General features: G+C 66.7%; 213 protein-coding genes and 2 tRNA genes (1 of these 215 only partly in view). 116 read left to right on the top strand and 99 right to left on the bottom strand.

Annotated elements, in window-relative coordinates; all coding sequences use genetic code 11:
* On the top strand, positions 1-321 hold the 3' portion of the coding sequence (locus ACSQ3M_RS21720) for a L,D-transpeptidase (RefSeq protein ID WP_436152152.1). It extends 318 nt beyond the left edge of the window; only the last 321 of its 639 coding nucleotides appear in the window; its start codon lies beyond the left edge, outside the window; it ends in the stop codon at positions 319-321.
* A 167-nt stretch (positions 322-488) separates the two neighbouring features.
* On the opposite strand, the gene ACSQ3M_RS21715 is transcribed toward ACSQ3M_RS21720, so the two are convergent.
* Positions 489-1,373: a hypothetical protein gene (locus ACSQ3M_RS21715; protein ID WP_436152151.1), complete on the bottom strand. Its 885-nt coding sequence runs from the start codon at positions 1,371-1,373 to the stop codon at positions 489-491.
* Positions 1,374-1,623: 250 nt separating this feature from the next.
* Between ACSQ3M_RS21715 and ACSQ3M_RS21710 the strand changes: the two genes are divergently transcribed.
* From ACSQ3M_RS21710 to ACSQ3M_RS21695, 4 genes are all read left to right on the top strand, one after another.
* Complete coding sequence (locus ACSQ3M_RS21710) at positions 1,624-2,520, top strand: 2-dehydro-3-deoxygalactonokinase (RefSeq protein ID WP_436152150.1); 897 nt, start codon at positions 1,624-1,626, stop codon at positions 2,518-2,520.
* The gene (locus ACSQ3M_RS21705) at positions 2,517-3,425 is read left to right on the top strand and encodes a ribokinase (protein WP_436152149.1); all 909 of its coding nucleotides are present in this window, start codon (positions 2,517-2,519) and stop codon (positions 3,423-3,425) included. Before ACSQ3M_RS21710 ends, ACSQ3M_RS21705 begins: the two co-directional genes overlap by 4 nt.
* Before the next feature lie 155 nt (positions 3,426-3,580).
* The gene (locus tag ACSQ3M_RS21700) at positions 3,581-4,099 is read left to right on the top strand and encodes a retropepsin-like aspartic protease family protein (protein ID WP_436152148.1); all 519 of its coding nucleotides are present in this window, start codon (positions 3,581-3,583) and stop codon (positions 4,097-4,099) included.
* Between the two features lie 175 nt (positions 4,100-4,274).
* A complete protein-coding gene (locus ACSQ3M_RS21695) occupies positions 4,275-5,774 on the top strand; it encodes a phosphomannomutase/phosphoglucomutase (RefSeq protein ID WP_436152147.1) in 1,500 nt (499 codons plus the stop codon).
* A gap of 34 nt (positions 5,775-5,808) precedes the next feature.
* On the opposite strand, the gene ACSQ3M_RS21690 is transcribed toward ACSQ3M_RS21695, so the two are convergent.
* Complete coding sequence (locus ACSQ3M_RS21690; RefSeq protein WP_436152146.1) at positions 5,809-6,315, bottom strand: pilus assembly protein N-terminal domain-containing protein; 507 nt, start codon at positions 6,313-6,315, stop codon at positions 5,809-5,811.
* A gap of 459 nt (positions 6,316-6,774) precedes the next feature.
* Here ACSQ3M_RS21690 and ACSQ3M_RS21685 point away from each other — a divergent pair, with 459 nt between their 5' ends.
* From ACSQ3M_RS21685 to ACSQ3M_RS21645, 9 genes are all read left to right on the top strand, one after another.
* The gene (locus ACSQ3M_RS21685) at positions 6,775-6,939 is read left to right on the top strand and encodes a Flp family type IVb pilin (protein WP_436152145.1); all 165 of its coding nucleotides are present in this window, start codon (positions 6,775-6,777) and stop codon (positions 6,937-6,939) included.
* 155 nt (positions 6,940-7,094) lie between these two features.
* Positions 7,095-7,607, top strand: a complete 513-nt coding sequence (locus tag ACSQ3M_RS21680) for an A24 family peptidase (RefSeq protein WP_436152144.1) — start codon at positions 7,095-7,097, stop codon at positions 7,605-7,607.
* 126 nt (positions 7,608-7,733) lie between these two features.
* On the top strand, positions 7,734-8,510 hold the full coding sequence (cpaB, locus tag ACSQ3M_RS21675) for a Flp pilus assembly protein CpaB (protein ID WP_436152143.1): 777 nt from the start codon (positions 7,734-7,736) through the stop codon (positions 8,508-8,510).
* Positions 8,507-9,994 carry a type II and III secretion system protein family protein gene (locus ACSQ3M_RS21670; protein ID WP_436152142.1) on the top strand — a complete coding sequence of 496 codons (1,488 nt, stop codon included), beginning with the start codon at positions 8,507-8,509 and terminating at the stop codon, positions 9,992-9,994. Before cpaB ends, ACSQ3M_RS21670 begins: the two co-directional genes overlap by 4 nt.
* Positions 9,995-10,028: 34 nt before the next feature.
* Complete coding sequence (locus tag ACSQ3M_RS21665; RefSeq protein WP_436152141.1) at positions 10,029-10,757, top strand: CpaD family pilus assembly protein; 729 nt, start codon at positions 10,029-10,031, stop codon at positions 10,755-10,757.
* Positions 10,757-12,013 (top strand): AAA family ATPase, encoded by a 1,257-nt coding sequence (locus ACSQ3M_RS21660; RefSeq protein WP_436152140.1) that lies wholly within the window; start codon positions 10,757-10,759, stop codon positions 12,011-12,013. The genes ACSQ3M_RS21665 and ACSQ3M_RS21660 overlap by 1 nt, the downstream gene beginning before the upstream one ends.
* Before the next feature lie 2 nt (positions 12,014-12,015).
* Entirely contained in the window at positions 12,016-13,455 is a 1,440-nt protein-coding gene (locus tag ACSQ3M_RS21655) for a CpaF family protein (protein WP_436152139.1), read from the top strand.
* A gap of 19 nt (positions 13,456-13,474) precedes the next feature.
* Complete coding sequence (locus ACSQ3M_RS21650; RefSeq protein WP_436152138.1) at positions 13,475-14,455, top strand: type II secretion system F family protein; 981 nt, start codon at positions 13,475-13,477, stop codon at positions 14,453-14,455.
* Positions 14,456-14,467: 12 nt separating this feature from the next.
* Positions 14,468-15,445, top strand: coding sequence for a type II secretion system F family protein (locus ACSQ3M_RS21645; protein ID WP_436152137.1), 978 nt, complete (start codon positions 14,468-14,470; stop codon positions 15,443-15,445).
* 129 nt (positions 15,446-15,574) lie between these two features.
* On the opposite strand, the gene ACSQ3M_RS21640 is transcribed toward ACSQ3M_RS21645, so the two are convergent.
* Complete coding sequence (locus ACSQ3M_RS21640) at positions 15,575-16,417, bottom strand: hypothetical protein (protein ID WP_436152136.1); 843 nt, start codon at positions 16,415-16,417, stop codon at positions 15,575-15,577.
* A gap of 138 nt (positions 16,418-16,555) precedes the next feature.
* On the opposite strand from ACSQ3M_RS21640, the gene ACSQ3M_RS21635 reads away from it, so the two are divergent.
* From ACSQ3M_RS21635 to ACSQ3M_RS21625, 3 genes are all read left to right on the top strand, one after another.
* On the top strand, positions 16,556-17,941 hold the full coding sequence (locus tag ACSQ3M_RS21635) for a leucyl aminopeptidase family protein (protein ID WP_436152135.1): 1,386 nt from the start codon (positions 16,556-16,558) through the stop codon (positions 17,939-17,941).
* A gap of 75 nt (positions 17,942-18,016) precedes the next feature.
* Complete coding sequence (locus ACSQ3M_RS21630) at positions 18,017-18,370, top strand: MarR family winged helix-turn-helix transcriptional regulator (RefSeq protein WP_436152134.1); 354 nt, start codon at positions 18,017-18,019, stop codon at positions 18,368-18,370.
* A 46-nt stretch (positions 18,371-18,416) separates the two neighbouring features.
* Positions 18,417-19,280 carry a C40 family peptidase gene (locus tag ACSQ3M_RS21625; RefSeq protein WP_436152133.1) on the top strand — a complete coding sequence of 288 codons (864 nt, stop codon included), beginning with the start codon at positions 18,417-18,419 and terminating at the stop codon, positions 19,278-19,280.
* On the opposite strand, the gene ACSQ3M_RS21620 is transcribed toward ACSQ3M_RS21625, so the two are convergent.
* From ACSQ3M_RS21620 to ACSQ3M_RS21575, 10 genes are all read right to left on the bottom strand, one after another.
* A complete protein-coding gene (locus tag ACSQ3M_RS21620) occupies positions 19,274-20,218 on the bottom strand; it encodes a 2-hydroxyacid dehydrogenase (RefSeq protein WP_436152132.1) in 945 nt (314 codons plus the stop codon). The genes ACSQ3M_RS21625 and ACSQ3M_RS21620 overlap by 7 nt on opposite strands.
* A 71-nt stretch (positions 20,219-20,289) precedes the next feature.
* A complete protein-coding gene (gene deoA / locus ACSQ3M_RS21615) occupies positions 20,290-21,597 on the bottom strand; it encodes a thymidine phosphorylase (protein WP_436152131.1) in 1,308 nt (435 codons plus the stop codon).
* Positions 21,597-22,364 carry a deoxyribose-phosphate aldolase gene (gene deoC, locus ACSQ3M_RS21610; RefSeq protein WP_436152130.1) on the bottom strand — a complete coding sequence of 256 codons (768 nt, stop codon included), beginning with the start codon at positions 22,362-22,364 and terminating at the stop codon, positions 21,597-21,599. The genes deoA and deoC overlap by 1 nt, the downstream gene beginning before the upstream one ends.
* Positions 22,364-23,176 carry a purine-nucleoside phosphorylase gene (locus tag ACSQ3M_RS21605; protein WP_436152257.1) on the bottom strand — a complete coding sequence of 271 codons (813 nt, stop codon included), beginning with the start codon at positions 23,174-23,176 and terminating at the stop codon, positions 22,364-22,366. The genes deoC and ACSQ3M_RS21605 overlap by 1 nt, the downstream gene beginning before the upstream one ends.
* 62 nt (positions 23,177-23,238) lie before the next feature.
* The gene (locus ACSQ3M_RS21600) at positions 23,239-23,649 is read right to left on the bottom strand and encodes a cytidine deaminase (protein WP_436152129.1); all 411 of its coding nucleotides are present in this window, start codon (positions 23,647-23,649) and stop codon (positions 23,239-23,241) included.
* Complete coding sequence (locus tag ACSQ3M_RS21595; protein WP_436152128.1) at positions 23,650-24,621, bottom strand: ABC transporter permease; 972 nt, start codon at positions 24,619-24,621, stop codon at positions 23,650-23,652.
* Between the two features lie 3 nt (positions 24,622-24,624).
* On the bottom strand, positions 24,625-25,725 hold the full coding sequence (locus ACSQ3M_RS21590; RefSeq protein WP_436152127.1) for an ABC transporter permease: 1,101 nt from the start codon (positions 25,723-25,725) through the stop codon (positions 24,625-24,627).
* Complete coding sequence (locus tag ACSQ3M_RS21585) at positions 25,722-27,254, bottom strand: ABC transporter ATP-binding protein (RefSeq protein WP_436152126.1); 1,533 nt, start codon at positions 27,252-27,254, stop codon at positions 25,722-25,724. Before ACSQ3M_RS21585 ends, ACSQ3M_RS21590 begins: the two co-directional genes overlap by 4 nt.
* Positions 27,255-27,267: 13 nt before the next feature.
* Positions 27,268-28,269: a BMP family lipoprotein gene (locus tag ACSQ3M_RS21580; RefSeq protein ID WP_436152125.1), complete on the bottom strand. Its 1,002-nt coding sequence runs from the start codon at positions 28,267-28,269 to the stop codon at positions 27,268-27,270.
* A gap of 132 nt (positions 28,270-28,401) precedes the next feature.
* Positions 28,402-29,172 carry an SDR family oxidoreductase gene (locus ACSQ3M_RS21575; RefSeq protein WP_436152124.1) on the bottom strand — a complete coding sequence of 257 codons (771 nt, stop codon included), beginning with the start codon at positions 29,170-29,172 and terminating at the stop codon, positions 28,402-28,404.
* Positions 29,173-29,299: 127 nt separating this feature from the next.
* On the opposite strand from ACSQ3M_RS21575, the gene ACSQ3M_RS21570 reads away from it, so the two are divergent.
* Complete coding sequence (locus ACSQ3M_RS21570) at positions 29,300-30,088, top strand: HesA/MoeB/ThiF family protein (RefSeq protein ID WP_436152123.1); 789 nt, start codon at positions 29,300-29,302, stop codon at positions 30,086-30,088.
* 1 nt (position 30,089) lies between these two features.
* Here the strand turns inward: ACSQ3M_RS21570 and gshB are convergent, their stop codons facing one another.
* From gshB to rsmI, 3 genes are all read right to left on the bottom strand, one after another.
* Positions 30,090-31,037 (bottom strand): glutathione synthase, encoded by a 948-nt coding sequence (gene gshB, locus ACSQ3M_RS21565; RefSeq protein ID WP_436152122.1) that lies wholly within the window; start codon positions 31,035-31,037, stop codon positions 30,090-30,092.
* Between the two features lie 71 nt (positions 31,038-31,108).
* A complete protein-coding gene (locus ACSQ3M_RS21560) occupies positions 31,109-31,489 on the bottom strand; it encodes a YraN family protein (RefSeq protein WP_436152121.1) in 381 nt (126 codons plus the stop codon).
* Positions 31,486-32,406 carry a 16S rRNA (cytidine(1402)-2'-O)-methyltransferase gene (gene rsmI, locus ACSQ3M_RS21555; RefSeq protein ID WP_436152120.1) on the bottom strand — a complete coding sequence of 307 codons (921 nt, stop codon included), beginning with the start codon at positions 32,404-32,406 and terminating at the stop codon, positions 31,486-31,488. The genes ACSQ3M_RS21560 and rsmI overlap by 4 nt, the downstream gene beginning before the upstream one ends.
* A gap of 172 nt (positions 32,407-32,578) precedes the next feature.
* On the opposite strand from rsmI, the gene ACSQ3M_RS21550 reads away from it, so the two are divergent.
* The gene (locus tag ACSQ3M_RS21550) at positions 32,579-33,787 is read left to right on the top strand and encodes a penicillin-binding protein activator (RefSeq protein WP_436152119.1); all 1,209 of its coding nucleotides are present in this window, start codon (positions 32,579-32,581) and stop codon (positions 33,785-33,787) included.
* 163 nt (positions 33,788-33,950) lie between these two features.
* Here the strand turns inward: ACSQ3M_RS21550 and ACSQ3M_RS21545 are convergent, their stop codons facing one another.
* A complete protein-coding gene (locus tag ACSQ3M_RS21545; protein WP_436152118.1) occupies positions 33,951-36,236 on the bottom strand; it encodes an NADP-dependent malic enzyme in 2,286 nt (761 codons plus the stop codon).
* Between the two features lie 130 nt (positions 36,237-36,366).
* Positions 36,367-38,193, bottom strand: coding sequence for a methyl-accepting chemotaxis protein (locus tag ACSQ3M_RS21540; protein WP_436152117.1), 1,827 nt, complete (start codon positions 38,191-38,193; stop codon positions 36,367-36,369).
* 105 nt (positions 38,194-38,298) lie between these two features.
* Here ACSQ3M_RS21540 and mutS point away from each other — a divergent pair, with 105 nt between their 5' ends.
* Positions 38,299-41,025, top strand: a complete 2,727-nt coding sequence (gene mutS / locus ACSQ3M_RS21535; RefSeq protein ID WP_436152116.1) for a DNA mismatch repair protein MutS — start codon at positions 38,299-38,301, stop codon at positions 41,023-41,025.
* 95 nt (positions 41,026-41,120) lie between these two features.
* Here mutS and ACSQ3M_RS21530 read toward each other — a convergent pair whose 3' ends face one another.
* On the bottom strand, positions 41,121-42,353 hold the full coding sequence (locus ACSQ3M_RS21530; RefSeq protein ID WP_436152115.1) for a TIGR03862 family flavoprotein: 1,233 nt from the start codon (positions 42,351-42,353) through the stop codon (positions 41,121-41,123).
* The gene (locus tag ACSQ3M_RS21525; RefSeq protein ID WP_436152114.1) at positions 42,350-43,393 is read right to left on the bottom strand and encodes a GMP reductase; all 1,044 of its coding nucleotides are present in this window, start codon (positions 43,391-43,393) and stop codon (positions 42,350-42,352) included. Before ACSQ3M_RS21525 ends, ACSQ3M_RS21530 begins: the two co-directional genes overlap by 4 nt.
* A gap of 191 nt (positions 43,394-43,584) precedes the next feature.
* On the opposite strand from ACSQ3M_RS21525, the gene ACSQ3M_RS21520 reads away from it, so the two are divergent.
* The 8 genes from ACSQ3M_RS21520 to ACSQ3M_RS21485 all read left to right on the top strand — a co-directional run bounded on the left by ACSQ3M_RS21520 (position 43,585) and on the right by ACSQ3M_RS21485 (position 51,249).
* Positions 43,585-43,938 carry an ArsR/SmtB family transcription factor gene (locus ACSQ3M_RS21520; protein ID WP_436152113.1) on the top strand — a complete coding sequence of 118 codons (354 nt, stop codon included), beginning with the start codon at positions 43,585-43,587 and terminating at the stop codon, positions 43,936-43,938.
* Complete coding sequence (locus ACSQ3M_RS21515) at positions 43,935-44,408, top strand: SRPBCC family protein (RefSeq protein ID WP_436152112.1); 474 nt, start codon at positions 43,935-43,937, stop codon at positions 44,406-44,408. Before ACSQ3M_RS21520 ends, ACSQ3M_RS21515 begins: the two co-directional genes overlap by 4 nt.
* A gap of 66 nt (positions 44,409-44,474) precedes the next feature.
* Positions 44,475-45,149, top strand: a complete 675-nt coding sequence (locus ACSQ3M_RS21510; RefSeq protein WP_436152111.1) for a glutathione S-transferase family protein — start codon at positions 44,475-44,477, stop codon at positions 45,147-45,149.
* Between the two features lie 42 nt (positions 45,150-45,191).
* Positions 45,192-45,668 (top strand): SRPBCC family protein, encoded by a 477-nt coding sequence (locus ACSQ3M_RS21505; RefSeq protein WP_436152110.1) that lies wholly within the window; start codon positions 45,192-45,194, stop codon positions 45,666-45,668.
* Between the two features lie 60 nt (positions 45,669-45,728).
* Positions 45,729-47,597 (top strand): ABC transporter ATP-binding protein/permease, encoded by a 1,869-nt coding sequence (locus tag ACSQ3M_RS21500; protein ID WP_436152109.1) that lies wholly within the window; start codon positions 45,729-45,731, stop codon positions 47,595-47,597.
* A gap of 76 nt (positions 47,598-47,673) precedes the next feature.
* A complete protein-coding gene (locus ACSQ3M_RS21495; RefSeq protein ID WP_436152108.1) occupies positions 47,674-48,237 on the top strand; it encodes a hypothetical protein in 564 nt (187 codons plus the stop codon).
* A 329-nt stretch (positions 48,238-48,566) separates the two neighbouring features.
* Complete coding sequence (locus ACSQ3M_RS21490; protein ID WP_436152107.1) at positions 48,567-50,090, top strand: ABC-F family ATP-binding cassette domain-containing protein; 1,524 nt, start codon at positions 48,567-48,569, stop codon at positions 50,088-50,090.
* A gap of 211 nt (positions 50,091-50,301) precedes the next feature.
* Positions 50,302-51,249 (top strand): lysylphosphatidylglycerol synthase domain-containing protein, encoded by a 948-nt coding sequence (locus ACSQ3M_RS21485; protein ID WP_436152106.1) that lies wholly within the window; start codon positions 50,302-50,304, stop codon positions 51,247-51,249.
* A gap of 24 nt (positions 51,250-51,273) precedes the next feature.
* Here the strand turns inward: ACSQ3M_RS21485 and ppk2 are convergent, their stop codons facing one another.
* Positions 51,274-52,179: a polyphosphate kinase 2 gene (ppk2, locus tag ACSQ3M_RS21480; protein WP_436152105.1), complete on the bottom strand. Its 906-nt coding sequence runs from the start codon at positions 52,177-52,179 to the stop codon at positions 51,274-51,276.
* 124 nt (positions 52,180-52,303) lie between these two features.
* Between ppk2 and ACSQ3M_RS21475 the strand changes: the two genes are divergently transcribed.
* The 7 genes from ACSQ3M_RS21475 (at position 52,304) to phoB (ending at position 58,794) form a co-directional block, all read left to right on the top strand.
* On the top strand, positions 52,304-53,356 hold the full coding sequence (locus tag ACSQ3M_RS21475; RefSeq protein ID WP_436152104.1) for an ATP-binding protein: 1,053 nt from the start codon (positions 52,304-52,306) through the stop codon (positions 53,354-53,356).
* Between the two features lie 108 nt (positions 53,357-53,464).
* Positions 53,465-54,490, top strand: a complete 1,026-nt coding sequence (pstS, locus tag ACSQ3M_RS21470; RefSeq protein ID WP_436152103.1) for a phosphate ABC transporter substrate-binding protein PstS — start codon at positions 53,465-53,467, stop codon at positions 54,488-54,490.
* Between the two features lie 111 nt (positions 54,491-54,601).
* Entirely contained in the window at positions 54,602-55,570 is a 969-nt protein-coding gene (gene pstC, locus ACSQ3M_RS21465; protein WP_436152102.1) for a phosphate ABC transporter permease subunit PstC, read from the top strand.
* 13 nt (positions 55,571-55,583) lie between these two features.
* Positions 55,584-56,474 (top strand): phosphate ABC transporter permease PstA, encoded by an 891-nt coding sequence (gene pstA / locus ACSQ3M_RS21460; RefSeq protein ID WP_436152101.1) that lies wholly within the window; start codon positions 55,584-55,586, stop codon positions 56,472-56,474.
* A 22-nt stretch (positions 56,475-56,496) separates the two neighbouring features.
* Positions 56,497-57,303: a phosphate ABC transporter ATP-binding protein PstB gene (pstB, locus tag ACSQ3M_RS21455; protein ID WP_436152100.1), complete on the top strand. Its 807-nt coding sequence runs from the start codon at positions 56,497-56,499 to the stop codon at positions 57,301-57,303.
* 41 nt (positions 57,304-57,344) lie between these two features.
* Positions 57,345-58,067 carry a phosphate signaling complex protein PhoU gene (gene phoU / locus ACSQ3M_RS21450; protein WP_436152099.1) on the top strand — a complete coding sequence of 241 codons (723 nt, stop codon included), beginning with the start codon at positions 57,345-57,347 and terminating at the stop codon, positions 58,065-58,067.
* Positions 58,068-58,095: 28 nt separating this feature from the next.
* On the top strand, positions 58,096-58,794 hold the full coding sequence (phoB, locus tag ACSQ3M_RS21445) for a phosphate regulon transcriptional regulator PhoB (RefSeq protein WP_436097491.1): 699 nt from the start codon (positions 58,096-58,098) through the stop codon (positions 58,792-58,794).
* An 8-nt stretch (positions 58,795-58,802) separates the two neighbouring features.
* On the opposite strand, the gene ACSQ3M_RS21440 is transcribed toward phoB, so the two are convergent.
* The 3 genes from ACSQ3M_RS21440 to ACSQ3M_RS21430 all read right to left on the bottom strand — a co-directional run bounded on the left by ACSQ3M_RS21440 (position 58,803) and on the right by ACSQ3M_RS21430 (position 60,201).
* Positions 58,803-59,123: a YnfA family protein gene (locus ACSQ3M_RS21440; RefSeq protein ID WP_436152098.1), complete on the bottom strand. Its 321-nt coding sequence runs from the start codon at positions 59,121-59,123 to the stop codon at positions 58,803-58,805.
* Positions 59,123-59,563 carry an NUDIX hydrolase gene (locus tag ACSQ3M_RS21435; protein WP_436152097.1) on the bottom strand — a complete coding sequence of 147 codons (441 nt, stop codon included), beginning with the start codon at positions 59,561-59,563 and terminating at the stop codon, positions 59,123-59,125. Before ACSQ3M_RS21435 ends, ACSQ3M_RS21440 begins: the two co-directional genes overlap by 1 nt.
* A gap of 86 nt (positions 59,564-59,649) precedes the next feature.
* The gene (locus tag ACSQ3M_RS21430) at positions 59,650-60,201 is read right to left on the bottom strand and encodes a GcrA family cell cycle regulator (protein WP_436152096.1); all 552 of its coding nucleotides are present in this window, start codon (positions 60,199-60,201) and stop codon (positions 59,650-59,652) included.
* 545 nt (positions 60,202-60,746) lie between these two features.
* Here ACSQ3M_RS21430 and ACSQ3M_RS21425 point away from each other — a divergent pair.
* From ACSQ3M_RS21425 to ACSQ3M_RS21415, 3 genes are read left to right on the top strand one after another with little or no spacing between them, the layout of a single operon-like run.
* Positions 60,747-61,967, top strand: a complete 1,221-nt coding sequence (locus ACSQ3M_RS21425; protein WP_436152095.1) for an aspartate aminotransferase family protein — start codon at positions 60,747-60,749, stop codon at positions 61,965-61,967.
* 2 nt (positions 61,968-61,969) lie between these two features.
* Positions 61,970-62,899, top strand: coding sequence for an ornithine carbamoyltransferase (gene argF, locus ACSQ3M_RS21420; protein WP_436152094.1), 930 nt, complete (start codon positions 61,970-61,972; stop codon positions 62,897-62,899).
* Positions 62,899-63,897, top strand: coding sequence for an Hsp33 family molecular chaperone (locus ACSQ3M_RS21415; RefSeq protein ID WP_436152256.1), 999 nt, complete (start codon positions 62,899-62,901; stop codon positions 63,895-63,897). The genes argF and ACSQ3M_RS21415 overlap by 1 nt, the downstream gene beginning before the upstream one ends.
* Positions 63,898-64,069: 172 nt before the next feature.
* Here ACSQ3M_RS21415 and argE read toward each other — a convergent pair whose 3' ends face one another.
* Complete coding sequence (gene argE, locus ACSQ3M_RS21410; protein ID WP_436152093.1) at positions 64,070-65,245, bottom strand: acetylornithine deacetylase; 1,176 nt, start codon at positions 65,243-65,245, stop codon at positions 64,070-64,072.
* On the bottom strand, positions 65,242-65,634 hold the full coding sequence (gene apaG, locus ACSQ3M_RS21405; protein WP_284167453.1) for a Co2+/Mg2+ efflux protein ApaG: 393 nt from the start codon (positions 65,632-65,634) through the stop codon (positions 65,242-65,244). The genes argE and apaG overlap by 4 nt, the downstream gene beginning before the upstream one ends.
* A 226-nt stretch (positions 65,635-65,860) precedes the next feature.
* Between apaG and ACSQ3M_RS21400 the strand changes: the two genes are divergently transcribed.
* From ACSQ3M_RS21400 to ACSQ3M_RS21390, 3 genes are all read left to right on the top strand, one after another.
* Positions 65,861-67,030 carry a 2'-deoxycytidine 5'-triphosphate deaminase gene (locus tag ACSQ3M_RS21400; RefSeq protein ID WP_436152092.1) on the top strand — a complete coding sequence of 390 codons (1,170 nt, stop codon included), beginning with the start codon at positions 65,861-65,863 and terminating at the stop codon, positions 67,028-67,030.
* 263 nt (positions 67,031-67,293) lie between these two features.
* Positions 67,294-67,599, top strand: coding sequence for a hypothetical protein (locus ACSQ3M_RS21395; RefSeq protein WP_436152091.1), 306 nt, complete (start codon positions 67,294-67,296; stop codon positions 67,597-67,599).
* 128 nt (positions 67,600-67,727) lie between these two features.
* A tRNA-Gly gene (locus ACSQ3M_RS21390) sits at positions 67,728-67,802 on the top strand.
* Positions 67,803-67,998: 196 nt separating this feature from the next.
* On the opposite strand, the gene ACSQ3M_RS21385 is transcribed toward ACSQ3M_RS21390, so the two are convergent.
* Positions 67,999-68,235, bottom strand: a complete 237-nt coding sequence (locus tag ACSQ3M_RS21385) for a hypothetical protein (protein WP_436152090.1) — start codon at positions 68,233-68,235, stop codon at positions 67,999-68,001.
* A gap of 187 nt (positions 68,236-68,422) precedes the next feature.
* Here ACSQ3M_RS21385 and ACSQ3M_RS21380 point away from each other — a divergent pair, with 187 nt between their 5' ends.
* The 3 genes from ACSQ3M_RS21380 to ACSQ3M_RS21370 all read left to right on the top strand — a co-directional run bounded on the left by ACSQ3M_RS21380 (position 68,423) and on the right by ACSQ3M_RS21370 (position 69,719).
* Complete coding sequence (locus tag ACSQ3M_RS21380) at positions 68,423-68,680, top strand: hypothetical protein (RefSeq protein ID WP_436152089.1); 258 nt, start codon at positions 68,423-68,425, stop codon at positions 68,678-68,680.
* 235 nt (positions 68,681-68,915) lie between these two features.
* Positions 68,916-69,092, top strand: coding sequence for a hypothetical protein (locus ACSQ3M_RS21375; protein WP_436152088.1), 177 nt, complete (start codon positions 68,916-68,918; stop codon positions 69,090-69,092).
* A 24-nt stretch (positions 69,093-69,116) separates the two neighbouring features.
* Positions 69,117-69,719 carry an SCO family protein gene (locus tag ACSQ3M_RS21370; protein WP_436152087.1) on the top strand — a complete coding sequence of 201 codons (603 nt, stop codon included), beginning with the start codon at positions 69,117-69,119 and terminating at the stop codon, positions 69,717-69,719.
* Between the two features lie 10 nt (positions 69,720-69,729).
* On the opposite strand, the gene ACSQ3M_RS21365 is transcribed toward ACSQ3M_RS21370, so the two are convergent.
* Positions 69,730-71,190 carry a glycosyltransferase family 2 protein gene (locus ACSQ3M_RS21365; protein WP_436152086.1) on the bottom strand — a complete coding sequence of 487 codons (1,461 nt, stop codon included), beginning with the start codon at positions 71,188-71,190 and terminating at the stop codon, positions 69,730-69,732.
* A gap of 940 nt (positions 71,191-72,130) precedes the next feature.
* Here ACSQ3M_RS21365 and ACSQ3M_RS21360 point away from each other — a divergent pair.
* The 5 genes from ACSQ3M_RS21360 (at position 72,131) to ACSQ3M_RS21340 (ending at position 75,823) form a co-directional block, all read left to right on the top strand.
* Positions 72,131-73,120 (top strand): ABC transporter substrate-binding protein, encoded by a 990-nt coding sequence (locus ACSQ3M_RS21360; RefSeq protein WP_436152085.1) that lies wholly within the window; start codon positions 72,131-72,133, stop codon positions 73,118-73,120.
* Positions 73,117-73,962, top strand: a complete 846-nt coding sequence (locus ACSQ3M_RS21355; RefSeq protein ID WP_436152084.1) for an ABC transporter ATP-binding protein — start codon at positions 73,117-73,119, stop codon at positions 73,960-73,962. The genes ACSQ3M_RS21360 and ACSQ3M_RS21355 overlap by 4 nt, the downstream gene beginning before the upstream one ends.
* Positions 73,963-73,965: 3 nt before the next feature.
* Positions 73,966-74,712 (top strand): ABC transporter permease, encoded by a 747-nt coding sequence (locus ACSQ3M_RS21350; RefSeq protein WP_436152083.1) that lies wholly within the window; start codon positions 73,966-73,968, stop codon positions 74,710-74,712.
* A gap of 16 nt (positions 74,713-74,728) precedes the next feature.
* A complete protein-coding gene (locus tag ACSQ3M_RS21345) occupies positions 74,729-75,460 on the top strand; it encodes an ABC transporter permease (RefSeq protein ID WP_436152082.1) in 732 nt (243 codons plus the stop codon).
* A gap of 96 nt (positions 75,461-75,556) precedes the next feature.
* Complete coding sequence (locus tag ACSQ3M_RS21340) at positions 75,557-75,823, top strand: hypothetical protein (RefSeq protein WP_436152081.1); 267 nt, start codon at positions 75,557-75,559, stop codon at positions 75,821-75,823.
* A 183-nt stretch (positions 75,824-76,006) separates the two neighbouring features.
* Here ACSQ3M_RS21340 and gyrB read toward each other — a convergent pair whose 3' ends face one another.
* On the bottom strand, positions 76,007-78,445 hold the full coding sequence (gene gyrB / locus ACSQ3M_RS21335; RefSeq protein ID WP_436152080.1) for a DNA topoisomerase (ATP-hydrolyzing) subunit B: 2,439 nt from the start codon (positions 78,443-78,445) through the stop codon (positions 76,007-76,009).
* 118 nt (positions 78,446-78,563) lie between these two features.
* A complete protein-coding gene (gene recQ / locus ACSQ3M_RS21330; protein ID WP_436152079.1) occupies positions 78,564-80,402 on the bottom strand; it encodes a DNA helicase RecQ in 1,839 nt (612 codons plus the stop codon).
* Between the two features lie 127 nt (positions 80,403-80,529).
* On the opposite strand from recQ, the gene ACSQ3M_RS21325 reads away from it, so the two are divergent.
* Positions 80,530-81,045: a hypothetical protein gene (locus ACSQ3M_RS21325; RefSeq protein WP_436152078.1), complete on the top strand. Its 516-nt coding sequence runs from the start codon at positions 80,530-80,532 to the stop codon at positions 81,043-81,045.
* A 6-nt stretch (positions 81,046-81,051) separates the two neighbouring features.
* Here the strand turns inward: ACSQ3M_RS21325 and ACSQ3M_RS21320 are convergent, their stop codons facing one another.
* The 3 genes from ACSQ3M_RS21320 to ACSQ3M_RS21310 form a co-directional block, all read right to left on the bottom strand.
* Complete coding sequence (locus ACSQ3M_RS21320; RefSeq protein WP_436152077.1) at positions 81,052-81,612, bottom strand: NADPH-dependent FMN reductase; 561 nt, start codon at positions 81,610-81,612, stop codon at positions 81,052-81,054.
* A gap of 91 nt (positions 81,613-81,703) precedes the next feature.
* The gene (locus ACSQ3M_RS21315) at positions 81,704-82,504 is read right to left on the bottom strand and encodes a class I SAM-dependent methyltransferase (protein ID WP_436152076.1); all 801 of its coding nucleotides are present in this window, start codon (positions 82,502-82,504) and stop codon (positions 81,704-81,706) included.
* Positions 82,505-82,639: 135 nt separating this feature from the next.
* Entirely contained in the window at positions 82,640-83,401 is a 762-nt protein-coding gene (locus ACSQ3M_RS21310; RefSeq protein WP_436152075.1) for a Crp/Fnr family transcriptional regulator, read from the bottom strand.
* A 122-nt stretch (positions 83,402-83,523) separates the two neighbouring features.
* Here ACSQ3M_RS21310 and ACSQ3M_RS21305 point away from each other — a divergent pair, with 122 nt between their 5' ends.
* From ACSQ3M_RS21305 to ACSQ3M_RS21295, 3 genes are all read left to right on the top strand, one after another.
* Positions 83,524-85,335 carry an ABC transporter ATP-binding protein/permease gene (locus ACSQ3M_RS21305; RefSeq protein ID WP_436152074.1) on the top strand — a complete coding sequence of 604 codons (1,812 nt, stop codon included), beginning with the start codon at positions 83,524-83,526 and terminating at the stop codon, positions 85,333-85,335.
* Between the two features lie 111 nt (positions 85,336-85,446).
* Positions 85,447-85,722 (top strand): hypothetical protein, encoded by a 276-nt coding sequence (locus tag ACSQ3M_RS21300; RefSeq protein ID WP_436152073.1) that lies wholly within the window; start codon positions 85,447-85,449, stop codon positions 85,720-85,722.
* A 118-nt stretch (positions 85,723-85,840) separates the two neighbouring features.
* A complete protein-coding gene (locus ACSQ3M_RS21295) occupies positions 85,841-86,713 on the top strand; it encodes a transglutaminase family protein (protein ID WP_436152072.1) in 873 nt (290 codons plus the stop codon).
* On the opposite strand, the gene ACSQ3M_RS21290 is transcribed toward ACSQ3M_RS21295, so the two are convergent.
* The 3 genes from ACSQ3M_RS21290 to ACSQ3M_RS21280 are packed head-to-tail and all read right to left on the bottom strand — an operon-like array spanning position 86,638 to position 89,136.
* Positions 86,638-88,374, bottom strand: coding sequence for a sensor histidine kinase (locus ACSQ3M_RS21290; RefSeq protein ID WP_436152071.1), 1,737 nt, complete (start codon positions 88,372-88,374; stop codon positions 86,638-86,640). The two genes, ACSQ3M_RS21295 and ACSQ3M_RS21290, sit on opposite strands and share 76 nt — an antisense overlap.
* Positions 88,374-88,943 (bottom strand): sigma-70 family RNA polymerase sigma factor, encoded by a 570-nt coding sequence (locus tag ACSQ3M_RS21285; RefSeq protein ID WP_436152070.1) that lies wholly within the window; start codon positions 88,941-88,943, stop codon positions 88,374-88,376. The genes ACSQ3M_RS21290 and ACSQ3M_RS21285 overlap by 1 nt, the downstream gene beginning before the upstream one ends.
* Positions 88,921-89,136, bottom strand: coding sequence for a NepR family anti-sigma factor (locus ACSQ3M_RS21280; protein WP_436152069.1), 216 nt, complete (start codon positions 89,134-89,136; stop codon positions 88,921-88,923). The genes ACSQ3M_RS21285 and ACSQ3M_RS21280 overlap by 23 nt, the downstream gene beginning before the upstream one ends.
* Positions 89,137-89,475: 339 nt before the next feature.
* Here ACSQ3M_RS21280 and ACSQ3M_RS21275 point away from each other — a divergent pair, with 339 nt between their 5' ends.
* Both ACSQ3M_RS21275 and ACSQ3M_RS21270 read left to right on the top strand, forming a co-directional pair.
* On the top strand, positions 89,476-90,270 hold the full coding sequence (locus ACSQ3M_RS21275; RefSeq protein WP_436152068.1) for a response regulator: 795 nt from the start codon (positions 89,476-89,478) through the stop codon (positions 90,268-90,270).
* 152 nt (positions 90,271-90,422) lie between these two features.
* The gene (locus ACSQ3M_RS21270) at positions 90,423-91,220 is read left to right on the top strand and encodes an extensin-like domain-containing protein (RefSeq protein WP_436152067.1); all 798 of its coding nucleotides are present in this window, start codon (positions 90,423-90,425) and stop codon (positions 91,218-91,220) included.
* A 13-nt stretch (positions 91,221-91,233) separates the two neighbouring features.
* On the opposite strand, the gene ACSQ3M_RS21265 is transcribed toward ACSQ3M_RS21270, so the two are convergent.
* Positions 91,234-91,476, bottom strand: a complete 243-nt coding sequence (locus ACSQ3M_RS21265) for a hypothetical protein (protein ID WP_436152066.1) — start codon at positions 91,474-91,476, stop codon at positions 91,234-91,236.
* A 164-nt stretch (positions 91,477-91,640) separates the two neighbouring features.
* Here ACSQ3M_RS21265 and ACSQ3M_RS21260 point away from each other — a divergent pair, with 164 nt between their 5' ends.
* The gene (locus ACSQ3M_RS21260; RefSeq protein ID WP_436152065.1) at positions 91,641-92,102 is read left to right on the top strand and encodes a DUF992 domain-containing protein; all 462 of its coding nucleotides are present in this window, start codon (positions 91,641-91,643) and stop codon (positions 92,100-92,102) included.
* A gap of 178 nt (positions 92,103-92,280) precedes the next feature.
* Entirely contained in the window at positions 92,281-92,640 is a 360-nt protein-coding gene (locus tag ACSQ3M_RS21255; protein ID WP_436152064.1) for a response regulator, read from the top strand.
* 10 nt (positions 92,641-92,650) lie between these two features.
* On the opposite strand, the gene ACSQ3M_RS21250 is transcribed toward ACSQ3M_RS21255, so the two are convergent.
* The 5 genes from ACSQ3M_RS21250 to polA all read right to left on the bottom strand — a co-directional run bounded on the left by ACSQ3M_RS21250 (position 92,651) and on the right by polA (position 99,284).
* Entirely contained in the window at positions 92,651-93,991 is a 1,341-nt protein-coding gene (locus tag ACSQ3M_RS21250) for a sensor histidine kinase (RefSeq protein ID WP_436152063.1), read from the bottom strand.
* Positions 93,992-94,143: 152 nt separating this feature from the next.
* Positions 94,144-94,560 carry a hypothetical protein gene (locus ACSQ3M_RS21245; protein ID WP_436152062.1) on the bottom strand — a complete coding sequence of 139 codons (417 nt, stop codon included), beginning with the start codon at positions 94,558-94,560 and terminating at the stop codon, positions 94,144-94,146.
* A 4-nt stretch (positions 94,561-94,564) separates the two neighbouring features.
* Positions 94,565-94,927, bottom strand: a complete 363-nt coding sequence (locus tag ACSQ3M_RS21240; RefSeq protein ID WP_436152061.1) for a glycine zipper domain-containing protein — start codon at positions 94,925-94,927, stop codon at positions 94,565-94,567.
* A 61-nt stretch (positions 94,928-94,988) separates the two neighbouring features.
* Positions 94,989-96,158 (bottom strand): AI-2E family transporter, encoded by a 1,170-nt coding sequence (locus tag ACSQ3M_RS21235; protein WP_436152060.1) that lies wholly within the window; start codon positions 96,156-96,158, stop codon positions 94,989-94,991.
* A gap of 96 nt (positions 96,159-96,254) precedes the next feature.
* On the bottom strand, positions 96,255-99,284 hold the full coding sequence (polA, locus tag ACSQ3M_RS21230; RefSeq protein WP_436152059.1) for a DNA polymerase I: 3,030 nt from the start codon (positions 99,282-99,284) through the stop codon (positions 96,255-96,257).
* A gap of 82 nt (positions 99,285-99,366) precedes the next feature.
* On the opposite strand from polA, the gene ACSQ3M_RS21225 reads away from it, so the two are divergent.
* The 5 genes from ACSQ3M_RS21225 to trxA all read left to right on the top strand — a co-directional run bounded on the left by ACSQ3M_RS21225 (position 99,367) and on the right by trxA (position 108,082).
* Positions 99,367-100,032, top strand: coding sequence for a nitroreductase family protein (locus tag ACSQ3M_RS21225; RefSeq protein WP_436152058.1), 666 nt, complete (start codon positions 99,367-99,369; stop codon positions 100,030-100,032).
* A 348-nt stretch (positions 100,033-100,380) separates the two neighbouring features.
* Positions 100,381-101,082 carry a nucleotidyltransferase family protein gene (locus ACSQ3M_RS21220; protein WP_436152255.1) on the top strand — a complete coding sequence of 234 codons (702 nt, stop codon included), beginning with the start codon at positions 100,381-100,383 and terminating at the stop codon, positions 101,080-101,082.
* Between the two features lie 4 nt (positions 101,083-101,086).
* Complete coding sequence (gene addB, locus ACSQ3M_RS21215) at positions 101,087-104,191, top strand: double-strand break repair protein AddB (protein WP_436152057.1); 3,105 nt, start codon at positions 101,087-101,089, stop codon at positions 104,189-104,191.
* Entirely contained in the window at positions 104,188-107,673 is a 3,486-nt protein-coding gene (gene addA / locus ACSQ3M_RS21210; RefSeq protein ID WP_436152056.1) for a double-strand break repair helicase AddA, read from the top strand. Before addB ends, addA begins: the two co-directional genes overlap by 4 nt.
* A gap of 88 nt (positions 107,674-107,761) precedes the next feature.
* Positions 107,762-108,082, top strand: a complete 321-nt coding sequence (gene trxA / locus ACSQ3M_RS21205) for a thioredoxin (RefSeq protein WP_129159056.1) — start codon at positions 107,762-107,764, stop codon at positions 108,080-108,082.
* Between the two features lie 78 nt (positions 108,083-108,160).
* On the opposite strand, the gene ACSQ3M_RS21200 is transcribed toward trxA, so the two are convergent.
* Positions 108,161-108,556, bottom strand: a complete 396-nt coding sequence (locus ACSQ3M_RS21200; RefSeq protein WP_436152055.1) for a DoxX family protein — start codon at positions 108,554-108,556, stop codon at positions 108,161-108,163.
* Positions 108,557-108,852: 296 nt separating this feature from the next.
* Here ACSQ3M_RS21200 and ACSQ3M_RS21195 point away from each other — a divergent pair, with 296 nt between their 5' ends.
* Complete coding sequence (locus tag ACSQ3M_RS21195; RefSeq protein WP_436152054.1) at positions 108,853-111,000, top strand: transglycosylase domain-containing protein; 2,148 nt, start codon at positions 108,853-108,855, stop codon at positions 110,998-111,000.
* Between the two features lie 4 nt (positions 111,001-111,004).
* Here ACSQ3M_RS21195 and hrpB read toward each other — a convergent pair whose 3' ends face one another.
* A complete protein-coding gene (gene hrpB, locus ACSQ3M_RS21190; RefSeq protein WP_436152053.1) occupies positions 111,005-113,503 on the bottom strand; it encodes an ATP-dependent helicase HrpB in 2,499 nt (832 codons plus the stop codon).
* Positions 113,504-113,546: 43 nt separating this feature from the next.
* Positions 113,547-114,335, bottom strand: coding sequence for a class II glutamine amidotransferase (locus tag ACSQ3M_RS21185; protein ID WP_436152052.1), 789 nt, complete (start codon positions 114,333-114,335; stop codon positions 113,547-113,549).
* Positions 114,336-114,573: 238 nt separating this feature from the next.
* Between ACSQ3M_RS21185 and ACSQ3M_RS21180 the strand changes: the two genes are divergently transcribed.
* Positions 114,574-115,986 (top strand): sodium:proton antiporter, encoded by a 1,413-nt coding sequence (locus ACSQ3M_RS21180; RefSeq protein WP_436152051.1) that lies wholly within the window; start codon positions 114,574-114,576, stop codon positions 115,984-115,986.
* A gap of 74 nt (positions 115,987-116,060) precedes the next feature.
* Positions 116,061-117,257 carry a multidrug effflux MFS transporter gene (locus tag ACSQ3M_RS21175; RefSeq protein WP_436152050.1) on the top strand — a complete coding sequence of 399 codons (1,197 nt, stop codon included), beginning with the start codon at positions 116,061-116,063 and terminating at the stop codon, positions 117,255-117,257.
* A gap of 3 nt (positions 117,258-117,260) precedes the next feature.
* Here the strand turns inward: ACSQ3M_RS21175 and ACSQ3M_RS21170 are convergent, their stop codons facing one another.
* Both ACSQ3M_RS21170 and cmk read right to left on the bottom strand, forming a co-directional pair.
* Positions 117,261-118,082, bottom strand: a complete 822-nt coding sequence (locus ACSQ3M_RS21170; RefSeq protein WP_436152049.1) for a DUF1194 domain-containing protein — start codon at positions 118,080-118,082, stop codon at positions 117,261-117,263.
* Between the two features lie 181 nt (positions 118,083-118,263).
* Positions 118,264-118,890, bottom strand: coding sequence for a (d)CMP kinase (gene cmk / locus ACSQ3M_RS21165; RefSeq protein WP_436152254.1), 627 nt, complete (start codon positions 118,888-118,890; stop codon positions 118,264-118,266).
* A 236-nt stretch (positions 118,891-119,126) separates the two neighbouring features.
* Here cmk and ACSQ3M_RS21160 point away from each other — a divergent pair, with 236 nt between their 5' ends.
* From ACSQ3M_RS21160 to ACSQ3M_RS21135, 6 genes are all read left to right on the top strand, one after another.
* A complete protein-coding gene (locus ACSQ3M_RS21160; RefSeq protein WP_436152048.1) occupies positions 119,127-119,534 on the top strand; it encodes a TIGR02300 family protein in 408 nt (135 codons plus the stop codon).
* A 179-nt stretch (positions 119,535-119,713) separates the two neighbouring features.
* Positions 119,714-119,789 (top strand) — tRNA-Ala (locus ACSQ3M_RS21155).
* Positions 119,790-120,339: 550 nt separating this feature from the next.
* Positions 120,340-121,686 (top strand): LLM class flavin-dependent oxidoreductase, encoded by a 1,347-nt coding sequence (locus ACSQ3M_RS21150; RefSeq protein WP_436152047.1) that lies wholly within the window; start codon positions 120,340-120,342, stop codon positions 121,684-121,686.
* A 90-nt stretch (positions 121,687-121,776) separates the two neighbouring features.
* On the top strand, positions 121,777-122,796 hold the full coding sequence (locus ACSQ3M_RS21145) for an ABC transporter substrate-binding protein (RefSeq protein ID WP_436152046.1): 1,020 nt from the start codon (positions 121,777-121,779) through the stop codon (positions 122,794-122,796).
* A 3-nt stretch (positions 122,797-122,799) separates the two neighbouring features.
* Positions 122,800-123,678 (top strand): ABC transporter permease, encoded by an 879-nt coding sequence (locus ACSQ3M_RS21140; protein WP_436152045.1) that lies wholly within the window; start codon positions 122,800-122,802, stop codon positions 123,676-123,678.
* Positions 123,654-124,403: an ABC transporter ATP-binding protein gene (locus ACSQ3M_RS21135; protein ID WP_436152044.1), complete on the top strand. Its 750-nt coding sequence runs from the start codon at positions 123,654-123,656 to the stop codon at positions 124,401-124,403. The genes ACSQ3M_RS21140 and ACSQ3M_RS21135 overlap by 25 nt, the downstream gene beginning before the upstream one ends.
* Positions 124,404-124,434: 31 nt before the next feature.
* Here ACSQ3M_RS21135 and ACSQ3M_RS21130 read toward each other — a convergent pair whose 3' ends face one another.
* The 4 genes from ACSQ3M_RS21130 to ACSQ3M_RS21115 are packed head-to-tail and all read right to left on the bottom strand — an operon-like array spanning position 124,435 to position 128,442.
* Complete coding sequence (locus ACSQ3M_RS21130; RefSeq protein WP_436152043.1) at positions 124,435-125,643, bottom strand: ABC transporter substrate-binding protein; 1,209 nt, start codon at positions 125,641-125,643, stop codon at positions 124,435-124,437.
* A gap of 32 nt (positions 125,644-125,675) precedes the next feature.
* Positions 125,676-126,704: an SMP-30/gluconolactonase/LRE family protein gene (locus tag ACSQ3M_RS21125; RefSeq protein ID WP_436152042.1), complete on the bottom strand. Its 1,029-nt coding sequence runs from the start codon at positions 126,702-126,704 to the stop codon at positions 125,676-125,678.
* Positions 126,705-126,712: 8 nt separating this feature from the next.
* Positions 126,713-127,639 carry a 3-keto-5-aminohexanoate cleavage protein gene (locus tag ACSQ3M_RS21120; RefSeq protein WP_436152041.1) on the bottom strand — a complete coding sequence of 309 codons (927 nt, stop codon included), beginning with the start codon at positions 127,637-127,639 and terminating at the stop codon, positions 126,713-126,715.
* A gap of 23 nt (positions 127,640-127,662) precedes the next feature.
* Positions 127,663-128,442, bottom strand: a complete 780-nt coding sequence (locus ACSQ3M_RS21115) for a cyclase family protein (RefSeq protein ID WP_436152040.1) — start codon at positions 128,440-128,442, stop codon at positions 127,663-127,665.
* Between the two features lie 118 nt (positions 128,443-128,560).
* Here ACSQ3M_RS21115 and ACSQ3M_RS21110 point away from each other — a divergent pair, with 118 nt between their 5' ends.
* Positions 128,561-129,205, top strand: coding sequence for a TetR/AcrR family transcriptional regulator (locus tag ACSQ3M_RS21110; protein WP_436152039.1), 645 nt, complete (start codon positions 128,561-128,563; stop codon positions 129,203-129,205).
* Positions 129,206-129,247: 42 nt separating this feature from the next.
* Entirely contained in the window at positions 129,248-129,643 is a 396-nt protein-coding gene (locus ACSQ3M_RS21105; protein ID WP_436152038.1) for a RidA family protein, read from the top strand.
* Between the two features lie 9 nt (positions 129,644-129,652).
* On the opposite strand, the gene ACSQ3M_RS21100 is transcribed toward ACSQ3M_RS21105, so the two are convergent.
* On the bottom strand, positions 129,653-130,897 hold the full coding sequence (locus ACSQ3M_RS21100; protein WP_436152037.1) for a Zn-dependent hydrolase: 1,245 nt from the start codon (positions 130,895-130,897) through the stop codon (positions 129,653-129,655).
* Between the two features lie 393 nt (positions 130,898-131,290).
* Here ACSQ3M_RS21100 and ACSQ3M_RS21095 point away from each other — a divergent pair, with 393 nt between their 5' ends.
* The 5 genes from ACSQ3M_RS21095 to ACSQ3M_RS21075 all read left to right on the top strand — a co-directional run bounded on the left by ACSQ3M_RS21095 (position 131,291) and on the right by ACSQ3M_RS21075 (position 135,980).
* On the top strand, positions 131,291-132,226 hold the full coding sequence (locus ACSQ3M_RS21095; RefSeq protein WP_436152036.1) for a sugar ABC transporter substrate-binding protein: 936 nt from the start codon (positions 131,291-131,293) through the stop codon (positions 132,224-132,226).
* Between the two features lie 76 nt (positions 132,227-132,302).
* Complete coding sequence (locus ACSQ3M_RS21090) at positions 132,303-133,445, top strand: ABC transporter permease (RefSeq protein WP_436152253.1); 1,143 nt, start codon at positions 132,303-132,305, stop codon at positions 133,443-133,445.
* A gap of 2 nt (positions 133,446-133,447) precedes the next feature.
* Positions 133,448-134,245, top strand: coding sequence for an ATP-binding cassette domain-containing protein (locus ACSQ3M_RS21085; protein WP_436152035.1), 798 nt, complete (start codon positions 133,448-133,450; stop codon positions 134,243-134,245).
* A 52-nt stretch (positions 134,246-134,297) separates the two neighbouring features.
* A complete protein-coding gene (locus ACSQ3M_RS21080; protein ID WP_436152034.1) occupies positions 134,298-135,410 on the top strand; it encodes a Gfo/Idh/MocA family protein in 1,113 nt (370 codons plus the stop codon).
* Between the two features lie 114 nt (positions 135,411-135,524).
* The gene (locus ACSQ3M_RS21075) at positions 135,525-135,980 is read left to right on the top strand and encodes a MarR family winged helix-turn-helix transcriptional regulator (RefSeq protein WP_436152033.1); all 456 of its coding nucleotides are present in this window, start codon (positions 135,525-135,527) and stop codon (positions 135,978-135,980) included.
* Positions 135,981-135,990: 10 nt separating this feature from the next.
* Here ACSQ3M_RS21075 and phnN read toward each other — a convergent pair whose 3' ends face one another.
* Together phnN and nadC are read right to left on the bottom strand one after the other, a co-directional pair.
* On the bottom strand, positions 135,991-138,033 hold the full coding sequence (phnN, locus tag ACSQ3M_RS21070; protein ID WP_436152032.1) for a phosphonate metabolism protein/1,5-bisphosphokinase (PRPP-forming) PhnN: 2,043 nt from the start codon (positions 138,031-138,033) through the stop codon (positions 135,991-135,993).
* A 6-nt stretch (positions 138,034-138,039) separates the two neighbouring features.
* Positions 138,040-138,873 (bottom strand): carboxylating nicotinate-nucleotide diphosphorylase, encoded by an 834-nt coding sequence (gene nadC, locus ACSQ3M_RS21065; protein ID WP_436152031.1) that lies wholly within the window; start codon positions 138,871-138,873, stop codon positions 138,040-138,042.
* A 391-nt stretch (positions 138,874-139,264) separates the two neighbouring features.
* Here nadC and ACSQ3M_RS21060 point away from each other — a divergent pair, with 391 nt between their 5' ends.
* Genes ACSQ3M_RS21060 through ACSQ3M_RS21045 form a run of 4 tightly spaced genes read left to right on the top strand, consistent with a single transcriptional unit; the run spans position 139,265 to position 142,802 of the window.
* Positions 139,265-140,749 carry a 6-hydroxynicotinate reductase gene (locus ACSQ3M_RS21060; protein ID WP_436152030.1) on the top strand — a complete coding sequence of 495 codons (1,485 nt, stop codon included), beginning with the start codon at positions 139,265-139,267 and terminating at the stop codon, positions 140,747-140,749.
* Positions 140,750-140,753: 4 nt separating this feature from the next.
* Positions 140,754-141,644, top strand: a complete 891-nt coding sequence (locus tag ACSQ3M_RS21055; RefSeq protein WP_436152029.1) for a UPF0280 family protein — start codon at positions 140,754-140,756, stop codon at positions 141,642-141,644.
* Complete coding sequence (locus ACSQ3M_RS21050; protein ID WP_436152028.1) at positions 141,637-142,221, top strand: amino acid synthesis family protein; 585 nt, start codon at positions 141,637-141,639, stop codon at positions 142,219-142,221. The genes ACSQ3M_RS21055 and ACSQ3M_RS21050 overlap by 8 nt, the downstream gene beginning before the upstream one ends.
* Positions 142,218-142,802, top strand: a complete 585-nt coding sequence (locus tag ACSQ3M_RS21045; protein WP_436152027.1) for an amino acid synthesis family protein — start codon at positions 142,218-142,220, stop codon at positions 142,800-142,802. The genes ACSQ3M_RS21050 and ACSQ3M_RS21045 overlap by 4 nt, the downstream gene beginning before the upstream one ends.
* Before the next feature lie 190 nt (positions 142,803-142,992).
* Here the strand turns inward: ACSQ3M_RS21045 and ACSQ3M_RS21040 are convergent, their stop codons facing one another.
* From ACSQ3M_RS21040 to ACSQ3M_RS21030, 3 genes are all read right to left on the bottom strand, one after another.
* Positions 142,993-146,517 (bottom strand): molybdopterin cofactor-binding domain-containing protein, encoded by a 3,525-nt coding sequence (locus ACSQ3M_RS21040; RefSeq protein WP_436152026.1) that lies wholly within the window; start codon positions 146,515-146,517, stop codon positions 142,993-142,995.
* 223 nt (positions 146,518-146,740) lie between these two features.
* Positions 146,741-147,232 carry a (2Fe-2S)-binding protein gene (locus tag ACSQ3M_RS21035; RefSeq protein WP_436152025.1) on the bottom strand — a complete coding sequence of 164 codons (492 nt, stop codon included), beginning with the start codon at positions 147,230-147,232 and terminating at the stop codon, positions 146,741-146,743.
* A gap of 256 nt (positions 147,233-147,488) precedes the next feature.
* Positions 147,489-148,685: an amidohydrolase family protein gene (locus ACSQ3M_RS21030; protein WP_436152024.1), complete on the bottom strand. Its 1,197-nt coding sequence runs from the start codon at positions 148,683-148,685 to the stop codon at positions 147,489-147,491.
* A 151-nt stretch (positions 148,686-148,836) separates the two neighbouring features.
* Between ACSQ3M_RS21030 and fdxA the strand changes: the two genes are divergently transcribed.
* From fdxA to ACSQ3M_RS21015, 3 genes are all read left to right on the top strand, one after another.
* Positions 148,837-149,166 carry a ferredoxin FdxA gene (fdxA, locus tag ACSQ3M_RS21025; protein ID WP_436152023.1) on the top strand — a complete coding sequence of 110 codons (330 nt, stop codon included), beginning with the start codon at positions 148,837-148,839 and terminating at the stop codon, positions 149,164-149,166.
* Positions 149,167-149,226: 60 nt separating this feature from the next.
* Complete coding sequence (locus tag ACSQ3M_RS21020; RefSeq protein WP_436152022.1) at positions 149,227-150,000, top strand: ferredoxin--NADP reductase; 774 nt, start codon at positions 149,227-149,229, stop codon at positions 149,998-150,000.
* A 197-nt stretch (positions 150,001-150,197) separates the two neighbouring features.
* The gene (locus ACSQ3M_RS21015) at positions 150,198-150,440 is read left to right on the top strand and encodes a DUF3297 family protein (RefSeq protein ID WP_436152021.1); all 243 of its coding nucleotides are present in this window, start codon (positions 150,198-150,200) and stop codon (positions 150,438-150,440) included.
* On the opposite strand, the gene ACSQ3M_RS21010 is transcribed toward ACSQ3M_RS21015, so the two are convergent.
* The gene (locus ACSQ3M_RS21010; RefSeq protein ID WP_436152020.1) at positions 150,419-150,922 is read right to left on the bottom strand and encodes a DUF1772 domain-containing protein; all 504 of its coding nucleotides are present in this window, start codon (positions 150,920-150,922) and stop codon (positions 150,419-150,421) included. The genes ACSQ3M_RS21015 and ACSQ3M_RS21010 overlap by 22 nt on opposite strands.
* Before the next feature lie 84 nt (positions 150,923-151,006).
* Here ACSQ3M_RS21010 and ACSQ3M_RS21005 point away from each other — a divergent pair, with 84 nt between their 5' ends.
* Positions 151,007-151,450 (top strand): MarR family winged helix-turn-helix transcriptional regulator, encoded by a 444-nt coding sequence (locus ACSQ3M_RS21005; protein WP_436152019.1) that lies wholly within the window; start codon positions 151,007-151,009, stop codon positions 151,448-151,450.
* A gap of 36 nt (positions 151,451-151,486) precedes the next feature.
* Here the strand turns inward: ACSQ3M_RS21005 and ACSQ3M_RS21000 are convergent, their stop codons facing one another.
* Both ACSQ3M_RS21000 and ACSQ3M_RS20995 read right to left on the bottom strand, forming a co-directional pair.
* Entirely contained in the window at positions 151,487-152,584 is a 1,098-nt protein-coding gene (locus ACSQ3M_RS21000; RefSeq protein ID WP_436152018.1) for a helix-turn-helix transcriptional regulator, read from the bottom strand.
* Positions 152,585-152,618: 34 nt separating this feature from the next.
* A complete protein-coding gene (locus ACSQ3M_RS20995) occupies positions 152,619-153,146 on the bottom strand; it encodes an N-acetyltransferase family protein (RefSeq protein WP_436152017.1) in 528 nt (175 codons plus the stop codon).
* 254 nt (positions 153,147-153,400) lie between these two features.
* Between ACSQ3M_RS20995 and ACSQ3M_RS20990 the strand changes: the two genes are divergently transcribed.
* From ACSQ3M_RS20990 to ACSQ3M_RS20980, 3 genes are all read left to right on the top strand, one after another.
* Complete coding sequence (locus tag ACSQ3M_RS20990) at positions 153,401-154,168, top strand: YiiX/YebB-like N1pC/P60 family cysteine hydrolase (protein WP_436152016.1); 768 nt, start codon at positions 153,401-153,403, stop codon at positions 154,166-154,168.
* Positions 154,169-154,229: 61 nt separating this feature from the next.
* Positions 154,230-156,035 carry a translation elongation factor 4 gene (gene lepA, locus ACSQ3M_RS20985; protein WP_436152015.1) on the top strand — a complete coding sequence of 602 codons (1,806 nt, stop codon included), beginning with the start codon at positions 154,230-154,232 and terminating at the stop codon, positions 156,033-156,035.
* A 92-nt stretch (positions 156,036-156,127) separates the two neighbouring features.
* Positions 156,128-156,430: a hypothetical protein gene (locus ACSQ3M_RS20980; protein ID WP_436152014.1), complete on the top strand. Its 303-nt coding sequence runs from the start codon at positions 156,128-156,130 to the stop codon at positions 156,428-156,430.
* A gap of 48 nt (positions 156,431-156,478) precedes the next feature.
* Here the strand turns inward: ACSQ3M_RS20980 and ACSQ3M_RS20975 are convergent, their stop codons facing one another.
* Complete coding sequence (locus ACSQ3M_RS20975; protein ID WP_436152013.1) at positions 156,479-157,090, bottom strand: HAD family hydrolase; 612 nt, start codon at positions 157,088-157,090, stop codon at positions 156,479-156,481.
* 127 nt (positions 157,091-157,217) lie between these two features.
* On the opposite strand from ACSQ3M_RS20975, the gene ACSQ3M_RS20970 reads away from it, so the two are divergent.
* On the top strand, positions 157,218-158,126 hold the full coding sequence (locus ACSQ3M_RS20970) for a sulfite oxidase heme-binding subunit YedZ (protein ID WP_436152012.1): 909 nt from the start codon (positions 157,218-157,220) through the stop codon (positions 158,124-158,126).
* A gap of 3 nt (positions 158,127-158,129) precedes the next feature.
* Here the strand turns inward: ACSQ3M_RS20970 and ACSQ3M_RS20965 are convergent, their stop codons facing one another.
* The 3 genes from ACSQ3M_RS20965 to ACSQ3M_RS20955 all read right to left on the bottom strand — a co-directional run bounded on the left by ACSQ3M_RS20965 (position 158,130) and on the right by ACSQ3M_RS20955 (position 161,762).
* Positions 158,130-159,389 carry an allantoate amidohydrolase gene (locus ACSQ3M_RS20965; protein WP_436152011.1) on the bottom strand — a complete coding sequence of 420 codons (1,260 nt, stop codon included), beginning with the start codon at positions 159,387-159,389 and terminating at the stop codon, positions 158,130-158,132.
* A 70-nt stretch (positions 159,390-159,459) separates the two neighbouring features.
* A complete protein-coding gene (locus tag ACSQ3M_RS20960) occupies positions 159,460-160,206 on the bottom strand; it encodes an SDR family NAD(P)-dependent oxidoreductase (RefSeq protein ID WP_436152010.1) in 747 nt (248 codons plus the stop codon).
* Between the two features lie 101 nt (positions 160,207-160,307).
* Positions 160,308-161,762, bottom strand: coding sequence for an undecaprenyl-phosphate glucose phosphotransferase (locus ACSQ3M_RS20955; RefSeq protein ID WP_436152009.1), 1,455 nt, complete (start codon positions 161,760-161,762; stop codon positions 160,308-160,310).
* A 357-nt stretch (positions 161,763-162,119) separates the two neighbouring features.
* Here ACSQ3M_RS20955 and ACSQ3M_RS20950 point away from each other — a divergent pair, with 357 nt between their 5' ends.
* Positions 162,120-162,920, top strand: a complete 801-nt coding sequence (locus ACSQ3M_RS20950) for a WecB/TagA/CpsF family glycosyltransferase (RefSeq protein ID WP_436152008.1) — start codon at positions 162,120-162,122, stop codon at positions 162,918-162,920.
* Between the two features lie 6 nt (positions 162,921-162,926).
* On the opposite strand, the gene ACSQ3M_RS20945 is transcribed toward ACSQ3M_RS20950, so the two are convergent.
* Positions 162,927-164,048 (bottom strand): AbrB family transcriptional regulator, encoded by a 1,122-nt coding sequence (locus ACSQ3M_RS20945; protein ID WP_436152007.1) that lies wholly within the window; start codon positions 164,046-164,048, stop codon positions 162,927-162,929.
* A gap of 340 nt (positions 164,049-164,388) precedes the next feature.
* On the opposite strand from ACSQ3M_RS20945, the gene ACSQ3M_RS20940 reads away from it, so the two are divergent.
* Both ACSQ3M_RS20940 and ACSQ3M_RS20935 read left to right on the top strand, forming a co-directional pair.
* Entirely contained in the window at positions 164,389-165,483 is a 1,095-nt protein-coding gene (locus ACSQ3M_RS20940) for a DMT family transporter (RefSeq protein WP_436152006.1), read from the top strand.
* Between the two features lie 21 nt (positions 165,484-165,504).
* Complete coding sequence (locus tag ACSQ3M_RS20935; protein WP_436152005.1) at positions 165,505-166,440, top strand: acetamidase/formamidase family protein; 936 nt, start codon at positions 165,505-165,507, stop codon at positions 166,438-166,440.
* 122 nt (positions 166,441-166,562) lie between these two features.
* Here ACSQ3M_RS20935 and ACSQ3M_RS20930 read toward each other — a convergent pair whose 3' ends face one another.
* Complete coding sequence (locus tag ACSQ3M_RS20930) at positions 166,563-167,408, bottom strand: aldo/keto reductase (protein ID WP_436152004.1); 846 nt, start codon at positions 167,406-167,408, stop codon at positions 166,563-166,565.
* Positions 167,409-167,517: 109 nt separating this feature from the next.
* Between ACSQ3M_RS20930 and ACSQ3M_RS20925 the strand changes: the two genes are divergently transcribed.
* Positions 167,518-168,351 carry an alpha/beta hydrolase family protein gene (locus ACSQ3M_RS20925; RefSeq protein ID WP_436152003.1) on the top strand — a complete coding sequence of 278 codons (834 nt, stop codon included), beginning with the start codon at positions 167,518-167,520 and terminating at the stop codon, positions 168,349-168,351.
* 10 nt (positions 168,352-168,361) lie between these two features.
* Here the strand turns inward: ACSQ3M_RS20925 and ACSQ3M_RS20920 are convergent, their stop codons facing one another.
* The 11 genes from ACSQ3M_RS20920 to ACSQ3M_RS20870 form a co-directional block, all read right to left on the bottom strand.
* Positions 168,362-168,775 (bottom strand): hypothetical protein, encoded by a 414-nt coding sequence (locus ACSQ3M_RS20920; RefSeq protein ID WP_436152002.1) that lies wholly within the window; start codon positions 168,773-168,775, stop codon positions 168,362-168,364.
* Positions 168,776-168,800: 25 nt separating this feature from the next.
* The gene (locus ACSQ3M_RS20915) at positions 168,801-170,123 is read right to left on the bottom strand and encodes a bifunctional folylpolyglutamate synthase/dihydrofolate synthase (RefSeq protein ID WP_436152001.1); all 1,323 of its coding nucleotides are present in this window, start codon (positions 170,121-170,123) and stop codon (positions 168,801-168,803) included.
* 27 nt (positions 170,124-170,150) lie between these two features.
* A complete protein-coding gene (gene accD / locus ACSQ3M_RS20910; RefSeq protein ID WP_436152000.1) occupies positions 170,151-171,050 on the bottom strand; it encodes an acetyl-CoA carboxylase, carboxyltransferase subunit beta in 900 nt (299 codons plus the stop codon).
* A gap of 34 nt (positions 171,051-171,084) precedes the next feature.
* On the bottom strand, positions 171,085-171,933 hold the full coding sequence (gene trpA / locus ACSQ3M_RS20905) for a tryptophan synthase subunit alpha (protein ID WP_436151999.1): 849 nt from the start codon (positions 171,931-171,933) through the stop codon (positions 171,085-171,087).
* A gap of 47 nt (positions 171,934-171,980) precedes the next feature.
* Positions 171,981-172,922: a PLP-dependent cysteine synthase family protein gene (locus tag ACSQ3M_RS20900; RefSeq protein WP_436151998.1), complete on the bottom strand. Its 942-nt coding sequence runs from the start codon at positions 172,920-172,922 to the stop codon at positions 171,981-171,983.
* Between the two features lie 82 nt (positions 172,923-173,004).
* A complete protein-coding gene (locus ACSQ3M_RS20895; protein WP_436151997.1) occupies positions 173,005-173,391 on the bottom strand; it encodes a DUF488 domain-containing protein in 387 nt (128 codons plus the stop codon).
* Entirely contained in the window at positions 173,388-174,071 is a 684-nt protein-coding gene (locus ACSQ3M_RS20890) for a winged helix-turn-helix transcriptional regulator (protein WP_436151996.1), read from the bottom strand. Before ACSQ3M_RS20890 ends, ACSQ3M_RS20895 begins: the two co-directional genes overlap by 4 nt.
* Positions 174,072-174,156: 85 nt before the next feature.
* Positions 174,157-174,894: an SIMPL domain-containing protein gene (locus tag ACSQ3M_RS20885; protein ID WP_436151995.1), complete on the bottom strand. Its 738-nt coding sequence runs from the start codon at positions 174,892-174,894 to the stop codon at positions 174,157-174,159.
* Between the two features lie 205 nt (positions 174,895-175,099).
* On the bottom strand, positions 175,100-175,537 hold the full coding sequence (locus ACSQ3M_RS20880; RefSeq protein ID WP_436151994.1) for a hypothetical protein: 438 nt from the start codon (positions 175,535-175,537) through the stop codon (positions 175,100-175,102).
* A complete protein-coding gene (gene trpB, locus ACSQ3M_RS20875; RefSeq protein ID WP_436151993.1) occupies positions 175,534-176,763 on the bottom strand; it encodes a tryptophan synthase subunit beta in 1,230 nt (409 codons plus the stop codon). The genes ACSQ3M_RS20880 and trpB overlap by 4 nt, the downstream gene beginning before the upstream one ends.
* On the bottom strand, positions 176,760-177,443 hold the full coding sequence (locus ACSQ3M_RS20870; protein WP_436151992.1) for a phosphoribosylanthranilate isomerase: 684 nt from the start codon (positions 177,441-177,443) through the stop codon (positions 176,760-176,762). Before ACSQ3M_RS20870 ends, trpB begins: the two co-directional genes overlap by 4 nt.
* A 140-nt stretch (positions 177,444-177,583) precedes the next feature.
* On the opposite strand from ACSQ3M_RS20870, the gene ACSQ3M_RS20865 reads away from it, so the two are divergent.
* Positions 177,584-178,837, top strand: coding sequence for a TAXI family TRAP transporter solute-binding subunit (locus ACSQ3M_RS20865; RefSeq protein WP_436151991.1), 1,254 nt, complete (start codon positions 177,584-177,586; stop codon positions 178,835-178,837).
* Between the two features lie 71 nt (positions 178,838-178,908).
* A complete protein-coding gene (locus tag ACSQ3M_RS20860; protein ID WP_436151990.1) occupies positions 178,909-179,244 on the top strand; it encodes a hypothetical protein in 336 nt (111 codons plus the stop codon).
* A gap of 7 nt (positions 179,245-179,251) precedes the next feature.
* Here ACSQ3M_RS20860 and ACSQ3M_RS20855 read toward each other — a convergent pair whose 3' ends face one another.
* Together ACSQ3M_RS20855 and ACSQ3M_RS20850 are read right to left on the bottom strand one after the other, a co-directional pair.
* Positions 179,252-180,157: an NAD(P)/FAD-dependent oxidoreductase gene (locus tag ACSQ3M_RS20855; protein WP_436151989.1), complete on the bottom strand. Its 906-nt coding sequence runs from the start codon at positions 180,155-180,157 to the stop codon at positions 179,252-179,254.
* The gene (locus ACSQ3M_RS20850) at positions 180,132-180,593 is read right to left on the bottom strand and encodes an Rrf2 family transcriptional regulator (RefSeq protein WP_436151988.1); all 462 of its coding nucleotides are present in this window, start codon (positions 180,591-180,593) and stop codon (positions 180,132-180,134) included. The genes ACSQ3M_RS20855 and ACSQ3M_RS20850 overlap by 26 nt, the downstream gene beginning before the upstream one ends.
* Positions 180,594-180,786: 193 nt before the next feature.
* On the opposite strand from ACSQ3M_RS20850, the gene typA reads away from it, so the two are divergent.
* The 8 genes from typA (at position 180,787) to ACSQ3M_RS20810 (ending at position 190,330) form a co-directional block, all read left to right on the top strand.
* Positions 180,787-182,610: a translational GTPase TypA gene (typA, locus tag ACSQ3M_RS20845; protein ID WP_436151987.1), complete on the top strand. Its 1,824-nt coding sequence runs from the start codon at positions 180,787-180,789 to the stop codon at positions 182,608-182,610.
* Between the two features lie 8 nt (positions 182,611-182,618).
* The gene (locus tag ACSQ3M_RS20840) at positions 182,619-183,179 is read left to right on the top strand and encodes a hypothetical protein (RefSeq protein WP_436151986.1); all 561 of its coding nucleotides are present in this window, start codon (positions 182,619-182,621) and stop codon (positions 183,177-183,179) included.
* Between the two features lie 98 nt (positions 183,180-183,277).
* Positions 183,278-184,561, top strand: a complete 1,284-nt coding sequence (locus ACSQ3M_RS20835; protein ID WP_436151985.1) for a hypothetical protein — start codon at positions 183,278-183,280, stop codon at positions 184,559-184,561.
* A gap of 108 nt (positions 184,562-184,669) precedes the next feature.
* Entirely contained in the window at positions 184,670-185,608 is a 939-nt protein-coding gene (locus tag ACSQ3M_RS20830) for an aldo/keto reductase (RefSeq protein WP_436151984.1), read from the top strand.
* Positions 185,609-185,762: 154 nt separating this feature from the next.
* Positions 185,763-186,995, top strand: coding sequence for a hypothetical protein (locus ACSQ3M_RS20825; RefSeq protein ID WP_436151983.1), 1,233 nt, complete (start codon positions 185,763-185,765; stop codon positions 186,993-186,995).
* 227 nt (positions 186,996-187,222) lie between these two features.
* The gene (xylF, locus tag ACSQ3M_RS20820; RefSeq protein ID WP_436152252.1) at positions 187,223-188,242 is read left to right on the top strand and encodes a D-xylose ABC transporter substrate-binding protein; all 1,020 of its coding nucleotides are present in this window, start codon (positions 187,223-187,225) and stop codon (positions 188,240-188,242) included.
* Positions 188,243-188,246: 4 nt separating this feature from the next.
* Positions 188,247-189,539 (top strand): sugar ABC transporter permease, encoded by a 1,293-nt coding sequence (locus ACSQ3M_RS20815; protein ID WP_436152251.1) that lies wholly within the window; start codon positions 188,247-188,249, stop codon positions 189,537-189,539.
* An 11-nt stretch (positions 189,540-189,550) separates the two neighbouring features.
* Positions 189,551-190,330 (top strand): ATP-binding cassette domain-containing protein, encoded by a 780-nt coding sequence (locus tag ACSQ3M_RS20810; protein WP_436151982.1) that lies wholly within the window; start codon positions 189,551-189,553, stop codon positions 190,328-190,330.
* 45 nt (positions 190,331-190,375) lie between these two features.
* On the opposite strand, the gene ACSQ3M_RS20805 is transcribed toward ACSQ3M_RS20810, so the two are convergent.
* The 3 genes from ACSQ3M_RS20805 to ACSQ3M_RS20795 form a co-directional block, all read right to left on the bottom strand.
* Entirely contained in the window at positions 190,376-190,738 is a 363-nt protein-coding gene (locus ACSQ3M_RS20805) for an SPW repeat protein (protein ID WP_436151981.1), read from the bottom strand.
* Between the two features lie 203 nt (positions 190,739-190,941).
* Positions 190,942-192,300, bottom strand: coding sequence for an esterase-like activity of phytase family protein (locus ACSQ3M_RS20800; RefSeq protein ID WP_436151980.1), 1,359 nt, complete (start codon positions 192,298-192,300; stop codon positions 190,942-190,944).
* A gap of 95 nt (positions 192,301-192,395) precedes the next feature.
* Positions 192,396-192,845: a tetratricopeptide repeat protein gene (locus ACSQ3M_RS20795; protein WP_436151979.1), complete on the bottom strand. Its 450-nt coding sequence runs from the start codon at positions 192,843-192,845 to the stop codon at positions 192,396-192,398.
* A gap of 334 nt (positions 192,846-193,179) precedes the next feature.
* Here ACSQ3M_RS20795 and uvrB point away from each other — a divergent pair, with 334 nt between their 5' ends.
* Positions 193,180-195,849, top strand: coding sequence for an excinuclease ABC subunit UvrB (uvrB, locus tag ACSQ3M_RS20790; protein ID WP_436151978.1), 2,670 nt, complete (start codon positions 193,180-193,182; stop codon positions 195,847-195,849).
* Between the two features lie 39 nt (positions 195,850-195,888).
* On the opposite strand, the gene ACSQ3M_RS20785 is transcribed toward uvrB, so the two are convergent.
* The 6 genes from ACSQ3M_RS20785 to ACSQ3M_RS20760 form a co-directional block, all read right to left on the bottom strand.
* Positions 195,889-196,443: a TIGR02391 family protein gene (locus ACSQ3M_RS20785; RefSeq protein ID WP_436151977.1), complete on the bottom strand. Its 555-nt coding sequence runs from the start codon at positions 196,441-196,443 to the stop codon at positions 195,889-195,891.
* Positions 196,424-197,131 (bottom strand): hypothetical protein, encoded by a 708-nt coding sequence (locus ACSQ3M_RS20780; protein ID WP_436151976.1) that lies wholly within the window; start codon positions 197,129-197,131, stop codon positions 196,424-196,426. Before ACSQ3M_RS20780 ends, ACSQ3M_RS20785 begins: the two co-directional genes overlap by 20 nt.
* An 847-nt stretch (positions 197,132-197,978) precedes the next feature.
* On the bottom strand, positions 197,979-198,329 hold the full coding sequence (locus ACSQ3M_RS20775; RefSeq protein WP_436151975.1) for an endonuclease domain-containing protein: 351 nt from the start codon (positions 198,327-198,329) through the stop codon (positions 197,979-197,981).
* Positions 198,330-199,253: 924 nt separating this feature from the next.
* A complete protein-coding gene (locus tag ACSQ3M_RS20770) occupies positions 199,254-199,550 on the bottom strand; it encodes a hypothetical protein (RefSeq protein ID WP_436151974.1) in 297 nt (98 codons plus the stop codon).
* A gap of 95 nt (positions 199,551-199,645) precedes the next feature.
* Positions 199,646-200,032 (bottom strand): STAS/SEC14 domain-containing protein, encoded by a 387-nt coding sequence (locus ACSQ3M_RS20765; protein ID WP_436151973.1) that lies wholly within the window; start codon positions 200,030-200,032, stop codon positions 199,646-199,648.
* Positions 200,033-200,105: 73 nt separating this feature from the next.
* A complete protein-coding gene (locus ACSQ3M_RS20760) occupies positions 200,106-200,822 on the bottom strand; it encodes a hypothetical protein (protein ID WP_436151972.1) in 717 nt (238 codons plus the stop codon).
* A gap of 469 nt (positions 200,823-201,291) precedes the next feature.
* Between ACSQ3M_RS20760 and ACSQ3M_RS20755 the strand changes: the two genes are divergently transcribed.
* From ACSQ3M_RS20755 to ACSQ3M_RS20735, 5 genes are read left to right on the top strand one after another with little or no spacing between them, the layout of a single operon-like run.
* Complete coding sequence (locus tag ACSQ3M_RS20755) at positions 201,292-201,537, top strand: hypothetical protein (protein ID WP_436151971.1); 246 nt, start codon at positions 201,292-201,294, stop codon at positions 201,535-201,537.
* An 11-nt stretch (positions 201,538-201,548) separates the two neighbouring features.
* The gene (locus ACSQ3M_RS20750; protein ID WP_436151970.1) at positions 201,549-201,743 is read left to right on the top strand and encodes a hypothetical protein; all 195 of its coding nucleotides are present in this window, start codon (positions 201,549-201,551) and stop codon (positions 201,741-201,743) included.
* Between the two features lie 7 nt (positions 201,744-201,750).
* Entirely contained in the window at positions 201,751-202,860 is a 1,110-nt protein-coding gene (locus ACSQ3M_RS20745) for a methionine ABC transporter ATP-binding protein (RefSeq protein WP_436151969.1), read from the top strand.
* Positions 202,850-203,515, top strand: a complete 666-nt coding sequence (locus ACSQ3M_RS20740) for a methionine ABC transporter permease (protein WP_126114307.1) — start codon at positions 202,850-202,852, stop codon at positions 203,513-203,515. The genes ACSQ3M_RS20745 and ACSQ3M_RS20740 overlap by 11 nt, the downstream gene beginning before the upstream one ends.
* Positions 203,516-203,557: 42 nt before the next feature.
* Positions 203,558-204,355: a MetQ/NlpA family ABC transporter substrate-binding protein gene (locus ACSQ3M_RS20735; protein WP_436151968.1), complete on the top strand. Its 798-nt coding sequence runs from the start codon at positions 203,558-203,560 to the stop codon at positions 204,353-204,355.
* Between the two features lie 75 nt (positions 204,356-204,430).
* Here the strand turns inward: ACSQ3M_RS20735 and ACSQ3M_RS20730 are convergent, their stop codons facing one another.
* The 11 genes from ACSQ3M_RS20730 to ACSQ3M_RS20680 form a co-directional block, all read right to left on the bottom strand.
* Complete coding sequence (locus tag ACSQ3M_RS20730; RefSeq protein ID WP_436152250.1) at positions 204,431-205,135, bottom strand: ABC transporter ATP-binding protein; 705 nt, start codon at positions 205,133-205,135, stop codon at positions 204,431-204,433.
* Entirely contained in the window at positions 205,132-205,893 is a 762-nt protein-coding gene (locus ACSQ3M_RS20725; RefSeq protein ID WP_436151967.1) for an ABC transporter ATP-binding protein, read from the bottom strand. The genes ACSQ3M_RS20730 and ACSQ3M_RS20725 overlap by 4 nt, the downstream gene beginning before the upstream one ends.
* Positions 205,890-207,782, bottom strand: coding sequence for an ABC transporter permease (locus ACSQ3M_RS20720; RefSeq protein WP_436151966.1), 1,893 nt, complete (start codon positions 207,780-207,782; stop codon positions 205,890-205,892). The genes ACSQ3M_RS20725 and ACSQ3M_RS20720 overlap by 4 nt, the downstream gene beginning before the upstream one ends.
* Before the next feature lie 105 nt (positions 207,783-207,887).
* On the bottom strand, positions 207,888-209,096 hold the full coding sequence (locus ACSQ3M_RS20715; RefSeq protein ID WP_436151965.1) for an ABC transporter substrate-binding protein: 1,209 nt from the start codon (positions 209,094-209,096) through the stop codon (positions 207,888-207,890).
* A 219-nt stretch (positions 209,097-209,315) separates the two neighbouring features.
* Positions 209,316-210,155 (bottom strand): phosphonoacetaldehyde hydrolase, encoded by an 840-nt coding sequence (gene phnX / locus ACSQ3M_RS20710; RefSeq protein WP_436151964.1) that lies wholly within the window; start codon positions 210,153-210,155, stop codon positions 209,316-209,318.
* A complete protein-coding gene (locus tag ACSQ3M_RS20705) occupies positions 210,152-211,276 on the bottom strand; it encodes a TIGR03364 family FAD-dependent oxidoreductase (RefSeq protein ID WP_436151963.1) in 1,125 nt (374 codons plus the stop codon). The genes phnX and ACSQ3M_RS20705 overlap by 4 nt, the downstream gene beginning before the upstream one ends.
* A 132-nt stretch (positions 211,277-211,408) precedes the next feature.
* Positions 211,409-212,164 carry an SDR family NAD(P)-dependent oxidoreductase gene (locus ACSQ3M_RS20700; RefSeq protein ID WP_436151962.1) on the bottom strand — a complete coding sequence of 252 codons (756 nt, stop codon included), beginning with the start codon at positions 212,162-212,164 and terminating at the stop codon, positions 211,409-211,411.
* Positions 212,137-213,177, bottom strand: coding sequence for a ketopantoate reductase family protein (locus ACSQ3M_RS20695; protein WP_436151961.1), 1,041 nt, complete (start codon positions 213,175-213,177; stop codon positions 212,137-212,139). The genes ACSQ3M_RS20700 and ACSQ3M_RS20695 overlap by 28 nt, the downstream gene beginning before the upstream one ends.
* On the bottom strand, positions 213,174-214,124 hold the full coding sequence (locus ACSQ3M_RS20690) for an isoaspartyl peptidase/L-asparaginase family protein (protein ID WP_436152249.1): 951 nt from the start codon (positions 214,122-214,124) through the stop codon (positions 213,174-213,176). The genes ACSQ3M_RS20695 and ACSQ3M_RS20690 overlap by 4 nt, the downstream gene beginning before the upstream one ends.
* A gap of 168 nt (positions 214,125-214,292) precedes the next feature.
* A complete protein-coding gene (locus tag ACSQ3M_RS20685) occupies positions 214,293-215,894 on the bottom strand; it encodes an ABC transporter substrate-binding protein (protein WP_436151960.1) in 1,602 nt (533 codons plus the stop codon).
* Positions 215,891-216,421, bottom strand: a complete 531-nt coding sequence (locus ACSQ3M_RS20680; protein ID WP_436151959.1) for a MarR family winged helix-turn-helix transcriptional regulator — start codon at positions 216,419-216,421, stop codon at positions 215,891-215,893. Before ACSQ3M_RS20680 ends, ACSQ3M_RS20685 begins: the two co-directional genes overlap by 4 nt.
* Before the next feature lie 116 nt (positions 216,422-216,537).
* Here ACSQ3M_RS20680 and ACSQ3M_RS20675 point away from each other — a divergent pair, with 116 nt between their 5' ends.
* From ACSQ3M_RS20675 to ACSQ3M_RS20650, 6 genes are all read left to right on the top strand, one after another.
* On the top strand, positions 216,538-217,239 hold the full coding sequence (locus ACSQ3M_RS20675) for a creatininase family protein (RefSeq protein WP_436151958.1): 702 nt from the start codon (positions 216,538-216,540) through the stop codon (positions 217,237-217,239).
* A 22-nt stretch (positions 217,240-217,261) separates the two neighbouring features.
* Positions 217,262-218,236, top strand: a complete 975-nt coding sequence (locus ACSQ3M_RS20670; RefSeq protein ID WP_436151957.1) for an ABC transporter permease — start codon at positions 217,262-217,264, stop codon at positions 218,234-218,236.
* Entirely contained in the window at positions 218,233-219,111 is an 879-nt protein-coding gene (locus ACSQ3M_RS20665; RefSeq protein WP_436151956.1) for an ABC transporter permease, read from the top strand. Before ACSQ3M_RS20670 ends, ACSQ3M_RS20665 begins: the two co-directional genes overlap by 4 nt.
* A gap of 178 nt (positions 219,112-219,289) precedes the next feature.
* A complete protein-coding gene (locus tag ACSQ3M_RS20660; protein WP_436151955.1) occupies positions 219,290-220,999 on the top strand; it encodes a dipeptide ABC transporter ATP-binding protein in 1,710 nt (569 codons plus the stop codon).
* Between the two features lie 17 nt (positions 221,000-221,016).
* Entirely contained in the window at positions 221,017-221,910 is an 894-nt protein-coding gene (locus ACSQ3M_RS20655) for a polysaccharide deacetylase family protein (RefSeq protein ID WP_436151954.1), read from the top strand.
* A 130-nt stretch (positions 221,911-222,040) separates the two neighbouring features.
* On the top strand, positions 222,041-222,255 hold a 215-nt coding region (locus ACSQ3M_RS20650), incomplete at its 3' end, for a hypothetical protein (RefSeq protein ID WP_436151953.1).

Raw genomic sequence — 222,255 nt, 5'->3', positions numbered from 1 at the left:
GCCTCGCATGGCTGCATCCGCCTGCATCCCGCCAACGCGGCCAAGCTCTTCGCGCTGGTCAAGAAGCACGGCGCCGGCAGCACCCGTATCGCGCTGAACGGTGCTGCGCCTGACAACCTCTCGCGCTTCGCCAAGGCTTCGACGGAGTCCAAGCACAAGATCGCCAAGGCCAAGATCAAGACGCAGAAGGCCGTTCTCACCGCCAAGCAGCAGCGCCAGGCTCCGGCCTGGGGCGAGGCACGCGAGCAGATGCTGCTCAGGCCGGCGATACCTGCTGGCGCAATCGGCTTCCAGCCGGTGACGGGGCCGGGCTGGCGCTAGCTTCCCTCAAGGAGGATATGCTGTCTTTCCGGGGCAGGCCGCAGGCCTGAGCCCGGAACCCAGAACCGATGTCATAGTCGGAAGGTCTACTGCGTCCCGAGCCCCCCGAGAACGGCTATCGGTTCTGGGTTCCGGGCTCGTTGCTTCGCAACGCCCCGGAAAGACACTCAGATCGCGTCCGCCGCGATCCGCACCCAGCCCTTGAGCGTTTCGCCCGGCTGAAGTCGGGCGAGCGGCGAGACCTCGCGCACGATCTTTTCGCTCGGTGCGCCGGAGGCGTGGCTCTGCGGTTCGACGCAGAGGAAATCGGCCCCGGCCGGCGCCCAGACGACAGGGCAGCGCAGGCTCTCGCTCGCGGTGATCGTGATGGCGAGGCCGCTGGACGGTGTCTCGATCCGGGCCGTGCCGTCCCAGCCTAGAAAGCTCCAGGCGGTCTCGGCTCCGATGGCGAAGACCGGGCTATCGGCATAGGGGCCGCCATCGGCGAAGGCTTGCGTCCCCGTGGCGCGGAACAGGTCGCCGAAGATCAGCGCGCCGGTCGCGGTCATACCGAGCCGCGTATCGGCGGCGCAGGGAAACCAGGGATGCAGGCCCATGCCGAAAGGTAGGGCCTGGTCGGCCTCGTTGGTCAGCGACAGAACGACGGTCATACCGCTCTCGTCGAGCCGAATCTCCTGTTTCGCCAGGTAGCGATAGGGATCGGAGCCGGTATTGCGGCGGTGCACCAGCACGGTATGGCCGCTGCCCTGCTCCTCCACCTGCCAGGCTGACTGCCAGCCGAAGCCATGGATCGTGCCGGCCGGGTTGTTGGACGGCACGGTGAACCGGGTATGACCGTCGTCGACCAGGCTGTCGAAGGCACGGTTGGCGAAGGGCAGCATCGCCCAGGCGCCGAATTTGTTCGGCGTTTCGGTCTGCGGCGTGAGCCCGGCCGGGGCATGCAGGAGCGGTTGCGTTCCGCCGTCCGGGCTCTGCCAGTCGAGGGCCGCGATCGTTCCGCCGGCTTCCGGTGCGATGCGGGCGCAGTAGCGGCCGGCCGAGAGAATCAGCATTGCGGTGTCCTTTAAGGCGATCAGGGCGTCGCAGCATCCGCAAGCGCCATATCTGCGCAGGAAGGCCGAACTCATTCATCTTCGCCTCGATTGCGCTCGTTGGCGACGTCGTCAAGGGCTGGATTCGCCAGGGTGGCGGATCAGCCGCCACCGGGCTTGACCGGACCTTGCTGGCCAGAGAGATTCCCCGCCCTTTCGCTTCGCCTCGACCGGGATATCGGATGAGGCACGCATCTCGCCGGAGCCTGCCATGCCCATCCCCCTGATCGCGCTCGACTGGGGCACGACGCGTGCCCGCGCCTTCCTCATCGGCGAGGATGGCGCGGTGCTGGGCAAACGCAGCGCCGATCGCGGCATCCAGTCGGTGCCGGCTGGCGGCTTCCCGACTGCCTTCGCCGAGATCGCCGGCGAATTCCGTCAGGCGCGCCCGGATGCGACGGTGCTGCTCGCCGGCATGGTCGGCAGCCGCAATGGTTGGGTCGAAGCGCCCTATGTCGCCTGCCCGGCGAGCCCCGAGGCGATCGCGGCCGCGGGCCTTGCCGTCACGCTCGACGACGGTACGCAGGCGACCATCCTGCCTGGCTTGTCCTGCGACGAGGGCGCCTTCGACGTGATGCGCGGCGAGGAGACTCTGATCGTCGGCCTCGGGCTGACTGACGGGGTCGCCTGCCTGCCTGGTACCCATTCGAAATGGGCCGAGATCAAGGGCGGTCGCATCACCCGCTTCGCCAGCTTCATGACCGGCGAGGTCTACGGTCTGCTGCGCGAGCATTCGATCCTGTCGCGATTGGCGAGCGAACCGGTTGATGACGATGCTGCTGAGGGCGCGCGGCGCGGCCTCGCCGCCGCCAAGCGGCCAGGTGGCTTGCTCAACGCCGCCTTCCATGCCCGCAGTAACGTCCTTGGCGGACACATGACTGGCGGCGCAGTCGGGCCCTATCTCTCCGCCTTGCTGGTGGCGCAGGAGATCGAAGGCGCACGCGCGCTGTTCGGCGGCCTCACCAATCTCCATCTCGTCGCCGATGGCGTCCTGGCGCAGAGCTATGGCCGGGCGCTCGCAGCTGCCGGGCTCGATCATGCGCTGACCTCGCCCGAGGACGCCTTCGTCGCCGGCGTGACCCGGCTCGCCGCCGGGCTGCAGGCATGATCATCATTTTTGGCTCGCTCAATGTCGATCTGGTGACGCTGGTCGAGCGCTTGCCGGGTGCGGGCGAAACCGTGCTGGGACCCGGCTATGCGCTGCATCCCGGCGGCAAGGGCGCCAACCAGGCGTTGGCGGCACGCCGTGCCGGCGCCGACGTGACACTGGTCGGCGCGGTCGGCCGCGACGGCTTCGCTGAGATTGCCATCAGGCTCCTGGCCGAGGATGGTGTCGATCTGCGCCACGTCGCACGGACCAAGGCGCCAACCGGCGCGGCCTTCATCGCCGTCGATGCCGACGGTGCCAATCAGATCGTTGTTGCGGCCGGCGCCAATGCGCTGGCGAAGGCCGATACCGTCGAGGAGTTGAAGCCGGGCGAGGGCGATCTCCTGCTGCTCCAGCGCGAGGTTCCGGAGCGTGAGTGCTTACGCGCCGCGCGGGCGGTGCGCGCTGGCGGCGGCAGGGTGATCCTCAACCTCGCACCCGCCGGGGCTCCGGCGCCGGAGCTGCTGGCGCTGACGGACATCCTGATCGTCAACGAGCATGAGGCCCTGATCCTGGCTCGCTCGCTCGGCTGGGACGAGACCGACCCCGATGCGATCGCGCAACGGATCGATGGCGAGCGCGGCATCGCCTGCATCGTCACCCTCGGCGCAGCCGGTGCCGTCGGCTGGCATGGCGGCGTCCGGCGCAGGCTCGAGGCGCCGGCTGTCGAAGCGGTCGATACGGTCGCTGCCGGCGACAGTTTCGTCGGCGCCTTCGCCGCGGCGCTGCAGGCCGGTTTCGGCTTCTCCGGCGCACTCCAGCGCGGGCTCGCCGCCGGCTCACTCGCCTGCACGGTTGCAGGCGCCCAACCGAGCGTGCCGCGCCGCGCGGCAATCGAGGCGCTGGTCGGCAAGAGCTTTCTGTAGAATGCGGTCGGTTCGATTGACCCTCAGCTAAGCCTGATTTCGAACCGCGTGGCGGAACGCTGCTTGTAGCGGCTGTTTCGGGTCACGGATTTACGCTTGGTCAGCACCTTCGCCTGCAGCGTTGCCAACAGGGACACGCGAAGGGGAAGCCGGTCATGGCTCGGCCGATTGTCTGGTTCTTGGGCGTTGGCGGGCTGGCCGGCCTGCTCGCGCTGGGCTCTGCCGGCACCCTCGATCGGATGGCGCGGCAGGCGCCGGCCCTTGCCAATACCGGTCAGAGCGAGCGTGCGCCGGCGAACGCTGAGCGCGTCTTGACGGTGCATGCCGACTATCGCGGCCACTATGTCGTTCACCCGTCGATCGACAATTACCGTGTGAAGATGATGGTCGATACCGGCGCGAGCATCATCGTGCTGACCGAGGTCGATGCGCGAGCGCTTGGGATCAGGCCTGATCGTGCGGACTATTCGGTGGGGCTCAGCACCGCAAACGGCGTGGTGCGGGGCGCGAGGACAATGCTGCGCGAGGTGCGGCTCGGCGATATCTCGGTGCGCGATGTCGAGGCCGTCGTACTGCCCGCCGGCGCGCTGTCGGTCAGCCTGCTCGGCACGTCCTTCCTGCGCCGGTTGCGTGGCTATGAGGTCCAGGGCGGCCGCATGGTCCTGCGCGGCTGAGCAGCCGGCTGTCGGTTCCAAACCTCATGCCGATCGGCTATGCCGGCCTTGCGTCCTTGCCCTGTCATGCTCAGGCTGCATTCATGTAGCCTGTGGCCTGTCCGTTCCGCACGCGTCAGCTGCATGGTTTCCGCGCGGGCCTCACGGCCGGCGCTCCTCGAAAATGGATGGCCCGATGTTTCCGAAGCCCCTGCCCGAGCTCTTCCCGAACACCTTCGACTACGAATCGCTGCCGATGGTGAAGCCGACCGGCTTCCGCGAGTACGATGCGCGCTGGTTCTTCGGGAAAGAGCTCAACCTGATGGGCGTGCAGGCTGTCGGCATGGGGCTCGGCACGCTGATCAAGCGCATGGGCGTCAAGCCCGAGATCGTCACCGCTCATGATTTCCGCAGCTATTCCTCCTCGATCAAGATGGCGCTGGTCACCGGCCTGATGGCGGCCGGCTGCAAGGTCCACGATATCGGGCTCGCCATGTCGCCCATGGCCTATTTCGCCCAGTTCGAGCTCGACGTGCCCTGCGTCGCCATGGTCACCGCATCGCATAACGACAATGGCTGGACCGGCATCAAGATGGGCGCCCAGCGCCCGGTCACCTTCGGCCCGGACGAGATGGGGCAGTTGCGCGATCTCGTGCTGGCAGGCGATTTCGACCTCTCGGGCGGGGGCTCCTATCAATTCGTGCCCGACTTCCCGGCGCGCTACATCGCCGACCTGACCAACCGCCCGAAGATCAAGCGCAAGCTCAAGGTCATCGCCGCCTGCGGCAACGGCACGGCAGGCGCCTTCGCGCCACAGATCCTGGAAGCGCTGGGCTGCGAGGTCATTCCGATGGATGCCGAGCTCGACCACACCTTCCCGCGCTATAATCCCAACCCCGAAGACATGAAGATGCTGCATGCCATGGCCGATGCCGTGAAGCAGCACGGCGCCGATGTCGCGCTCGGCTTCGACGGCGATGGCGACCGCTGCGGCGTCGTCGACAACCATGGCGAAGAGATCTTCGCCGACAAGATCGGTGTGATGCTGGCGCGCGATCTCGGCAGGCTCAACCCGGGCGCGCAGTTCGTCGTCGACGTCAAGTCGACCGGCCTGTTCTCGACCGATCCCGAATTGCAGCGGCTCGGCGTCAAGACCGACTACTGGAAGACCGGCCATTCCTACATCAAGCGCCGCGTCCGCGACCTGAACGCGCTCGCCGGCTTCGAGAAATCCGGCCACTTCTTCTTCAACGCGCCGGTCGGCCGCGGCTATGACGACGGTGTCGTCACCGCGATCGCCGTGATCGACATGCTCGACCGCAATCCGGATAAGTCGATGGCCGAGCTCTATGCCGCCGTGCCCAAGACCTGGGGCACGCCGACCATGGCGGCCAAATGCGCCGACGAGATCAAATACGGCGTCAGCGACAAGGTGACCAAGCGCATCGAGGCGATGAAGGCGGCGGGCGATAAGATCGCTGGCCAGGCGATCCGCGACGTCATCACCGTAAACGGCGTGCGTGTCGTCAACGAGGACGGCACCTGGGGACTGGTCCGTGCCTCCTCCAACAAGCCCGAGCTCGTCGTGGTCTGCGAGAGCCCGGTCTCGGAAGCGCGCATGCGCGAGATGTTCAAGGCGATCGACGGCGTGCTGCGCGAGAATCCCGAAGTCGGCGCCTACAACCAGACGATCTGATCAGGCTTTCGGCGCCGGGCGCGGAAGAGGAGCTTTACTTCTTCTCTGCGCCCGACGCAGCCGCGTTGCGTGCACCGCTTTGGCCATTGGTACCATCGAAGAAGCTCTTGGAATCGCCGAGCTGAGCGCTTGGCTGGCAGGCCGGCGTACAGGAATAGCTCTCGCGCTCGAGGCCGCGCTGCACGGTCAGGATCGAATCGCGCGCGGCGCCGACGCGCAAGGTGGATTCCGCCAGCAGAGCGCCGGTCGCATCGAGCGCGATCAGATTGGTGACGCCGTAGCTCTTGCCGGTGACGACCATGACGCCGTTGCGCTGAACCGTGACATCGGCGATCGCCGGGTTGCCGACGATCACCGTCTGGGCCTTGTCGGGGAGGCGCAAGACCTTGGCGTGGTCGACCGTCACCGTGACCGCGTCGATTCGGGTGTCGTCGCCACGGACTTCCGGGGCTGGAGCGGTAACGAGCCTGGCTTGTGCGCGTGCGAGGTCGGGTGAGAGGCCCAACCCACCGGCCAGCGCGAGCCCGGCGCAGAGGAGCACCGGTAAGCTTTTGCTGAGTCGCGATTCCGGCATCGCAATGGACATGGTCCGCGCCCCAAAGTTTCGAACAGCCCGAGCAAAGCGGAAAATGATGAATGGTTCACTAAGATGGCGATCTGCGCGAGGCGCAAGAGGGGCACGGCAGCCATCGAAGCTCGTTCGTGTGCAGTGAAAAACGCAAGCGTATGGCGAAGGTGCTTCAATTGACGCAGCGTAATATTTCTCAGTTTTCAGGAGTTATTGAGATGAACTGGCTGTCAGGAAAATATTATACCAAGAGTTAACTACGATTTTGTGCTAAATCCCTATTAACCATCGAATGAAGACCGGTAAAATTCAGCGAATTAGTCGGTCGCTTTAACTGATCGGCAAGGCGAGACCCGTAATGTCACTCCTGTCGCTGACCGAAGCCGTTTAGAGCGAAGGCAGCAGTCAAACGTGGTGCAAAGGAGACTACCCATGAAGAACCTGTTTGCGCGCTTCGCCAAGGACGAGTCCGGTGCGACCGCCATCGAGTACGGCCTGATTGCCGCCCTCATCGCCGTCGTCTGCATCGGCACCTGGACCGCGATCGGCCCGGCGCTGAACGCCAAGTTCCAGGCGGTCCTGGCGGGCCTCGTCTGAGACCGCGGCCGTAAGGCTCGGCTATTGCCAAGACGCCCCGGTAAATCCGGGGCGTTTTTCGTTGCGGCCAGACAGGCCGGCCGGCATCGACGCTGGTAAGGCTTTGGTCACGCCGAAGGCTTATCGTCCGGCGTGCTGCTTTCCGGATGGACGCCATGTCGCTGCCGCTGATTGCCATTCTTGTCGTGTTTCCGGCCGCAATGGCTTATGCGGCTGCCAGCGATCTCGTCACCATGACCATCCCGAACTGGCTCTGCTTGCTGCTTGTGGGTACGTTCGGGCTGTGTGCGGCTGCGATCGGCTTTGGCTGGAGTGCCGTAGGCTGGAACCTAGCCGCCAGTCTCCTCATGCTCTTCATCTGCTTTGGCCTGTTCGCGGCCGGCTGGATCGGCGGCGGCGATGCCAAGCTCGCGGCGGCGACGGCGCTCTGGCTCGGCTTCGAGCAATTGCTACCCTATCTCTTCGTCGCGGCACTCGTGGGCGGCGTATTGACCGTCGTGCTCGTCAAACTGCGTGAAGCCCCGCTGCCCGGTCTGGCCAAGGGGTGGAGCTGGGCGCAGCGCTTGCACGGTGTTGAGAAGGGCGTGCCCTATGGCATCGCGCTCGCTGCCGCTGCGCTGGTGGTCCTGCCCGACACAACGATTTGGCGGATCGCCATCAGCGGTTGAGCGCTCCAATCCGGCCTCGAAACGCCTGATCCGCGCAAAAAGATACCTCCGGTTAACCATAAGTTGACGATTCAAAGGCCACGATCCGGTTGAGGGTCGGCTCATGCCGGCCAAGGATCGTGTGCCATGAGTCCCGCCCGCATCATCATTCTCGCCGTAGCGATCGTCGCCGGCCTCGGCGCTGCCTTGCTGATCAGTCGGCCGCCGAAGGTCAACACGCCCTCGGTGACGAAATACGAGCCCGCCCCGACGGTCGAGGTGCTGGTGACGGCGGTGGACATTCCGCTTGGCAACAAGCTCGCTGCCAGCGACCTGAAATGGCTGGCCTGGCCACTGACGAGCCTGCCGCCGGCGGTGATCCGGCGCCAGGATTTGCCAGATGGCGAAGGTGAATTCGTCGGCCAGATCGCCCGCGCTCCGCTCTACAGCTCAGAGCCGATCCGCCGGGAAAAGCTACTCAAGGCCGATTCCGGCTTCCTCTCGGCGATTCTGCCGCCGGGCAAGCGGGCGGTCGCCATCACCACCGACAATCGCGGAGCCAACACAGCCGGCGGCTTCATCCTGCCCAATGACCGCGTCGACGTGGTCCGTACGACCCGCGACGACAGCAATTCCAAGGACGGCTCGCCGCCGACCAGCGAAATCCTGATCGCCAATGTCCGCGTGCTGGCGATCGGCCAGAGCATCCAGGAGAAGAACGGCGAGAAGGTCGTCGTCGGCGAGACCGCGACGCTCGAGCTCGATCCGAAGCAGGTCGAGGCCGTGACGCTGGCCCAGAAGAACGCCAGTCTCTCGCTGGCGCTGCGCAGCCTGCAGGATGCCGGCGACAAGAGCACTCCGGTCGATGATGGAGGTCTCACGCTCGTGCGCTACGGCGTCGTCACCAAGGCGGTGAAGCCATGATCCCGATGCCGAAGCCCGTTCCGTCGCTGCGCCGATGCCCGCGGCATATCCTCGCCTTACCGCTGGCGGTCCTGCCCCTGGTCTTGCCGCTCTCCATCGGGCCGACTCTGGCACAAACCAAGGGCGCCGCGCCGGTCCTGAACGTCGGTGCGAGCGAGCACGCGATCTCGCGTCGGCTCGATCTCTCGATCGGCCGTTCGCTGATCGTCGAGCTGCCGCGCGACGCCAAGGAGGTCTTCGTCGCCAATCCCAAGGTGGCGAATGCGGTGGTGCGCTCCGCCCGGAAACTCTTCGTTATCGGCATGGCCGACGGCTCGACCTCGATGTTCGTGATGGATGCCGAAGGCCGGCAGATCACGGCGCTGGAGATCGAGGTCGGCCGTGATCTGAACGTGCTGCGTCAGACGCTGCGAACCGCGATGCCGGGCGCCGATATCCAGGTCAAGCCGGCTGGGAACTCGATCCTCCTGGTCGGAAATGTCGCGAGCGCCTCCGAGGCGACGCAGGCCATGGACATCGCCAATGCCTTCGTCGGTGTCTCGGGCGAAGGTGCGAACGCTACCAAAGGTGCGGTGATCAACTCGCTGACGATCCGCGGGCGCGACCAGGTGATGGTCAAGGTCACGGTCTCCGAGGTCTCCCGGAAGGCGATCAAGCAGCTCGGTATCAACACGACCGGCGAATGGAAGCTCGGCAAGTTCAGCATCACGCCGACCATCGACACTCCGTTCTCGCTGCAGCCGCAGCAACTGGCCGCCACGGCGATCGGCGCCGGCATCGGCAACTCGACCAATGTGACCTTGCGGGCGCTCGAGCGCGCCGGCCTCTCGCGCGTCATGGCCGAGCCGACGGTGACAGCGATCTCGGGCGAAAGCGCCAAGTTCACCGCAGGTGGCGAGATTCCGATTCCGAAAGGCTATTCCTGCGACGTCACCAACCGCTGCGTTCTCAACATCGAATACAAGCCGGTCGGTGTCTCCCTGAACTTCACGCCGATCGTGATGTCGGAAGGCAAGATTTCGATGCGCATCGCGACCGAGGTCACCGAGCTCGACTTCGAGAACCAGCTGCGCCTCAACCCCACCGAGACGACGGCCGTCAACGCGCCCGGCTTCCGGGTCCGCAAGTCGGATACGACGGTCGAGTTGCCCTCCGGCGGCACATTGGCGACAGCTGGCCTGATCCAGCGCGTCTCGCGCCAGGCGATCAACGGCATGCCTGGGCTGATGAATATTCCGATCATCGGCACGCTGTTCCGCTCGCGAGACTACCAGCGCGAGGAGACCGAGCTGATGATCGCGGTGACCCCGTACATCGTGAAACCGGTCGGCCCCAACGCTCTGCAGCGGCCGGATGACGGCTTCGTCGAGGCACACGACGCCCAGACCATCCTGATGGGGCGGTTGAACAAGATCTACGGGTCGACAAGCGGCGGGCCGGTCCCGCAGGCCTACAAGGGCCGTGTCGGTTTTATTGCCGACTGAGGATGAGGCTCCGACAAAAATGGCAACCGTGACCGTGACTAGCAAGCCGTACCACGCAGGCCGGGCTGCACTACCGGCTGCGCTGGGCGTTGCGCTCCTGCTCGGGGCCTGCGCCAAGGGCGATATCTCGACCTCCGGCATCCCCGTCGACATTCGCGAGCGCCATCCGATCGTGCTGCGCGATGCGCCACGATCGCTCGACGTCTTCGTCGGCCGCGCGGGTGGTGGGCTGGATCCGCGCCAGTCCGATGACGTTGCCCGCTTCGGCGCGGACTATCATCGAGGTGGCAAGGGGGGGCTTGTGGCTGAGGTGCCGACAGGGACCGGACGCGACCTCGCCACCCATGACACGCTCGAAGGCATTCGCCGCTCGCTGTCCCGCGCTGGCGTCTCGCCCGGCCAGCTCTCGGTCAGGACCTACCGGATCGCCGATCCCGAGCTCGCCTCGCCGATCCGCCTGACATACGCCTCGCTGCAGGCCGGATTGCCGCATTCCTGCGGACAATGGCCAGCGGACCTCGGCGTCGCCAGCTACAAGACGGATGCGATGAACGAGCCATACTGGAACTTCGGCTGCGCTAGCCAGGCCAATCTTGCGGCGCAGATCGCCGATCCGCTCGATCTGGTGCGTGCGCGCAGCGAAGGCCGCCTAGATACGCAAAAGCGCATGGAGGCGATCAAGAAGCTGCGCGAGGGCAAGGATCCCTCGACGCAGTATCGCCAGGAGCAGAGCAAAATCAGCGACGCCGTCGGAGGCAAATGATGGCGAATATACCGGGTTTCGAGCCGGACACCGGCGGCGAGGAGATCGTCGCCCCGCTGCCGCGCGTCACCTTGCAGGCCTTCTGCGAGACGCGGGAGGTCGCGGACTCGATGCAGGCGGTCGCCGCGGACCGGCGAATGGACAAGGTCCAGGCCCGAATTCAGATGGGGGGGCCAGCCGCGGCGGTCGAGGCTTTCCGAGGCGCCCCGACACCGAATGTGATCGTCCTGGAAACGGTCAGCGAGCCGTCGGGGCTGATCGCGAATCTCGATGCGCTCGCCGGGAGCTGCGATCCGGGCACCAAGGTCGTCGTCATCGGGCACGTCAACGACATCCAACTCTATCGCGAGCTGATCCGGCGCGGCGTCAGCGACTATCTGGTCGCCCCGTTCGGCGTTCTCGACCTGCTGCGCACCTTGTCCGAGCTCTATGCCGCATCAGGTTCGGCAACGCTCGGGCGTACCATGGCCATCGTCGGCGCCAAGGGCGGGGTCGGCGCCTCCACCGTCGCGCATAATGTCGCCTGGGCGATTGCCCGCGATCTCGGCGCCTCGACTGTGATCGCCGATCTCGACATCGCCTTCGGCACGGCCGGACTGGATTTCAATCAAGACCCGCCGCAGGGTATCGCCGACGCCGTGTTCGCACCGGAGCGGCTCGACGCCAACATGCTCGACCGGCTTCTGTCACGCTGCAGCGATAACCTTTCCCTGCTCGCAGCTCCGGCCATGCTGGACCGGACCATCGATCTTAGCGACGACGCGTTCGAGCTCTTGTTTGACCTGCTGCGCGCAAGCGTGCCTTGCATCGTACTGGACGTGCCGCATCTATGGTCCGGCTGGGCGAAGCGCGCGCTCGTCAGCGCTGACGAGGTGGCGGTCGTCGCCGCACCCGAGCTTGCCTCGTTGCGCAACGCCAAGAATCTGGTGGACCTCCTGCGTGCAGCCCGGCCGAACGATTCCGTGCCGCGCCTGATCCTGAACCAGGTCGGATTGCCCAAGCGGCCGGAGATCGAGGCTAGCGAGTTCGCCAAAGCCCTCGGGATCGAGGTGTTGAGCTCCATCCCCTTCGATGCGCCGCTCTTTGGCACGGCAGCCAACAACGGTCAGATGATCGCCGAGGTCCAGTCGGGCGGGAAGGCGGCGGAGGCCTTCGTCCAGATCGCAACCGCTCTCACCGGGCGCGGCGAGCAGAAGCGCGGCAAGCGCGGCCTGTTCGAGCCCCTGGTCGCCAAGCTGATGCGTCGAAAGGCCTGAAGATGTTCGGCAAGCGACAGGCGACTGCCCCGGCTCCGACGTCTCAGCCGAACGCAGCGCCACTCTCGTCGGTGCGCCCGATCGAATCGCGTCCCGCCGCCGCCGAGGCGCGGCGTCTGCCGCCGCCTGCGCCGGTCGAGGCGCAAAAATCCGACGAATACTACCAGATGAAGAGCATGATCTTCGGTGCTCTCATCGAAGCGATCGACCTCTCTCAGCTGGCCAAGCTCGACGGTGAATCGGCGCGCGAGGAAATCCGCGACATCATCAACGAGATCATCTCGCTGAAGAACGTCGTGCTCTCGATCTCCGAGCAGGAGGAACTGCTCGACGACATCTGCAACGACGTACTCGGCTACGGACCGCTGGAGCCGTTGCTCGCCCGGGACGACATCGCCGACATCATGGTCAATGGCGCCGGCCGGACCTTTATCGAGACCGGCGGCAAGATCCAGCTCACCAGCATCCGCTTCCGTGACAACGCGCAGCTGATGAACATCTGCCAGCGCATCGTCAGCCAGGTCGGACGCCGCGTCGACGAGTCCTCGCCGATCTGCGATGCGCGCCTTGCCGACGGCTCGCGCGTCAACGTCATTGCTCCGCCGCTGGCGATCGACGGGCCGGCCCTCACCATCCGCAAGTTCAAGAAGGACAAGCTGACGCTCGATCAGCTCGTTCGCTTCGGTGCGATCTCGCCGCCCGGCGCCGAGATCCTGAAGATCATCGGCCGGGTCCGCTGCAATATCGTGATCTCGGGCGGTACTGGCTCGGGCAAGACGACGCTGCTCAACTGCCTGACCAACTATATCGAGCATGACGAGCGCGTGATCACCTGCGAGGATGCAGCCGAGCTTCAGCTCCAGCAGCCGCATGTCGTGCGCCTCGAGACGCGTCCGCCCAACCTCGAGGGCACTGGTGCGATCACGATGCGCGATCTGGTCAAGAACTGCCTGCGCATGCGTCCCGAACGCATCATCGTCGGCGAAGTCCGCGGTCCCGAGGCCTTCGACCTGCTTCAGGCGATGAACACCGGCCATGACGGCTCGATGGGCACGTTGCACGCCAATACGCCGCGCGAATGCCTGAGCCGCATCGAATCGATGATCACCATGGGTGGCTTCAGCTTGCCTTCGAAGACCCTGCGCGAGATGATCTGCTCCTCGGTCGACGTGATCATCCAGGCGCAGCGCATGCGCGACGGCTCGCGCCGCATCACCCACATCACCGAGGTGATGGGCATGGAAGGCGACGTGATCATCACCCAGGATCTGATGCTCTACGACGTGCTCGGCGAGGACGCGAACGGCAGGCTGATCGGCCGGCACCGTTCGACCGGGATCGGTCGGCCGCGCCTCTGGGAGCGCGCGCGCTATTTCGGTGATGAGCAACGGCTCGCGACCGCGCTCGACCAGCTCGAGCTCGACGGCCGAGCCGAGGCCTAGCGCGGGGAGAAGGCACGCCATGGACTATGGCCAGATCGCTGCCGCCATTCTCGCTGCCATCTCCGCGGGCGGCGTCGCCTATGCTCTCTTCTATCCCCGGCTCAGTGGCCAGGCACGCGCCGAGCAGCGCCGCCGCGAGTTTGCCGCCCCGGCTGCAATCCGCGCTGCGGCGGATCGCGAGGCACAGGGCGTGGCCCGGCGCGGACAGGTTGCGCAGAGCCTGAAGGATATCGAGAACCGCGAGAAAGCCCGCCACAAGATCACGATAGAGAGCCGGATCGAGCAGGCCGGGCTATCCTGGTCTCGCAAGCAATTCTGGCTGCTCGGCGTGACGCTAGGCATCGGCCTGGCCGTTGCACTCCTTGTCACCTCGGGCAACTGGGTCGTGGTGCTGGTAGGCTTCCTCGTCGGCCTTTTCGGCTTGCCGCGCTTTTATCTGGCCTATCTCGGCAAGAAGCGGATGCTGCGCTTCACCAATGAATTTCCGAACGCGCTCGATGTCATCGTGCGCGGCATCAGGTCGGGCCTGCCGCTCAACGATTGCGTGCGTATCATCGCCAGCGAGGCCCAGGAGCCGGTCAAGACCGAATTCCGGCTTATCGTCGAAGCGCAGACGCTCGGCATGTCTTTGACGGAGGCTGCGACCAAGCTGTTCGAGCGCATGCCTTGCGCCGAGGCCAATTTTTTTGGCATCGTCCTGGCTATCCAGCAGAAGACCGGCGGCAATCTCGCCGAGACCTTGGCCAATCTGTCGCGCGTGATCCGCGAGCGCCGCAAGATGCGCGACAAGATCAAGGCGGTATCGATGGAGGCGAAGGCGTCCGCCTCAATCATCGGCTCCTTGCCTCCCGCCGTCGCCGGCCTCGTTTACGTGACGAGCCCAGGCTACATGGATGCGCTTTTTACGACCGATGTAGGTCGTATGGCGCTCGTCGGCTGCGGCATCTGGATGGGTATCGGCATCCTTGTCATGCGCAAGATGATCAACTTCGAGATCTGAGGAGCTTTCGGCATGCTCGCGCCTTTGATCGAGAATCTCGCCGACATGAGGCTCCTGCTTGCCCTGGTTGGTGGGTTCGCCGTGGCGGTCACGATCATGACCGTTGCGGCGCCTCTGCTCGAAGGCAATGTGCTGGGCAAGCGCATGAAATCCGTCGCCACCGAGCGCGACAAAATCCGCGCACGCGAGCGTGATCGGCTGGCGCGCAAAGTTGACAAAGTCTCGCTCCGACAGGAGCCGAAGGCCTTCATGCGCAACATCGTCGAGCGCTTCAAGCTCGGCGACTGGCTAGGTACCGAGAGTGCCAAGAAGCAGCTCGCCATGGCCGGGTTCCGTGGTCAGCAAGCCGAGGTCGGTTTCCTCTTCTTCAGGCTGATCACCCCGATCGGCCTCTTCCTGTTCGCCTTGTTTTACCTCTTCGTGCTCAACAGCTTCGGCCAGACCGTCATCATGCGGGTCGGCATCGTGATCGGCGCCGCCTATCTCGGCATCAAGGCGCCTGAAATCTATCTCTCCAACACGATAGCGAAGCGTCAGCTTTCGATGCGGCGCGCCTTTCCGGACGCGCTGGATCTGATGCTGATCTGTGTGGAATCGGGTATGTCGATCGAGCTTGCCTTCCGCAAAGTCTCGGCGGAAATCGGCAGCCAGTCAGTGCCCTTGGCGGAAGAGTTCTCGCTCTGCACAGCCGAGCTGTCTTACCTCTCGGAACGTCGGCAGGCTTACGAAAACCTTGCCCTGCGCACCGGGCTGGAAACGGTGAAGTCGGTGTGTACGGCGCTGATCCAGGCCGAACGCTACGGCACGCCGCTGGGAACCGCCCTTCGCACGCTTGCGCAGGAGAGCCGCGATCAGCGGATGAACGAGGCGGAGAAGAAGGCTGCCTCATTGCCGCCGAAGCTGACCGTGCCGATGATCATGTTCTTCCTGCCGGTGCTCTTCGTGGTGATCATGACGCCGGCAGTCCTCAAGGTCTTCAAGGCCTTCTGACGGAGCGCGGCCGGCCGCTCCGCCCTCTATTCGAACGAGCAGGGATTTCGGTGTTCGCCGCGCAGCCGGATCTGACGGCGGGCGAACTGGTCGGTTTGCTGGATTGGCGTTCTGGAAGAGACGGGGAAGTCAGCCTGTCGGCTGAGACGTCTTTTCGGGCGCCGCTGAACGCGCTGCCGGCTTGGCCTTGCCGCCGCGCAGCAGATCCCAGCTGTTCGGCTGGCTGACCGAGCGGCGCAGATAGGCGATCGTCGACGAGGCTTCGGCCGGGCTCATGTCCTGCCGCGCGACCTGCTCGGCTTCCTGGAAGCGCCCCTGCAGGCCGAGCACCAGGACGAGGTTCTGGCGTACCCTGCTGTCGGCCCCGGGGCCGCCGGCAGCTTCGCGCAACACACGCTCGGCATCCGGCAGGTGCTTCGACAGGGCGAGCGACAGGCCGAGATTGGACATCACCGTCGGCTCGTTCGGTACGAGCTTCAGCGCGGCGGCGTAGAGCTGCTGGGCGCGCTCGTGCTCGCCGAGCTGGTCGGCGACGGTGCCTTGCGCCGACAGGATCCGCCAGTCAGGTCTCTCCGGTAGATGGGCTCGGCTCAATACGTCGTCCGCTTGCTTCAAGCGGCCATTGTCGGCGAGCGAGCGGCCATAGGCGCCGAGCAGCTCGCGATCTTCCGTATGGATGAGCACCGCGCCTTCCAGGATGGCGAGCGCCTGGGCGTTCTTGTCGAGTGCACGCAGCGCCCGCGAGTAGAAGAAGGCGGCGTTGCGGTCCTTCTGGTTTGCTTCGTAGCGCTTGCCCCAGTCCGCCTCCTCGCTGCGCCATTGCGCCTCGGTGCGCGGCTGGGTCTGCTTGGCGCCGATCGAGCCGGTGACGTCGCCGGAGCCGCCACGCATCTGGCAGGCGCCGAGCGCAAGGCAGAGGACCGAGGCGGCGGCGAGATGGCCGAAACGGGATGCGCGGATGCGGATGGACATCGGCCGGAATGCCTCGCCGGTACGGGAAACTGTTGCCTGCGGTGATAAAACGTTAACCCTAACGGACTGTTAATCAGGCGTAGCGGGGCCGGCGTTGCACGTGATGCCCCGAGTTTCACCATCCGAGGTTTGTCGATCGTGCATTCTCTGCTTCAGCCCGCCGGAACACCCGCCATCCCTGTCCATTGCGTCGCCAGGGGCGATTGGCCGGGCCTGCGTGATGGGCTCGCGCCGGTGCCGCGCAGTTTCGCCCAGGCGCAAGGCTTCGAGGCGCGGCCGGGCCAACATGTCTTGCTGCCCGATGCAGCCGGCTCGCTTTGCGCGGTGTTGCTCGGGGTCGACCCGTCAGGCCCGCGCCGACGCGATCCGTTCGCCCCCGGTCGCCTCGCCACGACCTTGCCGCCGGGCGATTACACTCTGGCGGGCGATATCGGTGATGCCGGGCTCGCGGCGCTCGGTTGGCTGCTCACGGCTTATCGTTTCGAGCGCTATCGCAAGCCAAAGCCGGTTGCAGCGCGGCTCGTCCTGCCCGAGGGCGTCGATGGTGAGGAGCTCAGCAACCTCGCCGCGGCGACGGCGCTGGCGCGCGATCTCGTCAACACCTCCGCTGCCGATCTCGGTCCGGCCGAGATCGAGGCGGCCGTGCGGACGCTGGCCGAAACCTATGGCGCCGAGGTCGGCAGCACCGTCGGCGACGATCTGCTCGTGGCCAATTTTCCGATGATCCATGCCGTCGGCCGGGCCTCGACCAGGGCGCCGCGCCTGATCGACCTGCATTGGGGTGCGGTCGATCACCCCAAGGTGACCCTGGTTGGCAAGGGCGTCGCCTTCGACACTGGCGGACTCAACCTCAAGACCGATGCCGGCATGCTGCTGATGAAGAAGGACATGGGCGGGGGGGCGGCGGCAATCGCAGCGGCGCGCATGATCATGCAGGCGAAGTTGAAGGTTCGCCTGCGCCTGCTGGTTCCTGCCGTCGAGAACGCCGTCTCCGGCGCCTCCTTCCGTCCCGGCGATGTGCTGCAGAGCCGAAAAGGCCTCACCGTCGAGATCGGCAACACCGATGCCGAAGGCAGGCTCATTCTCGCCGATGCGCTGGCGCTCGCCGACGAGGAGGCGCCCGAGCTGCTGATCGACTTCGCCACGCTGACCGGGGCCGCCCGCGTCGCGCTCGGGCCGGACCTGCCGCCCTTCTACACGCATGACGACGGGCTCGCCGCCGAGATCACCCGCCTCGGTGCGACGGTGAACGATCCGGTCTGGCGCATGCCGCTCTGGCCGCCTTATGACGGGATGCTCGATTCCAAGATCGCCGACCTCAACAATGTCTCCGGCGGTGCCTTCGCCGGTTCGGTGACCGCCGCGCTCTTCCTCAACCGCTTTGTCGAGAAAAGCCGCTCCTACGCTCATTTCGACATCTATGGCTGGAACCCCTCGACCAAGCCGGGCCGCCCCGAAGGCGGCGAATGCCAGGCGGCGCGGCTGACCTATGCGCTGGCGAAGCAGTTTTACGGCGCCCGTTAAGCCTGGCGCACGGCTCTGCTTGCGCAGCGGCGGTACCGCGATAATGATACGGCCCCGTAACGATCCGGGGGCGGCATGGCGCTGGAGATCAAGCCGACGCAGGCGCTCAGGCTCTGGCGCGAGGTGCATCTCGACCTGGTGCGCGACACCCAGTCCGATCTTTCGGTCCGCCAGACCGCGATCCTGCTGACCATCTATCTCGAGCTGCCGCCGCATACCGTGCGTGGCCTTGCGGCGCGGCTTGGCGTCACCAAGCCGGTGATCACCCGCGCGCTCGACAGCATGGGCAAGCTCGGCCTGGTCACGCGCAAGCGCGACGAGTTCGACAAGCGCAATGTCGTGATCCAGCGGACGGTGGCGGGCGCCCTCGCGGTCGAGCACCTGGCCGATCTGGTCACCGCGCGGGCGCGCGAACTGGGGCCGGCCTGAACAGACCGCACTTCGCCCATTAACCGGACGCGGCTAGAGTGCCGCCATGACCGCGATTCTCGACCGCCGCCTCACGCCTGCCCGCCCGGACCTCGCCGCCCGTCATCTCGACGGCAAGGTCGAGGCACTGGCCTTCGCCGATCCGATCCCGATGCGGGTGGTGACGCCCTCAGCGCCGCTGCGGCGCGAGCCACGGCCCGATGCGCCGCTCGACACCGAGGCGCTCGCCGGGGAAGCAGTGCGGGTCTACGAGCAGCATGAAGGCTGGGCCTGGGGCCAGCTCGTCGGCGATTCCTATGTCGGCTACCTGCCCGAGGATTGCCTGGCCGGCGACGCACCAGTGCCCACGCACCGCGTCAGCGCACTCCGGACCTTCGTTTATCCCGGCCCCTCGATCAAATTGCCGCCGCTGGAGGCGCTGTCCATTGGCGCGGCGCTGGCTGTCACCGGCGAGAGCGGCGACTTCTTCACGACCGAGCGCGGCGGCTACATCTTCAAGCAGCATCTTTGTCCGCGCGACCAGCATGAGCCGAACTTCGTCGCGGTCGCCGAGCGCTTCCTGCACGTTCCCTATTTCTGGGGCGGCAAGACCAGCCTCGGCCTCGACTGCTCGGCGCTGGTCCAGCTCTCCCTTGCCGCTGCCGGAGTTGCGGCGCCGCGCGATTCCGACATGCAGGAGCAGGGGCTCGGCGAGGCCGTTCCCTTTGACGAGAGCCTCGATGGCCTGCACCGCGGCGATCTGGTGTTCTGGAAGGGCCATGTCGGCATCATGACCGACCCGGACACGCTGCTGCACGCTACAGCCTTCAGCATGAGCGTGATCAGCGAGCCCTTGCGCCCGGCGCGCGACCGTATCCTCGCCCGCAAGGGCGGGCCGATCACCGCGATCAAGCGACTACAGGCTCAATAACCCCGCGCCGGATCGACGACGTTCTGCAGTTCGCCCCCGGCCTCGAGCCGTCTGATCTGCGCTGCGATCTGGTCGGCGACGGCTTCGGGCGCCGACATCGCGGCGTTGTGCGGCGTCACCGTCACGGCGGGATGGTTCCACAGCGGCGAATCCTGCGGCAGCGGCTCGGTCTCGAATACGTCGAGCACCGCCGCCTTGAGCTCGCCGGCATCGAGCGCTGCCAGGATGTCGGCTTCGACCTGCAATTTGCCGCGCCCGGCATTGATCAGCGCCGGCCCGCCGAGACGGCCGCCCTGCGCCAGCTGTGAGAGCAGCGGGCGGCTCAGGATGCCTTGCGTCTCCGGGGTGTGCGGCAGCAGGCTGACGAGAATGTCGGTGCGGGCGAGGAAAGCCGCCATGCCGTCCTCTCCGGAGAAGGTGACGAGCCCCTCGATCGTCTTCGGAGAACGGCTCCAGCCGGCGACGTCGAAGCCGATGATCTGAAGCTTGCGCGCCGCATCCTGCCCGAGTTCGCCGAGCCCCATGATACCGACGCGGACCTCGCGCGCCGCCGGCTGGTGACGGTCGTCGTCCCATGACTTTTCGCGCTGCTGCCGATCGTAGCGGTGTTGCTGGCGCAACTGCATCAGGCAGTGCAGCACGACGTATTCGCTCATCCGCGTCGTCAAATCGGGATCGATCACCCGCGCGATCGGCACCTCGGGCAAACGGCTGTCGGCAAAGAGATGATCGACGCCGGCGCCGAGCGAGAAGATCGCCGCGAGATTGGGCAGGCCGGCAAGACTGCCCTCGGGGTGCTTCCAGCTCGCGACATAATGGACGGCGCGCCGGTCGAAGGGCTCGCCGAGCGTGACGATCGGCAGCTCGGGCAGCAATGCCGCGAAGCGCTCGCGCCAGCTTTCGACATGCCAGCCGGTGATCGCCAGAAGCAGGCTCATGGGTGGGGAAACTCCTGAAGCATTTTCGAGCGAAGTGGATACCGGTTCGCGTGAAGAAACGCGGGCATGCTCTAGGCGGGGATGATCAACGGGCCGCGCTCGACGGCGGCCTCGCCGCGGCGATAGGCGCTCTTCAGGCGGATGCGGGCGGCGTCGAAACCAGTCTCGCTGCGGGCATGGATGATGCCGAGCGGCCGGTCGGGACCGACCCGCTCGCCGAGCCCGGCGAGCTCGGTGATGCCGACGGCATGGTCGATCTCGTCCTGCGGGCGGGTCCGCCCACCGCCGAGCGCGACCACGGCGAGGCCGATGCCGCGCGTATCGATCGCTTCGACCAGGCCAGGCCTGTCCGAGAACACCGGCCGGACGATCGGCGCCCGGGCGAGGTGCCGCTCGGGATGTTCGAGCAGGTCGGCCGGGCCGCCAAGCGCCGCGATCATGTGGATGAAGCGCTCCGCCGCGGCGCCGCTGGCGAAGGCGTCCTCGATCTTCGCGATTGCTTCCTCGCGCGTCGCCGCGAGCCGGCCGAGCAGGAGCATCTCGGCGGACAGCGCCACCGTGACCTCGTGGAAGCGCGGCTCGCGCCGACGGCCGGTCAGATGGTCGAGCGCATAGGCGACCTCGAGCGCGTTGCCGGCGGCGGAAGCCAGCGGTTCGCTCATATCGGTTAGCAGCGCCCGCGTCGGCAGGCCGGCGCCGTTGCCGACATCCGACAGGCTCTGCGCCAACGCCTCGGCCTTGTCGAAATCGCGCATGAAGGCGCCGGAGCCGAATTTCACGTCCATCGCGAGGCCATGGAGACCGGCGGCGAGCTTCTTCGACAGGATCGATGCGGTGATCAGCGGGATCGATTCGACGGTGCCGGTGACATCGCGGATCGCATAGAGCCGCTTGTCGGCCGGGGCGAGATCGGCGGTCTGGCCGATGATGGCGCAGCCGACCTCGCGCACGACATGGCGGAAGAGGTCGATCCCCGGCTGGGTGACATAGCCCGGCACCGCGTCGAGCTTGTCGAGCGTGCCGCCGGTATGGCCGAGGCCGCGGCCCGAGATCATCGGGACATAGCCGCCGCAGGCCGCGACCGCCGCGGCGAGCGGCAACGAGACCGTGTCGCCGACACCGCCGGTCGAATGCTTGTCGAGCGCAGGTCCGGGCAGGTCGCGCCAGTCCAGCACCGTGCCGGAATCGCGCATGGCCAGCGTCAGGGCGACGCGCTCTTCGGCATCCATGTCGCGGAAGAATATCGCCATGGCGAAGGCGGCGGCCTGGCCCTCGCTGACCGAGCCATCGGTCAGGCCCGCGATCATCTGGCGGATGTCGTTGGCGCCGAGGCGCTCGCCGTCGCGCTTGGCGGCGATGATCTCCTGCGGCAGGCGCATCAATAGGCTCCGTCGGTCCGTTCCGCCGGGCTGGTGCCGGCGATGATGTCGGCGAGGACGCCGTAGAGGCTGCTGGCGCCGAAGCGGAAGGTCTGGGGCGTCGCCCAGTCCGGGCCCATCAATTCACCGGCAAGGTCGAGATAGATCTTCGCATCGGCGAGCGTGCGCAGGCCGCCGGACGGCTTCAGTCCGACCGGCTTGCCCGAGGCCTTGATCGCCTCCAGCATGGTGCGGGCGGCGGCCGGCGTGGCGGAGGTCCTGGTCTTGCCGGTCGAGGTCTTGATGAAGTCAGCCCCGGCCGCGATGGCGAGTTCGGATGCGGCGCGGACGGAAGCCTGATCCGGGTATTCGCCGGTTTCAAGGATGACCTTGAGCGTCTTGTTGCCACAGCCGCCGCGCGCTTCGGCGACCATCTCGCGGGCGATGTCGACATCCCCCGCGAGGAAGGCGCGCCAAGGCAGCACCAGGTCGATCTCGTCGGCGCCGTCGGCGATTGCTTCGTTGATATCGCTGCCGATCGGGCTGCAATTGCTGTTGCCGGCCGGGAAGTTGATCACGGTCGCAATCTTGACAGGCGAAGCCTTCAGCGTCTGGCGCGCCAGCTTGACGAATTGCGGCCAGATGCAGATCGCCGCGACCGGGCCGGGCGCCGCCACGGCGCGGGCACAGAGCTGCAATGTGCCGGTCTCGCTCGCCTGGTCGGACAGATCCGTCAGGTCGAGCAGGCGCAACGCACGCAAGGCGAGGTCGGCATCGGACATCGGCATCAGAGCTCGCTCAGGAAGGCGCGCAGCACCCGCCGCAGCGCCGTGGTCGCGGTCGCGGCGACGTCGCGCGTCTCGCCATGGCTGGGGGCGCCGCCGAGAATGCCCGCGCCCATATTGGTGACGATCGAGATGCCGGCGACGCGCAGGCCGTAGCGGCGCGCCAGGATCACCTCGGGCACGGTCGACATGCCGACGAGATCGGCGCCCAGCATCTTGGCCATTTTGATTTCGGCTGGCGTCTCGAAGCTCGGGCCCGAGAACCACATATAGACACCCTCGCCCATATTGGCGCCGCTGGCGGTGGCGGCCTTCTTCAGCCGGGCACGCAAATGCGGGTCATAGGCGTCGATCATCGGCACGAAGCGGCCGTCCCCGATATCGCCGACCAGCGGGTTCGGACCATTGAAATTGATGTGGTCGGTGATCAGGGCGAGGCTGCCTGGCCTGAGATCGGGCCTGAGCGAGCCGGCGGCGTTGGTCAGAACCAGCGGCGGCGAGCCGAAGGCGGCGAGCATGCCGAGTGGCACGCGCATGATGGCGGGATCGCCGGTCTCGTAGAAATGCGCGCGCCCCTCGAAGACCAGCACGCGCTTGCCGTGCAGCACACCATAGCTGAGCCGCTTGGCGTGGCCTGAGACCGAACCTTTCGGAAAGCCCGGAATCTCCTCGAAGGGGACGGAAATCGGATCGACCATGTCGTCGATGATGCGTCCGAGTCCGGTGCCGAGCACGATGGCGCAGTCGATGCCGCCATCGATGCCACGGTCGATCAGTACCGATGCCGCTTGGTCGAAAAGCGCATCCGCCGCCATGTTGTCTGCTCCATCGGCGCGTTTGGCCGCGCTCATCGGACCGCCGTACTGGCGCCCGCAAATCACTTCGGCAAATTGGCGGGTCCGAACGAGGCTGGCAACAGCTCGGCCAGCGAAAAGCGGGCGCGGATGCCCTCCGGTCCGGCGATCAGGATCGGCGTCTCCGGCGCGGCGAATTCGCGGATGCGCTGGCGGCAGGCGCCACAGGGCGTCACCAGCTCGGTTCCGTCACCGACAACGAGAATGGCGCGGATGGCGCGAGCCCCGCCGGCGACCATCGCCGAGATCGCGCCGGCCTCGGCGCAGGCGCCGACCGGATAGGCGGCGTTCTCGACATTGCAGCCCGGATAGACCGCCCCATCATCGGCCAGGATGGCAGCGCCGACCTTGAAGCGCGAGTAGGGCGCATAGGCCTTTTGCTGTGCAGCCTGAGCTACCGCAAAGAGGGCGTCGAGCTCGGGTTCGGCGGGCACTCAGCGTTCCTTGACGTAGGGCAGGCCCGAGGCCTTGGGCGGCGTCGCCTTGCCGATGAAGCCGGCGAGCAAGACCACCGTCATCACATAGGGCAGGGCCTGGATCGCCTGCACCGGTACCAAGCCAATGCCCGGCAAGATCACGCCCTGAAGCCGGATCGCAATCGCGTCGAGCAGGCCGAAGAGCAGGCAGGCGAACAGAGCCGGCCAGGGCCGCCAATTGGCGAAGATCACCGCGGCGAGCGCAATGAAACCCTTGCCGGCGGTCATCTGCGGCAGAAAGCCGGCAGATTGCGAAACGGCGAGATAGGTACCCCCTAACCCGCAGAGCGCGCCGCAGATCACCACCGCGGCATAGCGCAGACCGGCGACCGAGACGCCGGCGGTGTCGACCGCTGCCGGATTCTCGCCGACCGCCCGCAGGCGCAGGCCGAAGCGGGTGTGCTTCAGCGTCAGCGCCGTCAGCACCAGGGCGAGCACCGCGAGATAGACCGGCGCGGCATGGCCGGAGATCGCGATATCGTAGATCGGGCCGAGGACCGGAATCTCCTTCAGTGTCCCGACCAGCGGCAGGTTGAGCTCTGGAAAGCGGGCCGATCCTTCGAGGTTCGGCGTGCGTCCGCCCTGGCCGTACCAGGCATTGCCGAGGATGGCGGTGAGCCCGACCGCCAGCATGTTGATCGCGACGCCGGAGACGATCTGGTTGCCGCGCCAGGTGATCGCGGCAAAGCCGTGCACCAGCGACAGCGCGATCGCGGCGAGCATGCCGGCGCATAAGCCCGCCCAGGCCGAGCCGCTGTGATAGGCGACGACGGCTGAGGCGAAGGCGGCGATCAGCATCTTGCCTTCGAGGCCGATGTCGACGACGCCCGAGCGTTCCGACCAGAGCCCGGCGAGCGCCGCGCAGAGCAGCGGGATCGACAGGCGGATCGTCGAATCGAGGATGACGGCGAGCGTCTGGACGATCTCCATCGCCTAGCCTCCGCGCCCGAGATTGAGCACGCTGGCGACGAGGCGCCGGAACAGCCCGTCGAGCGCGCCGGCGAAGAGGATGACGATGCCGCCGATGACCACGACCATGTCGCGCGTGATGGTCGGTTTGTCGAAGGAGAGCTCGGCTCCGCCCTGGTAGAGCACGCCGAAGAGCAAAGCGGCGAGCCCGACGCCGACCGGATGGCCGCGCCCCATCAGCGCGACCGCGATGCCGACGAAGCCGTAGCCGGCAGTGAAATCGAGCACCAGCCGGTGCTGAACGCCCATCGCCTCATTGACCGCGAGCCCGCCGGCGAGCGCACCCGAGATCGCCATCGCTACCATGGTGATCCGCGCCGGCGAGATGCCGGCATAGGCTGCGGCGCGCGGATTGGCGCCGACGGTGCGGATCGCATAGCCGAGCCGCGAGCGGTAGATCAGTGCCCAGACGGCGACGAGCGAAGCGAGCGCCAGCAGGAACGAGGTGTTGAGGGGGGTGGAGGGCAGTTTCAGCCCGAAGGCGCCGAGCAGCTCATGGATCGGCGTCAGCACCGCCTGCTTGGGGAAGTCCGGGGTTTCCGGCTGCATCGAGCCTGTCTTCCCCATCACCTCGACCAGGAGGTAGACGATCAGGGTCGCGGCGATGAAGTTGAACATGATCGTGGTGATCACGACATGGCTGCCGCGCGTCGCCTGCAGATAGCCGGGAATGAAGGCCCAAAGCGCCCCGCCTGCAGCCGCGGCGAGAATGGCGAGCGGTACCAGCAGGATACCCGGCAGAGGCGCGAACCAGAGGCAGGCGAGCGCGGCGAAAATGCCGGCGATCGTCGCCTGGCCTTCGCCGCCGATATTGAACAGCCCGGCATGGAAGGCGACCGCGACGGCAAGGCCGGTGAAGATGAAATTGGTGGTGTAGTAGAGCGTGAAGCCGAGGCCTTCGAGGCTGCCGAGCGAGCCTTTCAGCAGGAGCGCCGTGGCTTCCAGCGGGCTTTCGCCGATCGAGAGCACGACGAGGCCGGCAACGACGAGCGCCGCCGCGACCGAGACCAGCGGCACGAGCGCGGTATCGGCCCAGCGCGGCAGCTCGAGCGGGGTGGCGCTCATGCCGCGCGCTCGCTGACGCCGGCCATCAGCAGGCCGAGATCGCGCTCGTCGGTGGTGGTTGCCTCGCGCTCGCCGGTGATCTGGCCGCCACAGAGGGCGAGGATGCGGTCGGACAGCGCCATCACCTCTTCGAGCTCGACCGAGACGAGCAGGATCGCGACGCCGGCATCGCGCAGCGCGATCAGGCGGCGATGGATGAACTCGATCGCGCCGATATCGACGCCGCGCGTCGGCTGGCCGACCAGCAGCACCTTCGGCGCCCGCTCGATCTCGCGAGCGAGCACGATCTTCTGCTGGTTGCCGCCGGAGAATTTCGCCGTCTTCAGGCCAGGGTCGACCGGGCGGACATCGTAATCCTGCATGCCGGCGCGGGCATGCTGCTCGATCAGCGTCGGCGACAGGAAGGGACCACGTCCGAAGGCCGGGTCGTCATGATAACCGAGGATGGCGTTCTCGGCTGCGGCGAAGGCGGTGACGAGACCGGTCCTGAGCCGATCTTCCGGAATGTGCATCAGGCCGAGCCGGCGCAGATTGGCCGGGTTACGGTCGGCGGCGTTGAGGATCTTGCCGCCGAGCCGGATCACGCCGCGCGCCGGCTGGGTCAGCCCGGCGAGCACGTCGAGCAATTCGCTCTGGCCGTTGCCGGCGACGCCGGCGATGCCGACGATCTCGCCTTCGTGCAAAGTGAGGCTGGCGTCGCGCAAGGTCTCGCAGCCGCGCTCGTCGATGACGGAGAGGCCGGCCGCCTCGAGCACGGGCGCGCCGCGTTTACGCGGCGTCTTCTCGACGCGCAGCAGCACCCGTCGACCGACCATCGCCTCGGCCAGCTCGGCCGGCGAGGTTCTTTCCGTCTCGACATGGGCGACCATCTCGCCGCGCCGCATCACCGAGACACGGTCGGTCACCGCCATGATCTCGCGCAGCTTGTGGGTGATCAGGATCACCGTCTTGCCCTGCGCTTTCAGCGCCCGCAGCAATTCGAAGAGCTGGTCGGCCTCGGCCGGGGTCAGCACTGCGGTCGGCTCGTCGAGGATCAGCACCTCGGCGCCCCGATAGAGCGCCTTCAGGATCTCGACGCGCTGCTGCAGACCAACCGAGAGCGTACCTACGATCGCATCGGGATCGATGGCGAGGCCGTATTCCTGCGACAGGCGCGCCAGCTCGGCCCGCGCCTTGGCGATGCCGCGCTTGAGCAGCGCGCCGCCCTCGGCGCCGAGCACGATGTTCTCGACCACGCTGAGCGGCTCGACCAGCATGAAATGCTGATGGACCATGCCGATCCCGGCGGCGATCGCATCCGAGGAGGAGCGGATGCGCCGCGCTTCGCCGCGCACCCGGATCTCGCCGGAATCGGCTTCATAGAAGCCGTAGAGGATCGACATCAGCGTCGACTTGCCGGCGCCATTCTCGCCGACGATGCCGTGGATCGAGCCGGCGGCGACCGAAAGCGACACGTCCTTGTTGGCCTTGACCGCGCCGAAGCTCTTGCTGATTCCGATCAGCGCAATAGCGGGAGGCGGGCTCGTCACCGGCTGGCCCGGCTCACATCGTGCACTTGGAATCCGACATGTAGTCGTGGACCTTGACGGTGCCGGCGATGATGTCGGCCCGCGCCTTGTCGGCGGTGGCCTTGATCTCGGGCGTGATCAGCGCCTTGTTGTTGTCGTCGAGGGCCCAGCCGACGCCGTCCTCCTTCAGCCCGAGCACCGAGACGCCCGGCTTCCAGGTGCCGTCGCGCGCCTCCTTGAACGAGGTGTAGGTGGCGACGTCGACGCGCTTCAGCATCGAGGTCAGCACCTTGCCGGGGTGCAGCATGTTCTGGTTCGAATCGACGCCGATGCCGAGCTTGCCTGCGTCCGCCGCGGCGCGCAGCACGCCGATGCCGGTGCCGCCGGCGGCGTGGTAGATCACGTCGGCGCCGCGGTCGATCTGCGACTTGGCGAGCTCGCCGCCTTTCACGGGATCGTTCCAGGCGGCCGGGGTCGAGCCGGTCATGTTCTGGAAGATCTCGGCGTCCTTCTTGCCGGCCTTGACGCCCTGGACGTAGCCGCAGGCGAATTTGCGGATCAGCGGAATGTCCATGCCGCCGACGAAGCCAACCTTGCCGGACTTCGAGGCGAGGCTGGCGATGAGGCCGACGAGATAGGACGCCTCATGCTCCTTGAACACGACGGACTGCACGTTCGGCAGCTCGACGACCATGTCGATGATGGTGAACTTCAGGTTCGGGAACTCGGCCGCGACCTTCTGCAGCGCGGTCGCCTGCGAGAAGCCGACCGCGATGATCGGCGAATGGCCGTCGCGGGCGAAGCGGCGCAGCGCCTGCTCGATCTGGGCGTCGTTGGTCGGCTCGAAATCGCGGAACTCGACGCCGGTCTCGGTCTTGAACTTCTCGGCTCCGACGAAGACGCCTTCGTTGAAGGATTTGTCGAACTTGCCGCCCTTGTCATAGACGATCGCCGGCTTGATCGCGGTCTGGGCCATGGCCGTCATGGCCGAAAGGGCGACGCCCGCCAGCGCGAGCGCGAGAGATTTCAGTTGCATCGAGCCGTTCCCCTGTCACGCGCGGAATGGTTGCCCCATCCCTGCCTATGATCACGATGGCACGGCTTGCCGACGGGGCCAAGCGGGCTGGAGAGCCCGCTTGGCGATATATGTCATATATGAACAGTCGCCTCAGCCGCGCTGGATCGAGACGCCGCCATCGGCAAGGAAGGCTGTGCCGGTGACGAAGCTCGACGCGTCAGAGGCCAGAAAGAGCGCCGCGCGGGCGATCTCCTCGGGCTGCGCCATCCGTTTCAGCGCATGGATCCCTTCGACGAAGGCGGTGACCTCGGGACCGGAGGCCGGATCATTCGTGATGCTCGCCGGCGTGTCGGTGCCACCCGGCAGCAGGGCGTTGACGCGGATGCGCTTGCCGCCAAGCTCGGCCGCGAGCGCTTTCACGAGGCCGATCTGTCCGGCCTTGCTCGCCGCATAGGCCGACATGCCGGCGAGCCCGGCGGTGTAGCCGACGAAGCTCGCAGTGAAGATCAGCGAGCCGCCGCCGCGCGCTTCCAGCGCCGGCGCCTGATGCTTCGCGCCGAGGAAGGCGCTGGTCAGGTTGGTTTCGATCAGCTGGTGCCAGGTCGCCAGCGACATCTCGGCGACTGGTCCGAGATCGCCGACCGTGCCGGCGTTGTTGAAGGCGATATCGAGTCCGCCGAAGCGTTCGGTGGCTGTCTCGACCAGCTGCTGCGCCAGCGCCTCCTCGCGAATGTCGCCGGCGATCGCCACCACCTCGCCGCCGGCCGCCTCGATCTCGGCGACGAGCTTGTCGAGCTCGGCCTGCCGCCGCGCGGTGATCACGAGCCTGGCGCCTTCAGCGGCGAAAAGCAGCGCCGCGGCACGGCCGATGCCGGAGCTGGCGCCGGTGATGATCGCGACCTTGTCCTTCAGTGCCGTCATGTCCCGTTCCTTCGTTCAGACGATGAGGCGCGGGTGATCGCAGGCGGCGGGCGGGTGCAGACACCCGCTTCCTGCCACGGCATCGCACCCGATTGCTGGTGCGAGCAGATCAGCCTAGCTTGCCGCCATGACGCTGAACGAGGCCGAGATCGAGCGCTATGCCCGCCATCTGGTGCTGCCGGAGATCGGTGGCCCCGGCCAGGCGAAGCTCAAGCGCGCTCGGGTTCTGGTGATCGGCGCGGGCGGCTTAGGTGCGCCGCTAATTCCCTATCTGGCGGCGGCAGGGGTCGGCACGATCGGCATCGTCGACGACGATCACGTCTCTCTCTCTAACCTGCAGCGGCAGATCATCTTCGGGGCGGAGGATATCGGGGCGCGCAAGGTGGTCGCCGCGGCCAACTTCGTCACGCGGCTCAACCCGCGGGTCGAGATCGAGGAATACGTCACGCGGATCGACCCGCACAACGCCCGTGCCCTCGTCGCCTTCTACGATGTCGTCGCCGATGGCTCGGACAATTTCGCGACGCGCTATGCGGTCTCGGATGCCTGCTTCCACGAGAAGAAGCCGCTGGTGACGGCGGCGCTCGGCCGCTTCGACGGCTCGCTGACCACGATCCGTGCGCATGAGACCGGCAGCGATGGCCGGCCGAACCCGACCTATCGCTGCCTGTTCCCGCAGGAGCCGCCGCCCGGCACGGTCGCGCCTTGCGCCGAGGCCGGCGTGCTTGGTGCGCTCGCCGGCGTCATGGGCTCGATGATGGCGCTGGAGGTAATCCGCGCGATCACCGGCTTCGGCGAGCCGCTCGTCGGCAAGCTTCTGCTGGTCGACGCGATGGCGATGCGCTTCGAGACGATGAAATACGGCTGGGATCCGGACAATCCGCTGAACGGGACGGCCGCCGGCGTCGCCGCCTGAGCTATTTCGCCGCCCGCTTCGCGTCGATCACGTCCCAGAGCTGTGCCGCCAGATCCGGGCCGCCGAGCTTCTTGATGGCGCGCACGCCGGTCGGGGCGGTGACGTTGATCTCGGTCAGCTTGCCGCCGATCACGTCGATGCCGACGAGCAGGAGGCCGCGCTCTCTGAGTGCCGGGCCGATGCGCTCGCAGATCTCGAGCTCGCGCTTCGAGAGGTCCGTCGGCCTGGCCGCGCCGCCGCGCACCATGTTGGCGCGAAGGTCGCCCGCCGCTGGCACCCGGTTGACTGCGCCTGCCGCCTTGCCGTCGATCAGGATGATGCGCTTGTCGCCTTCGGAGACCTCCTTCAGGAAGGCCTGGACCACCCAGGGCTCGCGGAAGAGGTTGGAGAACAGGTCATAGAGCGAGCCGAAATTCGGGTCGCCCTTGCCGGTCTTGAACACGGTCGCGCCGCCATGGCCGTAGAGCGGCTTCATGACGATGTCACCGAACTCCTCGCGGAAGGCCTCGATCTCGGCGCGGTCGCGCGTGATCAGCGTCGGCGGCATCAGATCGGGGAAATGCGTGACGAAGAGCTTTTCCGGCGCGTTGCGGACCTCTGTGGGATCGTTGACCACCAGCGTCTTCGGATGGATGCGCTCGAGCATATGCGTCGAGGAGACATAGGCCATGTCGAAGGGTGGGTCCTGGCGCAGCAGCACCACGTCGAGCGTCGAGAGGTCGGTGCGCTCGGGCTTGCCCAGCGTATAATGGTCGCCTTCGACATCGCGCACCTCGACCGGATTGATCACGGCCGTGACCTTGCCGTCGCGCAGGGTCAACTTGTCCGGCGTGTAGGTGAAGAGCCGGTGGCCGCGCGCCTGCGCTTCCAGCATCAGCGAAAAGCCGGTGTCGCCGGCGATGCGGACCTTCTCGATCGGGTCCATCTGGATGGCGACGTTCAGCGGCATGGGCAAAAGCTCCGGTTGCGGCCGTTATATCGGCTGCGCCACAGCGGTAGCGCAAGAGCCCTCGCCTTGCGTCAGAGCACGAGCTCGAACACGCGGGGGACATGACGGGGCAGGCGCCAGGGCGCGAGGAAGACAGCGTCGGCCCGAAGGTTGCGCTGCATCGCCCAGGGATTGCGCGCCAGCCATTGCCTGATGCGGGCTTCGATCAGCCGGCGCTTGTCCGGCGTGATCGCCATGGCGGCATCGTCAAGCGATGCGCGCGCCTTGACCTCGACGAAGACGATATCGTCGCCACGCGCCATGATCAGGTCGATCTCGCCGCCCTTGCCGCCGAAGCGGCGCTGCAGCAGGCGATAGCCCTTGGCGCTGAGGAAAGCGACTGCGAGCCATTCGCCGCGGCGGCCGGCGAGGCCGGAATGGCGCGCGCGCCGGCTGCGCAGCGCCTCACTCATGGCGTGCGCGTCAGTTCGAGGGCGCGGGCGTAGACCACGCGGCGCGGCTGCCCGCTCGCGGCGGCGACCTGCGCCACCGCCTCCTTCAGCGAGACCTTTTCGAGTGCCGTCCGCAGCGCCTCATCGAGCGTGTCGCCCTGCGCGGCCGCGGCGGAGGCGTCGGGCGGGCCGATCAGCACGACGATCTCGCCGCGAGCCTCCTCGGCTTCTGCATAGTGGGCGGCAAGATCGGGCAGGGGGCCGCGGCGGACATTCTCGTAATACTTGGTCAATTCACGCGCGACCGCACCCGCCCGCGCACCCAGCACTACGGCGGCGTCGGACAGCATTTCCGCAAGCCGGCGCGGCGATTCGAAGAAGACGAGCGTGCCGGGAATGGCGGCAAGCTCGGTGAGGCGGGCTTTCCGTGCCGCACTCTTCGGCGGCAGGAAGCCTTCGAAGAAGAAGCGGTCGGTCGGCAGTCCCGCCAGCACCAACGCGGCCAGCACGGCCGACGGCCCGGGTATGCCGGTGACCGGCAGGCCTTCCTCAACCACCTCGGCGACGAGTTTGTAGCCGGGATCGGAGACCAGCGGCGTGCCGGCATCCGAGATCAGCGCGAGCTTGCCGCCCTGGCGCAGCCGCGCGAGAATCTTAGGACGCATCTGTGCCGCATTGTGCTCGTGATAGGGCAGGAGCGGCGTCGCGATGCCGTAATGCGCCAGCAGCGTCTTCGAAGTCCTGGTATCTTCCGCCAGCACGGCATCGGCGGCGGCGAGCGTCGACAGCGCCCGGAAGGAGATGTCCTTCAGATTGCCGATCGGTGTCGCGACGATGTGGAGGCCGGGCGCGAGCGGTTCGGCCTCGGCGCGGAGCCCGAAAGCCACATAGCTCGGGGCGCGACCTGGGGCGGGCGGGGCGGATACAGGGCCGGACATGGCGGCGAAACTGCCACAGCGGTCGGCAAGATGCCACCGCTGGCCCGGCAACCTAGAGTTAACAACTTGAAAATAGCTTCGCTCACTGGCAGGACTTGTTCACGGTTCGGGACAAGACATTCAGCTGGTGTGAGCTTGCCTTGCGCCTCGCCGAGGAGTGGAGACGAAAACCGTGTCGCGTCACTTGAAGCTCCTCGTCCCGCCGAGCCGCCGCCTGATCCTGCTCTCGGGCGTCGCATCCGCGCTCGCTGCCTGCAGCGGCGGAACCGGCGGCCTTCCCGGCTTTGATAGCCAGACAACGCCCCAGGGCGGCAATGCTCAGCCCAGCGGTCCGACCATCGGCACCGGCTCGGTCAAGGTCGGGCTGATCCTGCCGCTGACCGCCGAGGGCTCGGGCGCGACCGTCGGCAACTCGCTCAAGAACGCCGCCGAGATGGCGCTCGCCGAATTCCCCGGCGCCGACCTCACGCTTCTGGTCAAGGATGACCGCGGCACGCCGGACGGCGCCCAGGCCGCGGCGCAGGAAGCCCTCCGCGAGGGGGCCGAGCTGATCATCGGACCGCTCTTCGCGCCTTCCGTACAGGCCGTCGGCCAGGTCGCCCGCGGTGCCGGCAAGCCGGTCATGGCCTTTTCCAGCGACAGCAACGTCGCCTCGCGTGGCATCTATTTGCTCTCCTTTCCGCCGGAGAACGACGTCAACCGCGTCATCGCCTACGCTTCGGCGCAAGGGCGCAAATCCTTCGCCGCGCTGGTGCCGGATACCGCCTATGGCAAGGTCGTCGAAGGCGCCTTCCAGCAGGCGGTCGCCAATCACGGTGCCCGCGTCGTGGTGATCGAACGCTTCGGTTCCGATCAGAACAGCATGCGCGCCGCTGCCACGCGCCTGGTACCGGCCCTGCAGCAGGCGGATGCGCTGTTCGTGCCGGGCGACGCCGCCGCGATGCCGCCGCTCGGACTTCTCCTGCAGCAGGCCGGCTATGACCCGGCCAAGGTCAAGCCGCTCGGCACCGGCGTCTGGAACGACGCCAATGTCGCCCGCGTCCCGGCGATCCAGGGTGGCTGGTTCGCCTCACCCGACACCGCCGGCTTCAACGCCTTCTCCGGTCGCTACCAGAAGCGCTTTAACAGCGCCCCGACGCGCACCGCGACATTGTCCTACGATGCGGTCTCCCTGGCGGCCGCGCTCGCCCGGACCCAAGGCAGCCAGCGCTTCTCCGAAAGCGTGTTGACCAATGCCTCGGGCTTCGCCGGAGCCGACGGCGTCTTCCGTTTCCGTCCCGACGGGTTGAACGAGCGCGGTCTTGCCGTGCTCGAACTGCGCAACGGCCAGATCGTCACCGTCAACGCAGCTCCGCGCGATCTCGGCCCGCGGACGAACTGACAGCCACCGTCTTTCCGGGGCGCCGCGCAGCGGCGAGCCCGGAACCCATATCCGCATGACGTACAAAAAAGGGCGGCATCACTGCCGCCCTTATACTTTGGCGTGGTGTTCATGGATTCCGGGCTCGGGCCTTCGGCCCGCCGCGGAATGACGCGTGCGGGCCTCACCCGCCGATATTGAACGCCGCCAGCGCCGCCATATTGACGATGTCGGAATCCTTGGCGCCGAGCGGCACGATCTGCACCGGCTTGTCGAGCCCGACCAGCAGCGGGCCGATCACGGTGGCGCCGCCGAGTTCCTGCAGCATCTTGGTCGAGATCGAGGCCGAGTGGAACGCCGGCATCACCAGCACGTTCGCCGGCCCCGTCAGGCGGCAGAACGGATATTGCGCCATCAGATCGCGGTTGAGCGCGACATCGGCCGCCATCTCGCCATCGTATTCGAAGTCGACGCGCTGACCGTCGAGGATCGTCACCGCCTCGCGCACCTTTTCCGAGCGCTCGCCCGCCGGATGGCCGAAGGTCGAGAAGGCGAGCATCGCAACCTTCGGCTCGTAGCCGAGCCGGCGGGCGACGCCGGCGGCCTCGATCGCGATCTCGGAGAGCTCCTGCGCCGTCGGCATCTCGGTGATCGCGGTGTCGGCGACCAGGACGGTGCGTCCGCGCGTGATCGCGATCGAGACGCCGATCAGGCGGTGGCCCGGCCGGTCGTCGATGACGCGGCGGATCTCCTCGAGCGCGATCGAGTAGTTGCGGGTGACGCCGGTGACCATCGCGTCGGCATCGCCGAGCGCGACCATGGCGGCGGCGAAATGGTTGCGATCCTGGTTGATCAGGCGCTGGCAGTCGCGGAACAGGTAGCCGTGCCGCTGCAGCCGCTCGTAGAGGTACTGCGCATAGGCGGAATTACGGTGCGAGAGCCTGGCGTTCTGGACCTCGATGCCCTTGGCGGCGAGGTCGATCCCGAGATGCTCGGCAGCTTCGTTGACGCGCTCCTCGCGCCCGACCAGGATCGCCTTGCCGAGCTCCTGGTTGACGAAGGAGACCGCGGCGCGAATGACCTGCTCCTCCTCACCCTCGGCGAAGACGACACGCTTGGGATAGCGCCGGACGCGCTCGAAGATGCGGTTGAGCGTGCCGGCAACAGGGTCGCGCCGGGCCGAGAGCTGCGCCTTGTAGCCGGTCATGTCGACGATCGGCTTGCCGGCGACGCCCGAATCCATCGCGGCTCTCGCCACGGCGACCGGCACGACATGGATCAGCCGTGGATCGAACGGCACCGGGATGATGTAGTCCTTGCCGTAGCGCGGGCGGGCGCCCTGATAGGCGGCGGCGACCTCGTCGGGCACGTCCTCGCGCGCCAGCGAGGCCAGCGCCTCGGCCGCGGCGATCTTCATCTCCATGTTGATCGTGGTGGCGCGGACATCGAGAGCGCCCCGGAAGATGTAGGGGAAGCCGAGCACGTTGTTGACCTGGTTCGGATAGTCCGAGCGCCCGGTCGCCATGATCGCGTCGTCGCGAATGGCATGCACTTCTTCCGGCGTGATCTCCGGATCGGGATTGGCCATGGCGAAGATGATCGGATTTTCCGCCATCGACGCGACCATCTCGGGCGTCACCGCGCCCTTCTGCGACAGGCCGAAGAAGGCGTCGGCCCCTTCCAGGGCCTGCGCCAGCGTGCGCCGGTCGGTGACCGCCGCATGGGCCGATTTCCACTGGTTCATGCCCTCGGTGCGACCCTGGTAGATCACGCCCTTGGTGTCGCAGAGGATGACGTTGTCGGGCTTGAAGCCCATCGCCTTGAGCAACTCGGTGCAGGCGATCGCGGCGGCGCCGGCGCCGTTGACGACGAGCCGGGTCGACTGGATGTCGCGCCCGGTCAGGTCGAGCGCATTGATCAGCCCGGCGGCGGCGATGATCGCGGTGCCATGCTGGTCATCGTGGAAGACCGGGATGTCCATCAGCTCGCGCAGCCGCTGCTCGATGATGAAGCATTCCGGCGCCTTGATATCCTCAAGGTTGATGCCGCCGAAGGAGGGGCCGAGATAGCGCACCGCGTCGATGAACTTGTCGGCATCCTCGGTGTCGACCTCGAGATCGATCGAATCGACGTCGGCAAAGCGCTTGAACAGCACCGCCTTGCCTTCCATCACCGGCTTGGAGGCGAGCGCGCCGAGATTGCCGAGGCCGAGGATGGCGGTGCCGTTGGTGATCACCGCGACCAGGTTCGAGCGGGTGGTGTAGTCATAGGCCTTCGACGGGTCCTCGGCGATCGCCAGTACCGGTACGGCGACGCCCGGCGAATAGGCCAGCGACAGGTCGCGCTGCGTCGCCATCGGCTTGGTCGGGACGATTTCGAGCTTGCCCGGCCGCCCTTGCGAATGAAAGAGCAGCGCCTCCTGGTCGGTGAAGGTCGGACGGGTGCGCTTTGGCGGGGAGCGATCGTTCATGCGCTTGTTCTTTTTCAAAGGCGTTTCCTCAGGGAAACGACCATAGGGTAGCGCCGCTTTCCTCGACAAGGCGCGATTGTGCGACAGCACCTTTACTGTGGCGGCAGGGATAGGGGCGGCGCCGGAAGCGTCAGAGGCCGGCGCGCACGCGGGTCACGAAGGCGCCGACATAGCGATCGAGCTCGACCGCCTGCTCGCTGACGAGGCGTGCCGCCTCGACGACTCGCGTGGCCGCCTCGCCAGTGGCGCGGGCCTCTCCGCCTGCCGCAGCGACATGGTCGGTGACGGTGGCGGCCGAGCCGGCGACCGCCTGGGCATCGAGGGCGATGCCGGATGCGATGGTGCCCTGACCGGCGACGACCTGCGCGATTGCGCCGGACGCGGTCTCGATCGTGCCCATCGTGCCTTCGATCTGCCCGACGGCATCGGCTGCCGTGGCCGCGGCGCTGCGGATCTCCTGCAGGGTGGCCGCAATGTTCTGCGTCGCCTGCTGGGTCTGCTCGGCGAGGTTCTTGACTTCGCCGGCGACCACCGAGAAGCCGCGTCCGGCCACACCGGCGCGTGCGGCCTCGATCGTCGCGTTGAGCGCGAGCAGATTGGTGCGCACCGCGATGTCCTCGATGAAGGCGAGCACCGCGCCGACCTTGTCGGCGGCGACTGCGAGCCCGTGGACGTCGCGGCGCGTTGCGCGGACATGGCCAGCCGCCTGCCGGGCGGTCTCGGCGGCGAAGTCCGTCTGGCGGGTGAGCTCGCGGATCGAGGCGTCGATCCGCTCGGCCGCCTGGGCGACGCTGCCGACCCGCTGCGAGGCGAGCTTGGCTTGTTCGGTCGCTTCCCCGGCCCGGGCCGTGGTCCGGTCCGCATTCGCCGCCATGCCTTGCGCCGCTTCGTGCATGCCGCGCGCCGATTCGCCGACCTGGCGCAGTCCCTTGCCCACCGTCACTTCGAGATTCGCGGCCAGATCCTCCAGCGCCGAGCGACGCAGGGCCTCGATCTCGCCACGGCGCGTCTCCAGCGTTTTTTCAGGCGTGATGTCGAGCAGGATTCCGTCCCAGATCATCGTGCCATCCGGCAGGCGCCGCCTCGTCGCCTCGCTGCGCAGCCAGACGATTCCGCCATCGGGCGCGGCATAGCGCGCCTCGAAGCGCCAGAGGTCGTTGCCCTTCTGCTGCGCCAGGCGTGCAGCCTCGAAGCGCTCGCGATCCTCGGGCAGCATCTTGCCGAGCCAGGTTTCGGGGTCACGCTCGACCTCTTCCTTGCTGATGCCGAGCAGACGGTCGATGGCGAAGGAGGCGAACTGGTAGCGCATGCTGCCATCTGGCGAGACCACGCGCTGGTAGAGCGTGCCGGGCGCGCGCTGGATCAGCATGCGCAGCCGATAGGCGGTCTCGCGCCGGTCATTATCGTTGATGAAGACGAAGCCGGTCAGGAAGATGCCGACCGTTCCGACCAGGATCATGACCGGAACGGCCTCGCGCAGAAAGCGCTCGCCGGCTTCGCCCGGGATGAACGAGACCGATCCCAGGAGACAGACGGCGTCGATGACGCTGAGCGCGACGAGGTCACGGCCTGCGAGTGGGCGCCCGCGCCGGCGCAGCCAGATCGCGAAGGCGATGCCGATCGCCGCACGCATGAGGATGCCGGTGATGCCGGTCACCATGCCGACGCCGCCGCTCATATAGCGCATGACGACGAGCGGAGCCGCGGTGATCAGCGCCGCGATCGGCCCGCCGAGTGGTCCTGCCAGAATCGCGAAGCTGTTGCGGGAGTCGACGAGCAGGCCCGGCTGGATCTGGTAGGGGGTGGCCATGCTGATCAGGGCGCCGGTCGCGAACAGTGCGCCGACGAGCATCTGCCGCAGCAAGGGCCGGTGATGCACCCACGGGCCGGCCACGACCAGGAGAAGTCCTGCCAGCAGCAGAAAAAACAGGCTCTGGGCGAGATTGATCAGCAGCAACTTTGCAACTTTCGGCCGCTCGGGTGGGGCGTATCCTGCTTTCGATTGTTGAAAGCTGTCCTAACGGATGGTCTTGCTGGCGCATTTTGCTAGCGTGCCGGGCCCATGCGCCACACCTCGCCCCCCGACACCGCCAAAACCCCGCTTGCAGCCGCGGCCGATCCCGGCCGTGTCACGCCGATGATGGCGCAGTACGTCGAGATCAAGGCCAATAATCCCGATTGCCTGCTGTTCTACCGGATGGGCGATTTCTACGAATTGTTCTTCCGGGACGCCGAGATCGCCTCACGCACGCTCGGCATCGTGCTGACCAAGCGCGGCAAGCACCTCGGCGAGGACATCGCCATGTGCGGCGTCCCGGTCGAGCGCGCCGACGATTATCTGCAGAAGCTGATCGCCGCCGGCCATCGCGTTGCCGTCTGCGAGCAGACCGAGGATCCGGCCGAAGCCAGGAAGCGCGGCGCTAAATCGGTGGTGAAGCGAGACGTCGTCCGTCTCGTCACGCCAGGCACCATCACGGAGGAGCGCCTGCTTGATCCCGGCCGGGCGAGCCTGCTCGTCGCGGTGGCGCGGCGCCGGCTCTCCGACGAGGTCTATGCTTACGGCATCGCCGCGGTCGACATCTCGACCGGCCGCTTCGCCGTGCTCGAAACCGACCAGCGCGGGCTTGCCGTCGAGCTTGCCCGGCTGGAGCCGCGCGAGATCGTCTGTCCCGACGCGATCCATGACGATCCCGAGCTGAAGGAATTCTGGCGCGACGTCGCAGCCCCCGTGACGCCGCTGGCGCGCGAAGGGCTCGACCCGGCCTCCGGCGAGCGCCGGCTGAAGGAGTTCTTCGGCGTCGCCACGCTCGACGCCTTTGGCGCCTTCACCCGTGCCGAAGTCGCCGCCGCCGCTGCAGCGCTGGCCTATGTCGAGCGCACCCAGCTCGGCGCCCGCCCGCCTTTGTCGCCGCCTGTCCGCGAGGGCCAGAGCGCGACCATGCTGATCGATGCGGCGACGCGCGCCAACCTCGAACTGACCCGCACACTCGCTGGCGAACGCTCGGGCAGCCTGCTCGCCACCATCGACCGCACCGAGACGCCGGGTGGCAGCCGCCTGCTTGCCGAGCGCCTCGCCGGGCCGCTCACCGATCCGGTCGCGATCGGCAGGCGGCACGATGCCGTCACGCTGCTGGTCGAGACGCCGTCTTTGCGCGAGGCGCTGCGGCGCGATCTCGCCCGCGTGCCCGACATCGCCCGCGCGCTGGCCCGGCTCTCGCTCGATCGTGGCGGCCCACGCGATCTCGCCGCGCTCGGCGCCGGGCTGGAGGCGGGACGCGGTGTTGCCGCGGCGCTGCTGCGCCAGGGTGACCTGCCCGAAGAGTTGCGCGAGGCGGCGCTCGCGCTCGGGCGTACCGACCCTGATCTGGCGACCCGCCTCTCCGCCACGCTCGCCGACGAGTTGCCGCTCTTGAAGCGTGATGGCCGTTTCGTGCGCGAAGGCTTCGACGCGGCGCTCGACGAACTCAGGCTGCTTCAGGTCGATTCGCGCAAGGTGATCGCGCAATTGCAGGCGCGCTATGTCAGCGAGACCGAATGCCGGACGCTGCGGATCAAGCACAACTCCATGCTCGGCTATTTCGTCGAGGTGCCGCAGGCCGTCGGCGAGACTTTTCTGAGGGAGCCCTGGCGCGCGGTCTTCGTGCATCGCCAGACCATGTCGGATGCGATGCGCTTCTCCTCGGTCGAGCTCGGCGAGCTCGAGGCCAAGATCGCCTCGGCTGCCGACCGGGCGCTGAAGCTGGAGCTCTCGATCTTCGCGGCGCTGACCGAGGCCGTATTGGCGCAAGCCGAGCCGATCAAGGCGGCGGCGCAGGCGCTCGCGGTGATCGATGTCGCGGCTGCCCTCGCCGAGCTCGCCGTCGACGGCGGCTGGACGCGTCCCATCATCGATGACGGTGCCGCCTTCACGATCAAGGCCGGCCGGCATCCAGTGGTCGAGGCGGCGCTGAAGCGGCAGGGCCAGCCCTTCGTCGCCAATGACAGCGAATTGTCTGCCGCCGCACAAGGCCGGGACGGCCGCATCTGCCTGATCACCGGCCCGAACATGGCCGGTAAGTCGACCTTCCTGCGCCAGAACGCCTTGATCGCGGTGCTCGCGCAGATGGGTTCGTTCGTGCCGGCCGGGAGCGCCCATATCGGCGTGGTCGACCGGCTGTTCTCGCGCGTCGGCGCTGCCGATGACCTGGCACGTGGCCGCTCGACCTTCATGGTCGAGATGGTCGAGACCGCCGCGATCCTCAATCAGGCCGGGCCCCGGGCCCTCGTCATCCTCGACGAGATCGGGCGGGGCACCGCGACCTTCGACGGGCTATCGATCGCCTGGGCCGCGATCGAGCATCTGCACGAGGCCAATCGCTGCCGAGCCTTGTTCGCGACGCATTATCACGAGCTGACGGCGCTGGCGGAGCGGCTTGACCGTGTCGTCAACGCTACCGTGCGCGTCACCGAATGGAATGGCGAAGTCATCTTCCTGCACGAGGTCGTGCCGGGAGCGGCCGATCGCTCCTATGGCATTCAGGTCGCCAAGCTTGCTGGCCTGCCGCCGGCGGTGGTCGAACGGGCCCGCGCCATCCTCGGCGAACTGGAGAAGAGCGAGCGCGAGAAGCCGGTGGCGACTTTGGTCGACGACCTTCCGCTCTTTGCCGTGCAGGTCCGGCGTCCGGCGCCGGCCGCGGCAGCAGTTTTGGAAGCTGACAAGCTGCGCGAAGAACTCGGCGCGCTCGACCCTGACGAGATGACGCCGCGCGAGGCGCTGGAGGCGCTCTACCGGCTCAAGCGGTTGAAGTGATCAGCCGTCATTCTCGGACGGAGCGTAGCGCAGATCCGAGAATCTCATGACGAGAAGACGCTGATCGGAGCGTCATCCGGCCTGAGATGCTCGGGTCAAGCCCGAGCATGACGCGCGTCGCCGAGGAATTTTCCAATTCCCCCGGCCGCTGCCACGCCGGTCGCAAAGCAGGCCTGCAGCAGATAGCCGCCGGTCGGCGCCTCCCAGTCGAGCATCTCGCCGGCGACGAAGACGCCGGGCAGGCGCTTCAGCATGAAATCCCGATCGATTTCCTCGGCCGGGATGCCGCCGGCGGTCGAGATGGCGCGGGTGATCGCGGCCATGCCGGTCAATCGTACAGGAGCGGCCTTGATCAGTTCGGCGAGCGCATTCGGCTCGGCTGGCAACGACCCGTTCGTCACCTCGCGCAACACGGCTGCTGCCACCGGCGAAAGCCCAGCTGCCTTGCGCAAATGATTACTCATCGTCTCGCCAGGGCGGCGCTTGGCCAGCCGGATCGCGAGTTCGGCCGCGCTCAGATCCGGACGAAGGTCGGTCATCAGGGTAGCCTCGCCGTCACGGGCAAGCGCCTCGCGCAACGGACCGGACAAGGCGTAGATCGCCCCGCCCTCGATGCCATCCGCGTCGATCATCGCTTCGCCGAGGACGCGCTGCCCGGCGAAGCTCAGCGCGATCCGCTTCAGCGGCTGCCCGGCGAAGCGCTCGCGCATCAGGGGTGACCAGTCGACCGAGAAACCGGCATTGGCCGGTCGCAGCGGCGCGATCACGGCGCCCTTCTCGGCGAGCAACTCGACCCAGGAGCCATCCGAGCCGAGCCGCGGCCAGCTCGCACCGCCGAGCGCCAGCAAGGTCGCGCGCGGGCTCACGATCTCCTCGCCGCCATCGCGAACCGTGAAACGCAGCGCGCCGTTCTCGCCCCAACCCGTCCAGAGCCGCCCCGGACGCAACTGCACGCCGAGCCCGTCAAGTCGTGCCAGCCAGGCGCGCAGCAGCGGCGAGGCTTTCATCGCCCTGGGGAAGATGCGCCCGCTCGAGCCGATGAAGCTTTCGGCGCCCAGCCCATCGGCCCAGTCGCGCAGCGCCTGTGGCGGGAAGGCGTGGATCGCCGGCTCCAGCCAGGGCCGAGCCTCGCCATAGCGGTCGAGAAGGGCATCGAGCGGCTCGGAATGCGTCAGGTTGAGCCCGCCGCGGCCGGCGAGCAGGAATTTGCGCGCCGGCGAAGCCATCCGTTCGTAGATCGCGACGCTGTGGCCGGCCTCAGCCAATCGTTCGGCCGCGATCAACCCGGCCGGGCCGGTGCCGATGATGGCGACGTCGAGTTCGCTCAATTGCCGAACACGGTGTTGAGCTGGCTGCCAACCATGATGAAGGTGGTACGCTTCGGCATCTCCTTGAGCCGGACCGCGCCGATATAGGTCATCGCCGAGCGCACGCCGCCCATGATCTCCTGCATCGTGCCCTCGACCGGGCCGCGATAGGGCACCTCGACGGTCTTGCCCTCGGAGGCCCGGTATTTGGCGACGCCGCCGGAATACCGCTTCATCGCCGTGTTCGAGGACATGCCGTAGAAGACCATCGCGACCGGCACCTTCTCGCCATCATGGGTCTCGTAGCGGATCTCGCCCTCGCATTCGTCATGGCCGGCGAGCATGCCGCCCATCATCACGAAATCGGAGCCGCCGCCATAGGCCTTGGCGACATCGCCGGGCACGGTCAGGCCACCATCGCCGCAGACAAGTCCTTTCAGGCCGTGGGCCGCATCGGAGCATTCGATAATCGCCGAGAGCTGCGGATAGCCGACGCCGGTCATCTTGCGGGTGGTACAGACCGAGCCCGGCCCGATGCCGACCTTGACGATGTCGGCGCCGGCCAGGATCAGCGCTTCCGTCATGTCGCCGGTGACGACGTTGCCGGCCATGATCGCTGCGTTCGGGAAGGCGTCCCTCGTCGCCTTGACCGTGTCGACGAACTTCTCGGTGTAGCCATTGGCGACGTCGAGGCAGATCTTGTCGATCGGCGCCTTGGCATGGACGGCCTTGAGCTTGTCGTGGTCGGAATCGGTGGTGCCCAGCGAATAGAAGGCGTTGGCCGAGCCGGGTTCCTTGAAGAAGGCGATCAGCTCATCGGCGTCGTAATGCTTGTGCAGCGCCACCATCGCGCCGTGCTTCAGCAAAGCGCGTGCCATCGCCATGGTGCCGACCACGTCCATGTTCGCGGCGATCAGCGGGAAGCCGGTCCATTCGCGGCCGGTATGCGCGAAGCGGAAGCTCCTGTTGACGTCGACCTCGGCGCGGCTGCCGAGCGTCGAGCGCTTCGGCCGGATCAGCACGTCGCGGAAGTCGAGTTTCGGATCGTTCTCGATGCGCATGGTGAAAGCTCCGGCGGCTGGCGCAGACGGTGAAACGGCGCACGCGGCGTGAGGGAGCGTGCCGGGATTCATAGCCGCTCGTAACCCCAGGAGGCAATGCATCGCGTGCGGCTGGGGTTCCGTCGAAAGAAACTTTAGCAACCTCTAAAGTTTCCTCTGGACAGCAGTCGGGCGTGGCGATACTTAAGCTCATGCTTCACCAACCAGAGCAGCTCGACCTGATGTTCCAGGCGCTGGCGGATCCGAACCGCCGGCAGATGGTGCAACGGCTCTGCGAGGGGCCGGCGAGCGTCAGCGAACTCGCTGCGCCACTGCAGATGACGCTGTCGGCTGTGGTGCAGCATCTCGCGGTTCTGGAAGGAGCCGGGCTGGTGCGTTCGCAGAAGCTCGGGCGGGTCCGCACCTGCCAGCTCGACACGCAGGCCCTGCGGGCGGCCGAGCGATGGATCAGCGAGCGCCGCTCCCTCTGGGAACGACGTTTCGACCGCCTCGGCGCCTTCCTCGCCGAGCAGGACCAGGATTTGAAGAAAGGAGGCGGAAAATGACCGAACGGACCGTCGTCCATACCGATTTCACCATCGAGCGCCGCTATGATGCGAGCCCGGCTCGTGTCTTCGCCGCCTTTGCCGATCCGGTGGCGAAGCGGTGCTGGTCGGCCTGTCATGACGAGGGCGGGCTCGGCGAGCACAGGCTCGATTTCCGCGAGGGCGGCCGCGAGACCATGCGTGGGTCCCCGGCAGCAAGCGGCGTCTTTGCGATGAACGCGACCTTCGCGGAAATCGTGCCGGAACAGCGCATCATCTACAGCTACGAATTGCTGCGCGACGATGTTCGCCTGTCGATCTCGCTGGCGACGATCGAATTCCATCGCGACGACGCGGGCACGAGGCTGCTCTTCACCGAGCAGGCCGTTTTCCTCGACGGCCATGACCGGCCCGAATGGCGCGAGCAGGGCTCGCGCATCGGCTTCGACAGGCTGGCCGAGTATCTGGCGCAGGAGCAGGCGCCAGCCTGAACCACGTCATCTTCGACCAAAAATCCTTTCAGCCCGCTCCTTTTTCAGAAGCAGGAATGCACAGTCATGTCCCTGACGCTCTATTTCCACCCGCTCTCGGGCTTCTGCCAGAAGGCGCTGGTCGCGCTCTACGAGAACGACACGCCGTTCACGGCGCAGCTCGTCGATTTCGGGGATGCCACCGAGCGGGCGGACTTCCTGAAGCTCTGGCCGATCGGCAAGTTCCCGCTGCTGCGCGACGACGCCAGTGGCCGGCTGGTGCCGGAAACCAGCTTGATCATCGAATATCTTGCCTTGCACTATCCCGGCCCGCTGGCGCTGCTGCCGGAGAATCCGGTTGCGGCGCTCGAGGTCCGGCGGCTCGACCGGCTCCTCGACCTCTATGTCGCGATACCCATGCAGAAGATCGTGCTCGACCGGCTCCGGCCGGAGGGCGGGCATGATCCGATCGGGGTTGCCGAGGCCAAGGAACGGCTGGCATCCGCCTACGCGGTGCTGGAGGCCGAGCTCGGCGACCGGCACTGGCTGGCCGGCGACGCTTTCACCATGGCCGACTGCTCCGCCGCGCCGGCCCTGTTCTACGCCGAGCGCGCCCTGTCCTTCCAGGCAGGCTATCCGCGGCTCGCTGCCTATTTCGAGCGCCTGCGCACCCGTCCGTCCTATGCCCGCGCCTTGGCCGAGGCCGAGCCCTATTTCCAGTTCTTTCCGCGCAATCCGGGCGATGCCGGGCTGTCCCGCTAGTCCGACCTTCTTCAACCCTCACCACCACCCAAGGAAACGACCATGACTGCCAATCCCGTCGTCCATGCCAGCTTCACCATCGAGCGCAGCTATGCCGCCTCGCCTGCCCGCGTCTTCGCCGCCTTCGCCGATCCCGAGCAGAAGCGCCGCTGGTTCGCCGAGGGCGAGGGCTGGGAGGTCGAGCAGTTCGATGTCGACTTCCGCGTTGGCGGCCATGAGCGCAGCCGCTTCCGCTTCCAGGGTGGCCCGCCGATCACCAACGACACCGTCTACCAGGTGATCCAGCCGAACGAGCGCATCATCCTCGCCTATGCGATGGCGATCGATGGTGCGCCGCTCTCGGGCTCGTTGCTGACGATGGAATTCATGCCCGAGGGGATCGGCACCAAGTTCGTCTTCACAGAGCAGGGCGCTTATCTCGACGGCAAGGACGGCCCGATCCAGCGCGAAGAGGGCTCGCGTGAGCTACTCGAAAGCCTGGCCAGGATACTCGGCGAGCCGGCCAACGCGGCGGCGTGAGGCGCGGAGCGCCGTTCATCCGCCATTCACCGGCAGTTCATCCCCCGCCGGCTAAGCGACATGGTGGCGCAGCCTGACCGGGAACACCCGGCGGGCCACGCCTCCGATTTCGCGATCCGGGGGGATCTTTCGGCTGTGCTCAAGGCCGTCGACCAGCATATCCAGGCCGCCGGCCCGCCATCCGATTGGCAGGTCGCCAAGAGCTTTGCGCGCCTGACCGGCGGCTTCTGGCGCGGCGGCACCGCTGGCCGGGCCTGGTTCTGGTCGCTCGCTTTGGCGAGCGCCATCATCCTCTCCGTCTTCGCCAACGTCACCGTCAACCGCTGGAACGGCTGGTTCTTCGACGCGCTCGAGAAGAAGGACGGCGAAAGCGCGCTGATCGCCATGGCGGTCTTCCCGGTGCTGGTGCTGATCGCGGCGGGCCTCGGCGTCATCATCCTGATCTCGCGCGAGACCTTTCAGGTCCATTGGCGCGCCCACGTCACCGCCAAGCTTGCCGATCGCTGGATCGGCGAGCGCCGGTTCTACCGGCTCGGCCTCTCCGGCTACGAGCCGGCCAATCCGGAATATCGCATCGCCGACGATGTCCGCTGGGCGACCGAGCCGGTGGTCGACTTCGCCATCGGCTTGCTCTCGGCGGTCATCACCGCGATCACCTTCATCGGCATTCTCTGGTCGATCGGCGGCTCGCTCAGCGTCGAGGCGCACGGCGTTCCCTTCGAGATTCCGGCCTATATGGTCATGGCCGCGATCGTCTATGCCGTCCTTGTCTCCGGCCTGATCACCTGGGTCGGTCGGCCGCTGCCGCGCCTGATCGCCGCCCGCAACGAGGGCGAAGCACGCCTGCGTTTCGCGCTGATGCGCATCCGCGACCATGGCGAGACGATCGCGCTCTCGCGCGCCGAAGTAGGCGAACGCCGCGCCGTTGCTGCGACCTACGACACGCTGGTCACGCGCTGGCTCGCCATGATCCGCCAGCGCGGCCGGCTGACCTGGATCACCAATGGCAGCGGCGCCCTCGTCCCGGTCGTGCCGCTCCTGCTGGCGGCGCCGAAATACCTCTCCGGCGAGATGTCGCTTGGCGATGTCGTCCAGGTCGCTGCCGCCTTCGTCGCCGTACAGAATGCCTTCAACTGGGTGCTCGACAATTTCATGCGCATTGCCGAATGGCTGGCTTCGGCGCGGCGCGTCAATGAGCTCGCCATCGCGCTCGGCGCGATCGAGGCCGGTTCGGCGGAAAGCGACATCGTCGTCCAGCCGAGCGAAGAGGGCGGCCTGCGGCTGGAAGATCTGACTCTGACCGACCGCGACGGCCGCACGCTGCTCGCCGATTTCGGCCTGGCGCTGCCGGCTGGCGCGACGATCCATGTCGCCGGCGAGATGGGCCATGGCAAGACCGCCCTGATCCAGGCCGTAGCAGGTCTCTGGCCCTGGGGCCGCGGTTCGGTGGCGCTGCCGGACGAGGCGCGCATCGCGGTGCTGCCGCAGCATCTGCACCTCTCGGAAGGCAGCCTTCGGGCCGCGCTCGATCCGATCGGCGGCCATAGCGCCGAACAGGCAGGCGAGGTGCTGCGGCGTTACGGCCTTTCAGGCCTCGTGCCGCAGATCGACCTGGCGCGCGACTGGGACAAGGCGCTCACCACGGGCGACCGCCAGCGCCTCGCTTTGGCGCGGGCCGAGCTGGCCGAGCCCGACATTCTCGTCCTCGATGAAGCCACGAGCGGGCTCGAGACCGAGGCTGCGTTGGAGCTGCTGGCGCGCTTGCGGGCCGCCCGGCCGAAGGCGGTGATGCTGCTGATCGGGCAGAGCCCCGGCTTCGCCGAGGCTGCCGATCACCATCTCACCATGCGCCGGGCTGGCGGCGTCGCACGCATCGCTTCGGCCGAGGCCGCGCGTCCGACAGTGCTGGCCGAAGCCGGTGGCGGCTGACCATTCAGCCGAAGTTCAGGACTTTTCCCATCCAGTGCCGGGCAGTTTCCGGCCTTTTCGACACGGAGCCAACGCCATGCTGAACATCTGGGACGTCTACTGGGGGCTACGCGTCGAGCAGTGCCCCTGCGACGTGCATTTCGTCGAATGGCTCGAGGAGCAGGGCCTTACCGGCAAGCGCATCTACCATTTCGGCACTGGCGGCCACCATTATGTCGGCATTCGCTGCGCCGAGCCGGAGTTCGACAACACGGTGCTCGGCATCACCGCTTCGCCGAAGGAATATGACGCCTTCGTCAAGCTGGCGATCGACAATCCGACGATCACCAAGACCTACAGCGCTTATTTCGGCGACATCTACACCAGCAATGCCCGGCTGCTGCCGCGCTTCGACGTCGTCACGCTGTTCCACTCCTGTGAGTTCCGCAGCGAGAAGAACGACGCCTATGGCGCGCTGACCGATCTTCAGGTGATGCAGCTCTTCACCGACCAGACCGATGCCGGCGGCTATATCCTGTTCTACACCGGCTCCTTCGCCTATGAGGCGGCCAAGCCGATCATTGCGGACTGGGCCAAATCCCGCCCGGTCGAGGAGATCGGCGAGTTCAAGACGCTCCGCATCTTCCGCAAGACTGCCTGAGGCGATTGCGCGAGCGGGCGATTGGCGCTAGCTCTCGCCCCTTGAGCCACACGAGACAAGGAGGGCTGCGTGATCACGTTTTTTCGTCACCATCGTCAGCGCGGCCCCGTTCAGGCCCTGCAAGCCGTCTTGCAGGGCTGACCGCACAAGCGATCCCCACGGTTCTCTTCCCGGTCTGCCCGTCGTGAGGGCGTAGCGTCTTCGAGCCCAAGGCTCGAATGGCTGCGTCCTGTTCCACTCAACGAGCCGCAAGGCGTCCGCATTCGCGAAGCTCCGGGGAGACCCCGGCCGAATGGCGGCGCTTGGCTCGGGCAGTCCAGAGACCGACCATGACCTTGATCACCCTGCGCAATCTCGGCGTCACGCTGGGCGCACCACTCTTTTCCGATCTCTCCTTCTCCCTCGTCGCCGGCGATCGCCTCGGCCTCGTCGCTGCCAATGGCCGCGGCAAGTCGACCTTGCTGCGCTGCCTTGCCGGCCTCGTCGAGCCGTCCGCCGGTGAGATCACCCGCTCGCGCGGCCTGCGCATCGGCCATGTCGAGCAGGATGTTCCACCGCAACTGCTTGATCGGCCGGTCGACCAGCTGATGCTCGACGCCTTGCCGACCGAGCAGCACGAGAGCGAGCATTGGCGCGTCGAGGTCGCGCTCGATGGGCTCGCCGTGCCCCTGGATTTGCGCCGGCGCCCGCTCGGGCAGTTGAGCGGCGGCTGGCAAAGGCTCGTCCTGCTCGCGCACGCCAGCGTCGCCGAGCCGGATCTGCTCCTGCTCGACGAGCCGACCAACCATCTCGATCTCGCGCGCATCGGCCTGCTTGAAAGCTGGCTCGCCGGCCTGCCGCGCGACATGGCCGTGATCCTGTCGAGCCATGACCGCGCCTTCCTCGACATGGCGACCGGCAAGACCCTGTTCCTGCGGCAAGAGCACTCGCAGCTCTTCGCGCTGCCCTATTCGCGGGCCCGCGTCGCGCTCGACGAAAGCGACGCCGCCATGGCGCGCCGTAACGAGCGCGACCTCAAGGCCGTCCAGCAGATGCGGCGGCAGGCGGCGAAGCTGGGCAATATCGGCATCAATTCAGGCAGCGATCTTCTGCTGAGCAAGACCAAGCAGTTGAAGCGGCGCGCCGACGAACTCGAAGCCGTGGCCCGGCCAGCCCATCGCGAGCGCTCGGCCGGGGCAATCAGGCTTGCCGGTCGCAGCACGCATGTCAGGGCGTTGATCGAGCTCGACGATGCCGCAGTCGAGACGCCGGACGGACGGCTGCTGTTCAGGACCGGCAAGCGCTGGATCAGCCCAGGCGACCGCATCGTGCTGCTCGGCTTGAACGGCGCCGGCAAGTCGCGCTTCATCGCCATGCTCCACAAGGCGATTGGAGGTGACGACCAGCCCGGCATCAGGCCGACGCCCTCGCTGGTGCTCGGCCATGCCAGCCAGAGCCTCGCCGAGCTGCCCGATGCCGACACGCCGCACGGGCTGATCAGCCGCCGATTCGATATCGGCGACCAGCCGGCCCGCGGCCTGCTCGCCGGCGCCGGCATCGCCATCGACCGCCAGACCGGCCCGATCGGCGCGCTCTCGGGTGGGCAGCGCGCGCGGCTCGCCATGCTGGCGCTGCGCCTTGCCAGGCCGAATTTCTACCTGCTGGACGAACCGACCAACCATCTCGACATCGAGGGACAGGAAGCGTTGGAAGCCGAGCTCACCGCCGGCGAGACCAGCTGCCTGCTGGTCTCGCATGACCGCAGCTTCGTGCGGGCCATCGGCAATCGCTTCTGGCAAATCGACCGACGGCGGTTGCTCGAGGTCGACGATCCCGAGGCGTTCTTCGCGGAGGCCATGGCGGGCGCGGGCTAGCAACCTCGCCCTCCGCTCGCCCGGCGTCGGCGTGTCCTGCGCCAGCTTCATGGCGCGCATTCGCCGCGGTGCACCGGCTTGTGCATCGCGGCGGAGGCGCTATCTCTCGGGTCCGGCCGTCAGGGCCAGCCGCCACAAACCCGCCTTGCCCGCTGCGTGCGAGCACAACCCGACAAGAGTGCTGATGTCGTTTGGCCCGCACGAGCCAGGGATGCCGCTGCGCAAGCGCAGCCGCTGGTGGTGGCTCGGCCCGCTCGCCAGTTCGGTGATCTTCATCGCCTCGCTGGTGGTGCTCTACTACATCGTCCGCGAAATCGAGCCCGGCGAGCTCGCCCGTGCCTTCGCCAATGCCAGCCAGCGCCAGCTCCTGCTCGCGCTCGGCTTCACCGCCTTGAGCTATCTATTGCTCACTGGCTATGACGCGGTGGCGCTGCGCCGGCTCGGCCTGTCGATTCCCTATCGGACGACGGCGCTCGCCTCCTTCACCAGCTATTCCGTCGCTTTCACCCTGGGCTTCCCGATCGTGACCGGCGGCACGGTGCGCTACTGGATCTACTCGGCCAAGGGCGTGCGCGCCTCCGAAGTCGCGAGCCTCACCGTGATCGCCGGCCTGACCTTCTGGCTCGGCCTCGGCATGATCCTCTGCGCCAGCCTGTTCTATGCGACGGATTCGGTGGCCCAGCTGGCGCGGACCTCGCCGCTGGTGGTCCAGGCGGTCGGTGGTGCAGTCACGCTCGGCACGCTGGGTTATCTGTTCTGGGTCGCGACCGGCGAGCGCACCTTGCGGGTCAGCGGCTGGAATCTGCCGCTGCCGGGCCTCGGCGTCACGCTGGCGCAGATGCTGCTCGGCGCCGCCGAGGTCTGCGCCGCTGCCGCGGTGCTCTACGTCCTGCTGCCGGGCGGCCACAACCTGCCCTATGAGAGCTTCCTGGCAGCCTATATCTTCGCCTGCCTGATCGGCATCGCCAGCCATGCGCCGGGCGGGCTCGGCGTCTTCGAGGCGACCATGCTGATCGCGCTCAGCCGCCTGCCCTTCGAGCAGGTGCTCGGCGCGCTGCTGCTCTTCCGGATCATCTACTACATCCTGCCCTTCATCCTGGCGCTGGCGCTGCTGGCGCTGAACGAGATGATCCGGCGCATCAGGCGGCACGAGCTCTAAGGACGATTCCAGGTCGCAAAAGCGTCAGCTCTCGCCGCCATTGCGCAGGTATTCCTCGGCTGTCAGCACGACCCTGTGGTCGATCTCGCCAATCGCCCCCTCGTCCTTGCCCTTGTAGGGCACGGCGTGGAGCACATGGCGGATGGCGTTCAGGCGCGTGCGGAACTTGTCGTTGGCGCGCAGCACCGTCCAGGGTGCCTGATCGGTCGAAGTCTTGTCGAGCAGGCGGTCGAAGGCGTCGGAGTAGTCGTCAAAGCGCGGGATCGCTTCGAAATCGATCGATGACAGCTTCCAGCGCTTGAGCGGATCGTGCCAGCGCGCGTGCAGCCGGCTCATCTGCATCTCGCGGCCGATGGTCAAAAACAGCTTGACCAGCCTGATGCCGTCGCGAGCCAGCATGCCCTCGAAGACCGGAGCTTCGCGCAGGAAGCTCTCCGACTGCGCATCGGTACTGAAGCCCATGACGGGCTCGACGCCGGCCCGGTTGTACCAGGAGCGGTCGAAGAACACGATTTCGCCGGCCGCCGGCATCTGCGCCGCGTAGCGCTGGAAATACCACTGCCCTTTCTCGGTATCGGACGGCTTCGACAGGGCGACGACCCGCGCCTGGCGGGGATTGAGATGTTGGGTGAAACGGGTGATTGCGCCGCCCTTGCCCGCGCCGTCGCGTCCTTCGAAGACGATGACGAGCCGCTCGCCCTTCTCGCGCACCCAGCCGAGCAGCTTTTGCAGCTCGATCTGGAGCGGCTCGAGCTCCTTCTCGTAGAGTTTGCGCTTGTATTTCCGGTGGTAGGGGTACCCGCCGCTGGCAAAAGCCTTGTCGTCGATCTCCTTGGGCAGCGCTTCGGCCTCGATGTCGAAACTAAGTTCGCCATGGCGCTTCCCGCCGCGCTTTTGCGTGCCTTTGCCCTCGGACGTCTTCTTTGCCATCGTGCTGTCTCTCCACTGTCGGCGTGCAGGCTAGAATGACGACGGCAGGAAGGGAATTGCGCCGCGAGGCCACTCCGGCCTAAGAGGCCTCGCTGCAGACCACGCCTCGAAAGGCAATAGCCGCATGAACGCTTTGGTCGATCCCCGGGCGCCGGTCACTGCTGCACTGATCGAGGCCATCGGCGTTCCCGCCGTGCTGCTCGACCCGCAGGGGGTGATCCAGGCGCTGAGTCCGACCGCGCCGGCCCTGATCACGGCACTCGCCAAGGGCAAGCCGCTCGCTTTGGTGATGCGTGATCCCGATCTGATCGACGCGATCGAGCAGGTCTCTCGCCATGGCGGCCGCCGTGCCATTGAGCTGATCGAACGCGTGCCGGTCGAGCGCACCTTCCGCATTCATATCGCGGCGCTCGCCGGGAGTGGCTGGCGGCGAGCGGTGCTGCTGACCTTCGAGGACCTCAGCGAGCAGCGCATGACCGAACGCATGCGCGTCGACTTCGTCGCCAATGCCAGCCATGAATTGCGCACGCCGCTCGCCTCGGTGCTCGGCTTCATCGAGACCCTGCAAGGCCCGGCGCGCAACGACGCTGCCGCCCGCGACCGCTTCCTGGCGATCATGCGCGAACAGGGGTTGCGCATGGCCCGCCTGGTCGATGACCTGCTCTCGCTCTCGCGCATCGAACTGCGCGCGCATCTCGCGCCGGAGGCGCCGGTCGATCTCGCCGGCATCGCCCGCGAGATCCTTGACTCGCTCGTCCTGATGGCTCGCGAGCGCGACGTGACGTTGAAGCTCGATGTGCCGCCAAACCCCGTCACCGTCGCCGGCGACCGCGACGAATTGCTGCGGCTGATCGAGAACCTGGTCGAGAACGCGATCAAATACGGCCAGCGCGGCGGCAAGGTCGACATCGCTGTCGCCGTGGCCGGCGAGGAAGCCAGTCTTGCCGTACGCGACGACGGCGCCGGCATCGCGCCGGAACATTTGCCGCGACTGACCGAGCGTTTCTATCGCGTCGATACCGCTGCCAGCCGCGAGGCCGGTGGCACGGGGCTGGGACTCGCGATCGTCAAGCACATCGTCCTGCGCCATCGTGGCCGCCTGACCATCGAGAGTGTCGTCGGCCAGGGCGCGACCTTCCGGGCGATCCTGCCGCGCCTGCCCGCGGCGGTCCGTTAACGATTTGTGACGACGCCGGGTCCGCTTTCATGACTGTTTGTCATGCAGCTGTCATATAGCCGGTGTTCTAGCAGGGCCGCTGCACTTGCGACCCAGAGAGGACATCTCATGCGCAAAATTCTCATTCTCGCGGCCGCTGCCGTCGGCCTGTCGGGCATCGCCCAGGCTGCCGACATCACCGGCGCCGGCGCGACTTTCCCGTTCCCGATCTACTCGAAGTGGGCCGAGGCCTATAAGAAGGAGACCAATATCGGTCTCAACTATCAGTCGATCGGCTCGGGCGGCGGCATCCGCCAGATCAAGGCGAAGACCGTCGCCTTCGGTGCCACCGACGCCCCGCTCAAGGGCGAGGAGCTGACCAAGGAAGGCCTGATCCAGTTCCCGACCGTGATGGGCGGCGTCGTCCCGGCGATCAACATCGCCGGCGTCGAGGCCGGCAAGCTGAAGCTGACCGGCCCGGTCCTCGCCGCGATCTATCTCGGCGACATCAAGAAGTGGAACGATCCCAAGATCGCCGCCCTCAATGCCGGCGTCACCCTGCCGGATGCCAACATCAACCCGGTCTACCGTTCGGACGGCTCGGGCACGACCTTCGTCTTCACCGACTACCTCTCCAAGGTCTCGCCCGACTGGAAGTCGAAGCTCGGCACCAACACCGCCGTGCAGTGGCCGGTCGGCATCGGTGGCAAGGGCAATGAGGGCGTCTCGGCCTCGGTCAAGCAGGTCGCCAACTCGATCGGCTATGTCGAGTACGCCTACGCCAAGCAGAACAAGCTCTCCTTCGCCCTGATCCAGAACGCCGATGGCAACTTCCCGGCCCCGGACGACAAAGCCTTCCAGGCCGCTGCCGCCAACGCCAACTGGAACGAGGCTCCCGGCTTCGGCATCTCGCTGAACAACCAGAAGGGCGCCGACGCCTGGCCGATCACCGCCGCGACCTTCCTGCTGATCCACGCCAAGCCGGAGAAGCCGGAAGAGACCCAGGCCGCGCTGAAGTTCGTCGACTGGGCCTTCAAGAACGGCGACAAGCTCGCCCTCGACCTCGACTACGTGCCGCTGCCGGCCGCCGTCAAGGATCAGGTCCGCAACGCCTGGAAGGGCGTGACCGACCCGGCGGGCAAGCCGATCTTCTGATCGCTCCCGCATGAGAAAACGAGGCGGGGGCCGGCTTGCGGCCCCCGCTTCACGACCACCAGAACCTCGTTTCGCCCCGATAGTCGCCTTTCGAGACCGGAGTAACCACGGATGGTTGCCGTGACCGACCAGTTCGCCGCGCCAAATGCGCCGGTGCGCAAGACCCCGAAGGGGACCTTCGATCTCGTCTTCCGGAATGCCAGCTTCCTGGCGGCGCTGTTCGTGCTGGTGCTGCTCGCCGGCATCATGGCCTCGATGGTGATCGGCGGCTGGCCCGCCTTCAGCAAATTCGGCTTCGGCTTCCTGACATCCAGCGTCTGGGATACGCAGAACGACCAGTATGGCGCCTGGCCGGCGATCGTCGGTACGCTCTCCACCGCCCTGATCGCGCTCGTTATCGGCGTGCCGCTCTCGCTCGGCATCGCCGTCTTCCTGACCCAGCTCGCGCCGCCCTGGTTCAAGCAGCCGGTCTCGACCGCGATCGAGCTGCTCGCCGCCGTGCCCTCGATCATCTACGGCATGTGGGGGCTGTTCGTCTTCGCGCCGCTCTTTGCCGCCTATGTCCAGATCCCGCTCTCGAACATCGTCGAGGGCATGCCGATCATCGGGACGGTCCTCTATTCGCGCTCGCCCTCGGGTCTGGGCATCCTGACCGCCGGGATCATCCTGGCATTCATGATCATCCCCTTCATCGCCTCGATCACCCGCGACATGCTCGACCAGATCCCCTCGGTGCTGCGCGAGAGCGCCTATGGCATCGGCGCGACGACCTGGGAGGTCGTGCGCCATGTGCTGGTGCCGCAGGCCGGCGTTTCGATCATCGGTGCGATCATGCTCGGCCTCGGCCGTGCGCTCGGCGAGACCATGGCGGTGACCTTCGTCGTCGGCAACGCCAACCGGCTCTCCGGCTCGATCATGGATCCGGGCTCGACCATCGCCTCGCGTATCGCCAACGAGTTCAACGAGGCGCTCGGCCTGCAGCTCAACTCGCTGATCGCGCTCGGCTGCATCCTGTTCTTCGTCACCTTCGTCGTCCTCGTCATCGCGCGCATCCTCGTCTCGCGCGTCAAGTCGTTCTGAGCGGGAGCGGATCATGAGCCTGACGACCCCCTCCACCGTCCGCCCGTTGCCCGAAGTCACCTGGGGCCGCGTCCGCCAGTCGCGCCGCACCGCCGACCGGCTGATGAAGGTCACGGCCACGACCTTCACCCTGCTCGCCATCTTCGTGCTGTTCTGGATCCTCGGCATGCTGGTCGTGAAGGGCCTTGGCGGGCTCTCCGCCGCGACCTTCACCCAGATCACGCCCGGGCCCGGCTCCGAGGGCGGCGGCCTCGCCAACGCCATCGTCGGCTCGGTCGTGCTGACCTTCCTCGGCATCGTCGTGGCGACGCCGATCGGCGTGCTCGCCGGCACCTACCTCGCCGAATATGGCAAGGGCTCGAAGCTCGCCGAGCTGATCCGCTTCATCAACGACATCCTGCTCTCGGCGCCCTCGATCCTGATCGGCCTGTTCGTCTACGTGATCATGGTCGAGCCGTTCCGCGGCTATTCCGGCTGGGCGGGCGGTGTCGCGCTCGGCATCATCGCGATCCCGGTGATCGTGCGCACCACCGAGGACATGCTGCGGCTCGTGCCCGGCCCGCTGCGCGAGGCCGGCTCGGCGCTCGGTGCTCCGCCCTCGGTCGTGATCACCTCGATCACCTGGCGGGCGGCGAAGTCCGGCATGGTCACCGGCATCCTGCTGGCGCTCGCCCGCATCGCCGGCGAGACCGCGCCGCTGATCTTCACCGCGCTCAACAACAATTTCTGGTTCTCGCCGAGCCTGCTCGGCGGCGTCTCCAACCTGCCGGTGACGATCTACCAGTTCGCCTCCGCCCCTTACGAGAACTGGCAGCAGCTCGCCTGGGCGGGGTCGCTGATCATCACCGTCTCAATCCTCATACTTTCCATCATCGCCCGGCGCATCGTGCGCGGCGGCAAGTAATCAGCGTCCGATCGGAAGGACCATGCAGATGCTTTCGACCCTGGAATTGAGCCCGCAGACGCTGGACGTCGACGCTCCCGTCCGCATCGCCGTCAAGAACCTGGATTTCTATTACGGTGAGCACAAGGCGCTGAAGAACGTCAATCTCGACTTCCGCGACCGGCACGTCACGGCGCTGATCGGCCCCTCCGGCTGCGGCAAGTCGACCCTGCTGCGCATCTTCAACCGGATCTACTCGCTCTATCCGGAGCAGAAGGCGACCGGCGAGATCCTGCTCGACGGCCGCAATGTCATCGCCAACGACATCGATGTGAACGAGCTGCGCTCGCGCATCGGCATGGTCTTCCAGAAGCCGACGCCGTTCCCGATGTCGATCTACGACAATGTCGCCTTCGGTATCCGCCTCTACGAGAAGCCGCCGAAGTCGGAGCTCGACGACCGCGTCGAGGGCGCGCTGCGCCGCGCCGCCCTCTGGGACGAGGTCAAGGACAAGCTGAAGAGCTCCGGCATGGGCCTCTCGGGCGGCCAGCAGCAGCGCCTCTGCATCGCGCGCACTATCGCGCAGAAGCCCGAGGTGATCCTGTTCGACGAGCCGACCTCGGCGCTCGACCCGATCTCGACCGGCAAGATCGAGGACCTGCTCGAGCAGCTCAAGGCCGACTTCACCATCGTCATCGTCACCCACAACATGCAGCAGGCGGCCCGCATCTCGCAGTACACCGCCTTCATGTATCTCGGTGAGGTGATCGAGTTCGACGCCACCAACAACATCTTCATGAACCCGCATAAGAAGCAGACGCAGGACTACGTCACCGGCCGTTTCGGCTGACGTCCGCAAGTCCGCTCGCCTCCGTCACAGGATACGCCCCGATGTCCGACCATATCGTCCGCTCCTACGACGCCGATCTCGAAGGGCTGCGCCGCAGCCTCGCCGAGATGGGCGGCATGTCCGAGCGCATGCTCGGCGACTCGACCGTGGCGCTGGTGCGCCGCGACACCGCGCTCGCCCAGAAGATCATCAGCGCCGACCAGCGCCTCGACAATCTCCAGCGCGATGTCGAGGAGAAGGCGGTGCTGACCATCGCCCGGCGCCAGCCGCTCGCCAACGACCTGCGCGAGCTGATCTCGGCGATCCGCATCGCCGCCGATATCGAGCGCGTCGGCGACCTCGCCAAGAACATCGCCAAGCGCGCCGTCGCCATCTCCGGCCAGTTCTCGCCGCCGCATCGGGCCGTCGTCGGTCTCGAGCATATGAGCCGCCTGGTCCAGGCCCAGCTCAAGGACGTGCTCGACGCCTATGCCGCCAGCAACGAGCAGAAGGCGATGGAGGTCTGGCGCCGCGACGACGAGATCGACGCGCTCTACACCTCGCTGTTCCGCGAACTCCTGACCTACATGATGGAGGACCCGCGCAACATCACCTTCTGCACGCACCTTCTGTTCTGTGCCAAGAATGTCGAGCGCATCGGCGACCACACCACCAACATCGCCGAGACCATCCATTATCTCGTCACCGGCCAGTCCATAGACGAGACCCGGCCGAAGCTCGACACCACCAACATCCTCGTCGACTTGCCAACGGCCAATGGCTGAACCGGCCCAGGATTGAACGGACGCTGACATGCCCGCACGCATCCTGATCGTCGAGGACGAGGAGCCGCTGACCCTGCTCCTGCGCTATAATCTCGAGGCCGAAGGCTTCGAGGTCGACAGCGTGGCGCGCGGCGACGATGCCGAGCTCCATCTGCGCGATCACACGCCGGACCTCGTCCTGCTCGACTGGATGCTGCCCGGCCTCTCCGGCATCGAGCTCTGCCGGCGCCTGCGCACGCGGCGCGATACCGAGCGCGTGCCGATCATCATGCTGACGGCGCGCGGCGAGGAGACTGAGCGCGTGCGCGGCCTCGCCACCGGCGCCGACGATTATGTCGTCAAGCCGTTCTCGTTGCCCGAGCTGATCGCCCGCATCCAGGCGCTGCTGCGCCGGGCCAAGCCCGGCCATGTCGCCGGCCTGCTCGCGGCCGGTGATCTCGAGCTCGACCGCACGACGCGGCGCGTCCGCAGGGCCGGCGCCGAGCTGCATCTCGGGCCGACCGAATTCCGCCTGCTCGAATTCCTGATGCAGGCGCCCGGCCGCGTCTATTCGCGCGCGCAACTGCTCGACGCGGTCTGGGGCCGCGACGTCTATATCGACGAGCGCACCGTCGACGTCCATGTCGGGCGCCTGCGCAAGGCGATCACCCCGGCCAATGCCAAGGATCCGCTGCGTACCGTGCGCGGCGCCGGCTACGCCTTCGACGAGACCTTTGCGCGCGCCTGACGCTTCCGTCAGCGCGGCGCTGCGACGATGACCGCTGCACCGGCGAGGCAGAGCGCCGCGCCGGCTAGATCGTAGCGATCCGGTGCGACCTTCTCGATGAGCGCCATCCAGGCCAGCGACGCGACGATATAAACACCGCCATAAGCGGCGAAGGCGCGCCCGGCCGCAGGGCTGTCGACCAGCGTCAGCAGCCAGGCGAAGGTTGCGAGCGCGACCAGACCCGGCAGCAGCCACCAAACTGGCTTGTCCAGTTTCAGCCAGGCCCAGAAGGCGAAGCAGCCGGCGATCTCGGCCAGCGCCGCTCCCGCATAGATCGCGAGCGTAGCCATTACGTGCCCGGCCCGAAGGCTGCGGCCAGCCGAGCGAAGGCTGGGCGATAGGCCTCAGACGCCAGCGGCGTCAGCAATTGGGCCTCGCCGAAAGTGAACCAGCCGATCTCGCTATGTTCGTCATTGCTGATCGCGGGTTCGCCGCCGGTCCATTCGGTCACAGTGAACAGATGCCACAGCGCGGGGGTGACGCCGTCCGTCTCCGTCGTCTCGATGGTCTCGAAATGGCGAAAGCTTGTCGGCGTGATGTCGATCTCCTCCTGAAGCTCGCGGACAAGCGCCGTCTCCGCCGCCTCGCCGGGCTCGAGGTGACCACCAATCGTATCCCAGCAGGATGGGCGGTTCCGGCGATGCGGCGACCTCAGCCCCAGCAGGAGCCGCCCCTCCCTGATCGGCAGGGCGCAGGCGTATTCGATCGGGCTAGGTCCGGGGATGTTCATGGATGCCTCGTGCATCGAACCTGGCCGTCGACGAAAAAAGCCGGCCCAGGGGCCGGCTTCTGTAACCGTTTAATCGGCGGCGGTCGTCAGGCGCGGATCACCTTGCGATCGCGGCGCCGATCGCCAGCCGGCTGGTAGGCGATGCGGGCGTGATAGGCGCAATAGGGCATTCCGGTCGTGCTGCGGCCGCCGCAGAAGCGGAATTCCGGGGTGGTCGGGTCGCCCATCGGCCAGCGGCACATATATTCGCGCAGTTCCATGATGGTGACCCGCTCGGAGAACGGCACGACCACGTCCTCGGACGGAGCCGGCTCGCGCGCGACCTGCGCTTCGGCTTCGATCTCCGGCGCGAACTGCGGGGCGAGCGCGGTATTGCCGCGGGTCAAGCCGGCGCCGCCAGCACTGTGATGGCCGGCCGGGTGGCTCGGCGGGCGGGCCACCGGCTTGCGCGGGCGCGGTGTCGCCGAGCCCGGGCTCTTGGCGCGGCCCGACAGGCCGAGGCGATGCACCTTGCCGATGACGGCATTGCGCGTGACGCTGCCGAGCTCCGCTGCGATCTGGCTCGCGCTCAGGCCGTCGTTCCAGAGCTTCTTCAGCAGTTCGACGCGTTCCTCGGTCCAGGCTCCGGCTTCGGTCATGGAGTTGCACCTGTCTTCGTCATGCCCCGCCGGCGCGCCGGCGAGGCATAGGGAAAGATCATGGCGGAATCCGATACCGGCAGCCTCCGTTGCTGAACGGAAGCCGTTACGCCCGGGACTGACGATACTGGAGACGCCGCACGAGATGTCGTATCTGACGAGAGGGACCATACAATATGGCCTGACTCGGCCACAAGAGTCGCCGAATCGTAATCCGGCTTTTCCCCAGCCAATCACCGCAGACGGCGAAACGGTGAGTCTATTCGGCAACGCTGCCGAGAGGTCAGCTGCGATTGACAGGGCAGGGACGGTTTTGCATAGTCGCTTCACGCAGCCGCCCCTATCGGGCGGCGCTTATGTTTTTGAGCGATCGGGACTTTCCATCGATGCGGCTTGACGCGCGACGAGACGGCGGGAACGGCCAGCGACGATAATGTCGCCGGCGGGTCGCATCATGCCGGCATCATGCCGAGAGCGCTCCGCATCTCCGTTCCCGACTTGAGGTTCCGCGTTTCCTCCCTGTTTCGCCGCAAGGATTTCGCTCCATGAGCACCGCTCCCGTTTCTGCCGCTTCCTCCGTTCTCCTGCCGACCTATGCCCGCGCCCCGATCGCTCTCGAGCGTGGCGAAGGCGCCTGGGCGATTGCCACCGACGGCCAGCGCTATCTCGATTTCGGCGCCGGCATCGCCGTCAACTCGCTCGGCCATGCCCATCCGCATCTGGTCGAGGCGCTGACCAGCCAGGCGCAGCGCATCTGGCACACCTCGAACCTCTACACGATGCCGGACGGCGAGAAGCTGGCGCGCCGGCTCTGCGAGGCGACCTTCGCCGAGCGCGTCTTCTTCACCAATTCGGGCGCCGAGGCGAACGAGTGCGCGATCAAGATGGCGCGCAAGTACCATGCTGCGAAGGGCAACCCCGAGCGCTACCGGATCGTCACCTTCGAGGGCGCCTTCCATGGCCGCACGCTCGCGACCATCGCCGCCGGCGGCCAGCAGAAATACATCGACGGTTTCGGCCCCAAGGTCGACGGCTTCGACCAGGTGCCCTTCGACGACGAGAAGGCGCTGAAGGCGGCGATTACGCTGGAGACGGCAGCCTTGATGATCGAGCCGATCCAGGGCGAGGGTGGCCTGCGCTCGGTGCCGATGCGTGTCCTCAAGCAGCTGCGCGAGCTTTGCGACGAGCACGGCCTGATGCTGATCTTCGACGAGATCCAGACAGGTGTCGGCCGCACCGGCAAGTTCTTCGCTTATGAGCATTACGGTGTCGCCCCTGACATCATGTCGATCGCCAAGGGCATCGGCGGCGGCTTCCCGATGGGCGCCTGCCTCGCGACTGAAGAGGCGGCTTCCGGCATGACGCTCGGCACGCACGGCACCACCTTCGGCGGCAACCCGCTCGCCATGGCGGTCGGCAATGCCGTGCTCGACGTCATCCTGGCGCCGGGCTTCCTCGATCAGGTCCAGAAGACGGCGCTGCGCCTGCGCCAGTCGCTGGCCCAGCTCAAGGATCACCACCCGGACGTGATCGAGGAGATCCGCGGCGAGGGTCTGATGCTCGGCCTCAAGCTCAGGACGCCGAACACCGATTTCGTCGCCCAGGCGCGGGCCGCCGGCCTGCTCGTGGTCGCGGCCGGCGACAATGTCGTGCGCCTGCTGCCGCCGCTGATCATCGGCGAGAGCGAGGTAGCCGAGGCGGTGGCGCGGCTCGACAAGGCGGCGGGCGCGGTCGAGGCCGAGCTCGCCCGGCCGGCGGCGGAATGAGCATGGGGACTCCAGTGCGTCATTTTCTCGATCTCTCGGATTTTTCCGCCGGGGAGCTCCGCGCCATCCTCAAGGCCGGTGAGGAGATCAAGACCCGTCGGCGTACGCCCGACGCGGCCGGCGACCGTCTGCTCGAGGGCAAGGTCATCGCCATGATCTTCGAGCAGCCTTCGCTCCGGACCCGCGTCTCCTTCGATGTCGGTATCCGTGAGCTCGGAGGCTCGCCGATGATGGTGACCGGCCAGGAGATCGAGCTCGGCGAGCGCGAGACCATCGCCGATACGGCGCGCGTGCTCTCACGCTATGTCGATGCGATCATGATCCGCATGCTCGACCATGACGCCGTGGTCGAGATGGCGAAATACGCCACCGTGCCGGTGATCAACGGTCTGACCAAGCGCCAGCATCCCTGCCAGGTCATGGCCGACGTCATGACCTTCGAGGAGCGCAAGGGCTCGATCAAGGGCAAGCGCATCGCCTGGACCGGTGACACCAACAATGTCCTGACCTCCTGGGTCCATGCCGCCGGCCGACTCGATTTCGAGCTCGCCATCGCGACACCCGAGGAGCTCGCGCCCCCGCCTGCTTTGCTCGACTGGGCCCGCAAGCAGGGCGCGAAGCTGCAGCTGACCAGCCGGCCCGAAGCTGCGGTCGAGGGCGCCGATTGCGTCATCACCGATTGCTGGGTCTCGATGGGTGACGCGGAAGGCACGCGCCACAACCTGCTGCGGCCCTATCAGGTCGACGAGCGCCTGCTCGGCCGCGCCGAAAAGGACGCGATCTTCATGCACTGCCTGCCGGCGTCGCGTGGCGAGGAGGTGACGGATCAGGTCATGGACGGCCCGCAATCGGCTGTTTTCGACGAGGCTGAGAACCGGCTGCATGCCCAGAAGGGCATCCTCGCCTGGTGCTTCGGCGCGGTCGCGGCCTGATGGGCGACGGTTCGCCAGCCGGCGCACCTGACGATCGGGTGCTGCCTTTCGCCGTGCCCGAGCTCGATGTCCGCGGCCGGGTCGTCAGGCTCGGCCCCTCGCTCGATCGGATACTCGAACGGCATCACTATCCTGAGCCCGTCGCGCGCGTTCTCGCCGAGGCTGCGGCGCTGACAGTCATGCTCGGCACGACGCTCAAGGGCGAGGGTCGTTTCCAGCTCCAGACCAAGAGCGACGGGCCGGTCTCGATGCTGGTCGTCGACTTCAACGCGCCCGACTGCTACCGCGCCATGGCCCGCTACGACGCCGATCAGCTGGCGGCTGCGATCGATACGAAAGCGGTCTCGACCGGGGAACTGCTCGGCAAGGGCCATCTCGCCATGACCGTCGACCAGGGGACGGAGGCGACGCGCTATCAGGGCGTCGTCGCGCTCGACGGACAGAGCCTGGAAGAGGCCGGCCACCAGTATTTCCGCCAGTCCGAGCAGATCCCGAGCCGTATCCGCCTCGGCGTCGGCACGGTCCTGACCGGCCGCGGCCTGGCCTGGCGCGCCGGCGGTTTGATCGTCCAGTTCATGCCGAATTCGCCCGACCGAATGCGCGCCGCCGATCTCCATCCCGGCGATGCGCCGGAAGGGCACGAAATCCTCGCCGCGGACAATGATGACGGCATCAGCGACGACGCCTGGGCCGAGGCGCGCTCGCTGGTCGAGACGGTGGAGCATCACGAATTGCTCGATCCTCTGCTGGAGAGCGAGCGCCTGCTCTACCGGCTCTTCCATGAGCGCGGCGCCCACGTCTTCGAGCCGGTCGCGGTGCACGAGGCCTGCCGCTGCTCGCGCGAGCGCGTGCTCGGCATGCTCAAAGGCTTCTCGGCCGATGACCGCAAGGCGATGATCGCCGATGACGGCACGCTCGGCGTCACCTGCGAATTCTGCTCGCGCCGCTACAGCTTCGACCCGGCCGAGGTCGAGGTGGAGATCTCGGCGGGGCAGTGAGGGCTCCCCTTCTCCCCTTGCGGGAGAAGGTGGCGCGAGCGCCGGATGAGGGGGTTCGCGACGACTGCCGACTTCCACTTGTTAAATGCGGACTACGGAGAGGGGTGTACGACCCCTCATCCGTCAGCGCTGCGCGCTGCCACCTTCTCCCGCAAGGGGAGAAGGAAGGGACCTACGCCCGGCACTCGGCCATCAGCCGGCGCATGAAGGCCTCGCCGGCGGCGAACTGCTCCAGCGTGATGTATTCGTCCGGCTGGTGTGCCTGGTCGATCGAGCCCGGCCCGCAGACGATGGTCGGCAGTCCGGCGCGCTGGAAATGCCCGGCCTCGGTGGCGTAGGCGACGGCGATGGTGCTGTTGCGCCCGGCAAGGCGCATCACGAGCGTCTCGGCTTCCGAACCGGGATCGGGTGCGAGGCCCGGCACGTCCGAACTCATCACCGTCTCGATCGCCGCCGATGGCGCGGTCTTGCGCATGCGCGCCAGCACCTCCTGCGACAGCGCGGCGAAGCGGGCCGGCACCTCCTGCGGGTCGGAGCCCGGCAGCGTGCGCACCTCCCAGGCGAGATCGCAGCGATCGGCCAGGATGTTGCGGGCGATGCCGCCATGGAACTTGCCGATATGGACGGTGTCGTAGGGCGGATCGAAGCGGCCGCTCTCGTCGAGGCGGCCTTCGTGCTCGTCGGCCATGGCGACGAGGCCGGCGGCGAGCCGCGTCCCGGCATGGACGGCACTGGCGCCGAGATGCGGCTTCGAGGAATGCGCGGCAAAGCCGGTGATGGTGGTGAAGAAGGTGCGGATGCCCTTATGCGCGTCGGCGAGTTCGAGCGAGGTCGGCTCGCCGACGATGACGGCGCGCGGCCGCGGCAGGCTCTTGCCCATCGCGGCGATGCCGTCGACGACGCCGAGGCAGGTCACCTCCTCGTCATAGGAGAAGAACAGGTGGATCGGTGTCTTGAGGTTGGCTGCTAGGAAATCCGGCACCAGCGCCAGCGCCAGCGCGACGAAGCCCTTCATGTCGACAGAGCCGCGGCCATAGGCCCGGCCGTCCTCGACATGCAGCGTGAACGGATCGCGCGACCGGGCCTGGCCTTCGACCGGCACGACATCGGTATGGCCGGAGAGGACGATGCCGCCCTTGTCCTGCGGGCCGATCGTGGCGAAGAGCGCGGCTTTGTCGCCGGTCTCGTTCGGGAAGCGCACGCAGGGCACGCCCCAGCCCGTGAGGTAGTCCTCGACGAAGGCGATGAGGTCGAGATTAGATTTATGGCTCACCGTGTCGAAGGCGACGAGGCGGGCAAGCATGTCGAGCGGCTGGTAGCGCTGCCCGGTCGGTGTTGTCGCGTTCAATGCAGGACCTTCTTCACATAGGGCGAGTCGAGCGGGAAAAGCGGCACCTCGACGTCGAAGATCACGCCGTCCTCACCGAGCATGGCGTAGAAGCCGCGCATGCTGCCGTCGGGCGTCATCAGCGGGCAGCCGGAGGTGTAGCTGAAGCGCTCGCCCGGTTGCAGCACCGGCTGCTGGCCGATCACACCGTCGCCGCGGACCTCGTGCACCTCGCCGCGTCCGTCGGTGATGAACCAGTGGCGCGTCATCAGCTGCATCGTGCGCGGCGAGAAATTCTCGATCTCGATCGTGTAGGCCCAGAAATAGCGGCTCTGGTCGGGCGTGGACTCAGAGTCCATGAATTTGGGCGAGGCGGTTACGCGCACGCCATGCGTTTCGGCCTGGTACATGATCGCGGTTCCGTGCCGGCAGGGCGGGAAGGCCTTGTTATGACCTGCGTCGGCGCAGCGTCAATGCCACCGGCCGGTTGTACTTGCGGGCCAGCCCGGCGGCGAGCGGGCATGTGGACAACGCGACGTCGGACTCGCCAGCCGCGCCGCGCCGCGGCAAGAAGAGCGGTCAATCTCGCGGCGGGCTGGCTTTGCTCCGCACTTCACAAGGTGGTCTGATAGCGCCATGGCAAATGCGCCTGACATGCTGGTCGATTTCGTCGAGCCGTCCGCTTCGCTCAGCGGACCGTCCGGCGTGCTGCCGCGTCAGGATATTCGCAAGCTCGTCCAGCGCGGCATGATTCGTTCGATCTCGGGCGCCTTCGTCGAGAGTCAGTACCAGCCGGCGAGCATCGACCTGCGGCTCGGCCACAAGGCTTATCGCGTTCGCGCCAGCTTCCTGCCCGGGCCGAACAAGACCGTCGAGCAGGCGCTGTCGGACCTGACCCAGGACGAATTCTCGCTCGAGGACGGCGCCATCCTCGAGAAGAACTGCGTCTATGTCGTCGAACTGATGGAATCGCTCGATGATCTGCCGACCACGATCTCTGCCTTCGCCAATCCGAAGAGCTCGACTGGCCGGCTCGACGTCTTCACCCGCCTGATCGCCGATCGCGCCAGCATGTTCGACACCGTGCCTGGTGGTTATTCGGGCAAGCTCTACGCCGAGATTTCGCCGGCGAGCTTCTCGATCAAAGTGCGCAAGGGTAGCCGGCTGAATCAGCTACGCTTCCGGCGGCGCAATTCCGGCCAAGAGGAGGCAGCGGGCTTTCGCGTCTCCGACAAGGATCTGCGCGACATTCACAAAGAGACGCCGCTGGTCGACGGCATTCCGGTCATCCAGAATGGGCTGCAGTTCAGCATCCATCTCGCCGGCTCTCATAGCGGCGAGACGATCGGTTATCAGGCTCAACGCTTTACCGACGTGATCGATGTCGACCGCATCGCCCACTATGCGATCGACGATTTCTGGACGCCGATCACCGCCAAGTCGAACAAGCGCCTGATCCTCGACCCGCACCAGTTCTACATCCTCGCCTCCAAGGAAAAGCTGCATATCCCGGCCGAATACGCAGCCGAAATGGCGCCGATCGACCCGACGATGGGCGAGTTTCGCGTCCACTATGCCGGCTTCTTCGATCCCGGCTTCGGCGTCGGGGCCGACGGCGCGCCGGGCTCGCGCGGCGTGCTCGAAGTCCGCAGCCACGAGGTGCCTTTCCTGCTGGAGGACGGGCAGGTCGTTGGCCGCCTCGCCTTCGAGCGCATGGCGGCGGCGCCGGATGCGCTCTACGGCGCAATCGGCACCTCGAACTATCAGGGCCAGGCGCTGAAGCTCTCCAAGCATTTCCGCAGCTAGCTTCTGCCCAAGAACCGCTGGCTCGGCGCGGTCAGCTCAAGTCTTCGTTAGCCGCAGATTCCTGTTTTGCCAGCGATTGTTACCCGAACGGCAACCTTCGGGGCGACATGGTGGCGATTCCGTGTCAGATGGCAGCAAGCGCGGAGGACGCCGCCGGCCCCAGGCCTGCGGCGTGTTCATGCTTGTGTCACCAGCGGGGCGCAGTTGACGGCCTCCCGCTCAATGGCTTTTCTAGCCAAACGTCTACAGGGAAAGGATTTCTCATGCGCGCCCTCATCATCGCCGGCGTTCTCGCCGCCGGCCTCGCCGGCTGCCAGTCCGTCGAGCAATCGGCGGCCGAGTCCGACCAGGTCTGCATCGATGCCGGCCATCGCCCCGGCACCCGCGCTTTCGAGCGCTGCCGCAGCGAGGTCTTCCAGAGCTTCCGTCGCTCCAACGCCCAGGCCAGCAACGCAGTCGCGGCCGGTGTCGTCGCCGGCGCCGTCGGTGGCGCGGTCATCGCCGCTTCATCGCGCTCGCGTTACGGCTACGGTTATGGCTACGGCTGCGGCTATTACGGCTGCTACTAAGACGCCCCGCGTCTGAACCAAGCCGCGCCGGGCGACAGGGGCCCGGCGCGGTTTTTCGTTTGACGGTCGGAAATCTCCGATCGGCCGGCTTGCGGCCGGCAGCCCGGCCCGGCTATACGGGCAGGAGTGCGGGCGTAGTTCAGTGGTAGAACGTCAGCTTCCCAAGCTGAATGTCGTCGGTTCGATCCCGATCGCCCGCTCCAAATTTCCTTTAATTTCAATTAGTTGCTGGAGATTTTATCTCGCCGAGGGGAGGGTTTCGGACGAGAACAACCTTTCATGATTTCAATATGTTAGTGCCGCGCGTTCCTTTCACGCGCCTGACTTCTGCTTCCGACCCTGAGCTGAGATTTTCTGCCACGGGGACGAGGTTTTCACTATCCGCAAAGGGGCGATAGCTTACGCATCGCCGGATGGGTTTGTTCTGAACTTCGCCATATTGATCTTACTAGCCCGAAGATCAGCGATAGCCTGCTCGAAATCCTGTGCGGTGCCGGCATCCCACGGTTGGCCATGGGCATCGATCTCCATCCCAGACAACAGATCAACCAAATCAAGAGCTTGGCAACGCTGATGGTTTATCTCGATAAACCGAAAAGCGATCATGAATGCCTCAAACTTGTCGAACTTCTCCATCCAAAATTCTCCGTGAGATGGACAGCTGCATTGCTCCACTAGATTCATCGCTCTGATGAAGAACAAGAGACATTCACGGGAGCCGATTCCTACCCATCCCGGCCGTTCGCGAACGTCGGCTTCCGACCCATTGCCGACATTGCCGATTGGGGGTCAGATGCGTTTCTCCCCTGGGGTCGAGATAAACATGCTTGATAGAAGCACCGCTCAAGAGGCTCGCGACCACATTTTGGAAGCCTTCCAGCACATCAATCGAAGCTGGCACCTTATTGAAGGCCGACTCCCCGATGCGACTTTCCGAGAAATGAAACGAACGGCGGGCACAGTTATTGGAATGCTCGACTATGACTATCTATGCCGCATTTTCGAGCTGTTTCCCGACCTTGATGATGTCGGGGAAGCTCATCGCCTCGCCCCCCTCGGCGGAGAGAGAGACCAAGAGTAGTCTAGATAGATTCGCTTCCGACCCATTGCCCAAATTTGTTTTGTCGCTGTTCGATTGGGGAACGCAGGCACATTAGATCAATGGCTTGGCGCCGCTTCCCAAGCTGAATGTCGTCGGTTCGATCCTGATCGCCCGCTCCAATTTTCCGATATTGTCGAGCGTTCCGCTTCTTCGGCGTGCCCCTGCGGCACGAACGCCGCTTCCGAAGGAGCCCGGCCGGCGCTAGATTGTCCGGATGAGCGCACCTCCACAGACCGAGATGCAGGATGCAGCGCCGAGCCCGCGCTTCGGGCTCTGGTTGCTCGGCGGCGGCTTCGGCCTGTTGCTGCTGGCAGGCCTGCTGCTCTGGTGGCGCGAGGGCGATCGTCTGTTCACCGACGGGCTGATCGCCGCGCTCCTCGCCTGCTTCTGAGCGGCGCTTCGCCCGCATTCGAGGATGTCCCCCGTGAATCGCCGCCTGCTCCTGCCCCTGCTGGTCTTCGTGCTCGGCGCTGCCGCGCTCGCCGCAGCCGCCTTCATCACCTTCGCGCCCGGCTCCCGTCAGGGCGGGCAGAGCCTTGCCTCAAGTGTCGGCGGGCCGTTCACGCTCACCAGCGGCGAGGGCAAGACACTGACCGACAAGGATCTGCGCGGCGCGCCCTTCCTGGTCTTCTTCGGCTTCACCCATTGTCCCGACATCTGCCCGACCAAGCTGTTCGAGATTTCGGAAGTGCTGCGGGCGGCCGGAGCCAAGGGTGAAAAACTCAAGGCACTCTTCGTCACGGTCGATCCGGAGCGCGACACGGCCGAGACGATGAAGAGCTATCTCGGCTCCTTCGACCCGCGCATCGTCGGGCTGACCGGCGAGCGCGCTGCGATCGATGCGACGATCAAGGCCTACCGCGCCTATGCCCGCAAGGTGCCGCTCAAGGATGGCGACTACACCATGGACCATACCGCCCTGGTCTATCTGATGGACAAGAATGGCGGCTTCGTCGGTGCCTTCAATATCGAGCGCCCGCCCGCAGAGGCGGCGCAGGAATGGCTGCGCCATCTCTAGGCACGTCAGGTTAGGTCCGATTGCGATAGCGCGACGAGCGGGCTAGGCCGTGCGTCGTCTTGTGCCAGCCGAACCGGTCATGGAAGTAATCGTAGAGCGCGAGCCAGGCTGCAAGCGAGGCGAGCAGATAGTAGATCGGCAGGGCCGGAAGCCAGCGCCATAGATCGACCGCGCCGCGGCGCCAGGCGCCGAGGGCGGGCACGAGAAAAGCTGCACAGATTCCGCTTCCGGCCAGCCCCAGCGCGAGTGCGGAAAGCATTAGTTCCAGTGAACTGCCAGGCGAAAGCAGCGAGCCGTCGAGCACCGCCACCACCGTTGTTGCAATGAACAGCGGATAGAGAAGCGTGCCGAGCACGGTGCCCAGCACCAGCGCCAAAAAGGTCAGCGCGGCAGTGAAGCCAGCCTCGCGCAGGAGGCGGTCCGGCCGCAACAGGTGGCTGATCAGCGTCTGCAGATGACCCTTGAGCCAGCGGCGGCGCTGCTTAAGCCAGGCCGGCAGGTGATGTGGGGCCTCTTCCAGCGTGCGGCAGGGTAGGTCGGCCATGTAGCCGCCGGCGCGGACAAGGCGGAAGCCGATATCGGCGTCCTCCGTGACGTTCCAGGGATCCCAGCCGCCGACCCGTCGCAGCGCCTCGGTCCGGAAATGGTTCGAGGTGCCGCCGAGCATGATCGGCAAGCCCGATTGCAGCAGGCCGGGGTTGAGCACGTCGAACAATCCGGCGTATTCAAGCGCGAAACAGCCGGCGAGCCAGCCGTCATCAGGGTTGTCGATGACGAGATGAGCTTGCAGGCAGACGAGTTCAGGATCCGAGCGCAGGAACCGGGCCGCCGCCAGGCGCAGTTGCCGGGGATCGGGAACGTCCTCGGCGTCGAAGATGGTGAACAGCTCGCCGCGCGCCTCGGCCAGAGCCAGGTTGAGCGCGCGGGGCTTGGTTTGGGGAATCCCGCGCGGGACGATCATGACCTGCATGAAGGGCGGAAGTACGCGCGCTGCAAGGGCGCGTCGCAAGCCCCAATCGATTTCCTCGACGAGGATGCGGATGTCGAGCTTGGCGGCGGGGTAGTCGAGGGCCGACAGTGCCTCGATCAGTTGGTCGAGCACCGCCTCCTCACCGAAGATCGGGACCGCGACGGTGTAGACCGGCAGCCGGCTGTCGTCGATCTGCCAGCGATGCTCGAGCCAGAGATCGGCGGGTGGCTTCTCGATCAGGGCTGCGAGGCGCAGGATCACGGTGGCGAAGAAGAGTGGGCCAAGCGTCAGTGCCAGCCCGATCAATGTCGCGACTGGTGCGAACATGCCGATCGCGCCGAGAACGCCGATGAGGAGAAAGGCCATGACCTTCTGGACCCAGCTCATGCCGGTTCTGGCACTGAAGCGCTGTAGCCCCGCTTCATCCACCCAGGCTACTTCGCGGGCCAGCGCCCCGGCATTGACGCGCCGCAACTCTGCCGACAGCGCCGACGGGGTCATGACCACAATATCCTTGCGGTCATAAGGTTTTGCAGCAAGGAAGCGGCGCAACGCTGGCCCGGGCTGCGGCGCGGCGGCAAAGCGCACGGGGCTTTCCAAGTGAGTGCTGACGGCAGCCATGCCTTCGCGCAGGGTCGCCGAGACGTTTCCACCCGGCTGCAAGGGTGGTGGGCGGGTTTGGAAACGGAGTCCGAGATCAGCGGCCAGTGCCCGGTAGAACAGCTCTTCGCTGACGAGGCCGGATGCGATGACCTGCCGGCTTGGTGAGACGCCGATCCGCTCCGAGACCCTGGCCGCCTCCCGCAATTGCGCAGGTGGGACACCTTGCTCAGCCAGAAACGCGATCTCTGCGGGCAAGCCGAACGCGTATGCTCGGCCTGCGCCGGCTTGCGGCCAAGCTTGAGCCCTCATCCCCGCTCCCCCAGCCGCAACTGATGGCTCCGCCAGCTGGCAGCAACTTATGGTTGCTTATCGGTACGTCGGAGTCGAGTCCCGGCACGAGGCGTGGATGACAGAGGAGCCTGGTTGTCAGCGGTGCCCAGACTCTCGGCTGATCATTTGTATACAAATAAAAAGAGCGGCCGTGTCTCAGGGGATTTGCCCCGATACCGGTGACTGCTGGTGCCAATGGCGGATCGCCTTGTGCTCTGTGCTTCGGCGTCCGAGGCACTAGCGCGCACCGCAAGTCGGTGATTTCACGCCGAATTCTGCTGGTGCAGCTCTGTTTGAGGCCCGTTCGATTTCGCGGTTGCGAACGGTTTTTGGCGCGATAGTCTCGCTTCCGCGCTGCGGCCTGCAGTCTGCAATTCGTCGATCTCAAATCGCTTGACAAGCTTCGACTCCATTGAGATCGTTGTTTGCATACAAATGAAATTTGGACGCGAACGTCCGGCCTGCTGCAACGATAACGATCGGCGGCTTGCCTCAATGGGAGAGTGACATGACCGCTTGGCTTGGCCTGACTTCGTTCAACCGTCTCGCGGCCATGGCCGCTGCGGCCGTGCTCACTCTGCAGGCGCCGGCACGCGCCGAGGAAATTTCCGTCACCCAATGGGGCGCGAGCCTCTACGGCGCGCCCTATGCGGTCGCGATGGAGAAGGGCCTGTTCAAGCAGGCCGGCATCGACATCACCGGCATCATCGGCTCGGGCGGTGGCGGCACCACGGTCCGCAACATTCTCGCGAGTGCGACACCCTATGGCGAGGTTGCCGTCTCCGCCGCGCTCGCCGCCAAGGCGCAGGGGCTCGACCTGATCATCGTCAACACCGGCACGCGTAGCGTCGCCGAGGCCTCGATGGTCGTCATGCCGGACTCGCCGCTCAAGAGCGTCGAGGACCTCGCCGGCAAGAAGGTCGCGATCACCTCGCCGAAATCGGTCTCGGAAATGCTGCTGCTGATGGTGCTGCGCGAGAAGGGCGTCGATCAGGGCAAGGTCCAGCGCGTCGCCGCCGGCGGCTATGTCCCGGCGTTGACCATGCTCGAGCAGAGCGCGGTCGTCGGTTCGGTGCTGATCGAGCCGCTCTCGATCATCCGCAAGGACAAGTACCGCACGCTCTACAGGGCCGGCGACATCCTGAAGCCGATGACCACCTCGGTCGGCATCACCACGCGCAAATTCGCGCAGGAGAACCCGGAGAAGCTCAAGGCGATCATCGCCGGCCGCCGCGCCGGGGTGCAGGCGATCTACAAGGACCCGGCCGAGACCGCCAAGATCATCGAGAAGCTCTATAAGCTCGAGCCGGCGATCGCCAAGGAAGCGGTCGACAACATGATCGGGCCGAAAATGTGGAGCGAGGGCGAGTTCAGCGTCGCCGAGCTCAACCGCATGGTCGAGGGTCTCAAGCTGATCGGCGAGGTCAAGGCCGATGTCGACTGGTCGACCGTCCTGGACAAGTCCTATCTGCCCGCCGACCTGCAGGCGAAGCAATGAGCGCGGCGGCATCGGGGGCCAAGATCGTGCCGCTCACGCCCCAGACCGCAGCCGTTGAAGCTCACGCCAGGCTGCGCGGCGTCACCCGCGTCTTCGATCTACCGAAATCGACCTTGCATGCGCTCGGCCCGGTCGATCTCGATCTCGCCAAGGGCGAGTTCTTCTCGGTGGTCGGTCCGTCCGGTTGCGGCAAGTCGACCCTGCTCGATATTCTCGCCGGCCTGAGCGAGCCGCAAGCCGGCACGGCCGAGTTCGAGGGCAAGCCAATCAGGGGCGTGCCCGATGGTGTCGGCGTCGTCTTCCAGGAGGACGCGTCGTTCCCCTGGCTCAGCGTGCGCGACAATGTCGCTTTCGGTCTAAGACGTGCCGGCGTCGATCCGGCCGAGATTACCCGCCGCGTCGACTATGCCGTCGGCTTCATGGGGCTGAAGGACTTCGCCGGCTCCTATCCCGCCCAGCTCTCCGGCGGCATGCGCCAGCGGGTTTGCATTGCTCGGACCCTGGTCCTGCAGCCCAGATTGATCCTGCTCGACGAGCCTTTCGGCGCGCTCGATCAGCAGACCCGCCTGCTGATGGGCGACGAACTGCTGCGGCTCTGGCGCGAAACCTCCGCCACCGTGCTGCTTATCACCCACGCCCTCGACGAGGCGGCGATGCTGTCGGACCGCGTCGGCGTGATGTCGACAAGGCCCGGCACCTTCATCGATTTCGTCGAGACCGGCTGGGAACGGGACCGCGACAGCCGCGTCGTCTCGACCCCGCATTTCGGCGACATCACCGCCCGGCTCTGGGAAAAGCTGCGCATCGAGGCGCTGAAGATCATGTCGGCCGGAAAGGCCTGAGCCATGTCCGAGAAATGGCTGCGCGTTGCGGTCGTCACCGCGATGATCCTGCTGGTCGAGGCGCTCTGCCGCGTCGACATCATCCCGCGCATGGTGATGATCGCCCCGTCCGAGATGGTGGTCGAGCTCGGCAAGATCCTCGCCTCCGGGCAGTTCTCGGCCGATATCCAGATTACCTTCACCAATATCGCGATCTCGACCGTGCTCTCGGTGCTGCTCGGTTTCGCAGCCGGGGTGATCATCTACTCGCTACCGAGCCTGCGCGATGCGATCGAGCCGCTGCTGGCGAGCTATTACGCCGTCCCGACCTTCGTTTTCTATCCGATCTTCATCACTCTCTTTGGCGTCGGCTCGGCCTCGATCATCGCGATCGCGGTGCTGCTCGCGGTCGTCTCGATGGTCACCGCGACGCTGAGCGGGCTCGACCGCATCCCGCGCGTGCTGCGCAAGACCGGCCAGATCTACCGGATGTCGCGGGTCAAGACCGCGCTGCTGATCGAGCTGCCGGCGGCGATGCCCTATCTCTTCACCGGGGTGAAGCTCTCGGTCGCCTACTCCTTCATCGGCGTCATCGCCTCGGAGTTCATCCTGTCGGGGGCCGGTATCGGCTACGCCATCGCCTATGCCTACAACCTGTTCGAGAACGGGCACATGTACGCGCTGATGCTGCTCGTCCTGATCACCGTGACCGTCGTCAACACCCTCCTCAACATTGTCGATCGGCGCCTCCAGGCGCGCCGGCAGCGGTGACGCCATGACAGCCCTCATGCCAAAGTCCGCCGGCACTCTCCTCGTCCTCCTTGCCATCATCGTTCTCTGGCAGGGGCTGCATCTTCTGGTCGGCGCCTCCTCGCTGGCCTCGCCGGTGCAGACCGTCGCCAAGCTCGGCGCCCTGCTCGCGACCGGCGAATTCTGGCTCAACGTCTCCGAGACGATGCGCGCCTTCGTGGCCGCCTTTGCGATCTCGCTCGCCGGCGGCATCACGCTCGGCATCGTGCTCGGCGTCCGCAAACTCGCCGGCAATGTCGCAGAGCCGATCCTGACGACGCTCTACTCGATCCCCAAGGTCGTGCTCTATCCGCTGGTGCTGCTCTGCTTCGGCCTTGGCATTTCCGCCAAGATCGCCTTCGGCGTGATGCACGGGCTGATCCCGATCACGCTGTTCTCGATGAACGCCATCCGCCAGATGAAGCCGGTCTATCGCCGGACGTCGCAGGTGATGCGGCTCTCAGCCTCGCAGAACGCTTTCACCGTGATCATGCCGGCGATCCTGCCGGAGATCATCTCCGGCGTCAGGCTCGGCTTTTCGCTGACACTGCTCGGCGTGCTGATCGGCGAGATGTTCGCCTCGCAGCGCGGCCTCGGATTCATGCTGACGAGCGCGATCAATATCGGCCAGATCGACACGATCATGGCGATCGCGCTGCTGCTGACCGTCTTCGCGGTCACCTGCAACACCTTGATGATGCGCTTCGACCGGCGTCTGACGCACCGCTAAAGCGCCTTCCGGCGGCTTGCGCCGGCCGTGCCAGTCATGCAGGTTGCGGCTGACTCGTCCCGCTCGCCGCAGCCTGCGCGCCGCATTGGAAAACCCATGAACCTTCATCGTCTCGGCGCCGCTGCCGTTCTCGTCGCTCTGCTGGGCGGCTGCGTCTCGCGCGAGGAGCCTATCGGCGTCTCGGAGCCCGCTCCGGTGCGGACTCGCGTCGTGCGGTCGACGCCGCCGCCGGATGGCGGCACGCTCGATCTTGGCCTGCCTCCGGCCCGTGAGGGTGGGCCGGCCTATGTCCGCTCCGGCATCGGCAGCTCGCCTCGGCAAGGCGAACTTTATGGTGGCGGCACGCTGCCGCAGGGCTTCTGAGGCAGGCCTCAGCGCCATGGCTCCGGAGGCACGAGCGCTGTCCCTTCGTCATGGCCGGGTTTGCCCCGACCATCCACGTCTTCGCTGATCGAGCACAGTGTCCAAGACGTGAATGCTCGCCACAAGGGCGAGCATAACGAACTGAGCGCGTGACGTATCCTCTGTAAGCGGGGGCAGCGCCGCTCAGGTATCGACCGTCGCGTTCAGCGCATTGGCCTGGATGAACTCGCGCCGCGGCTCGACGACATCGCCCATCAGCTTGACGAAGAGATCGTCGGCCTCGTCGTTCTGGTCGTTCTTGACGCGCAGCAGCGAGCGCACGTCGCGGTCGAGCGTCGTCTCCCAGAGCTGGCCGGGGTTCATCTCGCCCAGTCCCTTGTAGCGCTGCAGCGAAACGCCCTTCTTGCCGATGGCGTTGACCGCGTCGAACAGGTCGCTCGGCCCGTTGACGGCATGGTCGTCGCCCTTGCGGCTGAGCACGCCGGGCCGGCCATAGGCCTCCCGCAGCGACACGGCGGCGGCGTCGAGCCTGCGCGCTTCGGCGCTGGCGAGAAGCCCGGAATCGAGCGAGACGACCTGCTTTACGCCGCGCACCAGCCGCGCGAACACGAAGCCGCCATCGGCCGCCTTGCCCTCCCAGCCGCGCTCGATCTCGTCGGAGATCGCATCGAGCCGGCGCGCGACATAGGTCGCGGCCTCGGTGAGCTCGGCCTCGCCGCGCTCGAACTGCGGACGCAAGGCGCCGGCGATGGCGGTCTGCTCGACGACGCGCCGGTCATAGCGCGAATGCAGCTGCGAGAGCGTGTTGCGGATGCTGCGCGCTTCCTCGATCAGGGCGCGCAAATCGGCGCCGCCGCGCTCGCTGCCCTCGCCGGTGCGGAAGACGGCGCCATCGAGCGCGCTGTCGACGAGATAATCCTCGAGGGCGCGCTCGTCCTTGAGATAGGTCTGCGACTTGCCACGCGCCGCCTTGTAGAGCGGTGGCTGGGCGATGAAGAGGTGGCCGCGCTCGATCAGCTCCGGCATCTGCCGGTAGAAGAAGGTCAGCAGCAGGGTACGGATATGGGCGCCGTCCACGTCCGCGTCGGTCATGATGATGATCTTGTGGTAGCGCAGCTTCTCGATGTTGAAGGCGCCCGAATCCTTCTCGTCGCGGCCGATACCGGTGCCGAGCGCGGTGATCAGCGTGCCGACCTGGTCGGAGGACAGCATCTTGTCGAAGCGCGCCCGCTCGACATTGAGGATCTTGCCGCGCAGCGGCAGCACCGCCTGGTATTCGCGGGCCCGGCCCTGCTTGGCCGAGCCGCCGGCCGAGTCACCCTCGACGATGAAGAGCTCGGACTTGGCCGGATCTCTCTCTTGGCAGTCAGCCAATTTGCCTGGGAGAGACGCGATGTCGAGCGCGCCCTTGCGGCGGGTGAGGTCGCGCGCCTTGCGGGCGGCCTCGCGTGCCGCCGCTGCCTCGGCGACCTTGCCGACGATGGTCTTGGCCTCGTTCGGATGCTCTTCGAGCCAGGTCGAGAGCGCCTGGTTGACGACGTTCTCGACCACCGGACGGACTTCCGAGGAGACCAGCTTGTCCTTGGTCTGCGAGGAGAATTTCGGGTCGGGCACCTTGACCGAGACGATCGCGGTCAGACCCTCGCGGCAATCGTCGCCGGTGAGCGAGACCTTCTCCTTCTTCGAGATGCCGGACGTCTCGGCATAGCCCGTGACCTGCCGGGTCAGCGCGGCGCGGAAGCCGGCGAGATGGGTGCCGCCATCCCGCTGCGGGATGTTGTTGGTGAAGCAGAGCACGTTCTCGTGGTAGCTGTCGTTCCACCACAGCGCGACGTCGACGGTGATGCCGTCCTTCTCGTTCGAGAGCATGACGGGCTGGCTGATGATCGGCGTCTTGGCGCGGTCGAGATAGCGCACGAAGGCTTCGACGCCGCCCTCGTACATCAGCTCTTCGCGGACGACCTCGGCATGGCGGGCATCGGTCAGGACGATGCGCACGCCCGAGTTCAGGAAGGCGAGCTCGCGCAGCCGGTGCTCGAGCGTCTTGTAGTCGAACTCGATCATCGTGAAGGTTTCTTGGGAGGGCGTGAACGTCACCTCCGTGCCGCGCTTGTCGCCGGCCGGCCCGACGATCGCGAGCGGGGCAACCGCGTCGCCATGGCGGAACTCCATGAAATGCTCGCTGCCGCCGCGCCAGATCCGCAGCTTCAGCGAGACCGAGAGCGCGTTGACGACCGAGACGCCGACGCCATGCAGACCGCCGGAGACCTTGTAGGAGTTCTGGTCGAACTTACCGCCGGCATGGAGCTGGGTCATGATGACCTCGGCCGCCGAGATGCCTTCCTCGCTGTGGATGGCGGTCGGGATGCCGCGACCATTGTCGGTGACGGTGACCGAGCCTTCGGCGTTCAGCGTCACCGTGACGAGGTCGGCATGGCCGCCGAGCGCCTCGTCGATGGCGTTGTCGACCACCTCATAGACCATGTGGTGCAGGCCCGAGCCGTCATCGGTGTCGCCGATATACATGCCTGGGCGTTTCCGCACCGCGTCCAGGCCCTTGAGAACCTTGATGGAATCGGCGCCATAGGCGGCATCCTCGAGGTCGCGGGCAGCATCGCTCATGGTGGGGTCCTTCGGCGGGCGAGCAGGCGCCCGCGATGATCTTGATTCGTCAGGAGAATATAGGGCTTCAGGATGGCTTTTTCACGTGCGTGCGCGTGCGTACGCGAGAGTGGTGGATTTAGCCAGAAAATGTCGCGATCGCGTCGAGGAAGGTCTCGCCATACTGCGCGAGCTTTCGTTCGCCGACGCCTTCGATGGCGCGCATCTCCTCCAGCCCCAGCGGCCGCTCGCGCGCCATGGCGATCAGTGTCCGATCGGTGAAGATGATATAGGCCGCCACCCCCTCCTCGCGGGCGAGCGTCAGGCGTAGCTGGCGCAGATGCTCGAACAGCGCGGCGGTGTCACCGTCGAGTCCGTCGGCGCGTGCCGCCTCGCGCTGGCCGCGGCGCGAGCGCCGTTCACCCAGGGGGTCGACGCGCAACGCGATCGGCTCGCGGCCGAACAGGATGTCCTCGCCTTTCGCCGTCAGGCAGAAGCCGCCATGCTCGGTGCTGGCCTCGGCGAGCGCGCCGGCGGCGAAGAGCTTTCGCGTCAGCGCCATCCAGGCCCCCTTCGGCTTGTCATTGCCGACGCCGAAGGTCTTCAGCCCGTCATGGTTCTGGCGGCGGATCGCCTCGGTCTGGGTGCCGGTCAGGATGTCGGCGAGATGGCCTGCGCCGAAGCGCTGGCCCGAACGCGCCACCGCAGAAAGCAGCTTGCGTGAATCCAGCGTCGCGTCGGCGAGCTCGGGCGTGGTCGGCCCGCACAGATCGCAGCGGAACGGCGCGTCACCATGCCGGCAGGGCTGCACCGCCTCGCCGAAATAGGACAGCAGCGCCGAGCGCCGGCACAGCGCCGATTCGCACAGGTCGATCATCGCGTTGAGGCGCTTGTGCTCGATGCGGCGGCGCTCCTCGTCGATCTGCTTCTCGTCGATCTGGCGGCGGCGCAGCGCCATGTCGTCGACGCCGTAGAGGGTCAGCGTATCTGCGGGGAGCCCGTCGCGGCCGGCGCGGCCGATTTCCTGGTAGTAGCTTTCGATCGAGCCCGGCATGTCGGCGTGGACGACGAAGCGGACATCGGGCTTGTTGATGCCCATGCCGAAGGCGATCGTGGCGCAGACGACGACGCCATCCTCCTGCAGGAAGATGTCCTGGTTGCGGTTCCGCTCCGCCTGCTCCAGCCCGGCATGATAGGCATAGGCCTTCCAGCCCTTCTCGCTCAGGCCTGCAGCCAGCTTTTCGGTTCGGCTACGCGAGGAGCAGTAGACGATGCCCGAGCCGCCGCGATGGACTTTCAGGAAATCGTCGATCTGCCGACGCGGCTGCTCCTTCGGCGCAAAGGCGAGCTTCAGGTTCGGCCGGTCGAAGGAATGGACGACGAGGTGCGGCGGCGCCGGGAAGAGCTGCTGGGCGATGTCGTCGCGCGTCTGGCGGTCGGCGGTCGCCGTCAGCGCCGTCACCGGGACATCGCCGAGCGCCTCGCGCACCTTCGAGAGCAGCCGGTATTCCGGGCGGAAGTCGTGCCCCCATTGCGAGACGCAATGGGCTTCGTCGATGGCGAGCCTGGTGACGCCGAGGCGGCGCAGGCGGGCGACCAGCCCCTCTCCCGCCAGCCGTTCGGGCGAGACGAAGAGCAGTCTGAGCTCGCCGGCGTTGAGCTTCGCCCAGGCTTCGCTTGCCTCAGCTTCGCTGTTCATCGAGTTGAGCGAGGCGGCGGACACGCCGGCGCGAACCAATTGTCCGACCTGGTCGCGCATCAAGGCGATCAGCGGCGAGACCACCAGCGTCAGCCCGCCGGCGACCAATGCCGGCAGCTGGTAGCACATCGACTTGCCCGAGCCGGTCGGCATCACCGCGAAGACGTCGCGGCCGACGAGCGCGGCCTCGATCACTTCCCATTGCCCGGGCCGGAAATCATCATAGCCGAAGACCGACTTCAGGATCGCGCGGGCTTCTGATTCGCGAGGCGACGACATCGGCCGGATGTGCCGGATTCGCGACGCAAAGGCCAGCCACCGCGCGATTCCGTCCCCGCTTCTCGCAAGCCCGCTTGATCGGTCGTGGCCGGTGCCTCACGCTGCGGCAATTGCCGAGGAGGTTTCCATGCGACTGCTTCTGACGGCCGCCATCTGCTGTCTCGCCGCGGTTGCGCAGGCCCGGCCGCTCGAACGCGAATTGCCGCCGAAGGGGAATGCCTGCTGGGAGCGTAGCTACGATGCCGCTCACCTCGCCAGCCATCCCCGACAGAAGGTGACGCGAATTCGGCTGCTGCACAGCCCGCAGAACTGGCAACCGGGTGAAGGCGGCAGCCTCTACGTCATGCTCTACATCAACCTGCGCGAGCGCGTGAACCCCGGGCAGAGCTTCGACTACCAGCTCAGCGGCTTCTGCAAGGCAGTCGGGCAGGGCTTGCGCTGCGTGCCGGAATGGGAGGCGGGGAGCTGGCGGCTCGAGCGCGGCCCGAACGGGGCGCTCGATATCCGCAATGCCGGCATCACCGCCAATCCGAACCCCTATGATGCCGAGGAGATCGCCGACGATGCGGTCAGCATTCCAGCCAAGCCGGACGACGGGCTCTGGCGCCTGTCGCCGGCCAGCGGGCGGTGCGAGATTGAGTAGCCGGGCTTAAGGGTGAAGCGCCGCCACCTTCACCAGCCGCGCCACCATCTTGTCGCGCATGCCGCGCAGGCGCTTGTCGGTGAAGTCGCCATCCTCGCCATAGGCCTTGTCGGCACCGTTGACCGCCAGCATTTCCGGGATCAGCAGAGCGCCGAAGCCGAGTTCGAGCACGGTGCGTAGCTGTGTCAGGCAGCGATAGGTGCCGAGATTGCCGGCCGAGGCGCCGCCGATCGCGACGACCTTCTCGCGCAGGCCCGGCCCGCCGGAGCGGACGATGCTGATCCAGTCGAGCGCATTCTTCAGCGCCGGCGGATAGCCCGCATTGTATTCGGGGCTGGCGATGAAGAGCCCGTCATGGGCATCGACCAGCGCCGCCAGCGCCTTCGCCTCATCAGGCGGGTCGTTGTCGAACGCGCGCGCGTCGACCAGCGGCAGCGGATAGTCGCCGAGCGAGATCTGCCTCACTTCGGCTCCCGCATCCGCGAGATTCCCCGCGATCAGGGTCGCGAGCCGGGCATTCATCGAGCCTGGGCGCCAGGAGCCGGCGAAGACGAGGATTTTGGGCATGGTTACTCCAACTGCGCGGCCGGAGCGAACGCGCCGGCTTTCTCATCGCGCGATGTCGAAGCGATACGGGCTTTCCGTCAAGCCCGCGCCATCATGGCTTGGCGCGGCGATAGACCCAGACGCGTGCCGGCGGGATATTGCGCAGCACCCAGTCGGAAACCTCAGCCTTGAGGTGGGAGCCCTTGCGCGGCACCGGCGAGATCACCGCATAGGTGAACTGGATGAAGGGCCCGCCGGGGCGCAGCACATTGGCGAAAGCGTCCTGCACCAGCTCGGTACGCTCCGCCGGTGGCTTGTTGAACAGCGGCAGCGAGGACACCACCGCGCTCGCCTTTTCAGTCAAATGCCCGGCGAGCGTCGTCGAGAGCGCATAGGCATCGCCCTCGATGACCGTGGCCTGCGGGAAGCGCCGGCGCAGCAGCTCGCAGAATTCCGGGCTGTATTCGACCAGGATCAGTCTGGACTCGTCGATGCCGCGCGCGATCAGCGCCTCGGTGACCGGGCCGGTGCCGGGGCCGATCTCGACCACCGGTCCCTCGGCCAGCGGATCGACGTAAGACGCCATGCGCTTGGCCAGAAATGGGCTCGATGGTGCGACGGCGCCGGTGCGGCCGGGCGAATCGATCCAGGATTTGAGGAAGCGGGCATCATCGCCGAAACGCGCCTTCGCCTCGTCGGCCGCCTTGCGGACGCGTGACTTGAACTTGTCGGCGGTGTTGCGGACCTCGTCCTCGACCTTGTAGCGCGCCGCAACGACCCGCAATCTCGCTTCGGCGACGCTGTCGACCAGATCGGCAGCGGTCAACCGCACTTCGTGCTCCAGTCGCGCGGCGACTGACGAGCGCCCGAGGCGGGTGGTGCGCAGGCGCTGACCGGAAGCGGAGTGGGCCATCCAGAACCTCAGTTTGGCGACGGAAATGGCCCGCGCCGAAGCGGCGTGACAATACTGTGACGTTACGCCGCTGTCATATGGGGTCAAGAGCAGGCCGAAGCCAGCGATTTCTCAAGCGGCCCGCGGAGCGGGCGCTCAGATCAGCGGGCGCGGCTGCAATTCGCTCTCGAAGAGCAGCGCCATGCGTTCGGTCAGCCGGGGATTATGAACCGTGAGGCGGCCACGTTCGAGCGAGAACATCCCGGCTTTTCGTAACTTTGCCCAGGTCTTGCTGGTGTGGACGAGTGACAGGCCCAGCGCGTCGGCGAGCTGCTGCTGGGTCAGCGGGAAGGCGAAGCTGTTCTCGGCGACGAGACCGAGCGTCTCGGCCCGGCGATAGAGCGAGATCACCAGCGCGGCGATCCGCTCCTGGGCGCTGCGCTGGCCGACCGAGGTCAGGTTCTCGTCGATCAGACTCTCCTCGCGTGATCCGAGCCAGGCGAGCTCATAGGCCAATGCCGGCATCCGCCCGAAGAATTCATAGGTCCGCCGGCGCGGGAAGACACAGAGCTCGACGTCCGTCAGCGCCTCGATGCCGTGCTGGGCGGCGCTCAACAGTGAAGCCTGCAGGCCGACGAGATCGCCGGGCAGAAGAAAGTTGAGGATCTGCCGGCGCCCGTCCGGCAGCGATTTGTAGCGGAAGGCCCAGCCGGAGAAGAGCGTGTAGAGCTCGGCATCCTCCTGCCCGGGGTGGATGATGTCGGCGCCGGCCGGCAATTGGCGATGGTCGAGCTTCATTGTCTGGATGAAGCGGATTTCCTCGTCGGACTTGTCCTTGAAGGCCGGCTTCAGCCGCAGCGGACAGGCAAGACAGGACGGGCTGCGGTGATTGCGATGATTGCTCGATGCGACGATCACGCCGGGCTCCCTCGCCCGCCCGGAACTCATGGCGAACGCTTGCGTTTTCTGTGTGGCGCGAAAGCTGCGGCTTAGCAATCGCGCCTGTCTCGGCACACCCGACCGGCTCTGGAGGCCATTGCATGAAACCACCCGCCTCCGGGTTGCGGCGCTCACGCCTGCGCCAGTTCTTTCGCGTGGCCCGGCGCTTCTGGACCGGAAAGAGTCGGCTGCGCGCCTGGGGCCTCACCCTCGCGGTGCTGCTATTCGTCGCTGCCCAGCTTGGTGCCGCGGTCGGCGTCAACAGCTGGAACCGGCTGTTCTTCGACGCGCTGGAGAAGCGCGACCTCGACAAGGTCTGGGCGGCGATCGGCTGGCTGCCATTGATCGTCGCGGCGTCGGCGGCATCGTTGTCCTGCCTGGTGATCAGCCGGATGCTGCTGCAGATGCGCTGGCGGGAATGGCTGACCTATCGCCTCGCCGGCTGGTGGATCGCCGACCAGCGCTATTACCGGATGCAGTTCGTTGCGCCCGACCAGAGCGCACCGGAATACCGCATCGCCGAGGATGTCCGCCTCGCCATCGAGCCGCTGGTTGAGTTCGCGATCGGACTGCTCAGTGCCTTTGTCACGGCGGTGACCTTTGCCGCGATTCTCTGGCAGGTCGCCGGCACCGCGCACTTCACCCTCGGCGGAACCGAGGTCGTGATACCCAGCTATATGGCGCTCGCTGCGATCGTCTATGCGGTCATCGCTTCGCTCGCGGCCTATTTCGCCGGTCGGCCTTTGGTGCCGCGCATCGCCGCTAAGAACGAGGCGGAGGCGCAGTTCCGCGCCGAGATGACGCGGCTGCGCGAGAACGCCGAGAGCATCGCCCTGATCAAGGGCGATGCCGACGAGCGCGATTCCGTCGGCGAGAACTATGGCCGGATCGTCGCTGCCTGGCTGAAGGTGATCCGACAGCAGGCTGTCATCGCGATCGTGCTCAACACCAACGGCGCGCTCTTTCCGATCGTGCCGCTGCTGCTGATCGCGCCGAAATACCTGTCGGGCGAGATCACGCTCGGCGCGGTCATGCAAGTCGTCGCCGCCTTCAGTGCCGTGCAGACGGCGTTGATCTGGTTCGTCGACAATTTCGTCCGGCTGGCGGAATGGTTTGCCTCGGTGACCCGCGTCGACGAGCTGGCCGAGGCGCTGGAGGCGCTCGATGTTGGCGCGATCATGGAAGGCGAGACCCAGATCGAACTGGGGGAAAGCGAGGATGGTGGCATCCACATCGCCGATCTTTCGATCGCTCACAGCAATGGACGGATCGTCATCGCCGATGCGTCGGTGGTGATTGCGGCTGGCGAGAAGGTGCTGATCGCCGGCGAGAGCGGTACGGGCAAAAGCACCTTGATCCGGGCGATCGCCGGCCTCTGGCCCTGGGGCTCGGGCTCGATCAAGCTGCCACCGGGCAAGCGCATCGCCTTTGTGCCGCAGAAGCCCTATCTGCCGATCGGCACGCTGCGTGACGTGATGCTCTATCCGGAAGCCGAGAGCCGCGTCGACGACGAAGCGGTCAGAGATGCGCTGAAACGCTGCGGTCTCGCCTCGCTCGGCCGACGGCTCGACGAGGAGGAGCGTTGGGACCAGACCTTGTCTGGCGGCGAGCGTCAGCGCGTCGCCTTCGCGCGGCTGCTGATCCAGAAGCCCGACATCATCATCATGGACGAGGCGACCTCGGCACTCGACGAGGCCAGCCAGGACTCGCTGCTCGGGCTGATCGAGAGCGAGCTTTCCTATGCGACGATCATCAGCGTCGGGCATCGGCCCGGCCTCGAGGATTTCCACGAACGCAAGATCACCTTCGAGAAGCGCGAGGCTGGCGCGCATCTGACCACGAAGCGCCTGACGAGGTCGCTCTGGCGACTGTTCCGCCGCCGCGAGGCCGCCAACGACCAGCCGGCAGGCTGAAAAAGAATCGGGATGGCTGCGAAATCTGGGCAAACCGGAACAAATCCTCGCCGAACGGGTTGAGAAGCCGTCCCCGCCTTTATGGGCGACCACACGAACGGGAGAGCGAAGATGACCACCGCCAGCCTTGCCCCCCTCAAGCGCGCTGCCACCTTCTTCGGCGGCATGGCCTTGGTCGTGACGGCACTCACCATGGGCGCCTCGATCCAGAACGGCTTTGGCGAGAGCTCGGAAGCGGTCGCCCAGGCCAAGCTCCAGCGCGGCGCTCCGGCCGACGTCCAGTTTGCGGCGGTCAACCCGGCCGAGATGCGCCGTGACTTCGCCCACCGGGTCGTGCCGACCTCGCAGCGTGAGGCCAGCCTCAAGGGCAACACCATCCTGCGGTGATCCGAGCCTCTGGCGGAACCGATCCGCCGCTCGCGCGTAGTTGATGCGCCTGACCAGCAAAGCCGCCGCGAGGCGGCTTTTTGCTGTACGGAAAGATCGAGGCCGGCTGGGGACGAATATGTATCTGCGCATTCGCCACGCGACGACCTATCGCTATGCGCAGCCGGTTCGGTTCGGCCCGCATCGGCTGATGCTGCGTCCGCGCGATTCCTTCGATCTGCGCGTGATCGACACCGCGATCACGATTTCACCGCAAGCCAATCTGCGCTGGATGCACGATGCCTATGGCAACCCGGTCGCCATGGCGACGTTCGCCGGCAGCTCCGACACGCTCGATGTCGTCAGCGAGCTCGTTGTCCAGCGCTTCGGTTCGGCCTTGCCACGCAGCAGAGTGGAGCCTGACATCGAGAGCTCGGAAGTGAGCTATACGCCGGCCGAGCGCGCGGTGCTCCAGCCCTATCTCGATCTGGCCGCAGCTGACCCCAACGGCGCTCTCGATGCCTGGTTGCAGGAGTTCAGGGCGCGGCTGAACGGCGGCCATCTGCTGCGGGCGCTGGCGCATGAGATCAGCACCGGCCTGACCTATGCCGTCCGCTATGACGAGGGCACCCAGCACCCGCTCGACACGCTGCAGATGGCGGCGGGCTCCTGCCGAGACTATGCGTGGCTGTTCATCGAGCTGGCGCGCCGGCTCGGCTTCGCCGCCCGCTTCGTCACCGGCTACATCCACGACCGTTCTCCGGCGAGCGGGGCGCTGGCCTCCGTGGTCGGGCTGACCCATGCCTGGGCCGATGTCTTCATTCCCAATGACGGCTGGGTCGAGTTCGATCCGACCAACGACCTCGTGGCCGACCGGCAATTGCTGCGCGTCGCGGTGGCGCGAGTGCCGGAGGATGCCTCGCCGATCTCCGGCAGCTATGTCGGCCCGGCCGGGGCTTTCATCGGGCTCAGCGTCGGGGTGGCGATCACGCCGGCCGAAGGACTGAGCTGAGCCGCGTCGCCTTGGTGCTGAATGCTGTGGCCGAGGCCGAGCCGCCAGACGCCCAGGCTCCGGCCTTCAGGCGGGCTGATCTCGACCGCCTCGATCTGCATCAGCAGCCCGGCGAACAGGCGCGGCGGTGCGATCCGCGGAGCATCGCGATCCGTCGTGATCGCGATGTCGATGAGGTTCGCTCCGGCATGCGTCACGGCAAGGTCGATGCCGATGCCGGGAGCGGCCCGCAGCGCGCGGGTGACCACATCGACGATTAGGAAGCCGAGCGGGATGATCCGGTCGATCGGCAGGGCGGCTTCCGTCTCGATCCGGCTCTCCAATCGCTGCGTCCGGGCAAGGATCAGGCTCGAGATCATCGCGACGACGTCATCGAGGAAGAGGTCGATCCGCACCGGCTGCATCTCGCCGTCGGCGAGGGTGAAGCGATAGGCCGCCGACAGCACATGGACGCGGCATTCCGCATCCGAGAGCGCCATGCGCGCCTCGCCCTGATGGTCACGCTTGGTTAGGCCGATGTAGCTCTGCACGACCTGCAGGCTGTTCTTGACCCGATGATGCAGCTCGCGGACCAGGAAACGGTTGTCGTCGAGCGCGAGCCTGAGCTTGCTCTGGCGTACCTCCTGCTCGTCGACCATCGTGTTGAACGCTTCGGCGACGCTGCGAATATCGCGCGGCATCTCGTCCGAGAGCGGGACGCGGGCACTGGCCGAGCTGGATCTCGCCCGGGCAGTCGCTTCGATGCCGCGCAACCAGCGCACGCAATGCTGGTCGATCGCCTTCATGTAGACCAGCCCGAGCAAGGCGAGGGTCAGCAACGGCGCCAGCAGCAAGGTATAGAATAGGGTGGTTGCGGCTTGCTCTGCCCTACCGTCAAAGCTCACGACGACGTAGAGATTCGGTTCGGCCACCATGCGGGCGGCGTAGGCCCGGCCTGACCCGGCCCGGCTCGATGACGTCCAAAGCGCTGCCTGCTCCGGCACTGTCTCAGCCTTCGGAAGCCATGATGCATCGGCCTGCGCGCCGCCGCGCGCCACTACGACCTCGCCGCCCCTTCGGACCAGCGCCGCCATCATGCCGGCATCGCCGCTGCCGAGATCGAAGACGTCGTCGAGCGGGTCCGGCTTGGTCAGCAGGAGGGCATCGCCCTCGTCGAACTGGGTGTAGATGGCCAGATAGGAGCGGCCAGCGATGGTGACCTGATCATAGTGGGCCTTTGCGAATTCAGTGCCACCCCAGAGCTTGATCGGCGGATGGGTGGCGAGTTGGCTGGCGATCGCGGTGAGCTCGCTGTGGGCAATGCTGCTGCCAAGCCCGCCGAGGCAATCCGGCCGGCCGGGAACGCGCAGCAGCAGCGCCTCGTAGCCCGAAACCGCGGCAATCGCCCTCTCGGCGATCCGGTCGCAACTGTCCGAGGGCGGTGGCATGGCGCGTATCGCGGTAGCGCTGGTGACCAGCGAACGCAGCGCGCCGCGATACCAGACGCGGGTGCGCACGGCGAAATCATCCGCCGCCCGCGTGTGCGACGTCTGGATCGCCTCGAAGACAGTCCGGTAGGTCGCAACCGCCGCCGCCGCCGTGAGGCAGGCTATCGGCAGGACGATCGCGACCATCAGCGCCAGCAGGCGGCCACGGACCGTCCTGAACAGTGAGAGCGCCATCAGCTGCTGACGGTTTCAGGCCCGGCGCGCTGGACGGCTGCGGTGATCCGGCGATCGGGGCCGAGATCATCGACGCCGCCAATGGACAAAAGCTCCGCCAGCTTGGCGCGCGCCCGGTTGACGCGACTCTTGATCGTGCCGATGGCGACGCCGCAGATCTCGGCCGTCTCCTCGTAGGAAAGCCCGGTGGCGCCGACCATGATCAGCACCTCGCGCTGTTCCTCGGGCAGCTTTGCCAGCGCCTTGCGGAAATCGGCGAGGTCGAGATGGCTCTCCTGGTTGCCATGGGTGGCGAGCCGGTCGGCATAGGTGCCGTCGCTGTCCTGCACCTCGCGTCCGCGCTTGCGATAGAGCGAATAATAGGTGTTGCGCAGGATGGTGAAGAGCCAGGCCCGCAGGCTCGTGCCGGGCTGGAACTTTTCGGCGTTGCCCCAGGCCTTGAGCAGCGTGTCCTGAACCAGATCATCGGCGAGCTGCATCGATCCTGACAGTGACGCCGCGAAAGCGCGCAGGTTCGGGATTTCGGCGATCAGCCCGTCTTTGAAATCAGCTGCGCTCATTGGCACCATCCTCGGTGCTCAGGCGCTGCTCGGTCGCCTCGAGCTGGGCCAGCAAGACCAGGAACCGATCCGGGATCGGCGCCGTGACGAGGTCTTCGTAATGCGCCTTGAGAGATCGGCCGATCGATTCTTGCACCCTCGGATCGAGCACCACGTCTTCGTCGATTTCGGCTCGGGCCGCTTCGGGCGGATCGGCATTCATCAGATTCATGATCCCTCGCTCCATCGGCGCGCCGACATTCCGTCGATCACGCCTGTCCACGCGTCGCACGCCCGTTGACACGCTTGCACGCGACTGCCCCGAAACGCACTTCATTCGGCCCAATAACGAGGGCGAATGAAAAAGGTTCCGCCGGGAACAAAAAATATTTTTCTTGTCATAACAGTGACTTGGGTGTTTTTCTCCAGCAACTTTGTCTAGAGCCGGATCCGATCAAGCTGGAACAGCCCGATCGGTGAATCCGTCTCTCACTTTTGGTTGGAGCGCCGTCCAATCAGCTTCAGTGCAAGCTGATTGGAACGGGCTTCGGGGGATAGCATGATGTCGATCGCCACTGAAATCGCGCCGCATTTGCCTTATTTGCGCCGTTTCGCCCGGGCGTTGAGCGGCACCCAGGCGAGCGGCGACGCCTATGTCGTTGCGACGCTGGAAGCGCTGATCGCCGATCCCGGCACCTTCCCACGCGAGTTCGAGCCTCGAGTCGGCCTTTACCGTCTGTTCCTGCAGATGTGGTCGTCCGTGGGGCTCAACACGCAGGCCGGGGTGCCGGCGGCCGAACGCTCTGCCGCAGAGCGCAATCTCGATGGGCTGACGCCGCGCTCGCGCCAGGCCTTCCTGCTGCGGACGGTCGAAGGGTTCCCGATCGAGGAGGTCGCCCAGATCATGAATGTCACGACGGGAGACGCCGCCGGTCTCGTGCAGTCCGCCGGCCAGGAAATCGCCGAGCAGGTCGCCACAGACGTGCTGATCATCGAGGACGAGCCGATCATCGCCCTCGACATCGAGACCATGGTCGAGGAGCTCGGCCACAGGGTCATCGGTGTCGCCAGGACGCATCGCGAGGCGATCGCGCTGGTTGCCAAGAAGCGGCCCGGCCTGGTGCTTGCCGATATCCAGCTGGCGGATGGCAGTTCCGGCCTTGAGGCGGTCAATGAGATCCTCGAAGCGATCGAGGTGCCGGTGATTTTCATCACTGCCTATCCGGAGCGCTTGCTGACCGGGGATCGGCCGGAACCGGCCTTCCTGATCACCAAGCCGTTCCAGCCCGAAGCCGTGAAGGCTGCGATCAGTCAGGCGCTGTTCTTCGACCGCCGCGCCGGTCGCAAGGCCGCCTGACACAGGCCCGGTGACTGGGAACAAACCGGCCGTCCCTCGCGTTGCCCCGGCCCGGGCGGTGCGAAGGAGATCGGTCATGTCCATGCCTCTGCTGGCAGCGCTGATTGTCGCAGCCTCCCTGACGGTTATGTTCGCGGCCGTCGGCTGACGGCATGCGAAAGCGCTCGTTCGTCAGGCAGGGCGGCTATGCAGTCGTGATCGCGGTGGCCGGGCTTGCCGGCGTCTGTCTCGCCGGGGGCCGTGAGTCTCGTCCGGCAAACACGCTTCTGCCCCCGCCGCGACCCGCCTCTTTACCGACTGCAGCTCCGATACCCACTCCGGCGCCGCCAGCTGCGCCGGTCAATGCCGAATCTGCCGCTGTTACAGAAGGCAGCGGTTGCCTCCGGATTCTGACCGGCGTGGTCGGAAACCAGATTCGCCCGGCAACGCCGGCCGCAAAACCGGAAACGGAGGATTGCCGGGTGGTCGATCCGGTCGTGGTCGAAGCGCTTGCGGTCCGCAGCCCGTCGGGACCGGCGCAGGTCAGGCTGCTTCCCCCACCGACAGTGAGCTGCGAGCTGGCGCGTGCGGTTTCGCTCTGGCTCGACACGAGCCTGCAACCTCTGGCGCGTGGGGCGTTCACGCGCGAGCTGACGGCACTTCGCGTCGGCGGTGGGCATGAGTGCCGCAGGCGCAATCGCCAGACGCAAGGTCAGCTGAGCGAGCACGCCACGGGACGGGCGCTCGACATCTTTGCCTTCCAGATCGGCGATGAGAAGCAGGGCGGAACGGCGGTGTCAGTCGAGCGACCCAACGGTCTGGAGCAGGTACGCTTCCTGGATGCGGTGCGCCAATCGGCCTGCGGCGCTTTCATGACGGTCCTTGGCCCCGGCTCGGACGCAGCCCACGCCAACCATCTGCATGTCGATATTCAGCAGCGCAGGGCGGCGTCGAGCCGCTTCTGCCAATGATCTCGGCTCGGCCCTATGACACGATCGTGAAGATGCTGTCCGGCACGTCGGACTGCGCGGCCACCGGCGGCGGGCACTTGCCGCTCGACCAGCTCTCACGCCGGCGCGCGAGCTCCGCCAGCGCCGAATCATGATCGAAACCCTCGCGCAGAAGTTGTTCGAGGTCCCAGAATGGCGGAAGATCGCGCGCCAGGGTAGGCGTTGGGAATATCCGCACCGGGTAGGTCCGTCCTTGCTTTGGCATGTGCGCGTCCACTGTTCTGTTCCCGTCAACGCAAGCACCGGATTGAGGTTCCGGATTATTTGGGAACTATGGAGCGATTGGGGCGCTTTGGTGCGGTTTCGAGGCGCGGCGCGGATGGTAGAACCGGGCCGGGTCGAGGGCGAGATGCTTCCGGGACAGGGCGCAGGAGAGAGTGAATGAGACGTTTGATAGGTATGACCCTCCTGGCCGCCGGCTCAAGCCTCTTCGCGGCTACGGCCCTGGCGCAGAGCGGTGCGCCGGCCGGGCGCCTGACCTGCACGATCGGCGCGGGGCTTGCGCAGGCCGTCGCGACCCAGAAGCCGCTCGACTGCCGCTTCCGGCCGCGGCGCGGGCCCCTGCAGACTTATTCGGGTGTGATTCGCGGCTTCGCGCTCGACGCCAGGACGGTCGGGCGCAGCCTGCTCGCCTGGCGGGTCTACGGTCCCTATGCGCGTGCGCCGCTCGGCGTCCTCAACGGCCCCTATGCCCGCAAGCAGGGCGAGGTCGCGCTGACCGGCAGCGTCGACAACGATGTCCGGCTGGTGCCCCGGAGTCTGCCGCTGCAGCGCGGTGCCAATGTCGCGCTCGGCGTCACCGCCTTCGAGCTCAATCTGGTCCAGTCGCCGCGCAAGCGCTGAACTCGGATACTTACACTTTCCTAACCATATTGAACCAATTTGAATTGAATTTGAAGAGTTTACAGCGGAGAATCCGACCCAGAGCGGAACAAGGCTGATCGAGCAGGCGTTCATGAAGCTCACAAGCAGGTAAATCAGCTTGGGGCGTATCGTGAAATTAGAAGGTTATCTGGGGCTCATGTCCGGTATTAGGATCCTCATCGTCGAGGACGATCCCTTTATCGCGATGGATATCGAGAGCGCCGTGAGCGAGGAGCTTGGCGACGCTGCCGAGCTGATCGTGGTCGAATCGGTGTCGCAGGCGCGACGCGCCGCCGATCTGCCGCTCTCCTGTGCTCTGCTCGACATCGACGTCATCGGCGGCAAGACCTTCGCATTCGCCGCCAGTCTGCGCGCCAGGGGAACGCCGCTGGCGTTCGTTTCAGGCTCGGCGCCGAGCGAGGTGCCGCCCGAGCTGCGTGACGTCCGCTTCGTGCGCAAGCCCTTCTCCGCCGGCGAACTCGGTCGCTTCGTCTCCAAGGTCGTGAACAAGGCCTGAGGCTGGCCGGTTACTCCGCAGCCTCCTCCTCGACCAGCTGCTCCCGTTTCGGGAAGGTGACGGCGACGCGCGTGCCGGGGGGCGTGGCGGCGTCCGAGGAGAGTGGTGTGACCTCCATTGTCGCCCGCATGCTGCGCAACAGGGCGTTGATCACCGACTTGCCCAGCCCGGCCGTCGCCTGATCCTCAGGCATTCCAACGCCGTCATCCTCGACCGAGAGGACCAGATCGTCTTCGGGCGTGCGGCCGAGGCGGATCGTGATCTTTCCCGCAGCACCATCTGGAAAGGCGTGCTTGATCGCGTTGGTCACCAGCTCGTTGATGACAACGACGAAGGAGACGGCGTCGCGGCCCGGCAGTCGAATCGCATCCATCGCCAGTTCGATCTCGATCGGTCGGCCTTCCGCGGCCTTGCCGATCTCGGCCAGCAAGTCTTCCAGATAGGGCTGGGCCTCGATCTCGTCGGCCTCGATGTCGAGCCGCAGGCGGCGTTGCCCGGCCGCGATTGCCTGGATGCGGGACTGCGCCTGGGCGAGCGCCTGCTTGACCGCCGGCTCGCGCGTCTGCCGGCTCTGGACATTGAGGAGTGCTGAGACCATCGCCAGATTGTTGCCGACGCGATGATTGACGTCACGCAACAGCGCCTCGATGCGCAGCCGTTCGTTCTCAAGCTGGAGCGTCCGTTCGCTGACCTTCCGCTCCAGCTCGGCGTTCGAGCTGGAGAGCGAGACGGCACGGCGATGCCGAACCCGCAATTGCAGCCAGGCCGCGAAGCACAGACCGGCGAGAGCGACCAGGATGCCGACGCTGGCCAGGACGCGGCGCCGGGCCTCGCGGCGGCTGCTGGCGTTCAGGCGAAGGTTCTCTTCGAGCTGGATCGCGCTCACGACCTCGCGCAGCTCCTGGGTGAGCCGGTTTCCGGTACCCTGCGCGACGAGTGCGATGGCGTCACTGCGCTGACCGCGCCGCACCAGCGCGATCGTCTCGGCCATTTCGCCGAGCTTCCTGGTCGTAATGGCGCGGGCACGCTGGAGGCGCTCCAGCTGCGTCGGGCTATAGGCCACGAGCTGCTCGATCTGGTCGAGGCTCGGCAGCAGCTCCGCCCGTCTTTCATTGTAGGGATCGAGATAATGCTCGTCGCCGACGAGCATGAAGCCACGCTGCCCGGTTTCCGCGTCGAGCAGGTTGCCGAGGAAGCGTTCGCTGCGTTCACGGATGTCAATCGAGCGCGCGACCAGCCGCGAGGCCTCGTCGGCCTGCATGTTGATCCAGGTGGCGATGAGCACGGCAGCCGTGACCACGGCGATCGCGATCGCCGCCGAGGATGCGGTGTAGAGGCGCGCACCGAGCAAGGGGAGTCCCGGTAACAGCCAGCGTTGACGGAGCTTCAGCTGGGCATTCATTAATGCCTTGAATAGACGCTGAAGATCGATCGCCAAAGGTAAAAAGACAGGTCGCAGTGAAGCGGCCGCGATAAAGGCCGCCGCTTCAAGCCAGATACGCCTTATTTTTCAGCGTCATCGCCCTGTGCAAACTGCCGGCCCAGAATGAGCCCGAGCAGGACGACGCCGCCGACGAGCCCTGCGCGCCAGCCGAGCTTGCGACTGCCGACCAGCGATGCGGCGAGTGGGGCGGCCGCGACGGCGGCAGCCAGGCGTCGATCCGGGCGCGGCCGGCTCTTCACATAAAGCGCGATCCCGAGCATGAGCAGCGAAGCAGCGAGCAGCCCGCCGGCGATCGACAGGCTGGCGGTGATCGCCCCGTAATGCAGCGTCAGCACCGTATGCAGCGCGTTGAGTGCATAACCGACCGCAGCAGCGGCGAGCACGCTGGCCAGCAGATAGAGCACGATAACCGTCACGTTGCGGCGGACGGCGCCGCCGATCTCGCGCGTGACCAGACCGGTCAGCCCTCCCAGCATGGCCTTAGCGCGCCGAGAGGAAGCCGACGAACAGCCCGACCGCGGCCGCCAGTCCGAGCGCCCGCAAGGGCCGCTCGCGGATCTCACGGATGATCAGCTCTTCCAGGTCGCCAGCCTGCTCGCGGGCGATTTCGACCATGCGGTCGGTATCGACGCCAACTGATTTCAGCTTGCTGCTGACGGTCGCGGCTAGGTCTTCGGCTCCGCGCGTCAGGCTGGCCTCGATCTCCTCGGCCTCGTCCTTGACGCGACGGCCGGCGCGGCGGGCACGCTCGGTCGTGTCGGAGGCGGCGTCAGCCACTTCGTCCTTGGCGCGTTTGACCGAGGCCGCGGCCTGTCGCTTCGCAGTGGTGCTGGTGGCGGCCATCAAACGGCTCCCTTGGTGTTGGAATGGTGACGATGCCATGCGTACCGACATGGCGCAAAGTTCAACGCACGAGCGCCGGGGCAGTTCCGGCCTCGCTGACCGGCGCGGCCTCTCTCGCGGCCTGTTCGGCCTCCTGCTGCGCTTTCCGATAGTTGGCGAACTCCTCGCGGGCGACGAGAGCCACGAGCAGGATCGGTGTCGAGAGTACCGCGCCAACCGGGCCCCACAGCCAGAGCCAGAAGACGAAGGAGATGAAGACCAGGAAGGGCGAGATCGTCAGCCGCCGCCCTACGAAGACCGGCGTCACCGCATTGCCCTCGATGAGGTGGACGACGAAGTAGGCCATGGCTGGCCAGGCCGCGACCAGCAGCGAGGAGGGCGACAGCAGCCCGGCGGCGAAGAACGCGACCGTGACCATGATCGGCCCGATGAAAGCGAGATAATTCAGGAAGAAGGCCAGCGCCCCCCAGAAGACCGGGTAGGGCAGGCCCGCCCACCAGGCGATCGCCATCGAGATCACGCCCATGCCGAGGTTGATCAGCGTCACCAGGCCGAAATAGCGGGCCGTGCGGGTCTCGATCTCTTGGAAGAAGCTGCCAGCCGATTTGCGTGCGCCGCGGCCGAGGCAGAACCGCAGGGTGCGGGCCTTGAGATGGCGCCGCGTCGCCAGCCAGAAATAGACGGTCGCGACGAAGATCAGGAGCCCGCCAGCTGCAGCGGTCGAGGAGACCGCGATCGAGACCAAAGGGTTGCCCTCGGAAACGCTGACTTTGGCGCCGTCACCGCCGGCGATATCGCCGGCCATCCGCTTGAACTCTTCCATGAAGGCGAAGACGCCGACGAGCTTGAGCTTCAGCGCAAACAGCATCTTCGGAAATTGATCGCTCCAGGCGGCGATCGGCACGGTCAATGTGCCGATCAAGAGCAGCAGCAGCAGCACGCCGGAGAGGACAACCAGCGCCGCGGCGAGATGCTGCGGCAGGCCGCGCCGGACCATCCAATCGACCGGCGGGCCGAGCACGAGGCCGAAGATCACCCCGGCCGTCACCGGCAGCGCGATGACGCGCGTCAGGTGGAGCGAGGCGGTGGCGAGGATGACGAAGATGCCGACGATGCAGTAGCGGACGATGAGATCATGGTCCTGCGGCGTGATCTCGCTGGAGGAGGTTTCCTCGACCTCCGGCTCGGCCATGTAGCGCGGAAACGGCTTCCAGGCGGATGCGTTGAGCATATCGGCGAATCCAGCGCGCAAATGGCGCCCCCCGGCGCACTTCGCCTGCTCAACGCGGTGGTTGCGGCGAAGGTTCCGGAGGTCTGAAGCTGGCTCTCAGTGCGCCTCGTCCCAGTTGTCAGCGGCGCGCGCATCGACGACGAGCGGCACCCTGAGCGCGACCGCCGGCTGCGGCGCCTCGACCATCACCCTGCGGATCACCGGCAGCGCCGCCTCGACCTGCGCCTCCGGCACCTCGAAGACGAGTTCGTCATGCACTTGCAGCAGCATGCGCGCGTCGAGCTTGGCTTCCGCGAGCGCGTCTTCCATCCGGATCATGGCGCGGCGGATGATGTCGGAGGCCGAGCCCTGGATTGGCGCGTTGATCGCCTGGCGCTCGACGAAGGCGCGCTCGGACGGGTTCTTCGAAGCGACCGCCGGGAAATGGCAGACGCGGCCGAAGATCGTCTCGACCGCGCCCTTGGCGCGCACCGTGGTGCGGGCCTGGTCCATATAGTCGCGGATGCCGGGGAAGCGTTCGAAGTATTTGCGGATATAGGCGCTGGCTTCCTCGCGCGAGATGCCGAGCTGGTTGGCGAGGCCGAAGGCCGAGATGCCGTAGATGATGCCGAAATTGATCGCCTTGGCGCGCCGGCGCACCTCGCTCGGCATGCCGGCGACGGGGACGCCGAACATCTCGGACGCCGTCATCGCATGGATGTCGACGCTATCGGCGAAGGCCTGCCGGAGCTGCGGGATATCGGCGATATGGGCAAGGATGCGCAGTTCGATCTGGCTGTAGTCGGCCGAGACCAGCTTGTGGCCCTTCTCGGCGACGAAGGCGGTCCTGATCTTGCGGCCGGCCTCGGTGCGGATCGGGATGTTCTGCAGGTTCGGCTCGGAGGACGACAGCCGCCCGGTCGTCGTCGCCGCCAGGGCATAGGAGGTGTGGACCCGGTGGGTCTGCGGGTTCACGTAAGTTGGCAGCGAGTCGGTATAGGTCGATTTCAGCTTGGCGAGCTGGCGCCAATCGAGGATGCGGGCCGGCAGCTCATGGCCCTGCTCGGCCAGCTCCTCGAGCACGCCGGCGCCGGTCGCCCATTGTCCGGTCGCGGTCTTCTTGGCGCCGGACAGGCCCATCTTGCCGAACAGGATGTCGCCGAGCTGCTTGGGGCTGCCGATCGTGAACTTCTCGCCGGCGAGCGTGTGGATCTCGTCCTCCAGCCGCGCCAGCGACTGGGCGAACTCGCCCGAGAGCCGCGACAGGATCTGGCGGTCGATCGAAATGCCACGACGCTCCATCCGCACCAGAACCGGCACGAGCGGGCGTTCCAGCGTCTCGTAGATCGTGGTCTTGCGCTCGGATACCAGCCGCGGTTTCAGCGCGAGCCAGAGCCGCAAGGTGACGTCGGCATCCTCGGCGGCATAGGCGGTCGCCCGGTCGAGCGGCACCTTGTCGAAGGTGACCTGGCTCTTGCCGGAGCCAGCGACCTCCGAATAGGCGATCGGCTTGTGGCCGAGATGGGTCTCCGAGAGCCGGTCCATACCATGGCTGCCATTGCCGGCATCGAGCGCATAGGAGACCAGCATGGTGTCGTCGAAGGGCGCGACGTCGAGCCCGTGCCGGTTGAACACGGCGATGTCGTATTTGAGGTTCTGGCCGATCTTCAGCACGCCGGGATCGATAAGCAGCTGCTTCAGCTCGGCCAGTGCCTGGTCGAGAGGGATCTGGCCTTCGAGCAGGCCGGAATCGAACAGACCGTCGCCGGTGCGATGCTGCAGCGGGATATAGCAGGCCTTGCCCGGTGCGACCGCGAGCGAAATCCCGATCAGGTCGGCCTGCATCACGTCGAGCGAGTTGGTCTCGGTATCGAGCGCGACGAAACCCGCCTCATAAGCCCAGCCGATCCAACGCGAGAGATCGGCGAGGGTGCGCACGCATTCGTAAGCCGCGTGATCGATCTTGACCGCGAGCGCTGCGTCCTTGCGGGCAGCGGCGAGATCGGAGGGCCGCAGCCAGCCATCGGCTGGAGCGGATGCCGTCGGCACGGCGCCGTTCGCGACGGGAACAGCCGTGGCGGTCTCGCCCGTCCCTGCGATCGGAGCATCGATCTCGGCATAGAGCGCCTTCAGCGCAGCGGCGCGGGCGCCGCCCGGGGCGAGATCGGGATCGGCATCGATTGCTGCGGCGTCGGCCTCATAGGCCTCGGCCGCGCGCTTGGTGATGGTGGTGAACTCCATCGCCTTGAGGAAGGCGATGAGTTTTGCCGGATCGGGCTGGTTCAGCGTGAGGTCGCCGAGCGGCGTTTCGACCGCGACGTCCTCGACCAGCGTCACGAGCTTATGCGAGATGCGGACCTTCTCGATCACCTCGGGATTGGTCAGCGTCTCCCGGCGCTTGGGCTGTTTGATCTCGCCGGCGCGCTTCAACAGCGTTTCGAGGTCGCCATATTCGCCGATCAATTGCGCCGCCGTCTTGATGCCGATGCCGGGCGCGCCCGGGACATTGTCGGTTGCATCGCCCGCCAGCGCCTGGACATCGGTGACCTTGTCCGGCGTGACGCCGAAATACTCGACCACCTCGGGCTCGCCGATGCGCCGCTCCGGCCGGAAGCCGACGCCCTTCTTGGCGTCGCCCGAAGCCGGGTCGTACATCGCGACGCCCGGCCGCACGAGCTGCATCAGATCCTTGTCGGCCGAGACGATCAGCACGTCGGCGCCGGCCTCGCGCGCCTGCCTGGCATAGGTCGCGATCAGGTCGTCGGCCTCGTAGACATTCTGCTCGACCGGGATCAGCCCGAAGGCGCGCACGGCGTCGCGCATCAGCGGAAATTGCGGAATCAGATCCGGCGGCGGGTCGGAACGATTGCCCTTGTAGGCCGGGTAGATCTCCTTGCGGAAGGAGTTCTCGCTCTTGTCGAAGACGATGGCGAGATGGGTCGGCTTCACCCCGAGGACGCCCTCGCGCACGAACTGGAACAGCTTGGTCGCGAACAATCGGACCGCGCCGGAAGGCAGCCCGTCGGAGCGGGCATTGTATTTCCGGTCCTGGTTGATCGACTGGAAATAGGCGCGGAAGATGAAGTTCGAGCCATCGACCAGGAAGAGATGGTCGCCGGGCTTGAGCTGGGGGCTGTCGTTCGTCATGGCCGGGACCATAGGGCTGCGCGCCGGGATGGTCTATTGTGCAAGCAGGCCGGCTCGCAAGAAGCTGTCAGGAGGAAATGTGATGAATGCCTATGTCACCATGCCGCTCGCCTTCGAGGGCCTGCCCGAGGCTGAGATGAAGGCGCGGGCGCTCGAATTCCTCGAAACAATGCGCAAGCGCCGCACCGTGCGCGACTATTCCGACAAGCCGGTGCCGCGCGAGGTGATCGAGGCGGCGGTCGCGACCGCCGGAACCGCGCCGTCAGGCGCCAACCAGCAGCCCTGGACCTTCGTCTGCATCTCCGATCCGGAACTCAAGCGGAAGATCCGCGAGGGCGCCGAGGAAGAGGAGCGCGTCTTCTATGCCGGCCGCGCCGGCGAGGAATGGCTGGGCGCGCTCGCCCATCTCGGCACCGACGAGCACAAGCCCTTCCTCGATACCGCGCCCTGGCTGATCGCGATCTTCGCCCAGCGCTGGGGCTACGATGCGGAAGGCCGCAAGGTGAAGCATTATTACGTGCCGGAATCGATCGGCATTGCCGCCGGCTTCCTGATCGCCTCGCTGCACCAGGCGGGTCTCGCGACGCTGACGCATACGCCGGCGCCGATGAACTTCCTCAACGAGCTCTGCGGCCGGCCCGACAATGAGAAGGCGCTGATCCTGCTCGTCGTCGGCTATCCCGCCGAGAATTGCCTCGTCCCGGCGATAGGCAAGAAGCCCATCGAGGAGATCGCGAGCTTTCTGTGAGCCTCTGATGAAAGGCGAGACGGGAGAACCCCTCCCCCTTGTGGGGAGGGGCAGGGGTGGGGGTCGCAAAGCCGGAGTGATCGGCCTGACTTGATGGCACCGTCGCTGCTGCCGGACCCCATTTCCTGCCGACTATCGCCAGGCGGCACCACCCCCATCCCCAACCCTTCCCCACAAGGGGGAAGGGAGGAGCCAAGGCGATCAGCCATCCGCAGAAGAAGACAAACCGCGGACCCATCCCAGCTGCCGCACTTGAGCAATCGCGCCGGCCATGGCTGATAGGCCGATATGGCCGGCAGGAGATTCGCTTCAGTGGTTCAGACCGGTTCGCCGCCGATCCGCCGGGCCATGGTGCTCGCCGCCGGGCTCGGCAAGCGCATGCGCCCGATCACCGATACGCTGCCGAAGCCGCTGGTGGCGATCGCCGGCAAGACCATGCTCGACCATGCGCTCGACCGGCTTGCCGAGGCCGGCGTCGCGGATGCCGTGGTCAATGTCCATTATCTCGCCGAGCAGATCGAGGCGCGCGTCGCCGGGCGCGCCCGCCCGCAGATAACCATTTCCGACGAGCGCGCCCTGCTGCTCGAAACCGGCGGTGGCGTGAAGAAGGCGCTGCCGCTGCTCGGCACCGAGCCGTTCTTCCACGTCAATTCGGATTCGCTCTGGAGCGAGCGCGGCGTGCCCAATGTCACCGCCATGGCCGCTGCCTGGGATGCGGAGCGCATGGATATGCTGCTCCTGCTCGCCGAGCGCGAGAGCAGCGTCGGCTTCGACGGCGCCGGCGACTTCTTCCGCGACGAGGCCGGCAGGCTGACGCGGCGCGGAAAGGCGGCGAGTGCGCCTTACGTTTATGCCGGCGTCGCGATCATCAAGCCGGAGTTGTTTGCCGACACGCCGGAAGGCCCGTTCTCGCTCAATCTGCTGTTCGATCGCACAATCGCGACGGGCACCCTCTTCGGCCATCTGCTCGACGGACGCTGGCTGCATGTCGGCACGCCCGAGGCGATTCCGCTGGCGGAGCAGGCCTACGCCGCCCATCAAGGCAGCTGACGGGATGGCCGGGCTCAACCTGTTCAGCATCCCGGCCGGCGCACCCTTCCTCTCCGTGCTCGCCGAGGCGTTGATCGCCGGGCGCTTCGGCCGAGCGTTCGACCCGATCGATCCCACTGCCCTCTCGCGCACCACGCTTTATCTGCCGACGCGCCGCGCTGCCCGCGCCTTCTCCGCGGTGCTTGCGGAAAAACTCGGCGGCCGGCCGCTGCTGTTGCCGCGTATCGTCCCACTCGGCGACGTTGACGAGGCCGAGACGGCGCTGATCGCCGGCGCGAGCGATGCCTTGGCGCTGGAGCGGACCGCGCCGATCGATCCCTTGCGCCGTCGCTTCATCCTGACGACGCTGATCTCGGCCTGGGGGCGGACAGCGAACCGGCAGCATCTCAAGCTCGACCCGGCCGAGCCCGCACTGATGCCGGCGACGCTGGCCGAGGCCTGGGGGCTCGCCGGCGATCTCGCTCATTTGCTCGACCAGCTGCAGACCGAAGGCGTCTCGCCGGCACGGCTGAAGGGGCTCGACGCCGCCCGTTTCGACGAAATCTGGCAATTCAACGCCCGGTTCCTCGACATCATCGCCGAGGCCTGGCCGGCGATCCTCGAGCAGCGCGGCGAATGCGACCCGGCCGAATTCCGCAACCGTATGCTCGCGGCCGAGCGCGACAGACTACTTGCCGGCGATTTCCACGGGCCGGTGATCGCGGCGGGCTCAACCGGCACGGTGCCGGCAACGGCGCGCCTCCTCGCCGCGCTGGCCCGCGCGCCGAATGGCGCCGTCGTCTTGCCAGATCTAGACGATGCCCTCTCCGAGCAGGCCTGGCGCGCTATCGTTCAGGAGCCGGCGCCCTCGCATCCGCAGGCGGCGCTGCATCGCCTGCTCGACGAGATCGGCGCCGAGCGCGACGAGGTCGTCACCCTTGCCGAGCCCTCGCCTGGATTGGACACCCGCCGCGACCTGTTGCGCCGGGCCCTCCTGCCCGCCTCGGTCACCGATGACTGGGCCGGCGCCGCGCCGATCGCTGCCGGAGCGCTGGACGGACTGCGCATTGTCGAGGCGGCGGATGAGCGCGAGGAGGCGCTCGCCGCGGCGCTTGCCTTGCGCGAGGCGCTGGAGGAACCGGATGCACGCGCCGCCCTGATCACGCCGGATCGCGGCCTCGCCGAACGCGTCGCCGTCGAGCTCCGGCGCTGGGGCATCCAGGCCGATGATTCCGCCGGCCTGCCGCTCGGCCGCTGGCCGGCGGGCGCTTTGCTTCGGCTGGCGCTCGATGCGGTCGAGGGCGGGCTGTCGCCGGCGAGCCTTGTTGCGCTGCTGGCTCACCCGCTCTGCCGGCTCGGCCTGCCCGAGCTACGCCTGCAGCAGGGCGCGGCAGCGCTCGAGATCGGCTGCTGGCGCGGCGAGGCCGTCGGCCCCGGTTTCGCCGGTTTGCGCCGCGCCTTCGAAGCGATGCCGGATTTGCGCGAAGCGACCTATGCGCCGCGGCCGCGTCGCCGGCTGACGGACGAGGATATCGGTGCGGCCGAAGAGGTGCTCGCCGCGCTTGAAGACGCGCTCGCCCCGCTCGCCGCGGCGCTGGCGGGTCCCGCACCGGGATTGCGCGAGATCTCAGCGCAGGCCCGCCGTGCGGTCGAGAAACTGAGCGGCGACGAGACCGGCGCCGTCCTCGCCTGGCGTGGGCCGGATGGCGAGGCGCTGGCCGCCCTGTTCGACGATCTCGAGGCGGCGCTGCCGGAAGCCCCGGGCGAGGGCCGCGCCCGGGACTGGATCGCGATTCTCGAAGGGCTGATCGGCGAGCGGGTCGTGCAGCGCCGCGATCCCGGCCATCCCCGCGTCAAGATCTGGGGACTGCTCGAAGCGCGCCTGCTCGAGGCCGAGCATGTCGTGCTCGGAGGGCTGATCGAAAGCGTCTGGCCGCCAGCGACGGAGACGGATTCCTTCATCAACCGGCCGATGCGGGCCGAGCTTGGCCTTTCGCCGCCGGAACGGCGTATCGGCCAGACCGCGCATGACTTCGTCGCGGCGGCGCTCGCCGGCAAGGTGACGCTGACCCGCGCCCGCAAGGCCGGCGAGGCCGAGACGATCCCCTCGCGCTTCTGGCAACGGCTCAAGGCGGTGGCGCCGGCCGAGTCCTGGGCGGCTGCCGAAGCGCGAGGCCGGAAACTGGTCGCCTGGGCGCAGCTGCTCGGAAAACCTGCCGATCTCCTGCCTGTGCCGCGGCCAAAACCCTATCCGGCGCCGCATCTGCAGCCGAAGCGGTTCAGCGTCACCGAGGTCGAGACGCTCTATCGCGACCCCTATGCGCTCTACGCCCGCAAGATCCTCAGGCTCGACGCCCTGCCGGAGCTGGTCGAGGACCCCGGCGCGACCGATCGTGGCTCGCTGCTGCACGACATCGTCGGAACCTTCGCCGAAACCTATCCCGAGCACATTCCGGCCGGCGCTCTCGGCAGCCTGATCGAGATCGGCGAGCGGTTCTTCCTGGCCTATGAGGAGACGCCGGAGGTGCGCGCTTTCTGGTGGCCGCGCTTCCTCCTGATCGCGCAGAATTTCCTCGGCTGGGAGGAAAGGCGGCGGCCCGGGCTCGCCCGCATCGCGGTCGAACGCGATACGCAAGGCGAGTTTCCGCTGGCGGACGGTTCCTCGGTCCTGCTCACCGGCCGGGCCGACCGCGTCGAGATCACCCGCGAGGGCGCGTTGCGCATCATCGACTTCAAGACCGGCGCGCCGCCGAGCGATGATCAGGTCCGTCTCGGCTTCGCCCCGCAATTGACGCTGGAAGCCGAGCTCGCCCAGCGCCACGGTTTCTCCCCGGACATCCTGCCCGGCCCGGTCGAGGCGCTGCTGTATCTCAGGCTCAACCATGATCCGAAGAGCTGGGAGAAGGACAAGAAGCTGTCGTTCAAGGACGAGGCGCAGGCGGACGTCACCGCCCGCCATCTCACCCAGTTGCTCGATCATCTTTCCGTGCTGCGCGCCGGCCGCGAGCCCTGGCTGTCGCGGCGTGCACCAGCCTACATCAAATATGCCAGCCCCTATGACCAGCTCGCCCGGGTCAAGGAATGGTCGGCGGCGCCCGATCTCGGCGGTGATGCCGGAGACGAGGCATGACGCCGTCCGGCTGGACCATCCCCGCGCAGACGAGCCGGGCGCAGGCGCTGGCGGCCGAGCCCGATCTCAGCGCCTGGGTCTCGGCCAATGCCGGCTCGGGCAAGACCCATGTGCTGGTCAACCGCGTGCTGCGCCTGCTGCTCGACGGCGTTGCGCCGGGCCGGATGCTCTGCATCACCTATACCAAGGCCGCCGCCGCCAATATGTCGAACCGGGTTTTCCGGGCGCTCTCGGTCTGGGCGGTGGCGTCCGATTCGGTGCTCTGGGCGGCGCTGTCGGCACTGACCGGCCAATTGCCGGCCGCGAGCGACATCAGCCGGGCACGGCGGCTGTTCGCGCAGGCGCTGGAGACGCCGGGCGGGCTGAAGATCGAGACGATCCACGCCTTCTGCACCCGCGTGCTGCAAAGCGCACCTTTCGAGGCCAACGTCCCGCCGCGCTTCGAGGTCGCCGACGACCTCGCCCAGAGCGAATTGATGCGCGACGCCAGGCGCGACCTGCTCGCCGCTGCGCAGGCCGATCCTGACGGCCCGCAGGCGCGGGCGCTGCGCTTCATGGCCGAGCACGCGGCGCAGGACACCTTCGACCAGATCATGCGCGAGGCGCTGCACCAGCGCGCCGTATTCAGCGATGCGGAGGGGCGGGCGCGGAAGCCGGAGGAGATCGTTACAGGGCTCTCCGCCTTCCTTGGCATTGCGCCGGAGCTGACGGTGGAGACGGTTCGCGAGCGCTTCTGCGGGGAGTTGCCTGCTGTGCCCGATCTGCAGCAGCTGCTTGCGGTTTTCGAGACGGGTGGTGTTCTACGCGGCAAGGCCGCGGCTGCGATCAAGTTTGCGCTCTCTAAGGCGTCCAGCATCGACTCTGTCGCGGTTTGCCGCGAAGGCCTGCTGACCGAAAAGGGCCACGTCGACTTGCGTCTTCGCGGCAAGGGCAATAGCGCCCTGCCGGCCGATCTCGACGCGGCGCTCGACGCCGTCGCAGCTTGCCTGGGCGAAGCCATCGAACAGCTCAACGCCGTCGCCGTGCGCGAGCGCAGCGCGGCGCTCGCCGTGCTGGTGACGCATATCCTCGCCGCCTACCGCAAGCTGAAGGCGCAGCGTTCGCTGCTCGACTATGACGATCTGATTGCCAAGACGCGCTCGCTGCTCGACCGGGTCGATCCGGCCTGGGCGCTCTACAAGCTCGACGCCGGCATCGACCACATCCTGCTCGACGAGGCGCAGGACACCAGCGAGGCGCAATGGGCGATCCTGCGCCGCCTCGCCGAGGAGTTCTCGGCCGGAGAGGGCGCGCGCGAGCTGGTTCGACCGCGCACCGTCTTCGTGGTCGGCGACGAGAAGCAGTCGATCTATGGCTTCCAGGGCGCGGCGCCCGCTCATTTCAGCGAGGAAAGGCGGTTGCTCGGCCGGCGCCTCCAGGAGGCCGGCCAGCGTTTCGAGCCGATCAGCCTCACCACCTCCTTCCGTTCGGCGCCCGACATCATGCGCGCGGTCGACGCGGTGTTCGCGCCACGGGAGCACTGGCGCGGCCTCGTCTTCGACGGCGGCGCCGGGCCCGAGCGGCACGATACGGTCAAGCGTGCGGCGATCGGCGCGGTCGATCTCTGGCCGGTCTCGGCCGATGATGCCGGCGACAAGCCCGATGCCTGGACGGCGCCGGTCGATGCGCCCGAGCGCCGCTCGGGCCTGGTCAAGCTCGCCGCTCGCATCGCCGATGTGCTGAAGCGCTGGAGCGATGCCGGCCGCGACGATATCGGCCGGCCGTTCAAGCCGGGCGATGTGATGATCCTGCTGCGCCAGCGCGGCGCGCTGTTCGAGGCGATCGTCAAGGCGCTGAAGGATCGCGGCGTGCCCGTCGCCGGCCGCGACCGGCTGACGCTGGCCGACCATCCGGCGGTCGAGGACCTGGTCGCACTCGGGCGCACAATCCTGCTGCCGCAGGACGACCTTTCGCTGGCAATCACGCTGAAGACGCCGCTTTTCGGCCTCGACGACGATGATCTGATGCGGCTCGCACCGGAGCGAAAGGGCTCGCTGCGCGAGGCTTTCCGCCAGGCGGCGCAGAGCGAGCCGCGTTATGCCGCGATCGAGGCACGGTTGACCGAACTCGCTGAGGAGGCCGGGCGTTGCGGGCCGTTCCGCTTCTTCGCCGGGCTGCTCGGCCCCGGCGGCGGCCGCAATCTTGCGCTAGCTCGCCTCGGCCCAGAAGCCGCCGACGCGCTCGACGCATTCTTGAGCGCCGCGCTCGATCATGAGCGCCGCTATGGCCCCTCGCTTGCCGGCTTCCTGCACCATATCGGCGCGGTGGCGACGCAGGTGAAGCGCGATCTTTCGGCCAGCGCTGGTGAGGTTCGCGTGATGACCGTGCACGGCTCGAAGGGGCTCGAGGCGCCGATCGTCATCCTCGCCGATCTCGGGATAGCGCCGGGCGAGCGGCGTTTGCCGAAGCTGATGGCGGTCGCGCCGCCGCGTGGCGCGCAGGTGCCGGTCTGGCCGACGAAGCGGACCGATGATCCCATGGCGATGCGGCGCGCCAAGGACGCGGTCGTCGCGCAGATGATCGAGGAGCATCACCGCCTGCTCTATGTCGCGCTAACCCGCGCCGAGGAGCGATTGATCCTCTGCGGCACGCAAGCCAAGGGCGAGGCGCCCGAGGGCTCCTGGTATGCCATGGCCGGGATAGGCCTCGCCGGCTCGGAGCCCTGGCTGCGGGACGTGCCGGCCCCCGATGGCGACGGCGAAGTCCGCCGCTTCATGGTCTCGCAGCCGGGAGAGGTCGAGGCCGAGGAGGGCGTTACGGCAGTGGCCGTGACCACGCCGCCGGACTGGCTGACGCGTGCCGCTCCTGATGAGGCCGAGCCAACGCCGCCGCTACGCCCTTCGAGCGCGCTCGCCGCTGCCGATGCGCAGGAGCGCCCGCATGACGGGCCTTTCCTCGCCGGAGCGGCAGCGGCCGGCCGGCTCGCGCATCTGTTGTTGCAGGTCCTGCCGGAGGTGCCGCCGGAACGGCGCGCCAGCACCGCCCATGCGCTGGCGGAGGCGCGTGGCGGCTCGCTGCCGCAGGAGCGTCGCGCCGGAATCGTCGAGGACGCGCTCGCGCTCATTGCCGCACCGGAGTTCGGCGGGCTGTTCGGGCCGGGCTGCCTCGCCGAGGTACCGCTCGCGGGCGAGATCACCATGGCTGATGGCATGAGGCGCCCAGTGCAGGGCCGGATCGATCGGCTCGCCGTCAGCGATGACGAGGTGCTAATCGCCGATTTCAAGACGGCCGCCCGCCCGCCGGAGAACGCGGCTGCCTTGCCCGCCTCGACGCTGGCGCAGCTTGCGGTCTATCGCCGGCTCATCGGCGAGATCTATCCCGGCCGCCGCATCAGGGCGATCGCGATCTATACGGCGAGCCTGAAGCCGCTGGAGCCCGGTGGCGAGCTGCTCGACGCCACCCTGGCGAATATGACGGATCAGCCCCGCTTCACCGGAAGGTGAGCCAGCCTTGACCCTGTGCCCGCCCGTTCATAGCTTCAGCGGTGAATGGCGGCGTTGTTGCCGCGCGCGAATCGAAAGGCGATGAGCCATGGCGACGATCAAAGTGACCGATGCGAGCTTCGAGGCCGACGTGCTGAAGTCGAGCGAGCCGGTGGTTGTGGATTTCTGGGCCGAGTGGTGCGGCCCCTGCCGGATGATCGGCCCGGCGCTCGAGGAGATCGCCGGCGAGATGAACGGCAAGGTCAAGATCGTCAAGATGAATGTCGACGAGAACCAGCAGATCCCGGCTCAGTTCGGCATCCGCTCGATCCCGACGCTGATGCTGTTCAAGGACGGCAAGCTGGCCTCGCAGAAAGTTGGCGCTGCCCCCAAGAGCGATCTCTCGCGCTGGATATCGGCTGCGGTCTGATCTGAAGCGGACGTAATAATAAAAAAAGGCCCGCCCTTGATGAGGGCGGGCCTTCTTCATTTCAGCCTGTCGCTTCGGTCACTTCGAGCGGTTGTCGAGTGCCCAGGCGCCCGCGCCGGCGAAGACCAGGTAGAAGAAGACGAAGCAGTAGAGGATCGCCGCGTCGCCATTGTTCAGCAGCGGATAGATGCTGCGCGGCGCATGGAACATCCAGTAGGCATAGGCCATCTCGCCCGCGAGGATGAAGGCGACGGGGCGCGTCCACAGGCCGATCAGGATCAGCAGGCCGCCGAAGGCCTCGAGGACCGCGCCGAACCAGAACAGCGTGAACATTGCCGGCAATCCGCTGGCCGGCGCGGCCGGGAAGCCGAACAGCTTCTGCGTGCCATGGGCGATGAAGATCAGCGCTGCCGCGATGCGCAGCAGCGCGAGCGCCTGTGGCGCATAGCGATTCAATGAGTTGAGAGCCTGCATGGGCGGGGTCCGTCCAGTTTGAATTAGTCTAAGTAATTGTGTTTGCTGGCGAAGAAATCCTTCTGCCGCTCGGCGCTTGTCTTCGGCCGGCAATGGCCGATCAAGTCACGTTTTCGTTTGCAATGCAGCAAAACCGGTGAGCGGCAAATCGGCAACAGCGGGAAGCTCCGTTCACCATTGCAGAAAAATCGCCAGAATCGGGCTTAACCACCTCTTAAAAGCGCCATGTTTGAATCCTGTCTGGAAAATCGCCGGGCTGCGTCTCGCAGCGCGGTGGCGGGCCTGAACGGGGCGGAATGAACGACCGGTCAAAACGAGGCGGAGAGCGGCGCGAGCCGTCATTCGAGCGTGCGCGCGACGATTACGAGCGCGACGACGGTGATCTGCGCCTGTCAGCGGACGACCGTCCCTATCGTGGAGGAAGGAACCCGGTGGCACCGCGCCAGCAACCGAGCCGCCAGAAGACGGAGCCGCGGGGCGGCCGCAAGCAGCGCCGCAAGCGCGGCTCGTTCTTCGGTCGCATTGTCTATTGGGGCTTCGTGCTCGGCCTCTGGGTCGTGCTCGGGCTTGGCGGCGTGGTCGCCTATCACGCTGCGCAATTGCCACCGATCGACCAGCTCACCGTGCCGAAGCGGCCGCCCAACATCGCCATCCTCGCCGCCGACGGCACGCTGCTCGCCAATCGCGGCGAGACCGGCGGGCGCACGATCACGATCGGCGAAGTGCCGCCCTATCTGCCCAAGGCGTTCGTCGCGATCGAGGACAAGCGCTTCTACGAGCATTTCGGCATCGACCCGATCGGCCTCAGCCGCGCCGTCGTCAACAATCTGACGAAGCGCGGCGGCGTGCAGGGTGGCTCGACCCTGACCCAGCAGCTCGCCAAGAACCTGTTCCTGACCCAGGAGCGCACCGCCGCGCGCAAGATCCAGGAAGCGATCCTCTCGCTCTGGCTGGAGCGGACCTACACCAAGGACCAGATCCTCGAGCTCTATCTCAACCGCGTCTATTTCGGCTCGGGCGCCTATGGCGTCGAGGCGGCGGCGCAGCGCTATTTCAACAAGTCGGCGCGTTCGGTGTCGATCGCCGAAGCCGCCATGCTCGCCGGCCTCGTCCAGGCGCCGTCGCGGCTTGCGCCCAACCGCAACCCCGAAGCGGCCGAGAAGCGCGCCCAGCTCGTCGTCGCCGCCATGGCCGATCAGGGCCTGATCTCGCAGGCCTCGGCCAAGACAGCGCTCGGCACGCCGGCCGAGGTGCCCGAGCGCGTCGGGGCCGGCTCGGTCAACTACGCCGCCGACTATGTCATGGACGTGCTCGACGACTTCATCGGCGCGATCGAAGGCGACGTCACCGTGCTGACCACGGTCGACACCAAGCTGCAGAGCTCGGCGGAGACGATCCTGGTCGAAGCGCTCGCAGCGCAGGGAGCCAAGCTCAACGCCTCGCAAGGCGCGGTGGTCTCGCTGGCGCCGGACGGGGCGATCCGCGCGCTGATCGGCGGGCGCGACTACACCAAGAGCCAGTTCAACCGTGCCACCGCCGCGCACCGCCAGCCGGGCTCGTCCTTCAAGCCCTTCGTCTATCTCACCGCGATCGAGAAAGGCATGACGCCGGATACGATCCGCGACGATTCCCCGGTCTCGATCAAGGGCTGGGAGCCGGAGAACTTCTCCCGGACCTTCCGCGGCCCGGTCACGCTGCAGACCGCCTTCGCGCATTCGCTCAACACGGTCGTTGCCCGCCTGATCCAGGAGGTGACGCCGCGCGAGGTCGTGCGCACGGCCCAGCGCCTCGGCATCAACTCGTCACTGCAGGCCAATCCGTCGCTGTCGCTCGGCACGTCGGAAGTGACGCCGCTCGAAATGACCGCCGCCTATGCCACCTTTTCTAATGGCGGCCAGTCGGTGCTCCCCTATGTGATCCGCGAGGTCAGGTCGACGAGCGGCAAGGTCGTCTACGCCCGCAAAGCGAACAATTTCGGCCCGGTGATCCAGCCGCAGACGCTCTCGATGATGAATTCGATGTTCCACGCGGTGATGACGGGCGGCACCGGCAGCAAGGTCAACCTTCCCGGCTGGGAGGTCGGCGGCAAGTCGGGCACGACGCAGGATTATCGCGACGCCTGGTTCGTCGGCTTCACCGGGCGCCTCGTCACGGCCGTCTGGGTCGGCAATGACGACAACTCGACGATGAAGCGTGTCACCGGCGCTGGCCTGCCGGCCGAGATCTGGGGCAAGTACATGAAGGCAGCCCATGCCGGTCAGCAGCCGGTGCAGCTGCCGGGCGGGCTCTGGCAGTCGGCGCCGAAGTCGATCTTCGACACCGGCGAGCCGGTCGCCGGCGTCGCGCCCTCGCCGCGGACCCAGCAGGCCGCCACCGGCGACCGCGCCTGGACGCCGCCGGCGCCGCAGGAGAAGAATTTCTTCGAGCGTCTGTTCGGCGGCTGATGCCTTACGTCCCGCGCGGCTTGGCGCGGGTCGTCGGCGCCGCTGCTGCGGGGTCGTCCGGCCAGGGATGGCGCGGATAGCGCCCCTTCATCTCGGCCTTCACCGCTGCCCAGGAGCCGCGCCAGAAGCCCGGCAGGTCGCGCGTCACCTGGATCGGCCGGTGCGCGGGCGACAGCAGCTCCAGCACCAGCGGCACGCGCCCGCCGGCGAGCGAAGGGTGCTGCGCCAGCCCGTAGAGCTCCTGCACCCGGACCGAGATCGTCGGCCCGGCCTCGGCGCCATAGTCGACCGCGAGTTGCGAGCCGGTCGGCGCCGCAAAATGCGTCGGTGCCTCCACGTCGAGCCGGCGCTTCAGTTCCCAGGGCAGCAAGGTAGAGAGCGCCGCGTCGAGGTCGCCCGCAGTGATCGCCGATAGCGAGCTTCGCCCAAGGATATGTGGCGCCAGCCACTCGGTGACGCCCTCGGCGAGGCCGGTATCGGAGAGATCTGGCCAGCCGGCATCTGCCCCTTCGGCCACCCGCAGGAAGGCGACGCGCTCGCGCACCTGCTGCTGGCCTTTGCTCCAGGGCAGCGCCTCAACCCCAAGCGCGGCGATCCCCTTCGCCAGTACCTCGGCATTCTCCGCCGAAGCCTCGACCGGCAAAGGTCGCTCGGCCAGCACCAGCGCACCGTATTTGCGCGCCGCGCGGGCCCGCAGCGCCCGTGCCTGCCGGTCGAACACGGTCTCGTTGCGTTCCGACAGGGCGATCCGGATCAGTCCGGAGGCGGCGAGCGCGGCGATCTCGGCCTCGCTGATCGCAGTGGCGCTGAGGATGCGGGCCTGCTGCGCGCTTCCCGTCATCTCGCCGACGACGAGATAGGGCTCGCGCGCCAGCCTCTGGCCGGGCTCAAGCGCCGCGCCCCGGCCATTGGCAAGCAGGTATTGCCCGGAACCGGGCTGGCGCGCCTTGGCGACGCGATCGGGAAAAGCGAGGGCCAGCAGGAACCCGGGCGAGAGCGCCTGCTCCTCGCCTGCCGGCACCTTGCCGGCCGCCTGCCGGGCCCAGCCTTCGGCGAGGCGGCGCATGTCGCCGGCACGGCCGCCGCGCTCGCGCCCGAAACGTTCCAGCCGCTCGGCGAGGTCGATCGCATCGCCGCCGAGCCCGCGCTCGACCAGCAGCGCCGCCAGCAAGGCGGCCGGCTCGGCCTGGCGATGATGTGCCGCGCCGACGACCATATGCGCGAGCCGCGGTGGCAGCGGCAGCGCCTGCAGCGCCTTGCCGCCATCCGTGATGCGGCCGTCGGGCGCGAGCGCGTCGAGATCATTAAGCAGCGCCCGTGCCTCCTTCAGCGCCGGCGCCGGCGGCGGGTCAAGAAAGCTGAGCGTAGTCGGATCGGTGACGCCCCAGGCGGCGCAGTCGAGCAGCAGCGGGGCGAGATCGGCCGACAGGATCTCCGGCCGGGCGAAGGCTTCGAGCGCGCCGTTGCCCGCCTCCTCCCAGAGCCGGTAGCAGATGCCGGGCTCGGTACGGCCGGCGCGGCCGCGGCGCTGGTCGGAAGCCGCCCGGCTGGCGCGTTGGGTGACGAGACGGGTTACGCCGATATCGGGCTCGTAGAGCGGTACGCGGGCAAGCCCGGAATCGATCACGACGCGCACGCCCTCGATCGTCAGCGAGGTCTCGGCGATCGACGTGGCGAGCACGACCTTGCGCCTGGCCTTGGGCGCCGGCAGCACGGCGCGGTCCTGTTCCGACTGGTCGAGCGCACCATAGAGCGGCGCGATCTCGATCGCGGGATCGCGGACCTTCTCGCGCAGGCGTTCCTCGACCCTGCGAATCTCACCCTGGCCGGGCAGGAAGACGAGCAGCGAACCGCTCTGCTCGTTCAGCGCCAGCAGTACGGCCTCGGTGACCTGATCCTCGATCCGCTTCAACGGATCGCGGCCGAGATAGCGCGTCTCGACCGGATGGGCTCTGCCCTCGCTCTCGATCACCGGGGCGCCGCCGAGGAGCCTGGCGACCCGCGCGCCGTCCAGCGTCGCCGACATGACGAGAATGCGCAGGTCCTCGCGCAGGCCGGCCTGTGCATCGAGCGCCAGCGCCAGTCCGAAATCGGCATCGAGCGAACGTTCGTGAAACTCGTCGAACAGCACGGCGGCGATGCCTTCGAGCGTGGGATCATCGAGAATCATCCGGGCGAAGACGCCCTCGGTGACGACCTCGATCCGCGTCTTCGGCCCGATCTTCGAGCCGAGCCGAACGCGCAGGCCGACCGTCTCGCCGACACGCTCGCCGAGCGTCTGTGCCATACGGTTGGCGGCGCCGCGCGCCGCCAGCCGCCGCGGCTCCAGCACGATCAGCTTGCCACCGCTGGTCCAGGGCTCATCGAGCAGGGCGAGCGGCACGCGCGTCGTCTTGCCGGCGCCGGGCGGCGCGACGAGCACGGCGTTCGGCCGCTCGCGCAGGGATGCCGCGAGAGCGTCGAGAACCGCGTCGATCGGTAAGGCTGTGTCGAAGGCACGCATGGGCCTGCGATGTGGCGCAGGCGGCAGCGCGGTGCAAGTCGGCTCAGGCGGCCTGCTTCAGCCCCACCGCGAACGGCGTCAGGCTGACCGCGCCGGCCTTGGCCGAAACCAGCGTGTTGCAGGGCAGCGCCTGCCAGCACTCGCGGGCGGCATCGACCGGCTCGGAGGCGATGATCACCGCATCGCCGCGATCGCAGAGATAGAGCGTCGGCGGCTTTGAGTCGGAGGACCAGCGCACGGCATGGATCGTTTCGCCATCGGCGAGCGCGGCGGCGCAGCGCAGGGGCTCGCGCACGCCGGCCTCCTGCATCAGCGCCAGCGCGTCACCCAAGGCTCCCGCAAGCGCATCGCCGGGCGCTGCGCCCTCGGCGATGCGCGCCAGCGCCAGCAGGAACAGCGCCTCGGAATCGGTGGTGCCGACGCGGGCGCCGTAAAGCGCGTCCGGGATCAGGCTCTCGAGCCTGCGCCTGATCAGGGCATAGCCGCCGATCTGGCCGTTATGCATGAACAGGTGCCGGCCATGGACGAAGGGGTGGCAGTTCGCCCGCGTCGTCGCCGTGCCGGTGGCGGCGCGCACATGCGCGAAGAACAGATGCGAGCGCACGAGACGCGCGATCGAAAGCAGATTCTCGTCCGACCAGGCCGGCCTGATCTCGCGATACTGGCCGGGCTCCTCCCGCTCGCCATACCAGCCGACGCCGAAGCCGTCGCCATTGGTGCCGGTCTTGGCCTCCTCGGCATGCAGCGATTGGTGGATCAGCGAGTGGCAGGGCGAGGCGATGAAGTCCTCGAGGAAGACGGGGGCGCCGGCATAGGCGAGGAAACGGCACATGGTGGTCCCGAATCAGCTGCGGGCGGGACGCCGCAAGAGAAGATTATTCCACGAGAATGAATACCGGCATAATGATTCATCTCTCGCCCGCTCATCCGGCTCTCCTTCGCTGGAGGGCGGCGACTGTAGAGCCCAAGAGCCTGTGTCGTTGCGAGCCGCATAGCCTTGCTATAACCGTCGCCGCGATAGGGTGACGACAATGTCCCGCGGCAAGCGGGCAGGGAAGGGGCCGATTTTCATGCTGACGAAACTCGCCGGCGCGGCACTCCTGTTCACCCTCATTCCTCAGGCCGCTTTCGCCGCCGGCGACATCGGTGGCGCGACCATGGGCGTCGCCTGGGCGCTGCCTTTCGCCGGCATGCTGCTCTCGATCGCGCTCGGCCCGGTGCTGTTCCCGCATTTCTGGGAGCTGAACTATGGCAAGTTCGCCGCCTTCTGGGCCGTGCTGGTCGTCGTGCCGCTCCTCCTGTTCCGCGGCTTCGATCCGGCGCTGGGCGCATTGCTGCACACCGCGCTGCTCGAATACGTCCCCTTCATCATCCTGCTCTTCGCGCTCTTCACCATCGCCGGCGGCATCCTGATCACCGGCAACCTGCACGGCACGCCGGCGACGAACACCGTGCTGCTTGCGATCGGCACGCTGATGGCGAGCTTCGTCGGCACGACCGGCGCCTCGATCATCATGATTCGCCCGGTGCTGCGGGCCAATGACGCCCGGCGCTTCAACGTCCATGTCGTCGTTTTCTTCATCTTCCTGGTCTCGAATATCGGCGGCTCGCTGACGCCGCTCGGCGACCCGCCGCTCTTCCTCGGCTTCCTGCGCGGCGTCTCCTTCTTCTGGACGACGACGCATCTGCTGCCGGAGACGCTGTTTGCGGTCGCGGTCCTGCTTGCTGTGTTCTACGCGCTCGACAGCTGGTTCTTCCGCAAGGAGGAGAATTACCCGCCGCTGCGCGACCCGACGCCGGACCGTGCCATCAAGCTGTTCGGCAAGGTCAATATCCTCCTGCTCGGCGGCGTCATCCTCGCCATCCTGATGTCGGCGAGCTGGAAGCCCGGTGTCGCCTTCACCATCCACGGCATCGCCGTGGAATGGCAGAACCTTGTGCGTGACCTCGCCTTGCTGGCGCTCGCAGGGCTGTCGCTCGTTCTGACGCCGAAGCCGGTGCGCGCCGGCAACGAGTTCAGCTGGGGGCCGATCAAGGAGGTCGCCAAGCTCTTCGCTGGCATCTTCGCCTGCATCATCCCGGTGCTGGCGATGTTGCAGGCGGGGAAGAATGGCGCCTTCGCGCCGCTGGTCGCGCTCGTCAGCAATGCCGACGGCAGCGCCAACAACACAGCCTATTTCTGGCTGACCGGCGCGCTCTCCTCCTTCCTCGACAACGCCCCGACCTATCTCGTCTTCTTCGAGCTCGCCGGCGGCGACGCCAAGGCGCTTATGACGACCGGAGCGCTGACGCTGACCGCGATCTCGGCCGGCGCCGTGTTCATGGGCGCTAACTCCTATATCGGCAATGCGCCCAACTTCATGGTCTATGCCATCGCCAAGGACCGGAAGGTCGCGATGCCGAGCTTCTTCGGCTACATGCTCTGGTCCGGCGCAATCCTGATCCCGCTCTTCCTGCTTGAGACGCTGATCTTCTTCCGCTGACCGTCCGCACCACCGCCTCGACAGGCTGGCAGCGGCGACATAAACCGGCGGCCCCGACCGAGAGCCGCCGAACCATGCCCCTGCGCCCTGACACGCTGGCGATGACCGCCGTCCTCGCCATGCTGACGGCGCTCGGCCCGCTTTCGACCGATTTCTATTTGCCTTCGCTGCCCGAGATCGCGCGGGTGATGGGAACGGATTTCGCCGGCGCGCAGGCGACGCTCTCGGCTTTCCTGTTCGGTTATGCCGCCGGCCAGGTCATCTGGGGTCCGCTCTCCGACCGGCTCGGCCGCCGGCCGGTGCTGATGATCGGCCTATGCCTGTTCATCGCGACGACGCTCGCCTGCACCTTCGCGCCATCGATCGACGCGCTGATTGGGGCGCGCTTTGCCCAGGCCCTCGGCGCGTCCGGCCCGATCGTGCTCGGCCGCGCCATGGTGCGCGACCTCTATGAAGGGCCTCGCGCCGGCCGCGAGCTCGCCCGCATGGGCATGATCATGGGTCTCGTCCCGGCGATCGCGCCCGTCATCGGCGGTGTGCTGCAGAACGCCTTCGGCTGGCGCTCGACTTTCCTCGCTTCGCTCGTCTTCGCGCTGGCGATGCTCGCGATTATCGTGACCGTGATGCCGGAGACGCTGCGCCAGCGCTCTCCGGACGGCCTCTCCCCGCTCGCGATCATCCGCGGTTACAGGCTCCTGCTGCAGAACCGGGCCTATCGGGTCTACGTCGCCTTGACCGCGCTCGCCTATGCCGGGCTCTTCGCCTTCATCTCGGGTTCCTCCTTCGTGCTGATGGGCGTCTACGGCCTGTCGGCGCCGGCCTACGGGCTTTCCTTCGGCTGTGCCGTGCTCGGCTTCATCCTCGGCACGATCATCGCCCAGCGTCTGGTCGGACGGCGCGGGCTCGATGGCGTGATCGCGCTCGGCGTCGCCTGCCTTGCCGCAGGCGGGCTCGCCATGCTGGTTTGCGTTACGACCGGTTTCGGCGGGCCGTTCGGCGTCATCGGCCCGATGGCGCTCTATGCCTGCGGCATCGGCCTGACCATGCCGCAGGCCCAGGCTGCGGCGATGATGCCGTTCCCCGAGCGGGCAGGCGCGGCCTCGTCCTTGACCGGTCTGTGCCAGATGCTGTTCGCAGCCTGCGTCGGCCTGCTCGTCGGCCATCTGCTCAAGGGCAGCGCGCTACCCTTGCCCGTCGTGATGTCGGTGATCGGCGTGGCGACGCTCATCCTCTTCCACGCCAGCGCCGGGATCCGAGCCGGCAAGGCCTGAGGCTTAGTTCCCCATCCGGTCGCGCCATTGCCGCTCGCCCTGCAGGCAGGAGAGACGCGATGCCGGCGCCTGCTGCGCCTTCTGGACGAGGGCTTCAGGTCCCGAGGCCGGCATTTCCGCGATCTCGCGCACCAGCTTGGTCCGGGTCGCATCGGCGAACTGCTTGCGCTCGCGGATCGGGATCACGAAGGCACCGATGCCGGTGATGACGCACTCCTCGTAGTAGACATCGAGGTTGTCGATGTCGAAATAGCTCGCCTGCTTCAGCATCACCGGCAGGCCGTTGATGGAGATGCCCTTGTCGCGGGCGGCGTCGCGGGCCTGCGTCACCGGACGGCCGTCATTGTTGGCGCCGTCGCCGGAGATGTCGATGACGCGGCGCATCGCCGCGACATTGCTCGTCTCGAGCAGCGAGACGGCGAGATCGATCGCGCCGGAGATCGAGGTGCGCCGTCCGCGCCGGGTCTGCGCCTCGCCGAGCTCTTCGGCGAAGGCGATGGCCGATTGCGGGGTCTCGATGATCGTCCAGGGCTTGACGATGTGCTGGAAGTCGCCGCCCGCCCATTCGAAATAGGTCACGGCGATCTTGCCGATCGCGCCCTTGGCGATCGCCTCGTGCAGCAGCTTCGAGCGGAAGGCCTCGATATAGCCGTTGCGCTGCAAGGCGAGCTCGTCGAGATCCATCGAATAGGAGACGTCGACCGCCAGCACCAGCGCGACATCGACCTCCTCGGGCGGCTGAGCCGCTTGCTGCGCATTGAGCGCTGATGCCGGCCAGAACCCGACTGCCGCGAGACAAAAGAGACCGAACAGCCAGCGCCGCATCGAAACCTCCGTCATCTGTCGTCGAAGCGTGACGCCGAAAGGAGGCTGAGTTTCGGACGAAGGCAGGCTTCAAACGAATGTCATTGAAGTCTGCGCCCAGTTTCGATTCGCGCCAAGCACCAAAACGGGGGTGTTGGCCCGAAAAGTGGGCATTCTTGCGGGAGTAGGTGCTTTGGCCGTCTCAGCCGCGGCGGCGGCTCTCCACGATCGTGAGTGCGGCCTGGAAGGCTTCCTCGACGCCGAGCGCCGAGGTGTCGAGCAGGACTGCGTCTTCCGCCGCCTTCAGCGGGGCGTCGCCGCGACCTGAGTCCCTGGCGTCGCGGCGGCGGATGTCCACCAGGATGCCGTCGAGTGTCGTTGTCTCCCCGCGCCCGGCCAGCTCCTTGTGCCGGCGCGCGGCGCGAACCTCCGGGGTCGCGGCGACGAAGAGCTTTACCGTGGCGTCGGGACAGATCACCGTGCCGATGTCGCGCCCGTCGAGAACAGCCCCCGCGCCCGCCGCGGCAAAACGGCGCTGCCGGTCGATCAGGGCGCGCCGGACTGCCGGAAGTGCCGCCACGACCGAGGCCGCCTCGCCGATCTCGCGGCCGCGCAGCCGCGCCTCGTCGATCGCGCTATCGTCGAAGCCTGCGGCCGTGGCGGCGGCAGCTTCCATGTCGTCGAGCAGCTGGCCGGCATCGAGCATGGCGCGGGCGACCATGCGGTAGAGCAGGCCGGTATCGAGATAGGGCAGGCCGTAGTGCGCGGCCAGCCGGCGCGCCAGCGTGCCCTTGCCGGAGGCCGCCGGCCCATCGACGGCGATGACCAGCCGGTGGGCCTGAGTCGCGGAAGCGGGCGGCTGGGCGTCGGGCACGGCATCGTCTTTCATGTGGCGAGAAGTCGGGCAGATTTCTAAATCACTGGGGGCAATGATGCGAAGCGGTTTTGCAGCTGGCGTCGTGGACTTGCGCCTTGACCAAATCAAGATTTGACAGGGGCGCTTGGCCCGACTAACGGACGCCCCTGCTTTTTTGGAATTCAGCACGAACTCAAAGGTCCGACGCAGTGGCGAAACCGGAACTTGGCACCAAGCGCGTCTGCCCGGTCACGGGGCGCAAATTCTACGATCTCGACAAGGATCCGATCGTCTCGCCCTATACCGGCCAGTCCTATCCGCGCTCGCTGTTCGAGCCGCAGGCCAAGGCAGCCGCGGCAGCGGCAGTGGCGCCCAAGCCGGCCGATGACGAGGAAGAGGCCGATCCCGCCGACGGCGCGGTCGAGCTCGTCTCGCTCGACGATGCCGACGCGGAAGCCGCCGAGAAGGAGCCGGTGGTCACCACCGACGACGACATCGAGATCGAGGATGACGGCGCCGCCGATAGCGACGACACCTTCCTGGAGGAGGACGAGGAAGGCGACGACGATGTCGCCGACCTGATCGATAGTGACATCGAGGGCGACGAGGACGTCTGAGTCGCGCCAAAGTCGCGGCTTTGGAAAAAGCGCGACGGGAACGTGACATCAGTGCTTGTGTCTCGGCGCAAGCTTGCCTATAGAGCGCTTCGTCGCTGCGGCGGCGGGCGCGGACCGGCTCTGAGAGCCTTCAGGACCGCGACGATTTCCCGGCCTTTTCCCAAGAAGGCCGGCAGAGTGGGGCCATAGCTCAGTTGGGAGAGCGCTTGAATGGCATTCAAGAGGTCGGCGGTTCGATTCCGCCTGGCTCCACCAAATTCTCCCCGACAGACCTGATATCTGATTATCCCGGCGAGCAGCTCGCTGGGGCTCGAACGGCCCCGGTTCTGCAAAGCCGATCGCCCAATCGAGCGGGAGTCACGCTACCGGCGCCGGCCCTCGATACAGGGCAGGCTGTCGGCTCCAGCGCGACCCGCCGGGCGCTTTGCAGCCTGGCGAGAGTTCAGCTCGCCGGAAACGCGATCTTCAAAAAGCCGGACGGCGTTCGAAACCGCGGATCTGATCCGCTCTGTGCCCAGGCGCGTTTACCGGGAAGCTGTGCCGCAGTTGTGGAACTCGATTGAGGTAGTTTTTTTAAATCACAAGCCATAAGTAGAGAATATTCATCGTATTTATATCGTCTCTTAGAGTTTTATCTCGAAGCGGTATTTAATAGATGTCGTATTGTACGATGGTAATCTCCTGCGGAGACCGTTCTTTTTAAAAAACACTTCTCTTGACCACCTGCAGTGCTGCCCGTCATCGTGAATGACAGAGGCCGCGAAGTTCGCGCCCGTCATAATATTCGCTCGATGCGAGGTCCGCGATGTCCAATGCCGGCCGCCAACTCACGCTCAACCTGTTCATCTATCCGGGCGGCCACCACGAGGCCGCTTGGCGCTACAAGGAGTCCGAGCCGGCGCGGGTGCTCGACATCCGCTACTATCAGGAGCTGGCGCGGAAGGCCGAGGCTGCGAAGTTCGATGCGGTCTTCCTCGCCGACGGGCCGTCCCTGGCGGAGAATGTCCGTTATTCCTCGCGCGTTCGCTTGGAGCCGGTGACCTGGTTGACCGCGATCGCCGCGGCCACCGAGAAGATCGGCCTGATCGGCACGGCCTCGACGACCTATAACGAGCCCTACAACCTCGCCCGGCTCTTCGCCTCGCTCGACCATATCAGCGGCGGCCGCGCCGGCTGGAACATCGTCACCACCAGCGATGCCGGTGCTGCTCACAATTTCGGCCTGCCTGAGCATCCGCCTCATGGCGAGCGCTACGAGAAGGCACGCGAGTTCCTCGACGTCGTCACCAAGCTCTGGGACAGCTGGGAGGACGACGCGCTCGTCGCCGATCCGCAGAGCGGCATCTTCGCCGATGCCGATAAGGTCCACCGCATCGACCATGTCGGCAAGCACTACCGCGTCCGTGGCCCACTCAACGTCTCGCGCTCGCCGCAGGGGCGGCCGGTCTATGTCCAGGCTGGTTCCTCGGAGGACGGTCGCTCCTTCGCGGCTCAGTTCGCCGAGGCGATCTTCACGGCGCACCAGACGCTGGGAAGCGCGCAGGAGTTCTATTCCGACATCAAGGCGCGCGCTGCCGCTCTCGGCCGCCGGCCGGATCACTTACGCATCCTGCCCGGGATCAGTCCTTTCCTTGGCTCGACGCAGGTGGAAGCCGATCGACTCGAGGAGGAAATCAACGACCTGATCCAGCCCGCCGCTTCGCTCGACCAGCTCAAGCGCATGATCGGTGTCGACCTCAGCGGTTACGACCTCGACGGCCCCGTGCCGCGTCACATCATCGATACCAACGGGCCGAAGGGCCTTGCGAGCCGCTTCCAGCTTGTCGTCGATATCGTCGACCGCGAGAATCCGACGATCCGTCAGCTGATCCAGCGCCTTGCCGGCGCGCGTGGACATCGCGTCGTCGTCGGCACGCCGGAGCATGTTGCTGACGAGATCCAGACCTGGTTCGAGCAAGGTGCCGCCGACGGCTTCAATGTCATGCCGCCCTGGATCCATGGCGGCTTCGAGGTCTTCGTCGCCGAGGTCGTGCCCATCCTGCGCAAGCGCGGCCTGTTCCGGCAGGAGTATTCCGGCGCGACGCTGCGCGACCATTACGGGCTGCCGCGCCCGGACAGTGGCTATGCCGAGGCGAGGCGCAAGAGCGCCTGAGCGCCCGGCTTCGCAACCAACCTTCCCAAAGCGTGACGCGGCGCGGGTCTCGCCCGCCAGGCGATGACGCATGCCCATTGAGGATACCCGATGAAGAAATCATCATACGCCTTGCTCTTCGCTGCAGGCGTCCTGCTGGCCGGCCCCGCCACGGCCCAGCCGCTGCCGGAGACCGCAGCGATACCCGAGCGCGTTGCGCCGGGGACGACGCTGGTGATCGGCGATCCGCAGACCAGGGTCGCTCTCACCCTCTCGGGCGAGCTCGCCAAGCTGCCCTTCAAGGTCGAATGGGCCAACATTTCCGGCGGCCCGCAGACGATCGAGGCCTTTCGGGCCAAGGCGCTCGACATCGGCGCCGTCGCCGACATCCCGCCGATCCATGCGCAATGGACCGGGCTCGAGGTCAGGATCGTCGCCGCCAAGTTCCGGCGCGACCCGGTCGGCCATCCGATCTACGTGATCGCCACCGCGCCGGGCTCCGGCATCACCAAGCTCGAGGACATCAAGGGCCGCAAGATCGCCTTCAGCCCCGGCCAGGCGCAGGGCGCGCTCGTGCTGCGCGTGCTGAAGAAGTTGAATCTCAGGCATGACGAGGTCCAGCTCGTCGAATTGCCGAGCGTCGGCGACGCCTATGTCAACGCGCTGGCAAGCAAGCTCGTCGACGCAGCGCCGATCGCGGAGGCGAACAAGCAGCGCTTCGTCCAGAATTACGAGCGCGACGGCGCCAGGGCGCTGCCGCACGGCCTGCGCGACGATCCGGCCTATCTCTACGTCGTGAAGGCCTCGCTGGAGGACCCTGGCAAGGCCGCGGCGATCCGCGCCTATGTCCAGGCCTGGGGACGCGCCACGAAATGGATCGAGACCCATCCCGAGGAGTGGATCAAGGGCTATTACGTCAAGGACCAGGGCCTGAAGCCCGATTCCGGCCGTTTCCTGGTCCAATCGAACGGCGATCCCGACGTGCCGCTCGACTGGAGCGGGGCAATCGAGCGCCAGCAGGAGACCATCGATCTCTTGGCCGCCGAGCTGAAGAAGCCGGTCCTGAAGGCGCAGGCACTGTTCGACCGACGCTTCGAGCAGGTCGCCGGCGCGGCCTATCAGGGAGAGTGAGCCATGGCGGACATCTCGCTCACTGGCGGGCAGGGCGCAGTCGATCCCGCCTGGCTCAAACTCTCCCGCGGCCGGCCTGCCGGCGCGGTCGACACGCCGCGCCGCCGGCGCAAACTCGGCCCGGGCCGGCCGATCCCCTATGGCGCCGCGCTCGGACCGGCCCTGCTGCTTATCCTCTGGAGCGTCGGCTCGGCGACGGGCATCATCGACGACCGCATCCTCTCGGCGCCCTGGACAGTGGCGACGACCGGCTGGGAGCTGATCCAGGACGGGCGCCTGCAGGAGAATCTCTGGACCTCGTTCCAGCGCTCCTTCTGGGGCCTGTTCTGGGGCATCATCGCCGGCGCCACGCTCGGCGTCATCGCGGGCCTCAGCCGCATCGGCGAGTACCTCGTCGACGGCCCGATCCAGATCAAGCGCGCCATCCCGGCGCTGGCGCTGATCCCGCTGCTGATGCTCTGGTTCGGCATCGGCGAAGGCATGAAGGTCCTGACGATCGCGCTGATCACCTTTGCGCCGATCTATATCCAGACCCATGATGGGCTGCGCTCGACCGATGCCCGCTTCATCGAACTCGCCGAGACGCTCGATCTCAGCAATGCGCAGTTCCTGCGCCATGTCGTGCTGCCGGCGGCGCTGCCCGGCTTCCTGCTCGGCCTGCGCTTCGGCGTGACCTATTCCTGGCTGGCGCTGGTCGTGGTCGAGCAGGTCAACGCCACCAGCGGCCTCGGCTACATGATCAACCTTGCCCGCACCTATGGCCAGACCGAGGTCATTATCCTCTGCCTCGCCGTCTATGCCGCGCTCGGCCTGAGCTCGGACTGGCTGGTGCGCTTCATCACCCGAAAGGCTCTGCCATGGCGCAAGATTCTGGCCGACTGAACCAGCCGCCGGTTGTCTCGGTCCGCGGCCTCAGCCGCCGCTATGGCGAGCGCACCATCATCGATGGCGTCGATCTCGACATCGGTCGCGGCGAGTTCGTCGCTCTGCTCGGCCGCTCTGGCTCCGGCAAGAGCACCTTCCTGCGCGCGCTCGCCGGGCTCGACCATGGCGTGCCCGGCTCCGGCCGGCTGGGTACGCCCGACGCGGTCTCGGTCGTCTTCCAGGATGCGCGCCTGCTGCCCTGGAAGAAGGTCGTCGACAATGTCTCGCTCGGGCTGAGGGGCGAAACGCCGCGCGAGCGCGCTCTGCATGCACTCGCCGAGGTCGAGCTCACCGCGCGGGCGCAGGCTTGGCCGACGCAGCTTTCCGGCGGCGAGCAACAGCGCGCCGCGCTGGCCCGCTCGCTGGTGCGCGAGCCCGAGCTGCTGTTGCTCGACGAGCCCTTCGGCGCGCTCGATGCGTTGACCCGGCTGCGCATGCAGGCTCTGCTGCTCGATCTCTGCGCCCGCCATCGCCCAGCCGTGTTGCTCGTCACCCATGACGTCGACGAAGCGATCCACCTCGCCCAGCGCGTGCTGGTGCTCGACGAGGGGCGCTTCATCGTCGACCTCGATGTCGACCTGCCGGCGGAAGCCGGGGCGCGGCAGCGGCGTTTCGCCGAGGTACGCACCCAGTTGCTGAGCAGCCTCGGCGTCACGGGAGAGGAGCTGCGCCGCGTCGCCTGAGGCGCTGCGGCCGCGCTCCCCGGGCTTTCGGCTAGCGCTTGATCGCCGGGCAGGCGCTTTGGGCGAGCGGGCGGAAGGCCTGGTCGCCCGGGATGGTGGCGACGAGGTCGTAGAGGTCCCATTCGCCTTTCGACTCGGCCGGCTTCTTGACCTGGAAGACGTAGAAATCGTGCACCATGCGCCCGTCCTCGCGGAGCTTGGCATTGCGCACGACCTCGTCCTCGATCGGCAGCTCGCGCATCTTGGCGATCACCGTCTTGGCCTCGTCCGACTTCGCCGCGACGACCGCCTTGAGATAGTGCCGGACCGAGGAATAGACGCCGGCCTGGATCGCTGAGGGCACCGCGCCATGCGCCGCCTTGAAGCGCTCCGAGAAGGCGCGGGTGCGTTCGTCGATATCCCAGTAGAAGCCTTCGGTCAGGATCGTGCCCTGCGCCGAGGCGAGGCCGACGCTTTTGACGTCCATCGCGGTCAGGAAGAAGGCGACCAGTTTCTGCTTGTCCTGGCCGATGCCGAAATCGCGCGCCGTCTTGATCCCGGCGACGGTATCGCCGCCAGCATTGGCGAGCGCGATCAGGTCGGCGCCAGAGCCCTGCGCGGTCAGGAGCTGCGACGAGAGATCGACCGCCGGGAAGGCGTGCCGGACCGAGCCGACATAGCTGCCACCCTTGGCGGTGACGAGGGTCTTGGCGTCGGCCTCGAGCTGGTGGCCAAGCGCGTAGTCGGCGGTGACCAGGTACCATTTGGTGCCGGGTTTGGTCAGGTGGTTGGCGATCCCTGCGACCTGGACATAGGTGTCCCACATCCACTGGACGATATGGTCGGGCTGGCACGCGTCGCCGGTCAGGCGCGCCGTGCCGCCGGGGAAGAGGCCGACCCGGTTCTTGTCTTTCAGCAGCGGCGGGATGGCAAGCTGCAGCGAGGCGTTCGACATGTCGGCGAGCACGTCGACGCCCTGCCGGTCGATCCACTCGCGCGCGATCGCCGAGCCGACATCCGCCTTGTTCTGATGGTCGGCCGAGATCACCTCGATCTTCAGGCCGGCGCATTCCGCCTTCAGGCAGTCCTCGACCGCCAGGCGGGCCGCGGTGATCGAGCCCTTGCCGGTGATGTCGGAATAGACGCCGGACATGTCGGTGAGCACGCCGATCTTGACGGCGCCGTCAGAGATTTCGGCGGCAGCGGGCAGGGCGCCGAGCAATGCGGTGGCGATAGCGAGCGCCGAGACCAGACCCTTCATGTGAATTCCTCCCGTGGTGTTTTTCGTCGTTGCTAGCGGTCGTGCCAGTGCGCCATCGGCAGGCCGGCGACCGGTGATCTGAAAAAGGGGATGCGGCTGCCGCGCAGGCTGCCGATATAGGCGGTGCGAAGATCGGCGCCGCCGAAGCTGATGCTGGCGAACCAGGGCGCGATCGTGCCGCCGCAGGCGAGCATCAGCTCGGGCGTCACCTCATCGCGGGCGAAGGCGGCCATCAGCGCCTTGCCGGCCTTGCTGCCGCGATCGTCGTCGAGCAGGATGCGCAAATCGCCCTCCGGCGTGATCGCGAAGACCCGGTCGACCATCACATGCGTGCCCCAGAGATTGCCATGGGCGTCGAAGGCGATGCCGTCGATAAAGGCGCCATGGTTGCTCGGGCCGAAAATCTCGCGATCGGTGAGGCTGCCATCGGGCTGGACGCGCAATCGCGTCACCCGGCAGGCGCAGGTCTCGGCGACGTAGAGCCATTTCTCGTTGGCATCGAGACGGATCTCGTTGGTGAAGGCGAATCCATCCGCGACGATGCGCAGTCGCCCGCCATCATAGAGCGCGACATAGCCGTCGCGGACATTCGGGCTCATCGCCCGCATCCAGTTTGTCGTACGCGTCGAGATCGTCAGCCAGACCCGGTCCCTCCTGTCGCGCAGCACGAAATTGACCTTGCCGATCGCCTGCCCGTCGATCGTATCGACCAGCACGCTCGTCTCGCCCGAGCGAGTCATCACCTCCAGGCGGTCGGTGCCGAAATTCGAGATCAGCACGTCGCCATTGCGGGCGAAGGCGAGGCCGTTCGGCAAGGTGCCGGAGACAAAGCGCGCCTCCTCGTCGGCGGCCTCGGCGAAGCCGCGGCTCGCCGTCTGCGTGATCAGCTCCTGCGTGCCATCCGGCCTGATATGGACCACGCCGCCACGCGCATCGGCACTCCACAGCGAACCGTCACGCTCGGCCAAAATGCATTCCGGCCGCTGCAGGCCCTCGCCGACATAGCTGATAGCAGCCGGATCGATGCTGAAGCCGTCGAGCGGGTTGGGACGAGGCGACATGACGGCCCCTAGAAGTTCACGCGGTCGCCGCCCTTGAGGCCGAGCGTGGCGCGGGCCTCCTCGGGCGTTGCGATCTCGTAGCCGAGCTCCTCGACAATCCGGCGGATCTTGGCGACCTGCTCGGCATTGGAGGTCGCGAGCTTACCCTTGCCGATGAACAGGCTGTCTTCGAGCCCGACGCGGACATTGCCGCCCAGCATTGCGGCCTGTGTGCAGAAGGCCATCTGATGGCGCCCGGCCGCGAGCACCGACCAGTGATAATCCTTGCCGAACAGCTTGTCGGCGGTGCGCTTCATGAACATCAGGTTGTCGAGATCGGCACCGATGCCGCCGAGGATACCGAAGATCAATTGCAGGAAGACCGGCGGCCGGAACCAGCCGCGATCGAGGCAATGGGCGAGATTGTAGAGGTGGCCGACATCGTAGCATTCGTGCTCGAACTTGGTGCCGTGCCCCTCGCCGAGCAGTTTGTAGATGCGCTCGATGTCGCCGAAGGTGTTGCGGAAGATGAAGTCCTTGGTGTTGGCGAGATAGGGCTGCTCCCAGGAGTGCTTCCAGTCGCTGTACTTCTCGGCCAGCGGGTGCAGCGCGAAGTTCATCGAGCCCATGTTGAGCGAGCACATTTCGGGCGCGGCCTTGAGCGGCGCGGCGAGGCGTTCTTCGACGGTCATGGTCAGGCCGCCGCCGGTGGTGATGTTCACCACTGCGTCGGTCGCCTGCTTGATCCGCGGCAGGAACTCCATGAACACGGCGGGGTCAGGCGTGGGCCGGCCATCTTTCGGGTCGCGCGCATGCAGATGCAGGATCGCCGCGCCCGCCTCCGCCGCCGCGATCGCCTGGCTGGCGATCTCGTCCGGCGTGATCGGCAGGTGCTCGGACATGGTCGGCGTGTGGATGCCACCGGTGATCGCGCAGGTGATGATGACCTTGCTCATGGAGCTCTCCTTCGTCCCCGTACTCAGACCGGCAGGATCGCGACCGCCCGGGTCCAGCCGGCCGAGCCGTTGCGGACCTTCACCGGCAGGCAGCTGATCATGAAACCGGTCGCCGGCAGCGCTTCGAGATTGTGCAGCTTCTCGATCTGGCAGTAGCCGGCCTCGCGCCCGGCCTTGTGGCCTTCCCAGATCAGCGAGGCATCGCCGGTCTCGGCGAAGCGGCGGGCGGTGTGGCTGAACGGCGCGTCCCAGCTCCAGCCATCGGTGCCGACCACCTTGATGCCCTGCCGGACCAGATGCAGCGTCGCCTCGCGGCCGAAGCCACAGCCGGAATCGACATAGTCGACTTCGCCGTAGCGTGCGCCGGCCCGGGTATTGGCAACGACGATCTCGAGCGGGCTGAGCCTGTGGCCGATCCGCGCAAGCTCGGCGTCGATCTCGGCGGCGGTAACGACACGGCCGTCGGGCAGATGGCGGAAATCGAGCTTCACCCCCGGCTGCAGGAACCAGTCGAGCGGGCATTCGTCGATCCTGAGCGCCGGCGCGCCGCCATCCTGGGTCGGATGATAATGCCAGGGCGCATCGACATGGGTGCCGTTATGCGTCGAGATCGTCGCGAGCTCGACCGCCCAGCCCATGCCATCCGGCAGCTGCTCGGGCCTCAACCCCGGAAACGCCGCCGCGATGTCCTTCGCAGTCGCCTCATGCGTGCGATAGTCGATCCGGACCTTCTGGAAGGGCGGGTCGGCGGGGACGTCGTTCTCGAGCGGAATCGACAGGTCGACGAGGCGGCCTGGCAGCATGCCGGTGTGTCCTCCCTTGACGCGTGTTCTCTGTGGTTCGAATTTGGACGAACGTCCGACCTATAGCAAGCTTGCCGCTTTCTGGTAAGAGCGATTCGCTGGATTTCCGGAGGACACGATGTCCGCGATGCCGACGCGCGACCGCATTCTCGACGCTGCCGAGCGCCTCTTCGCCGAGCGCGGCGGCGCCGACGGCGCGTCCATGCGCGATCTTGCGGCTGCGGCGGGCGTGCGGCTCTCGCAGCTCAGCTATCATTTCGGCTCGAAGGAGGCGCTTTACCGCGCCGTCTTCGCCCGCCGGGCGCATGCCCTGGCGCTGGCGCGCGCCCAGGCCCTCGGCGAGGCGCTGGCCCGGCCGGCGCTCGACATCGGCGAGATTGTCGCCGCCTTCATCGGCCCCTCCGTACGCCAGCGTTTCACCGAGGGCGTCCAGGGCGCGGCCTTCGCCATGATGACCGCACGCGAAGCCGTCGACCCGCGCGAGGCGGCGCGCGGCGTCCTCGCCGAGCATTTCGACCCGACCGCGCGGCAGTTCCTCGCCGCGCTCGGCAAGCTCTATCCGCAAGCGCCGGAGGGCGCTCTGGTCGACGCCTATCTCTTCATGGTCGGCTCGCTCGTGATGACCATGGCCGCCGGCGACCGCGCCATGCGGCTCGATCAACAGCGCGACTCCGTTCCGGTGGCCGAGAATGCCGATCTCCTGCTGCAACGCCTGACGGATTTCTGCGCCGCGGGCATCAATGGTTTGCTGAAAGGCCGCTGAACCGGTTTATCCGGCCGCAGGCAAGGGAAAGTGGATCAGATCATGCGCCGAGAGATCATCGAAGTCCCCGTCATCTCCGAGGCGATCCGCCGGCTCGGCGCGCCGACCTCGGCATTGGCCCGTGCCGGCGACCTGCTCTTCACCTGCGGCATGCCGCCGATCGATGCGGTGACCGGCGAGATCGTCACGGGCGACATCGAGACGCAGACCCGCGCCGCGATGGAGGCGCTGGCCGTGACCCTGCGCCATGGCGGCTCCTCGCTCGATGCGGTGATCAAGGCAACGATCTTCGTCACCGATCCCGCCCTGATGGCCGGCGTCAACGCAGTCTATCGAACCTACTTCACCACGGGCTTTCCGGCCCGGACCAGCGCCGCGATCCGGCCCTGGCCGCTGCCTTTCGACATCGAGATCGAATGCGTCGCGGCGATCGGCTGACGCCGCAAATCAGCGGTCCGCCCGCGCCACCACGGTATGCAGCAGCACGTTGAGGCCGGGCTCGAGATCGTCGGGCGTGCACAGTTCCTGGTTGTTGTGGGTGATGCCGCCCTTGCAGGGCGCGAAGATCATCGTCGTCGGCGCGTGGCGGGCAACGAAATAGGCGTCGTGCCCGGCCTGGCTCAGGATATCCAGCGTGCGGTAGCCGAGGCCGAGCGAGGTCGACCGGACCTGGTCGATCAACTCGTTGGCAAAGACCTTGCCGCCCCAGTTCCAGACATCGAGGATTTCGGCCGTGCAGTCGGCCCGCGCCGCGGCCTCATGCACGGCGCGGCGCACGCGCTCGGCCATCACGGCAGCGGTTTCCGGATCGGCATGGCGGACATCGCAGGTCGCCTGCGCCCAGTCTGACAGGATGCCGGGCTTGTTCGGCCAGGCCACCAGCCGCGACGCCGTCGCCTTGCCACCACTGCCGGCATGCTCCCAGCCGAGATCGTCGACCGCGACGAGGAGGCGCGCGCCGGCGATCAGCGCGTTCTTGCGCCGCTCCATCGGCCAGGGGCCGGTATGGGCGGTCTCGCCGCGGAACTCGACCAGCATGCCGGTGCTGGCAAAGCCGCCGGTGACGACGCCGACCTGCATGCCCTCGCGGTCGAGGATCGGCCCCTGTTCGATATGGAATTCGACATAGGCGTCGAACGGATGCGGCGCCTTCTCCATAGCGCCGCGATAGCCGATGCGGTCGAGCTCCTCGCCGATCGTCTTGCCGTCGTCGTCGCGCCGGCCGAGCGCCCAGTCGAGGGTATAGGCGCCGGTGAAGCAGCCCGAACCGACCATCGGCGGCGAGAAGCGCCCGCCCTCCTCATTGGTCCAGTTGACGATCTCCAATGGCCGCTTCGTGCGGTGGCCGAGCTGGTCGAGCGTGCGGCAGACTTCGAGCCCGCCGAGCACGCCGGCGATGCCGTCGAAGCGCCCGCCATTCACCTGCGTGTCGAGATGGCTGCCCATCACCACCGGTGGCAGGCTGTCGTCCTGCCCGGCACGGCGCGCGAAGATGTTGCCGATGCCATCGACCCGTATGCTCAGGCCCGCCTGCCGGCACCACTCGACGAAGACGTCGCGCACCTCTCTATCCGCATCGCCGAGCGCCAGCCGCGATAGCCCGCCCGGCCGGCCGATGCCGATCTCGCCGGAGCGTTCGATCGTCGTCCAGAAGCGCCCGATATCGATGCGCGCGGTTGCTGGCAGGCCCATGAATGTCCCCTGATCCCGAGCGCTGAGGGCGCCGCTTCGAGAGCCACAATCGAGGCGGCGGCCCGCTCCTGGCAAATCGATATTGGTGATGGGTTTCTCCGGTCCGGGTGGAACGGATGGGCACACGCTCCGGTATGTCATCGGCGCAGAAGGCGCTTGACAGGCGTGCATGCGAAGTGGAATGATTATTCTATTGAATATCTAAAACGGTTTTTTTGTTTCGTTTTGAATGAAGCGCAGAGTCGGCGGCCGCGCTCGAAGTGCGTCCTCCTTTCTGCACCATCCAGGCCGGTCGCGACGCTTCGCGCCCCGCCATGTCGCCCCAAAACCGGCCGATCGAACCCGATCGGACCGACAACGAAAGCGGGGAACATCCCCGCAAGGGAGGATGAGATGAAGCGGTTTCTCGCAGGAATGATTGCTGTCGCCGCTATCGCGGTCACCGGTGCGACGCCGAGCGTCGCCCAGAACACCAGGATCATCGTCGTCAGCCATGGCCAGGCCGCGGACCCGTTCTGGTCGGTGGTCAAGAACGGCGTCGCCAAGGCCGCGGCCGATCTGAAGGTCTCCGTGGATTATCGCGCTCCCGAGACCTTCGACATGGTGGCGATGAGCCAGTTGATCGACGCCGCGGTGAACCAGAAGCCGGCCGGTCTCATCGTCTCGATCCCCGACGCCTCGGCGCTCGGCCCGTCGATCCAGAAGGCTGTCGCTGCCGGCATCCCGGTGATCTCGATGAACTCCGGCTCCGACGTCTCGAAGAAGCTCGGGGCCCTCTTGCATGTCGGCCAGGACGAGTTCGACGCCGGCAAGGCCGCCGGCGAGAAGCTCGCTAGCATGGGCGGCAAGGTCGGCGTCTGCGTCAATCACGAGGTCGGCAATGTCGCGCTCGACCTGCGCTGCAAGGGCTTTGCCGAAGGCTTCAAGGGCAAGGTCACGGTGCTGCCGGTCTCGAACGATCCGACCGAGATTCGCTCCAAGGTCAAGGCGGCGCTCTCTGATGCCAGCGTCGACACGGTGATGGCGCTCAGCGCCTCGCTCGGCGGCGAGCCGACCCTGGCGGGCGTCAAGGAAGCCGGCAAGATCGCCACCGTCCGCGTCGCCACCTTCGATCTCTCTGCCAACTTCCTCAAGGCGATCGCGGCCGGCGAAGCGGCCTTTGGCATCGATCAGCAGCAATTCCTGCAGGGCTACCTGCCGGTCGCCTTCCTGGCGCTCAATGCCCAATACGGGCTCGTCCCCGGCGGCAATGTTCCGTCCGGCCCGAACCTGGTCACCAAGGAGAAGGCGGCCCAGGTCGTCGACCTCTCGGCCAAGGGCATCCGCTGAGTGCTCAGCGGCGGCGCGACAAGCGCCGCCGCTGCCTCCCGGGCAGTTTCAGCATCCAATGAGGCGCGCCATGGCCATGCCGACCGCCGATCTCGCCGCGGGCCCGTCCCGGCCCAATGACCCGGCTGCAACGGCCCGCGACGAGCGGCTGCGCCGCGTCTCGCTCATCGCCCGGCTGATGCGTCGGCCGGAGCTCGGCGCCGTCGCCGGGCTCGTGCTGGTGACGATCTTCTTCGCGCTTACCGCCAATCCGGCGATGTTCACCCTCGCCGGCCTCATGACCGTATTGTCGCCGGCGGGCCAGCTCGGCATCCTCGCCATCGCCGCCGCGCTGCTGATGATCGGCGGCGAATTCGACCTTTCGATCGGCTCGATGATCGCCTTCGCCGGCCTGGTCTTCGGCGCGCTGATCGTCGTCGGCGACCTGCCGTTGCTTGCGGCGATCGTCGCGACCTTCGTCTTCGCCGGACTGATGGGCGCGGTGAACGGCCAGATCGTCATCCGCACGCGCCTGCCCTCCTTCATCGTCACCCTCGCCTTCCTCTTCATCCTGCGCGGGCTCTCGTTGGTCGGGCTGAAATGGGCGACCGGCGGCTCGACGCAGTTGCGCGGCATCGGCGACAAGGCGGGCGAGGGCCTGATCCGCGAGCTTTTCTCCGGCCAGGCGCTGGAACCGCTCTTCGGCTGGCTCGCCAAGGCCGATTGGATCGCCAAGTTCCCGAACGGCGTGCCGACCGTGACCGGCGTTCCCGTCTCGATTCTCTGGTTCCTCGCCATCGCGGCGCTTGCGACCTATGTCCTGCTGCGCACCCGCTTCGGCAACTGGATCTTCGCGGCCGGCGGCGATGCCAATGCGGCGCGCAATTCCGGCGTGCCCGTCAATCTGGTCAAGACGACCCTGTTCGTGCTGACCGCCTGCGCCGCCACGCTCGTCGCGATCCTGACCGTGCTCGATGCCGGCTCGACCGATGCTCGCCGCGGCTTCCAGAAGGAGTTCGAGGCGATCATCGCCGCGGTGATCGGCGGCTGCCTGCTGACCGGCGGCTATGGCTCGGCGATCGGCGCCTTCTTCGGCGCGATCATCTTCGGCATGGTCTCGATCGGCCTGACCTACACCAGCTTCGACAGTGACTGGTTCCAGGTCTTCCTCGGCGGGATGCTGCTGCTCGCCGTGCTGTTCAACAACTACATCCGCCGCAAGGCGACAGGGGAGCGCTGAGCATGACCACCGCAGCTCCGGAACAAGCGCCGCTCATCGAAGTCCGCGACATCGTCAAGCATTTCGGCTCGGTGATCGCGCTCTCGGGCGTCTCGCTCAAGGTCTCCTCTGGCGAGGTGCTCTGCCTGCTCGGCGACAACGGCGCCGGCAAGTCGACGCTGATCAAGACGCTCTCGGGCTGTCATAAGCCGAGCTCGGGCGAGTTCCTGGTCGAGGGCCGGCCGGTCACCTTCTCGAGTCCGCGCGATGCGCTCGATGCCGGCATCGCCACCGTCTATCAGGATCTGGCGATGATCCCGCTGATGTCGATCACGCGGAACTTCTTCATGGGCCGCGAGCCGATCCGCGGTTTCGGCCCGCTGAAATGGATCGATTTCGATCTCGCCCATGCGGTGACGCGCGACGAGATGCACCGGATCGGTATCGACATCCGCGACCCGCACCAGGCGGTCGGCACGCTCTCGGGCGGCGAGCGCCAATGCGTCGCCATTGCACGCGCGGTCTATTTCGGCGCCAAGGTGCTGATCCTCGACGAGCCGACCTCGGCGCTCGGCGTCGCCCAGACCTCGATGGTGCTGAAATACATCAATCTGGTGCGGGCCAAGGGGCTCGGCGTGATCTTCATCACCCATAATGTCCGCCACGCCTATGCCGTCGGCGACCGCTTCACCGTGCTCAACCGCGGCAAGACGCTCGGCACCTACGCCAAGTCCGGCATCGCCATGGACGAGCTGCAGAACCTGATGGCCGGCGGCAAGGAATTGCAGGCGCTCTCGGCCGATCTCGGCGGCACGGTCTGAGCCGACTGCCATCTTCCGGGCGAAGATCCCACTCTCATCACGGAGATTGCCTATGCGCGCGCTCGGCGTTGGCCTGATCGGCACCGGCTATATGGGCAAGTGCCATGCGCTCGCCTGGAACGCCGTCGCCCCGGTCTTCGGCGATGTCCCGCATCCGAGGCTCGCCGTACTCTGCGAGGTCGATGAAGCCCTGGCCGCGCAGCGCGCCGGTGAATTCGGCTTCGCCGAGGCGACCGCCGATTGGCAGGCGATCATTGCCCACCCCGATGTCGATGTCGTCTCGATCACCACGCCAAATGCCTTTCATGCCGAGATGGCGATCGCGGCGCTCGCCGCCGGCAAGCATGTCTGGTGCGAGAAGCCGATGGCGACGAGTCTTGGCGATGCCGAAGCGATGCTGGCGGCGGCGAAGGCGGCCGGCACGGTCGCTGCGCTCGGCTACAACTACATCCAGAATCCGGCGATCCGCCTGGCCAGGCGCCTGATCGCGGAGGGTGCGATCGGCGAGGTCAACCATGTCCGCGTCGAGATGGACGAGGATTTCATGGCCGATGCCGGCGTCCCGTTCTCCTGGAAGAGTGAGGCCGCCTCAGGTCATGGCGCGCTCGACGATTTCGGCGTGCACGCCTTCTCGCTGCTCAAGGTGCTGGTCGGCGAGGTCGATTCGGTGATGGCTGACATGGCCAGGCCCTATGCGGAACGGCCGCTGGCGGCCGGTGGCAGCCGTCCTGTCGAGACGCACGATATCGCTACGCTCCTGCTGCGCCTCTCCTCCGGCGCCTCCGGGCTTGTCGCGCTCAACCGCTCGGCCTGGGGCCGCAAGGGCCGGATCGCGCTGCAGGTCTTCGGTGCGAAGGGCACGATCGCCTATGATCAGGAGCGGATGAACGAGATCGAGCTCTACACCGCCGAGGGTGCCAGCGATGTCCAGGGCTTCCGCCGCATCCTGACTGCGCCGGCGCACGAGCCCTATGGCCGCTTCATCCCGGCTCCCGGCCACGGCCTCGGCTTCAATGAGCTCAAGATCATCGAATGCCGCGAACTGCTGCGCGCGATCGCGGGAGAACCGGCACATCTCCTCGATTTCGAGGCCGGTCTGCGCATCGAGCGCACGGTCGAGGCCGCGGCCAGGAGTTTCCGCGATGGGCGCTGGACAACGGTCTGACCGGCTGTTTCGCTAGCTCGGCGGGGACAACGTGCGATTCTCGTATGTCGGGCCAGTTTCGGTCGGCGGGAAACCGAGCTAGGGATATCGTTCGTATACGAACGAGGATCAACGATGGCGCGACCGGGTAGTGCGGCCGAGACGCCCGAACCTGCCGACGAGAGCTATGATCTCGCCGAACAGGTCGGCTTCATCATGCGCCAGGCGGCGCAGCGCCATGTCTCGATCTTCAACGAGATCATGGGCAGCGACCTGACGCCGACCCAATGGGCGGTGCTGGCGCGGCTCTATCAGGATGGCGGCTCCTCGCAGAACCTGCTCGGCCGCCAGACCGCCATGGACGCCGCCACGATCAAGGGCGTGGTCGACCGGCTGCTCAAGCGCAAGCTGGTGCAGACCAAGCCCGATCCCGAGGATGGCCGCCGGCTCATCGTCGAGCTCAGCCAAGCGGGCGTCGACTACACCCGCGAGCTGCTACCCAAGGCAGAAACCGTCACCAAGGTGACGCTGGCCCCGCTCGCCACCAACCAGCGCGCCACGCTGATCGCGTTGTTGAAGCAATTGCGCTGAGGCGCCGCCGCTAGGCGATCACGTAGCAGTCGCAGGCTTCCGCCATCGCCCGGGCTTCGTCCAGATCGCTCGAGGCACTGGCGTGGATGGCAAAGAGTGGGTCGCCCGCCGCGACCTGGTCGCCGACATGACGGCGCAAATCGATGCCGGCTGCCTTGTCGAAGGGCGCGCCGGCGCGTCGCGCGATGCCCGCCACCGCCCAGCCGTCGATCTCGCTGACCGTGCCGGCTTTCGGCGAGCGCACCGTATGGACGAGCAGCCCGGGCGCGACCGGCAGTTCGCGTCGCCCTTGCGCGTCGATGATCCGTTCGAAGGCGGCGCGCGCCGCGCCAGAGCGCAGCAACTCTTCGGCCCGTGCCCGCCCGGCTGCGACCGAGCCCAGCGCCGGGTCCCAGCCGAGGATGCGGCTGGCGAAGAACAGCGCTTTCTCGACGAGGTCGGTCGGCGCCTGCGGGTCATTGTCGAGTACCCAGCCGACATCGCGGCATTCCAGTGCCGGGCCGATGCCGCGCCCGATCGGGCGGGTCCCGTCGGTGGGGAAGGCTTTGACCACGAGGCCGAGCCCGGCTCCGACCGTCTCGAACAATTGCGCGAGCTCGGCGGCTTCCGCCCCGCTTTTCAGCTTGGTGCGCGGGCCATAGGGCAGGTCGACGATGACATGGGTCGAGCCGGCCGTGAGTTTCTTCGACAGGATCGAGGCGACCGACCAGCGGTTCGAATCGATGCCGAGCGGCCGCGTGATCGCGTTCATCACGTCGTCGACGACAGAGTGGTTCAGCCGTCCGTTCCAGGCGATGCAACCGCGCGCCTTTTCCACGCAGGCGCGCAGCTCGGCCGGGTTCAACTCGACGCGGGCGAGCGCCTCCATCGCATCGGCCGTGCCGGCCGCCGAGGTGATGGCGCGCGAGGAGGTCTTCGGCATCAGGAAGGCGCCGTGCGCGGTGACGATCGGCACCACGATCAGGGTGATCCGGCTGCCGGGAATGCCGCCCATCGAATGCTTGTCGACGACGATCTTGTCCGGCCAGGTGATTGTCTGGGCGAAGCGGCTGCGCACCCGCGCCAGCGAGACGACTTCCTCGTCGGAGAGCTTTTGCGTCGCCGCGACCAGGAAGGCGGCGACCTCGCCATCGGGATAGCGGGCTTCGACGATGTCGCGAATCAGCGTGTGGTACTGCTCTTCCGAGAGCTCGCCACCCTGGATCTTTCGGGTCAGCGCGGCGCGGCTCTCGGGCGAGGGCGTGCGCCTGAGCGTGACCTCGCTGCCCTCGGGCAAGCCGAGCTCGTCGAAGGCCTCGGCCGAGAGGCCGATCTCGTCGCCGGCGAGCAGCGCGGGCAGGTCGATGACCTGCACATCCGAGCGGGTGCTGGCTGTCGCTCCCGAAATCTCGATCCGGCCCGGCCCGAGATAGTCGAAACCGTTGACGATCTCGCCCTTGGCCGGGAGGTAGGCGCAATGCGCCCGGCCGGCAAAGAGCGGCAGCCGGCGCAGCCGCATCGTATTGGCGGCGGCCTCGACGGCGGCGATGAAGCGCTCGACGCCGATCTCGACGCTCTGGTCGTTGCAGATCGTCGCCGCCCTGATCCCTTCCGGACGGGGCTCGACCGTGCGCGACAGGCGCTTCTCGATCGCCTCGCCGCTCTCGCGCCCGCGCCCGGCGATGCGGGCGGCAAGCACCTCGGGCGGCGCCGTCACCTCGACGACGACGAAGCGTGGCAGGTGTTTGGCAAGCGCCGCGATCGTGGCACGCGAGCCGTTGGCGATGACGTTGCGGCCGGCTTCGACCAGGCGCTTGAGCTCGGCCGGCAGGCCGTAGCGCAGGCCATGGGCGCCCCAGGTGATCAGGAAGTCGCCTTGGGCCTCACGCGCGTCGAAAGCCTCGTCCGTCGCCGCCTCGTGATCCTCGCCCGGCGAGCCAGCCGGGCGGGTGACGACGCGCCGCGCGAAGACATAGCGGCCGGTCGGCTCCAGCAAGGTGCGGGCGCCGTCGATCAGCGAGTCCTTGCCGGCCCCGCTCGGGCCGACGACGAGGAAGAAGGTACCGGGCCGCATCTTTGCTCAGGCTTCGTCGAGGCCGATGTCCACCGCCGGCGCCGACTGGGTGATCTTGCTGGTCGAGATGTAGTCGACGCCGGTCTTGGAGATCGGGCCGATCGTGTCGATGTTGATGCCACCGGAGGCCTCGACCTTGGCGCGGCCGGCGATCAGCTCGACCGCCTTGGTCATGTCGGCGACCGACATGTTGTCGAGCATGATCACGTCGGCGCCGGCCTTGGCGGCCTCCTCGACCTGCTCGAGCCGGTCGCATTCGACCTCGAGCTTGGTCAGCACCGGCAGCTTCTTGCGGGCGCGCTCGACGGCGGCGGTGATGCTGCCGCAGACGGCGATGTGGTTGTCCTTGATCATCACGCCGTTATCGAGGCCGAGGCGATGGTTGAGGCCGCCGCCGCAGGTCACGGCATGCTTCTCCATCATGCGCAGGCCGGGCGTGGTCTTGCGGGTGTCGATCAGGCGCGCCTTGCTGCCGGCCATGGCGGCGGCATAGCGGGCGGTCTCGTTGGCGATGCCGGAGAGGCGCTGGGCGATGTTGAGCGCGGTGCGCTCGGCGGTGAGCACGCTGCGGGCGGCGCCCTCGATCTCGACCAGGATCGCGCCCTTCTCGACCTTGTCGCCGTCCTTGACCAACAAGGTCACCTTGAGCTCGGGATCGTAGCGCTTGAACACCCGGGCGGCGATCTCGACGCCGGCGACGATCATCGGCTCGCGGGCGTTCATGTGGAACTTGCCGGTCTCGCCGGGCTCGATCATCACCTGGACGGTGAGGTCGCAGGCGCCGATGTCCTCGATCAGCCAATGGTCGATCAGGCGATCCGTGGCGAAGCTGTCATACATGGCAGGCCCTCTCTCCCGCGGCGATGCCGCTCGAAACATGTTTGTATGCAAACAATAGCAGCGGGAAAATTTGGCTGTCAATGCGCCATCGGAACCGTGCTTGCAACCAGCAATCGCGTCATGGTGGGGTCATCCCGGGCGGGTAGAATCCTGTATCAGCCCGGCAACAAACAATCTTGTATGCAAGAATTGCGGATCGTTGCCGTTTTTTTCGCGTCTGACGGCGTCAGCTCGTCCGCAATAACTGAAACCGCAGGCATCTCTCGCAATTTGGCGTAGATTGGGCGGCCGCCCGCTCGCCTCGCCTTGTCTTGACTTGGTCTAAGAGGCGCGCCAGTATCGTTTGTACACAAACAAAATCCGAACACCCGCTTTGCGGCGAGGATCAAGCATGGCGCTGGACGAAGCGAGCCCGGTCGCGGACGACAAGATCCGCTGTGATGCCTGCCCGGTGATGTGCTTCATCAAGCCCGGCGCCGTCGGCGCCTGCGATCGCTACGGCAATGTCGAGGGCGAGCTGGTGCGGATGGAGCCGCATATCGTGCTCGAGCGCACGCTGGAGCATGGCGGCGAGGTCGTGCCCTTCGCCGGATCACGCGAATGGGAAGGCGAGATCGTACACCAGCAGGGAACCTTCATTACCGCGATCGGCGCCGGCACCACCTATCCCGACTACAAGCCCGCCCCGTTCATCGTCTCCTCCGAGGTCAATGGCGTCGACATGGTCACCGTCGTGACCGAGGGCATCTTCAGCTATTGCGGCGTCAAGGTGAAGATCGACACCGACCGCTTCCTCGGCCCCGAGCAGGCGACGGTACGGGTCGAGGGCGAGGCCATCGGCCACGTCACCACCGGCGAATACGGCTCGCAGATGCTCTCGCTCGGCGGTGTCCACCATCTCACCGGTGGCTCGAAGAAGGAGGGCCGTGTCACCTGCGACGCGCTGCTCCAGCTCAGCAACGGCAAGGCGGTCGAGCTCACCATCGACGGTGGCGAGAGCGTGATCGTGCAGGCCGGCAAGCCGCCGATCGTCAACGGCGTCGCCGAGAGCCGCATGCGGGTCGGCTGCGGCTCGGCGACGATCGGCATCTTCGCCAAGCAATGGCATGGCAAGGTCGACGAGGTCGTCGTCGTCGACGACCACATCACCGGCGTGCTCTCCGAGCACCAGGCCGGCAAGCTGCTCGGCATGGCGGGAACCGGCATCAAGCTGAAGGGCCGGCGCTCGACGCCCGGCCGCTACTTCCAGGTGGCGCAGCCCGGTACCGGCTGGGGTGGCACCAATATCAGCGACCCGCTCACCATTCTCGGGCCGTTCGACCCCAAGGTCGCCTATCCCGGCCTGCGCCTGCTGATGGTCTCGACCACCGGCGAGCACGCCGCCTATTACGAGCTCGACGAGAACCTGCAGCCTGTGGAGACGCAGATGCCGCAGCCGCTGGTCGAGCCGGTCGAGCGCATCGCCGAGAATTGCGAGCCAGCGCTCTCGACCGTGCTGTTCATCGGCGGGGCCGGCGGCTCGCTACGCGCCGGCGTCACCGAGAACCCGGTCCGGCTGACCCGCTCGGTTAAGGACGCGCTGACCTATGTCACCTGCGGCGGCGCGCCGGTCTATATCTGGCCGGGCGGCGGCATCACCTTCATGGTCGACGTCACCCGCCTGCCCGAGAACGCCTTCGGCTATGTGCCGACGCCGGCGCTGGTCGCGCCGCTCGAATTCACCATGAGCCGGATCGATTACGAGGCGCTCGGCGGCCATATGGACGCGATCCAGCCGCTTGCCTCGCTCAAGGGCGGCAGCCAGCTGCGCCTGCCGCAGCGCCCCGACAATCCCTGGCCGCTGGCGCCCGAGCAGCCGCGCCGCTCGCTCGGCTAGGGCGATGCGCTTCGAGCAGCCCTCGGCGCGCTTTCTGCCGGATGGCAGGCGCCTGCTCCTGCAGCAGGGGCCGATCGATCTCGTCATCGAGGCCGCCGGGGAGCAGGACGCAGTGAAGGCCGCGCATGAAGCGGCGATCCGCCGCTTCGACGGTCTGCTCGCCGAGCTTTGCGATGAGTTGAAGCTGCTGCGGACGGCAGTGAGCGAGATGAGCCCGCTGCCGCTCGGCCCGGTCGCCCGCCGCATGCACGCTGCCGTGGCGCCTTTCGCCGAACGCAGCTTCATCACGCCGATGGCCGCCGTCGCCGGCTCGGTCGCGCAGGAGATCCTCGGCGTGATGTGCGCGGCCGCGCCGCTCACGCGCGCCTATGTCAACAATGGCGGCGACATCGCGCTGCATCTGTCTGATGGCGAGCAGTTCCGCATCGGGCTGGTGAAGCGCCCCGACCGGCCGGAATTCTTCGCCACCGCCACGATCGGGCCCGAGGACGGCGTCGCCGGCATCGCGACCTCGGGCTATCCTGGCCGCAGCTTTTCGCTCGGGATCGCCGAGGCGGTGACGGTGCTCAGCTACACGGCCGCCATGGCCGATGCGGCGGCGACAGTGATCGCCAATGCGATCGACCTCCCCGGCCATCCCGCGGTCGAGCGCCTGCCGGCCAGTTCCATCCAGAGCGACAGCGATCTCGGCGAGCAGTTGGTCACCCGCAACGTTGGGCCCCTGACAATCGACGAGATCGAGATCGCGTTCGCTGCCGGCCTCGCCGAAGCGGAGCGCCTGCGCGCTGCCGGCCTGATCGTCTCGGCCGCTATGCATCTGCAGGGCGTGAGCCGCACGCTCGCCACGCCTATGATCGTTCAAGAAGACCCCGAGAGGAGACTTGCCCGTGCCTGAGATCGCCGTGCGAAAATACGCCGTGACCGTCGAGGAAATCTATCACGAGGGCGGCCCGGCCGCTGCGGTACCGCTGAAGCGCGGCGCGGCGCTGGCCGTGATCGCCAACCCCTATGCCGGCCGCTATGTCGAGGACATCCAGGGCTTCATGGATGATCTGAAACCCTTCGGCCTCGCCATGGCGCAGCGCCTGCTCGCGGCGATGGGCGGCGACGTCAAGGCGATCGAAGGCTATGGCAAGGGCGCCATCGTCGGCGCCGCCGGCGAGCTCGAGCATGGCGCGCTCTGGCATGTGCCAGGTGGCTACGCCATGCGCGAACTGCTGGGGGACGCCAAGGCGATCGTGCCCTCGACCAAGAAGGTCGGCGGCCCCGGCACGCGGCTCGACATTCCGGTCACCCATGTCAACGCTTCTTACGTTCGCAGCCATTTCGACGCCTTCGAGATCGGCATCACCGACGCGCCCCGCGCCGACGAATTGCTGTTCGCGCTGGTGATGACGACCGGCTCGCGCATCCACGCCCGCGTCGGCGGGCTGAAGGCGAGCGAGATCAAGGGCGAGGACGGCCTGCGATGAAGGCGCGGATCCGCAAGGTCGTCACGGTCGTCGACGAAACCCATACCGAGCTTGGCCGGCCGGTCTCGCCACCGATCCGCCGCGCTGCTGCCGTTGCGGTGATCGCCAATCCCTTCGCCGGCAAATATCAGGAGGATCTCTCCGAGCTGATCGATATCGGCGAGGAACTCGGCGACCTGCTCGGCCGCCATGCGCTCGCCGCGCTCGGCATCGAGGGCGAGGCGGTCCAGGGCTATGGCAAGGCTGCCGCTGTCGGCGAGGATGGCGAGCTCGAGCACGCCGCCGCGATCCTGCATCCCAAGCTCGGTGCCCCCCTGCGCAAGCTCCTCGGCAAGGCGCCGGCGCTGATCCCGTCCTCGAAGAAGCGCGGCCCGCTCGGTGTCGTCCTCGACGTGCCGCTCGGCCATAAGGCGGCCGCCTATGTCCGCAGCCATTTCGACGGCATGGAGGTCAGGATTTCGGACGCCCCGCGCGCCGGCGAGATCGTCGTCGCGGTGGCATTGACCAGCGGCGGCCGACCATTGCCGCGCGTCGGCGGGCTGACCCATGCCGAGGTCAAGGGCGAGGACGGGCTGCGGTAGAGGCACTTGCTGCGCCTATGAGGATAAGGCGCGGGGAACCCTTCTCCCGTGTGGGAGAAGGGCAGGGATGAGGGCCCGCCCTACCCGCAGAAGATGCAACGCCGCCGTACAGCTCTGGTAATCAACGGCAGTCCCTCACCCCTGCCCCTCTCCCATCCGGGAGAGGGGTTCTAGGTCGAGACTCTCTACCTCACCTTCCGGCCTTGCGCGCTCTCGCCACCGCCGCCTCGATTCCCTCCCAGGCCGGTTTCCCGGGCGCAAACCGACCGCGCAGGTAGCCCGCCAACTCGACAATCTGACGATCGTCGAGCGCTGTCGCGAAGGAGGGCATCGAGCCGATGCCGTGCTGGCCGCCTTCGAGCAGCATGTTGACGAGGTTGGCCGTCGTTGCCGCATGCAGCTTCGACGACAGGCCGAGTGCAGGGCCGGCATTGAGCAATGGCGCGGCGCGGCCGGTCTCGTGGCAGGCGGCGCAGGCGCCTTCATAGAGACGCGCGACAGGTGAGGTTGCGGGATTGGCGGCCCGCGCCGTCTGCTGCCCGACCCGCGCCGCCAGCGCTTCGGCTTCAACTGCGGGTAGAGGTTCGTTCAAGGAGGCGAGATAGCTCGCCATCGCCCGGATATCGGCGTCGGGCAATTCCCTGAGCTCGGCGATCACCGGCGCCATCGGTCCCGCCGCCGCGCCGTGATGCTGCGAAGTGCCGGTCTTCAGATAGGCGTAGAGCTGCATCTCGCTCCATGGGATCGGCCCGGCAGAGAGCTTCGTCAGTGCCGGAGCCTCCCAGCCCTCCGCCTCGCCGCCAGCGAGATAGGCGCTGCCACCCTTCTCTGCGCCGAGCACATTGCGCGGCGTGTGGCAGGCGCCGCAATGGCCGAGTCCATCGACGAGATAACGCCCGCGATTCCATTCGGCAGAGCGGGTCGCATCGGGCTTCAGCTCGTCTTGCCGGTTGAACAGCAGGTTCCAGCCAGCCATCAGCGGGCGCAGGTTGAACGGGAAAGTGAGCCGGCTCGGTTCGTTCTCCCGCCGCACCGCCGGCTGCGACATCAGGAAGGCGTAGAGCGCCTGCAAATCGGCCTCGCTCGCTTTCGCGAAGCTCGGATAGGGGAAGGCCGGGTAGAGTTGGCGACCGTCGCGATGCAGGCCGGCGCGCATCGCCCGCTCGAAGGCCGCATAGGACCAGTAGCCGATGCCGGTCTCCGGATCGGGCGTGATGTTGGTGGTCAGCACCGTGCCGAAGGGCGTCGGCAGGGCAAGCCCGCCGGCATAGGGCACCCCGTCTTTGCCGGTGTGGCAAGTGGCGCAGGCGCCCAGCGCTGCGAGCTGGCGGCCGCGCTCGATCGTCGCCGCCGACCAGGTCGACGGGTCCGGCCGGGCGATCGGCGCGATCGAGGGCGCGAAGGCGAGCGAGACGGCGGCGAAGGTCGCAGCGCCGGCCACGGCGGCGCCGAGCTTGCTCCACCAGGGCAGGCTCTTCTTGTGCTCCTGAGGCGGTGACTTCAGCAGCTTCGTGCCGTTGAGGCCGGCGAGCACGCGCTCCGGCGTCAGCGGCAATTCGCGGAAGCGCACCCCGGTCGCGTCGAAGACGGCGTTGACGATCGCCGCTGCGCTCGGGACGGAGGCCGATTCGCCCGCGCCCATCGGCGGCAGATGCTGCCGGTCCATCAGCATGACGTCGATCGCCGGCAGCTCCGGGAAGGTCAGCACCGGATAGGAGCCCCAGTCGCGGCTGGCGACAGCGGTCGTCTGCGAGAACGTCACCTCCTCGCGCAGCACCCGGCTGGTCGATTGCAGGACGTTGCCGTGGATCTGGTGCGTCACCCCGGCGGGGTTGACCATCATGCCGGTGTCCTGGCCGACGGTGACGCGATTGACGGTGACTTCGCCCGTCATGCGGTTGACCGCGACATCCGCGACCCAGGCCGCCCAGGCGGCGCCGACGCCGGGCCAGCTGCCATGGACATAGCGGGCTTGTGCGAAGCCGCGCCCGCGCAGCACCTCGCCATCGGCTTCCATGCGCGGGCCGACATGCGGCTGCCAGTTGGCGCGCTCGGCGGTCGCCCGCGTCAATTCGGCGGCACGCTCGTCATTGATGTGGCGCAGGCGGAACTCGACCGGATCGACGCCGGCCTCATGCGCCAGTTCGTCGATATAGCTTTCATGGGCGAAGACGTTCGGCATCGCCGAGACGCCGCGCAGCCAGGACGCCCGCACGATCGGCGGCATGTCATAGGCCGTCAGCCGCATGTTCTCGTAGGTATAGGACGGCACCGCGGTGCGGTCGCCCATCCGCAGCGCCGCCGGCTGGTTCGGGATGCGCCCGGTCAGCAGCAGCGCCAAAGTCGGGGCAGCATTTGACGGATACCAGGTGTGGAAATCATAGGCCTTGAGCGCCCCGCCCGGGCCGAGCCCGCCCTTGATGTCGATCAGCTGGGCCGCGCCCTTCGGCTCCCAGAGGTGCTCCTGCTCGCGAGTGAGCTGGACCCGCACGGGCATGCCGACCGCGCGCGAGAGCAGCACCGCATCGGCGACGACGTCGTCGGCGCAGTTGCGGCCATAGCAGCCGGCGGCCTCGAAGCGGATGACCTCGATCCGCTCCTTCGGCAGGCCGGTCAGCAAAGCAAGGTCGTTCTGCAGCGGGTGGGGGTTCTGGCTGCCGGTCCAGACGGTGATGCCGTCCGCGCGCACATCGGCGACCGCGCAGGACGGGCCGATCGAGCCGTGCATGTGGTAGGGCCAGACATAGGTCCGGTCGAGCCGGGTCTCGAGGCCCTCCAGCGCCGTCTCGACATCGCCCTCGTCGACGAGGAGGCGTGGCGTCGAGGGGTGGGTGCGCAGCGCCTGGCCGAGATCGGAAAGGTCGGGCGGCGTGAAGTCGCGCCACTCCGTCTTCAGCTTCAGCGCTGCTTCCGCTGCCTGCTCCTCGCGCTCGGCGACGATGCCGATGAAGTCGCCCTCGACCACGACTGCGCGGACGCCGGGCACGTCCGCGATCGAATTTCGATCGACCGAGATCAGGCTCCGGCCGACGAAGTCGCCGGCGTCCATGCCGGCATAGGGCGGGCGCACCACCCGGCCATGCAGCATGCCGGGCACGCGGACATCGTGGACATAGGCGAAGCTGCCGGTGACCTTGGCCGGGATGTCGACGCGAGCGACCGAACGGCCGACCAGCTTGTGCTGGTCGACCTGCTTTAACGCGGCGCTGTCGGCCAGCGGCAGCAGGATGCGCTCGTTGGCGAGCAGCGTGTCGAGGGCGATGGCGGGGGTGGTCTCGCCTTTTCGCGCGATCACGCCGTCGCTCAGCGCGATCTCGTCCTCGCCGCAGCTGAGCGCCGCGGCTGCGAGCGTGATCAATCTGGCGCGGATTTGCGTCGCCGCGATCCGCAGCGCCAGCGAGGTGACCTGGATCGTCTCGCTGGCGATGGTCGGCCCTTGATCGGGCGTCTCGGCAGTGTCGCCGAGCACCATCTCGACGGCGGCGAAGGGGAAATCGAGCTCCTCCGCCACCATCTGGGCGAGGGCGGTGCGGATGCCGGTGCCAAGGTCGACATGGCCATTGAAGGCGAAGATGCGGCCTTCCGCCGTCAGGCAGACATGTAGGTCGAGCCCGTCCTCCGGCGCGGCGTCGGCGGCTGCGCCCTGGCGCGGCGCCACCACGCCGATCACGCCGCCGCGCTTCAAGAGCGCCTTGCGGGAGAGGGGCTCGCTCATGACGCGGCTCCAATTGCTGCGCATGACGACGAGCGCAACGCGCTCTCTCCTCCCTTGTGGGGTAGAGTTGGAGAGGGGGGTAGACAGCCGTGAGCTAGCAAGAATGGCAGAACGCAATCGCGGATCGGAGAAGTGTCGCGGGTGGCATACCCCCCTCCCCAACCCTCCCCCACAAGGGGGGAGGGGGTACGGCGGCGCTTGGCGGGACGGATCGAGGTCTGCCTCATGACGCCGCCGCGTCCTGCTGCCCGCGTTCGGCGGCGAGCATCACCGCCTTGACGATCTCGACATGGGTGCCGCAGCGGCAGAGATTATGGCGCAGCGCCTCGCGCACCTCCGCTTCGCTCGGATCAGGGCGAACATCGAGGAAAGCCTTCGCCGTCATCACCATGCCGGCGATGCAGTAGCCGCATTGCGCCGCCTGCGCGTCGATGAAGGCCTGCTGCAGCGGATGCGGCGCGTTGAGGCTGCCGAGCCCTTCGAGCGTGACGATCTCCCGCTCAGCCGCAAGCCGCACCGGCAGGGCGCAGGCACGCGCCGCCTGCCCGTCGATCAGCACCGTGCAGGCACCGCATTCGCCGAGGCCGCAGCCAAATTTCGGGCTGTTGAGCGCGAGGTCATTGCGCAGGAAGAACAGCAGCGGCGTCTGGGCTTCGCCCTCGACCTCATGGCTCGCGCCGTTGACGCGAAGCGCAAAGCGCCGCGTCGCCCTCATGGCTCGCCCAGGCGGGGCGAGGCGCGCCTGATCGTCCTGATCGTCACGGCCACCGAGATCGTTCGTATACGAATGAGAATAATGACAAATCGAAGTAGGCTGCAAGCGGGATTTCTACGGGAAGGCGCACTCCGTCATGCTTGGGCTTGCCCCGAGCATCTCAGGCCGGAGGAGGCTCCAATCGGCACCCTCTCGTCCTGAGATTCTCGGGTCTGCGCTTCGCCTCGCCCGAGAATGACGCCGGAGCCAGCCGAACCTAGTGCGCCACCGACGGGATCTTCTCCGCCGGCGGGGTGTTGCGGCTGATGCCGCTGCGGACGATGCCGTCGATCACTATCATGCCGATGCCCGGCAGGTCGCCGAGCTGGATCGAGTCGAGGAAGCTCGTCCCGGCCGAATGCTGGGCCTTGTCCATGAAGACGAAGTCGGCGCTGCGGCCGACCTCGATCAGGCCGCAATCGAGGCTGCGCATCCGGGCGGTGTTGCCAGTCGCGAAGCAGAACGCCACCTCGGCCGGAACGTCGCCGAGCGAGGACAGCATCGAGACCATGCGGACAATACCGAGCGGCTGTACGCCGGAGCCCGCCGGCCCGTCGGTGCCGAGGATGACGCGCTGCAGCTCGTCCATCTCGCGGGCGACGCGCAGGGTGTAGAGCGCGGCGCGCTCATTGCCGTTATGCACCAGCTCGAGGCCGCGCTTGCAGCCCTCGCAGATGCAGCGGATCTCCTTGTCCGGCAAAGCGGTGTGCCCGCCATTAATGTGGCCGACCACGTCGGTGTCCGCCTCCAGCACGACATCGGCGCCGATCAGGCCGGAGCCGGGGATCGAAGGGCCGCCGGTATGGATGGTCGACTGGATTCCGTATTTGCGGGCCCAGGCCACCATCTCCCTGGCGCGGGCGCCGTCCTTGACGCCGCCGAGGCCGACCTCGCCGAGCAGTCTTACGCCGGCATCGGCCAGATCCTTGAAATCCTGCTCGACCATGCCGGGCTCGATCACCGGTGCGCCGGCATGAACCTTGACGCCGCCGGGGCGGAACGCGGTGAAGGCGCGTTGTGCATAAATCGCCATGGCTTTCAGGCCGACGATGTCCTTGGGCCGGCCGGGGGTGTGGACCTCGCCGGCCGAGATCATGGTGGTGACGCCGCCATGCATGGTCGAGTCGATCCAGCCGAACTGGTTCTGGCGCGGCGTCCAGTCGCCGGCGACCGGGTGGACATGGCTGTCGATCAACCCGGGCGAGAGCACGGTGCCGTTGGCATCGATGACAGTGTCGGCCTGGTCGGTGTCGAGATCCTTGAAGCGACCGACCGCGGCGATCCGACCGCCGATGGCGATGAGGGTATCGGCTTCGAGGATCGGACGCTCGATGTCGCCGGTGAGCATCAGGCCGATATTCTTGACCACCAGCGTGTGGGTGCTGCCGACCGTCGTCGCCTGCTGTTCAGCCATCGTATCCGCCCTGTCGTCCGTTGCCGAAATCTGGCGCCATCCTCATCGCCGGAAGCCCGATTGACAAGCGTGACGGGAGGCGTCATATCGTTTGTATACGAATGAATTTCTGCCCCGTCCGAACCCGGCTGTCAAGCAGCAAGGATCGCGCATGCCTTACGCCGTCACCAGCGCCTGCATCCGCTGCAAGTACATGGATTGCGTCGAGGTCTGCCCTGTCGACTGTTTCTATGAGGGCGAGAACATGCTCGTGATCCACCCGGACGAATGCATCGACTGCGGCGTCTGCGAACCGGAATGCCCCGCCGAGGCGATCGTCGCCGACAGCGCCGACGGAGCCGAGCAATGGCTGGTGCTGAACGCCCGCCTGGCGCCGCTCTGGCCGAATATCACGCAGAAGAGCGAGCCGCCGGCAGATGCCGACGACTGGAAGGGAATACCGGACAAGATCGACCTGCTTTCCGAACGTCCGGCAATGTGATATCTGATGGCCTGCATCCGATAATCTGCTAAATCGCTAGACTATCTGAGGATCGATGAGATGAGCAATTTCTACGAGGAGCGCGTGCTCTCAGTCCATCACTGGACCGATACGCTCTTCAGCTTCACGACGACCCGCGACACGACTTTCCGCTTCAAGAACGGCCAGTTCACGATGATCGGGATCAAGGTCGGCGAGAAGCCGCTGCTGCGGGCCTACAGCGTCGCCAGCACCAATTACGACGAGAACCTCGAGTTCTTCTCGATCAAGGTGCCGGACGGTCCGCTCACCTCGCGCTTGCAGAACCTCCAGGTCGGCGACCCCATCATCATCGGCAAGAAGGCGACAGGCACGCTGGTGCTCGACAACCTCAAGGACGGCAAGCGCCTGTTCCTGCTCGGCACCGGCACGGGCCTCGCGCCCTTCCTGTCGCTGATCCGCGATCCCGAGACCTATGAGCGCTACGAGAAGGTCGTGCTCGTCCATGGCTGCCGCCAGGTCTCCGAGCTGGCCTATGGCGAACGCATCCAGCAGGAACTCCCGAACGACGAGTTCCTGGGCGAGATGATCCGCAACCAGCTCATCTATTACCCGACTGTGACGCGCGAGCCCTTCCGCAATCGCGGCCGCATCACCGATCTGCTGACCTCCGGCCAACTCTTCAGTGATGCCGACATGGAGCCGTTCGATCCCGCCGGCGACCGTTTCATGCTCTGCGGCAGCCCGCAGATGCTGGTCGATCTCAGGCAGATCTTCGACGAGCGCGGCCTCGAGGAAGGCAATCATGGCGAGGCCGGCGACTACGTCATCGAGAAGGCTTTCGCCGAGCGCTGAGGCGCGTCTGCAATCGCACTTTCCGTCATGGTCGGGCTTGTCCCGACCATCCACGTCTTCACGTCACCGATCGCGTGCAGTGTTCAAGGCGCGGATGCTCGCCACAAGGGCGAGCATGACGCGCGCAGCGGCTTTTTGCCGAACGCGTCACGGCCTGCTACCTGTCCGGCAAATCACCTCGACCGACGAGTAGCGCCATGACCGAGACCTTGCCCGACCGGCTGTCCTCCAATCCCAACAGCCCCTTCTACAACGAAGAGCTGCTCGCGAAGGACATCGGCGTCCGCTTCAAGGGCGCCGAGAAGACCAATGTCGAGGAATACTGCGTCAGCGAGGGCTGGGTCCGCCTCACCGCCGGCAATGCCAAGGACCGCCATGGCAACCCGATGACGATCAAGCTCAAGGGCACGGTCGAGCCCTATTTCCGCAAGGCCGAGTGAGACTCGCCGCCGCGGGCGACCGCCAGCGCGAAGGCGGCGATCGCCAGTACCGAAAGACCGGCGCGCACGGCGTGCAGCGCGCCCCAGCGCTCGATCAGCGCCCGGCTCGCCGCGGCCTGCTCGGCGCTTAACGCCAGCAGCGCATCGTTCACGGGCGCGATCACGATCAACGTGAAGGGCAGATTGGCGAGCATGAGCGCCGCGCCGACCAGACAGAGTGGATCGCGAGCCCGCCAGAAGGCGAGTGCGCCGGCAAGGCTCGCCAGCACTGCGAGCCCGGCCTGCATCCGCGCCGCGCGCGGATAGCTTTCCTGCCATTGCAGCAGAAGCGAGCGATCCTCCAGCGCGAGTCGTGCTGGCTGCTCCGCGACGAGAATGTAGATCGCAGCACCGGCGAACAGCGTCGCCAGGATCAGCGCGGCGAGGCCGATGGCGGAAACGCCGCGGCGTTGCGTGGTCGTATCGAGACTGGATTCGGGCATGGCCGCCTCCTTGAAATGAACAGCATGCTATTTATTATTGCATAGCATGCTGTTCAATTGCAATCTCGCCGAATCAGGTCCCGCATGACCAGCTTCAAGACCAGCTCCGCCGGCTACCTTGCCAACCATGTCGCCCGTCTGTTCGCACGCGAACTGGCCGAGGCAGTGCGCCCGCTCGGCCTCGCCCCGGCGCAGTTCATGGTGTTGCTCGAGCTCTGGCGCGAGGAGGGGCTGACGCAGAAAGATCTGGTCGGCCGGCTCGATGTCGAGCAGGCGACGATGGCGGCGACGCTTGCCCGCATGGAGCGGGACGGGCTGATCGAGCGCCGGCCCGATCAGGCCGATGCCCGCGCCCGCCGCATTCAGCTCACGCCACGGGCGCGGGCGCTGCAGGAACCGGCGCTTGCCGCCGCGAAGGGCGTCAATGCGCGGGCATTGGCTGGTTTCTCCGATGACGAGCGCGAGGCTGTCCTCTCCGGCCTGCGCCGTATTGTCGGTGCGCTCTCGCGCGGCGCGGAGCTCGGCTAGATCGGCGTCCAAACCGAGCGGGAGTGCCGGTCGACGTCAACTCGCCACGGCGCCGCGCAGCAGTCCCACGAGGTCGGCCTGGCGGGTCATGCCAGTCTTGGCGAAGACCTGCCTCAGCGTGGTGCGGGCCGTCCCTTCGGTCCAGCCGAGCATGACGGCGGCCTCGCGCGGGGCGTGGCCACCCGCGATCAGCGCGGCGAGCCGCGCTTCCGACGGGCTGAGGTCGAAGAGGCCGGCGACGAGGTCGGCTGACGGTGCCTTGGCCTGGACCAGCGGAGTCGCGATAAGGATCGCAGTCGCTTGGCCGAACAGATCGTGGGCCGCCCCCTTGACCGGGACCAGATGAAAGATGATGGGCGGCAAGTCATTGCGCGCCCGCATCGGAATCGAACGGACCGCAGCCATCTGCCCACCGCGGCCCAGCGCTTCCAGAGCGGTCGCGAAAAGCGCATCGGCGCCGGCATCGGTCAGCTTCAGGCGCGAGGGAAGGTCCTCGATCGCAGACGGCATCAGCCGCGTGAGAAGGCTGTTGGCAGCGAGAATCCGGCCGCCCTTGCCGAGCACGGCTGCGGCCAGCCGCATGAGTTCCAGTGCCGCTGCGGCGCTGCGTGCGCGCTCGACCTCCAGATGATTGGCGATCAAAGCCGCTCGCGCCAGATGCGGCCGGACCCGGTCGAGCGCCGCGACGATCGTCCGGGGGAAGGGGCCGGCCGCGAACGGCTTTTCGAGATTGACCATCGCGAAGTCGCCGGAGGGAATGCTGATCGCGGTCGCGACACCGGAGCCGTAGCCACGCGGAATCAGAAAGTCGCGGTAGAGGGACAGTTGTTCGGCCTCGCCGGGCGCAAAGACGTCGCCGTCGGTGATGAAGCCGGCGTGCTGAAAGGCGACGGCCCGCTTGGTGCGCTCGTTCTGCGCGCCGCCCTGGGCGAGCCAGATCTCGTCCCACATCTCCTTGAACGTGTCGCTCGTGCTGACGATCGACAGGCGCGCCTCGCCGATCCGGGAGAACAGCGCGGCCGTTGCGTCACAATCACGTGCCAGCCCCTCGAGCCAGCCCTGCCATCGCTCGGGAATCACGGCGGCCTCGTAGAGGCCGTCGATCAGTGCGTCGAATCCATCGCCGAATGGCAATAAAGTTCCCCTTTCGCAGCGCGCACAACCATAGCTAGCATGCTTCTCGCGAAAGCGCCTTGTAGAAGAAGGTCGAACCGCAATCGCGCCCATCCGGCATCAGCGCATAGCGCGGGATGGTGCCGACCTCGGTCCAGCCCAGGCGATGGTAGAGCCGCCGCGCGGCGCCGGCCTCGTCGGTGTCGAGCACCAGCAGGTCGCGCGCCAGCGCCAGTGCGGCAGTTTCCGCCGCCCGCATCAGTGCCTCGCCGATGCCGCGGCGGCGTGCCCGCGAATGCACCAGCACCTTGGCGATCTCGGCCCGGTGCGGCTGGTTCGGCTTGGCGGTCGGATGGAGTTGGGCCGTGCCGACGATGCTAGTTTCGTCGCTGGCTACGAACAGCAGAACGCGCCCGGCTGCGACCTCGGCCGCGACGCCCTGCCAGAAGCGGTCATAGTCGGCGTCAGAGTTCCATTCCATGAAACCGACCGAGGCGCCATTGGCGACGGCGTCGCGCAGGATCCCGGTGAGCGCGGGAATTGCGGCCTGCGCCCCCGCGGCGTCGAGCTGTTCGATGGTCATGCGGCCGGCTTCCTTAAGTCCGTCAATGCGCCGCCAAATAGCGGCTTAATCCATTATGCAAGATTAATTCCAACATAGTAGATATCGGTTCGCAAGGGCACTGCGGCCCTATCGTCAACTCAGATTTTACGACGTTTGGCGAATTCCGGTCTCGCCAGCCCAAATCCAGCAGGCGATTTCCGAAAAAGTCACGGGGTCGCGCTTTGCTGTCAGCCGGAGACGCCGGGAACGGCGCCGGCGCAGGGGAGGCGTCGATGAACAGGGGGCTGGAATTTCTCGGGCGCTCGGTCGTGCGGTTCATCACGCGCGGCAAGCCGCAGAGCGGGCCGGTCGACGGCAAGGCTCTGGCCCGCCTGAAGGCCGCGCTCAGACCGGGCGACGTGCTGCTGGTCGAAGGCCATATGAAGGTCTCGGCGGCGATCAAATACCTGACACAGTCGACCTGGTCGCATGCGGCGCTTTATGTCGGCGAGACCGGCCGGTTCAGCCCCGAGGGCGAACCTCTGGTGCTGGCCGAAGTCGAGATGGATGTCGGCTGCGTGCTCTCGCCCTTGTCGAAGTATGGCGCCTTCGGCACCCGCATCTGCCGGCCCCAGGCCCTTGACCGCGAAGGCCGCCAGATCGCCGTCGACTATGTGCTCGAGCGGCTCGGCACGCAGTATGACCTCAAGAACATCCTCGATTTGGCGCGCTGGCTGATCCCGATTCCCTGGGCGCCAGCCGGCTTCCGCCGGCGCATGATCGCGCTCGGCTCCGGCGACCCGACCCGGGCGATCTGCTCGACGCTGATCGCCCAGGCTTTCGAGGCGGCGCGCTATCCGGTGCTGCCGACCGTCGAATATGCCAGCGCGATGGACGAGCAGGATTTCGAGGAGATCCTGCACATTCGGCATCATTCGCTCTATATGCCGCGCGATTTCGACATCTCGCCCTATTTCTCGGCGGTGAAGCCGACCTTGGAGGCCGGTTTCGACTATAAGAGGCTGAATTGGGCGCAGGAGCGCCTGCTCGCGGCGGAGTGAAACGGCGGCCGATCTGCCTCGCGCCCTTGGCGCAGGGGGCGCGCACTGCTATGGCGCGCGCATGAGCACCCGCAGTTTCGACAACATCCGCAATTTCTCGATCGTGGCGCATATCGACCACGGCAAGTCGACCCTCGCCGACCGGCTGATCCAGCAGACCGGCACGGTCGCGGCGCGCGACATGAGCGAGCAGATCCTCGACTCGATGGATATCGAGAAGGAGCGCGGCATCACCATCAAGGCGCAGACCGTCCGGCTGGATTACTTGGCCGAGGATGGCAAGGCCTACATCCTCAATTTGATGGACACGCCCGGACACGTCGACTTCGCCTATGAGGTCTCGCGCTCGCTCGCGGCCTGCGAGGGCTCGCTGCTGGTGGTCGACGCCTCGCAGGGTGTCGAGGCGCAGACACTCGCCAATGTCTATCAGGCGCTCGACGCCGGCCACGAGATCGTCACGGTCCTCAACAAGATCGACCTGCCGGCGGCCGAGCCCGAGCGGATCAAGCAGCAGATCGAGGACGTGATCGGCCTCGACGCCTCCGAGGCGGTGCCGATCTCGGCCAAGACTGGCCTCAACATCGAGGGCGTGCTCGAAGCGATCGTCAAGCGGCTGCCGGCGCCGAAGGGCGATCTCGAAGCGCCGCTCAAGGCTCTGCTGGTCGATAGCTGGTACGACGCCTATCTCGGCGTCGTCGTGCTGGTGCGCATCATCGACGGCGTGCTGAAGAAGAACATGACGATCCGGATGATGCGCGCCAACGCCGTCTATGGCGTCGACCGCGTCGGCGTGTTCAAGCCGAAGATGCTCGAAGTGAAGGAACTCGGGCCCGGCGAGGTCGGCTTCTTCACCGCCTCGATCAAGGAAGTCGCCGACACCGCCGTCGGCGACACCATCACCGACGATCGCAAGCCGATCGCCGAGCCGCTGCCGGGCTTCAAGCCGGTGCAGCCGGTGGTGTTCTGCGGCATCTTCCCGGTCGACGCCGCCGATTTCGAGGTGCTGCGCAGCGCCATGTCGCGGCTGCGCCTGAACGATGCCAGCTTCTCCTATGAGATGGAGACCTCGGCGGCGCTCGGCTTCGGCTTCCGCTGCGGCTTCCTCGGGTTGCTGCATCTCGAGATCATCCAGGAGCGCCTGGAGCGCGAGTTCAACCTCAACCTGATCTCGACCGCCCCTTCGGTGGTCTACCATCTCAAGCTGCGCGACGGCACGACGCTCGAATTGCACAACCCGGCCGATATGCCGGACGTGATGAAGATCGAGACCATCGAGGAGCCGTGGATCCGGGCGACGATCTTCACCCCGGACGAATATCTCGGCTCGGTTCTGAAGCTCTGCCAGGACCGGCGCGGCCTGCAGATCGACCTCAATTATGTCGGCTCGCGCGCCAAGGTCGTCTACGATCTGCCGCTGAACGAGGTGGTGTTCGACTTCTACGACCGGCTGAAGTCGATCTCGAAGGGCTATGCCTCCTTTGACTACGCCATCACCGACTATCGCGAAGGCGACCTCGTGCGCATGTCGATCCTGGTCAATGCCGAGCCGGTCGACGCGCTCTCGATGCTGGTCCACCGCTCGCGCGCCGATGCCCGCGGCCGGGCGATGTGCGAGAAGCTCAAGGAGCTGATCCCGCCGCACATGTTCCAGATCCCGGTGCAAGCGGCGATCGGCGGCAAGATCATCGCCCGCGAGACGATCCGGGCGCTGCGCAAGGACGTGACCGCCAAGTGCTATGGCGGTGACGCCTCGCGCAAGCGCAAGCTCCTGGACAAGCAGAAGGAAGGCAAGAAGAAGATGCGGCAGTTCGGCCGCGTCGAGATCCCGCAGGAAGCCTTCATCGCCGCGCTCAAGATGGACAGCTGAGCGCAGGATCGGCGGCAGCGTTCGCGCGTCAGGGAACCATCTCGCCAGATACGGTGTTGATCCCGACCCTCAACAAAAGGGAGGACAGCATCGTGGACAGACGCTCTTTTCTCGCGAGTCTGGTCGGTGGCCTGGCCGCGGCGAGCTTCGGCACGGCAGCGCTTGCCAGGCCGCAGCCGAAGCCGGTGGTTGCAGAGCCCGGCCCGCCTGAAGCTGCGCCGCAGGTCGATGCGGAAGCGCTCGACAAGACCGGCGCCGATTACGCCCAGTACTATTATCGCCGTCGTCGGCGCTGGCGCAGGCGCTACTGGCGCCGCCGTTATTACCGGCCGCGCTATTATTACCGCCGTCGCTATTACCGGCCGCGCTACTATTATCGCCGCCGCTACTGGTAGCCCCCTGACCGCCCTGCGCAGCTCGGGCCGCGCAGGGCGTAGCAGTGGTCAGAGATTGGCGCCGAGGTCGCGCAGCTTTGCCTTGAGGTCGATCGGCTCGACGAAGTGAACCGTCTGCATGCCGACCGAACGGGCGGCATCGACGTTCTTGGCGCTGTCGTCGACGAAGATGCACTCGCCGGCGCTGAGCCCGTAGCGCTCCAGCAGCACATTGTAGATCGCCGGATCGGGCTTCAGCAGCCGCTCATGCGCCGAGACGATCACGCCGTCGAAACTCTGCAGGAACGGAAAGCGGATCAGGCATTCCGCCCATTTCTCGCGCGAGAAATTGGTGATGGCGTAGACCTGCTCACCCTTGGCCTTGAGATCGGCCAGCACCGCGACGCTGTCCTCGATCGTGCCGGGTACGGTCTCGTGCCAGCGCTCGTCGAAAGCCTTGATCTCGGCTTCCCATTCCGGGTGGCTGGCGACCAATGTCGCCACGGCTTCGGTCCAGGGCCGGCCTCGATCCTGCTCGATGTTCCAGGCGGAGGTGCAGACGTTCTTCAGGAACCAGTCGCGCTTGGCATCATCAGGAATCAGGTCGCGATAGAGATGGAACGGGTCCCAGCGCAACAGGACGTTGCCGACGTCGAACACGACCTTGCGATTTGCAGGCATCGGTAGGCTTCTCCAGTCAGGCGTGCATCGACGTAGTTGATGCAACTCACGCCCTTGTGCACGGACGCGCGTAACCTTCACAAGGCTTTTGGCGTATTCGCGTAAAGGATCAGCAAAGGCGCGACGGATGGCTTCGGCAGCAACAGGTAGCTACTGGCCCTGGAACGATCGGCAGGGGCGCTTCTCGGCGCTGCGGGCCGGCTGCTTCGCGCTCGTGCTCGTCCCCGCCTTGATCCTCGCCTTCCAGGCCTGGACGCACCAGCTCGGCTCCAAGCCGTGGACGCAGGCCGTGCATGACACCGGCACCTGGGCCCTGCGCATCCTCGTGATCACGCTCGCAGTGACGCCGCTGCGCCGCATCCTCGACTGGAACAAGCTGATCGGCATTCGCCGCATGCTCGGTCTGTCGGCCATGACCTATGCGCTCGGCCATCTCACCTTGTACTGCATCGACCTCGCCTTCGACTGGGGCCTGATCGTCTCCGAGATCGTCAAGCGCTTCTATCTCGTCGTCGGCATCACCGCGCTCATCGGCCTCGTCGTGCTTGGCATCACCTCGACCGACGGCATGATCAGCCGCCTCGGCTCGGGGCGCTGGCAGCGCCTGCACAACCTCGTCTATTTGATCGCCTGCCTCGGCCTGTTCCATTTCGCGCTGCAGTCGAAGATCGACGTCACCCAGCCGGTGCTGCTGACCGGCCTGTTCGCGCTGCTGCTGGCCTATCGCGGGCTCAACCGGTTCGGCATCCCCTTGAGCTTCGCTTCGCTGGCGTTGACGGCGCTTGCCGTTGGTCTCGCAACCGCATTGGCCGAAACCGCTTGGTACGCCTTCGCGACGGGCGCCTCGGCCTGGCTGATCTTCCAGGCCAATGCCGATATCGTGGTTTATCAGGATTGGACGGCTGTGCGGCCGGGCCATTGGGTTGCGCTCGTCGGGCTCGGGCTCGCGGTGCTGCATCTTTTCCGTAAGCCCGCGCCGAAGCCGGCGAGGCGTGAGCGCCGGCCGGCAATGGCCTCCGAGGCCGCAGGCGGCTGAGCCTCAGCCCTCGCGCCGCGCCAGCTCCAATATGGTCTCGATCAGCACACGGATGGCGATGCCGGCGTCGAGCTCGGTCATGTTCTCCAGCGGCGAATGGCTGATGCCCTTCTCGCAGCGCACGAACAGCATGGCCGAGGGGCAGAGCTTGGCCATTTCCATCGCGTCGTGACCGGCTCCGGAGGGCAGGCGCCGCGCCGTCAGATTCGAGCCGGCGCGGGCGATTCCAACAGCGAAAGCCTCCTGGAGGGCCTCGTCCATCGGTACGGCGTTGCCGCGCGAATAGGGCGTGATCGTCAGGCCGACACCGCGGCGCGCCGCAATCTCGGCGAAGCGACGCTGGATCTCCTCGTCCATGCTGGCAACGGTCTCACCATCCGGCGCGCGAAAATCGATGGTGAAATCGACGGCGCCCGGCACGACATTGGTGGCGCCGGGATCGGCCCGGAACACGCCGACCGTGCCGACGGCGCGGTCATGCTCCCGGGCGATCGCCTCCAGCGCCAGCGCCATCTCGGCCGCGGCCGTGAGCGCGTCCTTGCGCAGCCGCATCGGCACGGTACCGGCATGGCCCGCCTCGCCGGTGACGCGGACGCCGGCTCTCCCTTGCGCGGCGATGGCGGTGACGATGCCGACCGCCTCGTTCTCGGCTTCGAGCACCGGGCCCTGCTCGATATGGACCTCGAGATAGGCCTTCACGGAGCCTGGCTTGCGGGCGAGCGCCGCGATCCCGGCCGGGTCGCCGCCGAAGGCGACGAGCGCGTCCCGCAGCACGACGCCGTCGGCATCGCGCGCCGCGAGCCAGCCCTGGTCGTAGCGGCCGGTCAGTGCCGCCGAGGTCGAGAGCGAGGTCGGGAAACGCACCGTCTCCTCGTCGCCGAAGGCGACGACCTCGAGCGCGAAGGGCAGGGTGATGCCGGCGTCGCGGATCGCCTGCACCGCCAGGATGCCGGCGACGACGCCGAGATTGCCGTCGAAGTGCCCGCCATCGCGGACGGTGTCGATATGCGAGCCGATCAGCACTGCCGGCAGTCCCGGCGTTGCGCCTTCGCGCCGCCCCTGCACCGAGCCGGCGGCATCGATGAAGGCGGTCAGACCCGAGACCTCCATCGCGCCCTTGACGTATTCCGCGCCCTGTCGATGCGACGGCGAGAGATAGAGCCGTGTCAGCTTGCCCGGTTCGTCGGTGAACCGGTTGAGCCCCGCGAGGGCGGCGAAGGCGCGGGCGCCGAGGACGGCGGGAGAAGGCAGGGGCGTGGTCATGGAATCAAACCTAACGGGCCGGCCATGGGCATGGCCAGCCCGCTTTAGCGTGGCAGGATCGATTTGGCTGTCAGTAGGTCGCGCGCCCGCCCGACAGGTCGAAGACCGCGCCGGTGGTGAAGCTGTTCTCGGCCGAGGCCAGGAAGGCGACCATCGAAGCGACTTCGTCAGGCTGCAGGAAGCGGCCGCGCGGGATCTTGGCCAGCATGTAGCCGATATGCTCCTCGCTCATCTGGTCGAAGATGCGGGTGCGGGCGGCGGCCGGGGTGATGCAGTTCACCGCGATGTCCTGCTGCGCCAGCTCCTTGCCGAGCGACTTGGTCAGCGCGATCACCGCCGCCTTCGAGGCCGAATAGGCCGAGGCGTTGGGGTTGCCTTCCTTGCCCGCGATCGAGGCGACCAGCACGAGGCGCCCGTAATTGCGCTTGATCATGCCGGGGATCACCGCCTGGCAGCAATGCAGCGTGCCGTCGACATTGAGCCGCATGATCTTCGCCCATTCGTCGAGCGGGTATTCCCAGGTCTTCAGGTTCGGCCCGGCGATGCCGGCGCTGGTGACGAGGATGTCGACGCTGCCATGGCGCTGCTCCAGCTCGGCGGCGGCCGCATTCACCGCCTTGGCATCGGTCACGTCGATCGCAAGCCCGCTTGCTGCCGGCCCGATCGCGGCGGCCGCCTCATTGGCGAGCTTGCCGTCGAGGTCCCAGATCGCGACCTTGGCGCCGCTGTTGGCGAGACGTTCGGCAACGGCACGGCCGATACCCTGCGCGCCGCCGGTGATGATGGCGACCCTGCCGTTCAAATCGATTTGATTCATTGAAATGACGCCCCTCCCTGGAACCGTGCGCGGACTTTAGCGCAAAGCCGTCCGCCGCAAAGTCGCGGTAGCTCAAGGGAGGGTTGCGTCAGGCTGGCTGCTCAGCGCGCATTGCGGAAGGCGCTCGGGCTGAACACGGTACGCAGCAGGATGCCGAGATCGAGCCAGAACGACCAGTTGTCAATGTACCAGTGATCATAGGCGATACGCCGGGCCATCTTCTCGTCGGTGTCGGTCTCGCCGCGCAGGCCATTGACCTGGGCCCAGCCGGTGATGCCGGGCTTGACGTTGTGGCGCCGGGCATAGAGCGCGATCTTGCGCTGGAATTCGCGGTCATGGGCGAGCGCGTGCGGGCGCGGCCCGACCAGCGACATCTGCCCGGCGATCACGTTCAGGAGCTGCGGCAATTCGTCGAGATTGTAGCGCCGCAGGAAACCGCCGATCCTTGTGATGCGCGGATCGTTGCGCGTCGCCTGCCTGACCACCTCGCCATCATCGGTCGTCGTCATCGTGCGGAACTTGAAGATCCGGAACGGCTGCTGGTTGAAGCCGAAACGGCGCTGCAGGAACAGCACCGGGCCTTTCGAGTCGAGCTTGATTGCGATCGCGACCAGGAGGAGCAACGGCAGGCTCAGGGCCAGGATCGCGCTCGCGGCGAGAACGTCGAAGACGCGCTTGAACAGGATCTGGACAAAGGACAGAGCGGGGCGCGTCAGCCGCAGCGACGCGAGCGAGCCGATCCGGACAATATGGGGATTGTCGAAGCGGTCCATGACGCGCTCCGGCGTCAGGTGGATCGCGACCGGCAGGTTCATGAAGGCGTCGATGCAGGCGTCGATCGTCTCATGGTCCGACCAGGGCAGGGCGATGAAGACGGCATCCGGCTTGAGGTCGCGGGCCCTGGCCGAGGCTGTGGCGAGGTCGGCGGCGAGCGCTGCGGCGGGATCGTTGATCCGGCGCGAATCGTTGCTGCGCAGGAAGGCGACGTCGACGATCGAGAAGCCGATATTCCAGGGCTGGTGGCGCGAGACGAAGGACATCACCTCGCTCTCGCGGCCGATCAGGAACACGCGCTCGGAGGTGATCCTGCCGGTCTTCGAGGCCATCGAGACGGTGCGCACGATCGCCGAGCGGGCGAGCGCGATCAGCGGCACGCCCGCGACATAGGTGACGAGGACGACGGCGCGCGAATACTGGTCGTTGACCTTGGCCATGAAGACGATGGCGACGAAGGCGATCATCGCCAGGTTCCAGACCGTGAAGGCCGAGGTGATCTGGCCCTTGGTCGAGAGGTAGTTCTCCAGCCGGTAGCGGCCGCGCATCAGATTGGTGAAGACGAAGATCGCAGCGATCATCGAGGCGAGCTCGACGGTGACCTTGTCGTTGCCGAGATGGCGATAGGCGACGAAGTGGTAGACGATCGAGGTGCCGCCGACCACGGTCAGGACGGTCACCGCATCGACCAGCGCGGTGATCAGGCCGATCCAGTGGCGCAGCACATTGGCGCGCTGGTCGGCTGCCGTGGTGACTTCGTAGTTCAGGTCGTTGACGCTCATCATGCCGCGCTCGCTCGGTCATGGGCGGTCCGGATTTGGCACAGGGGATGCGCCGAAAGACCGCCTCACCTGTCGAGGTGGCAAGCGCGATGCCGTAGAGGCATGAAGCTGGTTTCGCGGGAAATGCGCTGGAATCGGCCCGGTTGAACCGGAGTCGGGCGCAGCATGAGCGGAGCGCGTCCCATTACGGGACAGCCGGCGGGACAGAGGGTCGCCAGACCGGCAATATCGGCTATCGGATCAGCGAAAGACGGCGTTCATCCTATGACGGGGTTCCGCTTGACCCTGGCAAGAAACGCAACGAAGACAATGGCCTACGCCGTCAGCATGGCGACGTGTGCGTCAGCAGCGATCGAGATGAACGTCGTTCTCCTCCAAACTTCGCAGCGACGGGCTGCCCTTTCAGCCCTGCCCGAGCCACCGCGCCGCGACATCGCCGGCGTCCCGGTGGCGGCGCTGACGCGCCAGGAGGCGCTCGCGCTGATCGACCAGGCTTTCGACGGCGGCGATCATCTGCGCCTGGCCTACTGCAACGCCAATCTCGTCAACATCGCCGCGCGCGATGCCGGTTTGCGCGAGCGCCTCGCCGGCTTCCTGGTCCTGCCCGACGGCATCGGCGTCGATATCGCCTCGCGCCTGCTTTACGGCACGAGTTTCCCGGCCAATCTGAACGGCACCGACTTCACGCCGGCGATCCTCGCCGCCCGCAGGCGGCCACTCTCGGTGATGCTGCTCGGTGGCAAGCCGGGCATCGCCGAGCGTGCTGCGGCGAGGCTGCGTGCTGATTACCCGCAGCATCGCTTCGCAGTCCTGAGCCACGGCTATTTCGCGCCGCAAGAAGAGACGACTCTGCTGGCGCGGCTCGCGCACGAGCGGCCTGACCTGCTGCTGGTCGCCTTCGGCAATCCCCGGCAGGAGCAGTGGATCGCCGACCGGCTCGATGCCCGCCACTGCGCGGTCGCGGCCGGCATCGGCGCGCTGTTCGACTTCCTCGCCGGCGAGGTGGCACGGGCGCCGGAAACGGTGCGCACCCTGCGGCTGGAATGGATCTATCGGCTCTGGCTCGAGCCGCGCCGGCTCTGGCGACGCTATGTCGTCGGCAATCCCGCCTTCCTGATGCGCGTGCTGCGCCAGAAGCTGGCAGGGCCTAGCGCCTGAGGGCGCCTAGGGTTTCTTCCCGACGATGACGCCGAAGAGCGGGCCGGCGCCGATCATCACCAGGAAGACCCTGATGATGTGATGGGCCGCGACGAAGGCGACTTCGGTGTGCAGCGCCAGCGCGATCAGGCTCATCTCGGCGAGGCCACCGGGGGAGTAGGCCAGGATCAGCGGCACCGGCTGGTAACTCGAGACATGCGCCACCGCGAAGGCGAAAATCAGCGTCAGCACCACCAGGATCACGGTCGAGCCGAGCGAGAGCAGGAGGATGCGCAGGATCGCCTGCGGCGGCGTGCCGACGAAACGGCAGCCGATGGTGACGCCGAGGATCAGCTGCGCCACATTGACGATCTCGTAGGGCGGGACCGAGTCGCTGAGACCGACGAGATGCACGACGGCCGAGACCAGCATCGGCCCGAGCAGTTGCTTCGCCGGCAGGCGCAGTGCATGGGCGAGCATCACGCCGGCGATCGCGCTCGCGACCAGCCAGAACCAGCCCAGCGCTGACGTCTGGAACATCGATGGGCCCTGGTTGCGGTTGATGCCGAGCGAGACGCCTTCGAGCCATTGCACGATGAAGGGCAGCGTCATCACCACCAGGAGGATGCGAGCGGAATGGATGAGCGCGATGGTGCGGGCATCGCCGCCCTTCTCCTCGCCGGTGATCACCATCTCGACGAGGCCGCCCGGCATGCCGGAGAAGAAGGCCGTCACGGGATCGTAGCCGGCGACGCGGCGAAAGTAAGTGACGCAGCACAGGCCGCAGGCGACCATGAACAGCACGAGCCCGCCGAGCGTCGGCAGCCAGTTCGGCATCTGCGCGACGATCTCCGGCTTGAAGCCGGAGCCGAGCAGCACGCCGATCACCGCCGACATTGGCGGGCGGATCACTGACGGCGCCGCCACCGGCGTGCGGGCGATCGCAGCCGCAGTACAGAACACCATCGAGCCCAGCATCCAGGGCAGCGGCAGGCGGTAATACGCAAAGAGCCAGCCACCGAGCGTGCCGAGCGCGAGGGCGAACAGGAAACGGCGCCAGGGAAAGCGTCGCGGCGACAATTCGCGCACGCCGTTGACCGCATCCCGCAGCAATTCCCGCATCGCTCCGATCACCTCCCTGAGACGCATGCCCGAGAGCCGGATGCTTTCAGTCGGAAGCGCTTTGCGTTTCCGACTGAAAGCTGAATCCGTCTCTCATCCAAGAAACCGGGCAGGATTCATGCGAAAAACCGGTTCCCACTTTTTCGCATCCTGCCCGGCAGCGTCACGGCGCTGCTATACGCCATCCGCATGACGATGACAGGGCTTTGTCGGAATGACGGCCTTGTCCTCGCGGCGGGGCGGGCGGATGTGGCGGCAACCCCGCCATGCTCGCAAACCACTGACGAACGGGCAGAAAATCAGCGACAGTCGAGTCCTGCAGATATCTGATAGGCCGTCGGCGTCTTCCGCCCGGCTCGAGGCAGCCATGAGCGAAGACCGCCTTTCGGAAGCGACCGGTCGCGGCAGCGAAGGCCTCGGCTTGGCCGAAGCGCTGCCTGTTTCGGCCGACGAGGACGGCAGTCCGGGAGAACCGCCGGACTTAAGCGCCGGATCGGTTCCGATACCGCCGGTTCTCTCCGCCCCGTCTCGCGAGAGTTGGCTCGCGACCCGCCGCAACCGCGTCGGCCTGTGGTGGCGCAAAGCGAGCCCAAACTTACGCGGCACCGTCTATATGATCATCGCGCTGCTGGTTTACGCGGTGATGGTCGGCGCCTTCAAACATCTCGGCACGGCGATCCCGCTGGTCGAAACGCTGATGATCCGCCAGATCATCATGAGCGCCGTGATCGTCGCCATTGCCGGCCGCGGCCTGAAACAGGCGCTGAAGACAGACCGGCCGGGCCTGCAGATCTTCCGCGGCCTGATCACGCTCGCCTCCATGCTCTGCGGCTTCAGCGCCCTCATCCACATTCCGCTGGCCCAGGCGACCTCGATCAGCTTCAGCCAGGTGTTGTTCGTCACCGTCGCGGCCGTGCTGATCCTGAAGGAGCGCGTCGACAGGGCGCGCTGGGTCGCGACCGTCCTCGGCTTTGCCGGCGTGCTGATCATGCTCAACCCGTCGGCCGATGGGTTGAACTTTTGGGCGCTGATGTCGCTTTGCGGTGCGCTGTTCGGCGCCGGCATCACCATCAGCGTGCGCATCCTCGGCACCAGCGAACGGACCGAGACGATCCTGATCTATCAGGGCCTGGTGCTGATGGTCGTGCTCGCCTGGCCGGCCTGGGCCCTCTGGGTCTGGCCAACAGCCGAGCAATGGTTCTGGCTGGTGCTGCTCAGCCTGTTCGGCACCGCCGGGCAATGGCTGATCACCAAGGCCTATCAGGTCGGCGAGGCGTCGGCGCTGGCACCGCTCGATTTCAGCCGCCTGATCCTGGCGGGCTTCACCGGCTTCGTCTTCTTCGCCGAGGTGCCAACGCCGACGACACTCATTGGTGCGGCCATCGTCATCGGCGCGACGCTCTACACCATGCGCCGCAATGCCCGCAGCCGGGTCGACGCCGCTCTGTCCACCCCGCCCTGACGCTCCAGCCACGAGACGCCCATGACGCATCATCAGCTCGATGCCTCCCTCGCCACCTGCCATTGGGGCTATTTCGACGCCGGGCTGAAGCCGGTGCTGGAGATCGAGAGCGGCGACAGCGTCACCATCCGCACCGTCACCGGCGGCCCCGCCCATCTGCCGGAGGGCAATGCGACGATCCCGCCGGAGATCCACGAGATCCACGCCAAGGCCGAGCGCATGGTGCCTGGCCACATCCTCACCGGCCCGATCGCGATCAGGGGCGCCAGGCCCGGCCAGGTGCTGGAGGTGCAGATCAGGAGCGTCAAGCCGCGCACCGATTTCGGCTACACCATGTTCCGCCCGCTCGGCGGCACGCTGCCGGACGAGTTCGATTATCACGCCTTCCGCTACATCCATCTCGACCGTGAGCGGAACATCGCGAACCTGCCCTGGGGCATGGAACTGCCGCTTTCGCCCTTCTTCGGCGTGATGGGCACGGCGCCGCCGGCGCATTGGGGCCGGGTGACCTCGCTGATCCCGCGCGCCTTCGGCGGCAACATCGACAACAAGGAATTGGGCGCCGGCGCGACGCTGTATCTGCCGGTTTTCGTCGAGGGCGCTTTGTTCTCCTGTGGCGACGGCCATGGCGCGCAAGGCGATGGCGAGGTCTGCATCACCGCGATCGAGACGGCGCTGGAGGGTACCTTCGAGTTCCATTTGCGCGAGGACCTGTCCTTTGCCATGCCACGCGCGGAGACCAGGACCCACCACATCACCATGGGCATCGATCCCGACCTCGACATCTGCGCCGAGAACGCACTGCGCGAGATGATCGGCCTGATCACCTCGCGGACGAAGCTGACGCGGGACGAGGCCTATATGCTCTGCAGCCTCGCCGCCGACCTGCGCGTGACCCAGACGGTCAACGGCTCCAAGGGCATCCACTGCATGCTGCCGAAGAGCCTGGTGGCGTAACATATCCCGTCATGCTCGGGCTTGACCCGAGCATCTCAGGCCGGAGGAGGCTCCGGTCGGAGCCTTCTCGTCACGAGATTCTCGGATCTCCGCTTCGCTTCGTCCGAGAATGACGCCTTGTCCTAGAGCATCGGCAGGCCGCGCGGCTTTGGCCCGCGCGGGAAGGTGGCGTCGAGCCGGGCGATATCCTCGTCACTCAGCTGCAGCCCGAGCGCGCCGGCATTGTCCTCGGCATGGTCAACCTTGGCCGCCTTGGGAATGGCGAAGACGGATGGGCTGCGCGTCAGGAAGGCGAGCGCGATCTGGCGCGGGCTTGCGCCGTGGGCCGCAGCGATCTCGGCCAGCACCTTGCCCTGCGTCGAGGAAGCCGTCGGGAAATCGTCCTGCCCGAACGGGCTGTAGGCGGTGACCGCCACGCCGTTCCTCTCGCACCAAGGGATCACCGCATGTTCGATAGCCCTTTCGCGTAAGTGGTAGAGCACCTGGTTGCAGGCGACCTTGCCGGGCCCGGCGAGCTTCAGAGCCTCATCGAGATCGGCGACATCGAAATTGCTGACACCCCAGGACAAGATCTTGCCCTCGGCCCTGAGGTCCTCGAACACCGCGAAGGTCTCGGCTAGCGGATAGGAACCCCGCCAGTGCAGCAGGTAGCAGTCGAGCCGGTCCGTCCTGAGCCGCTTCAGCGAGCGCTCGCAGGCGGCTCGCGTGCCGGCCTTCGAGGCGTTGTGCGGCAGTACTTTCGAGACCAGGAAGACCTCGTCGCGCCGCCCTGCGATCGCCTCGCCGGTGATCTCCTCTGCGCGGCCATCGCCATACATCTCGGCGCTGTCGATATGGGAGAGCCCGAGATCGAGCCCGCGCCGCAGTGCCGCGATCGCCTCGCCGCGCGGCGCGCGCTCAATGTTCCAGGTGCCCTGGCCGATCCGCGAGACCGCTGGACCGCCCTTGCCGAAAGCCTGTGTCGTCATGCGCATGAGCTTAGCGGCGGCATGGGGGCAAGACCATGGCGGCGAGCCTCCTTGTCGCCGGCCGACGAAGCTGCCATCCAAGGAGGGCTTTGCAGCTGGGGAGCTGATCGTGCGCAGGGTCGTCGCAGCGCTGGCTTTGGCCGGACTGGCCGTCATGCTCACCGCCACCATGGCGGCGGCCGAAACGCTCGAGGCCCTGCAGACGCGCATCGATGACCGGCAGATCGCCGTTTACCTGCACCGGCCGGCGGGAACCGGGCCTTTCCCTGTCCTGGTGCTGTCGCATGGCAGCCCGCGCGACGCCGCGGGGCGGGCAGAGTTCGGCAAAGGCACGCTCGCCGCGGTCGCGCGCCATTTCACCGCGCGCGGCGTCATGGTTGTCGTGCCGATCCGGCGGGGTTACGGCGCCGAAGGGGGTGCTTGGGCGGAAGGCTATGGCGCTTGCGAGCGCGCCGACTTCCACAGCGCCGGATTGAACAGTGCGCGCGATATTCGTGCAGCCGTCGACGCTGTCCTGTCCCGACCGGACGCCGATCGTCGTCGTGTCGTGCTGATGGGCGTGTCCGCCGGCGGTTGGGGCTCGATCGCCGCAGCCTCGCAATCCGTCCCAGGCTTGCTCGGTGTCGTCAATTTCGCCGGCGGTCGCGGCTCGCTGAAGGCCGGCGAGGTCTGTTCTCCTGACGCATTGGTCGGCGCTGCAGCGCGCTATGGCGGCAGCTCACGCGTGCCGCAGCTCTGGCTCTACAGCAGCAATGACCGCTTCTTCGGCCCGGAGATCGCCAGCCGGCTCCATCGCGCCTTCCAGGAGGCGGGGGGCAGGGCCGAATTCGTCGCCGCCCCGCCATCCGGCGATGACGGGCATCGCTATATCCGCGCGATCGACCAGTGGCAGGGTGCTGTCGGAGGTTTTCTGGCGGCGATAGGCTTCATCGGTCGTCGTTGACCGCGGCGCCTCAGCGGACCTCGACCTCGTAGCGGCCATGACGGATTTCGCCGTCGGAATAGCGCACGCGCACCTCGAAGCTGTCACGGCCGCGATAATCGGAGTTCGAGGTGTATTCGAAGGCGAGTGCTTTCCCGATTTTGCCGTCGCAATGCTGGTAGGCCCCAGGGCCATAGACCGCCTTGGCCTTGCGCGTCAGCATCCGGACCGTGCCGTGCTGCGGCCTCTGCGTCAGCGTGGCGCTCGGCCGCTTCACCTGCCGGCAACGCGTGTCCATCGTCATGTAGGTCTGCTGCATGAAGGTCGGCTCGCCGGCGGCGGCGCGGTCGATGCCGTCAGCGCCTTTGTCGCCCGAGGTCACGCAGCCACCGAGCGCACTGCAGAGCAGGATGAGGCCCAGCGTCATCATTCCGGGAACGGGCATGGCTCTCCTCGCGGCGCGCGGCCGATCACACCGGTGGCGTGCCGTTGGCGGCCAGAACCTCTCCGGCAAGATAGAGCGAGCCGCAGATCAGGATGCGCGGCGGCGCCGCCCAGGTGCGAGACGCGATCTCGCGCAGCGCCTGCTCGACTGAGCCTGCGATCTCGGCCTTCAGGCCCGCTTCGCGCGCCAGCGTCGCCACCTCTTCGGCGGAGCGCGCCGCGAGCTGGTTCTGCATGGATACGGCGAAGAGGCCCTGAGCCAGCCCCTTGAAATGGCCGAGCGTGGCGCGCGCATCCTTGGTCGCGAGCAGGCCGGCGATCATGACGAGTGGCGCCGGGTTCTTCTCTTCGAGATCGGCCATCGCCTGAGCAAGGACGCGACCGCCATCGGGATTATGGCCGCCATCGAGCCAGAGTTCGGCACCGGTCGGCGCGAGCTCGGCGAGCCTGCCGCGCGCCAGGCGCTGCAGGCGCGCCGGCCACTCCGCTTCGGTCATGCCGCGCTCGAAGGCCGAGGCTGGTAAGCCGCCGTAGCCGGCAGCGCGCAAGGCCGCGATCGCGGTGCCGGCATTGATGTGCTGATGGCGCCCGGCGAGGCGCGGCAGCGGCAGATCGAGCAGCCCGTCGCTGTCTTCGTAGACCAGTCGCCCGCTGTCTTCGTGGACGCTGAAGTCCTGCATGCCGACCAGGATCTTCGAGGCGCCGACGCGTTCGGCGGCAGCTTCGAGCACGGCGGTCGGTTCAGGTTCCTGCGGCGCGATCACCGCCGGGGCGCCGCGCTTGAAGATCCCGGCCTTCTCGCCAGCGATCTTGGTGACGGTGTCGCCGAGATATTCGGAATGATCGAGCGAGACCGGCGTCACCACCGTGCAGGCGGGATGGTCGATTACGTTCGTTGCATCATAGCGCCCGCCGAGTCCGACTTCGAGCAGCACGACATCGGCCTTGTGCTCGGAGAAGAGCAGGAAGGCGGCGGCGTTGGTGATCTCGAAGAAGGTGATCGGCTCGCCGGCGTTCACGCGCTCGCAGCGCTCCAGCGCCTCGACCAGCATGGCCTCGTCGACGAAGCGGCCGCCTCCGGGCTGTCCCAGCCGGATGCGCTCATGGAAGCGCACCAGATGCGGCGAGGTGTAGACATGCACCGACAGGCCGGCCGCTTCGAGGATCGCCCGCATGAAGGCGATGGTCGAGCCCTTGCCGTTGGTGCCGGCGACATGGATCACCGGTGGCAGCTTCTTCTGCGGGTCGCCCAGCCGTTCGAGCAGGCGCAAGATGCGTCCGAGCGAGAGGTCGATCAGTTTGGGGTGCAGCGCGAGGAAGCGCGCCAGCAGGAGGTCGGATGTGCTCATGCGGGACCGGCTCCGGCCGGCGGGTTGTCAGACGGCGGCGGCCGGCAGCGGCTCGGGTTCCGGGGCCTTGACCGCCGGCAGCTTCTGCTTGGTCAGTAGCCGACCGAGCCTGGCCAGCGTCGCCGGGATCTGATGGCGGTGCACGACCATGTCGACCATGCCGTGATCCTTGAGGTATTCCGAGCGCTGGAAGCCCTCGGGCAGCTTCTCGCGGATCGTCTGCTCGATCACGCGCGGACCGGCAAAGCCGATCAGCGCGCCCGGCTCGGCGATGTGGACGTCGCCAAGCATGGCGTAGGAGGCGGTGACGCCGCCGGTGGTTGGGTTGGTCAGCACGACGAAATAGGGCAGGCCGGCCTTGCGCAGCATGCGGGTCGCGACCGTGGTGCGCGGCAGCTGCATCAGCGAGAGGATGCCTTCCTGCATGCGCGCCCCGCCCGAGGCGGCGAAGACGACGTAGGGCGTCTTCTTCTCGAGCGCCGTCTCGGCGCCCTTGATGAAGGCTTCGCCGGCGGCCATGCCGAGCGAGCCACCCATGAAGTGGAAATCCTGCACCGCGATCGTCATCGGCAGGCCCTGGACGCGGCCATAGCCGACCTTGAAGGCGTCAGCGGCCCCGGTCTTGGTGCGGGCATCCTTGAGCCGGTCGACATAGCGCTTCTCGTCGCGGAACTTGAGCGGATCGGCGACTGCCTCCGGCAGCGGCACGTCGACCCATTTGCCTTCGTCGAAGGTCAACCGCAGGCGGTCCTGCGCGGTGACGCGCATATGGTGGTCGGAGCCGGGGATGACGAAGCCGTTGGCCTCGACATCCTTGTGGAAGACCATCTGCCCGGAATCCGGGCACTTGATCCAGAGATTCTCCGGGGTCTCGCGCTTGAACAGCGTCTTGATGCGCGGACGGACGACTTCGGAAATCCAGTTCATCGGATCATCCTTGAATTACGGAGCCGCGAATGGCTCAGGCCGCGGCCTTGGCGACCGAGCGGACGCCGGCCGCGAGTTCGGCAACCAGCGAGGTGACAGCCGAAACCGTCTTTTCCGTGGCCTTGCCATCGGCGTCGAGCGAGAGCCGGACGCGCTCGACCAGGGCCGAGCCGACGACGACGCCGTCGGCATCCCTGGCGATCGCGATCGCATCAGCCGGTGTCTTGACGCCGAAGCCGACCGCGACCGGCAGCCTGGTGTGCTGCTTGATCCGGGTGACAGCCGCGCCGACCTCGTCGTAATTGGCGATCGCGCCGCCGGTCACGCCGGTCATCGAGACATAATAGACGAAGCCGGAGGTATTCTGCAGCACACGCGGCAAGCGCTTGTCGTCTGTGGTCGGCGTCGCCAGGCGGATGAAGCTCACGCCAGCGGCGAGCGCCGGCAGGCAGAGCTCCTCGTCCTCCTCCGGCGGCAGGTCGACGACGATCAGCCCGTCGATCCCGGCGGCGCGGGCATCCCTCAGGAAGGCGTCGACGCCATAGGCCCATATCGGATTGTAGTAGCCCATCAGCACGATCGGTGTGTCGTTTCCGGCCTTGCGGAAGGCCGCGACCATGGCGAGCGTCTTCTTCAGCGTCTGCCCGGCCTTGAGGGCGCGCTGGCCGGCGAGCTGGACCGGCACACCGTCGGCCATCGGGTCGGTGAAGGGCACGCCGAGCTCGATGATGTCGGCGCCGGCTGCCGGCAAGGCGTTCAGGATGGCGCTGCCGGTGTCGAAATCAGGATCGCCCGCGGTGACATAGGTCACCAGCGCTGCCCGGCCATCCCTGGCGCAGGCGGCAAAGCGGGCTTCGATGCGGGCTTGTCCGGTCTCAGTCATGCCGGAGCGGTTAGCATGGCCGCGCCCGGCTGGCGAGAGGGCGCGGCTCAGGCAGCGGTGGCGAGCGCGGCGCGGTAGCTGCCGAAATACTTCATGCCGGTGTCGCACATTACGCTGACCACTGTCGCATCCGGCGTCAGGCTCTCGGCCAGCTTCAACGCGGCGATGACGTTCGCGCCGGTGGACAATCCGGCGAACAAGCCCTCCTCGCGTGCCAACCTGAGCGCCATGGCCTGCGCCTCCTGCGTCGAGACGCGCTCGATCCCGTCGGCGATCTCGCTTTGCCAGAGCGGCACGACGAAGCCGGCGCCGATGCCGTCGATCTTGTGCGCGCCGGGCGCGCCGCCGGAGAGCACCGGCGATTCCGCCGGCTCGACGGCGGCGATGCGGACCGCCTTGTTTCGGCTCCGCAAGCCGGCGCCGATGCCAAGCAGCGAGGCGGCGGTGCCAACGCTCTGGACGAAGCCGTCGATGCGGCCGCCCGTCTGCTCCCAGATCTCCGCCACCATCGCCTCATAGGCGGAAAGCTGGTCGCGGTTTTTCATCTGGTCGGTCCAGAAGGCGCCGGTCTTCTCTGCGATCGCTCCTGCGGTCGCGATCATGTCACGGGTCAGCGTCCCGGTCATCTTGCCGCTCTCGCTTTCGATCACAGTCAGCTTCGCCCCAAGGATCGCCATGTGGTCGAGCTTTTCGCGGCTGAAGGCGTCCGAGGTGACGATGTGCAGCGGATGGCGCTTCACCGCGCAGACCAGTGCCAGCGAGACGCCGGTGCTGCCACCGGTATATTCGACCACTGCCCCGCCGGGCTTCAGCCGGCCATCCGCCTCGGCGGCCTCGATCATGGCGAGCGCCATCCGGTCCTTCATGCTCCCGGTCGGGTTCTCGCTTTCGAGCTTGAGCAGGATGCGCGCGCCATTGGCGGGCACAACATGGCACAGCGGGATGAGCGACGTCTTGCCGATGCGGTCGAGAATGGTCGGCTGGGTCATGCGGCGGTCCTTGGAGGGCGAGGAGCTTTCCGCCTTCTCGCCCGAAAGCCACACCCGGTCCGGTCCGAAATCCGGACCGCCTTCAGGCGAACTTGGCGCCGCGCTCCACCAGCAGCGCCCGCAGCACCGAGCGGTGGCAGCGAGCCTCGTCTTCGCAATAGCAGCCGACGGAAAAGTCGCTGCCATGCGACAGGGTCGCCAGCAGGTCGAGCGCGTGGCGCGGCGCTGGCTCTGCCATCTCGGCCTTGAAGGTGCGGCTGAAGCTGGCCCAGTCTTTCTCGCTCTCGGCCGCCTTGGCCTGCGCCATCAGCTCCGGCGTTGGCGACAGCACCGGGAACCAGACATCGAACCAGTTCTCGCTGGCATAGCGCTCCTTCGGCACACCGCGCGGCACGCGCCTGACCGTGCCGATGCGCGTGCCCTCGGCGGGATCGCGCGCGCTGCCGAGACGGACTACGCGGACGCTCATACGCTGGCCCTTTCATCACTGCGTACCGGTGCGACCCCGGCAAACAGATAGCGCTCGAACCAGTCGGGAAAGGCCCGGGTCAGTTTGCGCGGTCCGGAGAGGACAAGTCCGAGCCGGTGGCTTGCGGTAAAGCTGACATCGCCACGCCACCAAGCGACCAGCGCCGGCAGCGGGCCGCGCAGGACCAGCGTTTCCGGGAAGCCGAGGTTCTGGCTGCAGAGCGAGGCTTCCGTGCGTTTGAGCAGCAGAAAGCGCTGTGGGTACCCGGTGATCTCGACGCGGATCACCAGCGGCTCGTCCGGGAGCGCCGCAAAGCGCGCGCGCCGCTGCATGTCGACCAGAACCGGTTCGAGGTCGAGGTCTTCCTGCGCGGCATGGCGCGGCAGCCAGCGCTGGCCCCAGACGCCCATCGCCTTGACCAGTTCGGCGAGTTCGAGTCCGGCTTCGGTCAGCGCGTAGTCGGGACCGGCGGCCCCTTCACCGCGGCGGAGCGCGCCGGCAGCGACCAGCGCCTGCAGCCGCTCCGACAGCATGGTCTTGGATATCCGTGGAATGCCGCGCCGGATATCGTTGAAACGGCTCGCGCCGCACAGGATTTCGCGGACGATCAGCAGCGTCCAGCGCCCGCCGAGCGTCTCATGCGCGCGCGCCATCGCGCAGAACTGGCCATAGCTGATCATGGCGCCAGCTTAGCATGTGCCAAGCATCGACACGGTCCGAAATCCGGACCGTGTCCGTTTCGTCCTCTGACTTGAGGAGGTCGGCTTACTTCTCGATCCGCCAGACCGTGCGCAACGCAGCGCTGACAGTGACCTCGCCCGGCTCGACCTGGATCGGTGCGGCGCCGGCGGCCATGCGGTAGGCGCGTGTATCGGCCATCGGTCGCACCGGCGGCTCGGCCTCGGCCTCGACGATCGAGACGAGCTCGCCGACCTTGACGCCGAGGCGCTTGGCATAGATCTCGGCGCGACCGCGCGCCGCTTCTGCCGCCTTGTCGCGGGCCTGGTCCTTGGCCTTGTCCTCGTCGGCGAGGCCGAAGCTGATCCCGGACATGTCGTTGGCGCCGGCAGCGACGAGGGCGTCGATCAGCGGCCCGGCCTTGGCGAGGTCGCGCACGATCACGGTGATGCCGGTGCGGGCCTCGTAGCCTTCGATCTTTGGTGCGCGCGCCTGCGGCGAGGATGAGGCCGAGGGCAGCGTCATACGTGGCGTCAGCGCGATCTGGGAGGTCGAGAGATCGCCCTGGGCGACGCCGGCGGTCTTGACCGCCTCGATCAGCTTGGCCAGCGCCGGGGTGTTCTTCGACAGCGCTTCCGCGGCGGTCTTGCCCTCGCTGACCACGCCGGCCTGAACGGTCGCGAGATCGGGCTTCACCCGGACCTCGCCGGTGGTCTGGATCACGATGCCTTCCGCCGGTGCGAGCGGGCCGGCAGTCTGGGCCTGGACCGGGGCGGAGAGCGCCGCGAGCGCGGCAATGATGAGGGCTTTCTTGGTCTTCGACATGATCGTCCTTCGCTGACGGATGGTCCGCAGAAGCAAGCACCGCTTCTGTGGTGCGACCATGCGCAACCTATTGGGGCAGCATCAGGACGATGCGTGTCACCGCCCCGCCAGAATCTCTGCCACCTGCGGGATATCCTTGTCGCCGCGGCCGGAGAGGTTGACGACCATCAGGGAGCTTTCGAGGCAGCGTTCCTCCGTAGGATTTTTAGAGTTTATCCCAAACTAGCGAGTACATAACTCCCAGCGCGCCGGCGATAGCGAACAATAAAAATAATGCATTGAAGGATTGTCTGTATGACGGCGTGCATCCTCTCTGATTAGATTTGCCGATCAAATTCTTATGATCGCTATCAATCTCGATTCGAGACAGCACTTCGCTAACAGCGGCTTCGCTGAGTTTAAGCAATTGAGAAGTTCTCATATCAAGTAATTTAAATACAAAGCATACTGAAATTATCATAACCCCGACAAAAATGCACGCAGGGCGGTTTTTTTGAGAGAGGGCCGCAAAGTAGGCAGTAAACAAGAAGCCGGAGATAATTATAAAAAAATTGAACGCCTTAAGCCTCTGGTCGGCGTGAATCTTGAACCATTCGACCGATATATCCTTTAATATCTTTAGATCGTCGGTTTTCTCGCTCATGGCGTTCCCAGCCGCCCCGCCAGAATCTCCGCCACCTGCGGGATGTCCTTGTCGCCGCGGCCGGAGAGATTGACGACCATCAGATGGTCTTTCGGCTTTTTCGCGGCGAGTTCGGCGACCCTGGCGAGGGCATGCGCCGATTCCAGGGCCGGGATGATGCCTTCGAGCTTGGAGATCAGCTGGAAGGCTTCGAGCGCCTCCTCGTCGGTGGCCGAGAGATAGGTGGCGCGGCCGGTCTCGTGCAGCCAGGAATGCTCCGGGCCGATGCCGGGATAGTCGAGCCCGGCCGAGATCGAATGGGCGTCGTTGATCTGCCCGTCCTCGTTCATCAGCAGATAAGTACGGTTGCCGTGCAGCACGCCGGGGCGGCCGCCGGTCAGCGAGGCCGCGTGCAGGCCGGACGGGATGCCGTGGCCGGCGGCCTCAACGCCGTAGACCTCGACGCTCTTGTCGTCGAGGAAGGGATGGAACAGTCCCATCGCATTGGAGCCGCCGCCGATGCAGGCGACCAGCGAATCCGGCAGGCGTCCTTCCAATTCCTGCATCTGCACGCGGGTCTCGTTGCCGATGACGCACTGGAAATCGCGCACCATCGCCGGATAGGGATGGGGGCCGGCGACCGTGCCGATGCAGTAGAAGGTCGACGCGACATTGGTCACCCAGTCGCGCAGCGCCTCGTTCATCGCGTCCTTGAGCGTCTTGGTGCCGGATTCAACCGGCACCACCGTCGCGCCGAGCATCTGCATGCGGAAGACGTTCGGCGCCTGTCGGGCGACGTCGACCGCGCCCATATAGACGATGCATTCGAGGCCGTAGCGGGCGCAGAGCGTCGCGGTCGCGACGCCATGCTGGCCGGCGCCGGTCTCGGCGATGATCCGCTTCTTGCCCATGCGCCGGGCGAGCAGGATCTGGCCGAGCACATTGTTCACCTTGTGCGAGCCGGTGTGGTTCAGCTCCTCGCGCTTCAGGTAGACTTTGGCGCCACCGAAATGCTCGGTCAGACGTTCGGCGAAATAGAGCGGCGAGGGCCGGCCGACATAGTGCTTCAGCCCGCTCGTCATCTCGGCGTGATAGGCCGGGTCTACCTTGGCGGCGTTGTAGGCCTGCTCCAGCTCGAGGATCAGCGGCATCAGCGTCTCGGCGACGAAGCGGCCGCCGAACTGGCCGAAGCGGCCGTTCTCGTCCGGGCCGTTGCGGAAGCTGTTCGGTGCGTGCGGCGCGTTCATGCCTGGCCTGCCTTCTTCAATTCTTCTGCCGCCGAGCGGGCGGCCTTAACGAAGTCCGCAATCTTCTCGACATCCTTGATGCCGGGAGCGCTTTCGACCCCGGAGGAGACGTCGACGCCGGCCGGCCTCGCGATGCGGATGGCCTCCGCGACATTCGCCGGATCGAGCCCGCCCGATAGCATGAAGCGGAAAGCCGGGTCGAGACCGGCGAGCAGGCCCCAGTCGAAGGGCCTTCCGTGCCCGCCGGGATAGGCCGCATCCTTCGGCGGCTTGGCGTCGAGCAGGATCCGATCGGCGACACCGTGATACAGCGCGACCTCAGCCAGATCGGCAGCGGTCGCGACGCCGAGCGCCTTCATCACCGGCAGGCCGGTCGCGGCCTTGATCGCGGCGACCTGCTCCGGCGTCTCCTTGCCGTGCAATTGCAGCCAGTCCGGCCGCACGATCTGCGCGAGCTCGGTTGCCTGCTGCGGCGCGTAGTCGACGATCAGCGCGACGATCTGCGTCCTGCCGCGCGCCTGGGCAGCGAGCTCGGCCGCGCGCTCGGGCGTGACATAGCGCGGGCTCTTGGGATGGAAGTTGAGGCCGATCATCTCGGCGCCGGCGGCGAGCGCCGCCTCCAGCGTCTCCGGGGTCGAGAGGCCGCAGATCTTGATGGGAAAGGCGTGGTCGCGTGTCATGCCGGCGCTGTAGCACAATAGCCCTCGCCGCTGCACTCGTGACATGATGCAGCCCGAGGGACCGCCGGGCGACGGTCCGGGGTGAGAGCGGGCGACGAATGGGGCGGCGTTTCTTTGCAGGTCTGGCGGCGCTTCTGCTGATGGCCGGCCTCATCTCGCTCGGCGTCTACATGTGGAGCCAGCCCAGGACGCTGAAGCTCGCGGTCGGTCCGCTCGGCTCCGACGATGCCAGGCTCGCCGCCGCCCTCGTCCAGGGCCTCAGCCGCGAGAAGAAGCCGGTACGTCTGCGTCTCGTCCTGACCGAGGGTTCGGCCGAGAGCGCGCTGAAGATCGATGCCGGCAAGGTCGACCTCGCCATCGTCCGCCCCGATGTCGCCCTGCCGGCCAAGGCCGATACGGCGCTGATCACCCGCCGCTCCTTCCCCTTCTTCATCGGCTCCAAGGATCTCGGCACCGACCGGATCTCCGGGCTGCGCGGCAAGCGCATCGGCGTGGTGCGCGCGCCATCGGGCAATCTCGACCTCTTGAAGCTCGTGCTTTCGCAATACGAGGTCTCGCCGGAGGCGGTGACCGTCGTCCCGCTCGGGCCGGAGGACGTCGCCGCGGCGATCGCTGATGGTCACATCGACGTGCTCTTCGCCGTCAATGTGCTGAACGCCCGCGTCGTCACCGAGGTGGGCTCGCGCCTGCACCGGGCCTTCGGCGAGACCCCGACCATCATCCCGATCCGCGAGGCCGATGCGCTCGCCGCCCGCAACCGGGCGATCGAGAGCGGCGAGATCGTCCGCGGCGCGCTCGGCGGCGACCCGCCGCTTCCTGCCGAGAACCTGCCGAGCATCTCGATCACCTCGCGCCTGATGGCAGCGCAGTCGCTCGACGATGCCCGGGTCGGCGAGCTCGTCGGCGCGATCCTGTCGCTGCGCGTCACGCTCGCGACCGAGCTGCCGGCGATCCAGGGGCTGGAGGCGCCCGAGACCGACAAGGATGCGCCGCTCGCGGTGCATTCCGGCGCAGCCGCCTTCATTGACGGCGAGCAGGAGACCTTCTTCGAGCGCTATGGCGACTGGTTCTATCTCGGCGTGATGGCGCTCTCGCTGATCGGCTCGGGCGCGGCTGGCCTGTTCGGTGTCGAGAGCGTAGCACGCCGCAAGCGCGCGATGGCGGATCTGAGCCGCCTCATCGTCCTGCTCGGCGGGATGCGAACGGCGGCGGACGAGCCGGAACTGGCGGCGATGGAACGCGAGGCCGATGCCGTCCTCGCCGGAGTGCTGGAAAGCTATGCGCGCGGCGACATCGATGCCGGCGGCGTCGGCGCCTATCGCCTCGCCATGGATCAGCTCGGCCGCGCCGCGACCGAGCGCCGCATCGTCCTGGCGGAAGCGATGGCAGAGTGAACAGCTTCATTCCTGCCGCAAATGCAGGTCATCCGAAGATGTTGCCGCACCGGCGCCTCCGGAACTTGCCCATGACCTCCGCCTTCGCCTCGCTTGCCCTGGGGGCGCTCCTCACCCTCTCCGCCATTGCGCCGCTGCAGGCCCAGGCTCCCGAAAACTGGCCGCAGGTGAAATGCGAGCGCTGGCGCACCGCCTATGACGAGGCCCTCAAGCGTTTCGGCAAGAAGGGGTTGGGCGAGGAATTCCTCGCCCGCAACGAGGCCTTCATGGCCTCCGGCTGCCAGACACCGCCCGATGTCTGCCCGCGCAGCGCCGAGGAGCTCAACTTCGCCAATGTCATGGTGATGGCGGGCATGAATGCCGGGGTATCCTCGACCTTCATGCCCTTCGCCTGCCGGAAGTCGTGATCCGGCTCTAAAGCAGCGACATGTGCAGGCCGGTTCCGGCGAGGACGCCGTCGGCAACGGCGAGCGCGACGCTGTGCCGGCCAGTCGCGGCATCGCCCGCCGCATAGACCCCGGCGACGCTGGTCTGCTTCATGCTGTCGACGCGCAGCAGCGGGCCGAAGGGGCCATTGTCGAAGGCGCAGCCGAGATCTTCCGCGAGCGGGCTCGCCGGGCAGATGCCGGCAGCGACGAACAGTGCCTTGACCGGCGCCAGCCGGCCATCGGCGAGACGCAAGCCCGTCATCGCCGTCCCTTCGCCTTCGGCCGCCGCGATCGGCACGCGCTCGACTGTGACGCCTCGGCGCGCCAGCAGGGCAGCCGCCTCGGCATCGGGCTCGGCTTCGCCGTTCAGGAACAGCGTGACCTCGCCCCAGTCGGCGACGAGCGCTGCCTTGAGGGCCGAGAACGAGCCGCTCGCCAGCACGCCGAGCTTGCCGCCGCCGAGCTCGTAGCCATCGCAATAGGGACAGTGCAGCACGCTCTTGCCCCAGCGTTCCCGGAGGCCCGGGATTGCGGGCAACTCGTCGCGCACGCCGGTCGCCAGCAGCAGGCGCCGCGCCCGGTGCTCGTCGCCGGCGGAATCGGTGATGCTGAAACCATCCCCCTCGATTTTGGCGTCGCTGGCTCTGGCGTCCTGCCAGGCGACGGTCGAGTAGGCGAGGAGCTGCGCCTTCGCCTCGGCAATGATTGCTGCCGGCTCACGCCCATCCTGGCCGAGGAAGCCATGCGAATGGCTGGAGAAGCGGTTGCGCCGCCGGCCTTCGTCGATCACCAGGATGCTGCGGCGTGCCCGCGCCAACTGCAGGCCGGCGGAAAGGCCGGCGAAGCTGCCGCCGACGATGATGGCGTCATAGGGTGTGGTCGTGCTTGGCATGGATCTGTCTCCGTTCGTCGAAGCGGCGGCTGAAATCCGCCGCGAGATCGGACAGCCGCACCCGGTCGAACCGGCTGGCGAGCAGTGCCTCGGCCTCGACGAACGCCTCGCCCAGCGCCGCGTTGACCGCCTGCTCGACCAGGCATTGCGGGTTCTCGCTGCGATGGCCGAGCCCGATCAAGGCGGGTTCGCCGAGCGCGCGGTGAACATCGCCGAGCGTGATCGCATCGAGCGCGCGCGCCAGCGTCCAGCCACCGCCGTGGCCCTTTTCGGAACGCACCAGCCCGGTTTCGCGCAGGCCCGCCATGGTGCGGCGGATCACGACCGGGTTGGTGCCGAGGCAGGCGGCGAGCTCTTCCGAGGTCATCGCTGTGCCGCGATCGGCCATGTGCAGCAGCACGTGCAGGGTGGCGGAAAGGCGGCTGTCCTGTTTCATGTAACTATGAATGTTACGTGATATGGCGCCTGTCAAGCACCGCCCGGAGAGCGGGCGTCGCCCCATTGCGGTTGCCCAAACGCCATCAAGCGTTTATGTGCAGCGCAACGAATTCCAGATTCACTCAGACAGATGGCTGCGCCGGCCGGGGTCTCCCTGCCGGCTCGCGGTCATGAAACAAGGCCCCGACCGCATGTCCATGCGCAACATCGCCATCATCGCCCACGTCGACCACGGCAAGACCACGCTGGTCGACAAGCTGCTGCAGCAGTCCGGCACCTACCGCGACAACCAGCGCGTGATCGAGCGCGTGATGGACTCCAACGAGCTGGAGAAGGAGCGCGGCATCACCATCCTGGCCAAGGCCACCTCGGTGGTCTGGAAGGATGTCCGCATCAACATCGTCGACACCCCCGGCCACGCCGATTTTGGCGGTGAGGTCGAGCGCATCCTGAACATGGTCGATTCGGCGATCGTGCTGGTCGATGCCGCCGAGGGGCCGATGCCGCAGACCAAGTTCGTGGTCTCGAAGGCGCTGAAGCTCGGGCTGAAGCCCATCGTCGCGATCAACAAGGTCGACAAGCCCGACGCCCGCGTCACCGAGGTGATCAACGAGGTCTTCGACCTGTTCGCGGCGCTCGACGCCAGCGACGAGCAGCTCGACTTCCCGATCCTCTATGGTTCAGGCAAGCAGGGCTGGATGGCGCCCTCGCCGGAAGGTCCGCAGGATCAGGGCCTCGCCCCGATGTACGACCTGATCCTGAAGCATGTGCCGGAGCCGCGCATCGAGGAAGGCCCGTTCCGCATGCTTGGCACGCTGCTCGAGGCCAATCCCTATCTCGGCCGCATCATCACCGGCCGCGTCGTCTCGGGCTCGGCCAAGCCGAACCAGCAGATCAAGGTGCTGTCGGGCGACGGCACTCTGGTCGAGAGCGGCCGCATCACCAAGATCCTCGCCTTCCGTGGCCTCGAGCGCACGCCGATCGAGGAAGCCATCCCCGGCGACATCGTCTCGATCGCCGGCCTGGTCAAGGGTTCGGTCGCCGACACCTTCTGCGACCCGTCGGTCGAGACGCCGATCAAGGCCCAGCCGATCGATCCGCCGACGGTGTCGATGACCTTCATGGTCAATGACTCCCCGCTTGCCGGCACCGAGGGCGACAAGGTCACCACCCGCGTCATCCGCGACCGCCTGTTCAAGGAGGCCGAGGGCAATGTCGCGCTGAAGATCGAGGAGGCCAAGGACAAGGACTCCTATATCGTCTCCGGCCGCGGTGAACTGCAGCTCGCCATCCTGATCGAGCAGATGCGCCGCGAGGGCTTCGAGCTCGGCGTCTCGCGTCCGCGCGTCGTGCTGAAGCGCGACGAAGCCGGCCAGCTGCTCGAGCCGATCGAGGAGGTCATCATCGACGTCGACGAGGAGCACTCCGGCGTCGTCGTGCAGAAGATGTCCGAGCGCAAGGCCGACATGCTGGAGATGCGTCCGTCGGGCGGCAATCGCCTGCGCCTCGTCTTCCACGCCCCGACCCGCGGCCTGATCGGCTATCAGGGCGAATTGCTCACCGACACGCGCGGCACCGCGATCATGAACCGGCTCTTCCACGCCTATCTGCCCTATAAGGGCGAGATCGGCGGGCGTCGCAACGGCGTGCTGATCGCGATGGAGACCGGCGAGGCCGTCGCCTACGCGCTCTGGAACCTCGAAGACCGCGGCCCGATGATGATCGAGCCCGGCTGGAAGGTCTATCAGGGCATGATCGTTGGCGAGCACACCCGCGAGAACGATCTCGAGGTGAACGTGCTCAAGGGCAAGAAGCTCACCAACATCCGCACGACGTCGAAGGACGAGGCGGTGCGCCTGACGCCGCCGATCCGGATGACGCTGGAGCGCTCGCTCGCCTGGATCGACGATGACGAGCTCGTCGAGGTCACCCCGAAGTCGATCCGCCTGCGCAAGGGCATCCTCGACCCGAACGAGCGCAAGCGCTCGCAGAAGCAGAAGGCCGAAGTGGCCTGAATTAGGCTTTGATCGCTCCGGTCGAGATCCTGCTGATCACCGGCCCGGCCGGGATCGGCAAATCGACCCTGTGCTGGGAGATGGGCGCGGTTCTGGCTGAGGCCGGCATCGACCATGTCGCGATCGAGAGTGATGAGCTCGACCGTGTCTTCCCAAAACCCGGCGCCGAGGAGCTGGCCCTGCTGGCGCCCGGTGCGGGCGATGTCAGCCAGCTCAATCTCGCCGCGCTCTGGGGCACTTATCGCGCGCTCGGCCATACCCGCCTGATCATGTCGGGCGTGATGCTCCATGTCGGTTTCGACAAAAGCTGGATCCTCGCCGCCATCCCCGATGCCCGCATCACCGTGGTGCGTTTGCGGGGGAGCGAGGTAAGCTTGCTCCAACGGCTCGACCGCCGCGAGGCGGGCGCGGGGCGTGACGCCCAGATCGAGCGCTCGTTGCGGCAGGCGAAACGCATGGCTGGCGACGTAGCGGACGGCTTCATTGTCGTTGATACGGACGGCCGCACGCCGGCGGAACTGGCGCATGACGTGCTCGGCAAGGTCGGTTGGCTGAAATCCGCGACGTAGCGGCAGTTTCCCGGGCCGCGGATTGGGCGGCCCATTGTCAAACCGGCAGGCATCAGCTTCCCTGAAGCAATTCGTGACCTTGTGCCGCGGCCTCACCGATGCGCTTTCGAACTCTGCTTGCGCTCTTCCTGATGCTGGGCCCGGCCATGGCATCGGCTCAAGGCAAGAAGCAGCCAGAGCCGATGCATATCGTCATCGTTCGAAGCACCGAGGCTGCCTGCGAGCGCGATTGTCACGAGTGGATCGCGGCGCAGGGGGCGATCGTGCCGGGATCGCTGGATCAGCTGCGCGCGGTGCTGACATCGTTGAAAGGGAGACAGCTCCCTATCCTGCTCTCGTCGTCGGGCGGCTCGGTATCGGCTGCCATCGCCATGGGAGAGTTGATTCGCAAGCACCGGCTCGACGTTGCAGTGGCGAACACGGCGTTCGAACCCGGATGTGAACCTCGCAACCGGCCCTGCGCGATCAACGGGAAACCCGGCGTGATCAGAGGGCGCATCGATGCATACATGCCGCGTTGCTCCTCCGCGTGCACATTCGTTCTCGCAGGCGGAGCACGGCGCTTCGTTCCGCCGACTGCCCGGATCGGTGTCCATCAATCGACGACCTGGCGGACCACGACCACATTTCGGCGGACCTACCAGGTCGTGCGGCGGCCTGCCGATGGAGCCGAGGTAAGCCGCAAACTGATTCGAGAAGCGTCGGCCAAGAAGACCGTCAAAATTCCGATGCGGGCCGGTGAAGTTGACCCGCGCCTCGAACGCCATTTCGAGGCTATGGGCCTGGACAGGAGTTTCCTGGCCATGACGGTCGCGACGCCGGCCGACAGCATGCGCTATTTGCAGCTTGAAGAATTGGCGCAGACGCGGATCGCAACCCATGCCGCCCCGCCGCCTCCGCTATTTCCTCTGGAACAGCCTCGGGCGATCGCAGCCGCGCTCACGGCCGAACACAAATTGGCCGATCTGGGGAAAGCCAAGATCGCCGGGGATATCGATCTTGGTCGGCGGCGTGGCCAGCCGCCTCACCAGCTTCAGATCATGATGAGCGGGCGGGATGACCAGACCGACACCGTGAAAGTCTACATGCGGCTTCGTCGTGGACCGAAACTGGTCGCGACCAGCCTGCTGTCGACCTCGTTCCGGATGTCGGACAATGAACCGATCATTGCGCGCAATGACGATCCGGCCGAACCCGAGGGGCCGATGACGGCCGAATTCCCATTGTCGCGTATATGTGCCCTGCGCGAGCGGACCTGGATCGCGATCGAAATCGGACCCAAGGCTGGAGGTGACGGACTCGGCCAATGGTCGAAGATCGCCACGGTCGCCGGCCTGCCGCCGCTTCTGTCGATGCAGCGCGAGTTCTGCCGGGGCCGTTAGAGCCGCCGCGCCTTCATTGGCTGCCGACCCGCCCTGCGTCGACGGCCATTGCGCCCACTTTGCGGCTCTGCTCCCTTGCGCTCCGCGATAAAGGGGAAGGATTTCACCATGCAGTTCCGCAATCTCGGCCGCTCCGGCCTGCGCGTCTCGCTCGTCGGCCTCGGCTGCAATAATTTCGGCGGCCGGATCGATCTGGAGGCGGCGCGCAAGGTCGTCGACGCCGCGATCGAGCATGGCATCACCCTCTTCGACACCGCCGACATCTACGGCAATCGCGGCGGCTCGGAGCTGGCGCTCGGCGAGCTGCTCGGCGCCCGCCGCAAGGACATCGTGCTCGCCAGCAAGTTCGGCATGAACATGGACGAGGAGGGTGTGAAGAAGGGTGGCTCGCGGCGCTACATCGTCGAGGCGGTCGAGGCCTCGCTGAAGCGGCTGCGGACCGACTGGATCGATCTCTATCAGCTCCACCGGCCCGACTCGCTGACCCCGATCGAGGAGACGCTACGGGCGCTCGAGGACCTGATCCGCCAGGGCAAGGTCCGCTATATCGGTTGCTCGAACCTGCCGTCCTGGCAGGTGGCCGATGCGCACTGGACGGCGAAGACGCTCGGCATCGAGGCTTTCGCCTCGGCGCAGGACGAGTACAGCCTGCTGGTTCGCGGCGCCGAAAAGGAGCTGATTCCGGCTGCGCAGCATTTCGGCATGGGCCTGCTCCCTTATTTCCCGCTCGCCAACGGCCTGCTCACTGGCAAGTACCAGCGTGGCGCCCCGATGCCGGAGGGCGCCCGTATGACCCGTGAGGCGCAGCGCGCCGGCGAGGTGCTGACGGAGGCGAACTGGCTGAAGACCGAGAAGCTCGCCGCATTCTGCGAGGCGCGCGGCCGGACGCTGCTGGAGCTCGCCTTCTCCTGGCTCGCCGCCCAGCCGGTCGTCTCCAGCGTCATCGCCGGCGCGACTAGGCCCGAGCAGATCGCCGCCAACGTCAAGGCGGCCGACTGGGCGCTGACACCGGAGGAACTGGCCGAGATCGACGCGATCACGCGCTGAAATCCGCCGCGAGAGCGCCTCAAAGAAGCCCAACGACCAAGCGAGATCGTTAACCCTATCCCCCTGCCCATGCGACGGGGCAGGGAGGCTGTTGTCAAATCCTCGCGCCTGGGGCTTCCTTGCGCCGACTGCGGCGGAGAACGCTGGTTTCGTGATGCGTATCGTTTCCCTTCTCGCCCTGGCTCTTTCGCTGCTCGCCCTGCCGGCAGTAGCGCAGGACAAGCCTGCCGTGGCGCCGCAGCCGGAGCCGATGCGTATCGTGCTGACCCGCAGCGCCGAGCCCTGCGAGCCCGATTGCCGTGAATGGCTCGCGGCTCAGGGCGCGATCAGCAACGATACGGTCGCCGAATTGCGCCGTGCGCTCGCCGGGCTGAATGGCCGCAAGCTGCCGCTGCTGGTCTATTCGACCGGCGGCACGGTCGAGGCTGCGATCGCCATGGGCGAGCTCGTCCGCAAGAGCGGCCTCGACATCGCGGTCGCCCGCACCGTCTTCACCCAGCGAGACCCGGCGCTCGGCACCATCGACGAGCGCAGCCCGCTCTGCGCCTCGGCCTGCACGCTCTTCCTCGCCGGAGGGCAACGCCGGATCATCCCGTCGCAATCGCGCATCGGCGTGCACCAGCAGACCATTGTCGAGACCGAGACGACGACGGTGCGCGACTACAAGATTGTGCGCGGGCGCAGGGAACTGGTTGACGAGAAAACGGAGACGCGGACGGTCAAGCAGGAGCAGGCGACCGGCGAAATCGACGCCAAGATGAGACGCTATCTCGACGCCATGGGGCTCGACCGCTCCTTCATCGAGGTGACGGTGTCAACGCCCGCCGACACGATGCGCTACCTCAAGCCCGACGAGATGCTCGCAACGACGATCGCGACGGAGCTCGGCTCGGCCGCGCTCACCTTCTCCAGCCTGCGGTCCGGGCTGGCACCGGGCGCGCCTGCGGGCCTGAACGCGGCGCCGGTGGTTCCGGCGACGCTTACCGCGCCGGCAACCCCGATCGGCTCTGTCGAGCTCGGCCCGCACCGCGGCGGCACCTTGCGGCTGGCGTTGGCCGTCGCCGAAGGGCGCTACCAGCAGACGGCGGCCCTGCAGTTTCATCTCTTCGTCGGCCAGGCGGCTCTGCAGACGCGGCTGCGTACGGTCACGGTCAGCCTGCCCGGTAGCCCGCTGATCGTCGCCTCGAACGATGATGGGTCCGCGCCCGAGGGGCCGATGACGGCTGAAATCCAGCGCGAGTTTATTTGCCGGATGACGGATCGAAGCTCGGTCTTTCTGCGCGTCGATCCGCCGGCGGAGGACAGCACCCCGTCGAGCTGGCAGCGCACCGGAACCGCCGCCGAGGTTCTGCGTCTGCCCTCATTGCGGGCCGCGCTCTGCCGCTGACGCCTCGCTCGGGGGGACGCCGAAATTCCCGTTTGGAACCAATCGGTTTCCGGCGCGCGACACCGAGCTTAAAAAATGAGGTGCGCTCCTCAAATTTTGCTAGGTGTCCGCTTGACAGCCCGCCGGCCGATGGGCTCACCTTCGCTCCCTGACGCGCCGGCCCCAGAAGCGCGCAGGGACAGCAAGGGAGAGACGCCGTGTTGAGACGCCATTTTCTCGCCGCGAGCCTGGCGCTCGCGGCCTTCGGCAGCGCATATCCCGCTCTCGCCCAGAGCAAGGGCCCGGTGATCGGCGTCAGCTGGTCGAATTTCCAGGAGGAGCGCTGGAAGACCGACGAGGCTGCGATCAAGGCGGCAATCGAGAAGGTCGGCGGCACCTATCTCTCAGCCGATGCACAATCTTCGCCGATCAAACAACTTACCGATGTCGAGAGCCTGATCGCGCGCGGCGCCAAGGCGCTGATCGTGCTGGCTCAGGATGCGCAGGCGATCCGCCCGGCGGTCCAGAAGGCGGTCGACGAGGGCATCGCGGTCGTCGGCTATGACCGGCTGATCGAAATCCCGCAGGCCTTCTATTTGACCTTCGACAATGTCGAGGTCGGCCGGATGATGGCGCGCGAGATCGTCAAGGCCAAGCCCGAGGGCAATTACGTCTTCATCAAGGGCTCGAGCTCGGACCCGAACGCCAACTTCCTGTTCCAGGGCTCGATCGAGGTGCTGAAACCCGCGATCGATGCCGGCAAGATCAAGAATGTCGGCGAGGCCTATACCGATGGCTGGCTGCCGGCCAACGCCCAGCGCAACATGGAGCAGATGCTGACGCGCAACGCCAACAAGGTCGATGCCGTCGTCGCCGCCAATGACGGCACGGCGGGCGGCGCCATCGCCGCCATGGCCGCGCAGGGCCTTGCCGGTTCCGTTCCGGTTTCCGGCCAGGACGCCGATCGCGCTGCGCTCAACCGCGTCGCGCAGGGCACCCAAACGGTGACGATCTGGAAGGATGCGCGCGAGCTCGGGCGTAACGCCGCCGAGATCGCAATCAAGCTCGCCGGTGGCGCCAAGCTGACCGAGGTTCCCGGAGCCACTGCCTGGGACCAGGGACCGAGCAAGGCCAAGATGACCGCGCTCTTCCTGAAGCCGGTGCCGGTGACCAAGGACAATCTCAACGCCGTGATCGAGGCCGGTTGGGCGCCGAAGGCCGCCGTCTGCCAGGGCGTCGCCGCCGGCAAGGTCAAGGCTTGTGACTGAGGCTGTGCCAGCGCCGGTTTCGCCGGCGCCGGAAGCCAGAAGCCTTTCTGATCACCTGCGCGCCATCGAGTTCGACGCGCGGATGGTCGGCATGATCGCCGCGCTGGCGGTGATCTGGCTCGGCTTCAACTGGCTCTCGGGTGGCGCCTTCCTGACGCCGCGCAATCTCTGGAACCTTTCGGTCCAGACCGCTTCGGTCGCGGTGATGGCCTGCGGCATGGTGCTGGTCATCGTCACCCGCAACATCGATCTCTCGGTCGGCTCCATGCTCGGCTTCGTCGGCATGGTGATCGGGCTGGTGCAGGCAAGGCTGCTGCCCGATCTGATCGGCTTCGAGCATCCCGCGACCTGGCTGATCGCGATCGCGGCGGCGGTCGTGCTCGGCGGTGTGATCGGCCTGTTCCAGGGCGCGCTGATTGCCTATCTCGCCATCCCTTCCTTCATCGTCACGCTTGGCGGCCTCCTGGTCTGGCGCGGCAGCGCCTGGTGGGTCACGCAAGGCCAGACCATCGCGCCGATGGATTCGCGCTTCCGCCCGCTCGGCGGGGGCATCGAGGGTGCGATCGGCACCTCCGCCTCCTGGGCGATCGGCCTCGTCATTTGCGCCCTGATTCTCGTCGCGATCGTCTTCACGCGGCGGCGGCGCAAGCGCTACGGCTTCGCTCTCCGGCCGCTCTGGGCCGAGATCGCGCTGGCTGCGCTCGCCTGCGGCACGGTGATTGGAAGCGTGTTGATCGCCAACGCCTATCTCCTGCCGGCCGGCGTGGCCCGCCGGCTGACCGAGGCGCAAGGCGGAACCTGGCCTGAGGGCGGGCTTGCCATCGGTCATGGCCTTGCCGTGCCGGTGCTGCTGGCGCTCGCCGTCGGCGTCGCCATGAGCTTCCTGGCGACGCGTTTGCGCTTCGGCCGCTACGTCTTCGCCATTGGCGGCAATCCGGAAGCCGCGCAGCTCTCCGGCGTCAACACGCGCAAAGTGCTGATGCTCGTCTACGGGCTGATGGGCGCGCTGGTCGGCATCGCCGCCTGCATCTCGACCGCCCGCCTCAACGCCGCGACCAACTCCGCCGGTCAGCTCGACGAGCTCTATGTCATCGCTGCGGCGGTGATCGGCGGCACTTCGCTCGCGGGAGGCGTCGGCACGATCGTCGGCGCGATGCTGGGCGCGCTGGTGATGCAGTCGCTGCAGTCCGGCATGGTGCTGATCGGCGTCGACACGCCCTTGCAGAACATTGTCGTCGGCATCGTGCTCGTCCTCGCCGTCTGGCTCGACGGGCTCTATCGCAAGCGGCTGGGGTGAGGGAGGCAACAATGGATGCAACCACGCCCCTCGTCGAGATGCGCGAGATCTCGATCGCTTTCGGCGGCATCAAGGCGGTCGACCATGCCAGCGTCGATCTGCATGCCGGCGAGGTCGTCGGCCTGCTCGGCCATAACGGCGCCGGCAAGTCGACGCTGATCAAGATATTATCGGGCGCCTACCGCGCCGATGCCGGCGAGATCAGGATCGCCGGCGAGCCGGCTTCGATCGCCTCGCCCCGCGACGCCAAGCGCCACGGCATCGAGACGATCTACCAGACGCTCGCGCTCGCCGACAATGTCGATGCCGCCGCCAACATCTTCCTCGGACGCGAGATTTTGACGTCGTGGGGCACGCTCGACGACAGTGCGATGGAATCCGAGACCCGCAAGGTGATGGGCCGGCTCAATCCGCATTTCCGCCGCTTCAAGGAGCCGGTGAAGGCGCTTTCCGGCGGCCAGCGCCAATCGGTTGCGATCGCCCGCGCGATCTATTTCAACGCCCGCGTGCTGATCATGGACGAGCCGACCGCAGCGCTCGGGCCGGCGGAGACCAAGCAGGTCGCCGAGCTGATCCTCGAGTTGAAGAAGCAGGGCATCGGCATCTTCCTGATCAGCCATGATTTGCACGATGTCTTCGATCTCGCCGACCGCGTCAGCGTGATGAAGAACGGCAAGGTGGTCGGCACCGCCCATGTTCGCGACGTCACTCAGGACGAAGTGCTGGGCATGATCATCTCGGGCAAATGCCCGCCGGGCGCGGTAGCGGGCCCGGGAGCTTTGCGGAGTTAGGATCGTGTGGCCGGGGCCGCGGGCCTGGCGGACCCGGCCGGTCTTTCAGGCCGTGGCATGCGGCTCGTGCCGGTAGTCCCAGACCGCCCAGGCCGAGACGGCCGCCGTCAGCAGGCCGAGGACCAGATGCGTCCTGAACGCGCCGACATTGCCGGTGAAGCCGAGAATCCAGGGCGCGGCGATCAGCCAGAGGCCGAGCGCCAGGTTCACCCATTCCTCCCATTCGGCGAAGGCGGCGAGCGCCGCGATCGCGATCAGGGCAAGAACGGCGCCGACCAGCCAGGCATTGCGGGTCGGCATGGTGTCGGCCAGGAAGCCCATCATCCAGGGCGAGATGAACAGGAGTGCGCCGAGGATCAGGTTGAGCCAGTCCTGCGGTCGTTTTCCACTCATATTCGCGGTCAACATGATCACCTCCATCAGTGACGATCATCCAACCACTACGCCTCACGCACGAGGCGCTTGGTCATAATCATTATACGCCTGTGGCCGAAACAGCTCAAGGACTAGTCGATAAACAGTCATGGCCGGCGCGGGCCAGCCATGACGACACCTGACAACTTGACGCAGGCGATGTTCGACTTCGCCGTGACTTTGACGAATCGAGCGCCTCACTTCGCCGCGAGCAGCTCCTTCACCGAGAGCAGCACCAGTTCGTTGTCATCCGCCTTCTTCGGGTCGCGCGAGGAGGAGAAGGGCAGGTTGTTGTCGTTGCCGACGACGATGATGCCACCCGCGAGATCGACCACGTCGACGTTCTCGATGGTGAAGAACGGGAAGGGCAGCACGCCGTCGATCGCGCCCTGCTTCGCCTTCTTGTCGGGGTCGGCAATCTTCATCAGGTCGATATAGCCGACCTTGCGGACGGGCTTGCCGACATTGGCGTCGGTCATCTCGATCTTCACGATGCGCTTGAACTTGGCGAGGTCGTGGAAGCAGTCCGGGCCCTTCTGGCCGGCGGCGCAGGCGCGGTCGGCGGTGCCCTCGCCATTGTCGCGCTCGATGATCAGCGCCGTGGTGGCGTCGATCATGTTGAAGTCGCCGATGGCGAGACCTTTGGCCTCGAGCGGGAAGAACCAGGAGCGGCCGGTCCACTTTTCAGCCTGGACGTCGAATTCGAGGATGCGCAGCACTTCCTTGCCGTCGACCTCTTCATTGCCCTTGGTCTCGACGTTCCAGAGCGGGCCTTCGAGCAGCGGGTAGAGGAAGCGGCCATCCGGCGACTGCGCCATGCCCTCATAGCCCTTGGAGCGGCGGACATTGAACTCGACTGGCAGGTTCGGCGCGCCGGGCGTCGTCACGGCGTAATGGTCGGGCGAGCGGGCCGGCTTGCCGTCGACGGTGGTCTCGAACACCGCCTCGACCTTGCCGCTGGCATCGACGCGGATCAGGTATGGGCCGAACTCGTCGCCGATCCAGATCTTGTCGCCGATCGGCTGGATCGATTCCGGGTCGAAGTCGGCCCCGGTCAGATAGCGCTTCTCGGTGCCTTCGTTGGCGATGCGGAACGGCACCTTCTTGTCGGGGTCGTGCAGGAAGGTGGTCGCGGTGCGCTCGATCTTGCCGCCGGCGAAATCGGCCTTGAGCTTATGGAAGAACAGCATCGCGTCCGGCGAGTTCGCCTTGGCGCCGAAGCCGTTGTCGGTCAGCACCAGGAACTCGCCATTCCCCAGCGAGCGGATGCCGGAGAAGCCCTGCACCGGCTGGCCGGCGAAGGGGGTGGAGAGACCGGTCGGGCGGCCGCCCGAAAGACCCATCACCGCGCCGACCTGCTCGATCCGCTTGCCCGGCGTCGTGAACTTGCCGGAGACCTTGAGATCCGCCGGCGCATCGGCCGGGGCCGGGATGATGGTGTTGGCCGGCAGCAGAGCGTGGCCGACGAGCTTGGCCGGAAACTCTTTCGGCGCATCCTGCGCGCCGGCGAGCATGGTCGAGGATAGCAGGAGGGCGGAGACGAGGCGCAGACGCATGGCGGGGAGCTCCGGTTGCGGAAAAGCGGGACGGCCCCGCTTCGCGTCCGCATCTTGCAGTCGCGCGACAACGTCGTGACGCTTGCGTGACGGCGCTATTTCGCCTCCGCCGCCCGGATCGCCTGGTCGAGATCCTGCCATTCGTGGCAGCGGCCGCAGAGCTTGCTCAGCTTCTCCAGATTGGCCTTGGCCGAGGCCATGTCGCCGGTCTCGATGAACCATTCGCCCTGGTATTCCAGCGCCGGCAGATAGGTCGGGTCGCGCAGCAGTGCGGCATCGTAGAACTGCTTCGAGACCGGATAGTTCTTCAATTTGCGCTGCGAAAAGGCGATCCAGTTCAACAGCTCCGGTGAGTTTGGTTGCCGGACGAGCAGGCCCATCAACTTGTCGATCGCTGGCTGGTAGTTCTTCTCCTCGATCCAGCGTCGCGCCTGGCGATAATCCGGATCCTCGTCGAGCATGGTCCAGTCGGGGCCGACTGCCTGTGCCGCGCCCACCGAGACGAGCAGCGCCAGCGCGCCGCCGAAAAAGCCGCTCCGTCGCATCCTCGCCTCCTTGATCTGCCGAAACCAAAGCATGGCCCCGGCGTTTCCACCAGCAGAGCATCCTCCGCTTCCATGACGAAGACGTTGCGCCGAAGGACGTAAGATGAGCATCGCCCATGTCGACCTGACGCCGCCGCATCGCGTCGCCGAGAACGCCGGGCAGGGCGGGCCCAGGCGGGCTTAGTCCATCGCTTGACCGGAACCCGCCAAGCTGAGTTTGAAGGCACAGGCAATCGTGTAATCACTCTTTCTCCTGCCATCTGCTGTCACCAATCGCACAGCAGTCGTCGCGCACCCTCTCGCATCGACGGCAAATCGCATCCATATTCCGGCCATGTCCAAGAGCTCCGACAAGACCACCGACATCGCCCCCAGCAAGCCCAAGGCCGCGAAGAAACCCGCCAGCGCCCGGACGCCCAATTCCAAGGCGACCAAGCCGGACCTCAAGCCGCTGGAAGGCTATCTCGCCGACCTGCTCAACCCGGCGATCAACCGCGGCAAGGCGGTTCCGGGCGGCGCCTCCGGCTTCAGCGACGCGCCGCAAGCCGGCTATGAGGCGCGGCCTGGCGATGACAAGCCAAAGCGCAAGCTCTCGAAGAAGGCCGATTCAGCCTTTGCCGAGGCAGAGAGCGACAGCGCGGCTTCGCTGACGGCGAAGTCGCTCCAGGCGCTGCTCGAGACCGGCAGCCCGTTCATCGAGCCCGGCAAGCCCTGGACACCGCACCGGCCCGAGCGGCCCGAGAAGTCGGAAGGCGGCGTGCGCTTCCGGATGCAGTCCGATTTCGAGCCGGCCGGCGACCAGCCGACCGCGATCGCCGATCTCGTCGAGGGTATCAGCCGGCAGGAGCGCGACCAGGTCCTGCTCGGCGTCACCGGCTCGGGCAAGACCTTCACCATGGCGCAGGTGATCGAGAAGACGCAGCGCCCGGCGCTGATCCTGGCGCCGAACAAGACCTTGGCGGCCCAGCTCTACGGCGAGTTCAAAAGCTTCTTCCCCGACAACGCGGTCGAGTACTTCGTCTCCTATTACGACTATTACCAGCCGGAGGCCTACGTCCCGCGCTCGGACACCTATATCGAGAAGGAATCCTCGATCAACGAGCAGATCGACCGCATGCGCCATTCGGCGACGCGCTCGCTGCTCGAGCGCGACGACGTCATCATCGTCGCCTCGGTCTCATGCATCTACGGCATCGGCTCGGTCGAGACCTATACGGCGATGACCTTCTCGCTGAAGCTCGGCGAGCGCATCGAGCAGCGCCAGCTGATCGCCGACCTGGTGGCGCTGCAATACAAGCGCACCCAGCATGATTTCGCCCGCGGCTCGTTCCGCGTGCGCGGCGACACGGTCGAGCTCTTCCCAGCCCACTATGAGGACCGCGCCTGGCGCATCGGCCTGTTCGGCGACGAAGTCGAGAGTATATCGGAGTTCGACCCGCTGACCGGCCAGAAGACCGGCGAGCTCGAATTCATCAAGGTCTACGGCAACTCGCACTACACCACGCCGCGCCCGACGCTGAACCAGGCGGTGAAGTCGATCAAGCAGGAGCTCAAGGGCCGGCTCGACGAGCTCAACCGCATGGGCCGCTATCTCGAGGCGCAGCGGCTCGACCAGCGCTGCACCTTCGACATCGAGATGATCGAGGCGACCGGCTCCTGCAACGGCATCGAGAACTATTCGCGCTATCTCACCGGCCGCAAGCCGGGCGAGCCGCCGCCGACCTTGTTCGAATATTTGCCCGACAACGCCCTCGTCTTCACCGATGAGAGCCATGTCACGGTGCCGCAGATCGGCGCGATGTACAAAGGCGACTTCCGCCGCAAGGCGACTTTGGCGGAATACGGCTTCCGCCTGCCCTCCTGCATGGACAACCGGCCGCTGCGCTTCGAGGAATGGGACGCGATGCGCCCGTCCTCGGTCCATGTCTCGGCTACGCCCGGCGGCTGGGAGATGGACCAGACCGGCGGCGTCTTCACCGAGCAGGTCATCCGCCCGACCGGGCTGATCGACCCGCCGGTCGAAATCCGCCCGGCCAAGCACCAGGTCGCCGACCTCCTCGACGAGGTCAAGGAGGTCGCGGCCAAGGGCTACCGCACCCTCGTCACCGTGCTGACCAAGCGCATGGCCGAGGATTTGACCGAGTACCTGCACGAGAACGGCGTGCGCGTGCGCTACATGCACTCCGACATCGACACGATCGAGCGCATCGAGATCCTGCGCGATTTGCGCCTCGGCGCTTTCGACGTCCTCGTCGGCATCAACCTGCTGCGCGAGGGCCTCGACATCCCCGAATGCGGCTTCGTCGCCATTCTCGACGCCGACAAGGAGGGCTTCCTGCGCTCCGAGACCTCATTGATCCAGACCATCGGCCGCGCCGCGCGCAATGTCGACGGCAAGGTCGTGCTCTATGCCGACCACATCACCGGCTCGATGGAGCGGGCGATGGCCGAGACCAATCGCCGCCGCGAAAAGCAGGAGGCCTACAACGCGCAGCACGGCATCACGCCGCAGACGATCAAGCGCGCCATCGGCGACATCCTTGGCTCGGTCTACGAGCGCGACCGCGTCACCGTCGACAAGGGCCTGAGCGACATCCCGGCCTCGGGCCACAACCTCAAGGCCGCGATCGCCGATCTCGAGAAGCGCATGCGCGAGGCCGCCGCCGATCTCGAATTCGAGACCGCCGCCCGGATGCGCGACGAGATCAAGCGCCTGCAGGCGACCGAGCTCGCCATTGCCGACGACCCGCTCGCCCGCCAAAGCGATGTCGAGTCCTCCGCCGGCAAGTATCGCGGCGAGCGCAGCTATGGCGCCTCGGCCAACCTGCCGACCCGAGCCCGCAAGCCGACCGACGCCGACATGGGCCCGCACAACTGGGGCGGCGGCGAGGGCCGGCCCAAGGCGAGCGTCGCGCGGCCGCGCAAGCCGACGCTGGACGAGATGGGCCCGGTGCCGGAAGCGCGGCCGAAGGGGGCGGGGGAGAGACGGGGGCGGCGGAGGTGAATATAGAAAATGCAGCTATGTTGGCGCCTCGGGCTCCCTTTACTTATCATTCTTGCCGGCTCCGATTTTTGCAGCCTTCGCTTTTTTTATTAGATGTTGAGCAAATACAATTAGTTCGAGTGCGATTTCTGGATCGTCGACCCAGTTAAATTCGTGTGTCACCGGATTTCTGATTCCTAGCATTGCTCCCGCATAGAGCCGTTGATAGCCCTTCTGTTCATCGAGTTCAGATTGCGTCTTTCGTTCTGTCCAATATAAGATGGGCGCCGTTGGACTAAATACGACCTCCATGAGCTGAGTTCCGGAGACGGGCAGGGTTCCTGCCTTGTCCACAACGTACTTATCAACAGCCTTGTATGCTTCTTGAACCGCGATTGAATAATGCCCCGAGACGAAAAGGTCTCTTGAGACCTGCAAAATCTCCTGCTCACTCACTAAGCGTGCAAACACATTTGCCGGTTCTGCCCCTTCTACTGTAGGGGAAGGGAGTGCGAGCATTCGAGGGGCCGGCAAGGCGAGAATCGAGCGCGCTAGGCCAATCTCAAGAAGAAGCTCCTGAAATTTTCGTATTCCATCAATTACTCGAAGTGTCATGGAGATAGCGCTTCATTGCTTTGAATATCGTCTCAATTTGCTCTGACCCAGCGTCGGCGCTGATGTGTATTTGAACATTTATGTTCAAAGGAAAATTTGCAAGATTATCCGAGTTATTGCGAGACTTTTGCTTCGCCTCTCCGAGGGAGGCTTCGCTCGCAGCTCGATTTTGAGAGACGGTTGGGGGTTTACCAGCTGCGGGTTTGGTCGCGGAATTTTTCCGCTTTCCATTATCATCCGCTACGCTTCTAGCGTTTGATCGAGCTGGAGCTTCGTTGGGGGTGGGGCTGCTCAAGAGTAGATAGGTTGCAGCCTTGTTTCCTGCCGAGCCTTGCCCAAGGCCTTCCCTTAGAAACCAGCTCACTATTTTTTGCCGATCTGCCTCGCCCGGAGGCGCAACGTCAATCAAGCCCTCTGGATAAGTGGCCGCAATAAGCTCTTCGACTGCACCCGCATAGCTCTCGTCGAGCCGCCATTTTTGAGCAAGTGTCGAAGCCTTGTTATCCTCTGTGAGGATTCCCACAGATTTTAGCTCGGTTATATATTGCCGCGCCGCGGCCTCTTGCACTCCAAGATGAACTCCAAGAAACCGCTCGTCTACAGTCGCATTGGGCGTTCTCTGAAGAATAGTGCGAAGCCCCCACCAGACCGTGCTTGGGATTTGCGGATACCGATTCTTGTCAGCCATATCCATCTCCATTTCAATGTGGAGGCTCGCACATTTCAAATTGCAGTCAATAGATATTTTAAATCATTGTAATATATAGATATTTTCTGATGGTTGGCGATCTGTGTGAATGCATTAACGTGAGATAGAGATGGCGAATACGATTCGAGCGAGTGCCATCTTGACAACCTGCCGTAATGGAAGAAACGAAAAATGCGGCGGTTTCTTGAGTTCCGGATGCCGGTTAGGTACCTCTCAGAACGTTGATGCTCACCACAAAGGGTGAATATGACGTTGGTGACTCGGCGTGTGTCGGGCGCGTCAGCCTAACTCGTTGAGACATCCCAGTCCGGATTGGGCCCCATGGCCAAGCGGTCTTCCAAGCACGGTACCAGCGGTTCACCGAAATCTTGCGCTGGATCGCGGCCTCGATCTCGTCATGCCATTCGTCCCAGACGAGCCGCTGCGGCGAAGGGCGCGAGGAACCCCTCTCCTGTAAGGAGGGGGGCAGGGGTGAGGTGTTCGGACTGGAAACGTCGGCCTGAACCCGATCGCGGTGAGCGCTCACGGAACTGGTCGAACGGCCTACACCTCACCCTGCCCTCTCCTTACAGGAGAGGGTTCTAGGTCGAGGCACCAGCGTTTCATCGAGGCTCCCGAAGCTCATCGCGGACTCGATCTCGTCATGCCATTCGTACCAGACGCGCCGCTGCGGCGAAGAGCGCGGGGAACCCTCTCCTGAAAGGAGAGGGCAGGGTGAGGTGTTCGGACTGGACACGTTGGCCTGAACCCGACCGTGCGGTGAGCGCTCACAGAACTGGTCAAGCGGCCTACACCTCACCCTACCCTCTCCTTACAGGAGAGGGTTCTACGTTGTGCATGCGGCCCTGATCCGCGCGATGACCGCATCGCGATCGTTCAACACCTCCTCATTGCGGAAGCGGATGAGCATGAATCCGTGCCGCTCGATCTCGTCCGTGCGGGCTGCGTCGTAGCCGTGCTCCCAGCCATGCTGGCGGCCATCGATCTCGATGACGAGCTTGCGTTCCAGGCAGAGGAAATCGACGGTGTAGCCGAGGAGCGGCTCCTGCCGCCGGAACTTCATGCCGTCGAGGCGGCGGCTGCGAAGCAGTTCCCAGAGAATGTCCTCCGGCTCGGTCGCCTGCCGCCGTAGCCTTCTGGCGAACTGTCGGTGCTCATCCGCCATGATGCCCTTCATAATTCAGGCGCGGGGAACCCTCTCCTGGAAGGAGAGGGCAGGGTGAGGTGTTCGGAGTGGAAACGCTAGCCTGAACCCAAGCGCGCGGTCGGCGCTCGCGGCGCTGGTCCAACGGCCTACACCTCACCCCTGCCCCTCTCCTTACAGGAGAGGGGTTTCTGTCGAGATTCCGGCGCCCTGCGAGGATAGACCGCAAACTTATCCCCGCCCTCCCAACCTCCCGTATACTCCCTCGCACCCATCCCCGAGGGGCGGCTATCCGGAGGCATGTCGTTTGGCGGGGTGGGTGCGGCGCCTGCGGCCGGGTTTGCACCCCGGACTCGGGAGGCTTTGGGAACCGACCTGGGGGTACTACGGCCCCTGCGCGAGGAGCTCGCTAGCTGGACGCCCGCCGATGACCAACCGCTCGAGCGCCGACGCGACGACCCGATGAGGGGAACTGGCGAAGGCGGCGGGCGGGATCGGTGGTGCGTCCGAATGAAGCGCGGCCCGGAGCTTTAAAATCGCCGGAGGCGGAGCGCCACGGGGCGTGCGGAGGGTGGCTCAATCCCTTCGCGCCGCTTCCTGGCTCAATGGAAGCGGATACCAAACCAGCGCCTCGCGGCGCTCCGCTGCCCCTCACATGCGAACGCCCGCAGGGGGAGCCTGCGGGCGGGGAAGATGCTTGGCTTCTTCCTTCTCCCCTCGGGGGAGAAGGTGGCAGCGCGAAGCGCTGACGGATGAGGGCAGCGCCGCGTCTCACCCGGTCGAACCGCCCTCATCCCCTGCCGGACCTTCTCCCCCGTGCATGTCGGATGTTTCCGACATGCACCACTTAGGGTGCCCATCTCGGGCAAGCCCGAGATGGGTGGGAGAAGGAGGCTAGTGAAAACTTCCGCGCCCTTCGCCCTGGGGGGACAGGGAGGCAAAGGGCGCGGCGACCGCCTAGAAGCGGTCGTAGCGGTCGTGATGGCGGCGGCCATGGGCCGGGGCCCAGGGCGGCGGGCCGCCACGGTGACGGCCATAGCCGTAGCCGCGGTCATAGCCACGATGGTAGCCGCCATAGCGGTTCTGGCGCTCCATGCTGCGCTGGATCTCCCAGTGCCGGTGTTCGCGGGTGTGGCGGGCATAGGTCGCCTCGACCTTGTCGAGGGCGGCAGCGCCACTGAAGGTTTCGCTGGCGGCGGCCGGGGTGACGGCGGCGCCGAGCGCGATCGCCGCGGCGATGAGAAGGTGGCGCATGGCTGTCTCCTTTTCGAGTTGTCGTCATTGAAGCGCACTGCGCCGGAACCCAATCTGAACGGGCCAGTCGGCTCCTGTTCATCTTGGCGGCAGGCTCAGGCGTTCGGCCCGCCCTCGATCTCGCTCGCCCAGGCGAGCGCCGCGTCGAAGGCGCCGGGCTTGAAGCTCCGGACCTCGACGAAGGGCACGAACGGGCTCGTGATCGCGACCAGCGTCTCGATCCAGCCCTTGTCGGTGACGACGGCCTCGCGCGGGAAGCGGTGCCATTGCAGGATCTTGCCGAAGCCGTAGCGCGCATCCTTCAGGCCGGCGCGGAAGGTCATGTCCTCGAAGCCGGTGAGGTCGGCGAGGATGCCGAGCTTCTCATGGCGTTCGAGCTTGCTCTCGATCACGGCGATCAGGGTGTCGAAATCCGGCTCGGAAAGCGTGCCGGTGATGCGGAAAGCCGCGACATGGTCGGCGGCGGGAAGGATGTCGAGCATGGCTTGCTCCCTTGCTGTCCATGAGCAACGCCCGAGGCGAAGGGAGGTTCGGCAGGAAGGGTCGGCGACGCCGCTATTTCAGCGCGATGATCAGCATCAGGAAGGCAAGCACGATCAGGACCTGCTTCAGGCTCCAGTTGATCCGCCTGAGCTGCTCGGCGACCGGGTCTTCCGGCGGGTCGGTCTCGGGTGCCTGATCCGGCTGTCCGGCGAGAAAAGCGGGGTCGCCGGCGATGTCCGACGGCTCGGCTCGCCAGCTGATGCTCTGCACCCGGCCATGCGCCTGCACCGGTCGGCCATCGGCCTCCGGCGCCAGATGGAAAATCGGTGGCTCGTCGTCGGCGCCCTCGCGCAGCCAGAGATTGGTCGTCGCCGCGAAGGAGAGCGATCCGGCGCGGCCGTCGGTTAGGTCCTGCCGCAACCCGGCGAACAGCGGCTGCGGCAGGAAGAGATCGGCGGCGAGCCGGTCGTCGAGATCGCCCAGCGCTCCAGCGGGAAGACTGAGCCGCAGCAGCGGCGCGCTCTCGCCGGGAAAGGAGCGGATCGTCAGGATGAGCTCCTGCGCCGGCCCCGGCTGGTCGATCCGCGCGAGCCGCGCGCCGTCCGGCCGGGCCGGAGCCTCGATCCGCCCGGCATCATGCAAGGCGCCGTCGCGCCAGTCGTGCCCGGCGACCGGGGTGAGCCCCTCCGCGGTGAAGGCGAGCAGCTTTGCGGTGTCCTGCACGAAAGTGCCACCCGCCACCGTCATCCGGCCGTCGACAATGCCGGCGCTGTCCGTCCTGTCGTTCATCCCACCCCGCCTTGAGTCGGTGCGGACGATAGCAGGTCGGCAGGGCGATGCCAGATTGGCAGGTTGTTCTACGCCGGGGGTGGTAGGGGCCGCGTCGGAAAAGAAAATTTCCTTCTCCGCCCGTTCGGCGAAAGGCTCTTCCTGATTGTCGCGTACCTTTAAAAGAACGTTTGGATTGACATGCAGAACGGGTTTTCCTAAATTACGGACGTCGTCGGGTTACCGATGGCCGCGGAGATTTGAGCGAGCAGCTTGCGCCGCGTCACCAAACGCTAAAGCGCCACGACGTGGTCGTGGGCTCCTGGCTTTGAGGAGATGAACATGACCGGCTCCGTTCTCCGCCCTGTCGAACCGCTCCGCCGTTCGATGATGTGCTGTTGTCGCCGCTGATCCAGCGTTGAGGCCGTTTCCCGGCATCATTTTCCGACATCGCTACAGTACAGGGCGCCGCAACGCGGCGAAAATCGTCATGTCGTTCCAGTCCCAGAGCGTCTCCACTCCGCCGGCCCGCCAGGCTTATGTCATCGAGGTTGGCGAGACCCAGGCGGGCCTCGTCGCCCGCAGCGCCGATGAGCGCTTCTTCACCTTCATCTCGGCATCGGCCGCTTTCGACCGGCTCGAAGGTCAGCGCTTCGCCACGCCGGTCGCGGCCGAGCTGGCGGCGCGCCAGCTCGTCTCCTCGCGGCGCCATGGCGCTGCCCGGCTGGCGGCCTGAGGAGCGCGCCGGTGCAAGTCTTCGAAACCCTGCGCGCGCTGGTCGCGTCCTGGTTCGAGCGGGCGGTGCCTGCCGACCTCAGTGAGCCGCGCTGGCAGGAGCGTTCCTTCGCCGAGCTCGGCGCCGAAGAGCGCCGCCGCTCGATCCGCGAGGTGACGCTCGAGCAATTGGGCATTGCGCACTGGTCGTGCCACACGCATTTCTGAGGTCATGATGAACGCCCCCGTGAAGCCCGGCGCCTTTCGCGTCGAGGCCCTCCTTCCAACGCCACCGTCCGAAGCGATCATCCGCTTCGAAGCGGTGGGCAAGACCTTCGCCGGCCGTGACAGCCAGGAGCCGGTGACAGCGCTCGCCGGCATCGACCTCGTCGTGCCGCGCGGCGCCATCGTCGGCGTGATCGGCCGCTCCGGCGCCGGCAAGTCGACGCTGATCCGCCTGGTCAACGGGCTGGAGCGAGCCACCTCCGGCCGCATCCTGATCGAGGGCGAGGACGTCACCAATCTGACAGAAGCCGGCTGGCGCGAACGCCGGCGCGCCACCGGCATGATCTTCCAGCATTTCAATCTGCTCTCCTCGCGCACGGTGTTCGACAATGTCGCGCTGCCGCTGGAGATCGCCGGCGTGCCGCGGGCGAAGATCGAGGCGCAGGTCAGCCGCCTGCTGGATCTGGTCGGGCTCGCCGACAAGCGCGAGCGCTACCCGGCCGAACTTTCGGGTGGCCAGAAGCAGCGCGTCGGCATCGCCCGCGCCTTGGCGACCGAGCCGAAGGTGCTGCTCTGCGACGAGGCGACCTCGGCGCTCGACCCCGAGACCACCCGCGCGATCCTAGCCTTGCTCAAACAGGTCAATCGCGAGCTCGGCATTACCATCCTTTTGATCACCCACGAGATTCCGGTGATCAAGGAGATTTGCGACCGCGTCGCGGTGATCGAGGGCGGCCACATCGTCGAGGAGGGCGATACCTTCGAGGTGATGACCCGGCCGCGCCATACGACCACGGCGAGCTTCGTCGAGGCGGTGACCGGCGTCGAGGTGCCCGAATACCTCGCCGGCCGCATCCATGCGCAGGCGCGAACCGGCGACAGCGCCGTGCTGCGCATCGCCTTCACCGGCGAGAATGCGACGACGCCAGTGATCAGCCGTCTCAGCGCCGTGATCGGCGTCGACGTCAACATTCTCGCCGGCCGTATCGATGCGATCGGCGACAAGCCCTTCGGCAGCCTGCTGGTCTCGGTGCCGGCGAGCGAGCCCGAACTCGCCGCTGTCTTCGGCGCGCTGAAATCCCTCGGTCTCAAGGCGGAGCTGGTCGGCCATGTCTCCTGAACTCATCCGCCTGATCATCGAGGCGACCGGCGACACGCTGCTGATGGTCGCGATCGCCGCCGGCCTCGGCACCGCGCTCGGCCTGCCGCTCGGCGTCTTCCTGGCGACCAGCAAGAAGGGCGAGCTCTTCGCCGCGCCTGCGGTCAATGCGGTGCTCGGCGCGCTGGTCAATGCGACGCGCTCGACGCCCTTCATCATCCTCGTCGTCGCGATCATCCCGTTCACCCGGCTGATCGCCGGCACCTCGATCGGCACCTTCGCCGCGACGGTGCCGCTGACCGTGGCGGCGACGCCGTTCATCGCCCGCCTGATCGAGGGCGCGATCCGCGAGGTCGATCAGGGGCTGGTCGAAGCTGCCCGCTCGATGGGCGCGACCCCGCTGCAGATCGTCCGCAAGGTGCTGGTGCCCGAGGCGTTGCCGGCGATCGTGCTCGGCCTGACCTTGGCGCTGGTCAGCCTGCTCGGCTTCTCGGCCATGGTCGGCGCGGTCGGCGGCGGCGGGCTCGGCGATCTCGGCATCCGCTACGGCTATCAGCGCTTCATGCCGGATGTGATGGCGATCGTCGTCGCCGTGCTGATCGTCCTCGTCCAGACCGTGCAGAGCGTCGGGGACCGGCTGTCGCGCCGCCTCAACAAACGCCTGCGCCACGCCTGATCGATTCCGTTTCCGACCCATTCAGTTCACCAAGGAGCTATCATGTCCGCCCTCTTCAGCCGTCGCCTCGCGCTCGGTCTCGCCGCCTCGCTCGCCTTCGCTGCCCCGGCGCTCGCCCAGCAGAACCAGGTCGTCCGCATCGGCGCCTCGCCTGGTCCGCATGCCGAGATCCTCGAGAAAGTGAAGCCTATCGCCGCCAAGAACGGGCTCGACCTCAAGATCATCGAGTTCTCCGACTATGTCGTGCCGAACCAGGCGCTGGCCGCCGGCGAGCTCGAGGCGAATTCCTTCCAGAACCAGCCCTATCTCGACAACCAGGTGAAGGACCGCGGCTTCAAGCTGGTCAGTGTCGGCCTGACCGTGAACTTCCCGCTTGGCATCTACTCGTCGAAGTACAAGAGCTGGACCGAGGTGCCGGATGGCGCCACCGTCGCGATCCAGAACGATCCGACCAATGGCGGCCGCTCACTGCTCCTCCTGCAGGACAAGGGCGTGATCAAGCTCAAGGACGGCGTCGGCTTCAAGCCGACCGTCGCCGACATCGTCGGCAACCCGAAGAAGCTGAAGATCATCGAGATCGAGGCGGCCCAGACGCCGCGCTCGCTTCCCGACGTCGCTGCCGCCGCGATCAACACCAACTACGCCGTCGACGCCAAGATCGAGCCGACCTCGGCGATCCTGCGCGAAGACCCGAAGGGCCCCTATGTCAACCTGATCGCCGTGCGCGAGGTCGACAAGGACAAGCCCTGGGTCAAGGCGCTGCTGGCATCCTATCACACCCCCGAGATCAAGGCCTTCGTCGCCGAGCGCTTCAAGGGCTCGGTTCTCGCCGGCTGGTAAGGCTCCTCCCCCTGGCCGTGGTCACGGCCGGGCACCTGCCCCGGAAGCGCAAGCTTCCGGGGTTTTTCGTTGGCGTCACACCGACAGATACTGCGCCCGCACCGCCTCGTCGGCCTTGAGCTCGTCCATCGTGCCGGTGAAGCGGATCAGGCCCTTCTCGATGATGGTGGCGCGGTCGGCGACCGAGCTGGCGAAGTGCAGGTTCTGCTCCGAGATCAGCACCGAGAGCCCTTCGCTCTTCAGCGCCAGGATGGTCTTGGCCATCTCCTCGATGATCACCGGGGCGAGGCCTTCCGAGGGCTCGTCGAGCAGGACGAGCTTGGGATTGCCCATCAGCGTGCGGGCGATGGTCAGCATCTGCTGCTCTCCGCCGGACATCGCCCCGCCCGGCCGGTCGCGCATGCGCCCGAGATTGGGGAAGAGCTGGAACAGGCGCTCCGGCGTCCAGTGCGGCGCGCCCTCGCGCTTGGGCCTTTGCGCGACGGAGAGGTTCTCCATCACGCTGAGTTCGGAGAAGACACGCCGCTCCTCCGGCACATAGCCGATGCCGAGGCGGGCGATCTCGAACGGCTCGCGGCCGACGATGGTATGTCCCTCGAAGACGACGCGGCCGGCCTGCGGCGGCACCAGCCCCATCACCGCCTTCATCGTCGTCGACTTGCCGGCGCCGTTGCGGCCCATCAGCGCCAGCACCTCGCCGCGGCCCATCGAGAAGCCGACGCCGTGCAGGATATGGGCGCGGCCGTAATAGGCATTGAGCCCTTCAATCTCGAGCATCAGTGGCCTCCCGAGGTCGCGCCGGAGCCGAGATAGACCGCGCGTACGGCCGGATCGTTGCGGACCTCCTCGGCCCGGCCCTTGGCGATCAGCTTGCCGCGGTCGAGCACCAGGATCGCGTCGGAATGGGCGAAGACCACGTCCATGTCGTGCTCGGTGAACAGCACGGCGATGCCGCGCTCCCTGGCGATCTCGGCGGTCAGCGCCATCAGCGCGATGCGCTCCCGCGGCGCCATGCCGGCAGTCGGCTCGTCCATCAAAAGGAGCTTGGGCCGGTTCGCGATCGCGACCGCGAGCTCGACCCGCTTCAGGTCGCCATAGGCGAGCACGCCGCAGGCGCGTTCGGCCTGGTCGAGCATGCCGACCTGCTTCAGCAAAGCGTCGGCCTCGGCGACATGGCGGTCCTTGGCCCGGCCGAACAGCGTCCAGGTCTCGCCGGCATGCGAGATCAGCGCCATCTGGACGTTCTCGCGCACGCTCATCGAGGCGAAGGTCGCGGTGATCTGGAAGGTACGCCCGACCCCGAGACGCCAGACCTCGCGCGGCTTCAGGCCGGTGATCGTCCTGCCGTCGAAGATCACCTCGCCGCGGTCCGAGGGCAGCTGGCCGTTCAGCATGTTGAAGCAGGTGGTCTTGCCGGCGCCGTTCGGGCCGATCAGCGCCAGCAGCTTGCCGGCCTCGACCGAGAAGCTGACATCGTCGACGGCGCGCACGCCGCCGAAGGATTTGCCGAGATTGCGGACTTCGAGGACCGGCGTCATCGGGCGGGCTCCGGCGCAGCGGTGACGGGCGGAGCGGGCTCGGCCTCGCGGCGTCGTTCTGACAAGGCGAGCGCCGTGCCGACGAGGCCGCGCGGGAACAGGATGACGAGCAGCACGATCGAGGCGCCCAGGACGAAGCGCCAGTACATCGTCGCCTTCATCAGCTGCTCCTGCAGGCCCATGAAGGCGAAGGCGCCGACGATCGGGCCCGACACGGTCTGGACGCCGCCGAGCAGCACCATCAGCAGCCCGTCGACCGAGCGCGGGATCGCCATATAGGTCGGGAAGACCGAGCCCTTGAAGAAGGCGAAGAGGGCGCCGGCGATGCCGGCGGCGAAGGCGGCGATGATGAAGGCGATCCACTGGATGCGCATCACTGGCAGGCCGATCGCCTCGGCCCGGAGCGGGCTGTCGCGCCCGGCCCGCAAGGCATAGCCGAAGGGCGCGAAGACGACGACGCGAAGACAGAGGATCGCGGCGACGCAGATCGCTAGCGCCAGGTAGTAGTAGACCAGCTTCGAGCTCGCCCAGGCCGCCGGCCAGACGCCGAGAATGCCATTGTCGCCGCCGGTGACGTCGACCCATTGGAAGGCGGTCGCCCAGGCGATCTGGGCGAAGGCGAGCGTCAGCATGGCCAGATAGACGCCAGACAGTCGTACGCAGAACCAGCCGAAGACGAAGCCGGCGATGCCGGCGAGGAAGGGCGCGAACGCGAGCGCCGGCAGCATCGGCATGCCCAGCCATTTCACCGCCAGCGCCGCGCCATAGGCCCCTAACCCGAAATAGGCGGCGTGGCCGAAGGAGGCCATGCCGCCCGGCCCCATCATGAAGTGCAGCGATGCCGCAAAGAGCGCGAAGATCGAGAGCTCGGTCAGCGTCAGCAGCCAATGGTCGGCGACGATGAAGGGCGCGAGCAGCAGCACGGCGAGTGCCGCGAGCCCGATCAGCTTGACGTTCGCGCTCGCCGGCAGCAGCAGCGGTTCGACCGGACCATGTGCATGGGCGCTGCCGACCGGGCGCTTGCCCATCAGCCCATAGGGCTTGATCACGAGGACGACGGCCATCACCAGGAAGACCAGTACCAGCGTGATCTTCGGGAAGACCAGAATGCCGAAGGCGTGGATGACGCCGATCAGCACGGCCGCGAGATAGGCGCCGGTGACGCTGCCGAGCCCGCCAACGACCACGACCACGAAGGCCTCCGAGATCATCGACAGGTCCATGTGCAGGTTCACCGCCTCGCGCGGGAGCTGAAGCGCTCCCCCGAGCGCGGCGAGACCGGCGCCGAAAGCGAAGACCGAGGTGAAAAGCAGGCGCTGGTTGACGCCGAGCGCGCCGACCATCTCGCGGTCCTGCGTCGCGGCCCGCACCAGCGTGCCCCAGCGCGTCTTCTGGAACAGGAACCAGAGCAGGCCGAGCATGATCGGCCCGACCACGATCAGGAAGAGCTCGTAGCTCGGGAAACGGCTGCCCATCAGCACGACGAAGCTCTTGAAGCCGGGGGCGCGCGGGCCGAGCTTGTCCTCCGGCCCCCAGATTCCGAGCGCGATGTCCTGCACCATCAGCACCAGGCCGAAGGTGGCGAGCAGCTGGAACAGCTCGGGCGCCTGATAGATCCGGCGCAGGATGACGATCTCGACGATGGCGCCGAGCGCGGCGACGATCAGCGCCGCCAAGAGCACGCCGCCCCAGAAGCCGAGCACGTCGGCAGGACCGAAGCGCGAGACCAGCGTGAAGGCGAGATAGGCGCCGAGCATGTAGAACGAGCCATGCGCGAAGTTCACGATCCGCGTCACGCCGAAGATGATCGACAGCCCGCAGGCGACGAGGAAGAGCGACGAGGCCGAGGCCAGGCCGTTGAGCGTCTGCGCGAAGATCAGATCGATCATGCCAGGTTCCATCGAAACAGGCGAAAAAGGGCGCAATCCTCCCGCGGCCGCAGCGGCATGCCGCGGCCGGGTAGCTTAATCTAGATCAGGTCGAAGCCTGGCGCTTCAGCCCGCCGGGCGAAGCGTCTTCACCTCTGCATCGGACGGCAGGTACTTGGCGCCGTCGGCATAGCGCCAGTCGACCATCACGCCCTTGCCGTCCTTGACCGCGGTCTTGCCGACATAGGCGCCGAGCGTCGACTGGTGGTCGGAGGCGCGGAACTCGACCGGGCCGAAAGCCGACGAGAACTTCAGCCCTTTCAGGGCATCGACCAGCTTCTCGGTGTCGGTCGTGCCGGCCTTGGCGAGGCCCGCGGCGATCGCGTTCATGGTGTCATAGCCGACCACCGAGCCGAGACGCGGATAGTCGTTGTACTTCGCCTTGTAGGCATCGCGGAACTTGACGTGCTCGGGCGTCTGGATCTCGGCATGCGGATAGCCGGTGACGATCCAGCCGACCGGCGTCTCGGCGCCGAGCGGATCAAGATATTCCGGCTCGCCGGTCAGCATCGAGACCACCGTGCGGCCTTCGAACAGTCCGCGGGTGTTGCCCTGGCGGACGAAGTTCGAGAGGTCGGCGGCGAAGGTGACGTTGAAGATCGCATCGGGCTTGGCCGCCTCGAGCGCCTGCACGGTGGCGCCGGCATCGATACGGCCGAGCGCCGGGAACTGCTCTGCGACGAACTCGACGTCCGGCTTGGCCTTCTTCAGCAGTTCCTTGAACCACTTCACCGCCGACTGGCCATATTCGTAGTTCGGCGCAACGAGCGCCCATTTCTTGGCCGGGAGCTTGGCCGCTTCCTCGACCAGCATCGCCGCCTGCATGTAGGTCGAGGGCCGCAGGCGGAAGGTGTAGCGGTTGCCCTTGGCCCAGACGATCGCGTCCGAGAGCGGCTCGGAGGCGACGTAGAGCCGCTTGTTCTGCAGGGCGTAGTCGGCGATGGCGAGGCCGACATTGGAGAGGAAGCCGCCCGAGAGCAGGTCGACCTTCTCGGCATTGATCAGTTCGCCGGCGAGGCGGACCGAATCCTCGGGTTTGCCGGCATCGTCGCGGAACAGTGTCTCGACCTTGCGGCCGAGCACGCCGCCGGCGGCGTTGACCTGCTCCAGCGCCAGCTCCCAGCCCTGGCGATAGGGCTTCAGGAAGGCCGGCTGCGAGGTATAGCTGTTGATCTCGCCGATCTTGATCGGCGCGCTTTGGGCGCGCAGCAGCGATGGCGTGGCCAGCGTGACGGCGCCGAGCGCAGCTCCGCTGACGAATTGGCGACGGTCCATTCGATGGCTCTCCCGTTGATCGCTCGACTTACGCATTCACAGCCCCTCGCTGCGCGATTTCCTACCGTAGGCCAGTGCAGTGCGCTGCAACAAGCCGGGGTGAAAATTCGTTTGTATGCGTATGAAATCTCCGCTGCGTTTCGCAGTTTGTCAATCGTCGAAAAACAGGCGGGGCTGCTGCCGGCTTGGGCAGCGGCCATCGCGTCGGCCAGCGGAGTGTCAGGCGGACTGCTTTACGCCTTGCCGGGCCGCGAGTGTCGCCTCGATCGCCTCGACCACGCCGACGAGCTCGGCGATGCTGTCGATGACGTAATCGGCGCCGGCTGCCCGTAGCTTTGCCGCTGCCTCGCCGCGCAGCTTCTGCTGCTCGAGCAGAGGCAATTCGTTCCACTCGGCCAAGGAGAGGCCGACGCAGTTGCCGGAGACGGCAAGTCCCACCGTCCAGGTGCCGGCAGCGGCGCCTTCGGCGATGCCGGGCTCGGTGTCGTCGACCTTGATGACGCTGGAGGGCGGGTAGACGCCGAGATCGGCGAAGCAGCGATACATCATCAGCGGGCTCGGGCGGCCTTCGACGAGGTCGCCGGCGCAGACGAGATTATCGGGCACATAGCCCTGCGCCGCCGCGGCCGGCAGCAGCCGTTCCATGATCTCGCGGGTATAGCCGGTGGTCGAGCCGATCTTCAGCCCGCGTCGGCGCAGGTTGGCGATGTTGTCGGCGGCGCCGGGAATGAGATCGGCGTAGTCGGTGACGACGGACGCGTTGAGCGGCACGAATTGCTCGTAGACAGCATCGATCGCGGCCTCGCCCGGTATCTCGCCATGGGCGGCACGCCAGGCCTCAGCGATCGTCGGCTCGACCATCAGCGCGGCGATATGGGCGCGCTTCGGCAGGCCCATCGGGCCGCGCGCCTGGGGAATCGTGATCGTGACGCCGAAGCGGGCGAAGACCTCGACGAAGGCGCCCATCGGGGCGCGCGAGCCGAAATCGACGACGGTGCCGGCCCAGTCGAGCACCACCGCCTTGACGGCGTGGAAGGGAAGCAAGGACTGCGCGCTCATCCGAACATCTCCGCAATGGTCTCTTCGCCGATGGCGAAGGAGGTGGACGCTCCCGTCCCCGAGGTAACGATGACCAGGCTGACGCGGTCGGAGACCGTCTCGCGCAGCATCGGCCGGTCGGGCAGGCTGGCATAGGTGCCGAGCCAGCGCGCCTCGACCGACGGGCGGGCGCCGAACACCGCCTGGTATTCGTCGAGGATCAGCTCGTCGACGTCGGTGTCGCCGAACGGGTCGGGCGTTGCGGCATAGTGATGGGAATCGCCGACGACGCGGGTGCCGTCGGCCGAGGCGACGGTGATCAGATGGATGCCGTTGGCGAGCTGCTCGGGCTGCTCGCGCTCGAGCCGGGCGCGTAAGGACGCGGCCTCCGGCAGCTCGGCATAGCCGAGATAGCGCACCAGCGAGAGGTCCGACATCACCGCGCAGGGCAGGTCGGGGCCGGATGAGGCGGTCCGCACCCGCAGCATCTGCAGCTTGCAGCGCGTCAGCTCGGGATAAGCGGCCTTGAGCGCGTCGGCATGGAGGCCGGTGAAATCGTTGCCCGGGCAGATGATTGCGGCGTCGGCTCGCAAGGGCCCGGCCGAGGTCTCGATCACCGGCAAGGCCACGCCGCGCACCGTCGTACCGCGCAGGATCGTGACGCCCCAGTCACGCTCGAGATGGGCGGCGAGCAGCGGGATCGCCTCGCGCGATTCGACGCGCAGATCATGCGGGCTCCATAGCGCCGCTTCCTGGTCGGCAAGGAAGGGAAAGCGCTCGCCGAGCGCGGAGCCAGTGACGAGTTCGCAGCCCTCACCCATCTCGGTCTTGAGGAAGGCTTCGAGCACGGCGGTCGCCTCCGGCCGGCGCGAGGTCGTGCACAGCCCGGCATGGGCGATGGCGATGCCGGCCTTCGGCGCGATCTCGGCCCAGACATCGCGCGAACGCTTCGCCCGCCGCCAGGTCTCGCCAGCCTGCTGGCCGGTCACGGTGATGAAGCCGAAATTGCGGATCGAGGCGCCGTTCGCCTGCGCGTCGCGGTCGATCACCACGACCTTCAGCCCGCGCCGCGCTGCCGCGAGCGCGTGGGCAAGGCCGACGATGCCGGCGCCGACAACGGCGAGATCGAAACTACGCTCCACTGGCTTCTTCCCTCGGCGCGGCGATTCGCGCCCATGCCAAGTCAGGCCGCTTAAGGCCGTTGCAATGCAGAACTGTGACGAAGTGCGGTTCGCAGCCGGCTCATTGCACGTCAGGCGTGCGGCAAGGCGTGCTCAGGAGCGGCCACCGTCGACCGAGAGGATCTGGCCTGTGATCCAGCCTGCCTGCTCGGAGAGAAAGAACAGGCTGGCATTTGCGATGTCCTCGGCCGTGCCGAGTCTGCGGGTATGGATGCCCTCGATCAGCCGCTTCTGGCCGTCCGGGCCATAGGATTCCCATTGCCGCTCGGTCGCCGGGTTGGAGCGGACGAAGCCGGGCGCGACTGAATTCACGGTGATGCCATGCGGCCCGAACTCCCAGGCGAGCTGCCTGGTCAAGCCGACGAGCGCATGCTTGGCGCTGGCATAGGCCTGGATGCCGGTCAGGCTCGGTCGCAGGCCGGCGCCTGAGGAGATGTTGACGATGCGGCCGTATCCGGCCTGCTTCATTGCCGGCGCGGCGGCCTGCGACAGGAAGAAGGCGGCGTCGACATTGGCGGCGAAGACCGCACGCCAATCGCCCTCGGAAATCTCCTCGATCGGCCGGCCGACCTGTCCGCGCACGCCGCCGGCGGCATTGACCAGGAGATCGAGTCGGCCTTCGCTGGCGAGGATCGCGTCGACCAGTTCCCGCGTGGCGTCCGGGCTGCCGAGATCGGCGACATGGGCGCTCGCGCCGAGCGCCTTTGCGCTGGCGGCGACGCCGTCCGCATCGAGATCGGCGAGGTGAACGCGGGCGCCGGCCTCGACAAGCGCGGCAGCGATGGCGCGGCCGATGCCCTGCGCTGCGCCGGTGACGAGGGCTACGCGGCCGTCGAAGCGGATCTGCATTGGTCGATCAATACCTTCAATGTGTCTGATGACATCGGACGGCGTCCGTCCTCGATGTCGCGGATCAGGGCGACCAGCGTCTCGAGCGCCGGCGTGGCGACGCCGACCTCGCGGCCGAGCGTCGAGATAATGCCGATCTGCGGCCCGCCTTCCGTCTTGCGCTTGCGCACCGCAAGATCGCGCCAGATGCCGGAATGGGTCTTGGCGGTCTTGGAGGTGTAGTCGGCGAGCCAGGCGATCGTCTCGACCTGCGGGCCTTCGGGCGTGCCCGGCGCGAATACGGTGGGATCAAAGCCGCCGAAGCCGAGCGAGGTGACACCGCGTGCTGCCGCGACCGCGCCGACCTCGCGCCCGAGCGCGAGCCAGACCGGCAGCCGCTCCGGATCGGCGAAGTTCGCCGACATCGAGTCATTGGTCAGGGCGGTGCCGAACAGCATGGCGCCATAGGCGAGCTTGCCCCAGAGATAGCCGTAGATGTTGTCGGTCAGGACCGCGTCCGGCTCGAAGATCTTGAGCAGCCGGTGCATCTCGCGCACGCGCGACGTCTCGACACCGTCGAGCTCTCCGACGACCACGGCGCCGCGATTGCCGTAGAGGATCTCGCCCGGCCCGTGCCAGTCGGCGCCGAAATTGACGAAGCAGCCCATGGTCCGCTGCTCGCCGATCGCCTTGGCGATGACGATCTCGTTGAGCCCGTTCTGGGCCGACAGCACGAAGCCATCGGCGGCGAGATGCGGCTTCAGGGCGGCAAGTGCGGCTTCCGTCGCACCAGCCTTCACCGCCAGCACGATGCGTGAATAGGTGCCTGTCAGTTCGCCGGGCGTCACCGCCGGCACGACCTGGTGGAACTCCTCGACCGGTCCGGTGATGGAGAGCCCCGATGTCCGGCAGGCCTCGACATGCTCGGGCACGATGTCGACCATCAGCACCGGCACCCCGGCCCTTGCCCAATAGGCGCCGAGCGTGCCGCCGATCGCGCCGGCGCCCCAGATCAGGATGGGTTCGCTGCTCATGCCTGCCCCATCACCTCGACATCGGCATGGGTTCCGACATGGACGAGCCCGTCCGGCGTCACCCATCCCCGATACATGCCGTCGGTATTGTGCGGCGCGACGATCGTGCCATCGGCCCCGACCGCGACGAGGCCGGCTCCGATCTTGTGGGCGGTGAGCTCGGCGATGGCGCGATCGGATGCTTCCTTCAGGGAGAGGCCGGCATAGCCGATCAGCGACGCGATCTCGTGGCCGATGCAGTAGCGAATGAAGAACTCGCCCTTGCCCGTGCCCGAGACGGCGCAGCGCCCGTCGCGGGCATAGGTGCCGGCGCCGATGATCGGGGAATCGCCAACGCGCCCCACCGGCTTGTTGGTGTAGCCGCCAGTCGAGGTCGCGGCGGCGAGATGGCCATTAGTGTCGAGCGCGACCGCGCCGACGGTGCCGTGCTTCTCGGCCTCGCTCGCCTCGCCAGCGGTGCCGACGAGCTCGCGGATCTTCATCGATGCCAGGTTCTTGCGGCGCCGCTCGGTCGAGAAATACTCGTTATCGACGATATCCAGCCCTTCGGTCTGGGCGAAGGCGTCGGCTGCCGGGCCGGTCAGCAGCAGCGGATCGCCCTGATGCATCAGCGCCTTGGCGGCGCTGATGGGGTTGCGGATGCGCTTGACCGCGCAGAGCGCGCCGGCGGCCAGCGTCGAGCCATCCATGATCGAGGCGTCGAGCTCATGCTCGCCATCGGCATTGAAGGCAGCGCCATGGCCGGCGTTGAAATGGACCGAATCCTCCATCACCAGCACCGCCGCTTCGACAGCGTCGACCGCGCTGCCGCCCTTGGTCAGGATCGCCCAGCCGGCGCGCAGCGACTTGGCGAGATGGGCCTTGGCCTCGGCCCATTCGGCGTCGGTCATCTCGGCCTTGGGCAAGGTGCCGCAGCCGCCATGGATGGCGAGAGCGATGGTCATGATGAAATCCTTGAGGCAATCCCCTCTCCCCTCGGGAGAGAAGGTGTTTGCGAAGCAGACGGATGAGGGCAGTGCGACTGGGTGAGAGCCGGGCAGGTCGAACCTGCCCTTCCCTCATCCGTCAGCGCTTCGCGCTGCCACCTTCTCCCTCGAGGGGAGAAGGTGGGGAGCTCATTTCACAGGCTTGATGTCCATCGCCAGCGTGTCCTCGTCGACGCGCGGGCGGATCGTCACCTTGGCCTTCTGCATCGCCCAGGCCGAACCGACGGCGAGGATCGGCAGGCGTGGCCGGTCCTTGGCGACGATGGCGTTGGCCTGCGCCAGGAGGTCGTTGCGCTTGGCTTCGTCCATCTCGATCGCGGCGTCCTCGATCAGCTTGTCGAGCTCGGCGTTCTTGTAGCCGAGCACATTGAAGGCGCCGAGCTTCTTGGCCGGGTCGTTCGAGTGCACGACCGAGGAGAGGGTGTAGTTCGCCTCACCCGTCAGCGTGCCCCAGCCGGACATCGCCAGCGAGAACTCGCCGCGGGTCCGCGCCGGGAAGAAGACAGCGCCGGGCTGGGCGTTGGCGTTCACCTCGATGCCGATGCGGGCCAGCATCTGCGCGATCGAGGTGCCGACCTGACGGTCGCCCGGCAGGCGGTCATTGGTGAACGAGAACGAGACCTTGAAGCCATTGGGGTAGCCGGCTTCCTCCATCAGCTTCTTCGCCTTGGCGAGATCAGGCTTCAGCGGCGGCAGGCTCTTGTTGTAGCCGGCGATATCGGGGGTCACCAGCTGGCTGACGGCTGAGCCGAGCCCTTCCATCGCGATCTCCACCAGCGCCGGCCGGTCGATGGCGAGGTCGATCGCCTCGCGCACCTTGACGTCCTGCAGCGGGTTCTTCGGCAGGGCTGAGCCGTCCTTGGCGCTGACCTGCGGGGACTTGTCCCGCATGTCGAGCTCCATGTTGAAGACATAGACCGTGTCGATGGTGGTGACCGAAAGCTTGGCGTCGCGCTTCAGCGTCGGCACGTCGGAAGCCGGCGCACGCACGATGATGTCGACCTGGCCGGCCTTGAGCTGGGCGACGCGGGCGGCGTCGTTCGGCAGCTCCTTGCGCAGCACGCGCTGCCACGGCTCCTTCTCGCCCCAATAGCCGTCGAAGCGCTCCAGCACGAGCTGGTCCTTCGGCGTCCAGGACACGAACTTGTAGGGGCCGGTGCCGATCGCCGCCTTGCCTGTGTTGAAGGCGTCGTTGGCATTGTCCTTGGTCAGTCCGGCCGCCGCCTTGTGCGAGACGATGAACAGCCGGATGAAGTCGTTCGGCAGGTTCGGCGCCGGGCCGTCGGTGACGATGTGGACGGTGAGCGGATCGACGATCTTCACCTCCTTGACGCGCCGGACATAGATCGTCGTCGGGTTCGGGCCGGCGACCACCGGGATGCGCTCGATCGAGAACTTGACGTCCTCGGCGGTGAAGTCGGAGCCGTCGTGGAACTTGACGCCGGAGCGCAGCTTGAACTCCCAGACGCTCGGCTCGATCGCCCTCCAGCTCGTGGCGAGCCGCGGCTCGATCTGCAGCTTCTCGCCCGACCAGGTCAGCGTGTCGAAGACATGCTTCAGCGCTTCGGCATGGGTGCCGGTGGCGGTGAAGTGCGGGTCGATCGATTCAGGTCCCGCCCGCACGCCGATCGTCAGTGTCTGCGCCATTGCGGCGCCGGAGAGCGGGAGTCCGATGAGGGCCGCGAGAGCGGCGGTGCGCCATAGCGGGGAGCGACGGGAGGACGAGGTCATGACTGGGGGCTTTCGGGTTCGAGGTCGGCAGGCCAGGTCGAGGAGGCGATCACCATCTTGTCCATCAGCTCGCAGAGCTGCTTCTGCTCGGCTTCCGTGAGGGCGGACAGCATCGCGGTCTGCTGTCCCTCCATCATCGGCATGGTCTCGTCGAAGATGGCGCGCCCGGCCGGCGTCAGCGCCAGCACATAGCTGCGCAGGTCGTCCGGATCGGTCTCGCGCTTGAGCAGCCGTCGCTGCAGCAGCTTCTGGATCGCCCGCGAGAGCGTGTTCTTCGGCAGGCCGGAGGAGGAGACGATGTTCTTGGCCGCGACGCCGCCTCTGAGTCCGACGGCATAGAGCGCGACGAATTCCGGCCGCACCAGACCATAGCGCGTCTCGATCCAGCGGTAGACCGGATCGTTGAAGCGGAAGGCGATGAAATTCAGCCGGAAGGACAGCCAGCAGGGATTGTCCCAGAGCTTGGTGACGATCAGGGGATCGAGCTCGCGCAGCGCCATCTCCCGGTCGCGATCGAGTTTGGACAAGGAAGTCGGGGCTCGTGCCATCTCGGACATCCTATTTAGTTCCATATGGAACTTGACGGTCTCTTATACCGCTGTCAAGGATGACGCGGTCTCGCCGAAACGCAAGGATCAGCACCGTGCTCGTCGCCCGGATGAACTGGATGCAGATCGAAGAGCAGGCGAAGCGCGACGATCGCTGCGTGCTGCCGCTCGGCTGCGTCGAGCAGCATGCCTATTTGAGCCTCGCCACCGACGCGATCCTGTCCGAGCGCGTCGCCGCCGAGGCGGCCGAGCCGCTCGGTATCCCGGTCTTTCCGGTGCAGGCCTATGGCATGACGCCGGGCTTCACCGCCTATCCCGGCACGATCTCGCTCAGGATGACCACTTACATCGCGCTGATCGAGGATCTGCTCGAAGGTGTTTACCGTTCCGGCTTCCGCCGTATCGTGCTGGTCAATGGCCATGGCGGCAATTCGCCGGTAATGACGGCAGTGATCGAATGGATGGGCAAGCGTCCCGACGCCAGCGTCAAGATGCATAATTGGTGGGCCGGCCCCCGCTTCCAGGCGGCGGTGAAGGCGGTCGACCCGGCTGCCTCGCATGCCTCCTGGATGGAAAACTTCCCCTGGACCCGCCTCGAGGGCGTGACCCTGCCGGATACGGTAAAGCCGCCTTTCAACGCAGCACTCTATCACGCCGCCAATCCGCAACGGAAACGCGAGATTCTCGGCGACGGCAACTTCCATGGCCGCTATCAGCGTCCGGACGAGGAGATGCTGGCGCTCTGGGCAGTCGGGGTCGAGGAGACGCGTGCCGCCATGGTCGAGACCTGGCCGTGAGATTTTCACTGGGACGGCATAGATGCTGACCCACATCGCCGAGCGCATCCTGCAAGCCCTCGCCGTCATGCTGGTCATGTCGGCGCTGGTCTTCGTCGGCGTCTATGCGATCGGCAACCCGATCGACGTGCTGATCGGCCCCGATGTCAGTCAGGACATCAGACTCGAGACCATTGCCCGCTACGGGCTGGATAGGCCGCTCTGGGAGCAATATTTCACCTTCCTCAGCCGCGTCCTGCACGGCGATTTCGGCCGCTCCTTCGTCTTCGGCATGCCGGTTCTCCAGCTCATCCTGTCGCGCCTGCCGGCGACGCTGGAGCTGACCCTCGCGGCTGTACTGAGCGCGGCGCTGATCGGCATACCCGCCGGCATCTATGCCGGCTACCGGCCGGAGAGCGTGCTTTCCAAGACGATCATGGCGCTGTCCATTCTCGGCTTCTCGGTGCCGACCTTCTGGATCGGCCTTGTCCTGATCATGACCTTCGCCGTCGAGCTGCAATGGCTGCCGGCGGGCGGGCGCGGCGAGACTGCCTCGCTCTTTGGTGTCGGATGGAGCTTCCTGACGCTTAATGGGCTCTCGCATCTCTTCCTGCCGGCGCTGAACCTCGCCTTCTTCAAGCTCGCGCTGATGACGCGCCTGGCGCGGGCCGGCACGCGCGAGATCATGCTGACCGATACGGTGAAGTTCGCCCGCGCCGCCGGCATCTCGGAGAGAGTCATCCTGCGCCGGCATGTGCTGCGCCTGATCTCGATCCCGCTCGTCACCGTCTTCGGCCTCGAATTCGCCTCGACGCTCGCCTTCGCGGTGGTCACCGAGACGATCTTCTCCTGGCCGGGCATCGGCAAGCTGATCATCGACTCGATCCAGTCGCTCGATCGGCCGGTTATGGTCGCCTATCTGATGCTGGTCGCCTTCGTCTTCATCATGATCAATTTCCTGGTCGACCTGACCTATTTCGCGCTCGACCCGCGCCTGCGGAAGGGCCGGACCGGATGAGGACGGAAACGCCCATCGCCCGCTTCTGGAGCGAGTTCCGCGAGAGCCGGGTTGCGGTCGCGGCGCTCGTCGTCGTCGTCGTGATGATCGGCGTTGCCCTACTCGCCCCGCTGATCGCGCCGCAGAACCCCTATGATCTCGCCAAGCTCGTGCTGTCCGATGCCCGCCGCCCCCCGGGCTATGTCGGCTCCAGCGGCTACACCCACTGGCTCGGCACCGACGCGCAGGGCCGTGATCTGCTCTCCGCCATCCTCTACGGCCTGCGCATCTCCCTGCAGATGGGACTGGTCGCAGGCGCGGTCGCCTTCACCATTGGCGTGACGCTCGGCATCTCCGCCGCCTATCTCGGCGGACGGCGCGAGGCCTTCATCATGCGCGTCATCGATCTGCAGCTGGCTTTCCCGGCGATCCTGCTGGCGCTGGTGATCTCGGCGCTGCTCGGCCAGGGCAAGGCGCAGCTCATCACCGCGCTGGTCGCAGCGCAATACGCCTATTTCGCCCGAACCGCCCATGGCGCGGCCTCAGCCGAGCGCGGCAAGGACTATGTCGAGGCGGCACTCTCGACGCCGCTGCCCGCTTGGCAGGTGATCTGGCGCCACATCCTGCCGAATTGCCTGCCGCCTTTGATCGTGGTCGCGACCGTGCAAGTCGCGAGCGCCATCGCGCTCGAGGCGACGCTGTCCTTCCTCGGCGTCGGCCTGCCGGTGACCGAGCCCTCGCTCGGGTCGCTGATCGCCAATGGCTTCCAGTATATGCTGTCCGGTCGCTACTGGATCTCGATCTATCCGGGCCTCGCCCTGATCCTGCTGATCGTCGCGATCAACCTGGTCGGCGACCAGATCCGCGATCAGGTCAATCCGAGGCTGAAGCGATGATGGAGCATGGCACCACATCGCTGACGTGCTCCGCACTCACCCCTCCCCCTCGTGGGGAGGGGCAGGGGTGGGGGGCGAACGACTGGGTGAGCCCTCGCCAAGCGGAACGCCCCCCATCCCCATACCCTTCCCCACGAGGGGGAAGGGAGGCGCGTCATTCTTCGCCCGAGAGGCTGCGATGACTGACGCCCCCCTCCTCGAAATCAGCGACCTCACCACGCAGTTCTTCACCCGCGCCGGCGTGGTGAAGGCGGTCGATGGCGTCTCCTTCTCGCTGCGTCGTGGCGAGGTGATGGGGCTCGTCGGCGAATCCGGCTCGGGCAAGAGCGTCACCGGCTTCTCGATCATTGGCTTGATCGATCCGCCCGGCCGCGTCGCCGGCGGTTCAGTCAAGCTCGATGGCCGCGAGCTGGTCGGCCTGCCGCCGGACGAGTTGCGCAAGCTGCGCGGCCGCGTCGTCTCGATGGTCTTCCAGGACCCGCTGATGACGCTGAACCCGGTTCTGACTATCGGTGAGCAGATCAGGCTGGCGCTGGAGGCGCATGAGAAGGTTTCCGGCGCGCAAGCACGCCAGCGCGCCATCGCCGGCCTCGCGCAGGTCCGCATCCCCCGCCCGGAAGCGACGGTCGATTTCTACCCGCACCAGCTTTCCGGCGGCATGCGCCAGCGCGTCGCCATCGCGATCGCGCTGCTGCACCACCCCAAGCTGATCATCTGCGACGAGCCGACGACCGCGCTCGACGTCTCGATCCAGGCCGAAATCCTCGTCGAGATGAAGGAACTCGTCGCCGAACTCGGCACCGCGCTGATCTGGATCAGCCACGACCTCGCGACCGTCGCCTCGATCGCCCAGCACGTCGCGGTGATGCGGCTCGGCAAGATCGTCGAGGCGGGGCCGACCCTCGACGTGCTGACGCGCCCGCAGCACGCCTATACGCGGGCGCTGCTCGACGCGCTGCCCTCGCGTGCCAAGCCGGGCGAGTTCCTGCTGCGTGGTGGCGGTGTGCCCGATGCCGTGCCGCCCGCCCGCAAGCCGGCGGCCACTGCTGCCGCGCCGGTGCCTGGCGCGCCCTATTTCATCGCCGATCGCGTCAGCAAGCGCTTCGAGTCACGGCCCGGCGCCCTGCGCGCACTCGGCCAGAGGTTCGGCATGCTGCAGCCGCCGCCGGCGGTGATGGCCGTCGACGAGGTCAGCCTGACCGTGCCGCGCGGCGAGGCGCTCGGGCTGGTCGGTGAATCCGGCTCCGGCAAGTCGACGCTCGGGCGCATGGCTGCCGGCATCTACGCGCCATCATCGGGCACGGTCCGCTTCGAGGGCTGGCCGGTGATGAGTGAGGGGCAAGGGCCGCGCAAGCTCACCACCCGCATCCAGACCATCTTCCAGGACCCATTCGCTTCGCTCGATCCGCGCATGCGCATCGGCGACGGCATCGCCGAGGGCCCGCTGGCCCATGGGCTTATCGGCAAGGCCGGCGCTCGCGACTATGTCCGCGATTGGCTCGCCGCGGTCGGGCTCGATCCAGCCTTCGCCGACCGCTATCCGCACCAATTCTCGGGTGGCCAGCGCCAGCGCGTCGCCATCGCCCGCGCGCTCGCCATGCAGCCCGATCTCGTCGTCTGCGACGAGCCGGTCGCCTCGCTCGACGTCTCGATCCAGGCCCAGATCATCAATTTGCTGATGCGCCTGCGGGCCGAGCTCGGCCTGACCCTGATCTTCATCTCGCACGACCTCTCGGTGGTCAGGCATCTCTGCGACCGGGTCGCGGTGATGTATCGCGGCCGCATCGTGGAGGAGGGGCCGGCGGGCGAGGTCTACGACAACCCGCAGCACGACTACACCAAGCGGCTGCTCGCGGCCGTGCCGGTGCTGCCCGAAGCGGCGACCTGAGCTTTAGGAGGAACGCCATGACCGAACTGAAACCCTGGCAATGGCCGGAGGAGACCTGGCGCAGCAAGGTCGAGCAGGTCCGCGCCGGCCGTAATCTCAAGCCGAAGACCTGGCCGGGTGGGGCTCGCTGCGCCGTGGCGCTTTCCTTCGACGTCGACCACGAGACCAATGAATTGCGCGATGGCGGCAAGTCGGTCGGCCGGCTGTCCTGGGGCCAATACGGCAACCGCGTCGGCATGCCGCGCATCCTCTCGATGCTGGCGCGCGAGGAGATCAAGGCGAGCTTCTTCGTGCCGGCAGTGACAGCACTGCTCTATCCCGAGGAGCAGCGCCGCGTCGTCGCGGAAGGCCACGAGATCGGCCTGCACGGCTGGATCCACGAGGTCAACACGGCGGTGCCGCCCGAGGCGGAGCGCGAGCTGCACCTGCGCTCGGCCGATACGCTGGAGAAGGTCACGGGCGTCAGGCCGGTCGGCATGCGCACGCCGTCCTGGGATTTTTCCGAGGTGACGCTCGCCATCGAGCGCGAGCTCGGCCTGATCTACGATTCATCGCTCTTCGCCGATGACGACCCTTATGAGCTGATCGAGAAGGGCGAGCCGACGGGCATGGTCGAATTGCCGGTCGAGTGGATCCGCGACGACGCCGTCTATTTCAACATGAACCGCTTCCAGGCCCTGCGGCCCTATACGGCGCCCGAAGCTGTGTTCGACATCTTTAAGCGCGAATTCGACGGCGCCTACGCCGAAGGCGGGCTTTTCCTGCTCACCATGCACCCGCACATCATCACCTATCGCTCGCGCTTCTGGATCCTCGAGGAGCTGGTGCGGCACGCCAAGGCGAAGGGCGATGTCTGGTTCGCGACGCATGCCGAGATCGCCGCCTATGTGAAGGCGCAGGCGGGGCTCTGACAGGCGCAGAATATCGGGCTGGATGCCGCTGGGTCAGCGGAACCATGCCCGATTTCGGCCGTTTTCGGTTCATTCGGAATTCAGGGCGCGGGGGCGTTCATGTCCGGAAGAACAACTGGAAACGGATGTCATGATGCGCACGAAAAACCTGCTCCTGCTCGGCACTCTCATCCCCGCCATCACGCTGTCGCAGGGCAGTTTCGCCGCTCCATCGCTCCAGCTCGCCCAAGCCCAGTCGGGCGATGACGACCGGCCGGACCCGCGCCGTCAGCGGCCCGGCGGACAGGAGCGCCCCGCCCCCGGTGGACAGGAACGCCCCGGCCCACGGCCTGCTCCAGGCCAGCC

It is taken from the genome of Allobosea sp. LjRoot90 (assembly GCF_964254315.1).
GTDB lineage: Bacteria > Pseudomonadota > Alphaproteobacteria > Rhizobiales > Beijerinckiaceae > Allobosea.
The sequence above is the reverse complement of the archived record's forward strand: the minus strand, read 5'-3'. Positions and strand labels throughout refer to the sequence as shown.

Bases quoted from the DNA above. Each gene is read 5' to 3' on its own strand.
- ACSQ3M_RS21715 (WP_436152151.1), bottom strand. From the start codon at position 1,373: ATGCTGATTCTCTCGGCCGGCCGCTACTGCGCCCGCATCGCACCGGAA.
- ACSQ3M_RS21710 (WP_436152150.1), top strand. From the start codon at position 1,624: ATGCCCATCCCCCTGATCGCGCTCGACTGGGGCACGACGCGTGCCCGC.
- ACSQ3M_RS21705 (WP_436152149.1), top strand. From the start codon at position 2,517: ATGATCATCATTTTTGGCTCGCTCAATGTCGATCTGGTGACGCTGGTC.
- ACSQ3M_RS21700 (WP_436152148.1), top strand. From the start codon at position 3,581: ATGGCTCGGCCGATTGTCTGGTTCTTGGGCGTTGGCGGGCTGGCCGGC.
- ACSQ3M_RS21695 (WP_436152147.1), top strand. From the start codon at position 4,275: ATGTTTCCGAAGCCCCTGCCCGAGCTCTTCCCGAACACCTTCGACTAC.
- ACSQ3M_RS21685 (WP_436152145.1), top strand. From the start codon at position 6,775: ATGAAGAACCTGTTTGCGCGCTTCGCCAAGGACGAGTCCGGTGCGACC.
- ACSQ3M_RS21680 (WP_436152144.1), top strand. From the start codon at position 7,095: ATGTCGCTGCCGCTGATTGCCATTCTTGTCGTGTTTCCGGCCGCAATG.
- cpaB (WP_436152143.1), top strand. From the start codon at position 7,734: ATGAGTCCCGCCCGCATCATCATTCTCGCCGTAGCGATCGTCGCCGGC.
- ACSQ3M_RS21670 (WP_436152142.1), top strand. From the start codon at position 8,507: ATGATCCCGATGCCGAAGCCCGTTCCGTCGCTGCGCCGATGCCCGCGG.
- ACSQ3M_RS21660 (WP_436152140.1), top strand. From the start codon at position 10,757: ATGGCGAATATACCGGGTTTCGAGCCGGACACCGGCGGCGAGGAGATC.
- ACSQ3M_RS21655 (WP_436152139.1), top strand. From the start codon at position 12,016: ATGTTCGGCAAGCGACAGGCGACTGCCCCGGCTCCGACGTCTCAGCCG.
- ACSQ3M_RS21650 (WP_436152138.1), top strand. From the start codon at position 13,475: ATGGACTATGGCCAGATCGCTGCCGCCATTCTCGCTGCCATCTCCGCG.
- ACSQ3M_RS21645 (WP_436152137.1), top strand. From the start codon at position 14,468: ATGCTCGCGCCTTTGATCGAGAATCTCGCCGACATGAGGCTCCTGCTT.
- ACSQ3M_RS21640 (WP_436152136.1), bottom strand. From the start codon at position 16,417: ATGTCCATCCGCATCCGCGCATCCCGTTTCGGCCATCTCGCCGCCGCC.
- ACSQ3M_RS21630 (WP_436152134.1), top strand. From the start codon at position 18,017: ATGGCGCTGGAGATCAAGCCGACGCAGGCGCTCAGGCTCTGGCGCGAG.
- ACSQ3M_RS21625 (WP_436152133.1), top strand. From the start codon at position 18,417: ATGACCGCGATTCTCGACCGCCGCCTCACGCCTGCCCGCCCGGACCTC.
- ACSQ3M_RS21620 (WP_436152132.1), bottom strand. From the start codon at position 20,218: ATGAGCCTGCTTCTGGCGATCACCGGCTGGCATGTCGAAAGCTGGCGC.
- deoA (WP_436152131.1), bottom strand. From the start codon at position 21,597: ATGCGCCTGCCGCAGGAGATCATCGCCGCCAAGCGCGACGGCGAGCGC.
- deoC (WP_436152130.1), bottom strand. From the start codon at position 22,364: ATGCCGATGTCCGATGCCGACCTCGCCTTGCGTGCGTTGCGCCTGCTC.
- ACSQ3M_RS21605 (WP_436152257.1), bottom strand. From the start codon at position 23,176: ATGGCGGCGGATGCGCTTTTCGACCAAGCGGCATCGGTACTGATCGAC.
- ACSQ3M_RS21595 (WP_436152128.1), bottom strand. From the start codon at position 24,621: ATGGAGATCGTCCAGACGCTCGCCGTCATCCTCGATTCGACGATCCGC.
- ACSQ3M_RS21590 (WP_436152127.1), bottom strand. From the start codon at position 25,725: ATGAGCGCCACCCCGCTCGAGCTGCCGCGCTGGGCCGATACCGCGCTC.
- ACSQ3M_RS21580 (WP_436152125.1), bottom strand. From the start codon at position 28,269: ATGCAACTGAAATCTCTCGCGCTCGCGCTGGCGGGCGTCGCCCTTTCG.
- ACSQ3M_RS21575 (WP_436152124.1), bottom strand. From the start codon at position 29,172: ATGACGGCACTGAAGGACAAGGTCGCGATCATCACCGGCGCCAGCTCC.
- ACSQ3M_RS21570 (WP_436152123.1), top strand. From the start codon at position 29,300: ATGACGCTGAACGAGGCCGAGATCGAGCGCTATGCCCGCCATCTGGTG.
- gshB (WP_436152122.1), bottom strand. From the start codon at position 31,037: ATGCCGCTGAACGTCGCCATCCAGATGGACCCGATCGAGAAGGTCCGC.
- ACSQ3M_RS21560 (WP_436152121.1), bottom strand. From the start codon at position 31,489: ATGAGTGAGGCGCTGCGCAGCCGGCGCGCGCGCCATTCCGGCCTCGCC.
- rsmI (WP_436152120.1), bottom strand. From the start codon at position 32,406: ATGTCCGGCCCTGTATCCGCCCCGCCCGCCCCAGGTCGCGCCCCGAGC.
- ACSQ3M_RS21545 (WP_436152118.1), bottom strand. From the start codon at position 36,236: ATGAACGATCGCTCCCCGCCAAAGCGCACCCGTCCGACCTTCACCGAC.
- mutS (WP_436152116.1), top strand. From the start codon at position 38,299: ATGCGCCACACCTCGCCCCCCGACACCGCCAAAACCCCGCTTGCAGCC.
- ACSQ3M_RS21525 (WP_436152114.1), bottom strand. From the start codon at position 43,393: ATGCGCATCGAGAACGATCCGAAACTCGACTTCCGCGACGTGCTGATC.
- ACSQ3M_RS21520 (WP_436152113.1), top strand. From the start codon at position 43,585: ATGCTTCACCAACCAGAGCAGCTCGACCTGATGTTCCAGGCGCTGGCG.
- ACSQ3M_RS21515 (WP_436152112.1), top strand. From the start codon at position 43,935: ATGACCGAACGGACCGTCGTCCATACCGATTTCACCATCGAGCGCCGC.
- ACSQ3M_RS21510 (WP_436152111.1), top strand. From the start codon at position 44,475: ATGTCCCTGACGCTCTATTTCCACCCGCTCTCGGGCTTCTGCCAGAAG.
- ACSQ3M_RS21505 (WP_436152110.1), top strand. From the start codon at position 45,192: ATGACTGCCAATCCCGTCGTCCATGCCAGCTTCACCATCGAGCGCAGC.
- ACSQ3M_RS21500 (WP_436152109.1), top strand. From the start codon at position 45,729: ATGGTGGCGCAGCCTGACCGGGAACACCCGGCGGGCCACGCCTCCGAT.
- ACSQ3M_RS21495 (WP_436152108.1), top strand. From the start codon at position 47,674: ATGCTGAACATCTGGGACGTCTACTGGGGGCTACGCGTCGAGCAGTGC.
- ACSQ3M_RS21490 (WP_436152107.1), top strand. From the start codon at position 48,567: ATGACCTTGATCACCCTGCGCAATCTCGGCGTCACGCTGGGCGCACCA.
- ACSQ3M_RS21485 (WP_436152106.1), top strand. From the start codon at position 50,302: ATGCCGCTGCGCAAGCGCAGCCGCTGGTGGTGGCTCGGCCCGCTCGCC.
- ppk2 (WP_436152105.1), bottom strand. From the start codon at position 52,179: ATGGCAAAGAAGACGTCCGAGGGCAAAGGCACGCAAAAGCGCGGCGGG.
- ACSQ3M_RS21475 (WP_436152104.1), top strand. From the start codon at position 52,304: ATGAACGCTTTGGTCGATCCCCGGGCGCCGGTCACTGCTGCACTGATC.
- pstS (WP_436152103.1), top strand. From the start codon at position 53,465: ATGCGCAAAATTCTCATTCTCGCGGCCGCTGCCGTCGGCCTGTCGGGC.
- pstC (WP_436152102.1), top strand. From the start codon at position 54,602: ATGGTTGCCGTGACCGACCAGTTCGCCGCGCCAAATGCGCCGGTGCGC.
- pstA (WP_436152101.1), top strand. From the start codon at position 55,584: ATGAGCCTGACGACCCCCTCCACCGTCCGCCCGTTGCCCGAAGTCACC.
- pstB (WP_436152100.1), top strand. From the start codon at position 56,497: ATGCAGATGCTTTCGACCCTGGAATTGAGCCCGCAGACGCTGGACGTC.
- phoU (WP_436152099.1), top strand. From the start codon at position 57,345: ATGTCCGACCATATCGTCCGCTCCTACGACGCCGATCTCGAAGGGCTG.
- phoB (WP_436097491.1), top strand. From the start codon at position 58,096: ATGCCCGCACGCATCCTGATCGTCGAGGACGAGGAGCCGCTGACCCTG.
- ACSQ3M_RS21440 (WP_436152098.1), bottom strand. From the start codon at position 59,123: ATGGCTACGCTCGCGATCTATGCGGGAGCGGCGCTGGCCGAGATCGCC.
- ACSQ3M_RS21435 (WP_436152097.1), bottom strand. From the start codon at position 59,563: ATGAACATCCCCGGACCTAGCCCGATCGAATACGCCTGCGCCCTGCCG.
- ACSQ3M_RS21430 (WP_436152096.1), bottom strand. From the start codon at position 60,201: ATGACCGAAGCCGGAGCCTGGACCGAGGAACGCGTCGAACTGCTGAAG.
- ACSQ3M_RS21425 (WP_436152095.1), top strand. From the start codon at position 60,747: ATGAGCACCGCTCCCGTTTCTGCCGCTTCCTCCGTTCTCCTGCCGACC.
- argF (WP_436152094.1), top strand. From the start codon at position 61,970: ATGGGGACTCCAGTGCGTCATTTTCTCGATCTCTCGGATTTTTCCGCC.
- ACSQ3M_RS21415 (WP_436152256.1), top strand. From the start codon at position 62,899: ATGGGCGACGGTTCGCCAGCCGGCGCACCTGACGATCGGGTGCTGCCT.
- apaG (WP_284167453.1), bottom strand. From the start codon at position 65,634: ATGTACCAGGCCGAAACGCATGGCGTGCGCGTAACCGCCTCGCCCAAA.
- ACSQ3M_RS21400 (WP_436152092.1), top strand. From the start codon at position 65,861: ATGGCAAATGCGCCTGACATGCTGGTCGATTTCGTCGAGCCGTCCGCT.
- ACSQ3M_RS21395 (WP_436152091.1), top strand. From the start codon at position 67,294: ATGCGCGCCCTCATCATCGCCGGCGTTCTCGCCGCCGGCCTCGCCGGC.
- ACSQ3M_RS21385 (WP_436152090.1), bottom strand. From the start codon at position 68,235: ATGGAGAAGTTCGACAAGTTTGAGGCATTCATGATCGCTTTTCGGTTT.
- ACSQ3M_RS21380 (WP_436152089.1), top strand. From the start codon at position 68,423: ATGCTTGATAGAAGCACCGCTCAAGAGGCTCGCGACCACATTTTGGAA.
- ACSQ3M_RS21375 (WP_436152088.1), top strand. From the start codon at position 68,916: ATGAGCGCACCTCCACAGACCGAGATGCAGGATGCAGCGCCGAGCCCG.
- ACSQ3M_RS21370 (WP_436152087.1), top strand. From the start codon at position 69,117: ATGTCCCCCGTGAATCGCCGCCTGCTCCTGCCCCTGCTGGTCTTCGTG.
- ACSQ3M_RS21365 (WP_436152086.1), bottom strand. From the start codon at position 71,190: ATGACCCCGTCGGCGCTGTCGGCAGAGTTGCGGCGCGTCAATGCCGGG.
- ACSQ3M_RS21360 (WP_436152085.1), top strand. From the start codon at position 72,131: ATGACCGCTTGGCTTGGCCTGACTTCGTTCAACCGTCTCGCGGCCATG.
- ACSQ3M_RS21355 (WP_436152084.1), top strand. From the start codon at position 73,117: ATGAGCGCGGCGGCATCGGGGGCCAAGATCGTGCCGCTCACGCCCCAG.
- ACSQ3M_RS21350 (WP_436152083.1), top strand. From the start codon at position 73,966: ATGTCCGAGAAATGGCTGCGCGTTGCGGTCGTCACCGCGATGATCCTG.
- ACSQ3M_RS21345 (WP_436152082.1), top strand. From the start codon at position 74,729: ATGCCAAAGTCCGCCGGCACTCTCCTCGTCCTCCTTGCCATCATCGTT.
- ACSQ3M_RS21340 (WP_436152081.1), top strand. From the start codon at position 75,557: ATGAACCTTCATCGTCTCGGCGCCGCTGCCGTTCTCGTCGCTCTGCTG.
- gyrB (WP_436152080.1), bottom strand. From the start codon at position 78,445: ATGAGCGATGCTGCCCGCGACCTCGAGGATGCCGCCTATGGCGCCGAT.
- recQ (WP_436152079.1), bottom strand. From the start codon at position 80,402: ATGTCGTCGCCTCGCGAATCAGAAGCCCGCGCGATCCTGAAGTCGGTC.
- ACSQ3M_RS21325 (WP_436152078.1), top strand. From the start codon at position 80,530: ATGCGACTGCTTCTGACGGCCGCCATCTGCTGTCTCGCCGCGGTTGCG.
- ACSQ3M_RS21320 (WP_436152077.1), bottom strand. From the start codon at position 81,612: ATGCCCAAAATCCTCGTCTTCGCCGGCTCCTGGCGCCCAGGCTCGATG.
- ACSQ3M_RS21315 (WP_436152076.1), bottom strand. From the start codon at position 82,504: ATGGCCCACTCCGCTTCCGGTCAGCGCCTGCGCACCACCCGCCTCGGG.
- ACSQ3M_RS21305 (WP_436152074.1), top strand. From the start codon at position 83,524: ATGAAACCACCCGCCTCCGGGTTGCGGCGCTCACGCCTGCGCCAGTTC.
- ACSQ3M_RS21300 (WP_436152073.1), top strand. From the start codon at position 85,447: ATGACCACCGCCAGCCTTGCCCCCCTCAAGCGCGCTGCCACCTTCTTC.
- ACSQ3M_RS21295 (WP_436152072.1), top strand. From the start codon at position 85,841: ATGTATCTGCGCATTCGCCACGCGACGACCTATCGCTATGCGCAGCCG.
- ACSQ3M_RS21290 (WP_436152071.1), bottom strand. From the start codon at position 88,374: ATGGCGCTCTCACTGTTCAGGACGGTCCGTGGCCGCCTGCTGGCGCTG.
- ACSQ3M_RS21285 (WP_436152070.1), bottom strand. From the start codon at position 88,943: ATGGTGCCAATGAGCGCAGCTGATTTCAAAGACGGGCTGATCGCCGAA.
- ACSQ3M_RS21280 (WP_436152069.1), bottom strand. From the start codon at position 89,136: ATGAATGCCGATCCGCCCGAAGCGGCCCGAGCCGAAATCGACGAAGAC.
- ACSQ3M_RS21275 (WP_436152068.1), top strand. From the start codon at position 89,476: ATGTCGATCGCCACTGAAATCGCGCCGCATTTGCCTTATTTGCGCCGT.
- ACSQ3M_RS21270 (WP_436152067.1), top strand. From the start codon at position 90,423: ATGCGAAAGCGCTCGTTCGTCAGGCAGGGCGGCTATGCAGTCGTGATC.
- ACSQ3M_RS21260 (WP_436152065.1), top strand. From the start codon at position 91,641: ATGAGACGTTTGATAGGTATGACCCTCCTGGCCGCCGGCTCAAGCCTC.
- ACSQ3M_RS21255 (WP_436152064.1), top strand. From the start codon at position 92,281: ATGTCCGGTATTAGGATCCTCATCGTCGAGGACGATCCCTTTATCGCG.
- ACSQ3M_RS21245 (WP_436152062.1), bottom strand. From the start codon at position 94,560: ATGCTGGGAGGGCTGACCGGTCTGGTCACGCGCGAGATCGGCGGCGCC.
- ACSQ3M_RS21240 (WP_436152061.1), bottom strand. From the start codon at position 94,927: ATGGCCGCCACCAGCACCACTGCGAAGCGACAGGCCGCGGCCTCGGTC.
- ACSQ3M_RS21235 (WP_436152060.1), bottom strand. From the start codon at position 96,158: ATGCTCAACGCATCCGCCTGGAAGCCGTTTCCGCGCTACATGGCCGAG.
- polA (WP_436152059.1), bottom strand. From the start codon at position 99,284: ATGACGAACGACAGCCCCCAGCTCAAGCCCGGCGACCATCTCTTCCTG.
- ACSQ3M_RS21225 (WP_436152058.1), top strand. From the start codon at position 99,367: ATGAATGCCTATGTCACCATGCCGCTCGCCTTCGAGGGCCTGCCCGAG.
- ACSQ3M_RS21220 (WP_436152255.1), top strand. From the start codon at position 100,381: ATGGTGCTCGCCGCCGGGCTCGGCAAGCGCATGCGCCCGATCACCGAT.
- addB (WP_436152057.1), top strand. From the start codon at position 101,087: ATGGCCGGGCTCAACCTGTTCAGCATCCCGGCCGGCGCACCCTTCCTC.
- addA (WP_436152056.1), top strand. From the start codon at position 104,188: ATGACGCCGTCCGGCTGGACCATCCCCGCGCAGACGAGCCGGGCGCAG.
- trxA (WP_129159056.1), top strand. From the start codon at position 107,762: ATGGCGACGATCAAAGTGACCGATGCGAGCTTCGAGGCCGACGTGCTG.
- ACSQ3M_RS21200 (WP_436152055.1), bottom strand. From the start codon at position 108,556: ATGCAGGCTCTCAACTCATTGAATCGCTATGCGCCACAGGCGCTCGCG.
- ACSQ3M_RS21195 (WP_436152054.1), top strand. From the start codon at position 108,853: ATGAACGACCGGTCAAAACGAGGCGGAGAGCGGCGCGAGCCGTCATTC.
- hrpB (WP_436152053.1), bottom strand. From the start codon at position 113,503: ATGCGTGCCTTCGACACAGCCTTACCGATCGACGCGGTTCTCGACGCT.
- ACSQ3M_RS21185 (WP_436152052.1), bottom strand. From the start codon at position 114,335: ATGTGCCGTTTCCTCGCCTATGCCGGCGCCCCCGTCTTCCTCGAGGAC.
- ACSQ3M_RS21180 (WP_436152051.1), top strand. From the start codon at position 114,574: ATGCTGACGAAACTCGCCGGCGCGGCACTCCTGTTCACCCTCATTCCT.
- ACSQ3M_RS21175 (WP_436152050.1), top strand. From the start codon at position 116,061: ATGCCCCTGCGCCCTGACACGCTGGCGATGACCGCCGTCCTCGCCATG.
- ACSQ3M_RS21170 (WP_436152049.1), bottom strand. From the start codon at position 118,082: ATGCGGCGCTGGCTGTTCGGTCTCTTTTGTCTCGCGGCAGTCGGGTTC.
- ACSQ3M_RS21150 (WP_436152047.1), top strand. From the start codon at position 120,340: ATGTCCAATGCCGGCCGCCAACTCACGCTCAACCTGTTCATCTATCCG.
- ACSQ3M_RS21145 (WP_436152046.1), top strand. From the start codon at position 121,777: ATGAAGAAATCATCATACGCCTTGCTCTTCGCTGCAGGCGTCCTGCTG.
- ACSQ3M_RS21140 (WP_436152045.1), top strand. From the start codon at position 122,800: ATGGCGGACATCTCGCTCACTGGCGGGCAGGGCGCAGTCGATCCCGCC.
- ACSQ3M_RS21135 (WP_436152044.1), top strand. From the start codon at position 123,654: ATGGCGCAAGATTCTGGCCGACTGAACCAGCCGCCGGTTGTCTCGGTC.
- ACSQ3M_RS21130 (WP_436152043.1), bottom strand. From the start codon at position 125,643: ATGAAGGGTCTGGTCTCGGCGCTCGCTATCGCCACCGCATTGCTCGGC.
- ACSQ3M_RS21125 (WP_436152042.1), bottom strand. From the start codon at position 126,704: ATGTCGCCTCGTCCCAACCCGCTCGACGGCTTCAGCATCGATCCGGCT.
- ACSQ3M_RS21120 (WP_436152041.1), bottom strand. From the start codon at position 127,639: ATGAGCAAGGTCATCATCACCTGCGCGATCACCGGTGGCATCCACACG.
- ACSQ3M_RS21115 (WP_436152040.1), bottom strand. From the start codon at position 128,442: ATGCTGCCAGGCCGCCTCGTCGACCTGTCGATTCCGCTCGAGAACGAC.
- ACSQ3M_RS21110 (WP_436152039.1), top strand. From the start codon at position 128,561: ATGTCCGCGATGCCGACGCGCGACCGCATTCTCGACGCTGCCGAGCGC.
- ACSQ3M_RS21105 (WP_436152038.1), top strand. From the start codon at position 129,248: ATGCGCCGAGAGATCATCGAAGTCCCCGTCATCTCCGAGGCGATCCGC.
- ACSQ3M_RS21100 (WP_436152037.1), bottom strand. From the start codon at position 130,897: ATGGGCCTGCCAGCAACCGCGCGCATCGATATCGGGCGCTTCTGGACG.
- ACSQ3M_RS21095 (WP_436152036.1), top strand. From the start codon at position 131,291: ATGAAGCGGTTTCTCGCAGGAATGATTGCTGTCGCCGCTATCGCGGTC.
- ACSQ3M_RS21090 (WP_436152253.1), top strand. From the start codon at position 132,303: ATGCCGACCGCCGATCTCGCCGCGGGCCCGTCCCGGCCCAATGACCCG.
- ACSQ3M_RS21085 (WP_436152035.1), top strand. From the start codon at position 133,448: ATGACCACCGCAGCTCCGGAACAAGCGCCGCTCATCGAAGTCCGCGAC.
- ACSQ3M_RS21080 (WP_436152034.1), top strand. From the start codon at position 134,298: ATGCGCGCGCTCGGCGTTGGCCTGATCGGCACCGGCTATATGGGCAAG.
- ACSQ3M_RS21075 (WP_436152033.1), top strand. From the start codon at position 135,525: ATGGCGCGACCGGGTAGTGCGGCCGAGACGCCCGAACCTGCCGACGAG.
- phnN (WP_436152032.1), bottom strand. From the start codon at position 138,033: ATGCGGCCCGGTACCTTCTTCCTCGTCGTCGGCCCGAGCGGGGCCGGC.
- nadC (WP_436152031.1), bottom strand. From the start codon at position 138,873: ATGTATGACAGCTTCGCCACGGATCGCCTGATCGACCATTGGCTGATC.
- ACSQ3M_RS21060 (WP_436152030.1), top strand. From the start codon at position 139,265: ATGGCGCTGGACGAAGCGAGCCCGGTCGCGGACGACAAGATCCGCTGT.
- ACSQ3M_RS21055 (WP_436152029.1), top strand. From the start codon at position 140,754: ATGCGCTTCGAGCAGCCCTCGGCGCGCTTTCTGCCGGATGGCAGGCGC.
- ACSQ3M_RS21045 (WP_436152027.1), top strand. From the start codon at position 142,218: ATGAAGGCGCGGATCCGCAAGGTCGTCACGGTCGTCGACGAAACCCAT.
- ACSQ3M_RS21040 (WP_436152026.1), bottom strand. From the start codon at position 146,517: ATGAGCGAGCCCCTCTCCCGCAAGGCGCTCTTGAAGCGCGGCGGCGTG.
- ACSQ3M_RS21035 (WP_436152025.1), bottom strand. From the start codon at position 147,232: ATGAGGGCGACGCGGCGCTTTGCGCTTCGCGTCAACGGCGCGAGCCAT.
- ACSQ3M_RS21030 (WP_436152024.1), bottom strand. From the start codon at position 148,685: ATGGCTGAACAGCAGGCGACGACGGTCGGCAGCACCCACACGCTGGTG.
- fdxA (WP_436152023.1), top strand. From the start codon at position 148,837: ATGCCTTACGCCGTCACCAGCGCCTGCATCCGCTGCAAGTACATGGAT.
- ACSQ3M_RS21020 (WP_436152022.1), top strand. From the start codon at position 149,227: ATGAGCAATTTCTACGAGGAGCGCGTGCTCTCAGTCCATCACTGGACC.
- ACSQ3M_RS21015 (WP_436152021.1), top strand. From the start codon at position 150,198: ATGACCGAGACCTTGCCCGACCGGCTGTCCTCCAATCCCAACAGCCCC.
- ACSQ3M_RS21010 (WP_436152020.1), bottom strand. From the start codon at position 150,922: ATGCCCGAATCCAGTCTCGATACGACCACGCAACGCCGCGGCGTTTCC.
- ACSQ3M_RS21005 (WP_436152019.1), top strand. From the start codon at position 151,007: ATGACCAGCTTCAAGACCAGCTCCGCCGGCTACCTTGCCAACCATGTC.
- ACSQ3M_RS20995 (WP_436152017.1), bottom strand. From the start codon at position 153,146: ATGACCATCGAACAGCTCGACGCCGCGGGGGCGCAGGCCGCAATTCCC.
- ACSQ3M_RS20990 (WP_436152016.1), top strand. From the start codon at position 153,401: ATGAACAGGGGGCTGGAATTTCTCGGGCGCTCGGTCGTGCGGTTCATC.
- lepA (WP_436152015.1), top strand. From the start codon at position 154,230: ATGAGCACCCGCAGTTTCGACAACATCCGCAATTTCTCGATCGTGGCG.
- ACSQ3M_RS20975 (WP_436152013.1), bottom strand. From the start codon at position 157,090: ATGCCTGCAAATCGCAAGGTCGTGTTCGACGTCGGCAACGTCCTGTTG.
- ACSQ3M_RS20970 (WP_436152012.1), top strand. From the start codon at position 157,218: ATGGCTTCGGCAGCAACAGGTAGCTACTGGCCCTGGAACGATCGGCAG.
- ACSQ3M_RS20965 (WP_436152011.1), bottom strand. From the start codon at position 159,389: ATGACCACGCCCCTGCCTTCTCCCGCCGTCCTCGGCGCCCGCGCCTTC.
- ACSQ3M_RS20960 (WP_436152010.1), bottom strand. From the start codon at position 160,206: ATGAATCAAATCGATTTGAACGGCAGGGTCGCCATCATCACCGGCGGC.
- ACSQ3M_RS20955 (WP_436152009.1), bottom strand. From the start codon at position 161,762: ATGAGCGTCAACGACCTGAACTACGAAGTCACCACGGCAGCCGACCAG.
- ACSQ3M_RS20950 (WP_436152008.1), top strand. From the start codon at position 162,120: ATGAACGTCGTTCTCCTCCAAACTTCGCAGCGACGGGCTGCCCTTTCA.
- ACSQ3M_RS20945 (WP_436152007.1), bottom strand. From the start codon at position 164,048: ATGCGTCTCAGGGAGGTGATCGGAGCGATGCGGGAATTGCTGCGGGAT.
- ACSQ3M_RS20940 (WP_436152006.1), top strand. From the start codon at position 164,389: ATGAGCGAAGACCGCCTTTCGGAAGCGACCGGTCGCGGCAGCGAAGGC.
- ACSQ3M_RS20935 (WP_436152005.1), top strand. From the start codon at position 165,505: ATGACGCATCATCAGCTCGATGCCTCCCTCGCCACCTGCCATTGGGGC.
- ACSQ3M_RS20930 (WP_436152004.1), bottom strand. From the start codon at position 167,408: ATGACGACACAGGCTTTCGGCAAGGGCGGTCCAGCGGTCTCGCGGATC.
- ACSQ3M_RS20920 (WP_436152002.1), bottom strand. From the start codon at position 168,775: ATGCCCGTTCCCGGAATGATGACGCTGGGCCTCATCCTGCTCTGCAGT.
- ACSQ3M_RS20915 (WP_436152001.1), bottom strand. From the start codon at position 170,123: ATGAGCACATCCGACCTCCTGCTGGCGCGCTTCCTCGCGCTGCACCCC.
- accD (WP_436152000.1), bottom strand. From the start codon at position 171,050: ATGAACTGGATTTCCGAAGTCGTCCGTCCGCGCATCAAGACGCTGTTC.
- trpA (WP_436151999.1), bottom strand. From the start codon at position 171,933: ATGACTGAGACCGGACAAGCCCGCATCGAAGCCCGCTTTGCCGCCTGC.
- ACSQ3M_RS20900 (WP_436151998.1), bottom strand. From the start codon at position 172,922: ATGACCCAGCCGACCATTCTCGACCGCATCGGCAAGACGTCGCTCATC.
- ACSQ3M_RS20895 (WP_436151997.1), bottom strand. From the start codon at position 173,391: ATGAGCGTCCGCGTAGTCCGTCTCGGCAGCGCGCGCGATCCCGCCGAG.
- ACSQ3M_RS20890 (WP_436151996.1), bottom strand. From the start codon at position 174,071: ATGATCAGCTATGGCCAGTTCTGCGCGATGGCGCGCGCGCATGAGACG.
- ACSQ3M_RS20885 (WP_436151995.1), bottom strand. From the start codon at position 174,894: ATGTCGAAGACCAAGAAAGCCCTCATCATTGCCGCGCTCGCGGCGCTC.
- ACSQ3M_RS20880 (WP_436151994.1), bottom strand. From the start codon at position 175,537: ATGAGCGAGAAAACCGACGATCTAAAGATATTAAAGGATATATCGGTC.
- trpB (WP_436151993.1), bottom strand. From the start codon at position 176,763: ATGAACGCGCCGCACGCACCGAACAGCTTCCGCAACGGCCCGGACGAG.
- ACSQ3M_RS20870 (WP_436151992.1), bottom strand. From the start codon at position 177,443: ATGACACGCGACCACGCCTTTCCCATCAAGATCTGCGGCCTCTCGACC.
- ACSQ3M_RS20865 (WP_436151991.1), top strand. From the start codon at position 177,584: ATGGCCGGCCTCATCTCGCTCGGCGTCTACATGTGGAGCCAGCCCAGG.
- ACSQ3M_RS20860 (WP_436151990.1), top strand. From the start codon at position 178,909: ATGACCTCCGCCTTCGCCTCGCTTGCCCTGGGGGCGCTCCTCACCCTC.
- ACSQ3M_RS20855 (WP_436151989.1), bottom strand. From the start codon at position 180,157: ATGCCAAGCACGACCACACCCTATGACGCCATCATCGTCGGCGGCAGC.
- ACSQ3M_RS20850 (WP_436151988.1), bottom strand. From the start codon at position 180,593: ATGAAACAGGACAGCCGCCTTTCCGCCACCCTGCACGTGCTGCTGCAC.
- typA (WP_436151987.1), top strand. From the start codon at position 180,787: ATGTCCATGCGCAACATCGCCATCATCGCCCACGTCGACCACGGCAAG.
- ACSQ3M_RS20835 (WP_436151985.1), top strand. From the start codon at position 183,278: ATGCGCTTTCGAACTCTGCTTGCGCTCTTCCTGATGCTGGGCCCGGCC.
- ACSQ3M_RS20830 (WP_436151984.1), top strand. From the start codon at position 184,670: ATGCAGTTCCGCAATCTCGGCCGCTCCGGCCTGCGCGTCTCGCTCGTC.
- ACSQ3M_RS20825 (WP_436151983.1), top strand. From the start codon at position 185,763: ATGCGTATCGTTTCCCTTCTCGCCCTGGCTCTTTCGCTGCTCGCCCTG.
- ACSQ3M_RS20810 (WP_436151982.1), top strand. From the start codon at position 189,551: ATGGATGCAACCACGCCCCTCGTCGAGATGCGCGAGATCTCGATCGCT.
- ACSQ3M_RS20805 (WP_436151981.1), bottom strand. From the start codon at position 190,738: ATGTTGACCGCGAATATGAGTGGAAAACGACCGCAGGACTGGCTCAAC.
- ACSQ3M_RS20800 (WP_436151980.1), bottom strand. From the start codon at position 192,300: ATGCGTCTGCGCCTCGTCTCCGCCCTCCTGCTATCCTCGACCATGCTC.
- ACSQ3M_RS20795 (WP_436151979.1), bottom strand. From the start codon at position 192,845: ATGCGACGGAGCGGCTTTTTCGGCGGCGCGCTGGCGCTGCTCGTCTCG.
- uvrB (WP_436151978.1), top strand. From the start codon at position 193,180: ATGTCCAAGAGCTCCGACAAGACCACCGACATCGCCCCCAGCAAGCCC.
- ACSQ3M_RS20785 (WP_436151977.1), bottom strand. From the start codon at position 196,443: ATGACACTTCGAGTAATTGATGGAATACGAAAATTTCAGGAGCTTCTT.
- ACSQ3M_RS20780 (WP_436151976.1), bottom strand. From the start codon at position 197,131: ATGGCTGACAAGAATCGGTATCCGCAAATCCCAAGCACGGTCTGGTGG.
- ACSQ3M_RS20775 (WP_436151975.1), bottom strand. From the start codon at position 198,329: ATGAAGGGCATCATGGCGGATGAGCACCGACAGTTCGCCAGAAGGCTA.
- ACSQ3M_RS20770 (WP_436151974.1), bottom strand. From the start codon at position 199,550: ATGCGCCACCTTCTCATCGCCGCGGCGATCGCGCTCGGCGCCGCCGTC.
- ACSQ3M_RS20765 (WP_436151973.1), bottom strand. From the start codon at position 200,032: ATGCTCGACATCCTTCCCGCCGCCGACCATGTCGCGGCTTTCCGCATC.
- ACSQ3M_RS20760 (WP_436151972.1), bottom strand. From the start codon at position 200,822: ATGAACGACAGGACGGACAGCGCCGGCATTGTCGACGGCCGGATGACG.
- ACSQ3M_RS20755 (WP_436151971.1), top strand. From the start codon at position 201,292: ATGTCGTTCCAGTCCCAGAGCGTCTCCACTCCGCCGGCCCGCCAGGCT.
- ACSQ3M_RS20745 (WP_436151969.1), top strand. From the start codon at position 201,751: ATGAACGCCCCCGTGAAGCCCGGCGCCTTTCGCGTCGAGGCCCTCCTT.
- ACSQ3M_RS20740 (WP_126114307.1), top strand. From the start codon at position 202,850: ATGTCTCCTGAACTCATCCGCCTGATCATCGAGGCGACCGGCGACACG.
- ACSQ3M_RS20735 (WP_436151968.1), top strand. From the start codon at position 203,558: ATGTCCGCCCTCTTCAGCCGTCGCCTCGCGCTCGGTCTCGCCGCCTCG.
- ACSQ3M_RS20725 (WP_436151967.1), bottom strand. From the start codon at position 205,893: ATGACGCCGGTCCTCGAAGTCCGCAATCTCGGCAAATCCTTCGGCGGC.
- ACSQ3M_RS20720 (WP_436151966.1), bottom strand. From the start codon at position 207,782: ATGATCGATCTGATCTTCGCGCAGACGCTCAACGGCCTGGCCTCGGCC.
- ACSQ3M_RS20715 (WP_436151965.1), bottom strand. From the start codon at position 209,096: ATGGACCGTCGCCAATTCGTCAGCGGAGCTGCGCTCGGCGCCGTCACG.
- phnX (WP_436151964.1), bottom strand. From the start codon at position 210,155: ATGAGCGCGCAGTCCTTGCTTCCCTTCCACGCCGTCAAGGCGGTGGTG.
- ACSQ3M_RS20700 (WP_436151962.1), bottom strand. From the start codon at position 212,164: ATGCAGATCCGCTTCGACGGCCGCGTAGCCCTCGTCACCGGCGCAGCG.
- ACSQ3M_RS20695 (WP_436151961.1), bottom strand. From the start codon at position 213,177: ATGAGCAGCGAACCCATCCTGATCTGGGGCGCCGGCGCGATCGGCGGC.
- ACSQ3M_RS20685 (WP_436151960.1), bottom strand. From the start codon at position 215,894: ATGACCTCGTCCTCCCGTCGCTCCCCGCTATGGCGCACCGCCGCTCTC.
- ACSQ3M_RS20670 (WP_436151957.1), top strand. From the start codon at position 217,262: ATGCTGACCCACATCGCCGAGCGCATCCTGCAAGCCCTCGCCGTCATG.
- ACSQ3M_RS20665 (WP_436151956.1), top strand. From the start codon at position 218,233: ATGAGGACGGAAACGCCCATCGCCCGCTTCTGGAGCGAGTTCCGCGAG.
- ACSQ3M_RS20660 (WP_436151955.1), top strand. From the start codon at position 219,290: ATGACTGACGCCCCCCTCCTCGAAATCAGCGACCTCACCACGCAGTTC.
- ACSQ3M_RS20655 (WP_436151954.1), top strand. From the start codon at position 221,017: ATGACCGAACTGAAACCCTGGCAATGGCCGGAGGAGACCTGGCGCAGC.